Origin of the sequence: Skermanella rosea (genome assembly GCF_016806835.2) — a bacterium.
Classification (GTDB): domain Bacteria; phylum Pseudomonadota; class Alphaproteobacteria; order Azospirillales; family Azospirillaceae; genus Skermanella; species Skermanella rosea.
Genome location: NZ_CP086114.1, coordinates 57,672 through 285,428, shown reverse-complemented (window position 1 = coordinate 285,428; position 227,757 = coordinate 57,672). Strand labels below are relative to the sequence as shown.

207 protein-coding genes and 8 pseudogenes (1 of these 215 cut by a window edge) are annotated in these 227,757 nt (G+C 67.2%); 121 read left to right on the top strand and 94 right to left on the bottom strand.

Annotated elements, in window-relative coordinates:
- Window positions 1–62 precede the first annotated feature (62 nt).
- Complete coding sequence (locus JL101_RS34960) at window positions 63–1,361, bottom strand: NCS2 family permease (RefSeq protein ID WP_203104390.1); 1,299 nt, start codon at window positions 1,359–1,361, stop codon at window positions 63–65.
- A 341-nt stretch (window positions 1,362–1,702) separates the two neighbouring features.
- Here JL101_RS34960 and JL101_RS34955 point away from each other — a divergent pair, with 341 nt between their 5' ends.
- Window positions 1,703–2,485 (top strand): PEP-CTERM sorting domain-containing protein, encoded by a 783-nt coding sequence (locus tag JL101_RS34955; RefSeq protein ID WP_228435651.1) that lies wholly within the window; start codon window positions 1,703–1,705, stop codon window positions 2,483–2,485.
- Window positions 2,486–2,821: 336 nt separating this feature from the next.
- Window positions 2,822–2,989, top strand: a pseudogene (locus JL101_RS34950) (type II toxin-antitoxin system VapC family toxin); the annotation flags it as partial.
- Between the two features lie 25 nt (window positions 2,990–3,014).
- Here the strand turns inward: JL101_RS34950 and JL101_RS34945 are convergent.
- Both JL101_RS34945 and JL101_RS34940 read right to left on the bottom strand, forming a co-directional pair.
- Window positions 3,015–3,989: an NAD(P)H-dependent flavin oxidoreductase gene (locus tag JL101_RS34945; RefSeq protein ID WP_228435650.1), complete on the bottom strand. Its 975-nt coding sequence runs from the start codon at window positions 3,987–3,989 to the stop codon at window positions 3,015–3,017.
- Window positions 3,990–3,999: 10 nt separating this feature from the next.
- Window positions 4,000–4,791 carry an oxepin-CoA hydrolase, alternative type gene (locus JL101_RS34940; RefSeq protein ID WP_203104384.1) on the bottom strand — a complete coding sequence of 264 codons (792 nt, stop codon included), beginning with the start codon at window positions 4,789–4,791 and terminating at the stop codon, window positions 4,000–4,002.
- 207 nt (window positions 4,792–4,998) lie between these two features.
- Here JL101_RS34940 and JL101_RS34935 point away from each other — a divergent pair, with 207 nt between their 5' ends.
- From JL101_RS34935 to JL101_RS34905, 6 genes are all read left to right on the top strand, one after another.
- Entirely contained in the window at window positions 4,999–6,579 is a 1,581-nt protein-coding gene (locus JL101_RS34935) for a class I adenylate-forming enzyme family protein (RefSeq protein ID WP_203104382.1), read from the top strand.
- Window positions 6,576–7,034 (top strand): MaoC family dehydratase, encoded by a 459-nt coding sequence (locus tag JL101_RS34930; protein WP_203104379.1) that lies wholly within the window; start codon window positions 6,576–6,578, stop codon window positions 7,032–7,034. Before JL101_RS34935 ends, JL101_RS34930 begins: the two co-directional genes overlap by 4 nt.
- A 51-nt stretch (window positions 7,035–7,085) precedes the next feature.
- Window positions 7,086–7,871 carry an SDR family NAD(P)-dependent oxidoreductase gene (locus JL101_RS34925; protein ID WP_203104377.1) on the top strand — a complete coding sequence of 262 codons (786 nt, stop codon included), beginning with the start codon at window positions 7,086–7,088 and terminating at the stop codon, window positions 7,869–7,871.
- 75 nt (window positions 7,872–7,946) lie between these two features.
- On the top strand, window positions 7,947–8,855 hold the full coding sequence (locus JL101_RS34920; RefSeq protein WP_203104374.1) for a LysR family transcriptional regulator: 909 nt from the start codon (window positions 7,947–7,949) through the stop codon (window positions 8,853–8,855).
- 152 nt (window positions 8,856–9,007) lie between these two features.
- Window positions 9,008–10,237 carry an MFS transporter gene (locus JL101_RS34915; RefSeq protein WP_203104372.1) on the top strand — a complete coding sequence of 410 codons (1,230 nt, stop codon included), beginning with the start codon at window positions 9,008–9,010 and terminating at the stop codon, window positions 10,235–10,237.
- A gap of 274 nt (window positions 10,238–10,511) precedes the next feature.
- Window positions 10,512–10,922 carry a (R)-mandelonitrile lyase gene (locus JL101_RS34905; RefSeq protein ID WP_203104369.1) on the top strand — a complete coding sequence of 137 codons (411 nt, stop codon included), beginning with the start codon at window positions 10,512–10,514 and terminating at the stop codon, window positions 10,920–10,922.
- Between the two features lie 61 nt (window positions 10,923–10,983).
- On the opposite strand, the gene JL101_RS34900 is transcribed toward JL101_RS34905, so the two are convergent.
- The 4 genes from JL101_RS34900 to JL101_RS34885 form a co-directional block, all read right to left on the bottom strand.
- Window positions 10,984–11,343: a YciI family protein gene (locus JL101_RS34900; protein ID WP_203104396.1), complete on the bottom strand. Its 360-nt coding sequence runs from the start codon at window positions 11,341–11,343 to the stop codon at window positions 10,984–10,986.
- A gap of 107 nt (window positions 11,344–11,450) precedes the next feature.
- On the bottom strand, window positions 11,451–12,242 hold the full coding sequence (locus tag JL101_RS34895; RefSeq protein ID WP_203104366.1) for an ABC transporter permease: 792 nt from the start codon (window positions 12,240–12,242) through the stop codon (window positions 11,451–11,453).
- Window positions 12,239–13,033: an ABC transporter permease gene (locus tag JL101_RS34890; protein WP_203104363.1), complete on the bottom strand. Its 795-nt coding sequence runs from the start codon at window positions 13,031–13,033 to the stop codon at window positions 12,239–12,241. The genes JL101_RS34895 and JL101_RS34890 overlap by 4 nt, the downstream gene beginning before the upstream one ends.
- An 84-nt stretch (window positions 13,034–13,117) precedes the next feature.
- Window positions 13,118–14,167, bottom strand: coding sequence for an extracellular solute-binding protein (locus JL101_RS34885; RefSeq protein WP_203104360.1), 1,050 nt, complete (start codon window positions 14,165–14,167; stop codon window positions 13,118–13,120).
- 100 nt (window positions 14,168–14,267) lie between these two features.
- Between JL101_RS34885 and JL101_RS34880 the strand changes: the two genes are divergently transcribed.
- The gene (locus tag JL101_RS34880; protein WP_203104357.1) at window positions 14,268–15,590 is read left to right on the top strand and encodes an aspartate aminotransferase family protein; all 1,323 of its coding nucleotides are present in this window, start codon (window positions 14,268–14,270) and stop codon (window positions 15,588–15,590) included.
- Between the two features lie 307 nt (window positions 15,591–15,897).
- Here the strand turns inward: JL101_RS34880 and JL101_RS34875 are convergent, their stop codons facing one another.
- The 4 genes from JL101_RS34875 to JL101_RS34860 form a co-directional block, all read right to left on the bottom strand.
- Window positions 15,898–16,929 carry an IS110 family RNA-guided transposase gene (locus JL101_RS34875; protein WP_203104619.1) on the bottom strand — a complete coding sequence of 344 codons (1,032 nt, stop codon included), beginning with the start codon at window positions 16,927–16,929 and terminating at the stop codon, window positions 15,898–15,900.
- Between the two features lie 391 nt (window positions 16,930–17,320).
- Window positions 17,321–18,373 carry an ABC transporter ATP-binding protein gene (locus JL101_RS34870; RefSeq protein WP_203104042.1) on the bottom strand — a complete coding sequence of 351 codons (1,053 nt, stop codon included), beginning with the start codon at window positions 18,371–18,373 and terminating at the stop codon, window positions 17,321–17,323.
- Window positions 18,370–19,308, bottom strand: coding sequence for an aminotransferase class IV (locus tag JL101_RS34865; protein WP_203104040.1), 939 nt, complete (start codon window positions 19,306–19,308; stop codon window positions 18,370–18,372). The genes JL101_RS34870 and JL101_RS34865 overlap by 4 nt, the downstream gene beginning before the upstream one ends.
- A gap of 61 nt (window positions 19,309–19,369) precedes the next feature.
- Window positions 19,370–20,110 (bottom strand): FadR/GntR family transcriptional regulator, encoded by a 741-nt coding sequence (locus JL101_RS34860; RefSeq protein WP_203104038.1) that lies wholly within the window; start codon window positions 20,108–20,110, stop codon window positions 19,370–19,372.
- A gap of 198 nt (window positions 20,111–20,308) precedes the next feature.
- Between JL101_RS34860 and JL101_RS34855 the strand changes: the two genes are divergently transcribed.
- The 6 genes from JL101_RS34855 (at window position 20,309) to JL101_RS34830 (ending at window position 33,510) form a co-directional block, all read left to right on the top strand.
- Window positions 20,309–21,397, top strand: a complete 1,089-nt coding sequence (locus JL101_RS34855) for an Ldh family oxidoreductase (RefSeq protein ID WP_228435649.1) — start codon at window positions 20,309–20,311, stop codon at window positions 21,395–21,397.
- 52 nt (window positions 21,398–21,449) lie between these two features.
- Window positions 21,450–22,412 carry a TAXI family TRAP transporter solute-binding subunit gene (locus JL101_RS34850; protein ID WP_203104036.1) on the top strand — a complete coding sequence of 321 codons (963 nt, stop codon included), beginning with the start codon at window positions 21,450–21,452 and terminating at the stop codon, window positions 22,410–22,412.
- Between the two features lie 96 nt (window positions 22,413–22,508).
- Window positions 22,509–24,404 (top strand): TRAP transporter permease, encoded by a 1,896-nt coding sequence (locus JL101_RS34845; RefSeq protein WP_203104034.1) that lies wholly within the window; start codon window positions 22,509–22,511, stop codon window positions 24,402–24,404.
- A 106-nt stretch (window positions 24,405–24,510) separates the two neighbouring features.
- Window positions 24,511–26,877 (top strand): FecR domain-containing protein, encoded by a 2,367-nt coding sequence (locus JL101_RS34840; protein ID WP_203104032.1) that lies wholly within the window; start codon window positions 24,511–24,513, stop codon window positions 26,875–26,877.
- 9 nt (window positions 26,878–26,886) lie between these two features.
- The gene (locus JL101_RS34835; RefSeq protein ID WP_203104030.1) at window positions 26,887–31,749 is read left to right on the top strand and encodes a PKD domain-containing protein; all 4,863 of its coding nucleotides are present in this window, start codon (window positions 26,887–26,889) and stop codon (window positions 31,747–31,749) included.
- A gap of 21 nt (window positions 31,750–31,770) precedes the next feature.
- Window positions 31,771–33,510, top strand: a complete 1,740-nt coding sequence (locus tag JL101_RS34830) for an adenylate/guanylate cyclase domain-containing protein (RefSeq protein ID WP_203104028.1) — start codon at window positions 31,771–31,773, stop codon at window positions 33,508–33,510.
- Here the strand turns inward: JL101_RS34830 and JL101_RS34825 are convergent.
- The 9 genes from JL101_RS34825 to JL101_RS34785 form a co-directional block, all read right to left on the bottom strand.
- Window positions 33,494–34,165, bottom strand: a complete 672-nt coding sequence (locus JL101_RS34825) for a TetR/AcrR family transcriptional regulator (RefSeq protein ID WP_203104027.1) — start codon at window positions 34,163–34,165, stop codon at window positions 33,494–33,496. The genes JL101_RS34830 and JL101_RS34825 overlap by 17 nt on opposite strands.
- Window positions 34,166–34,337: 172 nt before the next feature.
- On the bottom strand, window positions 34,338–36,632 hold the full coding sequence (locus JL101_RS34820; protein ID WP_203104025.1) for an NADP-dependent malic enzyme: 2,295 nt from the start codon (window positions 36,630–36,632) through the stop codon (window positions 34,338–34,340).
- A gap of 157 nt (window positions 36,633–36,789) precedes the next feature.
- Window positions 36,790–37,428 (bottom strand): TerC family protein, encoded by a 639-nt coding sequence (locus JL101_RS34815; RefSeq protein ID WP_203104022.1) that lies wholly within the window; start codon window positions 37,426–37,428, stop codon window positions 36,790–36,792.
- 33 nt (window positions 37,429–37,461) lie between these two features.
- Window positions 37,462–38,043 (bottom strand): protocatechuate 3,4-dioxygenase subunit alpha, encoded by a 582-nt coding sequence (gene pcaG, locus JL101_RS34810; protein ID WP_203104020.1) that lies wholly within the window; start codon window positions 38,041–38,043, stop codon window positions 37,462–37,464.
- Window positions 38,044–38,046: 3 nt separating this feature from the next.
- The gene (gene pcaH, locus JL101_RS34805) at window positions 38,047–38,757 is read right to left on the bottom strand and encodes a protocatechuate 3,4-dioxygenase subunit beta (protein ID WP_203104018.1); all 711 of its coding nucleotides are present in this window, start codon (window positions 38,755–38,757) and stop codon (window positions 38,047–38,049) included.
- On the bottom strand, window positions 38,754–39,143 hold the full coding sequence (gene pcaC / locus JL101_RS34800; RefSeq protein WP_203104015.1) for a 4-carboxymuconolactone decarboxylase: 390 nt from the start codon (window positions 39,141–39,143) through the stop codon (window positions 38,754–38,756). The genes pcaH and pcaC overlap by 4 nt, the downstream gene beginning before the upstream one ends.
- Window positions 39,136–39,936, bottom strand: coding sequence for a 3-oxoadipate enol-lactonase (pcaD, locus tag JL101_RS34795; protein ID WP_203104013.1), 801 nt, complete (start codon window positions 39,934–39,936; stop codon window positions 39,136–39,138). The genes pcaC and pcaD overlap by 8 nt, the downstream gene beginning before the upstream one ends.
- Before the next feature lie 22 nt (window positions 39,937–39,958).
- Complete coding sequence (locus JL101_RS34790) at window positions 39,959–41,302, bottom strand: 3-carboxy-cis,cis-muconate cycloisomerase (RefSeq protein WP_203104011.1); 1,344 nt, start codon at window positions 41,300–41,302, stop codon at window positions 39,959–39,961.
- Window positions 41,303–41,321: 19 nt separating this feature from the next.
- Complete coding sequence (locus tag JL101_RS34785; protein WP_203104009.1) at window positions 41,322–42,155, bottom strand: BKACE family enzyme; 834 nt, start codon at window positions 42,153–42,155, stop codon at window positions 41,322–41,324.
- A 338-nt stretch (window positions 42,156–42,493) separates the two neighbouring features.
- Here JL101_RS34785 and JL101_RS34780 point away from each other — a divergent pair, with 338 nt between their 5' ends.
- The 5 genes from JL101_RS34780 (at window position 42,494) to JL101_RS34760 (ending at window position 47,436) form a co-directional block, all read left to right on the top strand.
- Window positions 42,494–43,369, top strand: a complete 876-nt coding sequence (locus tag JL101_RS34780) for a DMT family transporter (protein ID WP_203104007.1) — start codon at window positions 42,494–42,496, stop codon at window positions 43,367–43,369.
- A 182-nt stretch (window positions 43,370–43,551) separates the two neighbouring features.
- Complete coding sequence (locus tag JL101_RS34775; RefSeq protein ID WP_203104005.1) at window positions 43,552–44,406, top strand: shikimate dehydrogenase; 855 nt, start codon at window positions 43,552–43,554, stop codon at window positions 44,404–44,406.
- Between the two features lie 90 nt (window positions 44,407–44,496).
- Complete coding sequence (locus JL101_RS34770) at window positions 44,497–45,093, top strand: TRAP transporter small permease (RefSeq protein WP_203104003.1); 597 nt, start codon at window positions 44,497–44,499, stop codon at window positions 45,091–45,093.
- A 12-nt stretch (window positions 45,094–45,105) separates the two neighbouring features.
- Window positions 45,106–46,389: a TRAP transporter large permease subunit gene (locus JL101_RS34765; RefSeq protein ID WP_203104001.1), complete on the top strand. Its 1,284-nt coding sequence runs from the start codon at window positions 45,106–45,108 to the stop codon at window positions 46,387–46,389.
- A 33-nt stretch (window positions 46,390–46,422) separates the two neighbouring features.
- Window positions 46,423–47,436, top strand: coding sequence for a TRAP transporter substrate-binding protein (locus tag JL101_RS34760; protein ID WP_203103999.1), 1,014 nt, complete (start codon window positions 46,423–46,425; stop codon window positions 47,434–47,436).
- 62 nt (window positions 47,437–47,498) lie between these two features.
- On the opposite strand, the gene JL101_RS34755 is transcribed toward JL101_RS34760, so the two are convergent.
- Complete coding sequence (locus JL101_RS34755; protein WP_228435648.1) at window positions 47,499–48,467, bottom strand: hypothetical protein; 969 nt, start codon at window positions 48,465–48,467, stop codon at window positions 47,499–47,501.
- A 144-nt stretch (window positions 48,468–48,611) separates the two neighbouring features.
- Here JL101_RS34755 and JL101_RS37085 point away from each other — a divergent pair.
- Window positions 48,612–49,725: pseudogene (locus JL101_RS37085) on the top strand (ISAs1 family transposase).
- Window positions 49,726–50,814: 1,089 nt separating this feature from the next.
- Here JL101_RS37085 and JL101_RS34745 read toward each other — a convergent pair.
- The 4 genes from JL101_RS34745 to pobA form a co-directional block, all read right to left on the bottom strand.
- Window positions 50,815–52,863, bottom strand: coding sequence for a HAMP domain-containing methyl-accepting chemotaxis protein (locus JL101_RS34745; RefSeq protein WP_228435647.1), 2,049 nt, complete (start codon window positions 52,861–52,863; stop codon window positions 50,815–50,817).
- A gap of 342 nt (window positions 52,864–53,205) precedes the next feature.
- Window positions 53,206–55,107, bottom strand: a complete 1,902-nt coding sequence (locus JL101_RS34740) for a bifunctional sugar phosphate isomerase/epimerase/4-hydroxyphenylpyruvate dioxygenase family protein (protein WP_203103505.1) — start codon at window positions 55,105–55,107, stop codon at window positions 53,206–53,208.
- A 320-nt stretch (window positions 55,108–55,427) separates the two neighbouring features.
- Complete coding sequence (locus JL101_RS34735) at window positions 55,428–56,813, bottom strand: MFS transporter (protein ID WP_228435646.1); 1,386 nt, start codon at window positions 56,811–56,813, stop codon at window positions 55,428–55,430.
- A 74-nt stretch (window positions 56,814–56,887) separates the two neighbouring features.
- Window positions 56,888–58,063, bottom strand: coding sequence for a 4-hydroxybenzoate 3-monooxygenase (gene pobA / locus JL101_RS34730; RefSeq protein WP_228435645.1), 1,176 nt, complete (start codon window positions 58,061–58,063; stop codon window positions 56,888–56,890).
- Between the two features lie 372 nt (window positions 58,064–58,435).
- Here pobA and JL101_RS34725 point away from each other — a divergent pair, with 372 nt between their 5' ends.
- A complete protein-coding gene (locus JL101_RS34725; protein WP_203103511.1) occupies window positions 58,436–59,119 on the top strand; it encodes a helix-turn-helix domain-containing protein in 684 nt (227 codons plus the stop codon).
- A gap of 69 nt (window positions 59,120–59,188) precedes the next feature.
- On the opposite strand, the gene JL101_RS34720 is transcribed toward JL101_RS34725, so the two are convergent.
- The 6 genes from JL101_RS34720 to JL101_RS34695 form a co-directional block, all read right to left on the bottom strand.
- Window positions 59,189–60,208: a TRAP transporter substrate-binding protein gene (locus JL101_RS34720; RefSeq protein WP_228435644.1), complete on the bottom strand. Its 1,020-nt coding sequence runs from the start codon at window positions 60,206–60,208 to the stop codon at window positions 59,189–59,191.
- Between the two features lie 132 nt (window positions 60,209–60,340).
- Complete coding sequence (locus JL101_RS34715) at window positions 60,341–61,243, bottom strand: LysR family transcriptional regulator (RefSeq protein WP_203103513.1); 903 nt, start codon at window positions 61,241–61,243, stop codon at window positions 60,341–60,343.
- A 19-nt stretch (window positions 61,244–61,262) separates the two neighbouring features.
- Window positions 61,263–61,727: a type II 3-dehydroquinate dehydratase gene (gene aroQ / locus JL101_RS34710; RefSeq protein ID WP_203103561.1), complete on the bottom strand. Its 465-nt coding sequence runs from the start codon at window positions 61,725–61,727 to the stop codon at window positions 61,263–61,265.
- A 151-nt stretch (window positions 61,728–61,878) separates the two neighbouring features.
- Complete coding sequence (locus JL101_RS34705; protein ID WP_203103515.1) at window positions 61,879–62,136, bottom strand: type II toxin-antitoxin system Phd/YefM family antitoxin; 258 nt, start codon at window positions 62,134–62,136, stop codon at window positions 61,879–61,881.
- Window positions 62,137–62,199: 63 nt separating this feature from the next.
- Window positions 62,200–63,207: a zinc-dependent alcohol dehydrogenase family protein gene (locus JL101_RS34700; RefSeq protein ID WP_203103517.1), complete on the bottom strand. Its 1,008-nt coding sequence runs from the start codon at window positions 63,205–63,207 to the stop codon at window positions 62,200–62,202.
- 47 nt (window positions 63,208–63,254) lie between these two features.
- Window positions 63,255–64,313 carry an SDR family oxidoreductase gene (locus tag JL101_RS34695; protein WP_203103519.1) on the bottom strand — a complete coding sequence of 353 codons (1,059 nt, stop codon included), beginning with the start codon at window positions 64,311–64,313 and terminating at the stop codon, window positions 63,255–63,257.
- Between the two features lie 205 nt (window positions 64,314–64,518).
- Between JL101_RS34695 and JL101_RS34690 the strand changes: the two genes are divergently transcribed.
- The 3 genes from JL101_RS34690 (at window position 64,519) to JL101_RS34680 (ending at window position 67,260) form a co-directional block, all read left to right on the top strand.
- The gene (locus JL101_RS34690; protein WP_203103521.1) at window positions 64,519–64,800 is read left to right on the top strand and encodes a helix-turn-helix domain-containing protein; all 282 of its coding nucleotides are present in this window, start codon (window positions 64,519–64,521) and stop codon (window positions 64,798–64,800) included.
- Window positions 64,797–66,074 (top strand): type II toxin-antitoxin system HipA family toxin, encoded by a 1,278-nt coding sequence (locus tag JL101_RS34685; protein ID WP_203103523.1) that lies wholly within the window; start codon window positions 64,797–64,799, stop codon window positions 66,072–66,074. The genes JL101_RS34690 and JL101_RS34685 overlap by 4 nt, the downstream gene beginning before the upstream one ends.
- Before the next feature lie 163 nt (window positions 66,075–66,237).
- Window positions 66,238–67,260: a TRAP transporter substrate-binding protein gene (locus JL101_RS34680; protein WP_203103525.1), complete on the top strand. Its 1,023-nt coding sequence runs from the start codon at window positions 66,238–66,240 to the stop codon at window positions 67,258–67,260.
- Window positions 67,261–67,307: 47 nt separating this feature from the next.
- Here the strand turns inward: JL101_RS34680 and JL101_RS36705 are convergent, their stop codons facing one another.
- Complete coding sequence (locus JL101_RS36705; RefSeq protein ID WP_267133580.1) at window positions 67,308–67,439, bottom strand: hypothetical protein; 132 nt, start codon at window positions 67,437–67,439, stop codon at window positions 67,308–67,310.
- 298 nt (window positions 67,440–67,737) lie between these two features.
- Entirely contained in the window at window positions 67,738–68,664 is a 927-nt protein-coding gene (locus JL101_RS34675; protein ID WP_203103563.1) for an ArsR/SmtB family transcription factor, read from the bottom strand.
- A gap of 227 nt (window positions 68,665–68,891) precedes the next feature.
- Between JL101_RS34675 and JL101_RS34670 the strand changes: the two genes are divergently transcribed.
- From JL101_RS34670 to arfA, 6 genes are all read left to right on the top strand, one after another.
- Window positions 68,892–70,793, top strand: coding sequence for an ABC transporter substrate-binding protein (locus JL101_RS34670; protein WP_203103526.1), 1,902 nt, complete (start codon window positions 68,892–68,894; stop codon window positions 70,791–70,793).
- Window positions 70,794–70,886: 93 nt separating this feature from the next.
- The gene (locus JL101_RS34665; protein ID WP_203103527.1) at window positions 70,887–71,891 is read left to right on the top strand and encodes an ABC transporter permease; all 1,005 of its coding nucleotides are present in this window, start codon (window positions 70,887–70,889) and stop codon (window positions 71,889–71,891) included.
- A 5-nt stretch (window positions 71,892–71,896) separates the two neighbouring features.
- Entirely contained in the window at window positions 71,897–72,760 is an 864-nt protein-coding gene (locus JL101_RS34660; protein WP_203103528.1) for an ABC transporter permease, read from the top strand.
- Complete coding sequence (locus JL101_RS34655; protein ID WP_203103529.1) at window positions 72,757–73,800, top strand: ABC transporter ATP-binding protein; 1,044 nt, start codon at window positions 72,757–72,759, stop codon at window positions 73,798–73,800. Before JL101_RS34660 ends, JL101_RS34655 begins: the two co-directional genes overlap by 4 nt.
- The gene (locus tag JL101_RS34650) at window positions 73,797–74,678 is read left to right on the top strand and encodes an ABC transporter ATP-binding protein (RefSeq protein ID WP_203103530.1); all 882 of its coding nucleotides are present in this window, start codon (window positions 73,797–73,799) and stop codon (window positions 74,676–74,678) included. The genes JL101_RS34655 and JL101_RS34650 overlap by 4 nt, the downstream gene beginning before the upstream one ends.
- A 30-nt stretch (window positions 74,679–74,708) precedes the next feature.
- Entirely contained in the window at window positions 74,709–76,256 is a 1,548-nt protein-coding gene (arfA, locus tag JL101_RS34645; RefSeq protein ID WP_228435642.1) for an arabinosylfuranosidase ArfA, read from the top strand.
- 7 nt (window positions 76,257–76,263) lie between these two features.
- On the opposite strand, the gene JL101_RS34640 is transcribed toward arfA, so the two are convergent.
- A complete protein-coding gene (locus JL101_RS34640; protein ID WP_203103531.1) occupies window positions 76,264–77,091 on the bottom strand; it encodes an alpha/beta hydrolase in 828 nt (275 codons plus the stop codon).
- 235 nt (window positions 77,092–77,326) lie between these two features.
- Between JL101_RS34640 and JL101_RS34635 the strand changes: the two genes are divergently transcribed.
- Genes JL101_RS34635 through JL101_RS34620 form a run of 4 tightly spaced genes read left to right on the top strand, consistent with a single transcriptional unit; the run spans window position 77,327 to window position 79,851 of the window.
- Window positions 77,327–77,479, top strand: a complete 153-nt coding sequence (locus tag JL101_RS34635) for a hypothetical protein (RefSeq protein ID WP_203103532.1) — start codon at window positions 77,327–77,329, stop codon at window positions 77,477–77,479.
- Between the two features lie 51 nt (window positions 77,480–77,530).
- Window positions 77,531–78,511 (top strand): glycosyltransferase family 2 protein, encoded by a 981-nt coding sequence (locus tag JL101_RS34630; RefSeq protein ID WP_203103533.1) that lies wholly within the window; start codon window positions 77,531–77,533, stop codon window positions 78,509–78,511.
- Between the two features lie 11 nt (window positions 78,512–78,522).
- Window positions 78,523–79,362, top strand: a complete 840-nt coding sequence (locus JL101_RS34625) for a glycosyltransferase family A protein (protein WP_203103535.1) — start codon at window positions 78,523–78,525, stop codon at window positions 79,360–79,362.
- Between the two features lie 36 nt (window positions 79,363–79,398).
- Window positions 79,399–79,851, top strand: a complete 453-nt coding sequence (locus tag JL101_RS34620; RefSeq protein ID WP_203103537.1) for an RNA polymerase sigma factor region1.1 domain-containing protein — start codon at window positions 79,399–79,401, stop codon at window positions 79,849–79,851.
- 46 nt (window positions 79,852–79,897) lie between these two features.
- Here the strand turns inward: JL101_RS34620 and JL101_RS34615 are convergent, their stop codons facing one another.
- The 3 genes from JL101_RS34615 to JL101_RS34605 form a co-directional block, all read right to left on the bottom strand.
- Complete coding sequence (locus JL101_RS34615; protein ID WP_203103539.1) at window positions 79,898–80,647, bottom strand: SDR family NAD(P)-dependent oxidoreductase; 750 nt, start codon at window positions 80,645–80,647, stop codon at window positions 79,898–79,900.
- 100 nt (window positions 80,648–80,747) lie between these two features.
- The gene (locus JL101_RS34610) at window positions 80,748–81,224 is read right to left on the bottom strand and encodes a c-type cytochrome (RefSeq protein ID WP_203103541.1); all 477 of its coding nucleotides are present in this window, start codon (window positions 81,222–81,224) and stop codon (window positions 80,748–80,750) included.
- Between the two features lie 67 nt (window positions 81,225–81,291).
- The gene (locus tag JL101_RS34605) at window positions 81,292–81,516 is read right to left on the bottom strand and encodes a DUF1127 domain-containing protein (RefSeq protein ID WP_203103543.1); all 225 of its coding nucleotides are present in this window, start codon (window positions 81,514–81,516) and stop codon (window positions 81,292–81,294) included.
- Between the two features lie 215 nt (window positions 81,517–81,731).
- Between JL101_RS34605 and JL101_RS34600 the strand changes: the two genes are divergently transcribed.
- The 4 genes from JL101_RS34600 (at window position 81,732) to JL101_RS34585 (ending at window position 86,670) form a co-directional block, all read left to right on the top strand.
- Window positions 81,732–81,917 carry an anti-sigma factor family protein gene (locus JL101_RS34600; protein ID WP_203103545.1) on the top strand — a complete coding sequence of 62 codons (186 nt, stop codon included), beginning with the start codon at window positions 81,732–81,734 and terminating at the stop codon, window positions 81,915–81,917.
- A 233-nt stretch (window positions 81,918–82,150) separates the two neighbouring features.
- Window positions 82,151–82,741 (top strand): DUF883 family protein, encoded by a 591-nt coding sequence (locus tag JL101_RS34595; protein WP_203103547.1) that lies wholly within the window; start codon window positions 82,151–82,153, stop codon window positions 82,739–82,741.
- 97 nt (window positions 82,742–82,838) lie between these two features.
- Window positions 82,839–83,906 (top strand): amino acid ABC transporter substrate-binding protein, encoded by a 1,068-nt coding sequence (locus JL101_RS34590; RefSeq protein WP_203103549.1) that lies wholly within the window; start codon window positions 82,839–82,841, stop codon window positions 83,904–83,906.
- A gap of 595 nt (window positions 83,907–84,501) precedes the next feature.
- A complete protein-coding gene (locus tag JL101_RS34585) occupies window positions 84,502–86,670 on the top strand; it encodes a TonB-dependent siderophore receptor (RefSeq protein WP_228435641.1) in 2,169 nt (722 codons plus the stop codon).
- Between the two features lie 765 nt (window positions 86,671–87,435).
- Here the strand turns inward: JL101_RS34585 and JL101_RS34580 are convergent.
- The 3 genes from JL101_RS34580 to JL101_RS34570 form a co-directional block, all read right to left on the bottom strand.
- Window positions 87,436–87,678: a hypothetical protein gene (locus tag JL101_RS34580; RefSeq protein ID WP_203103553.1), complete on the bottom strand. Its 243-nt coding sequence runs from the start codon at window positions 87,676–87,678 to the stop codon at window positions 87,436–87,438.
- Window positions 87,679–88,164: 486 nt separating this feature from the next.
- Window positions 88,165–88,872, bottom strand: coding sequence for a Crp/Fnr family transcriptional regulator (locus JL101_RS34575; RefSeq protein ID WP_203103557.1), 708 nt, complete (start codon window positions 88,870–88,872; stop codon window positions 88,165–88,167).
- 512 nt (window positions 88,873–89,384) lie between these two features.
- Entirely contained in the window at window positions 89,385–89,672 is a 288-nt protein-coding gene (locus JL101_RS34570) for a LexA family protein (protein WP_203104621.1), read from the bottom strand.
- Window positions 89,673–89,707: 35 nt separating this feature from the next.
- On the opposite strand from JL101_RS34570, the gene JL101_RS34565 reads away from it, so the two are divergent.
- From JL101_RS34565 to JL101_RS34545, 5 genes and pseudogenes are all read left to right on the top strand, one after another.
- Window positions 89,708–90,841 carry an IS630 family transposase gene (locus JL101_RS34565; protein WP_203104623.1) on the top strand — a complete coding sequence of 378 codons (1,134 nt, stop codon included), beginning with the start codon at window positions 89,708–89,710 and terminating at the stop codon, window positions 90,839–90,841.
- A gap of 41 nt (window positions 90,842–90,882) precedes the next feature.
- On the top strand, window positions 90,883–91,233 hold the full coding sequence (locus tag JL101_RS34560) for a hypothetical protein (RefSeq protein WP_203100823.1): 351 nt from the start codon (window positions 90,883–90,885) through the stop codon (window positions 91,231–91,233).
- A gap of 277 nt (window positions 91,234–91,510) precedes the next feature.
- Window positions 91,511–91,723: a hypothetical protein gene (locus JL101_RS34555; RefSeq protein ID WP_203100824.1), complete on the top strand. Its 213-nt coding sequence runs from the start codon at window positions 91,511–91,513 to the stop codon at window positions 91,721–91,723.
- Window positions 91,724–91,929: 206 nt separating this feature from the next.
- Window positions 91,930–92,166 (top strand): hypothetical protein, encoded by a 237-nt coding sequence (locus tag JL101_RS34550; RefSeq protein WP_203100825.1) that lies wholly within the window; start codon window positions 91,930–91,932, stop codon window positions 92,164–92,166.
- 390 nt (window positions 92,167–92,556) lie between these two features.
- A pseudogene (locus tag JL101_RS34545) lies at window positions 92,557–92,757 on the top strand (IS256 family transposase); the annotation flags it as partial.
- Window positions 92,758–93,054: 297 nt separating this feature from the next.
- On the opposite strand, the gene JL101_RS34540 reads toward JL101_RS34545, so the two are convergent.
- Entirely contained in the window at window positions 93,055–93,807 is a 753-nt protein-coding gene (locus JL101_RS34540; RefSeq protein ID WP_203100826.1) for an SDR family NAD(P)-dependent oxidoreductase, read from the bottom strand.
- Window positions 93,808–94,031: 224 nt separating this feature from the next.
- On the opposite strand from JL101_RS34540, the gene JL101_RS34535 reads away from it, so the two are divergent.
- The 3 genes from JL101_RS34535 (at window position 94,032) to JL101_RS34525 (ending at window position 95,235) form a co-directional block, all read left to right on the top strand.
- The gene (locus tag JL101_RS34535) at window positions 94,032–94,310 is read left to right on the top strand and encodes a DUF6522 family protein (RefSeq protein WP_203100827.1); all 279 of its coding nucleotides are present in this window, start codon (window positions 94,032–94,034) and stop codon (window positions 94,308–94,310) included.
- Window positions 94,311–94,434: 124 nt separating this feature from the next.
- Window positions 94,435–94,950, top strand: coding sequence for a cytochrome c oxidase subunit 3 (locus JL101_RS34530; protein WP_228435680.1), 516 nt, complete (start codon window positions 94,435–94,437; stop codon window positions 94,948–94,950).
- A gap of 3 nt (window positions 94,951–94,953) precedes the next feature.
- The gene (locus JL101_RS34525; RefSeq protein WP_203100828.1) at window positions 94,954–95,235 is read left to right on the top strand and encodes a cytochrome C oxidase subunit IV family protein; all 282 of its coding nucleotides are present in this window, start codon (window positions 94,954–94,956) and stop codon (window positions 95,233–95,235) included.
- Between the two features lie 107 nt (window positions 95,236–95,342).
- On the opposite strand, the gene JL101_RS34520 is transcribed toward JL101_RS34525, so the two are convergent.
- Window positions 95,343–96,236: a LysR family transcriptional regulator gene (locus JL101_RS34520; protein WP_228435679.1), complete on the bottom strand. Its 894-nt coding sequence runs from the start codon at window positions 96,234–96,236 to the stop codon at window positions 95,343–95,345.
- A 170-nt stretch (window positions 96,237–96,406) separates the two neighbouring features.
- Here JL101_RS34520 and JL101_RS34515 point away from each other — a divergent pair, with 170 nt between their 5' ends.
- Genes JL101_RS34515 through JL101_RS34500 form a run of 4 tightly spaced genes read left to right on the top strand, consistent with a single transcriptional unit; the run spans window position 96,407 to window position 101,716 of the window.
- The gene (locus JL101_RS34515; protein WP_203100830.1) at window positions 96,407–98,254 is read left to right on the top strand and encodes an assimilatory sulfite reductase (NADPH) flavoprotein subunit; all 1,848 of its coding nucleotides are present in this window, start codon (window positions 96,407–96,409) and stop codon (window positions 98,252–98,254) included.
- Window positions 98,255–98,280: 26 nt separating this feature from the next.
- Entirely contained in the window at window positions 98,281–100,014 is a 1,734-nt protein-coding gene (locus tag JL101_RS34510) for an NADPH-dependent assimilatory sulfite reductase hemoprotein subunit (protein WP_203100832.1), read from the top strand.
- Between the two features lie 53 nt (window positions 100,015–100,067).
- Complete coding sequence (gene metB / locus JL101_RS34505; protein WP_203100834.1) at window positions 100,068–101,252, top strand: cystathionine gamma-synthase; 1,185 nt, start codon at window positions 100,068–100,070, stop codon at window positions 101,250–101,252.
- A complete protein-coding gene (locus tag JL101_RS34500; protein WP_203100836.1) occupies window positions 101,249–101,716 on the top strand; it encodes a PAS domain-containing protein in 468 nt (155 codons plus the stop codon). The genes metB and JL101_RS34500 overlap by 4 nt, the downstream gene beginning before the upstream one ends.
- Window positions 101,717–101,750: 34 nt before the next feature.
- Here JL101_RS34500 and JL101_RS34495 read toward each other — a convergent pair whose 3' ends face one another.
- On the bottom strand, window positions 101,751–102,266 hold the full coding sequence (locus JL101_RS34495; RefSeq protein WP_203100839.1) for a pentapeptide repeat-containing protein: 516 nt from the start codon (window positions 102,264–102,266) through the stop codon (window positions 101,751–101,753).
- A gap of 267 nt (window positions 102,267–102,533) precedes the next feature.
- Here JL101_RS34495 and JL101_RS34490 point away from each other — a divergent pair.
- Window positions 102,534–102,734, top strand: a pseudogene (locus JL101_RS34490) (IS6 family transposase); the annotation flags it as partial.
- A gap of 34 nt (window positions 102,735–102,768) precedes the next feature.
- Here the strand turns inward: JL101_RS34490 and JL101_RS34485 are convergent.
- Together JL101_RS34485 and JL101_RS34480 are read right to left on the bottom strand one after the other, a co-directional pair.
- Window positions 102,769–103,638 (bottom strand): universal stress protein, encoded by an 870-nt coding sequence (locus tag JL101_RS34485; RefSeq protein ID WP_203100841.1) that lies wholly within the window; start codon window positions 103,636–103,638, stop codon window positions 102,769–102,771.
- A 166-nt stretch (window positions 103,639–103,804) separates the two neighbouring features.
- Window positions 103,805–104,084: pseudogene (locus JL101_RS34480) on the bottom strand (chromate transporter); the annotation flags it as partial.
- 255 nt (window positions 104,085–104,339) lie between these two features.
- On the opposite strand from JL101_RS34480, the gene JL101_RS34475 reads away from it, so the two are divergent.
- Complete coding sequence (locus tag JL101_RS34475) at window positions 104,340–104,570, top strand: hypothetical protein (RefSeq protein WP_203100843.1); 231 nt, start codon at window positions 104,340–104,342, stop codon at window positions 104,568–104,570.
- A gap of 176 nt (window positions 104,571–104,746) precedes the next feature.
- A complete protein-coding gene (locus tag JL101_RS34470; protein ID WP_203100845.1) occupies window positions 104,747–105,199 on the top strand; it encodes a hypothetical protein in 453 nt (150 codons plus the stop codon).
- A gap of 317 nt (window positions 105,200–105,516) precedes the next feature.
- Here the strand turns inward: JL101_RS34470 and hflX are convergent, their stop codons facing one another.
- Entirely contained in the window at window positions 105,517–106,845 is a 1,329-nt protein-coding gene (gene hflX / locus JL101_RS34465) for a GTPase HflX (RefSeq protein WP_203100847.1), read from the bottom strand.
- A 20-nt stretch (window positions 106,846–106,865) separates the two neighbouring features.
- Window positions 106,866–108,368, bottom strand: a complete 1,503-nt coding sequence (locus JL101_RS34460) for a ribonuclease J (RefSeq protein WP_203100849.1) — start codon at window positions 108,366–108,368, stop codon at window positions 106,866–106,868.
- A gap of 570 nt (window positions 108,369–108,938) precedes the next feature.
- Here JL101_RS34460 and JL101_RS34455 point away from each other — a divergent pair.
- Window positions 108,939–110,525, top strand: a complete 1,587-nt coding sequence (locus tag JL101_RS34455) for a Na+/H+ antiporter (protein ID WP_203100851.1) — start codon at window positions 108,939–108,941, stop codon at window positions 110,523–110,525.
- Between the two features lie 25 nt (window positions 110,526–110,550).
- Here the strand turns inward: JL101_RS34455 and JL101_RS34450 are convergent, their stop codons facing one another.
- Both JL101_RS34450 and JL101_RS34445 read right to left on the bottom strand, forming a co-directional pair.
- Window positions 110,551–111,225 (bottom strand): ChrR family anti-sigma-E factor, encoded by a 675-nt coding sequence (locus JL101_RS34450; protein ID WP_203100853.1) that lies wholly within the window; start codon window positions 111,223–111,225, stop codon window positions 110,551–110,553.
- Window positions 111,222–111,818: a sigma-70 family RNA polymerase sigma factor gene (locus tag JL101_RS34445; protein WP_203100855.1), complete on the bottom strand. Its 597-nt coding sequence runs from the start codon at window positions 111,816–111,818 to the stop codon at window positions 111,222–111,224. Before JL101_RS34445 ends, JL101_RS34450 begins: the two co-directional genes overlap by 4 nt.
- Before the next feature lie 70 nt (window positions 111,819–111,888).
- On the opposite strand from JL101_RS34445, the gene JL101_RS34440 reads away from it, so the two are divergent.
- Window positions 111,889–112,047, top strand: a complete 159-nt coding sequence (locus JL101_RS34440) for a hypothetical protein (RefSeq protein ID WP_203100857.1) — start codon at window positions 111,889–111,891, stop codon at window positions 112,045–112,047.
- A 210-nt stretch (window positions 112,048–112,257) separates the two neighbouring features.
- Here the strand turns inward: JL101_RS34440 and JL101_RS34435 are convergent, their stop codons facing one another.
- Window positions 112,258–113,130: an SDR family oxidoreductase gene (locus tag JL101_RS34435; RefSeq protein ID WP_203100858.1), complete on the bottom strand. Its 873-nt coding sequence runs from the start codon at window positions 113,128–113,130 to the stop codon at window positions 112,258–112,260.
- Between the two features lie 127 nt (window positions 113,131–113,257).
- Complete coding sequence (locus JL101_RS34430; RefSeq protein WP_203100860.1) at window positions 113,258–114,472, bottom strand: zinc-dependent alcohol dehydrogenase; 1,215 nt, start codon at window positions 114,470–114,472, stop codon at window positions 113,258–113,260.
- Window positions 114,473–114,821: 349 nt separating this feature from the next.
- On the opposite strand from JL101_RS34430, the gene JL101_RS34425 reads away from it, so the two are divergent.
- A complete protein-coding gene (locus JL101_RS34425) occupies window positions 114,822–116,621 on the top strand; it encodes a thiamine pyrophosphate-requiring protein (RefSeq protein ID WP_203100862.1) in 1,800 nt (599 codons plus the stop codon).
- A 270-nt stretch (window positions 116,622–116,891) separates the two neighbouring features.
- Here JL101_RS34425 and JL101_RS34420 read toward each other — a convergent pair whose 3' ends face one another.
- Window positions 116,892–117,125, bottom strand: a complete 234-nt coding sequence (locus JL101_RS34420) for a hypothetical protein (RefSeq protein WP_203100864.1) — start codon at window positions 117,123–117,125, stop codon at window positions 116,892–116,894.
- 216 nt (window positions 117,126–117,341) lie between these two features.
- Between JL101_RS34420 and JL101_RS34415 the strand changes: the two genes are divergently transcribed.
- From JL101_RS34415 to JL101_RS34405, 3 genes and pseudogenes are all read left to right on the top strand, one after another.
- Entirely contained in the window at window positions 117,342–117,710 is a 369-nt protein-coding gene (locus JL101_RS34415; RefSeq protein ID WP_323374758.1) for a helix-turn-helix domain-containing protein, read from the top strand.
- A gap of 103 nt (window positions 117,711–117,813) precedes the next feature.
- Window positions 117,814–118,425, top strand: coding sequence for a Uma2 family endonuclease (locus JL101_RS34410; protein ID WP_203100866.1), 612 nt, complete (start codon window positions 117,814–117,816; stop codon window positions 118,423–118,425).
- Window positions 118,426–118,455: 30 nt separating this feature from the next.
- Window positions 118,456–118,707: pseudogene (locus JL101_RS34405) on the top strand (hypothetical protein); the annotation flags it as partial.
- A 44-nt stretch (window positions 118,708–118,751) separates the two neighbouring features.
- On the opposite strand, the gene JL101_RS34400 reads toward JL101_RS34405, so the two are convergent.
- From JL101_RS34400 to JL101_RS34390, 3 genes are all read right to left on the bottom strand, one after another.
- Window positions 118,752–121,346, bottom strand: coding sequence for a DEAD/DEAH box helicase (locus tag JL101_RS34400; protein ID WP_203100869.1), 2,595 nt, complete (start codon window positions 121,344–121,346; stop codon window positions 118,752–118,754).
- 404 nt (window positions 121,347–121,750) lie between these two features.
- Window positions 121,751–122,260, bottom strand: a complete 510-nt coding sequence (locus tag JL101_RS34395; protein ID WP_203100871.1) for a hypothetical protein — start codon at window positions 122,258–122,260, stop codon at window positions 121,751–121,753.
- 27 nt (window positions 122,261–122,287) lie between these two features.
- Window positions 122,288–122,572 carry a hypothetical protein gene (locus tag JL101_RS34390; RefSeq protein ID WP_203100873.1) on the bottom strand — a complete coding sequence of 95 codons (285 nt, stop codon included), beginning with the start codon at window positions 122,570–122,572 and terminating at the stop codon, window positions 122,288–122,290.
- Window positions 122,573–123,471: 899 nt separating this feature from the next.
- Here JL101_RS34390 and JL101_RS34385 point away from each other — a divergent pair.
- The 5 genes from JL101_RS34385 (at window position 123,472) to JL101_RS34365 (ending at window position 127,424) form a co-directional block, all read left to right on the top strand.
- Window positions 123,472–123,741, top strand: coding sequence for a BrnT family toxin (locus JL101_RS34385; protein ID WP_202685040.1), 270 nt, complete (start codon window positions 123,472–123,474; stop codon window positions 123,739–123,741).
- Window positions 123,742–123,772: 31 nt separating this feature from the next.
- Window positions 123,773–124,015: a helix-turn-helix domain-containing protein gene (locus JL101_RS34380; protein WP_202685039.1), complete on the top strand. Its 243-nt coding sequence runs from the start codon at window positions 123,773–123,775 to the stop codon at window positions 124,013–124,015.
- Between the two features lie 677 nt (window positions 124,016–124,692).
- Window positions 124,693–125,007 carry a helix-turn-helix transcriptional regulator gene (locus JL101_RS34375; protein ID WP_203100875.1) on the top strand — a complete coding sequence of 105 codons (315 nt, stop codon included), beginning with the start codon at window positions 124,693–124,695 and terminating at the stop codon, window positions 125,005–125,007.
- Window positions 125,004–125,222 carry a HipA N-terminal domain-containing protein gene (locus JL101_RS34370; RefSeq protein WP_203100877.1) on the top strand — a complete coding sequence of 73 codons (219 nt, stop codon included), beginning with the start codon at window positions 125,004–125,006 and terminating at the stop codon, window positions 125,220–125,222. The genes JL101_RS34375 and JL101_RS34370 overlap by 4 nt, the downstream gene beginning before the upstream one ends.
- Before the next feature lie 441 nt (window positions 125,223–125,663).
- The gene (locus JL101_RS34365; protein WP_203100879.1) at window positions 125,664–127,424 is read left to right on the top strand and encodes an alpha-glucosidase family protein; all 1,761 of its coding nucleotides are present in this window, start codon (window positions 125,664–125,666) and stop codon (window positions 127,422–127,424) included.
- On the opposite strand, the gene JL101_RS34360 is transcribed toward JL101_RS34365, so the two are convergent.
- Window positions 127,319–128,383, bottom strand: coding sequence for a LacI family DNA-binding transcriptional regulator (locus JL101_RS34360; protein WP_228435677.1), 1,065 nt, complete (start codon window positions 128,381–128,383; stop codon window positions 127,319–127,321). The genes JL101_RS34365 and JL101_RS34360 overlap by 106 nt on opposite strands.
- Before the next feature lie 250 nt (window positions 128,384–128,633).
- Here JL101_RS34360 and JL101_RS34355 point away from each other — a divergent pair, with 250 nt between their 5' ends.
- The 7 genes from JL101_RS34355 to JL101_RS34325 all read left to right on the top strand — a co-directional run bounded on the left by JL101_RS34355 (window position 128,634) and on the right by JL101_RS34325 (window position 135,885).
- Window positions 128,634–129,620 (top strand): ABC transporter substrate-binding protein, encoded by a 987-nt coding sequence (locus JL101_RS34355; RefSeq protein ID WP_203100883.1) that lies wholly within the window; start codon window positions 128,634–128,636, stop codon window positions 129,618–129,620.
- 113 nt (window positions 129,621–129,733) lie between these two features.
- A complete protein-coding gene (locus JL101_RS34350) occupies window positions 129,734–131,266 on the top strand; it encodes a sugar ABC transporter ATP-binding protein (RefSeq protein ID WP_203101059.1) in 1,533 nt (510 codons plus the stop codon).
- 7 nt (window positions 131,267–131,273) lie between these two features.
- A complete protein-coding gene (locus JL101_RS34345) occupies window positions 131,274–132,263 on the top strand; it encodes an ABC transporter permease (protein WP_407697472.1) in 990 nt (329 codons plus the stop codon).
- Entirely contained in the window at window positions 132,260–133,264 is a 1,005-nt protein-coding gene (locus JL101_RS34340) for an ABC transporter permease (protein WP_203100887.1), read from the top strand. The genes JL101_RS34345 and JL101_RS34340 overlap by 4 nt, the downstream gene beginning before the upstream one ends.
- Before the next feature lie 37 nt (window positions 133,265–133,301).
- Window positions 133,302–134,102, top strand: a complete 801-nt coding sequence (locus JL101_RS34335; protein WP_203100889.1) for a phytanoyl-CoA dioxygenase family protein — start codon at window positions 133,302–133,304, stop codon at window positions 134,100–134,102.
- A gap of 132 nt (window positions 134,103–134,234) precedes the next feature.
- Window positions 134,235–135,110: a nucleotidyltransferase family protein gene (locus JL101_RS34330; RefSeq protein ID WP_203100891.1), complete on the top strand. Its 876-nt coding sequence runs from the start codon at window positions 134,235–134,237 to the stop codon at window positions 135,108–135,110.
- 37 nt (window positions 135,111–135,147) lie between these two features.
- Window positions 135,148–135,885 carry a metallophosphoesterase family protein gene (locus tag JL101_RS34325; protein WP_407697470.1) on the top strand — a complete coding sequence of 246 codons (738 nt, stop codon included), beginning with the start codon at window positions 135,148–135,150 and terminating at the stop codon, window positions 135,883–135,885.
- 6 nt (window positions 135,886–135,891) lie between these two features.
- On the opposite strand, the gene JL101_RS34320 is transcribed toward JL101_RS34325, so the two are convergent.
- Entirely contained in the window at window positions 135,892–136,875 is a 984-nt protein-coding gene (locus tag JL101_RS34320; protein WP_203101063.1) for a purine-nucleoside phosphorylase, read from the bottom strand.
- Window positions 136,876–137,129: 254 nt separating this feature from the next.
- On the opposite strand from JL101_RS34320, the gene JL101_RS34315 reads away from it, so the two are divergent.
- Window positions 137,130–138,284 carry an SDR family oxidoreductase gene (locus JL101_RS34315; RefSeq protein ID WP_203100900.1) on the top strand — a complete coding sequence of 385 codons (1,155 nt, stop codon included), beginning with the start codon at window positions 137,130–137,132 and terminating at the stop codon, window positions 138,282–138,284.
- Between the two features lie 9 nt (window positions 138,285–138,293).
- Here the strand turns inward: JL101_RS34315 and JL101_RS34310 are convergent, their stop codons facing one another.
- Genes JL101_RS34310 through JL101_RS34290 form a run of 5 tightly spaced genes read right to left on the bottom strand, consistent with a single transcriptional unit; the run spans window position 138,294 to window position 142,697 of the window.
- A complete protein-coding gene (locus JL101_RS34310; RefSeq protein ID WP_202683862.1) occupies window positions 138,294–138,611 on the bottom strand; it encodes a cytochrome C oxidase subunit IV family protein in 318 nt (105 codons plus the stop codon).
- Between the two features lie 10 nt (window positions 138,612–138,621).
- On the bottom strand, window positions 138,622–139,341 hold the full coding sequence (locus tag JL101_RS34305) for a heme-copper oxidase subunit III family protein (RefSeq protein ID WP_203100902.1): 720 nt from the start codon (window positions 139,339–139,341) through the stop codon (window positions 138,622–138,624).
- 29 nt (window positions 139,342–139,370) lie between these two features.
- The gene (locus JL101_RS34300) at window positions 139,371–140,030 is read right to left on the bottom strand and encodes a cytochrome c oxidase subunit 3 (RefSeq protein ID WP_203100911.1); all 660 of its coding nucleotides are present in this window, start codon (window positions 140,028–140,030) and stop codon (window positions 139,371–139,373) included.
- The gene (locus JL101_RS34295; RefSeq protein ID WP_203100913.1) at window positions 140,027–141,814 is read right to left on the bottom strand and encodes a cytochrome c oxidase subunit I; all 1,788 of its coding nucleotides are present in this window, start codon (window positions 141,812–141,814) and stop codon (window positions 140,027–140,029) included. Before JL101_RS34295 ends, JL101_RS34300 begins: the two co-directional genes overlap by 4 nt.
- A gap of 46 nt (window positions 141,815–141,860) precedes the next feature.
- Complete coding sequence (locus JL101_RS34290) at window positions 141,861–142,697, bottom strand: cytochrome c oxidase subunit II (RefSeq protein WP_203100915.1); 837 nt, start codon at window positions 142,695–142,697, stop codon at window positions 141,861–141,863.
- A 301-nt stretch (window positions 142,698–142,998) separates the two neighbouring features.
- On the opposite strand from JL101_RS34290, the gene JL101_RS34285 reads away from it, so the two are divergent.
- A complete protein-coding gene (locus JL101_RS34285; RefSeq protein ID WP_203100917.1) occupies window positions 142,999–143,865 on the top strand; it encodes a DUF2189 domain-containing protein in 867 nt (288 codons plus the stop codon).
- 45 nt (window positions 143,866–143,910) lie between these two features.
- Here the strand turns inward: JL101_RS34285 and JL101_RS34280 are convergent, their stop codons facing one another.
- The 3 genes from JL101_RS34280 to coxB all read right to left on the bottom strand — a co-directional run bounded on the left by JL101_RS34280 (window position 143,911) and on the right by coxB (window position 146,871).
- A complete protein-coding gene (locus tag JL101_RS34280) occupies window positions 143,911–144,147 on the bottom strand; it encodes a hypothetical protein (protein WP_203100919.1) in 237 nt (78 codons plus the stop codon).
- A 136-nt stretch (window positions 144,148–144,283) separates the two neighbouring features.
- Window positions 144,284–145,834 carry a cytochrome c oxidase subunit I gene (gene ctaD / locus JL101_RS34275; RefSeq protein ID WP_228435673.1) on the bottom strand — a complete coding sequence of 517 codons (1,551 nt, stop codon included), beginning with the start codon at window positions 145,832–145,834 and terminating at the stop codon, window positions 144,284–144,286.
- A 122-nt stretch (window positions 145,835–145,956) separates the two neighbouring features.
- Window positions 145,957–146,871 carry a cytochrome c oxidase subunit II gene (coxB, locus tag JL101_RS34270; protein WP_203100923.1) on the bottom strand — a complete coding sequence of 305 codons (915 nt, stop codon included), beginning with the start codon at window positions 146,869–146,871 and terminating at the stop codon, window positions 145,957–145,959.
- Window positions 146,872–147,224: 353 nt separating this feature from the next.
- On the opposite strand from coxB, the gene JL101_RS34265 reads away from it, so the two are divergent.
- The 3 genes from JL101_RS34265 to JL101_RS34255 all read left to right on the top strand — a co-directional run bounded on the left by JL101_RS34265 (window position 147,225) and on the right by JL101_RS34255 (window position 150,023).
- Window positions 147,225–148,190: a ParA family protein gene (locus JL101_RS34265; RefSeq protein ID WP_228435669.1), complete on the top strand. Its 966-nt coding sequence runs from the start codon at window positions 147,225–147,227 to the stop codon at window positions 148,188–148,190.
- On the top strand, window positions 148,177–149,073 hold the full coding sequence (locus tag JL101_RS34260) for a ParB/RepB/Spo0J family partition protein (protein ID WP_203100927.1): 897 nt from the start codon (window positions 148,177–148,179) through the stop codon (window positions 149,071–149,073). The genes JL101_RS34265 and JL101_RS34260 overlap by 14 nt, the downstream gene beginning before the upstream one ends.
- Before the next feature lie 77 nt (window positions 149,074–149,150).
- Window positions 149,151–150,023 (top strand): PCC domain-containing protein, encoded by an 873-nt coding sequence (locus tag JL101_RS34255; protein ID WP_203100936.1) that lies wholly within the window; start codon window positions 149,151–149,153, stop codon window positions 150,021–150,023.
- Here the strand turns inward: JL101_RS34255 and JL101_RS34250 are convergent.
- From JL101_RS34250 to JL101_RS34225, 6 genes are read right to left on the bottom strand one after another with little or no spacing between them, the layout of a single operon-like run.
- On the bottom strand, window positions 150,011–150,526 hold the full coding sequence (locus JL101_RS34250) for a GNAT family N-acetyltransferase (RefSeq protein ID WP_203100938.1): 516 nt from the start codon (window positions 150,524–150,526) through the stop codon (window positions 150,011–150,013). The two genes, JL101_RS34255 and JL101_RS34250, sit on opposite strands and share 13 nt — an antisense overlap.
- A 15-nt stretch (window positions 150,527–150,541) precedes the next feature.
- Complete coding sequence (locus JL101_RS34245) at window positions 150,542–151,516, bottom strand: GNAT family N-acetyltransferase (RefSeq protein WP_203100939.1); 975 nt, start codon at window positions 151,514–151,516, stop codon at window positions 150,542–150,544.
- The gene (locus JL101_RS34240) at window positions 151,513–152,544 is read right to left on the bottom strand and encodes a glycosyltransferase family 4 protein (protein WP_203100940.1); all 1,032 of its coding nucleotides are present in this window, start codon (window positions 152,542–152,544) and stop codon (window positions 151,513–151,515) included. The genes JL101_RS34245 and JL101_RS34240 overlap by 4 nt, the downstream gene beginning before the upstream one ends.
- A complete protein-coding gene (locus JL101_RS34235) occupies window positions 152,535–153,338 on the bottom strand; it encodes a PIG-L deacetylase family protein (RefSeq protein ID WP_203100941.1) in 804 nt (267 codons plus the stop codon). The genes JL101_RS34240 and JL101_RS34235 overlap by 10 nt, the downstream gene beginning before the upstream one ends.
- A 9-nt stretch (window positions 153,339–153,347) precedes the next feature.
- Entirely contained in the window at window positions 153,348–154,073 is a 726-nt protein-coding gene (locus tag JL101_RS34230) for a sugar phosphate nucleotidyltransferase (protein WP_203100942.1), read from the bottom strand.
- Between the two features lie 3 nt (window positions 154,074–154,076).
- Window positions 154,077–155,201, bottom strand: coding sequence for a CgeB family protein (locus JL101_RS34225; RefSeq protein ID WP_203100943.1), 1,125 nt, complete (start codon window positions 155,199–155,201; stop codon window positions 154,077–154,079).
- Between the two features lie 207 nt (window positions 155,202–155,408).
- Here JL101_RS34225 and JL101_RS34220 point away from each other — a divergent pair, with 207 nt between their 5' ends.
- Complete coding sequence (locus tag JL101_RS34220) at window positions 155,409–156,239, top strand: hypothetical protein (protein WP_203100944.1); 831 nt, start codon at window positions 155,409–155,411, stop codon at window positions 156,237–156,239.
- A 28-nt stretch (window positions 156,240–156,267) separates the two neighbouring features.
- Here the strand turns inward: JL101_RS34220 and JL101_RS34215 are convergent, their stop codons facing one another.
- Window positions 156,268–156,813, bottom strand: coding sequence for a hypothetical protein (locus tag JL101_RS34215; protein WP_203100945.1), 546 nt, complete (start codon window positions 156,811–156,813; stop codon window positions 156,268–156,270).
- A 220-nt stretch (window positions 156,814–157,033) separates the two neighbouring features.
- On the opposite strand from JL101_RS34215, the gene JL101_RS34210 reads away from it, so the two are divergent.
- From JL101_RS34210 to JL101_RS34200, 3 genes are all read left to right on the top strand, one after another.
- A complete protein-coding gene (locus JL101_RS34210; protein WP_203100946.1) occupies window positions 157,034–158,245 on the top strand; it encodes a DUF1796 family putative cysteine peptidase in 1,212 nt (403 codons plus the stop codon).
- Window positions 158,246–158,350: 105 nt separating this feature from the next.
- On the top strand, window positions 158,351–158,719 hold the full coding sequence (locus JL101_RS34205) for a hypothetical protein (protein ID WP_203100948.1): 369 nt from the start codon (window positions 158,351–158,353) through the stop codon (window positions 158,717–158,719).
- Window positions 158,720–158,730: 11 nt separating this feature from the next.
- Window positions 158,731–159,570 (top strand): ATP-binding protein, encoded by an 840-nt coding sequence (locus JL101_RS34200; RefSeq protein ID WP_203100950.1) that lies wholly within the window; start codon window positions 158,731–158,733, stop codon window positions 159,568–159,570.
- Here the strand turns inward: JL101_RS34200 and JL101_RS36700 are convergent.
- Window positions 159,567–159,689 (bottom strand): hypothetical protein, encoded by a 123-nt coding sequence (locus JL101_RS36700; RefSeq protein WP_267133581.1) that lies wholly within the window; start codon window positions 159,687–159,689, stop codon window positions 159,567–159,569. The two genes, JL101_RS34200 and JL101_RS36700, sit on opposite strands and share 4 nt — an antisense overlap.
- Window positions 159,690–159,712: 23 nt before the next feature.
- On the opposite strand from JL101_RS36700, the gene JL101_RS34195 reads away from it, so the two are divergent.
- A complete protein-coding gene (locus JL101_RS34195; RefSeq protein ID WP_203100952.1) occupies window positions 159,713–160,138 on the top strand; it encodes a VOC family protein in 426 nt (141 codons plus the stop codon).
- Between the two features lie 16 nt (window positions 160,139–160,154).
- Here the strand turns inward: JL101_RS34195 and JL101_RS34190 are convergent, their stop codons facing one another.
- Both JL101_RS34190 and JL101_RS34185 read right to left on the bottom strand, forming a co-directional pair.
- Window positions 160,155–161,408: an MFS transporter gene (locus JL101_RS34190; protein ID WP_203100954.1), complete on the bottom strand. Its 1,254-nt coding sequence runs from the start codon at window positions 161,406–161,408 to the stop codon at window positions 160,155–160,157.
- Window positions 161,409–161,691: 283 nt separating this feature from the next.
- Window positions 161,692–162,456: an SDR family NAD(P)-dependent oxidoreductase gene (locus tag JL101_RS34185; RefSeq protein ID WP_203100956.1), complete on the bottom strand. Its 765-nt coding sequence runs from the start codon at window positions 162,454–162,456 to the stop codon at window positions 161,692–161,694.
- A gap of 102 nt (window positions 162,457–162,558) precedes the next feature.
- On the opposite strand from JL101_RS34185, the gene JL101_RS34180 reads away from it, so the two are divergent.
- Window positions 162,559–163,506 carry a LysR family transcriptional regulator gene (locus JL101_RS34180; protein ID WP_203100958.1) on the top strand — a complete coding sequence of 316 codons (948 nt, stop codon included), beginning with the start codon at window positions 162,559–162,561 and terminating at the stop codon, window positions 163,504–163,506.
- A gap of 31 nt (window positions 163,507–163,537) precedes the next feature.
- Here the strand turns inward: JL101_RS34180 and JL101_RS34175 are convergent, their stop codons facing one another.
- Together JL101_RS34175 and JL101_RS34170 are read right to left on the bottom strand one after the other, a co-directional pair.
- Complete coding sequence (locus tag JL101_RS34175; protein WP_203100960.1) at window positions 163,538–164,860, bottom strand: erythromycin esterase family protein; 1,323 nt, start codon at window positions 164,858–164,860, stop codon at window positions 163,538–163,540.
- A gap of 80 nt (window positions 164,861–164,940) precedes the next feature.
- A complete protein-coding gene (locus JL101_RS34170) occupies window positions 164,941–166,152 on the bottom strand; it encodes a winged helix-turn-helix domain-containing protein (RefSeq protein WP_203100962.1) in 1,212 nt (403 codons plus the stop codon).
- A 170-nt stretch (window positions 166,153–166,322) separates the two neighbouring features.
- Here JL101_RS34170 and JL101_RS34165 point away from each other — a divergent pair, with 170 nt between their 5' ends.
- Window positions 166,323–166,697 (top strand): hypothetical protein, encoded by a 375-nt coding sequence (locus tag JL101_RS34165; RefSeq protein WP_228435668.1) that lies wholly within the window; start codon window positions 166,323–166,325, stop codon window positions 166,695–166,697.
- Window positions 166,698–167,355: 658 nt separating this feature from the next.
- On the opposite strand, the gene JL101_RS34160 is transcribed toward JL101_RS34165, so the two are convergent.
- Window positions 167,356–169,419 (bottom strand): methyl-accepting chemotaxis protein, encoded by a 2,064-nt coding sequence (locus tag JL101_RS34160; RefSeq protein WP_323374759.1) that lies wholly within the window; start codon window positions 169,417–169,419, stop codon window positions 167,356–167,358.
- A gap of 410 nt (window positions 169,420–169,829) precedes the next feature.
- On the bottom strand, window positions 169,830–170,921 hold the full coding sequence (locus JL101_RS34155) for a hypothetical protein (protein WP_203100968.1): 1,092 nt from the start codon (window positions 170,919–170,921) through the stop codon (window positions 169,830–169,832).
- Window positions 170,922–171,706: 785 nt separating this feature from the next.
- On the opposite strand from JL101_RS34155, the pseudogene JL101_RS37080 reads away from it, so the two are divergent.
- From JL101_RS37080 to JL101_RS34145, 3 genes and pseudogenes are all read left to right on the top strand, one after another.
- Window positions 171,707–171,877 (top strand): annotated as a pseudogene (locus JL101_RS37080) (hypothetical protein); the annotation flags it as partial.
- Between the two features lie 541 nt (window positions 171,878–172,418).
- A complete protein-coding gene (locus tag JL101_RS34150) occupies window positions 172,419–172,991 on the top strand; it encodes a hypothetical protein (protein ID WP_228435666.1) in 573 nt (190 codons plus the stop codon).
- 64 nt (window positions 172,992–173,055) lie between these two features.
- Window positions 173,056–173,847 (top strand): hypothetical protein, encoded by a 792-nt coding sequence (locus JL101_RS34145; RefSeq protein WP_203100974.1) that lies wholly within the window; start codon window positions 173,056–173,058, stop codon window positions 173,845–173,847.
- Here the strand turns inward: JL101_RS34145 and JL101_RS34140 are convergent.
- Complete coding sequence (locus JL101_RS34140) at window positions 173,814–175,181, bottom strand: formimidoylglutamate deiminase (protein ID WP_228435665.1); 1,368 nt, start codon at window positions 175,179–175,181, stop codon at window positions 173,814–173,816. The two genes, JL101_RS34145 and JL101_RS34140, sit on opposite strands and share 34 nt — an antisense overlap.
- 175 nt (window positions 175,182–175,356) lie before the next feature.
- Here JL101_RS34140 and hutI point away from each other — a divergent pair, with 175 nt between their 5' ends.
- The 7 genes from hutI (at window position 175,357) to JL101_RS34105 (ending at window position 183,458) form a co-directional block, all read left to right on the top strand.
- Window positions 175,357–176,517 (top strand): imidazolonepropionase, encoded by a 1,161-nt coding sequence (hutI, locus tag JL101_RS34135; protein WP_228435672.1) that lies wholly within the window; start codon window positions 175,357–175,359, stop codon window positions 176,515–176,517.
- On the top strand, window positions 176,517–177,350 hold the full coding sequence (hutG, locus tag JL101_RS34130; protein WP_203100978.1) for an N-formylglutamate deformylase: 834 nt from the start codon (window positions 176,517–176,519) through the stop codon (window positions 177,348–177,350). The genes hutI and hutG overlap by 1 nt, the downstream gene beginning before the upstream one ends.
- A complete protein-coding gene (gene hutU / locus JL101_RS34125) occupies window positions 177,347–179,029 on the top strand; it encodes a urocanate hydratase (RefSeq protein ID WP_203100980.1) in 1,683 nt (560 codons plus the stop codon). Before hutG ends, hutU begins: the two co-directional genes overlap by 4 nt.
- A 162-nt stretch (window positions 179,030–179,191) precedes the next feature.
- Window positions 179,192–179,722 carry an RNA polymerase sigma factor gene (locus JL101_RS34120; RefSeq protein ID WP_203100982.1) on the top strand — a complete coding sequence of 177 codons (531 nt, stop codon included), beginning with the start codon at window positions 179,192–179,194 and terminating at the stop codon, window positions 179,720–179,722.
- A gap of 5 nt (window positions 179,723–179,727) precedes the next feature.
- The gene (locus JL101_RS34115) at window positions 179,728–180,513 is read left to right on the top strand and encodes an anti-sigma factor family protein (RefSeq protein ID WP_203100984.1); all 786 of its coding nucleotides are present in this window, start codon (window positions 179,728–179,730) and stop codon (window positions 180,511–180,513) included.
- 44 nt (window positions 180,514–180,557) lie between these two features.
- Window positions 180,558–181,325 carry an SDR family oxidoreductase gene (locus JL101_RS34110; RefSeq protein WP_228435664.1) on the top strand — a complete coding sequence of 256 codons (768 nt, stop codon included), beginning with the start codon at window positions 180,558–180,560 and terminating at the stop codon, window positions 181,323–181,325.
- Between the two features lie 270 nt (window positions 181,326–181,595).
- Window positions 181,596–183,458: a hybrid sensor histidine kinase/response regulator gene (locus JL101_RS34105; RefSeq protein ID WP_203100989.1), complete on the top strand. Its 1,863-nt coding sequence runs from the start codon at window positions 181,596–181,598 to the stop codon at window positions 183,456–183,458.
- Window positions 183,459–183,475: 17 nt separating this feature from the next.
- Here the strand turns inward: JL101_RS34105 and JL101_RS34100 are convergent, their stop codons facing one another.
- Window positions 183,476–184,576 (bottom strand): PAS domain-containing protein, encoded by a 1,101-nt coding sequence (locus tag JL101_RS34100; protein ID WP_203100991.1) that lies wholly within the window; start codon window positions 184,574–184,576, stop codon window positions 183,476–183,478.
- A gap of 143 nt (window positions 184,577–184,719) precedes the next feature.
- On the opposite strand from JL101_RS34100, the gene JL101_RS34095 reads away from it, so the two are divergent.
- Window positions 184,720–186,222: a cation:proton antiporter domain-containing protein gene (locus tag JL101_RS34095; protein WP_203100993.1), complete on the top strand. Its 1,503-nt coding sequence runs from the start codon at window positions 184,720–184,722 to the stop codon at window positions 186,220–186,222.
- Window positions 186,223–186,252: 30 nt separating this feature from the next.
- On the opposite strand, the gene JL101_RS34090 is transcribed toward JL101_RS34095, so the two are convergent.
- Window positions 186,253–186,675, bottom strand: a complete 423-nt coding sequence (locus tag JL101_RS34090; protein ID WP_323374760.1) for a hypothetical protein — start codon at window positions 186,673–186,675, stop codon at window positions 186,253–186,255.
- Between the two features lie 109 nt (window positions 186,676–186,784).
- Entirely contained in the window at window positions 186,785–188,566 is a 1,782-nt protein-coding gene (ngg, locus tag JL101_RS34085; RefSeq protein ID WP_407697469.1) for an N-acetylglutaminylglutamine synthetase, read from the bottom strand.
- A 173-nt stretch (window positions 188,567–188,739) separates the two neighbouring features.
- Between ngg and JL101_RS34080 the strand changes: the two genes are divergently transcribed.
- Genes JL101_RS34080 through JL101_RS34065 form a run of 4 tightly spaced genes read left to right on the top strand, consistent with a single transcriptional unit; the run spans window position 188,740 to window position 193,803 of the window.
- On the top strand, window positions 188,740–189,480 hold the full coding sequence (locus JL101_RS34080; protein WP_203100997.1) for a type 1 glutamine amidotransferase domain-containing protein: 741 nt from the start codon (window positions 188,740–188,742) through the stop codon (window positions 189,478–189,480).
- A gap of 57 nt (window positions 189,481–189,537) precedes the next feature.
- Window positions 189,538–192,828: a PAS domain S-box protein gene (locus tag JL101_RS34075; RefSeq protein ID WP_228435663.1), complete on the top strand. Its 3,291-nt coding sequence runs from the start codon at window positions 189,538–189,540 to the stop codon at window positions 192,826–192,828.
- A complete protein-coding gene (locus JL101_RS34070) occupies window positions 192,821–193,192 on the top strand; it encodes a response regulator (protein ID WP_203101001.1) in 372 nt (123 codons plus the stop codon). The genes JL101_RS34075 and JL101_RS34070 overlap by 8 nt, the downstream gene beginning before the upstream one ends.
- Window positions 193,189–193,803 carry a DUF533 domain-containing protein gene (locus JL101_RS34065; protein ID WP_203101003.1) on the top strand — a complete coding sequence of 205 codons (615 nt, stop codon included), beginning with the start codon at window positions 193,189–193,191 and terminating at the stop codon, window positions 193,801–193,803. Before JL101_RS34070 ends, JL101_RS34065 begins: the two co-directional genes overlap by 4 nt.
- A 3-nt stretch (window positions 193,804–193,806) precedes the next feature.
- On the opposite strand, the gene JL101_RS34060 is transcribed toward JL101_RS34065, so the two are convergent.
- From JL101_RS34060 to JL101_RS34050, 3 genes are all read right to left on the bottom strand, one after another.
- Window positions 193,807–194,247, bottom strand: coding sequence for a CBS domain-containing protein (locus tag JL101_RS34060; protein WP_228435662.1), 441 nt, complete (start codon window positions 194,245–194,247; stop codon window positions 193,807–193,809).
- A 181-nt stretch (window positions 194,248–194,428) separates the two neighbouring features.
- The gene (locus JL101_RS34055; RefSeq protein WP_203101005.1) at window positions 194,429–196,201 is read right to left on the bottom strand and encodes an SLC13 family permease; all 1,773 of its coding nucleotides are present in this window, start codon (window positions 196,199–196,201) and stop codon (window positions 194,429–194,431) included.
- Window positions 196,202–196,291: 90 nt separating this feature from the next.
- A complete protein-coding gene (locus JL101_RS34050; RefSeq protein ID WP_203101008.1) occupies window positions 196,292–197,710 on the bottom strand; it encodes an Nramp family divalent metal transporter in 1,419 nt (472 codons plus the stop codon).
- A gap of 290 nt (window positions 197,711–198,000) precedes the next feature.
- Between JL101_RS34050 and JL101_RS34045 the strand changes: the two are divergent.
- A pseudogene (locus tag JL101_RS34045) lies at window positions 198,001–198,280 on the top strand (SDR family NAD(P)-dependent oxidoreductase); the annotation flags it as partial.
- Between the two features lie 442 nt (window positions 198,281–198,722).
- On the opposite strand, the gene JL101_RS34040 reads toward JL101_RS34045, so the two are convergent.
- From JL101_RS34040 to JL101_RS34030, 3 genes are all read right to left on the bottom strand, one after another.
- Window positions 198,723–198,938 carry a hypothetical protein gene (locus JL101_RS34040; RefSeq protein WP_203101010.1) on the bottom strand — a complete coding sequence of 72 codons (216 nt, stop codon included), beginning with the start codon at window positions 198,936–198,938 and terminating at the stop codon, window positions 198,723–198,725.
- Window positions 198,939–199,004: 66 nt separating this feature from the next.
- Window positions 199,005–200,057: a LacI family DNA-binding transcriptional regulator gene (locus JL101_RS34035; RefSeq protein WP_228435661.1), complete on the bottom strand. Its 1,053-nt coding sequence runs from the start codon at window positions 200,055–200,057 to the stop codon at window positions 199,005–199,007.
- A 42-nt stretch (window positions 200,058–200,099) separates the two neighbouring features.
- On the bottom strand, window positions 200,100–201,440 hold the full coding sequence (locus tag JL101_RS34030; protein ID WP_203101014.1) for a GH1 family beta-glucosidase: 1,341 nt from the start codon (window positions 201,438–201,440) through the stop codon (window positions 200,100–200,102).
- Between the two features lie 193 nt (window positions 201,441–201,633).
- On the opposite strand from JL101_RS34030, the gene JL101_RS34025 reads away from it, so the two are divergent.
- The 7 genes from JL101_RS34025 (at window position 201,634) to JL101_RS33995 (ending at window position 208,562) form a co-directional block, all read left to right on the top strand.
- Window positions 201,634–202,890: an ABC transporter substrate-binding protein gene (locus JL101_RS34025; RefSeq protein WP_228435660.1), complete on the top strand. Its 1,257-nt coding sequence runs from the start codon at window positions 201,634–201,636 to the stop codon at window positions 202,888–202,890.
- 66 nt (window positions 202,891–202,956) lie between these two features.
- Window positions 202,957–203,904, top strand: a complete 948-nt coding sequence (locus JL101_RS34020; RefSeq protein WP_228435659.1) for a carbohydrate ABC transporter permease — start codon at window positions 202,957–202,959, stop codon at window positions 203,902–203,904.
- Window positions 203,904–204,743: a carbohydrate ABC transporter permease gene (locus JL101_RS34015; protein WP_203101016.1), complete on the top strand. Its 840-nt coding sequence runs from the start codon at window positions 203,904–203,906 to the stop codon at window positions 204,741–204,743. The genes JL101_RS34020 and JL101_RS34015 overlap by 1 nt, the downstream gene beginning before the upstream one ends.
- An 11-nt stretch (window positions 204,744–204,754) precedes the next feature.
- A complete protein-coding gene (locus JL101_RS34010; RefSeq protein ID WP_203101018.1) occupies window positions 204,755–205,840 on the top strand; it encodes an ABC transporter ATP-binding protein in 1,086 nt (361 codons plus the stop codon).
- Between the two features lie 127 nt (window positions 205,841–205,967).
- Window positions 205,968–206,954: a Gfo/Idh/MocA family protein gene (locus JL101_RS34005; protein ID WP_203101019.1), complete on the top strand. Its 987-nt coding sequence runs from the start codon at window positions 205,968–205,970 to the stop codon at window positions 206,952–206,954.
- Window positions 206,955–206,977: 23 nt separating this feature from the next.
- The gene (locus JL101_RS34000; RefSeq protein WP_203101021.1) at window positions 206,978–208,150 is read left to right on the top strand and encodes a lactonase family protein; all 1,173 of its coding nucleotides are present in this window, start codon (window positions 206,978–206,980) and stop codon (window positions 208,148–208,150) included.
- 100 nt (window positions 208,151–208,250) lie between these two features.
- On the top strand, window positions 208,251–208,562 hold the full coding sequence (locus JL101_RS33995; protein WP_203101023.1) for a DUF6356 family protein: 312 nt from the start codon (window positions 208,251–208,253) through the stop codon (window positions 208,560–208,562).
- Between the two features lie 19 nt (window positions 208,563–208,581).
- Here JL101_RS33995 and JL101_RS33990 read toward each other — a convergent pair whose 3' ends face one another.
- Entirely contained in the window at window positions 208,582–209,064 is a 483-nt protein-coding gene (locus tag JL101_RS33990; RefSeq protein ID WP_203101025.1) for a VOC family protein, read from the bottom strand.
- A gap of 118 nt (window positions 209,065–209,182) precedes the next feature.
- Between JL101_RS33990 and JL101_RS33985 the strand changes: the two genes are divergently transcribed.
- The 11 genes from JL101_RS33985 to JL101_RS33935 all read left to right on the top strand — a co-directional run bounded on the left by JL101_RS33985 (window position 209,183) and on the right by JL101_RS33935 (window position 218,920).
- Window positions 209,183–209,488, top strand: a complete 306-nt coding sequence (locus tag JL101_RS33985) for a hypothetical protein (RefSeq protein WP_203101027.1) — start codon at window positions 209,183–209,185, stop codon at window positions 209,486–209,488.
- Window positions 209,489–209,623: 135 nt separating this feature from the next.
- Window positions 209,624–211,594: an acyl CoA:acetate/3-ketoacid CoA transferase gene (locus JL101_RS33980; RefSeq protein ID WP_203101034.1), complete on the top strand. Its 1,971-nt coding sequence runs from the start codon at window positions 209,624–209,626 to the stop codon at window positions 211,592–211,594.
- A gap of 50 nt (window positions 211,595–211,644) precedes the next feature.
- A complete protein-coding gene (locus JL101_RS33975) occupies window positions 211,645–211,914 on the top strand; it encodes a BrnT family toxin (protein ID WP_203101035.1) in 270 nt (89 codons plus the stop codon).
- On the top strand, window positions 211,889–212,260 hold the full coding sequence (locus tag JL101_RS33970) for a helix-turn-helix domain-containing protein (protein ID WP_203101037.1): 372 nt from the start codon (window positions 211,889–211,891) through the stop codon (window positions 212,258–212,260). Before JL101_RS33975 ends, JL101_RS33970 begins: the two co-directional genes overlap by 26 nt.
- 120 nt (window positions 212,261–212,380) lie before the next feature.
- A complete protein-coding gene (locus JL101_RS33965) occupies window positions 212,381–213,973 on the top strand; it encodes a glycoside hydrolase family 88 protein (protein WP_203101039.1) in 1,593 nt (530 codons plus the stop codon).
- 352 nt (window positions 213,974–214,325) lie between these two features.
- A complete protein-coding gene (napE, locus tag JL101_RS33960) occupies window positions 214,326–214,481 on the top strand; it encodes a periplasmic nitrate reductase, NapE protein (RefSeq protein ID WP_228435658.1) in 156 nt (51 codons plus the stop codon).
- 4 nt (window positions 214,482–214,485) lie between these two features.
- Entirely contained in the window at window positions 214,486–215,007 is a 522-nt protein-coding gene (gene napF / locus JL101_RS33955; protein ID WP_203101042.1) for a ferredoxin-type protein NapF, read from the top strand.
- Complete coding sequence (locus tag JL101_RS33950) at window positions 214,997–215,266, top strand: chaperone NapD (RefSeq protein ID WP_203101046.1); 270 nt, start codon at window positions 214,997–214,999, stop codon at window positions 215,264–215,266. The genes napF and JL101_RS33950 overlap by 11 nt, the downstream gene beginning before the upstream one ends.
- Window positions 215,267–215,282: 16 nt before the next feature.
- A complete protein-coding gene (gene napA, locus JL101_RS33945; RefSeq protein WP_228435657.1) occupies window positions 215,283–217,778 on the top strand; it encodes a periplasmic nitrate reductase subunit alpha in 2,496 nt (831 codons plus the stop codon).
- A 12-nt stretch (window positions 217,779–217,790) separates the two neighbouring features.
- Window positions 217,791–218,264, top strand: a complete 474-nt coding sequence (locus JL101_RS33940) for a nitrate reductase cytochrome c-type subunit (RefSeq protein WP_203104670.1) — start codon at window positions 217,791–217,793, stop codon at window positions 218,262–218,264.
- Window positions 218,265–218,266: 2 nt separating this feature from the next.
- The gene (locus JL101_RS33935; RefSeq protein WP_202684849.1) at window positions 218,267–218,920 is read left to right on the top strand and encodes a NapC/NirT family cytochrome c; all 654 of its coding nucleotides are present in this window, start codon (window positions 218,267–218,269) and stop codon (window positions 218,918–218,920) included.
- A gap of 28 nt (window positions 218,921–218,948) precedes the next feature.
- Here the strand turns inward: JL101_RS33935 and JL101_RS33930 are convergent, their stop codons facing one another.
- Window positions 218,949–219,617 (bottom strand): DUF4142 domain-containing protein, encoded by a 669-nt coding sequence (locus JL101_RS33930; RefSeq protein ID WP_203101466.1) that lies wholly within the window; start codon window positions 219,615–219,617, stop codon window positions 218,949–218,951.
- A gap of 381 nt (window positions 219,618–219,998) precedes the next feature.
- Between JL101_RS33930 and JL101_RS33925 the strand changes: the two genes are divergently transcribed.
- Together JL101_RS33925 and JL101_RS33920 are read left to right on the top strand one after the other, a co-directional pair.
- Window positions 219,999–221,777, top strand: coding sequence for an extracellular solute-binding protein (locus tag JL101_RS33925; protein WP_203101464.1), 1,779 nt, complete (start codon window positions 219,999–220,001; stop codon window positions 221,775–221,777).
- Between the two features lie 226 nt (window positions 221,778–222,003).
- Window positions 222,004–222,735, top strand: coding sequence for a CBS domain-containing protein (locus JL101_RS33920; protein WP_203101463.1), 732 nt, complete (start codon window positions 222,004–222,006; stop codon window positions 222,733–222,735).
- 66 nt (window positions 222,736–222,801) lie between these two features.
- Here the strand turns inward: JL101_RS33920 and JL101_RS33915 are convergent, their stop codons facing one another.
- Window positions 222,802–224,688, bottom strand: a complete 1,887-nt coding sequence (locus JL101_RS33915; protein ID WP_203101462.1) for a calcium-binding protein — start codon at window positions 224,686–224,688, stop codon at window positions 222,802–222,804.
- Between the two features lie 304 nt (window positions 224,689–224,992).
- Entirely contained in the window at window positions 224,993–225,880 is an 888-nt protein-coding gene (locus JL101_RS33910) for an aldose 1-epimerase family protein (RefSeq protein WP_203101461.1), read from the bottom strand.
- A gap of 140 nt (window positions 225,881–226,020) precedes the next feature.
- Here JL101_RS33910 and JL101_RS33905 point away from each other — a divergent pair, with 140 nt between their 5' ends.
- Window positions 226,021–227,004 carry an aldo/keto reductase gene (locus tag JL101_RS33905; protein ID WP_203101460.1) on the top strand — a complete coding sequence of 328 codons (984 nt, stop codon included), beginning with the start codon at window positions 226,021–226,023 and terminating at the stop codon, window positions 227,002–227,004.
- A gap of 25 nt (window positions 227,005–227,029) precedes the next feature.
- Here the strand turns inward: JL101_RS33905 and JL101_RS33900 are convergent, their stop codons facing one another.
- Window positions 227,030–227,757, bottom strand: partial view of a S8 family serine peptidase gene (locus JL101_RS33900; protein ID WP_203101459.1) — the 3' portion only. Its footprint extends 3,046 nt past the window's final position; the window shows 728 of its 3,774 coding nt (coding positions 3,047–3,774); its start codon lies beyond the right edge, outside the window — the gene reads right to left on this strand; its stop codon occupies window positions 227,030–227,032.

Below are 227,757 nucleotides of genomic sequence, written 5' to 3'. Positions count from 1 at the left end.
ATACGGGGCGGCGGAATCCGGCGCCCCGCTCCGGTCAGCCGCGGACCCTTTCGGCCGGCATGCTAGCCCATCGGGAAGAAAGCGAACTTGGCGGCGAAGAGAAGGGCCAGGATCGGAACGATGAAGCCGAGCTCGCGGGCGCGGCCGGACAGGATCTTGATCGCCGTGTAGGTGATGAAGCCCATGCCGATCCCGGTCGCGATGGAAAAGGTGAGCGGCATGCCGATGGCCGTGACGACGCCGGGGGCGTATTCGGTCGGGTCCTCCCAATCCAGTTCCGACAAGCCCCTGCTCATCAGGCAGGCGACGAAGAGAAGCGCCGGAGCCGTCGCATAGGCCGGGACGCTGCCCGCCAGGGGCGCGAAGAAGATGCAGAGCAGGAACAGCACGCCGACCGTCACGGCGGTCAGGCCGGTACGTCCGCCCACGCTGGTGCCGGCGGCGCTTTCGATGTAGCTGGTGACGGTCGAGGTGCCGAGTGCCGCCCCCATGACCGACGCCGTGCTGTCGGCGAGCAGCGCCTTGCCCAGGCGCGGCAGGCGCCCCCGTTCGTCCAGCAGGCCGGCGCGGTGCGCCACGCCGACCAGCGTGCCCGCCGTATCGAACAGATCGACGAAGAGGAACGTGAAGACGATGGTGACCAGCCCGATCTGCAGCGCGGCGCCGACATCCATGGCAAGGAAGGTCGGCGCCAGGCTCGGAGGGGCCGACACGATGCCTTCGAAGGGCGAAACGCCGGTCAGGATCCCCGTCGCGGCCGTCGCCAGCAGCGCCAGGATGATCGCCCCCGTGAGGCGCAGCGATGCCAGCGCCACCGTCAGGGCGAAGCCGCCGCAGGCCAGGATGGCTTCCGGCCTGGTCAGGTCGCCGAGTGCCACCATGGTCGCGGGATGGGGAACCACGATGCCGGCGTTGCGCAGCGCGACGATACCGAGGAAGAGGCCGATGCCCGCGGAAATCGCGAATTTCAGCGACTGAGGTATCGCGTTGACGATCGCCTGCCGGACCGGCAGCACGCTGAGGATCACGAAGAGCACGCCCGACAGGAAGACGGCGCCGAGAGCCACCTCCCACGGATGGCCGAGACCCTGCACGACGCCGTAGGAGAAATAGGCGTTCAGCCCCATGCCGGGAGCCAGGGCCACCGGGTAGTTGGCATAGAGCCCCATGATCAGCGTGCCCAGCGCCGCCGAGACGCAGGTGGCGACGAACACCGCCCCGTGATCCATTCCGGTGACCGCCAGCACCGAGGGATTGACGAAGATGATATAGGCCATGGTGAGGAAGGTCGTGACGCCGGCCGTGACTTCGGTGCGGAGATCGGTCCCGTGGTCGGACAGCTTGAAGAACCCGTCAAGCATGGCGAATGTCCTGTGTCGCGGAAATCATGGGGATCGGCGCCTTTCATCGGTTTTCCTGGAGCTGCATGCCTGCTGGTCGAACAGCCCGACTGCCGGGAATGATCCCGCCATCTTCGCGGGCGCCGTGAATGCACGGGCGAGGTCCGGGCGCGGGGACCGCTCCTCCGATGTCAAGGCTGCGGACAGGCGCCCCGCCAAGCCTGTCGGAAAATCTTACAGATCAGGGTGACGCCGCCTTCCCGGTTCCGGACAACATATTGATTTTAATAGGTAAGTTGAACATGGCACGCTGCGTGCTTTGTCCTTGAAGCCGCAAGGGTGCGGTGCGTAAGGAGGACCTGATGAAGAACCACATTAAAAAGAGCCTCGGGGTGGCGGCCGTCGGCGCCGTTCTGGCGTTGGGAATGGGCCAGGCCCAGGCGGCTCCGACCCCGGTGGCCGGCGTCATCGTCGGCGGCCCGAATGAGACGACCTTCAAGTTCTCGAACCTCACCGAGACCTTCGTGACCGGCGTCGGCGATACGCTGTCCGGCTTCGGCCGCGTGTCGCAGATCAACAACCTGTTCGGCGACGATTTCTGCTCGCCCGGTCCTTGCGAACTGACCTACACGTTCGACAACTACGTCGTGTCGGAGTTCGACACCACCGAGACCCTGAACACGACCGTGTTCACGGGCGGCAACGTCAATTTCTACGTCGACAACACTCCCGACGCCAACCTGGCGACCACGACGGGCTTCAGCGACGGCGACCTGTGGCTCACGGCCGTCGGCTTCGAGACGGAAGAGGTCTCCGGCCCCAATGCCGGATCGACGGGCTCCCTGTTCAGCTCGGGCACGGCTTTCGCCGACTCCGACAACATCATCGGCAACGGCAACGGCCTGCTGCAGATCACCGGCGGACCGGCCGGCGCATATTTCGGGATCAACAACCTGATCACGCTGAGCAGCAGCTTCCAGAACGCCGATCCGGACCTGAACTTCCTCCTGCCGCTGGCCGGCACGGCGGAGCTGCAGGTGGTCGCCGAGGTCCCGACCGAGGTGCCGGAGCCCGCGACCCTCGCCCTGCTGGGTGCCGGCCTGCTCGGCCTCGGCGTCGCCAGCCGGTCCCGCCGGAAGGCCTGACCCCGCGCTCCGCGAAGGTCCCCTTCGCCGGACACGCGACCCCGGCCCGGAAGCATCTCCGGGCCGGTTTCTTTATTGCGTCCCGACCGCGCGCAACGGGCTACCGTTTCCGCGGTGTCGGGATTTCTTACAGGCGCGACCGCCGCCCGCCCCCAGCATCGCGGAGGTCGGTTCCACGGGAGTCGTTCGCCTTCGCCGTTCAGGATCGGAGGCGAGCCAGCGCATTCCGGAAGCCGAAAGCGGCTGTCCGGCCGGTCAACGGCATTCGTCCGACGGGCCGTTTGCGGGCGAGGCGCAAACCTCTTAATGTACATACATTATCGTACACACGAGAGCCATTACGCCGAACAGTTCCCCCGCCTGAAGGAGGCGGGAACGCCTATCGGCGCCAACGACCTGTGGATCGCCTGCCACGCGCTGGCCGAACAGGCCACACTCGTCACCCACAACACAGGCGAATTCAGGCGGGTGACGGGATTGCGCCTGGAAGACTGGGCGGCCTGACACGGCAGCCGGCCATCTACGGCATTCACATAAGCCCGCGCAGCCGCTCCAGCGCCCTCTCCGCCTCCTCCTCGATCCGCGCGACGATCGCGGCCAGGGGTTCGACGCGGTCGGCGAAGATGACGGACTGACCGAGGGACAGGGCGCCCAGGGACATGTCGCCGGTCTCGTAGGCCTGCCGGCCGAGCTTGCCGGAGACCAGGGGCAGCAGGGCGGCGAGGTCGCCGGGGCGTTCCTTCTCCATCTGCTGGATCTTGTCCGTGGTCTCGTTGCGGAGTGCCCGCAGCGTGTTGCGCAGCGACTGCATGACCAGCGTGGTGTCGGTCTCGCGCGCCTCGACCAGGCGGTCCTTGTAGGCGGCGTGGGCGCGCACCTCCTCGGCCACCAGGAAGCGGGTGCCCATCAGCACGCCGTCGGCGCCCAGGGCCAGGGCGGCCACGAGCTGTTCGCCCGTGCCGATGCCGCCGCCGATCACGAGCGGCACGGTGATCTCGCGGGCGGCCAGGACCGACTGCACCATGGTGCCGATCAGCTCCATGCCGGGGTGCCCGCCCGCTTCCGCGCCGATCACCTCCACCATGTCCACGCCGACCGACTGGGCCTTGCGGGCGTGCTTCACCGTCGGGACCTTATGGACCACCCTCATCCCGGCGGCGCGCAGGCGGGGCAGATAGGGCTCCGGGTTGCGGCCGGAGGTCTCGACGAAGCGGACGCCCTCCTCCGCGATCAGGTCGAACACCGCCTCGGTGCGGTCGCCCTGCACCAGCTTGGGCAGCATGGAGACGTTGACCCCGAACGGCCCACCCTCGGCGAGGTCGCGACAGCGCCGGATCTCGTCCCGCAGGGCCGCCGGTTCGGGGAAGCTGGCGGCGGTGATGAAGCCCATGATGCCGGCGCGCGACGCGGCGGCGGCATAGTCCGCGGTCGCCAGCCATTGCAGGCCGCTGGCGACGATGGGAAGCCTGGTGCCGAAGAACTCGGTGACGCGGGTGTTCAGCATCGCCCAGACCTCAAGGGTGGAAATGGGCGGGACGCTTTTCCAGGAAGGCGGCGATGCCCTCCCCGGCGTCGGCATGGAGTAGGTTGCGGACGAAAGCCCGGCGCTCGCGGTCGAGCTGGGAGTCGAGATCGCCGTCCTGCGCCGCGTCGACCAGGCGCTTGATCGAGGTGATGGCCGCGGACGGACCCTCGGCCAGCCGCCGGGCGCGGCCGACCGCCGCTTCCAGCACCGTGCCGGGTTCGCACAGGGCGTTGACCACGCCCAGCCGGTGCAGGCGTTCCGCCTCGACCGTGCCGCCCTCCATCGCGATCTCGGCCACCGTCTGGCGCGGCAGCGACCGGGCCAGGAACGCGGTGGCGCCGCCGTCGGGGCTGAGGCCGACCTTGACATAGGCCAGCACGAAACGGGCGTCCTTGGCCGCCACGATCATGTCGCAGGCCAGCGCCACCGAGAAGCCGGCCCCGGCGGCCACCCCCTCGACCGCGGCGATCACCGGCTTTGGGCACGCGCGCAGCAGCCGTATCCAGCCGTGCAGCAGGTCGATCCCCGCCTCGGCCTGTCCGGCCGCCTGCCCGGGCGGCCCGTCGCGCAGTCCGGCGAGGCGGTTCAGGTTGCCGCCGCTGCAGAAGGCGTCGCCCGCGCCGGTCAGCACGACCGCGCCGATGCCGGGGTCCCAGGCGGCCCGGCGCAGCGCCTCGCTGCCCTTGGCATAGACGTCGGGCCCCAGCGCGTTCCGTGTCGCCGGATCGCTGATGGTCAGGACCAGCACCCGCCCCCGCTGCTCTTCAAGCAGTTCCGTCATCGTTTCCTCCCCCGCCGCTTTTCCGCGGAATTCGGTTTTTCGAGGTCTGCATAAAGGATCGCCTGGGCGATGTAAACCGATCCCGGGCCGTTTTATACCGCCATGCGAAATAGAGTTTCGACGATTTGACACTCTGCGACGGCTCGTGTAACGATCCGGCAAGACCCCGGGAGGAAGAACGGGACAAGAAGAACAGGAACCATGGCCATGACCGCCGCTCCCCCGACCATCGTCCCCGCCCCAGTGCGGGGCGAGGTGTTCGAACCGATGCCGGCACTGGTGCGCCGCCACGCCGTTGCCCGCGCCGGCCATCCCGCGATCCGCGACGGCGGACGGACGGTCGCCTGGGGAGAGCTGGGCCGCCGGGTCGACCGCGTCGCGGCGGCCCTCGCGGCAGCCGGGCTCCGCACCGGCGGCCGGGTCGCCTGCCTGTCGGAGAACTCGGCCGACTTCGTGGCCCTCTATCTCGGCACGCTGGCCGCCGGCGGCTGCATGGTGCCGCTGCCGACCTCCGCCACCCCCCGGACGCTCGGCGGGATGCTGGCGGACAGCGGGGGGCGCTTCCTGTTCGCCTCCGCGCGGTACCGGCCAGCGGCGGAGGAGATCGCGGGCGGCGTTCCCGTCCGGGTCGGCCTGGACTTCGCGGACGGGGCCTGGATGGGGCTGGAGGACTGGCTCGGCGCGGCGGCGGACCCGCAGGATGTCGAGCCGGGGCCGGACGACGCGTTCGACATCATCTACAGCTCCGGCACGACCAGCGTGCCCAAGGGCATCCTGCACGACCACCGCTTCCGCTCGCGCCAGAACCGCCAGCGGGTCGCGGCCTACGGCCTGGGCGGGGACGCGGTCACGCTGGTCGCGACGCCGCTCTACTCCAACACCACGCTGGTGGCGCTGCTGCCGACCCTGGCGGGCGGCGGGACGGTCGTGCTGATGCGGAAGTTCGACGCGCGCGGCTACCTGGAGGTGGCGGAGTGCGAGCGCGCCACCCACACCATGCTGGTCCCCGTCCAGTACGAGCGCATCCTGGCATTGCCCGACTTCGACAGGTTCGACCTGTCCTCGTTCCGCGCCAAGATGTCGACCAGCGCGCCGCTGCGGGCTCCCGTGCTGCGCGCGATCCTGGAGCGCTGGCCCGGCAGGATGCTGGACGGCTACGGCATGACCGAGGGCGGCGTCAGCACCGTGCTGGATGCGTCGGCCTTTCCCGGCAAGCTGGACTCCGTGGGAAGGCCGGCCGGCGGCGCCGACATCCGCATCATCGACGAGCGGGGCCGCGAACTGCCGCGCGGCGGAACCGGGGAGATCGTCGGCCGGTCCTCCACCATGATGAGCGGCTACCACGGCGCGCCGGCCGCGACCCGCGAGGCCGTCTGGTTCAGCCCGGAGGGCGAGGCCTTCATCCGCTCCGGCGACCTCGGCCGGTTCGACGAGGACGGATTCCTCTATCTGCTGGACCGGCGCAAGGACATGATCCTGTCCGGCGGCTTCAACATCTACGCCAGCGACCTGGAGCAGGTGCTGCTGTCCCACGACGCGGTGGCGGAGGCGGCGGTCGTCGCGGCGCCCAGCCCGGACTGGGGGGAGACCCCGCTGGGCTTCGTGGTGCTGAAGCCCGGCCGGACCGTCGATGCGGCGGACCTGCTGGCCTGGGCCAACGGGCGGCTGGGCCGGACGCACCGGCTGTCCGGGCTGGAGTTGCGGGAGTCGCTGCCGCGCAGCGAGATCGGCAAGGTGCTGAAGCGCGAGCTGCGGGCGCCCTATTGGCAGGGAGAACGGGGAGCATGAACCGCATCGGCGGGATGCCGGCGCTCATCGGGCGCATCGGCATGGAGCTGGGGACCAGCGACTGGGTCGAGATCGGGCAGGAGCGCATCGGGACCTTCGCCGACGCGACCGGCGACCACCAGTGGATCCACGTGGACCCCGGCCGGGCCGCGCGGGAATCGCCGTTCGGGACGACCATCGCCCATGGCTATCTGACGCTGTCCCTGCTGCCGATGCTGGGCGCGCAGGCCTTCGCGGTGGACGGGATCGGCACCCGGCTGAACTACGGGCTGAACCGCGTGCGCTTCCCCGCCCCCGTCCCGTCCGGCGGCCGCATCCGCGCCGTCTTCAGGCTGAAGTCGGTGGAGTCGCAGGGAGAAGGCCGCTTCCTGGTCGCGATCGAGGCGACCGTGGAGCTGGAAGGCGGCAGCCGCCCGGTCTGCGTCGCCGAGATGCTGGTGCTGTATCTGGTCTGACCGCGTTCCTCAGGAACAACGGGCAGGAATTGTGGGAGGGAAGGAAAATCCATGCGGTTCACGGATCGGGTCGCCCTGGTGACCGGGGCGGGCAGCGGCATCGGGCGCGCGACGGCGCTGCGCCTCGCGTCCGAGGGGGCGGCGGTCGCCCTGGTCGACCGCGACGAGGAAGGGTTGCGCGGAACCGCGGGTGCGCTGCCGGACGGCGCGCGGTCCGGCATCTTCGCGGTGGACGTCGCCGACGAGGCGGCGGTGGAGGCCTGCGTCGCCGACGTCCTGGCGCGGCACGGCCGCATCGACGTGCTGTGCAACAATGCCGGCATCCTGGGCGGCAGCACGGCCATCGCGACCGAGCAGGACCTGGGCGACTGGCAGCGCGTCATGGCGGTCAACCTGTTCGGCGCGGTCAATTTCACCAAATACGCCTCGCGTCCCATGCAGGCGGCCGGCCGGGGCGCCATCGTCAACACCGCGTCGGTGGCGGGAATAAGGTCGGGCGCCGGGGGGAACGCCTACAGCGCCTCCAAGGCGGGGCTGATCAACTTCACCCAGACATCCGCCTGCGACCTGGGCCAATGGAACATCCGGGTCAACGCCGTCTGCCCCGGCCTGATCGAGACCGGCATGACCCAGGGGATCTTCGACCATGCCCGCGCCGTCGGCAAGGGCGACCGGCTCGGCGCCCGCTGCGAGCTGCGCCGCTACGGCAGGCCGGAGGAGGTGGCCGCCGTCATCGCCTTCCTCGCCAGCGACGACGCCAGCTACGTCACCGGCCAGGCGCTTCCGGTGGACGGCGGCAACACCGCGTCGCTCAACCTGCCCGGCATGAAGATGTAGGAGGGGGGCGGCCGGCGGCGATGAGCGATACTCAACGTGATTGCCGATCGCCGCCGGCGTCGGCATATTCCGCCCATGCAGATCAACCGCGCCGACCTGGCGGATTTCAGCTATTTCCTCGCCATCGCCAAGCACCGCAGCTTCCGCCGCGCGGGCCTTGAACTAGGCGTCACCGCGTCCGCGCTGAGCCACGCGCTGAAAGGGCTCGAGACGCGGCTCGGCGTCCGGCTGCTCAACCGCACCAACCGGAGCGTGACGCTCACCGCCGCCGGCGAGGAGCTGCACGCCGCGATCAACGGCCCGTTCGAGGCTATCGGGGCGGCGGTCGAGACGCTGAACCGCCACCGGACGGAACCCTCGGGGCGCATCCGGCTGAACGTGCTGGAGCACGCGAGCTCGCTCCTGCTCGCACCGGTCCTCCCGGCCTTCGTCGACCGCTACCCCGGCATCGGGGTGGACGTGACGGTCTCCAACCATCTGGTGGACGTGATCGCCGAAGGAGCCGACGCGGGGATCCGCTACGGCGGAACGGTTCCCGAGGACATGATCGCCCAGCGGCTGTCCGGCGACATACGGTGGGTGGTGGCGGGGGCGCCCGCATACCTGGAGAGGTTCGGCGTGCCGGAGCACCCGCGCGACCTGCTCGCGCACCGCTGCCTTCGGATACGGCTGGGCGACGACAGCATCTACCGCTGGGAGTTCGAGAAGGATGGCGAGGAGATGGCGATCGACGTGCCCGGCGCGATCACCATCGACGATACCCAGTTCGCGCTGGATCTCGCGACCGGAGGCGCCGCGCTCGCCTATCTCCCGGAACCTTGCGTCGCCTCGCGGGTCGGGCGCGGCCAACTGCGCATCGTGCTCGCCGACTGGGCGCCCGTCGGACCGGGCTTCCACATCTACTATTCCGGACGCCGGCAACTGCCGACCGGCCTGCGCCTCCTGATCGGCCTCATCCGCGAGATGCGCCCGCTCGGCCCGTGAGAACCCAGGCCTTGGGAGGCTCGATGATGAGCGTGGCTCATCGCCCCGTCAATGACACGACGGGTAACCGGCAGCGGCGTCCCGCCCCATTATCGTCCCGTCACGCATCACGGCCCGTGCCGTGATGCACTCAGCGTCAGGTGGGATGAGGCATGGCAGGCAACGCCGGTTCTGAAATCGTCGACAGGATATCTCCGCTTCCGCGCCAGGGTGGCGCGGCCGGCGGCTGGGGAGCGGTGCTGGCGCTGACGCTGTGCGTGTCGACGCTGATCGCTTCGGAATTCATGCCGGTCAGCATCCTGACGCCGATCGCGTCCGACCTCCACCTGACCGAGGGAGCGGCGGGACAGGCGATTTCCGTATCGGGGCTTTTCGCCGTCCTGGCAAGCCTCACCATTTCCTCGCTGACGGCCGGGATCGATCGCCGCGCCGTGCTGCTGGGCCTGACGGTGCTGATGCTGCTGTCCGGCCTGCTGGTGACGTTCGCTCCCGGCTTCGCGGTCCTGATGGCCGGACGCGCCCTGCTTGGCATCGCGATCGGTGGCTTCTGGTCGATGTCGGCGGCGACGGTCATGCGGCTGGTTCCCAGGGATCAGGTACCCGGCGCGCTGGCGATGCTGAACGGGGGCAATGCGCTCGCCACGACGTTCGCCGCTCCGCTCGGAAGCTTCCTCGGCCAGTTCATCGGCTGGCGCGGCGCCTTCTCCGTGGTGATCCCGCTCGCCGCGGTTACCTTCGCGTGGCAGTGGCTGACCCTTCCGGCGATGCCGTCCGAACGCTCGAGCCGCGGCACGGGCGCGCTGGGCGTGCTGCGCCGGCCCCGGGCCAGGAGCGGCATGGCCGCGGTGGCGCTGCTCTTCATGGGCCAGTTCGCCCTGTTCACCTATATCCGCCCGTTCCTGGAGAGCGTCACGCAGGTGAGCGTGCCGGTCCTCTCGCTGATCCTGCTGGCCATGGGTGGGGCGGGCCTGGTCGGTACCTGGCTGATCGGCCGTATCGTCGCCAGGAGTCTTTCCGCGACGCTGGTCCTCGCCCCGCTCGCCATGGCGGCGATCGCGCTGGGCCTCGTCGCCATGGGTGCGATGCCGGTGCCGACCGCGGTTCTCCTCGCGGCCTGGGGCCTGATCGGAACCGCGCTGCCTGTCGCGTGGTGGACGTGGCTGAGCCGGACCCTGCCGGAAGATGCCGAGGCGGGCGGCGGCCTGATGGTCGCCGTGATCCAGCTCGCGATCACGCTCGGTGCTGCGGGCGGCGGGTTCCTGTTCGACGCGGCCGGCCACCGCGCGGCTTTCGCCGCAGCCGCGGCATTGCTCGGAGCCTCGGCCCTCCTCGGCGTCCTCTGCGCACGCCGGACGGCCGGCCCGGAAAGCGCGCCTCTTTGACCGAACAATCGGGAGACTACGGATGAACAGCCGAACCGAAGGAACTCCTGGTCATGGCCGGTGCCGGCCACGTGGACCTGTACGACCGGGTCGGCCTGATCCCGTTCGACAGGCTTGGATTCTTCTTAAGCCAGCATCTGGCATGAAACCGAAGGGAAAAATCGCGATGAAGCCGCTCGCAGCGATCGTCTTGCCGTTGTCGCTCCTCGCCTGCGCGCCGGGACAGCCATGGGCACAGGCACGAAGCGATCCACCAGAACAAGGGGCAGAGCAGATGGAAATCAGCCGCAGCGGATCCCGGAGCCCGCGACCTGGGCCGGCGGAATACTTCACGGGCACGGCCACGATCACCCCGCTGTTCGATCCCGTCGGGCCGTCGCAGGTCGGGGCGGCGTTGGTGAGGTTCGAGCCCGGAGCGCGTACGGCCTGGCACACGCACCCCCTCGGCCAACGCCTGATCGTCACCTCCGGCACCGGCTGGACCCAGGTGGAAGGTGGCCCCGTCCGGGAAATCCGGGAAGGCGACGTCGTCTGGTTTCCGCCCGGCGTCCGCCACTGGCACGGGGCGGCGCGGGCGACGGCCATGGCCCACATCGCCATCCAGGAATCGAAGGATGGCAGCCCCGTCCGGTGGGCGGAGCATGTCTCGGAGGCCGAGTACCCCGCCGGCATCCGCGGCGACTAACCCGCGGCAGGAGCAGCCAAGGTCGCCGCGGGGCCGTCGGACGGGGGATGCCTGCCGGCCCCTACTGGAAGTCGGCCATCTCGTAGAGCGGCCGGATCTCGATCTCGCTCGGGCCGGGCATCGGGTTGGGGCAGCGTTTCACCCACTCGACCGCCTCGGCCATGTCCTTGACCTCCCACAGCCAGAAGCCGGCGACCAGCTCGCGGGTCGCGGCGAAGGGGCCGTCGATGACGGTGCGGCCGGCGCCGTCGAAGGCCACGCGCTTGCCCTGCGACGACGGCTTCAGGCCCTCGCCGGCCTGCATGATCCCGGCCTTGGTCAGCTCCTCGTTGAACCTGCCCATGGCCTCCAGCAGCTCGGTCGAGGGCAGGGTGCCCGCCTCGCTGTCCTCGGTCGCCTTCACCAGTACCATCACGCGCATCGTCATGCTTCCCCTTCGCTGATCGAGGCCGCGCCGGCCTCCCTGTCCAGATGACGAACCAGCCTGGCACGGGCCGACACGGCGCCGGGACTTTTTTCACGCGGGCGTCACCGGCGCCCGAGCAGGCCGGCCCGGCGCATCAGCAGGGCGAAGACGACGAACAGGCAGACGCTGAACGCGATCAGCAGGGTCGCGATGGCGGTGATGGTCGGGTTGATCTGCAATACCAGCTCGTTGAACATCTTCTTCGGGACCGTCTGGTAGGCGCCCGCCACGAACAGGGTGACGATCACCTCGTCGAAGCTGGTGATGAAGGCGAAGATCCAGGCGGCGAAGGCGCTCGGCATCAGGTTGGGCAGCAGCACCCGGCGGAACATGGTGAACCACGAGGCGCCCAGGCTGAAGGCCACCTGCTCGATCCGCACGTCGAACGACCGGATCGCCACCGACATGATCAGCACCACGTAGGGCACGCCCAGCAGCATATGGCCGATCACCAGCCCGGGCAGCGTGCCGAGCAGCCCGACCCGGGCGAACACGATGTAGAGCGCCACCGCCGTGATCACCGGCGGCACGATCATGGGCGCCATGAAGTTGGCGTCGATCAGCCGGCGCCCGGCGAAGGTCCCGCGCACCAGCCCATAGGCCGCGACGCTGCCCAGCGCCAGCGCCAGAAGGCTCGACATGAACGCGACCAGCAGCGACACGCGCATCGCCTCGATCCAGCGCGGGTCCTGGAAGAAGGACTGGTACCAGCGCAGCGAGAACTCGGTCGGCGGGAACGTCAGCGAGCTGGCCGCCGAGAACGACATCGGCACCACGATGGCGATCGGCAGGAACAGGAACAGCAGCACCAGCACGCCGTAGACCATCAGGGGCAGGTCGCCGAGCCGCCTCATCGCAGGGTGCCCTCCGACGCTTCGGTCAGGCGCCGGTAGAGCGCGAAGAACAGCAGCGTGACCACCAGCAGCACGGTGGAGATCGCGGCCGCCAGCTCCCACCGGGGCATGCGGTTGATCAGCGTCTCCAGCATGTTGGCGATCATCGGCACCCGGCCGCCGCCCAGGATGGCCGGGGTCACGAAGAAGCCCAGCGTCAGGATGAAGACCAGCACCGCCCCCGCCCCGAAGGACGGGATGGTGAGCGGGAAGAACACCCGCAGGAAGATCGTGCGGGGCGGCGCTCCCAGCGAGGCCGCCGCGTCCAGCAGCCGGCCGTCGATCTTCAGCATCGCGGCGAACAGCGGCAGCACCAGGAAGGGCAGCAGGATGTTCGTCGTCCCGATCACCACGCCCAGCTCGGCATAGAGGAACGGCAGCGGATCTACGATCAGGCCCAGCCCCATCAGCGTCCTGTTCACCACGCCGTCGTTCCCCAGCACGACGATCCAGGCATATGTCCGCACCAGGATGCTGACCCAGAAGGGCAGCACCACCAGCGAGACGGCGACGAGCTGCCAGCCCGGACGCAGGCCGCGCATCCAGTAGGCCAGCGGATAGCCCAGCACCATGCAGGCGAGGGTGGAGATCGCCGCGATCTTGAAGGTGTTCGCCAGCACCCGCAGGTAGACCGGCGCCTCGACCAGCCGCTGGTAATGCTCAAGGCTGAACTCCAGTCCCGACACGCTGCGCCCGAGCATCAGGAGGATCGGCAGGTTGAACGCCAGCAGCATGGCGAGGAGGAGCGGCATGACATATGCCGCCCCGGGCGGCGGGCGCCATCTTGCGGAAGACATCTGACTCTTGCGTCCCTGGCCTCGCCCCTCTTCAGCGCGTCACAGGCCCAGCTTGAATTCCTGCCAGCGTTCCTCGACCAGGTCGGCGTTCTCGAACCACCATTTCGGCTCCGGCAGGATCTGCACTTGCTTGTTGGCCTGGGTGGTCGGGAACTCGTCCAGCCTGTCCTGGGGCAGCAGCGGTTCCAGGTCCGGGCTGTTGCCCGTGTAGGAGATCACCTTGGCGGCGGCGGCCTGGTTCTCCGGCACCGTCATTTCGTGCATGATCTTGAAGGCGGCGGCCTTCTGCTCCGCGCTGGCGCCCCGGGGCACGGTGAAGAAGGCGAGGTCGAGCAGGGCGTTCTTGAAGGTGTAGCCGATCCCCTCCTGCCCGGCGACCCGGCCGGACCAGGCGACCGCGTACTGGACTTCGTTGTCCTTCAGCAGCTGCGGCGGCTGCGCGCCGGCGTCCCACCAGACCGAGACATGGCCCTTGATCTTCTCCAGGCTTTCGAAGGCGCGGTCCAGGTCGAGCGGATAGAGGTCCTCCGGCTTCACGCCGTCGGCCAGCAGCGCGATGGGCAGGGTGTATGTGGGATAGTTGGGCAGCGCGCGCTTGCCGGGGAAGTTCTCCACGTCCCAGAACTCGGCCCAGCTCGATACCGGCTTGGCGTCGGCCCGCCAGGCCATCAGCGTCGAGTAGTACTGGTAGCCGATCGCCTTTTCCTGCCGCGCCTCGTCGAAGATCGGCATGGGGTCGATCGCCTGCCAGTCCAGCGGCTCCAGCAGGTTCAGCGCCTTGGCCTGCTCGACCGCGAGGCTGTCCAGCTCGACGATGGCGTTGGTGATGACGCCGGTCTCCACCATACCCCGAAGCTTGCCGAGCGACCACGGGCTTTCCCGGACGACCTTGATGCCGGTCTTCTCCGTGAAGGGCTTGAGGTAGCCCTCCTCGATCGACTCGCCGGACGCGCCGCCGGCCTCCATCATCCGGATCTCGTTGAGCTGGGCATGCGCCACGGTGCCCAGCGAAGTCGCCGCGACGAGCGATCCGGCGAAAAGGGCTGCCCTGGCAATGATCGTTGCTGGAGTCTTCGCTGGATTTATCATTGTCCGCTCCCTGTCATTCAGTTTTCGAAGGATTGCACCAAAGCGGCGGACGTGCAACGAATTGACAGACAAGAAAACAAGCCGGACGGGGGAAAGTATTATGGCCGGATTATCAATTCGGAACATTTCGCTTGATGCGGCACTACATGACGCGACTGCCCGCTTCATCGAGAGTAACCCGATCAGCCAACGGCGGTACGAGACGGCGTGCCGGACGCTGCCCGGCGGCAATACCCGGACCGTCCTGTTCCATCCGCCCTTTCCCGTGACCATCGAGCGGGGCGAGGGCGCCCGGCTGTGGGATGCCGACGGACACTGCTATCTCGACTTCCTGGGCGAATACACGGCGGGCCTCTACGGGCATTCCAATCCTGTGATCCGGCAGGCGGTGGTCGAGGCGCTGGACAGCGGCATCGTGCTGGGCGGGCCCAACCGCTACGAGGTCGAGCTGGCCGGCCTGATCTGCGGGCGTTTCCCCTCCGTCGACCTGGTGCGGTTCTGCAATTCGGGCACCGAGGCCAACCTGATGGCGCTGATGACCGCGCGGGCCGCGACCGGCCGGTCCCGCGCGATGGTGTTCGAGGGCGCCTACCATGGCGGCGTGCTGACCTTCGGAAAGAAGCGCTCGCCGATCAACCTGCCGATCCCGACGGTCACGGCGCCCTACAACGATGCCCAGGCCGCCGTCGAGCTGGTGGAACGCCATGCGGGCGACCTTGCCGCCATCATCGTCGAGCCGATGATGGGCGCCGGCGGCTGCATCGCCGGCACCCCGGAATTCCTCCGGGCGCTGCGCGACGCGGCGACCCGGCACGGCGTCGTGCTGATCTTCGACGAGGTCATGACCTCGCGCCTGTCGCCGGGCGGGTTGCAGTCGAGGCTGGGAATCGTCCCGGACATGACCTCCTTCGGGAAGTACCTGGGCGGCGGGCTGACCTTCGGCGCGTTCGGCGGCCGCGCCGACCTGATGGCGCACTACGACCCGCGCCGGCCGGACGCCTGGGCCCATGCGGGAACCTTCAACAACAACGTCCTGACCATGGCGGCCGGCGTCGCCGGACTGACCAAGCTCTACACGCCGGAAGCCGCCGACCGCCTGAACCGACGGGGCGACGCGCTGCGCCGCCGGCTGAACGAGGCGGGCCAGCGGGCGGGGGTGCCGGTCCTGGCGACCGGCGTAGGCTCGATCCTGGGCATCCATTTCCAGACCCGGCCCATCCACCGGCCGGCCGACGCCGAGGCGACGCCGGAGGCCGCGCGCGCTTTGCTCCACCTGGAGATGATGGCCAAGGGCTTCTACTTCGCCCACCGCGGCTTCCTGAGCCTGTCGCTGCCGCTGGCCGATGCCGACCACGACGGCTTCGTCGATGCTTTCGAGGCGTTCCTGGCGGAAAACGGAGAGGTGCTCGGCAATCCGGATTGATCCGGTCCGCCCGGTAGCAACTGTTATTTGGCGGTTGTTGTCTCCTCATCAAGCACAATTTTCCACTGTGGTGGTGCAGACGTGTAGCCGTGTCCTGCTTTGGACTGTGTCAGTGGTCAAACAGTGGGAGTTGGAGCCGCCCCCCGTTCGGGCCAAGTGTGACGGCGCGTGGAACGGCCCTCAAGGACGCTGCGCGCCGCTCCGCGGTGGCCTTCGGCCATCCTTGACCGCCGTTCCACGCGCCGCCAAGTGGACCCCAGGTCGGGACGGAGGGATGGTGCCGCCGATCGAACAAAGGGATGGAGCCTCAGGCGGCGGCCGGGGACGTAGCCTCGGCCACAGCCGTGGCCGTCTTGCGCAATGCCGCCTGGTCGGCCTTTTTCGCTTCGTGGTCCGGGTCCCAAGGCTCACCCGCCTTGAGCAGGGCGTTGAGCATCACCAGGGCCTTGCGCATGCAGGCGACCAGCGCCACCTTCCCCGCTTTGCCGCGCGCCTTGAGGCGCTCGTACAACTTCTTGAGCACCGGGTTCCAGCGCAGACCGATGCGGGCGACGTGGAACAGCGCATGGCGCACCTTGGCGCGGCCGCCGTAAATCCGGCGCACCCCCCGCAACGTGCCGCTGTCGCAGGCGAACGGCGCAAGCCCGGCCAGGCTGGCTACCTGCTTCTCGTTCAGCGAGCCGAGTTCGGGCAGATAGGCGACCAGCATGGCCGAGGTCAGCGGCCCGACGCCCTTGAAGCTGCGCAGCAGCGCAGCGCGCCGGCTCAGCTCGGCGTCGCAGTAGACGGTCATCGCGATCTGCTCGGCCAACTCGGCCGCCTGGCCCCGGAGCGCCTCCAGCGCGGCGCCGGCAACCTGGCGCATCGCCTCGGAGTGGAAGTGCTCGATCTGATGAGACCGGGCAGTGATCTCGGCCAGCACCTGGTCGCGGTAGTCGAGCAGCTCGATCAACTCGGCGCGGACCGGCTCCGGAATCGGGGTGGCGCGCGGCCGGTTGGCCTCGCCGAACGCCTTGAGCGCCCGGGCGTCGACCCGGTCGGTTTTGGCCAGCCAGCCGTTCGAGCGGGCGAAGTCCCGCACCCGCTTGGGGTTGACGATGGCCGTCGCTACGCCGGCCGCGGCCAGGGCGTGATGCAGGCCGCGCTCGCAGCCGCCCGACGCTTCCATGACGACCAGCACGTCGTTGCCGCCCTCGCGCAGCGCGCTCAGGATAGTGGCCAACTCGCCATGGCTTTCCGGGCTGTTGGGCAGGCGCCGGCGGGTGTGGCCCGGCAGGCCGTGGGTATCGAGAAACTGGGTGGAGGCATCGATGCCGATGCAGTAGACTTGGCAAGGCATGGCGAACTCGTCCTTGTCTGCGGCGTCCGGCTCAAGGCCGGCGCCTGGCAACTGTGCGAGGAACGCCGAGGGTTCGGGGCAGGCACTTCGCTACGTACGGTGTCGAGCCTTGGTCGGCCACAGTGTCCTGACCCCGCGTACCGGCGTCCCCGTCAGGGGGCGCCGGTATCCCTCGGACACCGCCTTATACCCCACCGCCATAAGACAAGGTCGGCCTTCGCCGCAAGGCGAACGCCGACATCGTACTCCGACCTTCCTGGTGGCCTTCCTGGTGGCCTTCCTGGTGGCCTTCCTGGTGGCTGTCGGCGTTCGCCCTGGCGGGCGAAGGCCGACCTACGCTTCCCTGCTCTTCGCGGGCCGATTCCGGAAGTGGCCGGGGAGGTTCCTCCCCTCACCCCGGGATGATCCAGACATCCTCCGGCTGCCAGTTCAGGTGGACGGACTGGCCGGGGGTGAAACGGGCGCCCCGGTCCAGGGACAGGACGACCGCGCCCTGGCCGTCGGGGCGGCGCAGGTGGTAGCGGATGGATTGGCCGAGATAGACCATGTCCTCGATGACCGCGGGAACGCCGCCCCGGCCGTCCTCCTCCGCATCGCCGAGCTGGATGCGCTCCGGCCGGACGATCGCCACGACGGCGGCGCCGGCCGGCAGGTCCGAGGACGGCGCCGCCAGGCGGGAGCCGTCGGTCAGCGCCAGCGTCCCGCCCTGTTCCAGGCGCCCCTCGAACAGGTTGGCCGTCCCCAGGAACTCGGCGACGAAGCGGGTCCGCGGCTTCAGGTAGGCGTCCTGCGGGGTCGCGATCTGCTGCACCCTGCCCTCGCTCAGCACGACGATCCGGTCGGAGAGGGACAGCGCCTCCTCCTGGTCGTGGGTCACCAGGATCGTGGTGATGCCGAGCGTGCGCTGGAGGTGCCGCAGCTCGACCTGCACCTCCTCGCGGAGCTTGCGGTCCAGGGCGCCGAGCGGTTCGTCGAGCAGCAGGATGTCCGGCTGGAACACGATGGCCCGGGCCAGCGCCACCCGCTGCTGCTGCCCGCCGGAAAGCTGCTGCGGCTTGCGCTTCTGGAACCCGTCCAGCCGGACGACGGCGAGCGCCCGGTCCACGCGGGCGCGGATGTCCGCCTTCGACACGTTGCGCACCGTCAGCGGGAACGCGACGTTGTCGAAGACCGTCATGTGCGGGAACAGCGCGTAGCTCTGGAAGACCAGCCCGACGTTCCGCTCCGCCGCCTTCATCCAGGTCACGTCGCGCCCGCCCAGCCAGATGCTCCCGCGGGTCGGGTGGTTGAGGCCGGCGATCATGCTGAGGACCGTGGTCTTGCCCGATCCGCTCGGCCCCAGGATGGTGACGAACTCTCCCTGCCGCACCTCCAGGTCGATGCCGTCCACGGCCCGGAAAGGCCCGTAATGCTTCGAAACCTCGTTCAGCGTTATCGACGTCATCGGCCGGCGGCGGCCGTGTCGAGGTGGCGCAGGTACTGGGCCACGAAGTCGAACCCGGCATGGCGGACATAGGCGTCGGTCAGCCGCCTGGTCATCGGACCCGGAACGGCTCCGACCGGGTTGCCGTTGACGCTGCGCACCGGGCAGATGCACAGGCTGGTGGAGGTGATGAAGATCTCGTCCGCGGTCGCCGCGTCGTACAGGTCCAGGTCGGCCTCGACCAGCGGTATGCCCTCGGCCTCGGCCAGGTCCATGACGACCCGCCGGCTGATGCCGGGCAGGACATAGCGCTCCTGCGGGGTGTAGAGGCGGCCGTCGCGGACCAGGAAGATGTTGCTGCCCGTTCCCTCCGCCAGGTTGCCGTTGACGTCGAGCAGCACGGCCCAGGCGTCGGGATCGACCGCGTGGGCCTCCATGTCGCCCATGACCAAGTTCAGGTAGTTGTGGGTCTTGGCGCGGGGGCTGAAGGCCTCGGGCGGGGTCCGGCGGACGGCGGGGACGACCACGTCCATGCCGTCGCGGTAGAGCCGGGCGCGTTTCTTCAGCGGGATCGGCATGCATTCGACGATCACGGTCGGGCCGCTGTGCTCCCACCCCTCGTCGCCGGCGGCGTCGGTGCCGCGCGAGACGCGCTGGCTGATCCAGTAGTCGCTGTTCTCGTCCAGCAGATGGACGTTGCGCGCCAGCACCTCCTCGCTGATCGACAGCATCTCGTCCGGCGTCAGGCCGGGATCGATCCGGAGGTATCTGAGCGAGCGGTAAAGCCGGTCGACATGCTGCCGGAGGCGGAACGGCCGGCCGCCGAAGGTGCGGGTACTGTCGAACACCGCGTCGCCGCGCAGGAAGCTTCGGTCGCGGAACGGTACGACCACTTCGCGCTCGGGAACGATCCGCCCGTTGAAATAGGCCACGCGCTGGTTGGCAAGCACTGCCATCGCCGTCTCCCTCCGGTTTCATTCGCATTCGACCCATTGAACCACCAATGGGGCCGGAAGGCTACTGACCCTCGAACACCCGCTGGCGGGCATTTTCCACGTGGGTCCGCATGGCATGCCGGGCGCCTTCGGCGTCCCGGGCGCTGATCGCCTCGAAAATCGCGATGTGCTCGGCCTGGACCTGGTGCAGGCGTTCGATCGGGCGGGCCAGCGACAGGCTGCGGGCGAGGTTCATGGCGAATCCGACATGGGTCAGGATCGAGATCATGGTCGCCTCGAAGAAGTGGTTCCGAGCGGCGCGGGCGATCGCGAGATGGAAATTCAGGTCCGCCTCCACGCCCAGGCTGCCGGAGGCGATGACCGCGTCCAGCGCCTTCAGCGCCACACCGATGTCGGCCAGGGTGTCCCGGTCGTGGCGGGCGGCGGCGAAGGCGGCGGCCTCGCCCTCGATCACGGCCCGGAACTCGAAGCAGCGCTGGATGTCGGCGATGCTGCCGACCGGGGCGATGCGCAGCACGTCCCGGTCGGGCCGCCGCCTGACGAAGCTTCCCGCCCCCTGGCGCGACACGATCAGCCCGTCGTCGCGCAGCCGCGCCAGCGCCTCGCGCACGACCGGTCGGGAGCAGGCGAAACGGGCCGACAGGTCCGCCTCGGCGGGCAGTTTCGCGTCCACCGGGAACTCCCCGTTGACGATCAGGCCCAGGACCTGTTCGTAGATCCTGTCGCTCAGCTTCGTCTGCCGGGCCTGGGTCTGCCGGGCCTGGACGGGCGGGGGCGGTGCCTCGCCGGGGGCTGCGCTCATGGGCAGGTGTCCCTCTGGACATCGGTCTTTGGTACGGTGCCGCGCAGTTTACAGGTCCAACCGCTTGCCTGACAACCGAACCGGTTGTTTACAAGTGTGATTTCCCTGGGTTACGGTTCGGTCACCCATCTCCTGATCCGGAGCCCGCCGCATGACAAGGCCCGCAAGGATGCATCGAGCAGGAAGGCCGGGGGTCCCGTGACCGGAACGAGCACGGTCAGGATCTCCGAGCACCGGGTCGCAGCCCAACTCGCCGCGATCTTCGCCGCCTGGGGCATGGCGGCCGACGTGATCGAGCCGACTGTCCGGGTCATGGTCGAAGCCGACCTGCGCGGCATCGACAGCCACGGCGTCACCATGATGGACGTCTACGACACGCTGCGCCGGGACGGCAGGCTGAACCTGCGGCCGGACATCCGGGTCGTCCGCGAGACGCCGGTCGCCGCCGTGGTGGACGGCGGCGGCGGGCTCGGGCACGCGCCCTCGGTCAAGGCCATGGACATGGCGATCGCGAAGGGAAAGTCGGCCGGGCTGGCGGCGGTGACGGTCCGCAATTCCAACCATTACGGCGCCGCCGGGATCTACGCGTCGATGGCCGCAAAGGCCGGGCTGATCGGCATCTCCACCAGCGCGGTCCACAAGGCGGCGATCGTCCCGACCTTCGGCACGCGCGCCATGTTCGGCACCAACCCGCTGGCCTTCGCGGCGCCCGCCTCGGCGAACCGGCCGTTCGTCCTGGACATGGCGACCTCGACCGCCGCGATCGGCAAGCTGCGGCTGGCCGCCATGGCGGGCAAGCCGGTACCGGAGGGCTGGGCGCTCGACGAGGCGGGCCGGCCGGTGACGGACCCCCGGGAAGCGCTGGCGCACCGGCTGATGACGCCGCTGGGCGGCACGCGGGAGATGGGCGGGCACAAGGGCTACGGCCTGGCCGCGATGGTCGAGATCCTGTCCAGCGTGCTGTCCGGCGGCAGCATCGCGGCGCTGCGGGGCGAGGCGCCGGGCGCCTACGGCGTCGGCCATTTCTTCATGACCATCGACCCCAAGGCCTTCCGGGACGAGGGCGAGTTCGAAACCGACCTGGACGGGCTGATCGACGCGCTGCACGGCTGCCCGCGCGCCGACCCCGGACAGCCGGTCCTGGTCCACGGCGATCCGGAGGCGGACAGCAGGGCCGACCGCCGGGCCAACGGCATCCCGCTCCATCCGGACCAGGTCGGCCTGCTGCGCCGGCTGGCCCGGGACGGCGGAGCCGCCTTCCTGCTGGAAGCGGAGGAGGGCGCCTAAGACCCTCGAAACACCGAACGAACAAGAAAAACCCAAGACGGAGGAAACGGACATGACCAGCAAGAACAGCACCTTCAGGCGCGCCGTCCTCGGCACCGCCGTGGCGCTCGGGACCGGCCTTGCGGCCGGCGGGGCCGGGGCGGAGACGTTCCGCCTGATGACCGGCCCGCAGGGCGGGTCGTGGTACCCGCTGGGCGGCGCCATCCAGAACATCATCCAGAAGGCGATACCGGGCAGTTCGGTCCAGGTCCAGCCCGGCGCCGGCATCATCAACGCCATCGGCGTCGAGAACGGCAAGGCGGAGCTGGGCTTCGGCAACTCGGTCTCCACCGTGGACGCGGTCCACGGGCGCGATCCGTTCAAGGCCAAGGCGGAGAACCTGTGCCAGATCGCCAGCCTGTATTTCCAGTATTTCCAGGTCGTCGCCCCGAAGAACATGGGCATCGACAGCGTGGACGACCTGAAGGGCAAGGCCATCGCCGTGCAGCCGCGCGGCAATACGGCCGAGCAGATGTCCCGCGACCTGCTGGAGACCTACGGCCTTTCCTACGACGACATGAGCAAGGTGAACTTCGTCTCCTACACCGACGCGGTGTCCTTGATGCAGGACGGGCATATCCAGGGTTTCACCCTGATCACGACCATCCCCGCCTCCTCCATCATGGACCTCGCCACCTCCCGCGACATCTCGGTGCTGAACGTCCCCGACGAGAGGCTGGAGAAGCTGCGCTCCAAGAACGAGGGGTACGACAAGCGCACGATCGCGGCCGGCACCTATCCGAAGCAGGAGGACGACGTGCAGACCTTCGGCACCTGGACCCACCTGTTCGGCTCCTGCAAGATGCCGGAGCAGACCGCCTATTCCATCACCAAGGCGCTGGCCGAGAACCTGGACGACCTGTCCGGCGTCGTGTCGGCCCTGAAGGGGCTGGACGTGAAGGAGATGGCGACCGACGTGGGCGTGCCGTTCCATCCCGGCGCGGAGAAGTATTACCGGGAACAGAACGTCCTGTGACGACCGCTTCCTGAGCCCGTCATCCGAAGCCGCCGCTTCCCCGCCCCCGGAGGAGCGGCGGCCCAGTTCCCCGTGCCCTGCGGAACCGGTGCCAACATGAGCAGCGCCCAGCGTATTTTCGGCTATCTGGTGACCGCCATCGCGGTCTCCATGAGTATCTATCACCTCTACGTGGCCTTCACGGGAACGCCCGAGGTCTTCACGTTCCGCGGAACGCACCTGGCCTTCGCCCTGGTCCTTGTCTTCCTGCTGTATCCGGTCAGGCTGTTCCGGCCCAAACTCCTCCCGGAGGGGCAGGCCGAAAGCTCCCTGCCGGGCGTCATGGAACTCGTGCTGGTCGCCGCCTCGCTCGCCGCGATCGGCTATCTTCTCGGCAATCTCGAATATGTGCTGACCCGCTACGCCTATGTCGAGGACCTGACCACCGGCGACATGGTGTTCGGCACCCTGCTGATCCTGCTGGTGATGGAGGCGTCGCGGCGCGTCGTCGGCTGGGCGCTGCCGGCCACGGCCGCCGTGTTCGCGGCCTACGCCCTGTTCGGCGCCGGCATCGCGCCGCAGTTGCTGGTCGACCAGATGTACCTGACGACCGAGGGTATCTTCGGCATCCCGCTCGGCGTGTCGGCGACCTACGTGATCCTGTTCATCATCTTCGGCGCCATGATGGAGCGGACCGGGGCCGGCAAGCTGTTCATGGACTTCGCCCTGGCCCTGACCGGCCACACGCCGGGCGGCCCGGCCAAGGTGTCCGTCATCACCAGCGGGATGTTCGGCACGATCTCCGGCAGCGCCGTCGCCAACGTCATGACGACCGGCACCTTCACGATCCCGCTGATGAAGGGCATCGGCTACCGCCCGGCCTTCGCCGGCGCGGTCGAGGCGGTGGCATCGACCGGCGGCCAGATCATGCCGCCGATCATGGGTGCGGCCGCCTTCGTCATGGCCGAGTTCCTGGGGGTCGGCTACCTGCAGGTCGCGGCCTATGCGCTGATCCCCGCGGTGCTCTACTACCTCGCGGTCTTCGCCGCCGTGCATTTCGAGGCGCGCCGGGTCGGCATGGTCGGCATGCCCAGGGCCGACCTGCCGCGGGTCCGCGAAGTGCTGGTGGAGCGCGGCCACCTGTTCCTGCCCATGGTGATCATCGTGGGCGTGCTCATGGCGGGATTCAGCGCCCCGTACGCCGCCCTCATCGGCATCATCTCGGTCCCGCCGGTCACCCTGATGCGCAGGACCACCCGGCACGAGATGACCGTGGCGGCCCTGATCGACGCCCTGGAGAACGGCGCCCGCAACACCCTGGGCGTGGCCCTGGCCTGCGCCTGCGCCGGCATCGTGATCGGCGTGATCGCCCAGACCGGCCTGGGGCTGACCTTCACCGGCATCGTGATCGCCGCCGCCCAGAACAGCCTGATCCCGGCCCTGGTGCTGACCATGCTGGCCGGCATCATCCTGGGCATGGGCATGCCGACCACCCCGGCCTACATCGTCCAGGTGGCGCTGCTGGTGCCGTCCCTGGTGACGCTCGGCGTCACGGTGGAGGCGGCGCACATGTTCGTCTTCTACTTCGCCATCCTGTCCGCCATCACGCCGCCGGTCGCCATGGCGGTCTACGCCGCCAACGGCATCTCCAAGGCGGGCCTGTGGGACAGCGGCTGGGCCGCGGTCAAGCTGGGGCTGACCGGTTTCATCATCCCCTACATGTTCGTCTTCTCGCCGTCCCTGCTGATGATCGGCGAGTGGTACGTGATCCTGTGGTCGGTCGTCACCGCCACCATCGGCGTGGTGGCGCTGGCGGCCTCGCTCCACGGCTTCCTGCTGGCCCCGCTGCCGGCGGTGCAGCGGGTCGTGATGTTCCTGGCGGCGCTGGTGCTGATCAAGCCGGGCCTGGTGACCGACGCGGTCGGCTTCACCCTGCTGGCGGCCCTGGTCGCCCTGCAGCTGGCGGGAAGGCGCACCGGGGCCTCCCCTGCGCCGGTGGCGGAGAGCAAATAGGGAAAACCCCGGCTGGCCACCGGGGTATGCCCCTTTTGCGAATGCGACTGTTTCGGCATCCGATGATAACAATAAGGGAATTAACTTAAAGGCGGACAGGCCAGAGATGGAAGATAGTGACCGCCTCCAGGGTCGCCGCAGTGCGCTCGCCCAGGGCGCCGCTCACTTCATCCTGGCCCTGCTGCTGTCCGCCGCCCCGCTGCCGGCATTCTCCGCCGAGGACGGTTTCCTCAGGCACAAGCTCGCCGAGGGGCAGAGCCTGCGCGAGCTGGCCCGCCTGCACCTGGGCGACCCGAACCTGTGGACGGAGATCCTGCGCGCCAGCGGCCTCGCCTCGGTCGCCGACGCGAGGCCCGGCGTGGAACTGCGCATCCCGGCCACCCAGGTCAGCCGGGCCAACCGGGCGCTGGCCGCCGCCCTCGACCATATCCGCTCCGCGACGGAGGCCGGGGCCAAGGTCTTCGCGGCGGGGGAGATCGAGCAGGCGGTGGACCTGCACGAACAGGCGCTCTCCAGGCGGCAGGCCGGGGAGTGGGCGGTTGCGGTCGACCTGGCCGGGCGGGCGGAGAAGGTGGCGGACCAGGCCCTGCAACTGGCCCTGAAGGCGCGCGACGCAGCGGTGGAAGCCCTGCTCAGCGACCGGCAGGGGGAGGTCGAGGGCCGCCGGCCGCGCGACCTGGTCTGGGCCGACCGGCCCCTGAGATCCACGCTGGTCGAGGAGGAGCGCGTGCGCACCCTGTCCCGCTCGACCGCCCAGATCACCTTCCGCGACGAGAGCCGCCTGCGCCTCAACGCCAATTCCGAGGCCGTCATCATCCGCATGCGGGCCGATCCGCTGGAGCGGGCGCAGGAGGCCAAGGTCAACCTGGTCGAGGGGGACTTCTACGCCCTGCTGTCGGGCAAGAGCCGGCGGAAGACCTTCGAGCTGGAGATTCCCGACGTGCAGACCCAGATCAACTCGACCAGTTTCTGGGTCGAGCGGGACCGCCAGGGCTCCAAGTTCACCAACTACGACGACGCGACGCTGGAGGTCGCGGCCCGGGGCTCCAGCGTCACGCTGGGCCGCAACGAGGGCACCGTGGTCCCGGCGGGCCAGGCCCCGGCCGAGGCGGTCGCGGTCATGCCGGCGCCGGAGATCGTCGCCCCGCGCGACGACGCGACCGTCTTCAACGCCGACGCGGAGCTGGCCTGGGCCGTGGTACCGGGATCGACCGGCTATTGGCTGGAAGTCGGCCATGACCAGGTGTTCCAGCAGCTGGTGGACAGCCGCTGGGGCCTGCCCGAGCCGCGCCTCGCCATGCCCGGGCTGGAGGTCGGGTCCTATTATTGGCGGGTGGCCGCGCTGGACAAGTTCGGGTTGCCGGGGGAGCGCAGCGCCGCGCACCGGTTCAACATCCGCATCGACACCACGCCGCCTTACCTCGCCATCAACGAGCCGGCGGACGGCACCATCCTTCAGGAGGCGCCGGTCCTGGTGCGGGGCACGGCGGAACCGGATTCCGCGTTGGCCTTCCGGGGCCAAGCCGTGGCGGTCGGCCCGGACGGCGCCTTCGAACTGGCCTTCCAGCCCCCCGAGGGATCGAACGAGGTCCGCATCGAGGCGACCGACCCCGCCGGCAACCGGACCGAGCGGGCAAGGTCCTTCACCTTCACGCCGGCGGGGACGGCGGCGGTCGCCTACGACGCCGACCTGCCCCGCATCGGACCGCGCCACTTCGTGACCGGCGGAAGCCCCCTGGTCCTGTCCGGCGCCACCGAGGCGGACGCCAGGATCGGCGTCCGCTCCGCCTCGGGCCCCCTGCGCGCCTCGACCTTCAGCGATTCCGCCGGCCGGTTCCGGCTCACGGTGCCCCTGGATCAGGCGGAGGAGGCGCTGACCCTGACCGTCACCACGCCCAACGGCGTCACGACCGACGAGACGTTCCGGGCCACCATCGACCGCGAGGCCCCCCGGATCACCCTGGACGAGCAGCCGCCTGCCGTGACCAACGTCCAGTGGCTCCCGCTCCAGGGCCGCGTCGAGCCCGGCGCCGTCCTGCTGGTGAACGGCCGCCCGGTCCCCGAACTGGAGGGCCGGTTCAAGGAACAGGTCGAGCTGGCGGCCGGCGAGAACCGGATCGAGATGCTGGCGACCGACCGGGTCGGGAACACGGGGATCGAGCGCTGGATCGTCAGCCTGGACCAGGAGCCGCCGGAACTCCTCGACGGCCGGGCCGAGCCGCGCCGGATCGAGCGCGGCGGCCGGCTGACCATCGAGGTCAAGGCCCGCGACCGCTCCGGCCTGCGGCAGGCGGCGGCGGTCACCGTGGCGGTCGGCGACGGTCTCTACACCGATTACCTGAGGTTCAACGACTCCTCGCAGAGCTACCGCACCACCCTGACCCTGCCGGCCGACGCGGCGGGGCCGGTCGTCCTGAAGGACGTGCTGCTGGAGGACTATGTCGGAAACGGACGGCGCTACCGGCTGGATTGAGGAGCGGGCATGGCAAAGGGCATCGGCTTGGTATCTCTGTCGTCTCGTGCCGTCAGGCTGAGCGCCGTCCTGGCGGTCGCCGTCGCGGGTTCGGCTGCGCTGGCGCAGGGCACGCCGCCCGAACGTCCCCTGTCGGTGACCTACGGCCCGAAGGCCCTGCCAGTCGAGGGCGACGACGACCACCGGGAGGTGATCCTCCTCAGCGTTCCCCAGGACACCCGCGAAAAGCTCCATCTCCGCGTCTTCGACCCGGACCTGGGCGGCGAGCACGACCTGGTCTACGGCAAGCCGGACACCGAGGCCCGCTTCCGGCTGTTCGGCGGCGCGGGCGCATCCACGGACGCCGGGACCGAGCTGGCCGCCCGCGACTTAGCCCTGGACCCGGAGGGCGACGGCAAATGGACGACCCTGGCCGCCTTCGACCCGGAGGACGGCGAACTGGTGGACGGGCGCCGCGTGTTCAGGCTCGTGGTCGAGGGGCTGGGCGGCGACGACGCCAACCTGTTCACGGCCACCGTCAGCCTGCGCGACCACCGCAACCTGGAACCCCAGGGATTGGAGGTCCTGGCCTACCGCCCGACGGTCCGGATGCCCGACAAGCGCTCGGTGGCGGAACTGCGATTCCTGGTCCCCGCCGACGCCCGCAGCCTGACGGTCGCCAACTTCGACGCGGCCAACGGCGAGGTCTCCTTCGCGTCGGCCTTCCGGAGCCAGCCGCTGGCCGCCTCGGGCCAGGGCGACTGGCGCTCCACCACCGTCGCCCTGGCGCCCGGCGAAGCCGGCCAGACGGCGGCGATCCTGTTCGGCGGCGGGGAGGAGGTGCCGAACGACGCCACCTTCACCGTCACCGACGACCAGGGCCGCCCGGTCCCCATCGCCCTTCCGGCCCTGGCGAAGCGTCCCAACCAGAGGCCGCAGGCCTCGGCCGCGGTGGAGACGCTGGCCGACTGCTACTCGGTGTCGTTCGATGCCGGCGCCAGCCTCGATCCGGACGGCGATTCCCTGCGCTACGCCTGGGAGTTCGGCGACGGTTCTGCCGGCGAGGGCCGGACCGTCACCCACCGCTATCCCGGCCCCGGCAGCTACTCGGGAACGCTGCGCGTGCTCGACGGCTCCGGCACCGTCGGCAACGGCACCGCCCTGCCCGTCCCGGTCTTCCTGAAACGGCCCCCGACCGCGGCGGCGGGAGCCGACCGGCTGGTGGCGCCGGGGGAGGCCGTGGGTTTCGACGCCTCCGACTCCCGGGCGGGCGACCGGCCGATCGCCCGGCGCCTGTGGAACTTCGGCGACGGCTCGCACGGCGAGGGGGTCCGGGCGAGCCGGGCCTATGCCGCTCCCGGCCGCTACACCGTGACCCTGACGGTGGAGGACGACACGGCCCCGCCCTGCAACGCCGGGACCGACACCGCCGTGGTGCGGGTCAACGCGCCGCCGGTCGCCGTAGCGGGGACCGATGCGAGGATTTCCGTGGGCGAGGTCCTCCGGCTCGACGGCGGCAGCAGCTACGACGTGGACGGGCGGATAACCGCCCACGCCTGGGACTTCGGCGACGGCGCCTCGGCCGAGGGGCAGGCGGTGGAGCATGCCTTCGAGCGGCCGGGGACCTACCGCGCCGTCCTGACCGTGCGCGACGATTCCGGCGTGGCCAACGGCGTCACCCGCAGCGAGCTGCGCGTCGTGGTCAACGACCCGCCGGTGGCGCAGGCGGGACCTGACCGGCGGGTGGCGGTCGGCGAGCGGATCCCGTTCGACGCCTCGGCCTCCACCGACGGCGACGGCGCCCTGATCGACCATGCCTGGGATTTCGGCGACGGCGCGCGGGGGTCGGGCCGGCAGGTGACCTACGCCTACCGGACGCCCGGCACCTACCGCGTCGGGCTGGTGGTGACCGACGATTCCCGGACCTCGACCAGCACGGGCGAGGACGAGCTGACCGTCACCGTCAACGCGCCCCCCATCGCCGACGCCGGTCCCGACCAGGTCGTGACGGCCAGCCTGGTTTCGTTCGACGGCGGCGGCTCGACCGATCCGGACGGGCGCATCGCCCGCTACGACTGGGACTTCGGCGACGGGTCCACCGGGACCGGCCCGCAGCCGACCCATGTCTACCGCAAGGTCGGCGACTATCTGGTGCGGCTGACCGTGACCGACGATTCCGGCACCGTGCGGAGCAGCGATTCCGACACGATGCGGGTGCTGGTGAACGCGGCGCCGATCGCCGACGCGGGGCCGGACCAGACCGTCTCGCCCGGCCAGACCGTGACGTTCTCCGCCCGCGGCTCGCTCGATCCCGACGGCGACATCGCCGGCTACCAGTGGGAATTCGGCGACGGCAGCGGCGCCGGCGGGCCTCAGGCGACCCACCGCTTCGCCGAACCCGGAACCTACCGGGTCCGCCTGACGGTGCGCGACGACACCGGCCAGTCCGACGCGGTGGATTTCGACGAGGCGCTGGTCTTCGTCAACGCCGAACCGGTCGCCGACGCCGGCCCGGACCGCAGGGCGGCGCCCGGCGAAGAGGTCAGGCTGAACGGCTGCAGCTCCTTCGACGCCGACGGCCCGCTGGCGGCGTACCGCTGGACTTTCAGCGACACGGAGACCCGGGCGGAGACCTGCGCCACGGCGCGGCGGTTCGACAAGCCCGGCAGCTACACCGCCCGGCTGACCGTGACCGACTCCTCCGGCGCGCTCAACGGCACCGCCCAGGACACGGTGGCGATCCGGATCAACGCGGCGCCGGTCGCGTCGGCCGGTCCCGACATCGTCAGCGGCACCACGGTCATCGACTTCGACGCCTCGTCCTCCGCCGACGCCGACGGCGATCCCCTGACCTTCCGCTGGGACTTCGGCGACGGTTCCGAACCGGCGGGCGGGGAGCGGGTCACCCATGCCTATGCCGAGGGTGGCGCCTACCCCGTGACCCTCACGGTGGACGACGGCACGGGCCTCGCCAACGCCCGGGCCTCGACCGCGATCACGGTGACCATCAACCAGCCGCCGGTCGCGGTCGCGGGTGCCAACCGGCAGGTCTGCGCCGGCGACGTGGTGCTGTTCGACGGCAGCAAGTCGTTCGACCCCGACGGCGGGCTGCTGCGCTACGGCTGGGACTTCGGCGACGGCACCGGGGCCGACACTGTCAACCCGACCAAGACCTACCGCTCCGGCGCGGTCTATCCCGTGACCCTGACGGTGCGGGACGAGTCCGGCTTCGACCGGGCCAGCCACACCGACCGGCTGGTGGTCGTCGTGGACGAATCCCCGATCGCGGAGGCCGGGCCGGACCGTATGGTCTGCGCCAACACCGAGGTGCATTTCGACGGTTCCCGGTCGCGCGACTTCGACGGGGTGGTCAACCGCTTCACCTGGGACTTCGGCGACGGCAACACGGGCGGCGGCGAGAGCCCCGTCCATGTCTTCCGCCGGCCGGGAAGCTACCGCGTGCTGCTGACCATCGAGGGCGACCGCGGCGGCCAGTGCGACAACACCGACACCGACGAACTGGCGGTCCAGGTCGCCGCCGCCCCGGTGGCGAGCATCGACGCGCCGGCCCGCGTCCCGGTCGGCGCCCCCGCCGCCTTCAGGGCAGGGACCGAGGGCGGCATCGCGGCCTATCGCTGGGACTTCGGCGACGGCACGGCGGCGGAAGGAGCCGAGGTCGAGCACATCTACGCCCAGCCCGGCCCCTATGTCGCGACCCTGTCCGTGCAGCCCGCGGCGGAGGCGACGTCGTGCAGCGCCGTGACGGTCCAGCACCGGATCATCGCCAACGCCCCGCCGGTGGCGGACGCCGGCCCCGACCGGTCCGTCGCGACGCGGGAGGAGGTCGGCTTCGACGGCTCCCTCTCCGCCGACCCGGACGGCGCGGTGACCCGCTACGAGTGGGACTTCGGCGACGGCACCACCGGCACCGGCATGGCGGCGCGGCACCGCTACGCCGAGAGCGGCACGTACAAGGTCACGCTGACCGTGACCGACGACGCCGGCGTGGCCAACAGCGTCGTCACCGACATCGCCACCGTGACCGTCAACGCGGCGCCCGAACCCGCCATCGCCGTGGCCGGCGGCGCCTGCTTCGGCCGGCCGGTGGCGCTCAGCGCCGCCGGGTCGAAGGATGCCGACGGCGCCCTGGCGCGGTTCGAATGGGACCTGGGCGACGGCTCCCGGGCCGAAGGGGCCGACATCTCCCACACCTACGCCGATCCAGGCACCTACCATGTCCGGCTGGTCGCCGACGACGGCGCGGGGCTCGCCAACAGCCGACGCAGCGCCGCCCATGCGCTGCACGTGAACCGGCCCCCGGAAGCCTCGGCCGGGCCGGACCGCGGCACCTGCCCCGGAACCCCGGTCGCGTTCGACGCCTCCGGGTCGATCGACTGGGACGGCAAGCTGGTGGAGTACCGCTGGGACTTCGGCGACGGGACCCAGGCCACGGGGGCCAAGGTGAGCCACAGCTTCGCCCAGCCCGGCCTCTACCCGGTCCGCCTGTCGGTGACCGACGATTCCGGCTCGCCCTGCGCGGTGGCGGAGGACGTGGCCCGGGTCCATGTCAACGCCCCCCCGGTCGTCGAGGCCGGCACCGACCGGGAGGCCTTCGCGGGAGGAGCCCATGACGACGTGCTGTTCGACGCCTCCGCCTCGGCCGATCCGGACGGCTCGGCGCTCGACTATGTCTGGGACCTGGGGGACGGGACGACCCGCACCGGCGAGAAGCTCCGCCACGCCTTCGCCCGGCCCGGAGTCTACAAGGTCCGCGTCGCGGTCCGGGACCGTTCGGGGCAGGCCTGCGGGGTGTCCGAGGGCGGGCTGACCGTCACCGTGCGCGGCCACGAGGAAACCGTCGCCGAGCGCGACGGCGCCACGGCGCGGCGCTGACCGGAGCGGCGGGAGCATCCGGTGCAGATAAGCCTGCGCAACAAGCTCCTGGTCTTCGCGATCGCCATCGCGGTCGTGCCGCTGCTGGTGGCGGGCCGCAGCATGGTCCGGATCGTCCAGGACGAGCTGAAAAGCTCGGCCAACGGCGATCTGGCCGCCACGGCGGAACAGATCGTGACGGAGATCAACGACCGGGCCGAACGGACCTGGCTGGCCCCGCTGCTGCTGATCCGCAACGCGCTCGACGACCAGCGGCTCGGCGTGCCGGAGAAGATCGCCCTGCTGACCCTGGGCATCAACGACCTGCCCGAGTTCGCGGCCCTCCAGATCACGGTGGAGGGAGCCCCGGTCCCGGTGGTGGTGACCAACGGCCTGTTCGCCAAGCGCCTTTCCGATTCCGGCATCGACCCCCTGAAGGTGCTGCGCCTGCCGGAGCAGGCGATCCGGGCCGCCGTGGACAGCGGCGAGTTCCATGTGGGCGACGTCAGCCATGTGGCCGCGACCGACGACTGGCTGGCGACCATCGTGCTGCCGCTGCGCTCCCGCTTCGCCGGGGCGCCGGCGGTCCTGTCCGTCCGGATCGATCTGGACCGCACGCGGCGCTTCCTGGAGAATCACCCGTTCGCCAAGACCGGCTTCATCACCGTCGTGGACCGGGAGGGCCGCCGGGTGTTCGACCCCCGGCGCGACGACCTGGGCGGCGTCGCCATGGCGGCGGAGGCGCTGGACCTGCTGAGGACAGGCAACAGGACGATCGCCGCCGGACCCTATGTCCGGCCGGACGGCCAGGCGATGCTGGGCGCCTACGCCTTCCCCCGCCCGTTCGACTGGGTCGTGATGGTCGAGAAACGCCAGGAGGACGCTTATCTCGCCGTGGACCGCATGATCGGAAGCCTTTTCCACTGGGTGCTGGCCGGCGTCGCCGTCGCCGTCGCCGGGTCGATCCTGCTCGCCTTCCGGATCAGCCGGCCGATCATCGAGATCGACCGCGTCGCCGGGGAAGTCGCCCGAGGCAATTTCCAGGTGCGCGTGCAGGACGTGCATTCCCGGGACGAGATCGGCGACCTGGCCCAGCGGATCAACGCCATGGTGGTCGGCCTCAACGAACGGTTCCACCTTCAGAAGTTCGTCTCCGGCGGCACCATGCTGGCGATCCGCAATTCCGACGGCGGGATCAAGCTGGGCGGCGAGCGCCAGCGCGTCGCCATGCTGTTCTCCGACATCCGGGGCTACACCGCCTTCGCCGAGCGGGTCGATCCCGAGACGGTGGTCGAGATGCTCAACTTCTACTTCCAGCATCAGGCGGAGATCGTGCAGCGGCACCACGGCGACGTGGACAAATATGTCGGCGACCAGCTCCTCGCCGTGTTCCAGGGCGACGAGATGGTGGCGAACGCCGTCCGGGCCGCCCTGGACATCCAGGAGGAGATCGCCTCCCTGAGCGCCCGGCATCCGGATTGGAAGCTTTCCGTGGGCATCGGCCTCCATGCCGGGGAGGTCGTGATGGGTGCCATGGGCAGTCTGGACCGGATGGACTACACGGTGCTGGGCGACAATGTGAACCTCGCGGCCCGGCTGTGCTCCCACGCCAAGCCGGGCAACATCCTCCTGAGCGAGACCGTCCAGCAGGCGATCCGGGACTGCGCCGAGTTCGAGACGGTCCGGCTGCCGCCGGTCACGCTCAAGGGCAAGCGGGACCCCGTCCCCGTCTTCGAGGTGTCCCGCCGCGCCACCGCGGGGCTGGCTACGCGCCCGCCCTGATCCAGCTGACGATGGCGTCGGCGATCATCCGCTTGTGCTTCTCCTTGGTCTCGGCCTCGGAGAAGTCCTGGCGGAAGATCGCGCCGAAGGTGTAGCGGTTGGAGACGCGGAAGAAGCAGAAGGCGCTGATCATCATGTGCAGGTCGACCGGGTCGATGCCGGTCTTGAAGATACCCTCCCGCCGGCCGCGCTCCACGATCGACGCGATGCTCTGGATGATCGGGACGTTCAGGTTGCGGATCCGCTCCGACGCGGCGATATGCTCGCCCCGGTGGATGTTCTCGATGCTGACCAGCCGGACGAAGTCGGAATTGGCGTCGTGGTAGTCGACGGTGAAATCGATCAGCCGGCGGACCGCCTGCTCCGGCTCCAGGTCTTCCAGGTGAAGCTCGCTCTCGATCGCCCGGATGTCGCCGTAGGCCTTTTCCAGGACGGCGGCGTAGAGCCCTTCCTTGCTGCCGAAATAGTAATAGATCGCCCGCTTGGTCGTGCGCGTGCGCGCCGCTATCGCGTCCACGCGGGCGCCGGCCAGCCCGTGGTCGGCGAATTCCTTCGTGGCGACGGCCAGGATGTCCTGCTTGGTGCGCTCGGGATCGTTCTTGCGCGTTGGGGTTCGGGGTTTTTCCTTGAGCGCCACGTCTTCCGGAAGATCCATTCCAAGTTCCTATAGATAGTCCAGGCCGCTGAACGAACTGGTTAGTGCGGCTGAACGTAACACGATTCGCTGGATCCGGGGAACCGGGGTCGGACCCCCATTTCCCCGGAAGGCCTTTGAAACAGAACGCCCTTGGGAAATGGGGGTCCGACCCTGGTTTCCCTCGTCGGCGCTACTCCGCCGCCATCGGCAGGTCGCCGAGTTGCATGCCGGCGTCCACGGCGGTCAGCGCGGTCATGTTGACGATGCGGCGGACGGTGCTGGTGGGGGTCAGGATATGGACCGGCTGGGCCGCCCCCAGCAGGATCGGGCCGACCGTGACGCCCTGCCCCGCCACGGCCTTCAGCGCGTTGAAGGTGATGTTGGCGGCGTCGATGTTGGGCATCATCAGCAGGTTCGCCTCTCCGGTCAGCCGCCCGTCCGGGAACACGCGCTCCAGGATGTTGCGGTTGAGCGCCGCGTCGGCGTGCATCTCGCCGTCCACCTCCAGGTCCGGAGCCATCTTCTGGATCAGGGCCAGGGCGGCGCGCATCTTCCGGGCCGACGGGGTGTCGGCGCTGCCGAAGCTGGAATGGGACAGCAACGCCGCCCGCGGCGTCAGGCCGAACCGCCGGACCTCCGTCGCGGCGAGAAGCGTCATCGCGGCGATCTCCTCCGCGGTCGGCTCGGGGTTGATGTAGGTGTCGCAGATGAACAGCGTGTGCCTGGGCAGCATCAGCAGGTTCATGGCGGCGAAGTTGCGGCAGTCCTTCTGAAGCCCGATCAGCTCGCTGACATATTTCAGGTGGGCCTCGTAGGGGCCGGAGGTCCCGCACATCAATCCGTCGGCCTTGCCCTGCCGCACCAGGGCCGCCCCGATCAGCGTGGTATTGCGGCGCATCTCGGTCGCCGCGTAATTGCGCGCCAGGCCGTGCCGGCGCCGAAGCTGGTAGTAGAGCTCTGCCGCCTCCGAGATCATGCCGTCGTCGTCGAAGTCGGCGATGTCGTAGTCGCGGCCCGGCTCGATATGAAGGCCGAGTTCGCGGACCTTCTGCACGATGACCTGGGAGCGGCCGACCAGGATCGGGCGCGCCAGCTTCTCGTCCACCACGACCTGCGCCGCGCGCAGCACCCGGTCGTCCTCGCCCTCGGCGTAGCAGACCCGCTTGGTGATCTCCGCCGCGGCGGCGAAGACCGGCTGCATCACGGTGCCGGAACGGTAGACGAAGCCGCCGAGCTGGTCGCGGTACGCCTTCATGTCGGCGATCGGCCGGGTCGCCACCCCGGTCCGCATCGCGGCCTCGGCGACGGCCGGCGCCACCGACGTGATCAGGCGGGGATCGAACGGCCGCGGGATCAGGTAGTCCGGCCCGAACGGCTCCTGCGTGCCGTAGGCCGACGCCACCACGTCGGACGGCTCGGCCTCGGCGATGGCGGCGATCGCCTGTGTCGCGGCCAGCTTCATCTCCTCGTTGATGGTCGTGGCGCCGACGTCCAGCGCGCCGCGGAAGATGAAGGGGAAGCACAGGACGTTGTTGACCTGGTTCGGATAGTCGGACCGGCCGGTCGCGATCACGGCGTCGGGCCGGACCTCCTTCGCCAGTTCCGGCCGGATCTCAGGCTCGGGGTTGGCGAGCGCCAGGATCAGCGGGCGGTCGGCCATGCCCCGGACCATCTCGGGCTTCAGCACGCCGGCCATGGACAGGCCCAGGAAGATGTCGCTGCCCGGCATCACGTCGGCCAGCGTGCGCGCCTCGGTCGCCTGGGCGTAGCGCGCCTTGTTGTCGTCCATCGACTGGGTGCGGCCCTTGTAGATCACGCCCTTGCTGTCGGTGACGAAGGCGTTCTCCCGCCGCAGGCCCAGCCCGACCAGCAGGTCAAGGCAGGCGAGCGCCGCGGCGCCGGCGCCCGAGCAGACCAGCTTGACGTCCCCGATCTTCTTCCCGACCACCTTCAGCCCGTTGAGGATGGCGGCGGCGGTCACGATCGCGGTACCGTGCTGGTCGTCGTGGAAGACCGGGATCTTCATGCGCTCGCGCAGCTTGCGCTCGATGGTGAAGCATTCCGGCGACTTGATGTCTTCCAGGTTGATGCCGCCGAAGGTCGGCTCCAGGCTGGCGATGATCTCGACCAGCTTGTCGGGGTCGGTCTCGCCGACCTCGATGTCGAACACGTCGATCCCGGCGAACTTCTTGAACAGGCAGCCCTTGCCTTCCATGACCGGCTTGCTGGCGAGCGCGCCGATGTTGCCCAGGCCCAGCACCGCGGTCCCGTTGCTGATCACCGCGACAAGGTTCCCCCGGGAGGTCAGGTTCCGGGCTTCCATCGGGTCCTTCTCGATGGCGGTGCAGGCGAACGCCACGCCCGGCGAATAGGCCAGCGCCAGGTCGCGCTGGTTGGTCATGTCCTTGGTCGGCGTGATCGAGATCTTGCCCGGATTGGGAAAGCGGTGATAGTCGAGGGCGCTCTGGATCAGGTGTTCGTCCATTGGTCACGTTCTCCCTAGTTGGGGCTCCCTGGTTCGGGGCTCCCTGGTTCGGGGCTCCCTTGGAGCGGGTCGTTTCGCCCCGCTCCTGTCGTGAACCGCGTTCGCCTGCCCGGCGTCCCGCAGGGAGACGCCGCTATTTGGTATTCCGGGGTGTACTTCAGGTCAGCCAGGCGGTGTGCGCGAGCACCTCCCGGCTGCCCCGCCAGATCATGTCGAGCGCGACGTAGGTGATGATCAGCAGGCCGACCCAGCCGATCCAGCGGTGCTTGTGCAGCACGTGGGCGATCATGTTGGCGGCGGCGCCCATCAGCACCACGGACAGCAGGAGCCCGATCACCAGGATGGTCGGATGGTCCTTGGCGGCGCCGGCGACCGCCAGCACGTTGTCCAGCGACATGGACACGTCGGCGACGACGATCTGCCAGATCGCGGCGCCGAAGGTGACGCCCCCGGCGGCGACCGCGGCCTTGGCATCCATCGCCTCGTCGGGCGCCACCTCGTCCCTCCCGTGGGAGCGGAGCTCGCGGTACATCTTCCAGCAGACCCACAGCAGCAGCACGCCGCCGGCCAGCGTCAGCCCGATGATCGCGAGGAGTTGGGTGGTGATCAGCGCGAAGAAGATGCGCAGCCCGATGGCGGCGCCGATGCCCCAGAAGATGACCTTGCGGCGCTGCTCCATCGGAACCGCGGCGGCGGCCATGCCGACCACGATGGCGTTGTCGCCGGCCAGCACCAGGTCGATGGCGATGACCTGCCCCAGCGCCGCGAGTTGTGACCAAAGATCGATATTTTCCAAGTCGTGATTCCCCTGGAGGATGGGCGCGCCGGATCAGGCGTCGAAGAAGACGGTCTCGGCGTCGCCCTGGAGGTGGATGTCGAAGCGGTAGACCGGCCCGCCGGCGGTGTCCTCGCGCCGGGCGACCAGGGTGCCGCGCCGGGCCGGCTCTACCAGGTTTAACACCATGTCGGCCGCGTTGGCCTCGGCCTCGTCGCCGAAATATATTCGCGTGTAGGCGTGGTCGGGCAGCCCGCGGGCGAACACCGTCACGTTCAGGTGCGGCGCCTGCGGCCGGGCATCCGCCCCGGCTACCTGCCCCGGCTTGATCGTCTCGATCCGGAAGGCGCCGCTCCCGTCTGTACCCACGCGGGCGAAGCCGTGGAAGTCGGCGCCCCGGCCGTCGGCCGGATGGTCGTAGCGGCCTTCGGCGTCGGCCTGCCAGACCTCGACCAGGCTGTCTATCACCGGGTTGCCGGCGCCGTCGATCACGCGCCCGGTCACCACGATGCGCTCGCCCGGCGATCGCTCGTCGCCGATCCGGCCCCCGGCGATGCCGGGCCGGCCGTAGGATTCCGGGACCAGCCCGTAGGCGAAATAGGGTCCAACCGTCTGCGAGGGGGTCTGCTCGGGCATGGCTCAGTCCTCGTGGGTCGGGGTGGCGCGCGGGCCGCGCAGCACGATGTCGAACTCGTAGCCCAGGGCCTGCATCGGCTCGGTCACGTCGAGCGAGAAGCGCGACACCAGCCGCTCGCGCGACTTCTCCGGGATGCCCTGGTAGATCGGGTCGAACGCCAGCAGCGGGTCGCCGGGAAAGTACATCTGCGTGACCAGGCGGGTGACGAAGCTGGGGCCGAACAGCGAGAAATGGATGTGGTTGGGCCGCCAGGCATTGTGGTGGTTGCCCCAGGGATAGGCTCCGGGCTTGATCGTGACGAAGCGGTAGCGGCCCTCGGCGTCGGTGACGGTGCGGCCGCCGCCGAAGAAGTTGGGGTCGAGCGGGGCGTCGTGCTGGTCCCAGCGGTGGATGTAGCGGCCGGCGGCGTTGGCCTGCCAGACCTCGATCAGGCTGTGCGGCACTGGGCGGCCGGCCTCGTCCATCACCCGGCCGGTGACGATGATGCGCTCGCCCAGCGGCTCGCCGTTCCGGACGCCGTTCCGCGTCAGGTCGTGGTCGAGCGGGCCGACGCTGTCGTGGCCGAACACCGGGCCGGTCAGCTCCGACAGGCCGTGCGGCAGCGGAACCAGCGGTTTGGTCGGACCGCGCAGCAGCGTCGACTTGTAGTCCGGAACGATGTAGGGCGGGTGGCTGCTCCAGTCCCGCCGGGTATATTCCGTATTCGGTTTCATGGTCTCCCTCCCTCCATGGTGTCGAAGACCTCCTGCGCGATCTGGAAGGCGTGGTTCGCGACCGGGACGCCGCAATAGATCCCGATCTGGAGCAGCACTTCCTTGATGTCGTCGCGGGTCAGGCCGTTGTTGAAGGCCGCGCGGACATGCATGGCGAACTCTTCCCAGTGGCCCAGCGCCGCCATCATGGACAGGGTCATGCAGCTCCGGGTGTGGCGCGGCAGGCCCGGCCGGGTCCAGATCTCCCCCCAGGCATAGCGGGTGATGAGATCCTGGAACTCCTCGTTGAACGGGGTGCGGCGGCCCAGGGAGCGGTCGACATGGGCATCGCCCAGGACCGCGCGGCGCACCTCCATGCCCCGGTCGTAGCGTTCACGGTCATCCATGCTTGGTCTCCGTCATCTGGAGGAACCCGATCAGGTTGCGGGTGAACAGGTCGGCCTGCTCGACGTTGGACAGGTGCGCCGCGTCCAGGTCGACCAGCGCCGCCCCGGGAATGGCCGCCGCGATCAGCTGCGACTGGGCCGGCGGCGTCGCCAGGTCGTGGGTCCCGGATATCACCAGCGTCGGCACGGCGATGCCGGCGATGTCGGCGCGCTGGTCCATGTCGCGCACCGCCGCGCAGCAGGCGGCGTAGCCTTCCGGCGGGGTATCGCGCAGCATGGCGGCGATCCGCTCCACGGCGGCGGGATCGGCCTTCCGGAAGTGCTGCGTGAACCAGCGGTCGATCACTCCGGGCACGATCGCGGCCATGCCGTCCCGCCTGACCGTCTCGATGCGGGCGTTCCAGACTTCGGGCGAGCCGATGAAGGCGGACGTGTTGGCGAGCACCAGGCGCCCGATCCTCTCCGGCGCGTTGACGCCCAGCCACTGGCCGACCATGCCGCCCTTGGACAGGCCGCAGAACAGGACCCTGTCGATGTCCAGCGCGTCCAGCAGCTCGACCGCGTCGCGGCCCAGCCGCTCGATGGTGTAGGGACCCGCCGGCGCGTCGGAGCGGCCATGGCCCCGGCTGTCGTAGCGCAGCACGCGGAACCGCTCGGCCAGGGCGGGCATCTGGGGATCCCACATCTCCAGGACGGTGCCGAGCGAATTGGACAGCAGCAGGACCGGGCTCCCCTCGGCTCCGTCGAACCGATAGTGGATCCGGGTCCCGTCCCCGGTGGTGACGTGGGGCATGGGTTCCTCCCTTCCTTGGCTTCTATCGTTGCTTGCGTCGTTCCGTGACCCGGTCCACGAAGGCGCCGGCCTGCCCGGTATAACCGGCGGGATCGAACAGACGGTCCAGCCCCGCCGCGTCGATCAGCTCCGTCACGGCCGGATCGTCGCCCAGCACGTCGCGCAGGTGCCGGCCCTCGGCGACGGCCTTGCGGGTGGCGTGCTCGACCAGTTCGTGGGCCTGGAGGCGGCCGATCCGCGCGCCGAGCGCCATCATGACGCCCTCCGCCATGATCAGGCCATGGGTCGCGTCCAGGTTGGAGCGCATGCGGCCGGCATCCACTTCCAGGCCGGGAAGCATGTCGGCCGTCTGGGCGAGCGCCCCCATGACGGTCATGGCGAGGTCCGGCAGGGCGACCCATTCCGCGTGCCAGTTGCCCAGGCCGCGCTCGTGCTCCTGCGGCATTGCCGCGAACAGGGTCGCGACCAGGCCCGGCGCGCGGGTCGCGGCGGCGATCACCGACGCGGCCGTCACGGGATTGCGCTTGTGCGGCATGGTGGAGGAGCCGCCCCTGCCCGCCCCGGCCGGCTCGAACGCCTCGCCCACGTCGGTCTGCATCAGCAGCGAGACGTCGCGCGCGATCTTGCCCAGCGTGCCGGCCAGCATGCCGAGCCAAGCGGCGAACTCGACGATGCGGTCGCGCTCGGCGTGCCAGGGCGTCGCCGGAAGCGTCAGGTCCAGGTCGTCCGCCAGGGCGGCGGCCACGTCCAGCCCGCGGTCGCCCAGCGCCGCCAGCGTGCCGGCGGCCCCGCCGAACTGGAGCGTGAGCAGGCGCGGGCGCAGCTCCTCCAGCCGGTCCCGGTGGCGCTGGAGCGCGTCCAGCCAGCCCGCGGCCTTGAGGCCGAAGGTGACGGGCAGCGCGTGCTGCAACCAGGTCCGCCCGACCAGCGGCGTCAGGCGGTGCCGGAGGGCCAGGTCGGCCAGGGTGCCGGTCAGCCGGTCCAGGTCGGCCTCGATCACCCCGATGGCCGCGCGGAGCTGGAGCACCAGGCCGGTGTCCATGGCGTCCTGGCTGGTGGCGCCCCAGTGGACGAAGCGCGCCGCCTCGGCGTCGGCGGCCCCGACCAGGGCGGTCAGGCGCTTGACCATGGGTATCGCCGGGTTGCCCGCCTTCGCCGTGGCCTCCGCCAGCTCGTCCAGGTCGAACAGGTCGGCCCGGCACTGGGCGGCGATGCTCGCGACCGCCGCCGCGGGGATCACACCGGCGGCGGCCTCCGCCCGGGCGAGGGCCGCCTCGAAGTCGAGCATGCCCTGGAGCCGGGCGCGGGCATCGAACAGCCGGGCGGCTTCGGCCGAGGCGAACAGCGGGGTGAGGAGCCGGTCCATCGCGAAACTCCTCCGGCCGTCAGGCGGCGCGGATGTCGAGCATCCGCCTGGCCTCTTCCACGGTCGCGGGCCGGGCGCCGTTGTTCGCGCAAAGTTCGGCGGCGACCTGGACCAGCTCGGCATTGCTCCGGGCCAGCCGGTCCTTGGCGATGCGGATATTGTCCTCCAGGCCCGTGCGCACGCCGTCGGCGCCGCGCTCCAGCACCCAGCGCATCACCTCGTTCTGGAAGCGCCCGATCCCGGCAGCCGTCCAGGTGGCCTCGGGGATCACCCGCTTCAACTCGCCCAGCAGGATGTCCAGCAGGCGCTCGTCGGCCGGCATCGCGTTCTTGACGCCCATGACGAACTGCACATGCGGCCGGCTGCTCATCAGCCCCTCGTCGATCAGCCGCCGGGCGCCGTGGATATGCGACAGGTCGAAGATCTCGATCTCCGGCCGGATGTCGTTCTCCTTCATCCGGGTGGCGAGGTCGGTCACCAGCGCGGGCGCGTTCTCGTAGACGATGGTCGGGAAATTGACCGAGCCGGTGGACAGCGACGCCATGTCCGGCTTCAGGTACAGGGCGCTGCCGCGCGCCGCCTGGTCGCGCCCGCGCCCCCCGGTCGAGAACTGGACGATCATGCCGGGACAGTGCTTGCGGATGCCTTCCTGGACCTGCGCGAACAGCTCCGGGCTGGAGGACGGCGTCTCGTCCGGGTTGCGCACATGGACATGGACCAGGCTTGCTCCCGCCTCGAACGCCTCGTGGGTCGATTCCACCTGTTCCGACGGGGTCACCGGCACCGCCGGATTGTCCTTCTTGCGCGGCACCGATCCGGTGATGGCGACGGCGATGACGACGGGTCTGGACATGGATTCTTCCCCCTCCTGGATGTCTGTTCTTGCTTGGGCGCCGCGCGATGTCCGGGCCTCGATCTTGTCAACAGCGGCGCGGGGCGCTGGTTCAGTCGGCATCCCGGCCGCCGGACTTGACCGACTTTGCATACCCGAATACTGGAGCTGGCCGGCGGTCCGGTTTTGAACGTTCTAGTTCGTACATTCCTGGTAATAGGATTACCAGTCGGTCCATTATGCTACAAGCGAAAAAAGGGGGCATGCGGAAGCATGTTCCCGTCTGCGGGGCGGTTTCCCTCCGACCCGTCGATCCCAGCCGGCCCGCGGGACACGTCCGTCAACATCAGGAAAACATCGTGCAGACACCTTCCCCAGGCGATGCCCCGGGTTCCCGGGAACTCCGGGGCATCGCCATCACGCTCGCGGCGATGCTGCTGTTCGGGCTGATGGATGCCGTCAGCAAGTATCTCAGCGTCCGTTACTCGGCGCCCCAGGTGCTGTGGCTGCGATACCTGTTCACGGTGCCGCTGCTGCTGGTGGTGATCCCGCCGCGCCGGATCGGCCGCGTCGCCCATTCCCAGCGCCCTTGGATCCAGTGCGCCCGGGCGCTTCTGCTCGCCGTCGAGATCGGCATGGTCATCTGGGCGTTCGGGCGGCTGCCCCTGGCGGACGTGCATGCGGTGGTGGCGCTGACGCCGTTGGTGGTCGCCGCCCTCTCGGTGCCGCTGCTGGGGGAGCGGGCCGGGCTCCGGCAATGGGCCGCGATCGCCGCCGGCTTCGTGGGCGCCGTGATCGTGCTTCGCCCCGGCCTGGGGGTCGTCCAGCCGGCGACGCTGATGGTGCTGGCCGCCGTCCTGCTCTACGCCCTCTACCAAGTGCTCACCCGTCTGGTCGGGCGGGTCGATGCCGCCGAGACCAGCCTGCTGTGGCAGATCGTCATCGGCGCCGTGGTGATTTCCGTTCCGGCGCTGCTGCAGTGGCGGATGCCGGAGCCGGCGCACTGGCCATTGTTCATGGCGGCGGCGGTTCTGGGCGGCGCCGGCCATTTCCTGCTGATCCGGGCCCTCCAGATGGCGCCGGTCGCGGTGACCCAGCCGTTCAGCTACACGCTGCTGCTCTGGGCCGTGATCATCGGATACCTGGTGTTCGGAGACCTCCCGGACGCATGGACCCTGGTCGGGGCCGGCATCGTCATCGCCGCGGGCAGCTACTCCGCCCTGACACGGAGGTAGTTTATTGAACGTTCCGGTTCGTACATTTTTGCTTGACAGGAATGTACCGGTCGGTTCATTTTTCGGGCGAGAAGAATAACAGGCGGTTCGGGAGGAACTTCAGCCGCGGCCACCAGCGCATCCCGGGAAAGCCGTCCCGATGCCGCCGCGCCCGGCCCATGCCGCCTTGCCTGGAGCACCCGATGACAGCATCGAACCACCCCTCGTTCCTCGCGGGCCTGATCGGCGCCGGCATCCAGGCGTCCCGCACGCCGTCCATGCACGAGCGCGAGGGCGCCGAGCAGGGCATGCGCTACGTCTACCGGCTGATCGACATCGACAAGCTCGGCCTCGGCCCGGAAGCGCTGCCCGACCTCGTCCAGGCGGCGCGGCGCATGGGCTTCGACGGCCTGAACGTCACGTATCCCTGCAAGCAGGCGATCATCCCTCTGCTGGACGAGCTGTCCGACGACGCCCGCCAGCTGGGCGCGGTCAACACGGTCGTGTTCCGGGACGGCAGGAGCCACGGCCACAACACCGACTGGTGGGGCTTCGCGGAGAGCTTCCGGCGCGGCCTGCCCGACGTGAAGCGCGACACCGCCGTGCAGCTGGGCGCGGGCGGCGCCGGCGCCGCGGTCGCCCATGCGGCGCTGGCGCTGGGAGTCGGCCGGCTGTCGATCTTCGACAGGGACCGGTCCCGCGCCGCCGGTCTCGCCGCCGAACTGTCCGCCCGCTTCGGCGAGGGCCGGGCCGTGGCCGGCACCGATCTGGCGAAGGACGTCGCCGAATCCTGCGGGCTGATCCACTGCACGCCGACCGGCATGGCCAAGCTGCCCGGGCTGCCCCTGCCGGCGGAGTTCCTCCACCCGGCCCTCTGGGTCGCGGAGATCGTCTATTTTCCCCTGGAAACGGAACTGCTGCGGGTCGCCCGCGGCCTGGGCTGCCGCACGCTGGACGGCGGCGGGATGGCGGTTTTCCAGGCGGTCGGCGCGTTCGAGCTGATCACCGGCGTCCGGCCGGATGCCGAACGCATGCGCGGGCATTTCGCCTCGATGTAGGCCGCCGCGCTGTACACTGAATCGGGAGACCGACGGCAGGCCGGCCCAAATGCCGACTCCGGCACGATCCGACTTCGGAGGGAGGAGACAATGAACAAGATAGTCCAAGGCTATTTCACGCTGCTCAAGATCGTCATCACGCTGTGCCTCGCGGCGATGGTGGTGCTGGTGTTCGGCAACGTGGTGCTTCGCTACGGCTTCAACATGGGCATCACGGCGTCGGAGGAGATCTCGCGCCTGCTGTTCGTCTGGCTGACCTTCCTGGGCGCGATCGTCGCCCTGAAGGAGCACGGCCATCTCGGCGTCGACATCCTGGTCCGCCGGCTTCCCAGCCTCGGCAAGAAGGTCTGCCTGGTGGTCAGCCATCTGCTGATGCTCTACGCGACCTGGCTGATGCTCGACGGCAGCTGGCAGCAGACCCTGATCAACATCGACGTCGCGGCCCCCGCCACCGGCTTCTCCATGGGCCTGTTCTACGGCGTCGGCGTGGTCTTCGGCGTCTCCGCCCTGCTGATCCTGCTCTACAACCTCTACATCGTCGCCACCGGCAAGGCGACCGAGGCCGACCTGGTCATGGTCCGAGAGTCCGAGGAACTGGAAGAGCTGGAGGGGATGGCCGGGCACCACGGCCAGCCCGTCCCGCTGGCCGCGGGCACCGCGCCGGCAACCTCGACGACCAGGAAATAAGGGGCACCCGCGATGACCATCACGATCTTCCTGGGGTCCCTGCTGGGGTCCATGGCGCTCGGCATGCCGATCGCCTTCGCGCTGCTGCTGTGCGGCGTGGCGCTGATGTACAATCTCGACCTGTTCGATGCCCAGATCGTGGCGCAGAACGTGATCAACGGCGCCGACAGCTTCCCGCTGATGGCGGTGCCCTTCTTCATGCTGGCCGGCGAGATCATGAATGTCGGCGGCCTGTCCAAGCGGATCGTCACGCTGGCGATGACGCTGGTCGGCCATATCCGGGGCGGCCTGGGCTATGTCGCGATCCTGGCCGCCTGCATCCTGGCCAGCCTGTCGGGCTCGGCGGTCGCCGACGCCGCGGCGCTGTCGGCCCTGCTGGTGCCGATGATGGTCCGGGCCGGCCACGACAAGGCGCGGTCGGGCGGCCTCGTGGCGTCGGCCGGCATCATCGCCCCGATCATCCCGCCCAGCATCGGGATGATCATGTTCGGCGTCGCCGGCAACGTGTCGATCACCAAGCTGTTCCTGGCCGGCATCGTCCCGGGCATCCTGCTGGGCCTGGCGCTGGTCGTGACATGGGCGCTGGTGGTCCGCAAGGAAACGCTCACCACGCCGCCCCGCGCCTCCGGGAAGGAAATGATGCGGGCGCTGATCGACAGCCTGTGGGCCCTGATGCTGCCGCTGATCATCATCTTCGGCCTGAAGTTCGGCATCTTCACCCCGACCGAAGCGGCCGTCGTCGCCGCCGTCTACTCGCTCTTCGTCGCCACCGTCGTCTACCGCGAGCTGAAGCCCAGCGACCTGTACGACGTGTTCCTGACCGCCGCCAAGACCACCTCGGTCGTGATGTTCCTGGTCGCAGCGGCCATGGTCTCGGCCTGGATGATCACCGTCGCGGACCTGCCCGGCATGGTCACCGACCTGCTGGAACCGCTGATGGACAGCCCGACGCTGCTGCTTCTGGCGATCATGCTGCTGGTCGTCGTGGTCGGCACCGCCATGGACATGACGCCGACCATCCTGATCCTGACGCCGGTGCTGATGCCGGTGATCAAGCAGGCGGGCATCGACCCGGTCTATTTCGGCGTGCTGTTCATCATGAACAACGCCATCGGCCTGATCACCCCGCCGGTCGGCACCGTCCTGAACGTCGTGGCCGGCGTCTCGAAGATCAGCATGGAGGACGTCATCAAGGGTGTCTGGCCCTTCATGGTGGCCCAGCTCCTGGTCCTGCTGCTCCTGGTCCTGTTCCCGTCGATCGTCACCGTCCCGGCCGCCTTCTTCTCGGCGCGCTGACACCGCCATCATAAACCGGAGGAAACGAAAGAAATGCTCACCCGATTCACCAAGCTCGCCGCCTGCCTGGCGCTCCCCGGCCTCCTGGTCCTGGCCCAGCCCGCCGCGGCCGAGATCAACAGCCATACCCTGAAGTTCGCGGCGCAGAACCAGAAGGGCCATCCCCAGGTCCAGGGGATGGAGAAGTTCGCCGAGCTGGTCGAGGAGAAGAGCGGCGGCAAGATGAAGATCAGGCTGTTCCCAGGCGGCACGCTGGGCGGCGACGTGCAGACGCTGTCGGCGCTCCAGGGCGGCACGGTCGAGATGTCGGTGATGAACGCCGGCCTGCTCGGCGGGCTGTCCAAGGACTTCTCGCTGGTCGACCTGCCCTTCCTGTTCGAGACGCCGGAACAGGCCGACGCCGTCATGGACGGCCCGTTCGGGACCAGGCTGGCGGAATCGCTGCCGGACAAGGGCGTCGTCGGCCTCGGCTACTGGGAGCTGGGCTTCCGCAACCTGACCAACAACCGCCGCCCGATCGCCAAGGCCGACGATATCGCCGGCCTGAAGATCCGGGTGCTCCAGTCGCCGGTCTTCATCGACCTGTTCACCGCGCTGGGCGCCAACCCCGTGCCGATGCCCTACCCCGAGCTCTACACCGCGCTGGAGACCGGCACGGTGGACGGCCAGGAGAACCCGTTCAGCAACGTCGTCTCGGCCAAGATGTACGAGGTCCAGGACCATCTCGCGGTGACCCGGCACATCTACAACCCGCAGATCGTGATCATCTCCAAGAAGGCCTGGGACAAGCTGAACGAGGACGAGCGCAAGGTGATCCGGGACGCCGCCGCCGAGGCGCGCGACTTCCAGCGCCAGGCGTCGCGGAGCCAGAGCGACGAGGCCCTGGCCGAGCTGAAGGGCCACGGCATGCAGGTGACCGAGCTGCCGCCGGAGGAAATCGCCAAGCTGCGCGAGAAGGCCCAGCCGGTGATCGAGAAGCATTCCGCCGCCGCCAGCCCCGAGATGGTCAAGCTGCTGAACGACGAGCTCGCCAAGGCGAAGAACTGACCGAACCGCGGGTCCGGGAGCCGCAAGGCTCCCGGGTCTCGCTCCCCCATGAACCGCGGTGCCTATCCGCCATTCTGAAGGACGATATCCTTGACCGTGACGTTGGTGCTGCCCGTCCGGAACAATTCGAAACAGGTCTTGTCCGAGATCGCCGTGAATTCGTAAGCGTTCGCGCCTTTGACGAAGCTGATGCCTTCCCGGCAGATGACGGGCTCGTCCCTGGCGTAGCCGATGCCGCATTGCTCGGGCTTGACGAAGCCTCTCCTGCCGACAGTGATGTAGCCGTTGTAAGGCTGTTGCGGCCACGCGATCCTGTCTCCATTCCGGACCGCGCCCGCAGGCATGCCTTTGCGGGGATACACGAAGTTGGACTCGGCCGGCAGGCCGGGCGCCTCGGTGACGTAGACATCTTTGAAAGTGATGGGGAAGATCGGAGTGCCGGGTTCGGTGAAATAGTAGAGCCAAGACTGTCTGTCCGGGCCGGGAAGTTTGGCTGCCTCGACACGCTCCATCGTGATCGTGCCGATCGAGTACCCAAGCTGGTTCCTCGGTTCCAGCATGAAGGCCTGGTAATGCGTCGTCGCGGTGACGTTATAGAAGCCCAGGTTCTTGACCGACCCCTGCGGCTGGAAGCAGTCGCCATGGGTTCCGCTCTGTGAACCACTGATGTTTTCTATCCGGCAGTTTTGCATGATGAAGTTGCCACTGGATGCACCCGGCTCGTGAAAATAGCCGACTCCATCCTTCGAGCCGACACCGGCATGGTCGACATGAACACCTTCGATGTAAACCGTGCCGTAATTTCGGGTAAAATTCAGTGTTCCGACCGCGCTGCTAAAGTATTTTGGAACGAATTTTCCGCCGATCAAGACGATGTTCCGGCCGCCGATGGTTTGGAGACGGTCATGAGTCCAAGGCGTAGACTTTGGCAAAAAGACCACGTCTTCCGTCGCGCCGAATGTCCAAACCTTCTTGTCAGCGGCAACTTTATTCAAGTCTATGACGGTCGGATTGCTCAGGACGGGCGGCAACCCAGGGCTGTTCAGTTCTCCCCGTTGCGCGCCTGACTCGCGCGCAGCGAGTCCTGGCGGGGTGTGAAGCAGCGTAGAAAGAGTCTACCATCTCGCGCGAATGTGTGAATCCTTGCTCGGCAATTCCTGGACTTGGGGGTTGCCATGGTACCGTTCGGCCGGCTTCTCGCGGCCCTGGGCGAGGTTCCCGATCCGCGGCGCGCGGCGGGCAAGCGCTACCCGCTGGCGCCGCTGCTGCTGTTCACCGTGCTGGCGCTGCTGTCCGGCGCGACCTCGTACCGCCGCATCATCGTCTTCCTGGAGCAGCGCCGGGAGTTGCTCAACGAGCTGTTCGGCGTCGCCCTGAGGCGGGCGCCATCGGTCAACACCCTGCGCACCGTGCTCCAGGACCTCGACGCCGACGCCCTGGAGCGGGCGTTCCGCCGGCACGCCGCCAGCCTGCTGGCGCGCCCCGAGGGCGGGATGCCGGCGATCGCGCTCGACGGCAAGACGCTCAAGGGCAGCTTCGACCACCTCAACGACCGCAAGGCGGCCCAGGCGCTCAGCGCGTTCGCCTCGGAGGCGGCGATCCTGCTGGCGCACAGCGAGATCGACGACAAGAGCAACGAGATCCCGGCGGCCCAGCGCCTGATCGCGGAGCTCGGCCTGAGCGGCGTGCTGTTCACCGCCGACGCGCTGCACTGTCAAAAAAACCTTTGAGGCGGCCCGCGACACCGGCAACGCGTTGCTCGCCCAGGTCAAGGCCAACCAGCCGACCCTGCTGGCCACGCTCGAGGCCATCGCCGCCACCCAGCCCCCGGCCGAAAGCCACAGGAGCGTTGATCCCAAGGGCCACGGCCGCCACGAGACCCGCACGGTCGAGACCTTCGATGTCCGGGGCAAACTCGACGCCGAATGGGACGGCCTAATCGTCTGCGCCGCCCGCGTCGCCCGCCTGACCTGGCACAAGGACACCAGGTCAGGCCTGTGGCACGCCACCGAGGACGTCTCGTTCTACGCCTGCCAGGTCGCGCTCGGCGCCGAGGCGTTCGGACGGGCGGTCCGGGGGCACTGGGCGATTGAAAACCGGAGCCATTGGGTCCGCGACGTCACGTTCGGCGAGGACGCCAGCCGAACCCGCGTCAAGCCCACCCACGTCGCCCGGTTCCGCAGCTTCGCGATCAACATCCTGCGGGCCAACGGCGTCCAGAACATCGCCCGCGAACTCTACGTCAACGCGCTCAACTTCGACAATGCGCTCGCATATCGCCTCTCATAGCGAGAACTGAACAGCCCTGGGCGGCAACCACCGAATCGCCGATTTGGTAACCCGGAAAGTACCGGCGGTGCTGCTGGCGGTCCAAACGATCCTGTATCTGTTGCCTGCCCGGGTATGGAACACCTTGCGAGCGATCGTGGTCAACCTGCCCGCGGCAGCATTGGCAACGGCCGTTTCGGATTGGACACCACCGCAAAAGGAGAACGCAAGAGCGGCTTGAAGAAACGTTCTACGTTTCATCTTTTTCACTCCAGGTAGCCACTGAGATTTACAGCGCGCGAAGCCGCTCAAAATGCGCTCAAGAGTGCATTCTGCCGGAGATCGCGGCCCGATCTCTGCGTGGTCATAAATTCAAAAGGTCAAGACAGCCCCCAGGAACTACATGAGCCCTCATCGAGTTCCTGCTTCGTCCCGCTAAGAAACTTAAGGGACGGTTTCAATTTCAACGAATTGAGATGACATTTACACACTCCTCCCGAGCGAAGTGGATTTCATTGGTTTCAATCCACATTCAAAGAGACTTAACCAATATAGTTACAACTTTGAATACGATCTTCTGGCGTAGGTACTTTTGTTCATTTATTCCGCTACGCCTGATTGATATATCTCAAGAGTTGTTTATTGCCAAATCCATCACCGTGGACGGCCCGTATTTGATTGTAGAGAAACCATATTACATCTGTGACATTTTTTGTGTAAAAGATTATTGGTATAGAGACCTTTGGATAGCCTGAATTTTATTCGTACTTAAGGATGTATTCCCCTAGTCTACCAAATGGCACAGCGGTAAGGCGGGTCGGCAAAAACCAAGCTTTGTCGGCGCGAGTGGCGATACCGAACGCGGTAAACTCGCCGGCCGTCGTGACGGGGCGATACCTTGGTCACCGTCAACACTGATGATGACCCCGATGTCGAGATCCAGGCCGTGACCCATGGACCGGCGGATATCGGCAAAGGCGAGGTGCCGATTTATCGAGCGTCGGGTGCCCGAACGGGCGTATCCGGGACTTCAGGTAATTGGTTTGGAGGCATGTCCCGGAAAAAAGCCCCGCGGCGAGTACCGCGGGGCCGGGTTCAGATCACGGGAAGCTATGCGGCCCGCACGGTCGCGATGAAGTTCGACACCTCAATGCGCAGCTTCTCCGCATCCCGCGCCAAGCCTTCGGAAGCACCCAGCACCTGGGCCGCGGCGGCCCCGGTCTCCCCGGCAGCCTGGGTCACGCCGGTGATGTTCACCGAAACCTCGTCGGTCCCCCGCGCCGCCTGGTTGACGTTGGAGGAGATGTCGCGCGTGGCGGCGCTCTGCTCCTCGATCGCGGCGGCGATGGTGGTGGTGATCTCGTTCATCTGGCCGATGATCCGGCCGATCCCGTCGATCGCCGCCTGCGCGCCGCCCGTCGCCCCCTGGATCTCGCCCACCTTCGACTTGATCTCCTCGGTCGCCCGCGCGGTCTGGGTGGCCAGCGACTTGACCTCCGACGCCACCACCGCGAAGCCCTTGCCCGCCTCGCCGGCGCGCGCCGCCTCGATCGTGGCGTTCAGCGCCAGCAGGTTGGTCTGCCCGGCGATCGTGTTGATCAGCTCCACCACTTGGCCGATCTGCTCGGCAGCCTGCACCAGCACCTTGATCGTTTCGCTGGTCCGGCCGGCCTCCGCCACCGCCTGGCCGGCGACCTGGCTGGAGTTGCTGATCTGCCGGCCGATCTCGGCGATGGAGGAGGACAGCTCCTCGGTCGCTGCCGCCACGGTCTGGACGTTGGCAGAAGCCTGCTCGGAGGCTGCGGCCACGGCGGTCGCCTGCTGGCTGGTGGTGTCCGCGGTGTGGGTCATGACCGACGCGGTGCTCTGCATCTCGGTCGCGGCCGAGGCCACCGTCTCGACGATGCCCTTGACGCTGGCCTCGAAGCCGTCGGCCAGCTTCAGCATCGCGGCCTTGCGCTCGGCCGCCGCGCGGACCTCCGCCTCGCGGGCCTCCCGCTCCATCTCGCGGGTGCGGATCATGTTGTCCCTGAAGACCTGCACCGTGCCGGCCATCTGGCCGATCTCGTCCTTACGTCCGACCGCCGGGATCACGGCGTCGGTGTCGCCGCCCGCGAGCCTGCGCATGGCTTCCGTCATCGAGGCGACCGGAACGGCGATGCTGCGCCCGATCAGCCAGGCCAGCACCAGCCCGACCGCCAGGGCGGCACCGCAGAACGCCAGCGCCGCGGTCTTGGCGGTCGCCGCGTCCCCGGTCGCCTCGGCCTGCACCGCTGCCCGCAGGTTCGTGGAAACCGCCAGGATGGCCTCCGTCTTGTCCTGGAGCGGGGCCATGGTCTCGGCCATCCGCTGGACGGTGGCATCGATGTCCAGCGTCAGCTTGGCGATTTCCGCGAAACCCTGGGCGTAGGCTGAGAGCAGCTTCTTCGCCTCGCCCAGCCGTTCCGCCTGTCCCGGGACGAGCGGCAGGGCGGCCAGTTCGGCGAGCTGCCCGACGACGCCGTCGAGTTCCTTGGCGACGCGGTCGACCTCCTCCTTCTTCTTGGAGTCCATGAAGCGGGCCGCGACCACCCGCGCCAGCAGGAAGCTCTCCCCGGCCTGCGCCGACTTGGCGATCGTTTCGGGGCTCCCGTCCTTGATCTCGGCGAGACGCAGGTCGGTCAGGATCTTGCGCAGATCAGCGCCCAGATCGGTCAGGATCTCTGCTTCCAGGCTGGTCTTGCGTGCGTTCTTCTCGATGATGCCCTGGAAGGAAGTCTTGTATGCGGACTTCATATCCAGGATTTCCTCGACGATCCTGATGTTCTCCGGCTTCGTCATCAGCGACCTCGCGGCGGCCAGGGCATCTTCGGCCAGGCGCCACTTCGCTTCGAATTGGGTGGCATGCGCCTTGTCGCCGCTCTCGACGAACTGCCGGGTGGCCAGGCGGGCCTGAAGGATCTCCGACTCCGCTTCGGAGATGTGGGCCGCCACGTTGGTCTGGACCGTGTAGTCGCGGAGGTTGGTTTCGCCGTCCTGGGCGGAAAGCCAGGACTGCCCGCCGAGGCCGATCAGAACGGCGAGAAGGGCACCGAAGCCGGCATTGATCTTGGTCTGGGTCTTCAGGTTGCCGAAGAAATGCGCCGGACCCTGCCGCTGAGTCGTAGAAATCGTGTTCACTTTCGCCTCGCATGATTGGCGGCTCGTCCGATGAGCCATCCATTGACCGAAGTGAGGCAACTCCCGGCACGGGGTGACGCCGTGCCGCCGAAGCCTTCATCTGGCCGGCCTGCGATGCATGAAACATGCCAACCTGAAGTCAAACGAAGGCAATATACGGAAGAGGATATTGTTTTTGTGGTCCGCTGCCCATGTTCCGGATATTTGGACGAAGCGAAACTATGTTCCTGGCCCGGATCAACGACCTTACCTATTTACTTTTTGTTAGCCTTATAAATCATTGCATATTGCACTGGATGAAGTGCGGCGCCCCGTTTTGCAAATTAGGCGGGGCGCCGTGCCTCACAGCAGGTCGTCGATCGGCGACTGGTTGCGCATCATCGCCTGCATCGCCATGCGCACGCCCGCGTTGGCGGCACCGAACTGCTGGTATCCCCGGCGCTGGACCACCTCGAAGAAGAAGCGGTCGGCGAAATTGTCCGTGTAGGCGTGGGCGAAGTCGCCCTGGTCGTCGCGGTCGAACAGCAGGCCGAAGCGCTGCAATCGCTCCAGCAGATCGTCATCCAGCGCGAGGCGCGCCGCCAGGTCGTCGTAATAGTTGGCCGGCACCGGCAGCATCGGGGCGCCCGCCGCCGCAAGGCCGGTCGCGGTGCGCTCGATCCCGTCCGACGCGAAGGCCACGTGGTGGACGCCGGCGCCCGCGGTCGCCGAAACGAAGCGGCCGGTCGCCGTCTTGCGGCTTTCCGACATGTTCAGCGGCAGCCGGACGGTCCGGTCGGGGCTGACGATGGCGCGGCTGCGGATCAGGCCATAAGGGTCCGGCAATTCCCAGAGCTGCTCCAGCACGAAGCCGAACACCGCGCGGTAGAACAGCACGAAGCTGTCCATGCGTCCGCTGGGCAGCGCCTGCGCCACATGGTCGATCGAGGTCAGACCGCCCCCTTCCCCATCGGCCGGCTCCCCGGCGGGGAACAGGGTGAAGTCGTCCTGCCAGATGCTGTGGCCGGAGCCGTCGGACTGGACCAGATAGACCAGCGTTCCATCGGGAGCGCGGACGGAGGGGATCTTGCGCTCGCCTTCGCCGGTCCGCTCCCGCCAGGTGCCGTAGAGCAGCGCCTCGGCACGCGCCACGACGCTGTCCGCATCGTCGACCCGGAGCGCCATGGCGCAGACCGAGGGACCGTGCATCTGGAAATGCTCGGCGGCGGCGCTGTCCGGCTCGGCGTTCAGCACCAGGTTGACACGACCCTGCCGGTACAGCTCGACCGCCTTCGACCGGTGGGTCCCGGCATGGCGGAAGCCCAGTGTCTTCAGGAACCCGCTCAGGTCCCGGCCGGCCTCGTCGTCCACCGCGAACTCCAGGAACTCGAAGCCGTCGAAGGGCACCGGCGCCGGCAATCCTTGACCGTGGCCGGCCTCGGCTTCCGCCAGGATCAGCGAGCGAAGGCCGTCGCGCGCGGTCTGCCGGGCGGGTGCCGCCCGGAAATCGTCGTTGAAGATCTCCAGCGACAGCGGCCCGTCATAGCCGGATGCGAGCACCGCCTTCAGGAAATCCGTGACCGGCAGTTCGCCCTGCCCCGGGAAACACCGGAAATGCCGGCTCCAGGACAGCACGTCCATCTTCAGCAGGGGCGCGTCGGCAAGCTGCACGAAGAACAGCTTGTCCGCCGGGACCTGCGCGATGCCCGCGGGGTCGTCGCCCAGAGCCAGGGTATGGAAGCTGTCCACGATCAGGCCGAGCGCGGGGTGGCCGGCCCGCTGGACGATGTCCCAGGCGTGCCGCCAGCGGCTGACGTGCCGCCCCCAAGCCAGCGCCTCGTAGCCGACGCGCAGGCCGCGCCGGGAAGCGCGCTCCGCCATCTCGGCCAGGTCGGCCGCGGCGCGGGCGTCATCGTCGATCGCGGCCTGCTGCACGTTGCTGCACACCAGCACCAGGTCGGTGCCGAGCGCCTGCATGATGTCGAACTTCCGCTCGGCGCGGTCGAGGTTGCGCGCGCGGACGGTGTCCGGCATCGCCTCGAAATCGCGGAACGGCTGGAAGATCGTGATGGCGAGGCCCAGCTCCTCGGCGATGCGGCGGACATCCCGGGGCGAGCCGTCGAAGGTCAGCAGGTCGTTCTCGAAGATCTCGACCCCGTCGAAGCCGACGGCCGCCGCCGCCTCCAGCTTCTCCGGCAACGTGCCGCTGAGCGAGACGGTCGCGATGGACTTGCGCAAGGGCCGGGACTGCAGCTGGTCGGACATCTTCGGTGATCCCATCCTGTCGGTGAGGGCCGTTCCCCTTTGAGAAAAGAACGTACCAGTTCGTTCATTTTTGAACAATAGTTAATGAGCCGGACTGCATGGAGGGGCGGCGTCCCGATCAGGTCGCCCCGGTGCGTTGCGCCATGGGCGCAACCTACGACCGTCGGCCCGCATCACCTCCGCCCTGCATCGAGCCGTAGGTTGCGCCCATGGCGCAACACAGTGCGGAGAGTGGAACGGCCGGCTACGAGGACCGGAGCGGATCGACCTGATCGGGAACCGCCCGAGGTGCGCGGGACACCGCCCCTCCGCCGGCAGGATCAGTGGCCCAGCGACTCCCGGCCGGCGACGGTCCGGACCGTCCTCTCCTCCGGATGGGCGACCTGCTTGATCATCAGCGCCACCGCCGCGATCAGCCCCGGAACGGCCAGGATCGCGAAGATCTCGCTGAAGGTCATCTGCCGGCGCGACAGCTCGGCAACCAGGAACGACCCCGCAATGCCGCCGAACCGGCCCAGGCCCAGCATCCAGGCCACGCCCGTGGCGCGCCCGTTGGTCGGGTAGTATCCCGCGGCCAGCGCCGGCAACGACGACTGGGCGGTGTTCATCAGGGTCCCCGCCGTGAACACCACGACCACCAGCAGGCCCAGGTTGCCGGCCGCCTGACCGATCGCGTAGACGGCGACCGCGGTCAGGGCGAAGCCGACCGCGATGATCTTGTTGCCGTTGAAGCGGTCCATCAGCCAGCCGAACAGGATGGCCCCGACGCCGCCGAGCGGGAACAGCGCCGCGATCAGGGCCGCGTGCCGCGGTTCCATGCCCGCGTCGCGGAACAGGATCGGCATCCAGTTGATCAGCGCGTAGAAGATCACCAGCCCCATGAAATAGGTGATCCACAGCATCACCGAGCCGACCAGATACCCGCGGGAGAGCACCACGCCGATCCCGCTCTTGCCCTGGACCTGCACCGTGCCGGCCTTCTCGGACATCACGAAGGACCCGGCAGTCGCCGCCGACGCCGAGATCCGGCTCAGCACGGCGCGGATGCGCTCGACCGGCTGCCTCTTGGCGACCATGTAGCGGACCGATTCCGGCAGCAGCAGGATCAGCAGGACCGTCAGGAGCAGGGGGGCCACGCCGCCCAGCACCAGGACGCTGCGCCAGCCCCAGATCGGGATCATCCAGGCCGCGAGGAAGCCGCCGAACGCGGCGCCCAGGGGGAAACCGCAGAACATGGCGTTGGTCAGGGTCGCGCGCCGCCCGTCGGGGCAGTACTCGCTCATCAGGGTGACGGCGTTCGGCATGGCGGCGCCAAGGCCCAACCCCGTGACGAAGCGCCAGACGACGAGGTGGTTCAACTCGGCCGAGAAGGCGGAGGCGAGGCAGGCGGCGCCGATCAGCAGCACCGAACCGACCAGCACCCGCTTGCGGCCCATCAGGTCGGCCAGCGGACCCGAGGACAGGGCGCCGAACGCCAGGCCGAACAGGGCGGCGCTGAGCACCGGCGCCAGCGCCGGCCGCTCGACGCCCCATTCCGTGATCAGCGACGGGGCGATGTAGCCGATCGCCGCCGTGTCGAACCCGTCGAGCAGGACGATCAGGAAGCACAGCGCGAAGATCAGCCACTGGTATTTCGAAAAGGGATTGTCGTTCAGGAAAGTCTGGACATCGACGCTGCGATCTCCGGCCGCTCGGTTCTGGGCCACGGGTTTCCTCCTTGTTTCTTGTTCCATCAACAGCGGACCCACATCGGCGTCAGCCGATCGGATCTCCGTCGGCATCAGCCGATCGGAACCCCGACGTAATTCTCCGCCAGCAGCGTCGCCGCCGAGCGCGAGGTCACCACGTTGGCCAGTTCCGCCATCTGGAGCCGGCTCTGGAAAGCGTCCTGGTCGGGGAAGCGGTGGAACATCGACGTCATCCACCAGGAGAAATGCTCCGCCCGCCAGACCCGCTTCAGGGCGACGCGCGAGTAGTCGTCCAGGCGGTCCCGCGACCCCGAGCGGTAGAACTCGACCAGCCCCAGGCTCAGCACCTTGACGTCGCCGACCGCCAGGTTCAGCCCCTTGGCCCCGGTGGGCGGCACCACGTGGGCGGCGTCGCCGGCCAGGAACAGGTTCCCGAATTGCATCGGCTCCAGGACGAAGCTTCGCATGCCGATGATGCCCTTCTGGAAGATGCGCCCCTCGCGGAGCTGCGATCCCTCCGCCGTGTCCAGGCGGGCATGCAGTTCGGCCCAGATGCGGTCGTCGGACCAGTTGTCCACGCTGTCCTTCGGATCGCACTGGAAATAGAGCCGCTGCACGTCGGGCGAGCGGGTGCTGACCAGCGAGAAGCCGCGCTCGTGCTGGGCGTAGATCAGCTCCTCCGACGAGGGCGGCGCCTCGACCAGGATGCCGAACCAGCCGAACGGATAGATCCGGCTGTATTCGGTCCGCCGGGCCTCCGGGATGCTCAGGCGCGACAAGCCCTGGGAGCCGTCACAGCCGGCGATGAAGTCGCAAGCGAGTTCCCGCTGCCCGCCGTCCTGCCGGAAGCGGATGGTCGGCCGGTCCGTCTCGACCCCGTGCAGGCTGACGTCCGACACGCCGAACAGGACCTGCCCGCCGGCATCGACCCTGGCCTTGACCAGGTCCTTGATCACCTCGTGCTGGGCGTAGACGGTGATCGCCTTGCCGCCGGTCAGGTCGGCGAGGTCCAGCCGGTGCCCCTGGCCGCCGAAGCGCAGCTCGACGCCGGTATGCCGGAAGCCTTCCCGCTTCATCCGCTCGCCGACCCCGGTCTCGGTCAGCAGATCGACGGTGCCCTGTTCCAGCACGCCGGCGCGGATGGTGGATTCGATCTGGTCGCGCGTGCGGGTCTCCAGCACGACGGACTCGATGCCTTCGAGATGAAGCAGATGGGACAGCAGCAGACCAGCCGGTCCGGCGCCGACGATGCCGACCTGTGTACGCACGGCCGTTTCCTCCGAGTGGTTCTTGTTTCCTGACCCAACAGCATAACGGGCCGGACATCGCCGTGAATGGACAGACCAGTTTATCCCTGGTACTTTCCGGACATGCGCCGGCGTTCCCCCGACCTCCCGCGGATCCCGGGCCGATGACCGGGCCGATACCGACATACGAGCTTTACGGCGAGGACACCCCGGGACCGGACCTCGACATCCTGCATTGCGAGACCATCCCCGCGCGCAGCGGCCTGCACGGCGGGGTGATCGCGCCCCACCGCCACGCCCACCTGTACCAGCTCTTCTTCCTCGGCATCGGCGAGGTCCGGATGACCCTGGACGGGAACGAGTTCCGGCCCCGGCCCCCCCTGCGTGATCGCGATGCCGTCGATCACGGTCCACGGCTTCGCGTTCCAGGGGGTGGACGGCTGGGTCCTCACGATGCCGGACCCGGTGATCGAGCGGCTGCTGGCCCCGGCGCCCGGACTGCTGCCCCATCTGGACAAGCCGCACATCGTGGACGCGGGCGGCTCCTTCGCGGAGATCGAGACGCTGTTCCGCCGCATAGCCGACGAGTTCACCGGGATCGGGCCGGGACGGCTGCTGTCGATCCAGGCCTGCCTGGAACTGATCCTGGTCTGGCTGGCCCGGCAGGTGCTCAGCGAGCGGGAACGGACCCTGTCGGTGCAGAGCAGGGCTGCGGCCCATGCCCGCCGCTTCCGCCACCTGGTCGAGACCGGCTTCCGCGAGCACAGGACGCTCGACCACTACGCCCGGGGGCTCGGCATCACGACGACCCAGTTGAACCGGGTCTGCCGGGCGGTCTTCGCCAAGCCGGCGCTCGGGGTGCTCCACGACCGCCTGCTGCTGGAAGCCCGGCGCAACCTCGTCTACACGTCGATGACCGTGGCGGAGGTGGCCTATACGCTGGGCTTCGCCGACCCTTCCTATTTCACCCGCTTCTTCATCCGGGCCACCGGCGCGGCCCCGTCAGACTTCCGCCGCGCCCAGCGGGAGCGGATGAGCCGCAACCCGCCCGGTCCCACCGGCATGACAGCAACCTGAAGTAGGTCGGCCTTCGCCCGCAGGGCGAACGCCGACAACGGACTCCGGCGTCCCGGAATGGCGTCTTCGTCAGTCCTTCCGGACCTTCCCGACCTCGGCATAGACCTCGCCGACCAGTTCCTCGCCGATCTCCTTGCGGTACTTGTCGATCACCGGGCCGGCAAGCTCGCGCAGCTTGGCGATCTCCTCGGGCGGCAGCTCGTTGACCGTCATGCCGGCCTTCGCGATCTCCTCCAGCGACTTCGCGGCCTGCTCGCGGGCCACCTGCCGCTGGTAGACCGTGGTCTCGGCCGCGGCTTCCTGAAGGATCCTGCGCTCGTCCTCGGACAGCTTGTCCCACAGCTTCTTGCTCGCGATCACCGCCTGCGGCGTATACATGTGGTTGGTCAGGCTGAGATACTTGGAGACCTCGTCGTACTTGCCGTCGATGATGTTGAGCAGGGGGTTGGTCATGCCGTCCACGGCACCGGTCTCCAGCGCCGTATAGGTCTCGGTGAACGGCATCGGCACCGCATTGGCGCCCACGGCGTTCATGAAGTCGATATAGATGGGCGTGGGGATCACCCGCATCTTCAGGCCCCGCAGGTCCTCGGCCTTGGCGATGGGGCGCCGGCTGGTGTGCATCTCGCGGAAGCCGAGATCCCAGTAGGCCAGCCCGACCAGCCCCTTCTCCGGCAGCTTGTCCAGCAGCTTGCGCCCGACCGGCCCGTCCAGGACGGCGTCCGCCTCCTCCGGGGTGTTGAACAGGTAGGGGAAGTCGAGGATCGCCATCTCCTTGACGTTGCCGGCCAGCAGGCTGGCATTCATCACCGTCAGGTCGACGGTGCCGCCCTGCATGGCGGAGACGGTCTGGAGGTCGGGGCCGAGCACGCCGCCGGGGAACGGCTTGACGGTGATCAGGCCGCCGCTCTTCTCCGCGACCAGTTCCGCGAATCTCTGGACGCCCAGCACCTGCGGGTGCCCCTTGTTGCTCGCCGAGGGGAACTTGAGCGTGCGCTTCTGGATGTCGGCGGCACCGGCGGCGCCGGCCAGCAGCATCACGCCCGGGACGAGGACACCGGCGAGAAGCCGGGACAGCAGCTTTTTCAAAGCGTTGACTCCCTTGTTGCCCGCTTCTTGAGGAGCGGTGCCGTTGGTGAGAAGTATCGTTTCCTGGGCGGACCATGAGCGGCGCCACCGTTAACGTCAAATACCAAGACATGCGGCGGCATGAACATGACGTTAATTTCCAGCCGCCACGACGGCGGCCATTTCCGCCCGCAGCAGCCCGATGAAGCTTTCGGCGAAACCGGACAGGCCGCGCTCCGCCTTGACCGCCACATAGGTCTGGAACGCGGTGGGCTCCTCGATGTCCAGAAGCCGGATGCCGGAGACGGCACCGTGGGCCACGGTGAACTGGTCGATCACCGCGATGCCCAGGCCCGCCTGGACCAGCCGGCAGACCGTGGTCCCGAAGCGGGCGCGGATCGGCATGGAATAGGTCAGGTTCCGACGCTCGAAGATGTCGGCCATGATCCGGCCATAGGGATCGTTGGGATCGATTCCGATCAGCGGGTAGCGGGCGATGTCGGCCGCGGACACGGAACCCCGGCCGGCCAGCGGGTGGTCCTCGGGCGTGATGCACAGCAGCTTGCCGCGCGCCAGCTCGATGAAGTCCAGCGACGGGTGGTCCACCTTGTAGCTCATGGCGACGATCTCCCCCTTCTCCAGCAGGAGATAATCCATCGCCTCCTCGATCTTCAGGATGTCGACCTCGATCACCAGCCCGGGATGCTTCCGGACGATCCGCTCGATGGCCCGGGGCACCATCATGTTGGCGATGCTGGGCACCGAGGCGACCTTGAGCTCCGACCCGTGGCCGCTCTCCAGCCGCTTCACGGTGAACTGGAGATCCTCGACCTTCTTGTAGACGGCGTTGATCTGGGCGAACACGTCGTTGGCTTCCAGCGCCGGGACGTAGCGGCCGTGGCGCCGGTCGAACAGCCGGACGCCCAGCGACTTCTCCGTGTACTTCATCAGCCGGCTGACGCCGGGCGCCGACACGTTGAGCAGCTTGGCCGCCCCGTTGATCGTGCCGGCGACCATCACTGCCCGGATCACCTCGATCTGCCTGAGGGTCAGCATCCCCGGTCCAGGGAGGAGGTCACGACGCCTGGGCGGTCTTCCCGGCCTCGCCGATCAGCCGGGCCAGGCGCTGGAGCGCGAGCGTGTAGCCCTGGGTCCCGAACCCGGCGATGACGCCGGACGCCACCGACGAGACGTAGGAATGGTGCCGGAACGGCTCCCGGCGGTGGACATTGGAGATATGCACCTCGATGATCGGGAACTCGCAGGCGTTCAGGGCGTCCAGGATCGCGACCGAGGTATGGGTGAAGGCGGCGGGATTGATCACGATGCCGGCGGCCCGCTCGCGCGCCTCGTGGATCCAGTCGATGATCATGAACTCCGCGTTGCTCTGGTGGAACTCGATCTCCAGTCCCAGCTCCGCCCCGGTCCGCCGGCAGTCCGCCTCCACGTCGGCCAGGGTCTCGTACCCGTAGATCGCCGGCTGGCGCTTGCCGAGCAGGTTCAGGTTCGGGCCGTTCAGGACATAGACGATGCGGCTCATCATGGCTCTCCAGGAAATCGATCTGCTTGAGCCCCATAGGGTGACCAAGCCCCGGGGCTCGTCAACAGCGGATCGCCTCGATCGCCACCGGGGTCATCGGCATGCCGGCAACACGCCGCGGGATGGCTTGCGTGTGGAACAGCCGCATCGCTCAAGGCCCGCCTTCGGCATCGAACCGATCCTCGGCGAAGGTGGGCTGCGTCAGGTCGATGTCGTGCCTGAATCCGACGGATCCCCGATGCGCCCCGAAGAGCGGAGCCATGCCGGCTGGAGGCGTCAGTTCCGCCACCGGCCTGCCGTGGCGCGTGATGATGATCCTAGCGACCCGGCCGCCCTCCAGGTCATCGAACAGCGCCAGGCATTCGTTTTCGAACTCCGCCACGCTGACGGTCACGACGCTCGGCTTCATGGGCTCCTCTCCGAAACTGGCCGGAGTCATCCGGCCATATCCGGAGCCCTCCCGCAAGCCCGGTCAGAACTCCAGGCAGATCTTGCCGAAGTGGCTTCCCGATTCCTGGTGCCGGAAGGCGTCCGCGATCTCGCCCAGGCCGAAGCTGCGGTCGATCACCGGCCGCACGCCGGTCGTCTCGATCGCGCGCACCAGATCGTTCTGGTGGCGCCGGTTGCCGACGATCAGGCCCTGCAGGCGGGCCTGCTTCGCCATCAGGACGGCGGTCGGGACCTCCCCGGAGCGCCCGGTCAGCACGCCGATCAGCGAGATGTGCCCGCCGATCCGCACCGCGGCGATGGACTGCGCCAGGGTCCCCGGCCCGCCGACCTCGACGACATGGTCCACGCCGCGCCCGCCGGTCCAGTCCCGTACGAGCTTGCCCCAGTCCTCGTGCTGCCGGTAATTGATCGTGTGGTCGGCGCCCAGCCCCCGGATCCGTTCCAGCTTCTCGTCCGACGAGGAGGTCGCGACGACCGTGGCGCCCATCATCTTCGCATACTGCAGGGCGAAGGCCGAGACGCCGCCGGTGCCCAGCACCAGCACCACGTCGCCCGCCTTCAGCCCGCCGTCCACGACCAGGGCCCGCCACGCGGTCAGCCCGGCCGTCGTCAGGGTCGCCGCCTCGGCGTGGCCGTAGCCCTTGGGCACGGGGGTGAACCAGGTGGCGGGGCGCACCACGGTCTCGCGGGCATAGCCGTCGACGCCGTCGCCGGGCACGGTGGAGAAGTCACCCACCTCGGCCGGCCCGTCCTGCCACTGCGGGAAGAAGACGGAAACCACATCGTCGCCCACCGCGAAGCCGGTCACGCCCTCGCCCACCGCCTCGACGGTGCCGGCGCCGTCGGACATGGGAATCCGCCCGTCCGCGGTCGGCATCCGGCCGCTCACGACGCCGTAGTCGTGGTAATTCAGCGAACTGGCGCGGATCCGGACCCGGATCTTGCCGGGACCCGGAGCGCCGGGGTCGGGCATGTCCACCAGTTCCAGCCGGTCCAGTCCGCCGGGCGAGCGCAGCACGATCCCCTTCATGTCGTTCTCCTTCTCTGCGTGTAGGCTTGATCCGTCCGGATGGGCCGTCAGGACACCGGCGGAATGATCTTGTCTTCCCGCAGCCGGCGGAACAGCCCCTCGAACATGTATTCCGTGTCGATGCAGGCATGGAAGCCGGCCTGACGCGCCTTGATGGTGCTGCTGATATTGTCGAAGCCGCTGTTGAAGATGAAATCGCCGAACGCCCACGAGGCGATCTTCTCGTAGGCGATCGGCTGCAGCCCGTACTTGGCGACCATGGACTCCCACAACGGGCCCTTGTCGGTCATGTAGGTGGTCAGCGGCGTCGGCACCGGATCGGCCCAGTCCATGCCGAACATGCGCGCGATCTTCGGCCACATGTGCTGCCAGCGGAAATAGTCGCCGTTGGTGATGTTGAAGATCTCGTTCCGCGCCGCCGGAGTCTGCCCCGCCCAGTCCGCGGCCTCCGCCAGGATGTCCGCCGACGTGACCTGATAGAGCGCCCGGTAGGCCGCCTCGGTCCCGGGAAAGCGCAGCGGGATGCCCAGTTCCTTCGAGATCGCCGCATAGACGGCGATCACCATGGACAGGTTCATCGGGTTGCCCACGGCGAAACCGCACACCGCTTCCGGCCGAAGCGCCGTGAAGGCCCAGTCCTTGCCGCGCTGGCGTTCGCGCAGGTGGTCCTCCTGGTCATAGTAGAAGTTGGGCGGCATCAGGCGCGGATCGTCCTCCCGCGCCGGCGTCTTGAACGGGCCCAGATCGGCGCCGTAGGCCTTGCCGCCCTGGTAGAAGGTGACGTGCCGCAGGTTCGGGGAGGTCTCCTCGACCGCATCCATCAGGTTGCGCAGGATCGCGACGTTGAGCTCGCTCTTCTCGGCCGCGGTCGGTTTCTCGATATAGGCGCCGAACACCACGTGGGTGACGTCGCGGATGCCCGACAGCGCGTCCCGCACCTGGTCGGGGCGGGTCAGGTCCACCGAGATCGACTCCACTCCCGGGATCGCCGGCTCCGTGCGCCTGGCCAGCCCGTAGACCTTGACGTCGGGCTGGCCGGCCAGCCGGATCGCGGCGGCGCGGCCGATGACCCCGTGCGATCCGGTGACGATGATCTTGCGTTGCATGCAGCCTCTCCCGCGGTTGGCGTTTCCGCAACGGCAACCGCCTCGTGCCCGCCGAGTTCCTGACCCGAAACCGGAAAGGACCTCTTGTCACTCGGACACATTTAGGGCTTCATCATCCTCTATACGGTATGATGAACCCGAATTATACGCTAAACGGTATCTGGAAATGGAAGCACGGGAACGGTTCGGGACGCGGATGCGGTCGTTGCGACGCTCGCGGGGTTTCTCCCAGTCGGCCCTCGCGGAGCGGACGCGCCGCACCCAGGCACGTGTCGCCGCCGTGGAAGGGCGCGGCGATCCGCAGCTCAGCACGATCCTGGCGCTGACCGAAGCCCTGCGGGCGGTCCTCGTGCCGGTGCCGGTCGAGCGTCTCGCCGAGGTCGAGCGGCTGCTCGACCCGCAGGGCCGCCAGGCCGCGCCCGGCGAGCACGTCCCGAGCGCGCTGGAGGAGCTGTTCATCGCACCCGACGATGAGGACGACCCGTGAACCGCAAGGCCGAAATGCTGGGTGTCTACCTGGAGCCGAGGCGAGACGCGTCCGTGCGCGTCGGCAGCCTGCTGCTCGACGGCAAGCGGAGCATCCGCTTCGTCGTCGACCAGGGGTATGTCGATCTCGGACCGGAACGGCCGATCCTCAGCGCGGGATGGTGGTTCCCCGGCGACGAGGAGCGGACCGTCGCCCGCCTCTCCGACGGCCGCGACAAGATGGGCAACCTGGGCTTCCTGCCCCCATGGTTCAAGAATGTGCTGCCTGAAGGCGCCCTGCGGGTCGCCATCGAAAGGCAGATGGGGCCGGGCATCCACACCGACTTCGACATCGTGAGGCGCGTCGGAAACGATCTGCCCGGCGCCGTCGTCGTCAGGGACGAAGGTTATGCCCAGCCTCCCAGGGAGATCGCCTCGCCCGCCGGCGACCTGCCGCCGATCCGCTTCGGTCTGGCCGGCATGCAATTGAAGCTCTCCGTGCTCAAGGAGGGCGAGGGACTCACCGTTCCGGCGGAGGGCCGGTACGGTTCGATCATCGCCAAACTGCCGAGCCGGCAGCGCGGGCTGGAGTTCCTGCCGGAACTGGAGTTCTCGGCCATGCGGCTCGCCGCGGCGGCGGGCGTCGACACCGCAGCCTGCGAACTGGTTCCCCTGGACAGGCTCCAGGGCATCGGCTCCGAGCACCGCCGGCACGGTGATTACCTGCTGGCCGTCACGCGGTTCGACCGCGCTTCCGATGCCCGCGTCCATATCGAGGACTTCGCCCAGGTCTTCGGCGCGGTTGACAACCAGAAATACACGATAGCGAACGAGGAGACGCTGTGGAACGGCATCAAGCGCTTTGCGGCCGACCCCAACGGCGATCTGCTCGAAGCGGTGCGCCGCTTCACCGTCAACGTGCTGCTCGGCAACGGCGACGCGCACCTCAAGAACACCAGCCTGATCTATCCCGACGGACGCACGGCGCGCCTGAGCAAGGCTTACGACATCGTTCCGACCGTGTGCCTCGACGGCGACGACACGCTGGCCATTCCGTTCGGGCGGGCCAAGGCCATGTCCGACGTGACGGTCGAGACGTTCCGCAGGCCCGCGATGCGGCTTGACCTGGATCCCCGCCTGCTGACCGACGAGGTCAGGCGCACCGTCGAGAAGGCTGCCGACCGGTGGCCCGGACTGCTGCCGGGCCTTCCGCTCGTGCGACGCCACGCGGACATGCTGCGCAAGCGCTGGGAGACGGCGGCGCTCGCGGGCGGCTGGCGCCGGGTTACCCCTTGAGGACTCGTCGAAGAAGCCGGCCCCGGCCGGAATGCTGATGCTTGCGGGCCGGAGGCCCGACGCTTCCGGCGGACGCCGGACGGATGCGCCATCAGGGGTAATTGAACGGGCGCTCGCCGCCCCGTAGAGAGGCGGCCGAATAATTCAACGGAGGGGACACCCAATGAATCGGGCCAAGTTTTACGGGTTGATGCTGCTGGCCGGCCTCGCGGCGGCATCGCCGGCCGGCGCCGCCGACATCAAGGAACGCAACATCAAGGTCGGCATCGGCCTCAGCGCAGACCATCCGCAGGGCCAGGCGGTCGCCAGGTTCGCCGAGCTGGTCAGCCAGCGCAGCGACGGCAAGATCAAGGTCAAGCTGTTCGCCGGCGGCCTGCTGGGCAACGACGTCAGCATGGTCTCGTCGCTCCAGGGCGGCACGCAGGAAATGACCATTCCCGACACCTCGACCCTGGTCGGCATCGCCGGGCTGAAGGAGTTCGGCCTGATCAACCTGCCCTTCCTGTTCAATTCCTCGTCCGAGGCCGACGCGCTGCTGGACGGCCCGTTCGGCCAGAAGCTGATGGCGAAACTGCCGGAGAAGGGCCTGATCGGGCTGGGCTTCTGGGAGAACGGCTTCCGCCAGATCAGCAACAACCGGCGCCCGATCACCAAGGCGGAGGACATCCAGGGCCTGAAGCTGCGCGTCATCCAGAACCCGCTGTTCATCGACACCTTCAAGACGCTGGGCGCCAACGCGCTGCCCATGCCTTTCCCCGAGGTCTACACCGCGCTGGAGACCGGGACGGTGGACGGCCAGGAGAACCCGATGGCGACCCTGGTCGCGTCGAAGTTCTACGAGGTCCAGAAGCACACCGTGGTGTCCAACCACATCTACAGCGTCTGGGCCTTCCTGATGAGCAAGAAGTTCTGGGACAAGCTGACCCCGGACGAACAGCAGCTCCTGACCGAGGCTGCCAACGAAGCGACCGCCTTCGAGCGCCAGACCATCCGCGCCTTCGACGCCACCGCGCTGGAGGAGATCAAGTCCAAGGGCGTCGAGGTGACGACCCTTTCCGACGAGGAAACGGCCAAGCTGCGGGAGCTGACCAAGCCGGTCTCCGAGAAGTTCGTCCAGGAGTTCGGCGCCGAAGGCGCCCGCGAGATGCAGGCCGAACTGGAGAAGATCCGCGCCGCGAAGAACTGATCTTCCGGAGCAGGGGGTGCCCGCCGCGACGGGCACCCCGCCATCCCTTACCCGGAGGGATAACGGGGATTGAAGCCGTACTCCGCCGCGAAGCGCCGGCGCCTCATATGGGAGATCAGCGCGCGGATCGCGTAGCCGACGACCAACCCCAGGATTGCCCCGAACCAGAAATCTTCCATGGCCTCACTCAGCGGCTTCGCAAACTCAACCAGTGGTCCTGCACAGTGTTTCTGATGACGTTCGGCGGAGCGGAGGGCGGTAGGTCGGCCTTCGCCCGTCAGGACGAACGCCGACATCCTTCGTCAACGCTCCGGCCACGCTGTCGGCGTCGGCCTTCGGCCGAGGCCGACCTACGATAAATCAATCAAAAACACTGTGCCGAGCCACTAGGACCGACGGCGCCGGCCAGGGATCATCCTAACGGAAGGCTCGAAAACCGGGCAATGCAGGTGACCGGATTAAAACAAGGGGCCGGCGTCACTTCACATGGATGCGCATCACGATATCTTGGTCGTGGTTGCCGAACTCCTTGCCGAAGATGTTGACGCCGCCCGGCCGCTGGGCCCCTTCGTCGATCCCGACCCGCAGGCGGATGGAGTGGTGGTCGAGCAGGCCCAGCTGGGCGAGGGTCACGTCCGACGCCTTCGCCCCGTTGACGCTGGTCCCGGCCCCGGAGACCACCCAGGTGGTCAGGTGCCCGTACTGGGAGCCTTCCAGCTTCCACCAGCGGGGCGTGAAGCGGCCCCGCTTGTCGCCGTAGTCGCCCGGAGAGGTCCAGGTCCCCACCTTCACGTCGTTGACCCACATGCTGATGTCCGACGGCCAGTCGCTGTTGGTTCCCGGCACCTCCGACGACAGCTCCAGGGTGAACTCGATCGCCTCGACCTCGGCGTTGAGCACGCGCGCATTGTTGGGAAACTTGTATTCCACATGGCCGCGCCAGAACCACAGCAGCGACGCCTTCATGCGGCTCGGATCCAGGAAGAAGTCCGGCACATCCAGCAGCCCGATCACCCCTTCCGCCGAGCATAGCCCGCACGGTGCCGAGACGCTGCAGCTGGTATAGAGCCCGATCGGCATGGCGACCTCGATCAGGTTGCTCTTCTGCTGGAGCGCCGGATCGTCGAACCGGATCATGATCTCGCCGTAGCGGGCATGGCAGATCTTCTGGCGCCCCTTGTTGGCCTTCATGGCACGCGTCTCGATCAGGCCGCAGGCCTCCAGCATCTGCACGTTGGTGGCGACGGTCGATTGCGGCAGGGAGAGCGCCTCGCTGATCTCGTTGACGTTCATCGGTCCCTTGTGGCGAAGCAGCCGCAGGATCTGCATCCGCGGCAGCGAAGCCAGCGCCTTCACGATGTCGGCGTCCCGATCGGGGCTGATGCTCAGGATGTCGCTGCTTATCAGGGTCTGGTCGTTCACGTCATGCTCCGGATTGGGCGGGACAATATATCAGGATTTTTGATAGCCTTGGAAGATTTCCGATCTGTTGGTGCGCTGCACAAGGGCTTTTATATCGTAAAATCCGATATATATGGAATTTTCTGTTGACCACTGGGCCGAACAGGATTAGCGTTCGGGTCAAGCAGAACAAAAGAACAAAGCGATCCCATCGCTGGAAAGGGAGGAAGATGCCCATTCTCAGAACGATCGCGTGCGCCGCCGTCGCCCTTCTCATCGGCACGTCCGCGTACGCTCCGTCTGCCCAGGCGCAGGACGTCGTTTCCAGCCTTCCCAGGAAAGAAACGCTGATCCTGGAGAACCCGGAAGGGACCATCAAGAATCCGGGCTGGTTCAACATCTGGGCGATCAATGCCGGGGGCCAGTACACCGGCCTTCAGCAGCTTGCCATGGACACGCTGTGGTACATCGACCCTGAAAAGGGCCTCGACGGACCGATCGACAACTCGCTGGCAGCCGAGCCGCCCAAGTACAACGCCGATTTCACCGAAATGACGGTGAAACTGCGGCCCGGGATCTTCTGGAGCGACGGGGTCGAATTCACCGCCGACGACGTGGTCTACACCGTCGAGACCCAGATGAAGAACACCGGCATGCGCTGGGGTCCCCTGCTCTCCCTCAACGTGGAGAGCGCGCAGGCGACCGACCCGCAGACCGTCGTCTTCAAGCTGAAGCGGCCGAACTCCCGTTTCCACGCCCTCTTCACGGTGCGCTTCAACGCGATCTGGATCATGCCGAAGCATGTGTTCGAGAAAGCGCCCGACCCGATGCGGTTCGACTTCAACAAGCCGGTGTCGCTCGGGGCCTACGCGCTGCACAGCTTCGATCCCCAGGGCAAATGGTTCATCTGGCAGCGCCGCGACGACTGGCAGCGCACCACGCTGGGCCGCTTCGGCGAGCCGGGGCCGAAATACGCCGTCTACATGGACGCCGGCCCGCCGGACAAGCGCGTGATCGCGCAGATGAACCATAATCTCGACGTCGTCCACGACGTGGCGCCGGAGGGCATGTTCACCCTGGCCAAGCAGTCAAAGACCTCGCGCGGCTGGTTCAAGGACTTCCCCTACGCCCATCCCGACCCGACGCTTCCCGCCCTGCTGTTCAACCACCAGCGGCCCGAGTTCCAAAGCCGCGACGTGCGCTGGGCTCTGGCCCTGCTGATCGACATCAAGGCCGTCTCCATGGCCTCCTACCGGGGGGCCGCGACCATCTCGGCGATCGGCATCCCGCCGACCGGCACCCACCCCGACGACTACCACATCCCGATGCAGGACTGGCTCAAGTCGTTCGAGCTGGACACCGGCAAGCAGAAGATCAAGCCGTACGACCCCAACGTCGGCAAGCAGATCGCCGACATGCTGCGCCCCTCCATGAAGGAGCAGATCCCGACCGACCAGGCGAGCATCGACCGCTCGTTCGGCATGGGCTGGTGGAAGCCCAATCCCCAGGCGGCGCAGGAACTGCTGCAGAAGGCGGGATACACCAAGCGCGGCAGCAGCTGGTACACGCCGGACGGCAAGCCCTTCTCGATCCGGGTCATGGTCGAGGGTGAAAGCCGCCCGGTGATCACCCGCGCCGGCACCATGATCGCCCAGCAGTGGCGCCAGTTCGGCATCGACGCCAAGACCGAGCTCGCCCAGGGCACCATGCTGGACCGGCGCAACGCCGGCGACTTCGACACGCTGATCAGCTGGAGCGTCGAGAGCTACGGCGGCCACCCCGACCTGGCCTATTTCCTCGACAGCTGGCACTCGGACTACGTGGCCGCCCCCGGCAAGATGCAGGCCCCGCGCAACTACATGCGCTGGGCGTCACCCGAGCTGGACGGGATCATCGAGACGATCCGCGGCGTGTCGTTCGACGACCCGCGCTCGATCGAGCTCGGCCGCGAGTACGTCAAGCTGGCGGTGCGGGAGATGCCGATCATCCCGCTGATGGCCTACAACGTGTTCGTCGCCATGGACGACACCTACTGGACCGGCTACCCGACCGCCGAGGATCCCTACGCCAACCCGGTCCCGAACTGGGGCAACTCCCGCTACATGATGGTCCGCCTCAAGCCGAGCGAATAACGGGCCGAGCGAATAACGGAGGGTGCGCGTCCCGCGCACCGGGGCGGCGGGACGCCGCCCCTCCCGGACCCCGCGTTTCCGAGGACCAATCCCATGAGAACCTACGCCGCCTACTTGGCGAAGCGTCTGATGCAGTTCGCCCTGGTCGTCTTCATCGGCATCAACCTGACCTACCTGATCTCCCACTCGACGCCGATCGACCCGGTCGAGCAGACGATCTCCGCCCTGACCTCGTTCGGCAACACCAGTCCCGAGGCGATCGAGACCATGCGGCAGTCGCTGCGCGAGCTGTACGGCATGAGCGGCACCCCGCTGGAACAGTATCTCTCCTTCTGGAGCCGGATCGCGGTGGGCGACTTCGGGCCGTCCCTGTCGGCCTTCCCGACCCCGGTGTCCGAGCTGATCCTGCGGGCGCTGCCCTGGACCATCGGCCTGCTGGTGGTGGCGACGGTGCTGGCCTGGTTGCTCGGCAACCTGCTGGGCGGCCTCGCCGGCTACTACAGGAAGAACAGGGTGCTGAAGGCGCTGGGCCTCGTCGCCATGGGCCTGCACCCGATGCCCTACTACGTCGTGGCCTTCGTCCTGCTGGTGCTGTTCGGCTTCCTGTGGCCGGTTCTGCCGATCAGCGGCGGGTCCGGCATGGCGGTCGAGCAGGGCTTCAGCCTCGCCTTCGTCTACAGCGTCTTCATCCATTCCCTGCTGCCGGCGCTGTCGCTGGTGCTGGTCGGGATGGGCGGCTGGTTCCTCGGCATGCGGGCGCTGGTCTCCAACATCGTGACCGAGGACTACGTCGTCTATGCCGAACTGGGCGGCGTCGACCGGCACCGCATACTGACCTCCTACGTGATGCGGAACGCCCTGGTCCCGCAGGTCACCGGCCTCGCCATGTCCCTGGGCGCCATCTTCACCGGCGCGATCATCACGGAGGAGGTGTTCGGTTATCCCGGCATCGGCTCGCTGCTGGTCGATGCGGTCCATGCCGGCGACTACAGCCTGGTGCTGGGCGTCACCTCGGTGTCGATCGTCGCCGTCTCCACGGCGGTGCTGGTCATCGACCTGCTCTATCCGCTCCTCGATCCCCGCGTCCAGGTGGAGTGACCGGCATGTTCAAGATCATCCGCGACCTGCTCCGCTTCAACATCGAGTTCGCCGTCGGCACCCTGATCACCCTGGTGATCGTCGGACTGTCGGTGCTGTCCTTCTTCTCCCCCTACCCGGCGGAGGACATCTACGTCGTGGCGCCCGACGTGCCACCGTCCTGGGAATATTGGCTGGGCACCACGTCCCGCGGGCAGGACGTGTTCTGGCAGATGGCCGCGGCGCTGCGCAACACGCTGCTGTTCGGCCTGGCCGTGGCGGCGCTCAGCCGGGTCATCTCGCTGACGGTCGGGCTGGTGTCGGGCTACATGGGCGGGATGACCGACCGGGTGCTGATGTCGATCAACGACACCTTCATCATCATCCCGCTGTTCCCGATCCTGGTGCTGTTCTACTTCGTCATGCGCGACAGCATGTCCTGGGTGCTGCTGGCGGTGATCATGGCGGCGCTCGGCTGGGCCTACGACGCCCGCCTGATCCGCTCCGTCGCCATGAGCCTGCGGACCCGGGAATTCACCCAGCAGAGCATCTTCTCCGGCATGAGCCCGCGCCAGATCATGACGCAGGAACACCTGCCCTACGTGCTGCCGATCGTCTTCTCGACCACGCTGAACAACATGAACTGGTCGATCGGCATGGAGGTGACCCTGTCGGTCCTGGGCTTCACCGACATCAACACGCCGACCATCGGCAGCATGCTCTACTGGGCCAACCAGCACACGGCCCTGGTCGCCGGCGTCTGGTGGTGGATCGCTTGGCCGGTGATCGCGGTGATGCTGCTGTTCATCGGGCTCTACCTGCTGGCGACCGCCCTCAACGAGTATATCGACCCCCGCAGCCGGCTCAGCCGGATGGGAGGGACGGCATGACACTCCACCAGCTCGCCCAGCCGGCCCCGGTCACCGCCGCGGCGCCGGCCACCCCGGCGCTCCGGGTCGAGGGCCTGCGGGCCTACTACCAGACCCGCTGGTTCGGCGTCACCCGCGAGGTCCGCGCCGTCGACGACATCAGCTTGCATATCGGACACGACGAGATCTACGGCATCGCCGGGGAATCCTCGTCCGGCAAAAGCTCGCTGATCAAGACCATCGCGGGCGCCATCCGCCCGCCGCTCAACGTGGTCGGCGGCTCGGTCAAGTTCGATTTCAGGACGCGCCAGGTCGATCTCTACGCCCTCAGCCCGGCCGAGCGCACCGCGATCCGCTGGAAGCACCTCGCCTACATCATGCAGGGCTCCATGAGCGTGCTGAACCCGCTGCGGCGGGTCCGGCAGAGCTTCGTGGACTTCGCCTTCCGGCACATGGGGCTGCCCATGCCGGCCTTCCTCCAGGCGGTCGAGGACCATCTGCTCCGCCTGCATCTACAGCCCGCCGTGCTCGACGCCTACCCGCACGAGCTGTCCGGCGGCATGCGCCAGCGGGTGGTGATCGCCCTGGCGACCGTCTGCCGGCCGGGCTTCATCATCGCCGACGAGCCGACCACCGCCCTCGACGTGGTGGTCCAGAAGAGCGTCCTGGCCATGATCCGCGAGGTCCAGCGGGAGATGAAGGCCTCGATCCTGTTCGTCACCCACGACATGGCGGTCCACGCCAACCTGACCGATCGGCTCGGCATCATGTATGCCGGCCGGCTGGTCGAGGAGGGCACCACCCGCGAGATCTTCCGCAACCCGCGACACCCCTACACCACCCACCTGATCCGCAGCCTGCCCCGGATCGGCGACGCCGAGCCGCGCAAGGGCCTCGAGGGCACGCCGCCGAACCTGGCCGACCCGCCGCCCGGCTGCCGGTTCCACCCGCGCTGCCCGATCGCCATGGATGTTTGCCGGCACGAGGTCCCGGCCCTGCGCCCCCTCGCCAGCGGCCACCGCGTCGCCTGCCACGCCGTAACCGAGGGGACCGTCCAATGACCGGCCCCGCAAGCACCGGACAGCTTCTGGAAGTCGACCGCGTCAGCCGCAGCTTCTGGACCGGCGGCCTGCTGTCCCGGCGGCGGGTCGACGCGGTCCGCGACGTCAGCTTCGGCCTGGCCGCCGACCGGCCGGAGATCTTCACGATCATCGGCGAATCCGGCAGCGGCAAGTCCACGCTCGCCCGCATGATCCTCAACGGCCTGGCGCCGACCTCCGGCAACCTGCGTTTCCACGGCGAGGACCTGTCGGGCATCACGCGCACCCGCGACCGGATGCGCTTCATGGGCCAGGTCCAGCCCATCTTCCAGAACCCGTTCGAGAGCTTCAACCCGTTGAAGCAGGTCGACCGCTACCTGACCATGACCGCGCGGAACTTCACCGACGCCCGCTCCCCGGCGGAGACCGACGCCGCCTCCGACCGGGCGCTCCGCAAGGTTGGCCTGTCCCTGGCCGAGGTGAAGGGCCGCTTTCCCCACGAGCTGTCGGGCGGCCAGCTCCAGCGGATCGCGATCGCCCGCGCCCTGATCCCCGGCCCCTCGCTGATCGTCGCGGACGAGCCGGTGTCCATGGTCGACGCCTCCCTGCGGGTGGCGATCGTCAACCTGTTCAAGGAGCTGCGGGACAGCCTCAAGGTCTCGATCATCTACATCACCCACGACCTGGCGACCGCCTACTACATCAGCGACCGCATCATCATCATGCAGAAGGGCGAGGTGGTGGAGAGCGGCGACGCCAGGACCGTTCTGTCCGACCCGCAGCACCCCTATTCCCGCCTGCTCAAGGACTCGGTGCTGTCGCCCGACGTCCCGCCGGAGCCCTCCGGCGAAGACCATCCGGCGCGCCCGCAGGAGCCGGCCCGCGCCCGTTCCTACTGATAGCAAGATCCATTGTCAGGAGACTTCCCCATGTTGAAGGCTGAGGTTCTGGTCGATCGCGATTTCGCCATCGGCGACACCGATCGGCGTCTGTTCGGCGCCTTCGTCGAGCACCTGGGCCGCTGCGTCTACGGCGGCCTCTTCGAACCCGGCCACCCGCAGGCCGACGAGCGCGGGTTCCGCCGCGACGTCATGGCGCTGGTCAAGGAACTGGCGCCCACCATCATGCGCTATCCCGGCGGCAACTTCGTCTCCGGCTACGATTGGGAGGACGGCGTCGGCCCGGTGGAGAACAGGCCCAAGCGCCTCGACCTCGCCTGGTTCACGACCGAGCCGAACACCTTCGGCACCAACGAGTTCATGGACTGGTGCCGGGAGACCGGGATCGAGCCGATGCTGGCGGTCAATCTCGGCACCCGCGGCGCCGACGCCGCCCGCCACTATCTGGAATATTGCAACCATCCCGGCGGCACCGCCCTGTCCGACCTGCGCCGCAGCCACGGCTGGGAGCAGCCCCACGGCGTCAAGTTCTGGTGCCTGGGCAACGAGATGGACGGCCCCTGGCAGATGGAGACCAAGACCGCGACCGAGTACGGCCGCATCGCGACCGAGACGGCCAAGATGATGAAATGGGTCGATCCCTCGATCGAGCTGGCGGTCTGCGGCTCCTCCGCCCGCAACATGCCGACCTTCGGCGAGTGGGAATACACGGTCCTCGACCACACGTTCGACCATGTCGAGTTCATCTCGCTGCACACCTACTTCAACAACTACGCCGGCGACACCGCCGCCTTCCTGGCCAGCCCCGACCTGATGGACAGCTTCATCGACGAGGTCGTGGCGATCGCCGACGCGGTCGCGGCGCGGCGCCGGTCGAACAAGCGCATCATGCTGAACTTCGACGAGTGGAACGTCTGGTACCGCACCCGCGGCCGGGGCGAGGGCCGGGCCAAGCCGGGCTGGCCGGAGGCGCCGCAGATCCTGGAGGAGGTCTACACGATGGAGGACGCCCTGACCTTCGGCGGCGCCTGCATCTCCCTGCTCAACCATGCCGACCGGGTCAAGTCGGCCTGCCTCGCCCAGCTGGTCAACGCCATCGCGCCGATCATGACGGAGACCGGCGGTCCGGCCTGGCGCCAGACGATCTTCCATCCCTTCGCCCACATGAGCAACCTGGGGCGCGGCCGGGTGCTCCGGTCGCAGGTGTCCTCGCCGACATACTCGGCCCGCTACTACGACCCGCGCGGCAGCCAGGAGCTGTACTATCCGCTGCCGAGCGTGCCCTACGTCAAGCTGGCGACCGTCCATAACGAGGAGGACAAGTCCCTGACCCTGTTCGTCCTGAACCGCCACCTGGAGGAACCGGTCACCCTCGACCTGGACGCCCGCGGGTTCAGCGACATGACCCTGGACCGCGCGCTGGAGCTGCGCCACGACGATCTCCAGGCGGCCAACACCAAGGCGGCCCCCGACGCCGTCAGCCCGGTGCCCCTCGACGGGGTGCAGGTGCGCGGCGAACGCCTCCAGGCCACCCTGAAGCCGGCGTCCTGGAACGTGATCCGCCTCCGGACGCCGTAAGGGCCCGTCAGTCCGCCGCCTCCTGGACCGCCGGCCGGGCCGCGAAGACCGTCGCCAGCCACCCGTCGATGTGGCTGGCGACGCCTTCCCAGCCGGGCTGGAGCATCATGGAATGCCCCATGTCGGGGAAGAAGGTCGCGTCGGTGCCGAACGCCCAGGCCGTCGCATGGACCTGGTCCGGCGGGAACAGCAGGTCCTTCTCGGCCCCCAGCACCAGCACCGGCAGCTTGCGTTTCGGCAGCGGCGGGAACGGCACCCAGCCGCCGATGTCGAGGAAGACGCGGCGCGACTCCTCCTGGACCCGGTTCTCGTACCGGGCCGCCTCGGCGCGCGGCATCGAGTCCGAGAACATCGCCCGGTACAGCGCCTCGAAACCCATCGCCTCGGTCCCGAACATCAGCATCTGGGACATCTTGTTGAACACATAGGGATCGCGCCAGGCCAGCCCCACGGTCGAGGCCATCAGGCCGTGGGGCGGCGCCGACGCCATCAGGACGCCGCCGGCCAGGTGCGGCCCCGCCGCCAGCGCCCGCTGCACCACGTTGCCGCCCATGGAGTGGCCGATCAGCACCGGCGGGCTGGAGCAGGCATCGGCGGCCTGGAGCACGTCGTCCACATAGTCGGCGATGCCGAACGAGTGCAGGCGCTCCTGTCCCTCGCTCTTCCCGTGGCCGCGCAGCGAGACGGCATGCGCCTCGTATCCCCGGGCGGCGAACCACGGCAGGAACTTCTCGGCCCAGATCCAGGCGCCGCAGAAGGCCCCGTGGACGAACAGCAGGGGCACCGGCTTGGATGGTCCCGTGGGGAAATGGGAGATGATTTCCAGATTCGGCATGGCATCCCGTCAGGCGGTAAAGATCCGATCCCCATGGACTTAGCCCGCCGCCCGGCCCGATCAAAGCGGATTCTCCCGGGCAACGATGTCGATCGGTTTGTCAGTGGGCCTCAATCAGGGACGGCGACCGTGGATCAACGCGAATGCGACCCGTCCCGATCGATGCGTTCGCGGCGGTACTGATGAGTTCGTCAGGCATCCTTGTACTCACGGCAAGCAGTAAGGAGTACCTACCATGATGCACACGCAAATGGTTGGCAAGTTCATGGGCGATATCGCGCCCGATCAGGAAGGCACCGATTCCTTTGATTGCGCATCGCTGTTGGCATCGATCGCGCACCAGCCGATCGCCGTCTCGACCGCGATCTTCCCCGCGGTCCGGGGTTGAGGATACGCCCGTCCCCTCGGGCCGGCGACCGCCAAGAACACGGAATAGGAAGTGGCAGACCCCATACACGAATCCCGGGCCGGGGCCGGCGATCCGCGCCGGATCGTCCTGGCCTGCACCATGCGCAACGAAGGCCCCTATATCCTGGAATGGGTCGCGTATCACCGCTCGATCGGCTTCACCGACTTGGTGGTCTGCACCAACGACTGCATCGACGGATCGCCCGACCTGCTCGACGCCCTCCAGGACGCCGGCGTGCTGACCCATGTCCGTACCGTCGTCGATTCCGGCGACAAGCCCCAGCTCGCGGCCTACCGGCAGGCCCAGGACCTTCCCGAGGTGCGCGAGGCCGACTGGGCGATGGTGCTGGACGCGGACGAGTTCCTGAACATCCATGTCGGGGACGGCAGGGTGACCGACCTGCTGGACGCCGTCCCTGAAGCGACCGCCTTCCTGATCAACTGGCGGGTCTTCGGCAGTTCCGGCCACCGGGACTGGAGCCCGGAGCCCGTGTGCGAGCGCTTCACCCGGGCCGCCGCCCTGGCCGACGGGGTCAATCTCTCCTTCAAGACCCTGTTCACGCGGATCGACGCCTACTGGTGCAGGCTGATGCCGCACCAGCCCCGCTATCCCCACGACGGCCGCCACGGCGAGCTGCGCTACGTGGACGGCGCCGGCGCCGTCCTGCCGGACTATTTCCACGACGAGTCCCGGGACGACTTCCTCCAGTCCGAGCCCGGCCGGGTCTCCTGGGCCCTGGCCCAGGTCAACCACTACAACACCCGCTCGCGGGACGATTACCTGGTCAAGCACCGGCGCGGCGGCGGGCTCGGCATCGACTGGGACCTCGACCGGAGCTGGGCCGCCTTCGACCGGAACGACGAGGAGGACGCCACCATCCTCCCCAAGCTGCCCCGCGCCCGAGCCGTCCGCGAAGCGCTCCTCGATGACCCGGAGATCCGGCGGCGGCACGAGCGCTGCTGCCGACTCTACGGCCTGCACGTTGAGAGCCTTCGATCCCAAAACGCCTGAAAGAACCTTCCTTGCCTTCGTCCACCCCTTTCACCTTCGGCATCCCCTTGATCCCCGCGGCATTGGCCGCGGACTGGGACTTGGTCCAGGACCTGCTCGGCCTGACGCTGGCCTCCGTCCTGGCCCAGACCGACCCCGACTTCCGGGTCGTCGTCGCCGGGCACGACCGCCCCTCCCGCCTGCCCGAAGACCCCCGCGTCGGTTTCGTCGCCGCCGGCTGGCCCGCGGGGGAGAACCGGCCGGACAACCTGGACAGCGGGCGCAAGAAGCACGCGATCAACGACAGGGTGATGGCCGACGGCGGCGGCCTGCTGATGTTCGTGGATGCCGACGACTGGGTCGATACCCGGCTGGTCGAGACCGCGCGGGCCCTGATCACGCCCGACCATGTGGGCGGGCTGGTCGCCGCCGGCTTCGCCACCGACCTCCGCACCCTGCGCAGCGTCGCCCTGCCCCATCCCGGAGTCTTCGACGGGGAGTTCCACCGGGTCTGCGGGTCGAGCAACGTCGTCAACCTGCGGCCCGGCCACCCGGACCCGTTCCGGCGCGACCCCTACCCGGTCCTGCACGACCATCACCTCTGGCTGGAGACCGCCCGGGAACACGGCGCCGAGCCCGTCCGCCTGCCGGTGGCGGGCACCTACCTGGTGAACACCTCGGCCAACCATTCCGAGACCCACGGCCCCTTCGCCGACTGGCGCCGCAGCTTCAACCGGGGCATCGCGGCGGCGGGGTTCCCGCTCGACGGCGCGGCGGCGGCCCGCTTCGGCCTGGACCTCCCCCGCATCGCCGCGGTTTCCGACCGGCTCGCCGGAATGGGCGGTGACACCGGAACGCCGGGACTGTTATAGCCCAAGCCCTGCCCCACATCGCCCGGAGGCCGCCGCATGGCTGTCGACAGCTCCCTGATCCACCGTCTGGCCGAGATGGGCCGCGACCGGGGATACGTCACGATCGAGGAGGTCAACCGGGTGCTTCCGGTCGACGGCATGACCGACAGCGAGCTGGCCCATGCGCTCGTCCAGCTGGAGGAGGCCGGCGTCTCCGTCGAGATCGAGGAGGAGCTGACCGGCCGTCCCCGCGTCTACGGCGGCCGGGCGGAGATCCCGGAATTCCGCCTGCCCGAGCCCACGGAGGACAACCGGGGCCGCGTCATCCCGCTCCGTCCGCGCCAGCAGGCGCAAGGCGCCGGGCCGCTCCCGCCCCAGCCGGAACGGCCGATGGCCGAAGCCGCCGCATCCCATCGCCCCGCCGCCGCCCCGGCCTCGACCCACCGGATCGTGATCGGCTTCGCGGCCGTCCTCCTGCTGATCCTGCTCAGCACCTTCCTGCTGACGTAGCGCTCCGGCCGCCCGCACCGTCAGCCCGCACCGTCAGCCCGCACCGTCAGTAGGTCGCCCGCCCGCCCGAGGCGTCGAACACCGCGCCGGTCGTGAAGGAGCATTCCTCGCTCGCGATCCAGCAGATCAGCGACGTGATCTCGTCCACCTTGCCGAACCGCCCCAGCGGGATCTTCGACAGCATGAAGTCGATATGCTCCTGGCTCATCTGGTTGAAGATCGCGGTGTGGACCGCGGCCGGGGTGACGCAGTTGACCGTGATATTCTTTTTGGCCAGTTCCTTGCCCAGCGACTTGGTCAGGCCGATCACCCCCGCCTTCGACGTGCTGTAGGCCGAGGCGTTGGGGTTTCCCTCCTTGCCGGCGACCGACGCGACGTTGACGATCCTGCCGTATCCGCCCGACAGCATGTAGGGCACCACGGCGCGGTTGCAGTAGAACAGGCCGTTCAGGTTCACGTCGATGACCTGCCGCCACTTGTCCACCGGGTATTCCCACAGGGTCGTGTTCGGCCCGGTGATCCCGGCGCTGGCGACCAGCACGTCGATGCCGCCCAGCTTCTCCGCCGTCTCCGCGGCGGCGCGCTCGACCTCGTCCCAGTCCGCGATGTTGGCCTTGACCCCGGCGCTCTTCGGTCCGAGCGCCTCGACGGCGCCGGCCAGCGCGTCCTGGTCCAGGTCCCACAGGCAGACCGAGGCGCCCTCGGCGATCAGCCGCGTCGCGACGCCCAGCCCGATGCCCGAGGCGCCGCCGGTGATCACGGCGCGGCGGCCGTCGAATCGTTGCGCGAAGCTCATTCCATCCCCTCCCGAGTTTTCATGACCGATTCCCTGCGGAGACTCCATGGGTACTCCGCGCCACCGGTTCCAGGAAAGGATCGCCGGCCGCGCGGACGGCTCAATGGTGTTTCTTCTGCCGGAAACCGTCGTGGCACCCGGAACATTCCTGCCCCACCCGCTTGAACTCGGACTGGAGTTCGGACCTCCCGCCGGACGCCGCGGCGGCCACCAGGCCCTCGACCGCCTCGTCGAACCTGCGCATGCGGTCGTCGAACTCGGGTCGCCGGTCCCAGACCGCCTTCGTGGCCTCGGAATGGTGGCCGTCGCTGCCGGGCGGGAACATGTGCATCACGTGCTCGCAGTGCTCGTGCATCGTCTCGGCCAGCCGCCGGGCCGTCTCCTGGTCGAAGGCGGTCTTGCCCGACAGCATGTTGCCCAGCGCCTTCATGTGCCGGCCCATCTCCTTCATGGCGTCCATGCGCTGGGCGACCACGCCGGTCGCCCCTTCATGGGACGCGGCAGGCCCCGCCGCCAGCAGGACGGCGGCGAGGATCGCGGCGGCGCGGGCGCCGGACAGGGCTGCGGTCGGGAACATGGCGGAAACCTCTCGGCGTTCGGGACGGGCTGTCGGGATGACGGTCCGGGCGGTGCTTTATTCCACCTCAACCTTTCCAGAACGGTTTATCGCACTCCATCCGGGCTTCCGCACGGCTGATGCCGATATCGGTCAGCATATGGTCTGACAGGCCGGCCAGCTGCCGCCGCTGCCAGGCCCGCTCCCGCCACAGGCACAAGGTATCGAAGACGGACAAGACGGCGCGCGAACCCCGGGAGGCCCCTTCCGCCGCCTCCGCGAACGACCGCCGCGCGGCCAATGACGTTTCCATGACGACCTCCTGTTTTTCTCCCCTCCGGCAGCGCCGGCTCAGGCAAGAAGCTACAGGGGCGATGTTTCACCCTGACGTCCGGCGGACCGCCCTGCTGTTTCAGTTGTGTCCTTCGGTCGTGTCCAGGAGCACGGCTCGCCCGAGGCGGTTAACGTTTAATTAACCTTAAACACCCAATCTTCCCCACCGACAAAGCACTTGGCGGGAGGAACGGCATGAACGGCCATATCGACGACATGATGCTCGGCGCCTATGTGGACGGCGAGCTGCACCCCGATGCGGTCGCGAAGATCGAAGCCTTCCTCGCCGGCAGCGCGGAAGCCCGCCGGAAGGTCGGCGCCTTCCGGGAGATCAACGCCCTCCTCCGCGCCTGCGGATCGGACCTCAGGGACGCCGCCTGAAGGCTCCCGCCCCTCCTCGGCCGCCGCCCTGCACCAGCACCGCGACCTCCGGGGCGGCGGTGAGGTTGCCGGCGATGATGATCGCGACAGGAAAGGGGTCAGAGTGCTTTTCGGATTTCCGATCCTGACGCTCTCGACGGCCGCCTTCCTCCCGGTACCGGGAAGCCCGCCACGGAACCACCCCCGCCGCGGCCTGTTTTCCGTTGGACTTCATAATCAGCGGAGGAATGCCCATGACCGGCTCTGCAGGGACGCCGCCGACCAGCGCCAAGCCCGCCACGTCACAACCTGACAAGGCCGCCGCCGCGACCACGGAGACGGCGAGGCCGTCCGCCGAGAAGATCCTGGAGACAGGCCCGGAGGAAGTCGGCGCACCCACCCCGGCCGCCAGGTCCCCCGTAAGCCCCGCCACGGGCACCGGCACCGGTATGGGCTCAGGGTCCGGCGGCATGGGCGGCGTGGTCGAGCCCAGCCTGCCGCCCCGGTCGGCCGGCAGCGACCGCGACGCGGGCATCCGCTCCGGCAGCGTCGCTTCCCAATACCAGCGGCGCAGCGAACAGGCGAACGAGATCACGGAGCGTGCCCGGATGAGCGCCATGCGGGCCGGCAGCTATGCCCGGGAACAGGGACGGCGCGGCCTCGGCACGGCGGAGTCGTTCGTGCGGGAGAACCCGGCGACCAGCCTGATCGCCGCCCTCGCCGCCGGCCTCGTGCTCGGCGCCCTGCTGGGCCGCGGCTCGCAGGGGTCGTCCCAGCGGACGCGGGGTTATGACTACGACTACGACGACGAGGAGGCCTACACGCGCGACTATTACTACGACTGACCCCCGTCGGGGCTATTTCTGCCGCCGCCCTGCCCCGAACCGCCGCCCCGCCCGTTAAGGGGGAGCCGTTCAGTCAAGGAGGAGGAGAAGAGCCCCGATGTTCGCCCAGACCACGAAGCGCGCCACCCCGGCGTCCGGTGCCCGGTACCTGCCGGCCGTAACGGCGCTGGCGGCGCTCCTGCTGGCCTCGGCCCCGGTGCCCGCGCAGGCCGGCCAGCTGTTCGACGCCATCAAGCAGCGCGGCTCGATCCGGTGCGGCGTCAGTACGGGCGTTTCCGGATTCTCGACGCCGGACAGCACCGGCAACTGGTCGGGGATCGACACCGACATCTGCCGCGCGCTGGCCGCCGGGCTGTTCGGCGACAAGGGCAAGGTGACCTTCACCTCGCTGTCGCCGCAGCAGCGCTTCACGGCCCTCCAGTCGGGCGAGGTCGACCTGCTCTCGCGCAATACGACCTGGAGCCTCAGCCGCGACACCGCGGTCGGGCTCGATTTCGGGCCGATCACCTTCTACGACGGCCAGGCCTTCATGGTGCCCAAGACGCTGGGCGTGACCTCCGCGACGGAGCTGGACGGGGCGACCGTCTGCGTGCAGCCGGGAACCACCACCGAGCAGAACCTGACGGACTTCTTCCGCCGCCACCAGATCAGTTTCCAACCCGTGGTGATCGAGGCGTTCGACGAGATCAACGCCGCTTTCTTCGCCGGGCGGTGCGACGCCTACACGACCGACGCCTCGGGACTGGCGGGGGTGCGCGCCACCCTGGCCTCCAATCCCGACGACTACGTGATCCTGCCCGACCTGGTCTCGCAGGAGCCCTTGGCCCCGGCGGTCGCCCACGGCGACGACCAATGGTTCGACTATCTGAAATGGACCGTGTTCGCCCTGATCCAGGCCGAACAGCTCGGCCTGACCTCGGAAAACATCGACGAACGGATGGACGATCCCGATCCCAACGTCCAGCGCTTCGTCGGAAAATCCGGCGATACCGGCCAGATGCTCGGCGTCGATGCGAAATGGTCCTACAACATGGTCAAGCAGGTCGGCAATTACGGCGAGCTGTTCGAACGCAACCTCGGCCAGGGCTCCCCGCTGAAGCTGGAACGCGGCCTCAACGCCCTGTGGACCGAGGGCGGCCTGATGTACGCCCCGCCCATCCGCTGACCGCGGAAGGGCGAGGACGCCCCGGGATACCCGGACCGTCTATACCCGACGAGACCGCGTGATTGCCGTTCCCCGGCCTGTCGCGGAGTTCGTGTCCTGGCTTTCCTGTCCCTGGGCACACGGTCTTGCACGAAACCGAAAACTCCAAGCCCGCGCCACTGCCCGTGGCGCGGGCTTTTCTCTGGCCGCAAAGAAGAAAGGCCGCCCCGAAGGGCGGCCTTTCCGAATTGTCAAACCACGGTCCGGTCAAGGACCACGATGCGACGCTGTATTACGCGTAGATCCCGCCGGAGGCGAAGACCTTGGTCACTGTGACCGACGACCGCGGCTTTGAACAATTAGACACAAGATCACCTCCTTTCTGTTGTTGCGACAGTAACCACTATGTAGAACCCGGCCGGAACGGGTGCAAGTCCGCTTGGCAGGGTTTTTTCATCGTTTCGCGCCTTCCTCCCAGGGCACCCGGCGATCGCCGGCGCGGCTTCTGCGCCGTGCCCCCATCCTTCCGGACTGCCCATCCTGATAATAATAATCGTTTGCAATCAACTCCGACATTATGAGAATAAGTCGCATTCTTATGAAGCGGGAGCAGAGAGTGCGCAGACGAGGAGTTGGGGACCGGCGGCCGAGGGCAGCGGCGCTGGGCGCCCTGGTGCTGACGGGATTCATGGTGCCGGCCGTGGCGGGCGCCCAGGACGGCGGTTCGGATGCGGCCGATGCCCCGGTCGAACTGCCGGCCCTGACCGTGACCGGCCAGGGGGAGACCGCGCTGACGCCGGTCACGGGCTATGTCGCCAACCGGCAGGCGACGGGCACGAAGACCGATACGCCGCTGATCGAAGTGCCGCAGTCCATCTCGGTGATTCCCGCCGACCAGATCCGGGACCAGAACGCCCAGAGCCTGAACCAGATCGTCCGCTATACCGCCGGCGTCACGCCCGAAACCCGCGGCGCGGTATCGACCCGCTACGACCAGCTCACGATCCGCGGCTTCGACGCCGACACCTACTGGAACGGGCTCAAGCTCCCGTCGCTGTACTACGCGGCGCCGCAGATCGATCCCTTCCTGCTGGAGCGGGTGGAGGTGCTGAAGGGACCGACGTCGGTGCTCTACGGCCAGTCTCCGGCCGGCGGCCTCCTCAACCAGGTCAGCAAGCGGCCGACCGCGACGCCCCTGAACGAACTGGGGTTCGAACTCGGCACCAACGACCACCTGCGCGGCACCGCCGACTTCTCCGGCCCGATCGACGCGGAGGGCAGGTTCCTCTACCGTTTCAGCGCCGTCGGGCTCAGCGAGGACGGCCAGTTCCGCACGACCGAGAACGAGCGCGTCGCCCTGGCCCCCTCCTTCACCTGGCGCCCTGACGCCGACACCAGCCTGACGCTGTTCGGCTTCTACCAGCGCGATCCCAGATCCAACTCCTATGGCGGAGTGCCGCCGGAGGGAACGGTTCTGCCGAACCCGTTCGGCAGGATCCCGGTCGATTTCTACGACGGCGAGCCGGATTTCGAAAAGTTCGACCGCACCCAGAAATCGGTCGCCTATGATTTCGACAAGCGGTTCAACGACACCTGGAGCGTGCGCCTGAACGGCCGCTGGCTGCGCACCGAGGCCGATTACGACAGCGTCTACGCCAACGGCCTCCAGCCGGACTTCCGCACCCTCAACCGGGGCGTCGCGACCTCGCGCGAGGAGATGGACTCCTACACCTTCGACAACCAAGTCCAAGGGCGCCTCGCCACCGGGCGGGTGCAGCACACGGTGCTGGCCGGCTTCGACTATCAGCGGTTGGACGGCACCTACGCTCCCGGCTTCGGCGTGGCGCCGTCGATCGACGTCTTCGCGCCGGTCTACGGCCAGCCGATCGTCCGGCCGGAAACCAGCCGCACCGACCTGAAGGGGAACCAGTACGGGGTCTATCTCCAGGACCAGATCCGGTTCGGCGGTTTCGTGCTGACGCTCGCCGGCCGCCACGACTGGGCGGAGACCGAACGGACCACCGAATTCGGGAAGGCCAGCCAGTCCGACCAGGCGCTGACAGGCCGCGCCGGCCTGACCTACCTCTTCGAGAACGGCATCGCGCCTTACGTCAGCTACGCGGAGTCCTTCAATCCGCAGAGCGGGACCGATTTCGCCGGCAACCTCTTCGATCCGGAGGAAGGGACCCAGTACGAGGTCGGCGTCAAGTACCAGCCGCCGGGAACGAACAGCCTGTTCACGGCGGCGGCCTTCGAGATCACCCGCAGCAACCTGCTGACCAGCGACCCGGCCCATCCCGGATTCTCCGTCCAGAGCGGCGAGGCGCGGTCGCGCGGCATCGAGCTCGAGGCGAAGATGGCGGTCACCGACCGGTTGGACGTGATCGGCGCCTATACCTTCCTCGATACCGAGTACACCGAGGACAACGACGGGCGGGAAGGTTTCCGGCTTGCCGCCGTGCCGCGCCATCAGGCATCGGGCTGGGCCATGTACCGGGTGCCGGAAGGCTCGGCCCTCGAAGGCCTAAGCCTCGGCGGCGGCGTCCGCTACACCGGCAGCACCGTGAATGCGGCCAACACCTTCAAGGTGCCGTCCTTCACGCTGGTGGATGCGGCGGTCACCTACGACCTGGGTTCGCTCTCCCCCAAGCTGGAAGGGGCGGAGGTCTCGCTCAACGCCAAGAACCTGTTCAACAAGGAGTATGTCGCGTCCTGCTACTTCGGCGAATGGTGCGCCTATGGCTACGAGAGGTCGGTGACCGCCGGGCTTCGATACCGCTGGTGACCCGTCCCGTCGCCGCCCCGTCGACCGGTGGCAACACCACGGCTTGTGCCGGAATGGGACGGGGCGGCCGTCGGGCGGCCCCTATGCGCCGGTCTGCTCGACAGTCGAGACGGCCGCGTCGGGACTTTCGGCACTGTTTCCCAGACAGGTCCCGACGGATTGTCTCTGCGCCTCGGCTCGGAGCATCCTTGATGCCTCGACCAGGCGGCGGGAACGATCGAACTCGATTTCGGCACGCTTCATCAGTGCCGCGAGCCGTGCCTTCCGAACTTCCGAACCGCTATCCACCATAAGCCCTTCCCTGTCGACGGCTGCCATCCAAAGCCAATCGGGCCGGGAAGTCTGTACACTGGCGAACATGAGATTCAGGAAAAGGAGTATGGAACAAGAGATCGAAGGCGGACATGGGCGAAGGGGAACCACCCAGATCGATCTTCCTCGTGAGGGTGCGCCTCCCGCCACGCCCGCAGGGCTTCGATCACATGATTCTTTAGGATGAAGCATCTTGTATAGGCTTTTCTCGATCCTGTTCTGCGTCACCCTGATGACCACGTCGTGCTCGGTGGTCCCCCCGCCGGGCTGGGATCCCCTGTCCCTGAAGAAGGCCCCTTCGCCCCCGACGCCGGCGAACAAACCGTTGCTTGGAGGAGTCGTCGGAACTCGGCCGGCCCCGTGCCTGCCCGGCCGTAAACCCAACATCGAAGAAATCGGCAAGGGGACGAACGAGTGCACCCCTGACCGCGTCACCCGTTTCGGCGGCGAGGGTCAGGACAGATAGGGGATCTGGTCCATCATGGCCCTGAACGCCTCCTCCGGAACGTCGAGCGCATACACGCTCCCGTCGTTCATGATGACCCGCGTGCAGCTTGCCCGCCCGCCGAACACGCCTTCGCAACTGCCGAAGCTGAAGACCTCCCGCAGGTCGAGCCGCACGGGAGGCCCGTAGGCCGGCAGGATCTTCCCGCCGACCTCCTGGAATACCGCGAACTCGTGCACCGCATCTGTCATCCGTGGACCGCCGGAGCGTTGATTAGGAGTGACGCCATGGAACACGCACGATCATACGCCAAACCCGCCTGCAGCGGCAGGACTGTCACCGAGGAGAGCAATCATGTCTGGACGTGGTCATACGGGCCACGTCACCGTGCGGACCGCTCCTCCCGCTGCGCCAGGGCGGCATTCCGATACGCCTCGCCAAGGCCCCGGAAGGTGCGTATGAGGAATATGCTTCCGCCCGGTGGAAGCCGCCATGCCTGATCGGCCAGATAGATCAGGCCGTCAAGATGATCAAGCAGAGAGATGCCGTCCTGTGCCATAAGTCTTGCAACCAAAAAAATGGCCACCCGCAGGAGCTCGGATGGCCATCAGATCAGGGAGGAAAGTTCCTGAGATCAGTTTGTCCCGGCGAAGGAAAGCACAAGGAACTGCTTCTGATTGTACGCTGCCGTACCAGAGATGGAAAAATCCGACTCTCCTACACCAATGCGCAGACCACTACCCGAGCAATTGCTTGAGATGCCGCTGGACGATGCCGTAGCACTCGCAAGAGGCGCTCTCCAGGTTCGGACGGTCAAGGATGGTCATGCTGCCGTTCGTATAGCTGATCAGGCCGGCCTGCTTCAGGGTGCCGGCGGTGACGGTCACGCCGGCCCGGCGCACGCCCAGCATCATCGCCATGAACTCGTGCGTCATCGGGAACTGATCACCCTCGGCGCGGTCATGCGCCATCAGCAGCCAGCGGGCCAGACGCTCTTCGAGTGAATGGCTGCCGTTGCACACGGCCGTCTGCGACATCTGGGTGTAGAGCGCCTGCACGTAGCGCAGCAGCCGGGTGCGCAACGCCTCGCTCCCGTCGAGCGCCTGCCGCAGGGCCGCCGCGCCGAGGCGCAGGGCCGTGCCTTCCATCTGGACCACCGCGCCGGCAGGCGCGGTATCGACGCCCAGGATGAGCGGCGTCCCGACCACGCCCTCGGAGCCGGTGAGTCCGACCTCGATGGCGTCGCCGTTCACCAGATAGGCCAGGTTCGACACCATGCCCGTCTCGACGAAGTAGGCGGCCTCGATCGGCTCGTCCGCTTCAAGGAGAACCTGCTTCAGAGGCAAGGAGACAGGTGTCAGGAAATTTGCCAGATGCTCGAAGTCGGCGGGCGGGAGGGCGGCCAGGAGCCGGTTGCGAACAGCGGATTGCTTGATCTGAGACACGTGTGCCCCCTTCGGTTCAGCGGGAGCACACACATCTCTCGGTCGCCCACAGCCAGTATCGTGGTGGGTAATCATCTTCAATTGGTACGTGCTGACGGTTCCCGCAAGATGAGGCTAGGAAACAAAGGCTTTCCCGCGACCTGACCGGCAGTGCCGTAGGTCGGGCTTCGGCCGGGGCCGACCTACGATAAATCGATCAAAAAGCAGTCCGCCCAAGGTCCGGCACGCGGTCGAATGGGGCGGGATGATCACCCCGGAATCCGGTGAGTGGCGGGAGTGACGAGGAGACCGCCCCCGAGATGACAGGCTGTCGATCCAAGCAGGCAGGTTGTTCGCAATAAGTTGAAATACAGGAACAATCCGTTCAAACCTAGAAGATTTATTGACGTCGAGATCCATCGAAAGTGCGGTTTCGTACAGCACCCTGCTTTTGTTCATGCCTCAATAAGAGCGTCGATGCTGCCAGTCCGGCAAGCCTGATCCGACGTGCGACTAGTGGCTCGGCACAGTGATTATGATGAGCTGGCTTCGGGCCTTTGAAGGACCGGCAGGCTCTCCGGTGGCACGAGCAGCCTGATGCTGCGGGCGGCACCGGGGGTGCGCTGGATGAGGCCGGTGCGTTCGAGGGCGAGGACCATCTGGTGGATGGTGGGCGGGGTGACGCCGAAGAAGCGCTGCAGGTCGGCCTCGGCGGGCGGTCGGGCATTGATGCAGGTGTAGGCGTGGATGAACGCCAAATACTGCCCTTGCTTGGGCGTGAAATTCGGTTCCGGGTGGGGCTGTGACATCGCGGCGGCCATCGGGTTGTCGGGGCTTTGAGCGTCGAGGAGGCCCGATGACTGTACGCTACCGCGTGGATCTGAGCGAAGCCGAGCGGACCGAGCTGCAGGCCCTGGTCAGCGGGGGTCGGCAAGCCGTGCGCAAGGTCAAGCGGGCGCAGATCCTGCTGGCGGCCGACGCGGGCCACGGCGACGAGGCGATCGCCGCCACCCTGGCGGTCGGCACGGCCACGGTGCACCGGACCCGGCGCCGCTTCGTCGCGGGCAACCTGGACGCCGCGCTGGGCGAACGGCCGCGGCCGGGGGCGCCGCGCAAGCTGTCGGGCAAGGAGGAGGCCCTGCTGGTGGCGACCGCCTGTTCCGAGCCGCCCGAGGGCCGGGCGCGCTGGACGCTCGACCTGCTGGCGGGAGCGCTGGTCGCGTTGACCGGGCACGACGCCGTGTCCGGCGAGACGGTCCGGCGGCGGCTGGCCGAGAACGACCTGAAGCCGTGGCGCCGGGACATGTGGTGCATCCCGCGCGTCGACGCCGAGTACGTCGCGCGCATGGAGGACGTGCTCGACCTCTACGCCGAGGCGCCCGACCCGGCGCGCCCGGTGGTGTGCTTCGACGAGAGCCCGACCCAGCTGATCGGCGAGGCGCGCGAGCCGGTCCCGGCCGCGCCGGGGCAGCCGGAGCGGTTCGATTATGAGTACCGGCGCAACGGCACCGCCAACCTGTTCGTGTTCCTCGACGCGCACCGCCCCTGGCGCGCGGTCAAGGTCACCGACCGGCGCACGGGGCGCGACTTCGCCGCGTGCATGCGCGACCTGGTCGACGTCCACTACCCCGAGGCCGAGCGGATCCGCGTGGTGCTGGACAATTTGTCAACCCATTCGGCCGGGGCGCTCTACGAGGCGTTCCCGGCGTGCGAGGCGCGCCGGGTGCTGCGCCGGCTGGACTTCCACTTCGTGCCCAAGCACGCGAGTTGGCTGAACATGGTCGAGATCGAGATCGGCGTGCTGCGCTCCCAGTGCCTGGACCGCCGCATCGCCGAGCGCGAGCGCCTCGAGGCCGAGGTGGCAGCCTGGCAGCGCCGGCGCAACGCCGAGGGCGCCCGCATTACCTGGATGTTCACCACCGAGCGGGCGCGTGAGAAGATGGGCCATGCCTATCCCGATCCGGAGCCCTCCCTCAAGCAAGCCGCCTGAACTCATCAAAACCACTGTGCCGAGCCACTAGGTGGAACAGGATGAACGAAGTTTTGCTTTTGGAAACCCGCGGGTTGCGTCATGGCCTTCAGTTGCTGAACGAAGTGACCGGGCGTGTCTCTCGATCTCAGGTCGACGACATCATCGTGCCCCTGACCATCAGGAATTCCACGCCAGGGGAAGGGGACCTCCCCGACGGCGCACGTGCCATCACGGGCGATCTTGCAACGCCGAACGACGCCGAGGGGACGCTTCGTCTTCTGATCGCTCGTGGCGCCGCCTTGAGGGTCGAGAGCGCGGCGGTGATCGAACAGGCCCATACGGTGCAAGCGCAATCGAGGCTGCTGCGGGTGCAAAGCGCCGTTCTGGTCCACAGCGGATCTTCCCGGTGACTTGGGCGCTTGCTTCGCCGTTCGGAAGCTTCGGCGTAGCGCAGCCCTCCTGATCCGATGCATGCCGAACCATCCGGATGGATTCCCAACACTCTGGAGAACTGCCATGACAGCTCAACACGGACGAGGTCGCCGCGCGGCGAGGAAGGGACCGGCGACGCAAACAGATACTTTGGTGATCGCGTCCCTGGTCGGACGGGGTTCGGCCCGAGCACCGGGACCTGCGATGCCTCCCGCCGGCCGAGGAGAGGATCGTCGGGCAATCCGGCGCGCTCAGATGCCGGCCGAGCCCCTGTCCGCAGTCAAGGATCATAAATACCCGGTCGAACAGGTGGTGCATTTCACGCCGGGCAGGTCGAACCCCGAAGTTTCGTCAGGCCGCTACGAAATCGTGCGCCACCTGCCGCCGGACGGTTCGGAGAACCTCTACCGGGTCCGGAGCCTTGACGATAACCATGAACGGGTCGTCCGGGAAAGCCAGCTTGCCTGAATTCAGGGTGCGTGACGAGACGACGGCCGCATGGGAGCTTCGCCGGACGAACGGTCTGGCGGGAGGGTTCCAGGCAAGCGGCGATCTGGTCGCCCACGCAACTGTTCCGAGGATATATATCAAGACGATCACGTCTTGACCGCCGTCTGTACTGTTGCGGCTTGTCCAGCGATCTCGGGATGGACCAGCTGCCGGGAGAAAGGATCATGAACCAGTATGAAAGAGTTCGGCTCGCCATGGCCGAGCGTAGTGTCCGCGAAGGCGAGGAGCAGATCGCCCGCCTGTCCGAGACCATCAAGGTGTTGGAGCGGAGGGGCAATGAGATGGCAGCGGCACGAGCCAGGAAGCTGTTGAAGGACTTCCAATGCGACCTTGCTCTGGCCTACGCCGACCTGACTGTGTTTCGTGCGGATAGCCGACCTCCGGAACTGCGTGGCGGATGACAGGAAGGATGCCGGTCCGCCGGAATCATCCGATCCGAACCGCATTACGTACGCATGATGATCTACGGTGCCCAGAAACAGAAAGGCCGCCCCGAAGGGCGGCCTTTCAATTGTCAAACCACGATCCGGTCAAGGACCACGATCCGGTCAAGGACCACGATGCGACGCCGTATCACGCGCAGATCCCGCCGCAGGCGATGACCCTCGTCACTGCGACCGACGGCCGCGGCTTCGAAAGGTTGGACGAAGGATCATTTCATTTCTGTGTTGTGGCAGCGATTACTATGCGCAATCTCACCGGAACGGGTGCAAACCTGGCCGGCCAGGATTTCGTTCTCTTTCCCATCCTGCCTTCAGGCATCCGCCCGCACGCATCAGCGGGCGCGCAGGACGGTCCGGCACCGAACGATCCGCACCAAGGGCGCGCTCTCGCAGGACACCGCCAAGCTCATGGTCTTCAAGCTGATCGCGGCAGCATCCAGAACCTGGCGGCGACTTCAGGGCGAAAACCAGTTGCCCAAAATCATTCATGGCGTCAAATTCCGCGACGGCATCGAGGTCAGCGTGCCGACATCACAGAGCGCCGCCTGAACACCTCGTCACCCAAATTCCGCTATAGCTCTCTGCGGACTGCCCCTCGCCGTTCTGCGCCGGATAGCTGTGCGATTTTTTGGCGGATACGAGTACCCATGGGCGTTACTTTCTTCAGGCAGGACGGAGCGCCTCCCAAGGCTCCGAGAGGGCGCTAGGCGGGAGAGCTGAAAGTTTCAGAGGCTGGTTAACGTCAGGTTGGTTAACGTAATGTTAACCTGGACGAGGATCAGGCTGGACGTTTGAGACGACCGACTCCAGGGCTGCGAAGCCGCTAGATCCGGCCGCTACTGCCGATCAGCCGACCGTATAGCCGCCGTCGATTACGATCTCCTGGCCGTAGATGTTGCGGGCGCCGTCGGAAGCGAGGAAAACGGCCACCTCGGCGATATCCTCGGGCTTGCCGAACTGGCCGGGCATCAGCCTGGCGTTGATCTGTTCCGCAACGGCCTGCAGCGTGTCCGGCTGAAGTCCAACCTTGCCCCATAGCGGCGTGGCGATCGGCCCGGGCGCGATCGCGTTGACGCGGATACCCTGCGGCCCCAGTTCCGCCGCCAGCGTCTGGGTAACCGATTTCAGAGCCGCCTTGCTGGCGCTGTAGATGGCAAGCCCGGGAAAGCCGACCTGGGTCAGGAAGCTGGTGTTGAACAGGATCGAACCGCCCTGATTGATGTGCGGCAGGAACAGCCGGGCGGTCTGCACGGCGCCCACGAAGTTGACGCTGAATTGCTCATGGATCGCCTCCTCGGTGCTGTCCGCGAAGGACACCACCTTGGCCATGCCGGCGTTCGGCACGACTATATCGACGTTGCCGTAGTGTAATACGGTATCGTCCACTAACCTCTGCAAGTCGGCTGTCTTTGTGACGTCGCCGGCAACGACGAGAACAGCATCCGGATCGGTGGCACGGATCGCCTCCAGCCCTTCCCGGTCGCGAGCGAAAACGACTATGCGCGCGCCTGCGGCCAGGTAGCGCTCGGAAACCGCCCGGCCGATCCCGGTGCTGGCACCGGTGATGACGGCAACTTTTCCCTCGAGCACCCTCGACATTTCCAGGCTCCTGTCCTTCGATGAAAGCTTGGTTAAGCGAGCTTCCGGGCAGATTGATAGCAGATATCTGCGCCAGAGATTTGAGCACGATCAAATAGGCCGGATAGATTCGAGCGTACTGTCGTCTTCGGGTCGGGCCTCGCTCAGCATTTTACATTTATCAAGTAGGATGGCGGATGCAGGGCCGTACCCATGTTTAACCAATCTCTATTGAGGGCCAATGCATGGCGAAATTGCAAACAGGTCTGACAGAGATCATCGGCAGGAAGGTAGCCGGGCATGATACGGCCGGGGATCTCGTCTCCGATGCCGAGGCTGTCGCACCGCTCCTGGGCCTGGCACCTGGATTCTTCATGGAGGAACTGAGAAAGGGCGTTCTCTATCAAATGTACGAGCGAGGAACGGAGGAGGACATAGGCAGAAGCAGGGTGACGTTTCGCTATCGGGCGCAGCAATCCGTTCTGTCGATGGACTCCCACGGGCGCGTGCTCGATGTCGCCTGAGGAGGATCCGAACACCTGGCCGCGAGAGCGCCTCCCTTCCTCCAGCGAATTCGCTTCCCCCGACCAGGGCGGGCAGGCCGAAGCCGGCGACTGGGGGCCGCTGTCCAGTCTGCCCGGCAATCCCATGATGTGGATCCTGATCCTGGGTGAGTTGGCGGTGTTCGGCGCCCTGTTCGTCGGGTTCGCGGTGGCGCGCGCTCTTGACCCGGTGACTTTCGATGCCTCGCAGGCCCATCTGGACGGTCTTCTCGGTGGGTTGAACACCATGGTCCTCGTGACCAGCGGCTGGCTCGTCGCTGTCGCCGTCCAGCGCAGGGCGTCGAGCCCAATCGTACCAAACCGTAGCCACCGGACGGCCATGCTGGGCGCCATGGCATTCGGCGGGGTGTTCCTCGCGATCAAGGTCGTGGAATACGCCGACAAGATCGGCCAGGGGTTCACACCCGAAACCGACATGTTCTTCCAGCTCTACTACCTGATGACCGGCTTTCACGCGCTGCACGTGGTCATGGGCCTGATTATCCTGGGCATCGTCACCTGGCGTGACAGTCCGGAGAACATGGAAACCGGTGCCGCCTTCTGGCACATGGTTGACCTGATCTGGGTGCTGCTCTACCCCCTGGTATATCTGCTGAGGTGAGCCATGACTGTCCTGACACGTACCTGGGCCATTCTGATGGGCCTCACAGCCGTTTCCCTCCTGGCTGGAAGGCCTGGCGGAGAGGGCAGCATTGGTTTGCTCGGGATCGGTCTCGTGCTGATGACCGCCAACTTCAAGGCCGACCAGATCCTCACGCACTTCCTCGGCCTTCAGCGCGCCGGATCCGGCTGGCGGATGCTGTTCCGGGTCATGCTCACGCTGCTGGGGGCAACGATATTCGGGATCTATGCATTGACACCCATGATTACGGCCGCCTCCCGCTGAGGCCAATCCGGGCGGTAGCTCATGACGGCAACAGCCGGATCAAACCGAGTCCCGTCCGGACCGACACTGGGCTTCTACAATGGACATGAAGTAAAACTTCACGCCGGTTAACTAATCATTGGCGGCTGTGATCCAATGATACCTGCAGGCCCCGGAAGTTCACGGCCGGAAGCGACGGTTCTCAGTCCGTCAAGCGCGCGGTTGATGACCGTTCCATCGCGACGGGTCGCGTAGACGGCATAGGCCGAGTGCGAAAATTCCGGAGTTTTGGTCACCCGCCGCAGGCGGCCGTCGGCAAGAAAGGGATTGACGGTACCGATCCTGAAGTAACCCGAGCCGCCGGCCGTCAGGAGATAAGCCAGGGCGAGAGGCCCGAGCGAGATCGATACCGGTGGGCTGGCAAGTTCAGGGAAAGCAGCCTGATGGTTCGCCGCGAAGGTCGGCCCCCAATCGACATAAATGTACTGCCCCGGGGTCATCGTGCCATCTGGAGCGCTGGTCACCATGATAAGCTTTTCATCGGCAATCAATTCGGCGACAAGGTCCTGTCGCTGTGGCGGGCTGTAAAGAACAGCGATATCGAGGGAGCCCTCCTGCACCCTGTCGAGCAGGCGTGCCGGGCTGTCAACTTCCGCCCGCAGCGCGAACTCAGGACATTCCTGATGCATCCAGATAAGCCAGTCGGACAGTAGCGGATGCCATAAGGTGAGTTCACCGCCAAGACTGACGACATCCTCCCGCCCCGGCGGAAGGGCCACCTGATAGCGCGCATGCTCCCACACCTGAATGAGGGTCATGGCGTGGTGGACAAAGCGCTCTCCGGCAGGCGTCAGACGCGCCCCCGACTTATTGCGGACGAACAACCGGCGGCCAAGCTGATCCTCCAGCGCACGGATCCGAGCACTTACGGCCGTCTGGGTCAGGTGCAAACGCTCTGCTGCGGTGCCGAAGCTGCCACTCGCCAGGACTTCGAGAAAGGTGCGGGCCAGGTTGATGTCCATCACTTTCATATGAATATTATTGCTCATATTTTCAATCAAAATTCATTGGTTAGCTGCGAGGATGTACGGCACGATCGTAGTAGGAAACAGATAAATAACCTAACTGCTATGTTAAATAGAGTGTACCGACAGGCTTGGCTTGAAAGACACGGCGCACGGAGTTGGAGGACATGAGCGACTCAGAACACCGCGGTTCCGGATTGAACGAGATCCAGTGGCAGCAGCTCATGGCTCTGACGACCTCCCTCAATCCAGCGCAGACCACCTGGGTCAGCGGTTTCTTCGCTGGGCTCGACTACGCTGCCAGGGCTGATTTGGTTCCCGGTGGCTGCCCCGTACTGGCAGCCCCCATCTCCGATCCGCCGACCGCATCCAGCACCCGGACAGTGACGATCCTCTATGGAACCGAAACCGGTAACAGTGCCGCCCTGGCGGCAACTCTGACAGATCAGGCAAAGGCACGTGGTCTGAGCGTCACGATGCATGACATGGCCGTGTACAAGTGCCGGCAGCTCAAGGACGAGCAGGATCTTGTAATTATCGCAAGTACCTATGGCGAGGGCGATCCGCCGCAGTCCGCCGCTGGATTTTTCGAGTTCATCGAGGGACACAAGGCTCCGAAGCTGCCCAATCTCCGCTTCGCGGTCCTGGCGCTCGGCGACTCCACCTACGAATACTTCTGCGAAGCCGGGAAACGCCTCGACCGCCGCTTTGAAGAGCTCGGCGCGCAGCGGCTGAAGCCCAGGCTAGACTGCGACGTGGACTATGACGAGCCGGCGGCGGCCTGGATCGCCGAGATTGCGGCAAGTCTCGATAATCGACGATCCCACACCGGCGCCTCCACCAATCCTGCTCAGCCTGTCTCATCGGCTCAAGCGCAAGTTGCGGTCTTCGACAAGCGCAACCTGTTTCCGGCTACCATCATCGAGAACATTGTCCTGACGGGACGCGGCTCGTCTAAGGAGACGCGGCATGTCGAACTGTCGCTCGAAGGTTCCGGCCTGAGCTATGAACCGGGCGACGCACTCGGATTCATGCCGAGCAACGATCCGTCCACAGTCGATGCGGTTTTGACCGCTCTCGACTTGGCACCTTCGACGCCGGTCAAGACCAAGGGTGGATCAACTGCGCTGGGTGACACCCTGCGATCGGGCCTTGAGATTACCACCCTGACCCCGCGCTTTCTGGATCACTGGGCCAGGATCTCGGATGCGGACGCGCTGGTGCGACTGACACAGGCCGACCATGCCAGCGAGCGCGCATCTTTTATCCGCAACCACCACATCATCGATGTGATCCGACAGTTCCCGGTGAATAGAGTCGATGCCGAAACCTTTGTCGCCGGCCTGCGGCCGCTTCAACCACGGCTCTATTCCATTGCATCAAGTCTTGCCGTCGCTCCGGACGAAGTGCACCTTACCGTCTCAACCGTCCGCTACGATCTTCACGGCGAACCGCGCTTAGGCGTGGCATCCGGTCATCTGGCCACGCACGGCGAACTGGATGGGCTGTTGCCGGTCTACATCCAGAAGAACCCGCATTTCCGGCTGCCCGCTGACGATGTCCCCATCATTATGATCGGTGCCGGGACCGGCGTTGCGCCTTACCGCGCATTCATGCAGGAGCGTGAGGCGCGCGGCGCATCCGGACAATCCTGGCTTTTCCTCGGCGAGCGCAACTTCCGGACCGATTTCCTTTACCAGACCGAATGGCAGACACTCATCAAGGACGGGATTCTCACCCGCATGGATGTGGCCTTCTCGCGCGACCGGCACGCCGATGGCGAGGCCAGGATCTACGTGCAGCACCGGCTCAAGGAGCATGCCCGCGACGTGTTCGCCTGGCTTGAGGAAGGTGCGCATCTCTATGTTTGCGGCGACGCGGCACGGCTGGCTCCCGATGTTCACCTGACGCTGGCGGCAATCGTGGCGGAGGAAGGCGGCATCGGTGCCGCCGCGGCGGAAGATTATCTCCAGCGTCTTCAGCGAGATGGCCGATATCAGCGCGATGTTTATTGAGTCCTATGTTTATTGAGAATAGCAACATGACCGTGACCCTCTCACCGTCCGACCGCAGCCGCGACCTGTCGCAGCCTCTGGATCGTCTCGGCCCGGATGAAAGCCTGAAGGCGTCGAGCGACCATCTTCGCGGCACGATCTCCCAGGGGCTGCTCGACCGTCTCACGGGGGCCGTCTCGGCTAACGATACCAAGCTCATGAAGTTTCACGGCATCTATCAGCAGGATGACCGTGATCTGCGTGACGAGCGCAGGCGCCAGAAGCTCGAACCCGCCTATCAATTCATGGCCCGCGTACGCCTTCCGGGGGGGGTGTGCACACCGGCACAATGGCTGAAGATGGACGAACTTGCCCGCGCCTATGGCCAGGAGACGCTGCGGCTGACGACGCGGCAAACCTTCCAGTTCCACTGGTTGCTCAAGCACGATCTGAGAGCAACGCTCCAGGGGCTCCATGATGTATTGCTCGACACGATCGCAGCGTGCGGCGACGATGCCCGCGGTGTGATGTGTTCCGTCAATCCGCATCTGTCCGCGCTGCATGCCGAAGTTTATGACTTGGCCAAGCGGGCCAGCGATCATGCCATCCCGCGGATGAGGGCGTATCATGAGATCTGGTATGGCCAGGAGCGCGTGGCGTCCTCCGAACCAGAGGAACCGTTCTATGGGCGCACCTATATGCCGCGGAAGTTCAAGATCGGCTTCGCCATCCCGCCGATCAACGATATCGACGTTTACGCTCAGGATCTGGGGTTCATCGCTATCGCTGACGAAACGGGCTTGAAGGGTTTCAACGTTGTGATCGGCGGTGGCATGGGGCGCACGGATCAGGCGCCCGCGACATATCCGCGTCTGGCCGATTTCATCGGTTTTGTGAAGCCAGGTGACATTCTGGCAGTCTGCGATGCGGTCATGGGGGTTCAGCGGGATTACGGCGATCGCAAGGACCGGTCTCGCGCCCGGTTCAAATACACGATCGACGACAGGGGCCTCGACTGGATCAAGAGCGAGATCGAGCGGCGGCTGGGCTTTGGGCTGGATGCTGCACGCTCGTACAACTTCGTCTCGAACGGCGATGCCCTCGGCTGGGAGACTGGCGAGGATGGCCGCCACCATGTGACACTCTTCATCGAGAATGGACGCATCGCCAACCTGCCCGGTAGACCTTTGATGGACGGCCTTCGAGCCGTCGCGGAAATCCACGACGGCACGTTCCGGCTGACGCCGAACCAGAACCTGACGATCGCGCAAATCTCGGATGAGAAGCGGCCCGATGTTGAGCGGCTGCTGGAGAAGCATGGATTGTCCGGACTCAACCGGCGCAGCGCCTTGCGGCTCAATTCGATGGCCTGCGTCGCACTGCCGACCTGTGGTCTCGCCATGGCGGAGAGCGAGCGCTACCTGCCCTCGCTTTTGACCAGGATAGAGACGCTTCTCGACTGCCATCACCTTATCGACGAGCCCATCACCATCCGCATGAGCGGGTGTCCGAACGGCTGTTCGCGGCCCTACATCGCCGAGATCGGTCTTTCCGGGCGGGCACCGGGCAAGTACAACCTTTATCTGGGCGGCGGCTTTCACGGCCAGAGGCTCAACCGGATGTATCTCGAGAACGTCGGGGAAGACGCAATTCTCGCCGCACTCGACACCACGCTCGGCCATTACGCACGCGAACGGCTCGAAAATGAGCATTTCGGCGATTTCGTCATCCGTGCCGGCTACGTGAAGGAGGTCAAGGCCGGGCGGGACTTCAATGACTGATCCGGTGAGCGGGACGGGATCCACACAGGGAAAAGGGAGAGGGGACGAGGAACATGACGGACACCAGGTCACCACAGACCATCGCCGCCGCTAACGGCGTCGGCGAGGATGCGGCCTTCGGAGCAGTGGCGCCGCCGATTTATCTCGCGAGCAGCTACAAGTTCGAGGGATTTGAGCAGCCTGGAGCTTATGACTATTCCCGTACCCGCAATCCGACACGCGACCAGCTTGCCGACACGCTCGCCAAGCTCGAGGGCGGTGCGGGGGCGGTCGTCGTCTCGAGCGGCATGGCCGCCATAGACCTGATCTTGTCCCGCCTTGAGCCGGGCGAGCGCGTGGTGGCGCCGCATGACTGTTACGGCGGCACCCACCGCCTGCTCAGCCTCCGTGCGGCGAAGGGCCAGTTCGAAGTCGTGTTCATCGACCAGAACGATGCCGCCGTTCTCGACATGGCCCTCACGACGGGCCGGCCGAAGCTGGTGCTCATGGAAACACCCAGCAATCCGCTCATGCGTGTCGTTGATATCGCCGCCGTCGCAAGAAGGGCCAAGGCGGCGGGGGCAGCCGTCGCCGTGGACAACACCTTTCTGTCCCCTGCCCTGCAGCAGCCAATCAAGCTCGGCGCCGACTTCGTTATTCATTCCACCACAAAATACCTCAACGGCCACTCGGATATCGTTGGCGGTGCTGTGATCGCCGCCAATGCCGGGGACGCCGCTGCTCTCGCGGCGTGGGCAAATGTTACCGGCGTGACGGGGGCCCCGTTCGACGCCTACCAGACGCTGAGAGGGATGCGAACGCTGTTCCCCCGTGTCGAGACCCAGCAGCGGAACGCCGGGGCGGTCGCCGCCTTCCTTGACGCGCAGCCGCAGGTGAAGGCCGTCCACTATCCTGGACTACCGTCCCATCCTAGCCACGAGACCGCCAGGACACAGCAGCGCGGTTTCGGCGCCATGCTCAGCTTCGAACTCAGGGGCGGGCTCGAAGAAGTTCGACGTTTCGTCAACGCGGTTCGTATCTTCACCCTCGCCGAATCCCTCGGCGGCATCGAAAGCCTTGTGGCTCATCCGGCGACCATGACCCATGCCAACATGGACCCGCAGGCAAGGCGCACTGCCGGGATCACGGACACACTGTTAAGGTTGTCGGTCGGGCTCGAGAGCGAAGGTGACCTTCTGGGGGATTTGGCGCAGGCGCTACGATGCGCTGAAAGCGAAGCGGAGGCCTGGGCGCGATGACACATAATGCTGGAAACACGCCCGTGCTGACCGGCCCTTCTGTGCTGGAAGCGCTTCTCCAAACCTCGTCGGACGCCATCGTGGTGTCGGATGCTGAGGGCAGGATCGTGTTCTGGAACCCTGGAGCCACCCGCATCTTCGGCTTCGATGCCGTGGAGGCCGTGGGTCAGTTACTCGACCTGATCATTCCTGAGAAGCTCAGGGCCCGGCATTGGCAAGGCTATCGGCATGTCATGGAAACAGGCCACAGCCGTTATGGCGAAGGCGATCTTCTGTCGGTCCCGGCGCTGACAGAGGACGGCCGACGGATCTCGGTCGAGTTCACCATCGTGATGCTGCGCGACGGGCACGGGACCGCGATCGGAATGGCCTCCATCATGCGCGACAGCACGGCGCACTTCGAGGAGATGAAGTCATTGCGGCGGAGGATTGCGGAGCTGGAGAGTGCGGCGCCAGCGGCCTGATAGGATTGTATAGAGGCCTGATCATTTCACCGAGTCACTTGCAGTCACCACTTGATCCTTCCGCGCAGGTGCGTCCGTCCACCCAGGTAACCCCCGTCAAATTGGTGTAGGTCAACTCGACGCGCTTGAGGTCGGCGCCGGTGAGGTTTGCCCGGCTCATATCGGCGGCGCGGATCTGGGACGCGGTAAGATCGGCGCCGGAAAGGTTCGCGCCAGACAAGTCAGAGCGATTTAGTATCGCATTGGACAGGTTCGCATTCGAAAGATCGGCACCTGACAGATCCGCCCGGTATAGATCCGCCCCACGGAGATCGGCTCCGGACAAGTTCGCATTTGACAGATCGGCACCGGCCAAGTCTGCATTCAACAGATTTTGTCCGGAGAGGTCACCCCCCGCGCAACCCGTGCGAGGCTTTATTTCGCAGCCTCGGATGGTCTGCTGCGCCACAGCGACATCGGTATTGAAAACCACGAGAGCCGAAAGGGCAAAGCCCGCATACGTCGTTACTCGCATCTTCATTGACTCCTTCTGGTGCGCGGCTCCCATCATCGACAACTCCGTCAATCGTTCGGTGACATGATCGCACTTTTCCAAGCTTGGATATACTATTTTGAGAAATCATGCGTCAGGCAGCCGCTTCCGTTTGCGTATATAGGGGGCGCTTGACGCTGCCCTTACTTCGAAGATCTGAAGGGCCTCCGGAGGGTGAACCAGGGGCTGCGGAGGAAAGGCGAGCATCCTAGCCCTCGCAGGGGTATCGTCAAGTTGGCGGCGGGTCAGGTTGCCTGGGCAGCTCGGGTTGGTTATGAGGTCGGCATGACGAGCTCGACCAAGTCCTTTTACGCCGGCCACCGCTTCCCTCCGGATCTGATCAGCTATACCGTCTGGCTGTACTTTCGCTTTCCCCTGAGCCTTCGGATGGTCGAGGAGATGCTGGCCTTCCGCGGCATCGTGGTCAGCCACGAGACGTTCCGGCAGCGGGGCCTCAAGTTTGGTCAGGAGTATGCCCGTCACGTGCCGGCACCTGATCCAGGTTGGCTGGGCGCTCCGGTCAATGGGCGACCAACAAGGGCAGCGTCGCCTGGGCAATGACGTCGCGCGACACGTTGCCAAGAACGAATTCGCTCAACCGCCCTTTGCCCGAGCATCCCATGACCAGCAGGTCGGCGCGGACCCGTTCGGCCGCCGCGAGGAGGGTCGCGGCCACCGAGGATCCCGCCTGCACCACCTCGGCATCCCTGGCCTTGATGCCGTGCAGCCTCAGGTACTCGACCATCAGGCCGCATCGGACGTGATCCGGTCCGGAGCCCGGGTGATGAGCGCTGACCGTCAGGACATGGACCTCCCGCGCGGCGCACAGGAACGGCAAGGCTCCGGCGATCGCCCGTGTCGCGTGCTCGGTGCTGTTCCAGGCGACCAGGATCACGTCGCCCATGCCTTCCCTCAGGACCGGCGGGCAGAGCAGCACCGGCCGCCCGGCGATCGAGATGGCGGCCCTGCGAGCCTCCACCGCGCCGGCATCGGCGCTCGGGCCGTGATGGGCGAACACGACCAGATCGGATGCGCGAGCCTCGATGGCGACGGACTCCGGGGGGCCGACCACCTTCCGCAGGCGGGCTGTCGGATCGCCGTCGGGCATGTGGGCTTCGGCCTCCCGGAAACCGGATTCGGCGCAGGCCGCGTGGAAATAGCGCCTGGTCAGCCGGTATCGTGGCTCGGCGTCGTCCTGCCCCGCGGATATGAAAACGTCCGAGAGCAATCCGGGGCCGTCGGCGGCATAGGGCTCCTCGAATTCGTCGGGCCAGACAAAGAGCGCATCGACGCGGCACCGGAACCTGGCCGCGATCTGGAATGCACTCTGCAACGCCATCTGGTCCGATGTGTCGCCGGTAAGGTGAACCGTGATCTTCCGCAACGGCATCGGGGTTTTTCCGTAACAAGGCGAGACACGAAAATCCGACCTGTCAACAGTGCATGGCCGGAACTGCTGCAGTGCCCCGAAACAGAAAGGCCGCCGCGAAGGGCGGCACCCTGATCGGAACCCGCTTTAGCCGGCGAACCCCGTGACCGAGTAGTAGAGTATGCCGGCGACCGCCGCAGCGCCTCGACGAACGGCGCGCCCAGGAATATCCACAGGAAGCACGACACGAACGTGACCCAGGTGGTCAGCAGGCCGCCAAGCGTGCCCGCCAGCGTCGGCGACAACGCCCCCGGGTCCCGGAACGCGTCCATGAAGCCTGCGAACTGGACCACCATGATCAGCGGCCCGGGCGTGATCTCGGCCATGCCGAGCCCGTCCAGCATTTCCCGGGGCCGAAGCCGGCCGTAGGTTTCGACCGCCTGCCGCGCGACATAGGCCAGCACGCTGGAGACCGTCTCCTGCGTGTGCTACGGCATCGTTCAACGGCATTTCGACCAGTCGCCAGGGTATGCGTCACAGAGTCAAGAAAAGTAGTCGGGACGGCATCGCATAGGCTTTCCCGATTTTTTACTTTTAATTAGCCAGTAATTCCAGCGCAGAAGAATTTCACATATCTGCAACACTTCCGCTTCCTGCCTGTTACGCCTCCCCGATCAGGTGCGGCGCACAATGTCATTCAGCCATTCGCAATGGGGAACCCCATGGCAGATCAGATAGATGGGAAGAGTGAGGCAGCTCGAAGGATCGCACGTCTGGTCGGTCCCGCGGGGATGCCGGTCAGGGCGAGCGACGAGGCGATCCCGTACGTCACGACCGACGACTGGGGCAAAGTGCTGGTGGCCGACTATGAGGCCGTCCAGATCGCTCTCGATGAGGGTGCCGTGATCCGCGATCCGCAAAGCGGCTTCCTGAAGGCTGGACCGCCACGATAATACCGAGCTGTTTTCCGAGGAGGAGCGCCATGGCGGCGTTTGATTTGCCTGTCGCCTTGGGGAGGCGAAGCGGGATGGTGCATCCCGCCGCCCTGGGAGCGATGCGGGTCAAAGCTCTGGGAATCTATTGCTGGGACCCGGAGGACGGCCGATGCCCTCAGGCTGGGCGGCTTTCGATGGACCTGTTCGGTGACGAGGTCCACGCGGGGTCGGCCTTTACGGAACGCGACATCATGATCATCGGGGAGGAGTGCGAGCGCACCCTGGAATGGCTGGTCGGCGATCGCGACCTCTGCGAGACGGGCACCGAGCGGGGGCGTTCCAACACTCTCTGGTGTCATCTGAAATGGATGCGGCGGGAGCGGGACCGCCTGATCGCCAGCAGGATATACAACTCTCTTGCCGATACCGGAAAGGGCGCCAAGGCATTCGAGGTGAGCTTCGGCTTCCTGCTGGATCATGCGTACTGGAGCGATGACTACGAGTGGTTCCTGCAACGGATCCGCAACCTGCTCGACCTCGCGAACGCCGGCCGGTACTACATGGATTTCGGCACCCTGTCGATCTGGTTCGAGAACGAAGCCGATGCATCGGCCTTCCGGAAGCGGGTGGCGGCGCTCGAAGCCTGAACCTCGGCCGGTACGACCAAGCCGACCCGGTGAGGAACAGGCGCGCCCGGAATACTGTCCGCCGACAAACAGAAAGGCCGCCCCGAAGGGCGGCCTTTCAATTGTCAAACCACGGCCCGGTCAAGGACCACGATGCGACGCAGTATTACGCGTAGATCCCGCCGGAGGCGAAGACCTTGGTCACTGTGACCGACGACCGCGGCTTTGAACAATTAGACACAAGATCACCTCCTTTCTGTTGTTGCGACAGTAACTGATATGTGGAACCCGGCCGGAACCGGTGCAAGACTGCCCGGCCAGGTTTTTTCACCAGTTCCTCAGGCGCGGGCCGCCTGCCCGGCCATCCCGGCGAACCGGGCCAGATGGGCGGGCTCCATCGCGACGCGGAGATGGGCCTGCCCCTCGTCGTCGCGCCGGTCCAGCACCTCGCCCCGGGCATAGAGCCAGGACAGCGTGGCACCGTCGGCCAGGTCCACGTCCACGTCGATCACTTGGCGGCCCGCCGTCCGGTGCCCGTCGAGCACCTCGAACAGCCGATCCAGGCCCTCGCCCGTCACGGCGGAGACCGGAACCGCCGCCGCCCCGCCGTTCCGGACCAGCACGGCGTCGCGCTCGGCCGGTTCCAGAAGGTCGATCTTGTTCAGCACCTCGACCACCCGCGGGTCGGTCTCCGGATCGATGTCCAGGTCCTTCAGGATCGCCTCCACGTCGGCCTTCTGGGCCTCCGTGTCGGGGTGTGCGACGTCGCGGACATGCAGGATGATGTCGGCCGACTGCACCTCCTCCAGCGTCGCGCGGAACGCCGCCACCAGCGAGGTCGGGAGGTCCGAGATGAACCCCACCGTGTCGGACACGATCACCTTGCTGCCCGACGGCAGTCGGATCGACCGCATCGCCGGGTCGAGCGTCGCGAACAGCAGGTCCTTGGCGAACGCGTCGGCCCCGCTCATGCGGTTGAACAGCGTGGACTTGCCGGCGTTGGTGTATCCCACCAGCGCCACCACCGGATAGGGCACCCGGGCGCGCGCCTTGCGGTGCAACCCGCGGGTCCGGCGGACCTCCTCCAGCTGACGCTTCAGCTTGACGATGCGGTCGCCGATCAGCCGGCGGTCGATCTCCAGCTGGCTTTCACCGGGACCGCCGATGAAGCCGAAGCCGCCGCGCTGCCGCTCCAAGTGGGTCCAGGACCGGACCAGCCGCGAACGCTGGTAGCTCAGCGCCGCCAGCTCGACCTGGAGCTGACCCTCGCGGGTCCGGGCGCGGGCGCCGAAGATCTCCAGGATCAGGCCGGTGCGGTCGATCACCTTGGCCTTCAGCTCCCGTTCCAGGTTGCGCTGCTGCACGGGCGACAGCGCGTGGTCGACGACCACCAGGTCGATCGGCTCGCCTTGCTCGTCGGCGTCGGCGACCAGCGCCGCCAGTTCGGCCACGGTGCCGCCGCCCAGCAGGGTGGCCGGCTGCGGCCGGTTGACCTTGACCGTGCGGGCGTGCGCCACCTCCAGGTCGATCGCCCGGGCGAGGCCGGCGGCCTCCTCCAGGCAGGCTTCCGGCGAGCGCGTCTGCGCCTCGGCCTGGAGCACGGGATGAATGATGAGGGCGCGGCTGTTGCGGTCGCGCCGGTCGGCGTTACGATACTGACTTCCCATTACCTGTACTTTCCCCAGGGCTACGCCGCCAGAAGTGCCGGCTGCGCAGCATGTTCTTCTTCGATTTCAATTTCTGCCGGCTGCGTCCCCGCCCAGGGCAGCAGCTTCTGTCCGTCATGGGCCAGGCGCCGCGGCTCGATGTGGCCGACCACCGCCGTGCCCACGTGGCCCAGGCGGATGATGTCGCCGTCCTCCGGCACCAGGGCGCGCTCGACGCCGCAGGTCCGGGCCAGCCGGGCATGGGCCTCCAGGTGCGGCAGGGTCCCGTGGACCGGGACCGCGAAGCGCGGCCGGACCAGGGCGTACATCCGGGCCAGGTCGTCGCGGGCCGGATGGCCCGAGACATGGACCGTGGCCCCCGCCGCCTTGGCGTCGGCCGGATACAGCACCTCGACGCCCCGGGCCTCCAGCAACGTGCGGATCGCGTCCACGGACTCCTCGTTGCCGGGGATCGCCCGGGCGGAGAAGATCACCGTGTCGCCCCGATGGAGGGCGAGCGAGCGATGCTCCCCGCGGGAGATCCGGCTCAGCGCCGCGCGCTCCTCGCCCTGGCTGCCGGTGCACATCAGCACCAGCTTGCGCCGGCGCAGGCCGGCGGCCTCGTCCAGGCCCAGGAACTCGGGCACCCCGTCGAGATAGCCGCAGGCGCGGGCCGCCTTCTCCATCTTCAGCAGCGAGCGCCCGGCCAGCACGACCCGGCGGCCGTTGGCCGCGGCCGCCTCGGCCACCGCCTTCATGCGCGCCACGTTGCTGGCGAAGCAGGTCACCGCGATGGCGCCCTTGCGGCCGGCGAAGGCCTTCATCAGGCCGTCGCGGGCATCCGCCTCTGACCCGGTGGAACCCTCCACCATGGCGTTGGTGCTGTCGCACATCATCGCCAGCACGCCCTCGTCGCCCAGCCGCTTCAGGGCGTCCAGGTCGGCCGGGCGGCCGACCAGCGGGTCGGGGTCGAACTTCCAGTCGCCGGTGTGGAGCACCGTCCCGGCGGCCGTGCGGATCGCCAGGGCGACCGGCTCGGGCACCGAGTGGGTCATCGCGATGCTCTCGACCCGGAACGGGCCGAGCACCAGCTCCTCGCCGATCTGATATGTCCGGACCTGGACCTCCCGGGCGATGCGGTTCTCCTTCAGGCGCTCGCGGATCACGTGGGCGGCGAAGGGGGTCGCATGGATCGGGCAGCTCAGGCGCGGCCAGAGATGATGGATCGCGCCGATATGGTCCTCGTGCGCGTGGGTGACGACCAGTCCTACCACATCGTCGATGCGCTCCTCGATGAAGGCGGGATCGACCATGACGGCCTCGATCCCCGGAGCCTCGTCGCCCATGAAGGCGACGCCGGCGTCCACGATCAGCCACTTACCGGCATGGCCGTACAGGGCCATGTTCATTCCGATGCGCGACGTGCCGCCGAGCGGCAGGAAAAGCACTTCGTCGGTGCCCGGCACGGGGCCGTGGGGACGCCTCGCGGCCAAGCGCGGGCGTGCCGTCGGCGCGCGGCGGCGCCGGTTCATTGCATATACCATTTCAGTCGTTTTCTTGGTTCTTGGGCCGGCATTCGACGCTGCCGGAGAAGCGTGCACCGCGGATCGGCGCGAAGCTGGGAAATCGGACCTCCCCGGACCCGAGGTCGGCGCCAAGACGGGGGAACAGTCGAGGCTGCCGGCCCTCGGGTCGGGGAGGAGAGCGGGACCGCGCAAGCGCGCGGCCAATTCGAAGATCAGAAGCTCATGTCTTCCAAGAAGAGGAGAATATCCGGGAGGATGTTGTCGGGATCCTGTGCCGGAAACCGGTGAACCGGGCCTCAAGCTTTTTCGGCGAGACCAAGTCGCCCTCGGCACAGTCACTTATATGGTCAGGCCGTCCGCAGGTTCAAGATACCGCCACTACTTTCCAAAGGCTTTTCGAGATCTTTCCGGCACCGGTCGCCGCCGGGAGACCCTATGTGGTGACATCTTCGAACCGTTCAATGCCTCCCGCCGCCCTTAATTCCACCGCGAGGAACCATGTCCGGGACGGCCGGTTGAGTGTCCCCGGATTCAGGCCCGGTTCCAGGCCGGAAACCCTCACATCGCGACGGTGGACGCCCGACGGTCATGGAAATCCTCGAAATCCTGCTCGGCCTGCTGGCCGCCTGCGTTGCCCTCGCCCTCGTGGCCCGGCGGCTGGACGTGCCCTTCGCGGTCGTGCTGGTGCTGGGCGGCATGGCGCTGGCCCTGGTCCCGGGCCTGCCGGAAGTCGAGCTGGACCCGCAGCTGGCCCTGGTCCTGTTCCTGCCGCCGCTGCTCCAGGCCAGCGCCTACCGCACGGACTGGCCGGCGTTCCGCTCCAACCTCCGGCCGATCCTGCTGCTCGCGGTCGGCGGCGTGCTGTTCACCGCGGTGGTCGTCGCTGCGACGGCCAAGTGGCTGGTGCCCGACCTGTCCTGGCCGGCGGCCCTGGCGCTGGGCGCGATCGTCGCCCCGCCCGACGCGGTCGCGGCGGCCTCCGTGCTGAAGAGCTTCCGGATCCCGAAGCGGCTGGTCGTCGTGCTCGAAGGGGAAAGCCTGCTCAACGACGCCTCCTCCCTGGTGCTCTACCGCTTCGCGGTCGGCGCCACCATGGCGGGCGCCGTCTCCTTCGGCGAGGCGTCGCTGTCCTTCGTGACCTCGGCGGTCGGCGGGGCCGTGGTCGGCTACCTGGCCGGCCGGGCCGCCATGTGGATCTTCACCCATCTGGAAGACACCCTCCTCGACATCCTGGTCTCGTTCCTGGCCGGCTTCGCGGCCTATCTCGTGGCGGAGCATGTCCATGTCTCCGGCGTGCTGGCGGCGGTGACCTGCGGCCTGATCCTGGGCCGGCGGCAGCACGCCGCCTTCACCGCGCGCACCCGGCTGGAGATGCTGGCCGTCTGGGGCTTCGTCGAATTCGTGCTGACCGCCCTGGTCTTCGTGCTGATCGGCCTTCAGCTCCGCGGCATCCTGGAACGGCTGGAGCATTACGACTGGGTCCATCTCGCCGGCCTCGGCGTCGCCGTGTCGGCGGCCCTGATCGTCAGCCGCTTCGCCTGGGTCTTCCCCGGCACCTGGCTGCCGCGCGCCCTGTCCCCGGGCCTCCGGGAGCGGGACCCGATGCCGCCCTGGAGCCACCCGACCATCCTGTCCTGGGCCGGCATGCGCGGCGTGGTCAGCCTGGCGGCGGCCCTGGCCCTGCCGGCCGGCTTCCCGGAGCGCGACATCATCATCTACCTGGCGTTCTGCGCGATCCTGGCGACCCTGGTGCTCCAGGGCACCACGCTCGGCCCGCTGATCCGCCGCCTGGGCGTCAGCGAGCCCGACGCCGAACCCGCGAACCCCACGGTCACGCCGGAGGCGATCTCCGCCCGCAGCGACGCGACCGTCGCCGCGATGGACGCGGTCAGCGAGAAGCTGGACGATCCGGAGCAGGCGGCCTTGGCCGACGAGCTCCTGCGCGACCTCCAGCACCGGGCGCACCGGGTCGACCAGTTCCGACGCGACGCCGAGACCGGCCGCCAGCGCTTCGCGGCCCAGCTCGGACTGCGGCTGACCGCGATCGAGGCGGCCCGGGCCAAGCTGCTGTCCGACCACAGGGACGAGCTGGAAGGCGACGCCATGGCGGTGCTGATCGCCGAACTGGACCTGGAGGAACAGCAGATCAGGATCGCGCTGGGACAATCCAACTGACGCCCCCCGGAACCCGCCGCCGGCATCACGGCGGCTCGACCAGCCTTTCCACCGGCCCGGCCAGCACGCGGTAGCAGACGCACCCGTCTTCCCCGGCCACCACGGTGTGGATCGATCCGCCCTCGAACTCGCCCAGGTCGCCCCCGGCGTAACGTCCGCCCGCGTCGCCGAAAGGGCCGGCCGCTTCCGAGAAACTGCCCTGGAGCACCAGGATCAGTTCCTGGTCGGAATGGCGGTGGGCCGGCAGGGCCGAGCCCGGCGCCATCCTCAGGATCTCGGCCACCTCCGGCGGCCTGCCGACATCCAGGCGAAGCGACTGCACCCCCTCGGCCAGCACGGTCCAGCCGGCGCCGCCCGCCCGCTCCCGCAGATATGTGCGCAGCGGCTCGGGCACCCGCATGTCGCCGAGGACGCCGCAGTCCCGCGCGCCGGCAGCCGACGCCGGCCGGGCCGCCGGCTCTTCCGCGCCCTCGCCGTCGAGGCGCGCCAGCAGCGACGCCAGCGCATCCTCGGGAAGCGGCTCGGGCGGCAGATCCCAGAGCAGCAATCCGCCGATCTCGTCCAGACGCTCGTTCTCCCGCCGGCATGCCGGGCAATAGGCCAGGTGCGTGGCGACCGCCAGCGCCTGGGCCTCGCCCAGGCTGCCCGCGGCGTAGCACACCAGCAGATCTTCCGGGGGATGATGCGTCAGCGTGCTCAAAGCGCCTCCTTCAGCTCCGACCGCAGCCGCGCGAACGCGAGCCGCAGCCGGGATTTGACCGTTCCGAGCGGCAGGCCGCTCGCCTGGGCATAATCCCCATAGGACCTATCGCTGAAAAGGGTCGCGACCAGGGCTTCTTCCTGTTCTTTAGGGAGCGCGCCGACGGCGCCCCGCAACCTCGCGTTCATCTGCATGCGACTCAGGGCCGCCTCGGCGTCCTCCGTTTCCGCAGGGCGCAGCTCGGGATCGTTCGGGTCCATTTCCGGTCGCCGCTCCCGCCGCATCACGTCGATCCGGCGGTTCCGGGCGATCGTGAAGATCCAGGCGGCCGGGCTGGCCCGCCCGGGATCGTACTCCCCCGCCCGGCGCCAGACCGCCAGCATCACGTCCTGGGCGATCTCGTCGGCCACCTCGGCCTTGGCGCCGGCCCGGATCAGCTGCGCCTTCACGCGCGGGGCGAAATGATGGAACAGGGCGCCGAAGGCCGCCCGGTCGCCGCGCGCGACGGCGGCCAGCAGCCGGCCCTGGTCCGGTGGCGTCGGGGCGTCCCTTCCTGCGGAGGGTTCATCCGGAACGGTCGTTCGAACACTCATTTGACTTGCATCAAAGCATCTATCCGCGTCCCGGCATAGCGTTTCTCATCGCGTGACGACAGGTGGAAAGATGGAAACGTTCCTTTTCGTCCTACTCGGACTTCTGGTCTTCGGTTCGGGCCTGGCCGCATCCGGCCTGGTCCTGACGGCCCTCATCGCGGTGGCGCGGAAGCTGTTCGCTCCGGCCGCCTCCGGCGCCGCCCACGGCAAGCTTCTCCCCACCGGCTGAACGCCCCGGATCCGCGGGGGGAAGTCTCCCCCCGCGCAGGTCCCTTTTCCACGGCTCCCTGAAACCGGAACGAACGGATAACGATATGTCTACCGGTGAAGCGATGTTCCTGCTGCTGGTCCTCGCCGCCTTCTCGAGCTTCAGCGGCTCGGTCCTCTATGCGATGGCACGCACGAAGACTCTCTCCGGCAAGCACTGACCGGACCTGGGTCAGAGCATCGGCCTGCCGCCGGTCACCGGGATGACCGCGCCGGTGATGTAGCTGGACTCGGTGGATGCCAGCATGACGTAGGCCGGCGCCAGCTCGGCCGGCTGTCCGGCGCGGCCCAGCGGCGTGTCGCTGCCGAAGCTCTCGACCTTTTCCGCCGGCATGGTCGACGGGATCAGCGGCGTCCAGATCGGTCCCGGCGCCACCGCGTTGACCCGGATGCCCTTTTCCGCGACCAGCCCGGCCAGGCCGGCGGTGAAGTTGGCGATCGCCCCCTTGGTGGTCGCATAGGCCAGCAGCGTCGGCGTCGGGTTCTTGGCGTTGATCGAGGTCGTGTTCACGATCGCGCTGCCCGGCTTCATGTTCGGGATCGCCGCCTTGCACAGGTAGAACTGGCTGTAGATGTTGGTCCGGAAGGTGACGTCCCACTCCTCGGCGCTGATGTCCTCGATGCTCTCGAAGGTCGCCTGGTGGGCGGCGTTGTTGACCAGGATGTCCAGCTTGCCGAATTCCTTCATGGCCCTCTGGACCAGCTCCTTGCAGTGGGCCTCCTCCTTGATGTCGCCCGCCACGACAATCGCCTTGCGGCCGGCCTGCTCGACCCAGCGCGCCGTTTCCCGCGCGTCCTCGTGCTCGTTGTAGTAGGAGATCAGGACGTCGGCGCCCTCGCGGGCATAGGCGATCGCGACGGCCCGGCCGATGCCGGAATCGGCGCCGGTGATGATGGCCGCGCGCCCGTTCAGCCTTCCGCTGCCCTTGTAGCTGTCCTCGCCATGATCCGGCGTCGGCGTCATCTTGGCGGTCGAGCCCGGCATGTCCTGCTGCTGCTTCGGCTGCGGCGGCTGGGGGGCGTCGTTCTTCGGATCGGTCACCATGCTGGTCTCCAATGAATTCCTGCGGGGTGTGTCGGCCACCCCATGAACCGTCCCCCGCAACAGGAACCGCCATCGGCAGTTCCCGGTGGCGGTTCCCGGCGGGGGAGGAATCCCGTGACGGAAGGTCCTAGACGCCGGGCACCAGCTCGACCTTGACCCATCCCGGCTTGCGCTGGTCGAACTCCCGGTAGGCCGTGAGCACGTCGGTCATGGGCTCGACGTTGGTCAGGACGCTGATCGGGTCGATCGCGCCGGACTCCACCATGCCGACCAGCGTGGGGACGTATTTCCGGTGGTTGCAGTTGCCCATGGTCAGGGTCAGGTTCTTGTTCATCGCCATGCCGATCGGGAAGAACTGGTCGGTCTGCGGATAGACGCCGATGATCGACAGCGTGCCGGCCTTGGCACAGGCTTGGACCGCCCAGGTGCCGGCCTGCGACGGCGCGTCGCCCGGCTTGAAGACCTTGCCGTCGGTGTTGGTCTCCGGCGCGATCTGCTGCCGCTCCTTCTCGAACTGCCCCGCCTGCTGCTCCGCCTGCCCGGAGGCCGGGCCGACCTTCGGCCGTTCGCTGTCCACGCCGACGGCGTCGATCACCCGGTCGGCGCCGGACCCGCCGGTCAGGCTGCGGATCACCTCGACCGGGTCCTCATCGTTGTAGTTGACGATCTCGGCTCCCAGCTTGCGCGCCATGTCAAGCCGGGACGGAATGCCGTCGACCGCGATCACGCGGGCCGCGCCGAACTGGTAGGCGCTGAGGATGGCGAACAGTCCCACCGGGCCGCAGCCGAACACCGCGACCACGTCGCCGTCGCGGATCTCCGCGATGTCGGCGCCGAAATAGCCCGTCGGGTAGATGTCGGAAAGCATGATCGCCTGGTCGTCCGTGACGTTGTCCGGAAGCCGGACCAGGCCGACATTGGCGTGCGGCACGCGGGCATATTCCGCCTGCAACCCGTCGAACGGGCCGGTCTCCTTCGGGCCGCCGAAGAAGGACGTTCCGGCCAGCTTGCCGTTGGGATTGGCCTCGTCGCACTGGGCGAAATAGCCGGAGCGGCAGTAGTTGCAGGAGCCGCACCCGATGGTGGAGGGGATCACGACCCGGTCGCCGGGTTTGAAGTTGCGCACCTCGGCGCCGACTTCCCGGACGACGCCGACCCCCTCGTGGCCCAGGATGGTGCCGGGCTGCATGCCCGGCATGGTGCCCCGGATCATGTGGAGGTCGGTGCCGCAGATGGCGCTGGCCGTGATCTCGACGATCGCGTCCGTGGGATCCTGGATCTTCGGCTCGGGAACGTCATCCAGACGAATGTCGCCTACGCCATGAAATACAACCGCTTTCATGAAGATCTCCTGGAGATTTTATTGAAGCGCTTCGACCGAAACAGGACCTCCCGAAGATCGTTCCGGATAAATCCGGACCGTCGGATAATCAACCCGCACGTCTTTCACGAGCTTCTATTACAATCCGGATCCGCCGACTGCGCCGACCCGCCCTGTGGATCATGCCATTCCCTTTTCGGCCGGGGTTCCGGGTTCCGTCCCGAAGCCGCCCGAGGACATGAAGTCCGGGGACATGAAGAAAGTTTAATCGCGCTTCCGGAAACCCACCCGGCGGGGCCCTGTTGAACAGTGATGCACTGCGCGGGACTCCCGTCCCGGCAGGAAACGGCAACGGAAAAGGTAGGGAACCATGGCCCAGACGGTCGGCGACTTCTTCTGGCAGCGGCTGCACGACTGGGGCGTGCGGCGCGTGTTCGGCTATCCGGGCGACGGCATCAACGGGCTGCTCGGGGCCTTGAACCGGTTCGGCGAGGGGATCGAGTTCATCCAGGTCCGGCACGAGGAGATGGCGGCCTTCATGGCCTCCGCCCACGCCAAGTTCACCGGCGAGCTGGGCGTCTGCCTGGCGACCTCCGGCCCCGGCGCCTCGCACCTGATCACCGGGCTATACGACGCCCGGCTGGACCATATGCCGGTCCTCGCGGTGGTCGGCCAGCAGGCCCGCACCGCCGTGGGTTCGCACTACCAGCAGGAACTGGACCTCCAGAGCATGTTCAAGGACGTCGCCGGCGCCTTCGTGCAGCAGGCGATGGCGCCGGCCCAGGTCCGCCACCTGATCGACCGCTCGATCCGCACGGCGCTGGGCGAGCGGCGGGTCACCGCGCTGATCCTGCCCAACGACCTCCAGGAGGAACCCTACGAGGAACCGCCGCGCAAGCACGGCGCGGTGTTCTCCGGCGTCGGCTTCAGCGCGCCGAAGGTGGTGCCCTACGATGCGGACCTTCAGCGCGCCGCCGACGTGCTGAACGAGGGCCAGCGGGTGGCCATCCTGGTCGGCGCGGGCGCGCTGAACGCGACCGACGAGGTGATCGCCGTCGCCGACCGGCTCGACGCCGGCGCCGCCAAGGCGCTGCTCGGCAAGGCGGCGCTGCCCGACGACCTGCCGTGGGTGACAGGCTCGATCGGCCTGCTGGGGACCAAGCCGAGCTGGGACCTGATGATGGAGTGCGACACGCTCCTGATGATCGGCTCCGGCTTCCCCTATTCTGAGTTCCTGCCCAAGGAGGGCCAGGCACGCGGCGTCCAGATCGACCTGAAGCCCGACATGCTGAGCATCCGCTATCCCATGGAGGTCAACCTGGTCGGCGACAGCGCCGAGACGCTGCGGGCGCTGCTGCCCCTGCTGAAGCAGAAGCCGGACCGGGGCTGGCGCAAGGGGATCGAGGAGAACGTCGCCGGCTGGTGGCAGACCCTGGAAGGCCGCGCCATGCACTCCGCCGATCCGGTGAACCCCCAGCGGGTCGCGTGGGAGCTGTCGCCCAGGCTGCCCCCCAGGTCCATCGTCACCAGCGATTCCGGCTCCTGCGCCAACTGGTTCGCCCGCGACATCCGGATGCGGCGCGGCATGATGTGTTCGCTGTCCGGCGGCCTCGCCTCCATGGGAGCCGCGGTGCCCTATGCCATCGCCGCCAAGTTCGCCCATCCCGACCGGCCGGTGATCGGGCTGGTCGGGGACGGGGCCATGCAGATGAACAACATGGCCGAGCTGATCACCGTCGCCAAATACTGGAAGGGCTGGTCCAACCCCCAGTGGATCATCTGCGTCTTCAACAACGAGGACCTGAACCAGGTGACCTGGGAGCAGCGGGTCCAGGCGGGCGACCCGAAGTTCGAGGCGTCGCAGCGGCTGCCCGACGTGCCCTACCACCGCTTCGCCGAGCTGATCGGCCTGAAAGGCATCTTCGTCGACCGGGCCGAGAGGGTCGCGGCCGGCTGGGAGGAGGCGCTGGCCGCCGACCGCCCCGTGGTGCTGGAGTTCAAGACCGACCCGAACGTGCCGCCGCTGCCGCCGCACATCACCTTCGCCCAGGCCAAGGGCCTGACCTCGACCCTGCTGACCGGCGATCCGGAACAGGGCAGCGTCCTGGTCAATACCGCCAAGGAAGTCCTGAGCGGGGTGCTCCCCGGCCACGACAAGCCGAAGCGGTGAACGACCACCTTGCGTGAGATGACGGCACCCGGTTCCGCTGAAACCACGGACAGTGCTCCGCAGGGGCACGACAGCTTTTCCAGGTGCCGCTTCCCCGTGGCGAAAAAGTCGCCGCCAACCTCTTCGGATCGCCGGAACCGCGAGCGGGCTGAAGCGAGGCGGCGGCTTGGTTTTTCGGCCGGAACGGAAGATTCTTCTACTCGATGTTCCGCGATGCGTTGGGCCACGGCGATCCTGCGGTTTGACGCAGGGCGGAGGCGATGCGAGCCGTCAGTCGTACATCGGACCTCCCACCAGCGATCCGATCAAATGAAGCAGGGCCTGATGCTGCGGTCCGCGCCCTTGCTGGTTGAGGAAAGCCCCGATCCCGATGATCGTGCTGTGCCCGCCCGACGCAGGGTTGGCCTCATGCTGCACGAACACCTCCCCCGTCTCGGCATCCCGGGCCAGAAGCCATCTGTCGCCGTTGGAACTGTGGTAAAGTTCTCTCCGCTGGGTGGTCATGCGTCCCTCTGTTCAATGTCTGCCGGCATGCATATGGGGATATGGGCGAGGAAGCGTTACCGGATATGGCACGGCCAACCCCGAAACGTCGAAACTGCTGCGGATCGGGAACCCTGCGCCCCGGCAAGGCCAGCTCCCCGCCCAAATCCGACAGCCCGCGGCGAGGGCGGGGTCGGTTTCAGTGAAGTATCATCAGCGTCAGAAGGGCGGAACGGCATGAGGAGCGACGGTATCACCAGGGTCGTCCGTAACCCCGGCGACCCGCTGCCCGAGACGGGCACCGATTGGGCGCGGGTGGATGCCCTGACCGAGGAAGAGGTCCACGCCGCAGCGCTGTCGGACCCCGACGCGCAGCCGCTGAGGGCCGAACGCCTGGCGGCGATGCGCCGGGTCGTGAACGTCAAGAAGTTGCGTGAGCGACCCGGCCTGACGCAGCAGACGTTCGCCGAGACTTACGGCATCCCCGTCGGAACGCTGCGGGACTGGGAACAACGCCGGAAGCACCCCGCCGCGCCGGCCAGGGCTTACCTGGAGGTCATCGACGCCGATCCGGAGCGGATCGCGGCCCTTCGCAGGGTCATGTGACCGGCGAAGGGATGGGACCGAGGATGGCTCGCGGGCCGGTGAGCGGGTCGAGACCAATGGCGCCCTGGACGCCCGCCTGTTATCCTCTGCCCCGGAGGCTCAAATGACGGGACATCCTGCGGAACGCCGCTTTTCCACCATCGAGGAGTTCATCGCCTGGGAGGAACGCCAGCCCGAGCGGTTCGAGTTCCTGGACGGACGGGTGTGGCCGCACGATGCCGATCCCGCCGGCATGGCGGGCGGAACGATCCGGCATAACGATATCGTCTTCAACATCCGCACCGCCCTGGCGCCGATTTTCCGCCCGTGCGGCTGCCGGGTGCAAAGCGAGACCGTGAAGCTGAAGACCCACACCTTCTCCGCCTATCCCGACGTCCTGGTGACCTGCGCCCCGGTGACGCCGGACGCCAGCCGCGTTGCCGAAGCGATCCTGCTGGTCGAGGTCGTCTCCGAAGGGACGGAGCACAAGGACCGCGGCCCCAAGCAGCAGAACTACCTCGACACCGCCTTCTGCCTATACTACGTCCTGGTTTCCCAGGATGCGCAGATGGTCGAGGTCTACTCGCGGGCACCTGCCGGATGGATCTACCGGTCCTACCGCGATCCGGACGACAGGATCGAACTGCTCAACGCGGATGCGAAACTCGCGATGGCGGATATCTACCGCGACACCGATGTGCCGCCCTATCGAACCGTCGTCCCCATGGGCCGGTGACGAATCTTAAGAATGGCGCTGTTGTTGCGCCGCGCCATCATTCCTCGCATTGCGCGACGCGGCATCGACAGCAGCAAGCGCCTGGGCCAGCACCTCTGGAAGGTGGAACGCACCCAGGCACGATTCGCCCGATTCCGGCGGATCTCCGTACGCTACGAACGCCGGATCGATATCTTTGCCGCCTTCAATCACCCCGCCGAAGCCCTCATCACCTTTCGCTTCCTGGAACGACGGTTATGTTTTAGGCACTCTAAGTCAATCAACTGCTTACACTCCGACTAGCGGCCGGGCATTTACGCCAGATATCATCCCGAATTTATGCTTACTCAATTAATATGAGATCTAACTGCTTCCGAATACTCTTGGACCAGGTCTTCAACCGTTAGACTATGGCTCCTAAGAGCTGTGTCAATGAGAGCCTCAGATAAATCTGCCAAATCGGCTTTAGAAAACTCGTCGAAAAATCTTCTCACATTGCGGCGCAATTTTTCTAAGTTAGATTTCCGAATCACTTTAACAACACAATTGAAACCCGCACCATTTGCAAGCTCTCTTCCAGGAATTATCATAATACAAACAGGCTTACATCCAGGATAGTTTTCGGAAAACCAAGCGCATGCATTATTCATCTGGCCTGTTTCGTCTTTATAAATCTCCCTCCGGCTTATATTTACCTCATTCTTACATTCAATTAGTAGATACTCATTGTCTCTAGTGCACCAAAGATTATCTGGTCCCGCTTTCCACTGTTTATCAGGGCGTTGCGACGTGAATCCCAATGCGATTCCTAAATTATGTACAGCGCCTTCAAACCTGTCTGCCAGAACCCCAAACTGCATTGCATCTAGTATGTCGTTCACGCGAAGGCTCAGTTCCTCATTAGTTTTAGCATCACTGATCCACTTCTTAACTGCTTCGATCCGTCGTTGGCCTGATGGAGACAACTTCTCAATCACCATACCATTTTTCGGTTTCAGCAACCTATTATTATTCCTGTGAGCTGAAATCTGGAGCTTATTCGAGTCAATGTGGCTCCTAATGTATTCGTACCTAGCCATTTCCTGCAAGTACCAGCCCTTCTCCTCCCCTGTCAGGCCAGCCTTATCAATATACTTTTGCAAGCTTGAGCATGCACCAGAAACATTTCCTGATGCATAAAGCTCTTCCGCACTCTTCTCAGCAATAAACATCTCAACTATGCTGTCACTCTTAGTATCCAAGGACAATTTGTTCATTTCTTCCACATAAAAATCTTTCCATCCATCATCACGTTCCACACATTGTTTGATAAGGTAAACCAATACTTCAATTGGAGTTTTGCCATCGCTGAGTTCTTCTTTCGTAAAATCAATGATTTTTAGTCCAATTTCGATTTGCTGACGTGTTTGGGCTGAAAAGAAGCGTCGCGCATGCTGTGATCGAACAGCCTTTATGAGAGAAGGATCGATCAGCATAACTACTCCATAATCTTTTTCCCCTCTAATATGCCTTCCCATCCCCTGTTCTATGTTCTGAGCAGTTTTTCCTTCCATTACATCACTATTGGCTCGGCAAACTTCTTGGTATCGATCAAGTAGATCCTCAGCAAACGATCGAGAGTCAAGGATCAGAGTACGGCATGCATCATCAGGGAGATCAATACCATCATAGCGGTTCACTATAACAGTAGTTTTCTCGCAATTTCCAGATTTCAATCGCCCGATGAGTTCTCCAATTGTATCACTCTTTGCTACTTCTGCTCCAGAATGCTCCCAAATTTTTGATTTTTCAAAGCTAGGCGTTAAGACAACAACACCTTTATTTCTCTTTGAAACTGGCGGCGAGAAATGGGAGACAATTTTAGCGTGGTTGAGGTTCTCATGTATCAGTGATGGAATAAGGACCATCTTCTCGCCAGACCATTTTTCTCCGGCGAATTTTATGGGCGCTGAAACCGCCTTTGGTGAAACTCCTAAATGTTTTATTAAAAATGCGTCATCATTGATTGTAGCAGACATGAATATACGCTGCTCCGCATTATAGTAAGCGCCAAATACTTTAAACGGCAGAGAGTGAGGGCTTATTGTAATTTGCTTACCAGATACTAGGCATAAGCAATCACGCAATACATCTTTGATGACTGGCCAAGCAAATTTTACTGAGTCGAGATTTGCTGACTTTGATATTGCTTGGGCAACTTCTGAAAGCTTATCTTGCCAGTCCCAGTATGGAACAGGCAGAAATGCGGAAGCTACTTTATTCTCTATATCAGCAAAATCTCCAACACCCTGATCAGCAAGAGAGCCAGAAAACAAACCTATTATACTTGAATACAGCGGCTGAGTATTATCTACCTCTATAGTAAATGCTTTTCTAATAGTTGGAAAACAAGCATGGGCATCATCAATAACGATAGAATGAACCTTTGATGATCTTACACCAACTCCAAAAGCGGTCTTTCCATTAAAGAACTTTTGAACATGTGTAATCAGAATTGAACGGCTGTCCCAAAATTCGTCAGGCAAACCCTGGCTGTCAATATTGCAGTACTTGATACCAAAATCCTTCGCTTGGTTACAGGTCTGATCTGCAAGGAATTTATTAGGGCAAAGGTAAATTACCGGACCCAATCCTGCATTCAACCGTGACTGAAGAATGAGCAGTCCCGTGATAGTCTTGCCAGCTCCGGTATGTAATTTGAGTATTACATCTTTTTCTTTTTGATGTTGCTCATACCAAGTTTGCAGTACATTGATCTGAGCTGGGCGCAGCGGTCCCTTTTCGCTGATCCGATCCAGTGTGTCGTAAATTTCTACGGGGTTAATCTTCTTATCTACGTTTTTGGTTGCTAAATGCCTCTTGAAATCAACCACAACACGTACCTCGGCTGTCTTTTTGTCGCTAGAACTAAGCTGACGCGAGAGGGAGCGAATATCAAGCACAATTTCTCAATCCAGGCGAACCTGGGTTTGCCCCTACACAACCTAAGAATTGAACATCGATAATTTAATTCTCCGAAACAAATGCTTCACGCAATTACAGAAATCTCAGTTATATCTTCATTCGATGATGAACTGGTGCCTAATTTTGGAGTAATTTAAGGCAATAATTTAAGTTACTTGGAAAAAATATACCACCGTCAAATCCATAATGGCTTTTTTTTATTGTATACAACCTGTATTATCTCACTGCTGTATTTTTAGTATTTGATTCCCAAAAATTTGTTTTTTGACTTTACGTGTTTCACTGTTGGAGCGTTGCCATAGATTGAGGCCCAAAGCCTGACAATCATTCCTTACTCTACAAAAATTTAATTCTGAATTTCATCTCCAGAATCTGTGACTCGTCACACCCCCCGCACCGGCCAAGCTACCGCCAGGATCACCCCGCGATCCCGCCCCGCCGCCCTCTGCGGCTCGGGCGCCAGCGGAACGCCGAGCGCGACCAGCGGGCCGCCCGGATTGTATGTCCGCGGTCCCGCCGAAATCATCCCCCGCGCCGCCGCCTGACCGCGCGCCACCTTCCGGACCAGCGTGCCCACCTTGCGCGATCGGGCCTTATCGCGCCAGTCCGTGCCGCCGAAATCGCGCGGCAATCCCAGCAGCACGGCCGCCGACGGGAACAGGCCGTCGCAGATCGGCGGGCGCATGCCGCCGGGGTCCCGCGCCAGCACGAAGTTCGCGCAGCCGGGGATCAGCAGGAGCGGCCCGATTTCCGAATAGCGCGGCGGCCGGCGCTCCGGCCAGTTCTGGTTATCGCGCCACAGCGTCAGCAGCGCATCCAGCACCGGATGCCCCGTCAGCCAGCGGAAGCCCGGATAGCGGTACTCGCCGGCCGGGTACGGAAAGCCTGTCATCGTCGTCCCCTCGCCCAGAGCAGGCCGCTATTGCAGACGGGGCGCCGGGGCGCCGCCCGCCGCGACCATGGCGCGGAAAATGGCGCGCGTGCGCTCCGCGTCGATGCCGGAAACCGCCATGCCGGCGGCCACCATGGCGTCGGTCGGCTCCACTTCGGTCAGCGTCACGCCGAAATCCCTCAACTGGCCGAGGATGTCGAGAGCCTGGGTCATCGCCGAGGATGGCACCGAGGAAGGTGCGGGAGACGGCAAGGAGAATGGAATCGCGGACGGGTCGCCCCGTTCCCCGTCGCGGGAATCGTCGTCGTTCATGTCGGATCGCGCCTTCATGTCGGGTCTGGATCGGATCGGGCAGCGACTTCAGGCAGCCAAAGCCCCTGCTCCGGAAAGCGCCAAGCGCTCGCCGAAAACCGGCCCTTCTGCCGTATCGCGGTCCTGTTTCAGCAGTGGTCCGGGCTCAGACTCCGGCGCAGGCGACGACGGGTGTTCCCGCCGCCGCAGCGGTCGAAACCACTGCGGCGGCGGAGAACAAAGATTGGCGCAACAGCGCGCCGGTTGTGCTAAACGTGACATCAGCCATCGGTGTGGTCCTTAAGCAGTAGCATCGGTGGTCAGGTCGAGCTGGGGAATTGCCGTTCTCTGGCTCGACCGCCCGGCGGGTACCTGGGCATGGTGACTCTGCGACGAGAGCGCGTCGCGTGTCAACGCGTATGAACGATGGTTGCGATTTTGGCGCGCACATGCTTTTCGTATTTCGGTCGCTATCCGTTTCCCTCGATGCGGGCAGGACAGAGTTCCTTTACGAAGATCCGCTACACTCCCCCGGCGCATCGGCGCGGGATCTTTGCATCGTGAATCAGGAACCAGGACACCATGACAGATGCTGACATCCGCGGCCCTGCCCCACCCCGCTCCGTCAACACGGTCCCACCGGTATAGCACCCCACTCGCACGGGCCGTGATGACACCACCGTCACGAATGTAGACGTTTGCGGCTGTGCGGGGAGGGGGACTCCTCACTCGCTGCCAAGGAAGACGGATATGGACCAGGACGACGACGGAACTTGATGATTCAAAGGCGCGCAATGCGGAAAAGCCAGCGGCAACCATCAAGGCTCAGGCCGAAATCACTTCTCCCATTCTGCTAGCTTCCCTTGCGGGGTATACCGGAATCCGGTACATTAAAGATGTTCAAATGCCGGATTTGATTAATGAACTTCGATCCCGCCAAGAATGCGGCCAACATCGCCAACCATGGGCTGGATCTGTCGTTCGGCGACCGGGTGATGGCCGACGGCCAAGCGCTCCACGCCTTGGATGACAGCATGAACTACGATGAAGAACGCTGGAACGTACTGGGTATGGTCGCTGGCGTAGTGTATCACCTCACATACACGGATCGGGTCGAGGGCTTCCGGTACATTTCGTTGCGTTGCGCAACCAGACGTGAAACGGACCACTACTTCAGGCAAGCGCGATGACGCGCCTCCCAAACCGAGTGGAAGGACCCCCATGACAGACGAAATGACTGAAGAGATGCTGGCTCGGATGCGTCCGATGCCGATCGCCAAGCGAGCCCGCGCGGTCACCGGCCTGACACAAGCCGCCTTCTGCGAGCGCTACGGGATACCTCTGACTTGCCAGCGCGACTGGGAGCAGGGACGCAGCGTCCCACCGGATGCGTCGGCATCCTATCTGACCGCAATCCTGAACGACCCCGTCGCTGTTGCCGCCGCATTCAACAAGGCCGCCTGATCGTCGGATGGCGATCCGGTCTCCTTGCATGAGGATGGCGGGCAACCACAGGGCGCTTCGACGGCCTGGATGCGGCTTCTCCGGGGCTGTGCCCGATTGAAGGACGTATGCCGGCACCCTGTTCGCAGGATATTATTCCTTTACGAAGATCCGCTACACTCCCGCCGGCGTCTCGACGCGGGATCTTTGCATCGTGAATCAGAAAGCAGCGCCGTCATGACATATGCTGACATCGGCGGCCTTATCCATGCCACGGCATAGCCGCGCATCGGGGCTCCCGCCGGCCGCGCCGCCGGGTCCGCCCATGCCGGAAGACCATGACGTTTGTTGACGTCCGTGGCCCTGCCCCACCCCGTCAACACGCTCCCCGATCCGCATCATGATGACCGCCCCATCACGAATGCTGACATTCGGGAGATAAACGCCATCCTCCGCGCCGTCGGATCGGACCTGATGAATACAAGTTCGGCAGCCAGCATGTGGTCATGCGGCCGAAAGCCGGAACAAGGTCGCGGCCGGGTAGTGGCCTCTCCAGATGGCTTCCTGATCGTCCCGAGCGGGAAGATCCGGGTTCCGGACCTTTCCGAGCCGGGCATTTCTTACCGTTCGGGAAGAAACCGCCTTGATCCGGGAGAGATACGGCATCATCTTCCCGCTCGGGAAGAACGGGGAACGTCATGGACTTCATCGACACGCCGGGCCGCTTCGGCAGCCTCGTCCGCTCGCGACGGCAAGCCCTCGGCATGACCCAGCGCGACCTCGCGCTGGCGGTCAATGTCGGCGAGCGGTTCATCGTCGATCTGGAAAGCGGCAAGCCGACGTGCCAGCTCGGCAAGGCCCTAGCCGTCGCCAAGGGCCTCGGCATCCGGCTGACCCACCAGACGGCGGGTCATGGACCCATGGCCGACACCGCCGCGGTTCCGTCCGCCGACACGCTGCCCGGACCCGGCGACGCCTACCCGGACCTCCCCGACCTGGGAGACGAGGCGTGAGCACGCTTCCCGTCTATTACGAGCATCTCGTCGTCGGCGAGATCACGCTCGCCGGGGAGGGGCCTGCCTTCGCCTACGACCCCCGATGGCCGAAGACGCGGGGGGCGTTCCCGGTATCGCTCGGGATGCCGCTCGGCGGGGGAGCCTTCGGCCCGGAGGCCCTGGTGAATGCGAATATCGGCGCATACACGCGCCTGCCACTTCGTACCCAATAGATCTCTTCCGGCGCAGACAGGATACTATTCCTTTAAGATATTCTGCTAAGGTCTCCCGGCGCTTCGGCGCGGGATCTTTGCACCGTGAATCGAACAGCCGCGCCGTCATGACCTATGCTGACATCTGCGGCCAGCCCAGTGGTTCTCATGGCCCGGAGTATCGTAGGTCGGCCTTCGCCCGTCAGGGCGAACGCCGACACCCGGCATCGACGTTCCGGCCACGCTGTCGGCGTCGGCCTTCGGCCGAGGCCGACCTACGGCGAACCGACCGAAGCAAACCAGCCAGGACAGCGTGCGAAGACACTCGGCCGGGAGCAACGAAGTGCCGAGGGTCCCCGGACGAACATCACAGGCATGACACCGTCACCGCCCCCCGCCCTGCTCTTCCAACGCGAAAACACCTCCGACCCGCCCGCGGACGGAGAGAAAGGCTGACGTTTCATGACATCAAGGACGCCCTTCCCCTCCCCTACCCCGTCCCGGATCGCCGGCAACGACCCGGACTGGTGGCGCGGCGCCGTCATCTACGAGATCTATCCGCGCTCCTTCCAGGATTCCGACGGCGACGGCATCGGCGACCTGCGCGGAATCACCAGCCGCCTGCCCTATGTGGCGGACCTGGGCGTGGACGCCGTCTGGCTGGCGCCGTTCTTCACCTCGCCGCAGAAGGATTTCGGGTACGACATCTCCGACTACTGCGACATCGACCCGGCCTACGGCACCCTGGCCGACTTCGACGCCCTGATCGCGGAGGCGCACCGGCTGGGCCTCAAGGTCATGATCGACCAGGTGCTCAGCCACTCCTCCGACCGCCATCCCTGGTTCGTCGAAAGCCGGTCCAGCCGCGACAGTGCCAAGGCCGACTGGTACGTCTGGGCCGATCCCCGGCCGGACGGCGGCCCGCCCAACAACTGGCTGTCGGTGTTCGGCGGCAGTTCCTGGCAGTGGGATTCGCGCCGGCGCCAATATTACCTGCACAATTTCCTGACCGAGCAGCCCGACCTCAACTTCCACAACGAGGAAGTGGTCGAAGCCCTGCTCAACACGGTCAAGTTCTGGCTCGACCGGGGGGTGGACGGCTTCCGGCTGGACACCACCAACTTCTATTTCCACGACGCCGAGCTGCGGTCCAACCCGCCCGACCCCGACGTGCCCGACCATAAGCGGATCGAGGCGTACCACTGGCAGGACCACCGCTACGACAAGAACCGGCCGGAGGTGCCGGGCTTCCTCCGGCGGCTGCGGGCGCTGCTCGACCTCTATCCCGGCTCGGCCACGGTCGGGGAGATCGGCCAGGGGCCGCGCTCGCTGGAGCTGATGGCGCTCTATACCGGCGGCGGCGACAAGCTGCACATGGCCTACACCTTCGACTTCCTCGGCGCCGCCTTCTCGGCCGGGCATTTCCGTTCCCACGTCGCCCGGTTCGAGGAGGTCGCCGCCGACGGCTGGCCGTGCTGGGCCTTCTCCAACCATGACGTGGTCCGCCACCTCAGCCGCTGGCGCGGGCACGCCCGGGACGACCGCAAGCTGGCATCCCTGGCCGCCGCGATCCTGCTGTCCCTGCGCGGCTCGGTCTGCCTTTACCAGGGCGAGGAGTTGGGCCTGCACGAGGCGGAACTGGCCTACGAGGACCTGGTTGACCCCTACGGCCTGCGGCTATGGCCGGAGTTCAAGGGCCGCGACGGCTGCCGCACGCCGATGGTCTGGGACGGCGCCTCGCCGACCGGCGGCTTCACCGAGGGCAAGCCCTGGCTTCCGGTCTCCGCGGCGCACTTGGCCCGCGCCGTCGATCGCCAGCGGGCCGACGACACGTCCGTGCTGTCGGAATACCGCCGCCTGCTCCGCTTCCGGCGCGACAATCCGGCGCTGGTCAAGGGAAGCATCACCTTCGTGGAGAACGCCGCCCCGGAGCCCGGCGAGACGCTGGCCTTCGTCCGGCGCCACGGGGATTCGGCGATCCTCTGCCTCTTCAACCTGTCCGCCGATCCGGCGGAGTTCCGCGCCGGCGCCGACCTCTCCGGCGTGATCGGGACCGGCCGGGACCGCATCCCCCTCGAAGGCCACCAGGCCCTGTTCCTGCATATCGGACCCGGAGGTCAGGCGCTCCCGCCGGCCGGCACCGGTGCCGGCCTGACCGCCTCTTCCTCGACCGGAGACCGCACCGAGCCGCGCTCGACCAGCGGGCAGTCCAGCTTGACCTGAAGGAGCCGCGAGGCATGGCCGTGGATCACGTCGGAAATCAGGTGCTCCACCGCCCAGCGGCCCATCTCGTAGTTGGGCAGCAGCACGGTGGTCAGCGGCGGGCGGGTATGCTGGGCCATCTCCTGGTCGTCATAGCCCATCACCGCCACGTCGCGCGGGATCTGCAAGCCCAGGTCCCGCAGCGCCTCCAGGCAGCCCACGGCCATCAGGTCGTTGGCGCAGAAGATCGCGGTGGGCGGCCGGGGCTCCGCCATCAGCGAGCGGGTCTGCTCGTACCCGCTGGTCGGCGCCCAGTCGCCGTCCCGGACCAGCGCCGGGTCGAACGGCAGGTCGGCGGTGGCAAGCGCCTGCCGGTATCCCTTGAAACGGTCGCGCGCCGCGTCCATCCAGGGCTCGCCGTTGATGAAGCCGATCCGGGTATGGCCGGCCTGGATCAGCCGGGCCGTCGCGGTGTGCCCCCCGGTCACCTCCCCCGGCACCACCGACGGGAACGCCCGGTCCGCGGCGTAGCAGTTCAGCAGGACGGCCGGCACGTCCGCCATCACGGCGGGCACGGCGACCTTGCGGGTGAAGATGGTGGAATAGACGATCCCGACCAGGGCCGGGTTGGCGACCAGGGAGCGGATCGTCGCCTCCTCCAGCTCCGCGTTGCCCCGGGTGGTCGAGACGGCGAGCACGCAGCCATGCTCCCACGCCGCGTCGCGGGCGCCGTCGATGGTCACGGCGGGATGGACGCTGGTCGAGATCTCGTCCACCAGGTAGCCGATCAGGTTCCGCGTCACCGGCCCGGTCACTGGCGGCGGCTCCTGGCGGCGCGGCTCGAACTGGTAGCCGATCTGGCGCACCGCCTCCCACACGCGGCGGCGCGTCGCCTCGGAGATGCGGGCGCCGGTCATGTTGTTGAGCACGAGCGAGACGCTCGACTGCGAGACCCCGGCCGCCTTGGCCACGTCGGTCATCGTCGGCCGCCGCCTGTCTTGCCGTTCCGCCACCTTCAGCCCTCCGTCACCCGATGCTCCTGCTGATTATTACCACTCCTGAACAGATTGCAATAATAAGGGTTTATCGGGTTTCGATGGGTGCAGCGCAGCAATCGAACAGCGGTGTTGACTGATAATATTAGCTATGAGAGCATCCGGCCGTACTCCCCAGCCGGGGACGACCAAAGGCGGCATCAAGCCGCCGGACAGGGATCGGAGGAGACGTTCGATGCTCAAGCTAGACAGGCGCGGCTTGACCATGGGCCTGATGCTCATGGCGACGGCGATGGCCGGAACGGCGGCGATGGCGGCCGACGGCCTGCCCCCCATGAAGCAGAAGGACAGCTACAAGGTCGGCTTCGCCCAGACCGAGAGCAACAACCCCTGGCGCATCGCCCAGACCGAGAGCATGCAGTCCGAGGCCAAGAAGCAGGGCTGGCAGCTGGTCTATACCGACGCCGCCGGGTCGGCCGCCAAGCAGGTCGCCGACGTGGACAGCATGATCGCCCAGGGCGTCGACCTGATCTTCCTGGCGCCTCGCGAGGAGAAGCCGCTGATCCCCGCCGTGATGAAGGCCAAGCGCGCCGGCATCCCGGTGATCCTGCTGGACCGCCGCGTCGATGACAGCGTCGCCAAAGCGGGCCGCGACTACGTCACCTTCATCGGCTCCGACTTCATCGACCAGGGCCGCCGGGCCGGCGAATGGCTGGTCAAGTCCACCGGCGGCAACGCCAAGATCATCGAGCTCCAGGGCACCGTCGGCTCGTCGCCGGCCAACGACCGCCATAAGGGCTTCGCCGACGCGATCGCCAAGGCCCCCGGCATGCAGATCGTCGCGGCGCAGAGCGGCGACTTCGCCCGCGACAAGGGCCGCCAGGTGATGGAAACCCTGCTCCAGGCCCATCCGGAAGCCACCGCCGTCTATGCCCACAACGACGAAATGGCGATGGGCGCCCTCGCGGCGCTCGAAGCGGCGGGCCGCAAGCCCGGCCAGGACATCACCGTGGTCTCGATCGACGGCACCCGCGACGCCCTCCAGGCGATCGTGGACGGCAAGATCGGCGCCGTGGTGGAGAGCAACCCGCGCTTCGGCCCCAACGCCTTCGAGACCGCCAAGCGCTACGCCGCCGGCGAGAAGATCGACACCTGGATCAAGGTGCCGGACAATTTCTACGACAAGTCCAACGCCGCCCAGTCGGTGTCCTCGGCCTACTGACCCGGGGCCGGGCGGGACCTTGGCCGGTCCCGCCCCACCCCACCCAGACCGAACCGCCAGATTTTCCGCATTCCGCGAGGCAGACCGTGGCTGACGCAGCGCCCCTTCTGTCGATGCAGGGCATCGACAAGAGCTTCGCCGGCATACCCGCGCTCAGCGCCGCCAACCTCACCGTCGGCCGCGCCGAGGTTCATGCCCTGATCGGCCAGAACGGCGCCGGCAAGTCCACCCTGATCAAGATCCTGACGGGAGCCTACCGGCGCGACGCTGGCATCATCCTGTTCGACGGGGCCGCCATCGACCCCTCCTCGCCGCAGGACGCCCAACGTACCGGCATCAGCACGATCTACCAGGAAATCAACCTGGTGCCCTACCGCTCCGTCGCCGAGAACGTGTTCCTGGGGCGCGAGCCGCGCCGCTTCGGCCTGATCGACTGGCGCCGCATCCACCGGGAGACCGAGACCCTGCTGGCCCGGTTCGGCATCGACGTGGATGTCCGCCGGCCCCTGGGAAGCTTCAACATCGCGATCCAGCAGATGGTCGCCATCGCCCGCGCCGTGTCGTTCGACGCCAAGCTGGTGGTGATGGACGAGCCGACCTCCTCCCTTGACGACCAGGAGGTGGAGGTGCTGTTCGACGTGATCCGCAACCTGAAGCGGGGTGGCGTCTCCGTCGTGTTCGTCAGCCACCGCCTGGACGAGCTGTACGCGGTCTGCGACCGGGTGACAGTGATGCGCGACGGCCGGACCGTGGCCGAAAGCCCCATGGCCGACCTGGGCAAGCTGGACCTGGTCGCCGCCATGCTGGGCCGCCGCCTGTCGGACGTGGCCGCCGGCGGGGCGACCGGCTTCGCCGCGGGCAAGGAGCACCGGGGCCGCGAGCCGGTCGTCGGGGTCGACCGCCTCCGCCAGGGCCGCCGCGTCCAGGATGCCAGCGTCGAGGTCAGGGCCGGCGAGATCGTCGGGCTGGCCGGGCTGCTGGGCTCGGGCCGCACCGAGGTCGCCCGCGTCCTGTTCGGCGCCGACCCGGCCGATGGCGGGGATATCAGGCTGAACGGGCGGATCACCGGCTTCCGCGGTCCCGGCGACGCGATCCGGGCCGGCATCGGCTTCTGCTCGGAAGACCGCAAGACCGAGGGCATCATCCCCGACATGTCGGTCCGCGAGAACCTGACCCTGGCGCTGCTGCCCGAGATCTCCCGCGCCGGCATCGTGGACACCGCGAAACAGCGCGAGGTGGTGGACCGCTTCATCAAGAGGCTGGGCGTCAAGTGCGCCTCGCCCGACCAAAAGATCCGGGAGCTGTCGGGCGGCAACCAGCAGAAGGTCCTGCTCGCCCGCTGGATGTGCATGAACCCCAAGGCCCTGCTGCTGGACGAGCCGACCCGCGGGATCGACGTCGGCGCCAAGGCGGAGATCCAGGCGCTGATCCAGGAACTGGCCGACCAGGGCCTGGGCGTCCTGATGATCTCCTCCGAGATCGAGGAGCTGGTCGAGGGCGCCGACCGCGTCGTGGTGATGCGCGACGGCCGCAACGTCGCCGAACTCCACGGCGACGACATCAGCGAACCCGCCGTCATGCACGCCATGGCCCACGGGCACGGGGACGGCCACGGGGATGGTGGAAAGCAGGTGTCCCGTGGCTGATACCGCGATCCACCGCGCCGCCGCCCGGCCGTCCGGCCGCCGGATCGGCGACCTGGCCCGGACCTGGGGGGCGCCGCTGGCGCTGGTGGCCCTGCTGCTGTTCAACGCCGCGGTCACGCCCAACTTCCTGACCTGGCAGACCTTCTTCGTGAACCTGACCCAGGTCGCGACCATCGTGATCGTGGCGACCGGCATGACGCTGGTGATCGCGACCGGCGGGATCGACCTGTCCGTCGGCTCGCTGATGGCGATCGCCGGCGCGCTCGCCCCGCTGATCTTCGGCGGCAGCCTGTTCGGCCCGCTGGACCCGGCGCTGGGCGTGACCCTGGCGATCGTCGTGCCGATCCTGGTGGCCGGCTGCTTCGGGCTGTTCAACGGCTTCCTGGTCACGAGCTTCGGCATCCAGCCGATCATCGCGACGCTGGTGCTGTTCATCGCCGGGCGCGGCATCGCCCAGGTCATGACCAACGGCAACCTCCAGACCTTCTCCAACCCGTCCTTCCAGTGGATCGGGCTGGGCCGGGTGTTCGGCATGCCGGTCCAGGCGGTCCTGATGCTGGTGATCGTGCTGGCCGTCGCCTGGATGCTGCGCGCGACGATCTTCGGCCGCCACGTGCTGGCGACCGGCGGCAACGAGCCGGCGGCCCGGCTGGCCGGCGTTCCGGTCAACCGGGTCAAGCTGGCGGTCTACGCCGTCAGCGGCCTGCTCTCCGGCCTCGCCGGGCTGATCGTGATCGCGATCAACGCCTCGTCCGACGCCAACCTGATCGGGCTGGGCATGGAGCTGGACGCCATCGCGGCGGTGGCGGTCGGCGGAACCCTGCTGACCGGCGGCCGGGCCACGGTGGTCGGGACCCTGCTGGGCGCCCTGATCATCCAGCTCGTCCGCTACACCCTGCTCGCCAACGGCGTGCCCGACGCCGCGGCCCTGGTGGTCAAGGCCGCCATCATCCTGCTGGCCGTCTGGCTCCAGCGTCCGGGAGGGACCGCCCGATGACGACCGACACCGCCGCGCCGCGCCGGCCGGCGCCCCCGAGCCTCGCCGCCCGCGCCGGGGCCGCCCTCAGCCGCCAGGGCGTGCTGATAGCATTGGTCCTGCTGATCCTGTTCGGCGCCCTGCGCTACGACAATTTCCTCGGCGAATACAACGTGCTGAGCGTTCTCCGCTACAACTCCATGTTCGCGCTGATAGCGCTCGGCATGTGCTTCGTGATCATGACCGGCGGAATCGACCTCTCGGTCGGCGCGGTCGCCGCCATGGCCAGCGTGGTATCGGCCCTGCTGAGCCCGCAGGGGCTGCTGCCGGCCCTGCTGGGCGGCGTGGCGGCCGGCGCCGCGGTCGGCCTGATCAACGGGCTGGTGATCGCCAAGCTGAGGATCCTGCCCTTCATCACGACGCTCGCCACGCTGCTGGCGGCTCAGGGCACCGGGCTGCTGCTGGCCGGGAACCAGTCGGTCTCGGTCTCGTGGGACGGGCTGTTCGTGGAGCTGGGCCAGGGCGACCTGTTCGGCCTGCCGATCCCGGCGCTGATCGCCGCGGCGGCCTACGTGCTGGGCTCGCTGGCGCTGAACTACACCGGCTTCGGCCGCCACACGCTGGCGGTCGGCGGCAACGAGGAGGCGGCCCGGCTGATGGGCCTGCCGGTCGAGCGGATCACGATCGCGGTCTATACCCTGTCGGGCGCGCTGGCCGGGCTGGCCGGCGTGATCCTGGCGTCCCAGTTCGGCGCCGGGCAGCCGACCGAGGGGGCCGGCTGGGAGCTGTTCGCCATCGCCGCCGTCGTGGTCGGCGGAACCCTGCTGACCGGCGGCGTCGGGTCGGTCGGGGCGACCCTGTCGGGCGTCCTGCTGCTCGGCCTGATCTTCAACATCCTGAACTTCGAGAACGGCCGCGGCGTGATCAGCCTGAGCGCCTACTGGCAATCGGTCATCCGCGGCGCCTTCCTGCTGGTCGTCGTCATCCTGCAAAGCAGGCTGACCCGCCGGCGGACCCCGTGACCATCGCAATCTTCACCGTCTTATTGGAGCACGCACCATGACCGGCCGTTACGACTCCGCCACCCTGGACACCCTCGCCGAGAACGCCAAGCGGGACAGCTACGTCGTCCTGAAGGACCATCTGCCGAAGGACACCCTGCGGGCGTGGGCCGATGCCTTCCAGCCGCTGCTCAAGAACCACATGGAGCGGGAAGGCCACCTTCAGAACCGCGGCTCCGGCCGGTTCTACGTCACCTTGCCGTTCGACACCCCGTTCGCCGATCCCGCGATCTTCGAGGACGACGACATCCTGGGCATCGTCGAGCGGCTGGTCGGCCGCGAGCCGGTGATGTGCCAGCTCGCCACCGACACGCCGATCCGCGGGTCCGATTTCCAGGAGATCCACCGGGACACGCCGTCCCTGTTCCCGGAGCTGTCCTACGAGACGCCGATGTACCAACTCGCGGTGAACTTCCCGCTGTGCGATGTCACCCCGGAGAACGGCCCGATCGAGATCGCCAAGGGCACCCACATGATGCCCCGCGACGAGGCCCTGGCGAAGGTGGACTCCGGCGAGATCCCGCTGGAGCAGGTCTGCATGAAGCTGGGCGACGTGATGATCCGCGACGTCCGCCACCTGCACCGCGGCACGCCCAACACCACCGACACCCCGCGTCCGATGGTGGTGATCGGCTACAGCCGCCGCTGGCTGTTCCGGCCGGAAGTGTCGATCAAGGTGCCGCGCGCCGTCCATGAGCGCCTGTCCGACCGCGCCCGCCATCTGCTGCGCTTCAACCAGGTGGTGGAGAGCCTGGACCAGGTCGAGCAGGGCGAGAAGTACCAGGCCTTCGCGTTCTGACGCCCCGCCCGGGCGGGAGCCGGCAGGGTCGCCGGCTCCCGCGGCATCGCGGAACTTCCTGCCCCGAAGGCTATTGATCCCTGGAACAGGCGCGTCGCCTGACCAGTCAGGAACCTCGATAGACCCAGGGTGATGGAACAGCCTCTCACGCAACCCCAACCTTTGCCCCCGCCCGACACCGCGCCGGCGGGCCGGCATCACGGCGGCACCTCCTACGCGGTGCTGACCGGGGAAGCCCTGCCGCCCACCGGCGGCGTCGAACAGGAGGAGGCCGACCGGTTCTACACCGACAGCCTGAACATCCTGCGCGACAGCGGCATCCCGTTCCTGGTCGCCGGGACCTTCGCCGTGAACTGCTATACCGGCATCAACCGGGCGACCAAGGACCTGGACATCTTCTGCAAGCCGGGCGATTTCCCCCGCATCCTGCTGCATTTCAAGGACCACGGCTTCGAGACCGAGATCCACGACGAGCGCTGGCTCGCCAAGGTGAAGCGCGGGAATTGCTTCTTCGACGTGATCTTCAGCTCGGCGGTCGCGGTCGTCACCATCACGGACCAGTGGTTCAACGAGAGCCACCCGGCGGAGCTGTACGGCGTGCCGGTCCAGCTCACCCCGCCGACCGAGATGATCTGGTCGAAGGCCCTGCTGCAGAACCGCAACCGCTACGACGGCGCCGACATCGCCCACATGATCCTCCGCCAGGGCGACCGGATCGACTGGCACCGGCTGCTGTCGCACATGGAGCAGTACTGGGAAGTGCTACTGATCCACGTGCTGAACTTCCGCTTCATCTATCCGTCCGAGCGCGACCGGGTGCCCCGCTGGCTGATGGACGAGTTGCTGCAGCGCGCCCGGATGCACGCCGACCTGCCGGTTCCCCTGACCCGGGTCTGCCGCGGGCGGCTGTTCTCCCCGGAGGATTACCGGGTGGACGTGATGGAGTGGGGCTTCGCCGACCTAGTCGGCGCCGCCATCCCGGCGCCGGACGAGGGCCGCACCGGTTGAGGCCGGCCCGGTTGAGACCGTCGAGGAAGAAGGATCCATGATGGCAGAAGAAGTGCGGACCGGCGAAAGTCTTCGCGTCGCCGCGATCGGCGACATCCACGTCTCCGCCACCGCGAAGGGACATTGGCGCGACCTGTTCGGGGAGATCTCGGGAGTGGCCGACGTGTTGTGCCTGTGCGGCGACCTGACCAACATCGGCACCGCGCAGGAGGCCGAGGCGCTGGCCGGGGAACTGGGCTCCTGCTCCATCCCGATGCTGGCGGTGCTGGGCAACCACGACCACCAGTGCGGAAGCCCCGGGGATGTCGAGCGGGTGCTGTGCGACGCCGGGGTCAAGTTCCTGGAGAACGAGGTCCACGAGATCAAGGGCGTCGGGTTCGCCGGCGTGAAGGGATTCGGCGGGGGCTTCGACGGCAAGATGCTGGACGCGTTCGGCGAGTCCCCGATCAAGGCCTTCGTCCAGGAGGCGGTCGAGCAGTCCATGCGCCTGGAGCACGCCTTGAAGTCGCTGGAGACCCGGCGCTCCGTCGTCGTGCTGCATTACGCGCCCATCGCCGAGACCGTGGCCGGCGAGCCGGAACAGATCTTCCCCTTCCTGGGGTCGTCCCGCCTCGCCGAGACGATCGACCGGTTCGACACGATCCGGGCCGTCTTCCACGGCCACGCCCACCACGGCACGTACCAGGGCAAGACCCGCCGGGGAACGCCCGTCTTCAACGTCGCGGCCCAGATCCCCAAGCCGACAGGCAAGCCCTATGCCCTGATCGAGGTGTGAGGCCCGCTACTTGACGGGTGCCGGCACGCCGGACTGCCAGCGGTCCCAATGGGCGACGATGTGGTCGGCCATCCGGGTTCCGACCAGGGCGATGTTCTCGACCGTCTCGGCGAAGCCGCCCGCGGTCTGGCCCGGCGCCGGGTCGAGATGCTGGAGAGTGGTTTCGTCGGGGTTGCCCTGGTCGTAATTGACCGCGCCGCGAAGGCTCATCACGCGCTCGTCCCCTTGAAGGCGCTTGATCACCAGCGTGATCGCGGCGGCCTCCATCTCGGTGATCACGTAATCGTCGGCGCCGTAGAGCTTGGCGATGTACTGCGCCTGCTCCGACATGCCGGGGCCGTGGAAGAAGGTGTCGCCGGTCATGTGGGTCCCGGTGCCGACGAACGGCGCGCGCCGGGCGGTTTCCTGGGGATAGCGCAGGCGATAGGCGCGGGCGGATTCCGAATCCTTCAGGGGCGTATCGGCGGTCAGGCGCATCGCCCATTGCACCAGGTCGGGATTCAGCTTGAACAGCCGCAGCGCCTCGTAGCCCTTGCGCGGCATGAAGGTCGGAGCGCCCGGCTCGCCCTCCTCCGGCGCCCAGCGATGGCCGAGGTCATAGTCCACCAGCCAGGTGGCCCAGTTCACCGCGCCGATGGTCCCGCGCGACGGCGGCGTGCCGGCCACGCCCGACAGGATGAAATAGGACTGGGACAGGTCCAGCTGCGGGTTGAGCAGGATGGCCTGCATCGACGCAGAGGAACTGACCTTGCCCATCCCGAGGACCGAACCGCAGACCCCGTCGGCATTGCAATGGACCGGGTTGAGGGCTCCCTTGACGGCGATCGGCTGGCTGTCCTTCCAGTAGCGCTCGTACCAGTGCTGGAACTCCCCCGCCCTGTCGCCGGTGTTTTGGCCGATCTCGAACATCGCCGCGACGAACACCTTGACCTTCACGGGCTCTTCGGCCCGCAGGGGCGACGACGCTCCGGCTGTCATGAGGCCCGCCATGAGCAGGGTGGAAAGGGCGATGCCCAGGCGCAGGGCTCGGTGTCGCATTTCGTACTCCTTGATATGGAAATGGCCGGGGATCGGCGTCCCCGGCCGGGATGGCATAGTTTCCCGATACGCCGCCCAAGACAAGGACGGTCCACTCCCGCCCGATTCCTTGGCGGAGGGGCTCTCCCGAAGACTTTTTCCGGCCCGTTCGTGATTGGCGGCCGCGGCCTCTGTTGTGGCGCAGGTACGCAAGAGAGGACAGCGCCATGCCAGAGCACCTGAACAATGCCGTGGTCGTGATCACGGGAGCTTCCAGCGGGATCGGCCGCGCTGCCGCCCACGCCTTCGCCCGGCGCGGCGCCCGGGTGGTCGTGGCCGCGCGGCGGGAGAACCTGCTGCGCGAGGTGGTCGGCGAATGCGAAAGGCTCGGCGCGGAGGCGCTCGCCGTGCCGACCGACGTGACCGACCCGGACGCCGTGGAGCGGCTGGCCAACGCGGCCGAGGACCGGTTCGGGCGTATCGACGTCTGGATCAACAATGCGGGCGTGACGGCGCTGGGCCGTTTCGACGACGTGCCGCCCGAAATCTTCCGGCAAGTGATCGAGACCAACCTGTTCGGCTACGCGAACGGGGCGGCGACCGCGCTGCGCCGGTTCCACCTCCGCCGGGCGGGCGTGCTGATCAACAACGCCTCCATGAACGCCTACGTGGCCGAGCCCTTCGCGAGCGCCTATGTCGCCAGCAAGTTCGCCGTCCGCGGACTGGCGGACTGCCTGCGCGAGGAATGGCTGGACGAGCCCGGCATCCATATCTGCACGGTGCTGCCCGCGGTCATCGACACGCCGCTGTTCCAGCACGCGGCCAATTACGAGGGACGCGCCCCGCGGGCCATGCCGCCGGTCTATGCGCCGGAACGGGTCGCAGAAAGCTTCGTCGAGCTGGCGGAACGGCCGCGGCGGGAGATGTTCGTCGGGAACAGCGGGCGCATGCTCGCCCTGCAGAACGCCCTGGCGCCGAGCATGACGGAGCGGATGATGGCCCGCATGGTGGATCGGATGCATTTCTACCAGGACCGGCTGGCGGTCGTGACCCGCGGCAACCTGTTCGAGCCGATGGCGGACGGGCATCGGGTCGATGGCGGCTGGCGTGCCTCCTCCCGGCGCGGGACGGGCGGTTCCCTGGCCTGGGGCCTCGGCGGCCTGGCGCTCGGCATCGGCGCCGCCGTGCTGGCCAGTTCGGCCGTGCGGTCGGGCGCCCGCCGGCACGCCACCGCCGAACGCCGGAGTCCCAACCCGGTACGGCCGGCCGGTCCCGAGGCGATGCGCGACCGGGACTGGCGCCCCTGGGACAAGGTGGACGAGGCGTCGGACGAATCCTTCCCGGCCAGCGATCCGCCGTCCTACTACCCGATCCGGGCGTGATCCCGCGGCTCAGGAGCCGATCGACAGGACCCGCGTCAGCAGGACGTAATCGGACTCCAGGGCCATCAACGCCACCAGCACCAGCAGGACGAGGGGAGGCACCAGGACGACGCAGCGGAGCGCCAGCCTCTCCCACTGCAGGTGCATGAACACCGCGACGATCAGCCCGGCCTTCAGCAGCATGAAAACGATGATCAGCGTCCAGCGCAGATAGCCTTGGAGCTGGAAAAAATCCACAAGATAGGATAGTGTACTTAGGACGAACAGGAGTCCCCATACCTTGAGATAGGTCCCGACCGGATGTTGCTGGCCCTCGACGTGGCTCATGGCGTTCCTCTCACCACAGATAGAAGAAGGCGAAGATGAAGACCCAGACCAGATCGACGAAATGCCAGTACAGGCCGGCGATCTCGACGTTCTGGTAATTGCCCCGGCGCTCGTAGTCGCCGCGCCGGACCTTGAGGGCGACGATGGTCAAATAGATCACGCCGGCCGTGACGTGCAGGCCGTGGAACCCGGTGATCATGAAGAAGACCGACCCGAACTGCGCGGCGCCGAACGGATTGCTCCAGGGCCGGACGCCCTCGGCGATCAGCTTGGACCATTCGAAGGCCTGCATGCCGACGAAGGTGGCGCCCAGGGCCGCGGTCGCCAGCATCAGGGCCGCCGTCCTGGCGCGGTCGCGGCGGTAGGCGAAGTTGACCGCCATCGCCATGGTGCCGCTGCTGCTGATCAGCACGAAGGTCATGATGGCGATCAGGATCAAGGGTATGTGCACGCCGGCGATGGTCAGGGCGAACACCTCGCTGGCGTTCGGCCACGGCTCCGTGGTCGACATGCGCACCGACATGTAGGACGTCAGGAAGCAGCCGAAGACGAAGGTATCGCTGAGCAGGAAGAACCACATCATGGCCTTGCCCCAGGAAACGTCCCTGAAGGCCTTCCGGTCGGCGGACAGGTCGTCGACCATCCCCTGCCAGCCGGCGCCGTCCCCGGCGGTATCCGCCGCGGGAGCCACCCCGTGAGCCGCCGTGTAGGTGACTTGCTGATGCGCCATCCGCGGTTCCTCCCAAAGATCCTCCGGTCCTAATGCATGTGCCGCATCGGTTGGAGCACGGCGCCCGCCCCGCCGTTGTCCGCCAACAGCAGGCCGAACAGCGCCAGCCAGACGGCCAGCAGGAAGTGCCAGTAGAGCGTACAGAGCTCGATGCTGGGGCGGAGTTCATTGGTGCCGGCGGCGTGGCGGAACTTCAAGGCGGTCCGTCCCCAGGCGACCAGCCCGCCCAGCAGATGCAGCGCGTGCAAGGCCGACAGCAGGTAGAAGAAGGTATTGGCCGGGTTCGACGCCACGAAATAGCCAAGCGCATCGAGCTGCCGCCAGGCCACCAGTTGCCCGACCAGGAAAAGCGCTGCGAACAGCCCTCCGGCCAGCAGCCCCGTCCGGGCGGCATCGCGCCGCCCCTGGCGGATGGCGGCCCAGGACCATTGGAAGGCGGCGCTGCTCAGCACCAGGGCCAGGGTATTGAGCCAGAGCACCGGCGGCTCGGACAGGGGAACCCAGTCGCCGAACCCCATGCGCATCAGGTACGCGACCGTCAGCAGCAGGAACAGCACCGTCACGACCACCAGGAAGAAGATCAGGCCCAGCCTCGCGGTCGGTATCCGCAGCCTGCCGGATGGCGGAAACCGGCTGCCGCTGCCGTCTTCCAGCCAGGGCTTCGCCGCCAGCGCGCCGAACAGGCTCATCGGACTGCACCTCCCAGGCCCGACGGTGCCGCGGGCTTCCGGGCATCGACCGGTTCCCAGGGATGGTTCTGCGGCAGGAAGTCCTGCTCCGCGCCGGGCACGCTGTAATCATAGGCCCAGCGATAGACGACCGGCTGCCTCGGCCCCCAGTTGCCATGCCCCGGCGGCGTTTCCGGGGTCTGCCATTCAAGGGTGGTCGCCCGCCAGGGGTTGCCTCCCGCGGGCCTGCCCCGGACGGCGCTCCAGGCGAGATTGAACAGGAACAGCATCTGGGCGGCGCCCACGACCAGCGCCGCGACCGTGATGAAGGCGTTGAGACCGTGGGCGGAGTCCGGGATGAACTCGATCCCCTCGAAGTCGTAGTAGCGCCGCGGGATTCCCACGAATCCCAGGTAATGCATCGGGAAGAAGATCGCGTAGGTGCCGAGGAAGGTGATCCAGAAATGAAGCTTGCCCAGACCGTCGTTCAGCATGCGCCCGGTGATCTTCGGGTACCAGTGATAGATCGCGCCGAAGATGACCAGCACCGGCGCCACGCCCATGACCATGTGGAAATGCGCGACCACGAAATAGGTGTCCGACAAGGGCACGTCCACGACGACGTTGCCGAGGAACAGCCCGGACATGCCGCCGGACACGAAGGTCAGGACGAAGGCCAGCGAGAACAGCATCGGGACGGTCATGTGGATGTCGCCGCGCCACAGCGTCAGCACCCAGTTGTAGACCTTGATGGCGGTCGGCACGGCGATGATCAGGGTCGTGGTGGCGAAGAAGAAGCCGAAATACGGGTTCATGCCGCTGACATACATGTGGTGCGCCCAGACCACGAAGCTGAGCACGCCGATCGCCAGGATGGCCCAGACCATCATCCGGTAGCCGAAGATGTTCTTGCGCGCATGCGTGCTGATCAGGTCGGAGACGATGCCGAACCCGGGCAGCGCCACGATGTAGACCTCGGGATGGCCGAAGAACCAGAACAGGTGCTGGAACAGCAGCGGGCTGCCGCCGCCGTATTGGAGTTGTTCGCCCATCGACACGATGGTCGGCATGAAGAAGCTGGTCAGCAGGACCCGGTCGAGGAGCATCATCACGCCGCTGACGAACAGCGCCGGAAAAGCCAGCAGTCCCAGGATGGTCGCGACGAAGATTCCCCAGACGGTCAGCGGCAGCCGCATCATCGTCATGCCGCGGGTGCGCGCCTGAAGGACGGTGGTCACGTAGTTCAGCCCGCCCATGGTGAAGGCGACGACGAAGATCAGCAACGAGACCAGCATCAGGATGATGCCCCAGTCCCGTCCCGCGGTGCCGGGCAGGATCGCCTGGGGAGGATAGAGGGTCCACCCCGCCCCCGTCGGCCCGCCGGGCACGAAGAAGCTCGCGGCCAGGACGATGACGGCCAGCAGGTAGGTCCAGTAGCTGAGCATGTTGACGTAGGGGAAGACCATGTCCCGCGCGCCGATCATCAGCGGGATCAGGTAGTTCCCGAACCCGCCCAGGAACAGCGCGGTGAGCAGGTAGACCACCATGATCATCCCGTGCATGGTGACGTACTGGTAGTAGGCTTCCTGGTCGATGAAGCCGAGGGTGCCGGGAAAGCCGATCTGCATCCGCATCAGCCACGACAGCACCAGGGCCACCAGCCCGATCGCAATGGCCGTCAGGGAGTACTGGATGGCGATGACCTTATGGTCCTGGCTCCAGATATATCTCGTGAAGAAGCTCCGGGGCTCGGGGTGGTCGTGTTCCTCGTCGTGTCCGGTGTCGATAACAGCGGTTTGAGCCATTCCGCCCCTCCTCCGCTTCTCTTATGGTGCCTGTTCCCTGCCGCCGTTAAGGCGCTTCGGCGTTCTCCGCGAACTCGGTGCCGGCCCCCTGCCCCCTCCAGGTCTGGGCGAAGGTCGGGTTCTCTTCCAGCCACGGCCCGTGGGCGTCCGGTTCGACGACCACGACCGTGCCGCGCATGGCGGAGTGGCCGACGCCGCACAGTTCGGCGCACAGGATCTCGAACGTCCCGGTCCGGGTCGGCGTCAGCCAGAAATAGGTCACCATGCCCGGCACGAGATCCATCTTGGCCCGGAACTGCGGGACGTAGAAATCATGCAGCACGTCCACGGATCGGAGCAGCAGCTTGACCGGCCTGTCGACCGGCAGGCGAAGCTCGCCGCCCGCCACCAGCACGTCGTCCTGTCCATGGGGGTCGTCGGGATTGATGCCGAACGGGTTGTCGGCGTCGATGCGCCGGGCATCCACGGTGCCCAGGACGCCGTCCGTCCCCGGGAACCGGAAGTTCCAGCCCCACTGCTGGCCCAGGACCTCCACCGGAGTCGCCTCGTCGGGGACCGAGACATAGTCGTCCCAGACGATCAGGCCCGGCGCCAGCATGGCCGCGATGCCGACCGACGTCAGTCCGGTCAGCCACAATTCCAGCTTCTTGCTCTCCGGTTCGTAGGCGGCCGTCACCCCCTCCCGGTGGCGGAACCGGTAGCACGCGTAGGCCATGAACAGGACGAGGATGCAGAACACGATCCCGGTGATCAGGAACGTGATGATCAGGGTATCGTCGATCGTCCCCCAGTTCGACGCGAGCGGCGTGAACCACCACGGACTTACAAGACTGAAGACAACGGAACCGATCACCAATGCCGCAAGCACGATCGCCACAGCCATAGCCCGCTCGCCCCGCTTATTCTTGTTGGATAAGGACGGTTCTTCGGCGCCGGCCCAAAGGGCCGCTCAGGACACTGTCAGTTGATAGTTTCCATAATATACGGATCTGTATGCATTCGCAAGGATCTTGACAGGCGCTCGTCCTGCCCGATAGTTCGTGACCATTTGAGCAATGCCGCCATTGACGGATTGAGTACCCTCGCGAATATAATCGGAGTATGCTCCACCGAACGGTGGGTCGCGGCCTTCCGATACGGCCGGCTTGCGGCCCCTCGAACTTGTGGTTCGGGAGGATTAGAACATGACCATCCGAAATCCCGTCGAATGGGGAGCGGACCAGTTCAGGGAAGGAACGCACGCGGCCGGAACGGGAGGCCATGCGGCCTATGGAACGAAGGGGGAGTTGCACTCCCTGGTCCCGGGGATCTGCCGGATCGAGCCGCGGGACCTGCGGGAGGTCCTGGCAAAAGGCATCGAGGATTTCGGGGCCTACCGGACGGACGTCATCTTCCTCTGCATCATCTATCCGGTCGTCGGCCTCGTCCTGGCGCAGGTGGCGTTCGGCCGCGACATGTTCCAGCTGCTGTTTCCCCTGGCATCCGGATTCGCCCTGATCGGTCCCTTCGCCGCGATCGGGCTATATGAAATGAGCCGGCGCCGGGAGCAGGGCATCACGATCAACTGGGCCGACGCCTTCGGCGTCCTCCGCTCGCCGTCGTTCGGATCCATCCTGGCGCTCGGCCTGATCCTGGTCGCGATCTTCCTGCTGTGGCTGCTGAGCGCACAGGCGATCTATGCCGCCACCCTGGGTCCCGAGCCGCACGACACTTTCGGGTCTTTCCTGGAGGCGGTCCTCACGACCAGCGCCGGCTGGGCGATGATCGTTATCGGCGTGGGCGTGGGCTTCCTTTTCGCCGTGCTGGTGCTGGCGATCAGCGTCGTGTCGTTTCCGCTGTTGCTTGACCGGAAAGTGGGTGTCGCGACGGCGATCTATACGTCGGTCCGCGTCGCCGCCGCCAACCCGCGCGCCATGGCCGCGTGGGGCATGGTGATCGTGTGCGGCCTCGTGGTCGGCTCGATCCCGCTGTTCGTCGGTCTCGCCATCGTCATGCCGGTACTCGGCCACGCCACCTGGCACCTGTATCGGAAGACGGTCAAGAGCACCTGAGACCGTGACCGGAGCGCCGGCCCGTCCGACGACGGGCCCGGCATGTCAGCGGTCGTGATCGGCGAGAGTCTCGCGTTCCTCTATGTCCTCCCGGACGAAGCTCCAGAGGAAGACGAAGCACGCGAAGAAGCCGAGGGCCACGAGTGCCGACGCCTGCGTCCTGGTCTCGTTGTTGAGGCAGGCCGTCACGATGGTGCCGAGCAGGCTGACGGAGATCGCCAGGGTGTTCAAACCGAAGCGAATGCGCTTCAGGACGGCGGGAAAGGCAGGGGAGGTCTGCATCTGATTGGTTCACGCGATCAGTGGAACGGGTGCTGACCTCCATCCTGGGCAAAACTGGTTAATATTTAGGAACCGATTTTCGCAAGGCGGCGAGGCCCCGGGGAACGGGGCCTCGCACGGGTATCTGCCGGACTCCCTACTGGACCCGGGGAAGTTCGGTGAAGGCATGGAACGGCGGCGGGGAGGAAACCGTCCATTCCAGCGTGGTGGCACCGGGACCCCAGTAGTTGGCCCCTACCCTCGCCCCCCGGGTCAGCGTGTAGAAGACGCCGAACAGGAAGAACAGGTGTCCGATGCCGCTGATGTAGGAACCGTAGGAGGAGATCATGTTCCACGGCTCGAAAGCGTCGGGATAGTCGACGATGCGCCGCGGCATGCCGGCCGCTCCCAGGAAGTGCTGCGGGAAGAAGGTCAGGTTGGCGCCGACGAAGGTGACCCAGAAATGCGTCTGGCCGATCCATTCGGGATACTGCCGGCCCGACATCTTGCCGATCCAGTAATACCAGCCGGCGAAGATCGAGAACACCGCGCCCAGCGACAGCACATAGTGGAAATGGGCCACGACGTAGTAGGTGTCGTGCAGCGTCTGGTCGATGCTGCCGTTGGCCAGCACGACGCCGCTGACGCCGCCCAGGGTGAACAGGAAGATGAAGCCCAGGCAGAACAGCATCGGCGTCTTCAACTCGATCGATCCGCCCCACATGGTGGCGATCCAGGAGAAGATCTTGATGCCGGTCGGCACCGCGATGATCATCGTCGCGGCCGTGAAGTAGGCCTTGGTGTCGACGTCCAGCCCGACCGAGAACATGTGATGGGCCCACACGACGAATCCCACGACGCCGATCGCGACCATGGCATAGGCCATGCCGAGATAGCCGAAGATCGGCTTCTTCGAGAAGGTCGAGATGACGTGGCTGATGATGCCGAAGCCCGGCAGGATCATGATGTAGACTTCGGGGTGGCCGAAGAACCAGAACAGGTGCTGGAACAGCACCGGGTCGCCGCCGCCGGCCGGGTCGAAGAAGGTGGTGCCGAAGTTGCGGTCGGTCAGCAGCATGGTGATGGCGCCGCCCAGGACGGGGACGGCCAGCAGCAGCAGGAACGCGGTGACCAGCATGCCCCAGGCGAACAGCGGCATCTTGTGCAGCGTCATGCCGGGGGCGCGCATGTTGAAGATGGTGGTGATGAAGTTGATGGCGCCCAGGATCGACGAGGCGCCGGCCAGGTGCAGGGCGAAGATCGCCATGTCGACCGACGGCCCGGGATGCCCGACGGCGGAGCTGAGCGGCGGGTAGATGGTCCAGCCCGTCCCCGCCCCGGTGCCGACGAAGGCGGATCCCAGCAGCAGCAGGAAGGCCGGCACCAGCAGCCAGAAGCTGATGTTGTTCAGCCTGGGGAAGGCCATGTCGGGCGCGCCGATCATGAGCGGCACGAACCAGTTGCCGAAGCCGCCGATCAGCGCCGGCATGACCACGAAGAACACCATGATCAGCCCGTGGGCCGTGATGATGACGTTCCACATCTGGCCGTCGGTGATGAATTGAGTTCCCGGAGCCTGGAGCTCGGCTCGCATGATGATCGAGAAGATCAGCCCGAAGAACACCGCCACCAGGGAGAAAACCAGGTAAAGGGTTCCGATATCCTTGTGGTTCGTGGAGAGGAACCAGCGGGAGAAGAACCCCGGCATATGGTGATCGTGGGCATGGTCGTCGTGATGCCCGTGGGCACCCCCATGCGACTGCACTCCGGTGTCGTAGACGGCCGGGCCCTTGACCGGGTCGTGGTCGGAATGGCCTGTCACTCTGTCGGTCATGGCGTCTCGGCTCCCAGGGTAGCGGCCGGAGTTTCGGCGAGTTGGCGTGGTGACGGCGGCTCCGCGGCGGCGAATTCCTCCTTGGCTTTCTCCACCCATTCGGCGAAGCGCTCCTTGGAAACCGCATCGACGACGATCGGCATGACCGCATGCCCGGTCCCGCAGATCTCCCGGCACTGGCCGTAGATCCGGCCTTCCCGGACGATCCGGATGTTTATCTCGTTCAGGCGGCCGGGAATGGCGTCCCGGGTGAAGCCGAGGGAGGGTACGCCCCAGGAGTGGATCACGTCCTCGGAAGTGATCTGCAGCCGGATGTTGGTATCGACCGGCAGGACGATGGGAGTGTCCACGTCCAGGATCCGGCGGCCGTCGGGCTGGATGTCCTCGTCGGGGACCTGGTAGCTGGAAATCGAGAAGCCGCCCTGGTCCGGATACTGGTATTCCCAGAACCACTGATGGCCGACCACCTTGACCGTCAGGTCCGCATCCTCGACATTGTCCAGGAAATAGAGCAGGCGGAACGACGGGATGGCGATCACCACCAGGATCACGACGGGAAGGACGGTCCAGGCGACCTCCAGCACGGTGTTGTGCGACGTCCGCGAGGGCGTCGGATTGCTCTTGGCGTTGAACCGGATGACGACGTAAGCCAGGAGCAACAGCACCAGCGCGCAGATCGCGAACATGATGACGAACAGCAACCCGTGGAAATCGGAGAGCTGCTCGGCGATCGGCGTGACCGGGGTCGGATGCCAGACCTGCCAGGGCTCCGGTCCGATCTCGGGCAGGCCGCTCGCGGGTCCCGGCACGGGGGATTCCGGCGGCGCTTGCGCCATGACGTCACCGGTCATGCTGGCACAGCCCGTGAAGGTGGCTGCGGCCAAGCCGAAGATAGTCTTTCGATCGGGCATCCCAAATGGCTCCTGAACGCGTCCGGCGGGTACAAAGTCAGTCGGTGTCCCGAACAGGCATCCGGCAGGGTCGTTCTGCTGAACCAAGGGGTAGACACCCTTCGGACAGGCGGAGCTGCACCGGCAGGCCGATTGGTCTATGCCTTTGCCGTGATCTCCGGTCGGTGATGCGGGAATGTGACATCGGCCCTGCCCTCTTCACCAATGCGTCAACTCGGCTTTGTCCTGTTGCGTCAACTGTGTAATGTGGTCCGGCACCGCAATCCAAGACGGCGAAGACCCTATTCGACGTCGAATACCGGAGAGCTTCGATGATCGGCCCAGAACTCAAGACCCTGCGTGAAGGTCGTGGCATGGACCAGCGCACATTCGCCGACCACCTCAACGGCCAGCTTGGGCGCAGCTACGACAAGGCGCGGATCTCCCGCTGGGAGTCGGGGGCGGAGCGGATCCCTTCGCAGGTGGCCAAGTTCGTCGCGGCCGAAATGGCCCCGAAGACGCTTCGGCCGAGGCGCAGCGTCGTCGTCGCGGTCGCCAACCAGAAGGGCGGTGTCGGCAAGACCAGCTCGGCGGTGAACCTCGCCTTCCTTCTCGCCAATGTCGGACTGAGGACCGTGCTGGTCGACAGCGATCCGCAGGCGAGCGCCACCGCTCACCTGGGCATCGACCAGGCGGAAGCCCATGCCGCAGGCAAGACCCTCTACCCTGTCCTGCGGCAGGAAAAGCCCATCGGCGATGTCGTGGTTCCGGTCTGCGAAGGCTTGTTCGACCTCGTACCCTCCACCATCGCCCTGGCGAACGTCGATATCGAACTGGCCTCCGATCCGGTGAACGGCGGACCGCTGGCGATGCGCGACCGGCTTTCGCCCCTGAGGGAGACGTATGACGCCATCCTGATCGACTGCGGCCCTACCCTGTCGATGCTGACGGTCAATGCGCTGAACGCGGCGGACCAGCTTCTGGTCCCGGTGCAGACGGAAACGCTGGCCGGCCTGGGTGTCTCGATGCTGCTGGAAACGGCGAACAAGCTGCGCCGCCGCAGCAACCCGAACTTGCAGATCCTTGGCATTCTGCCGACCATGTATACGCCGCGCAATGCCGCCGAGAAGATGACCCTGGACGAACTGCATGAGCTTTTCGGGCAGGTGATCCGGATCTTCGACCCGATCCCCCGGACCACCAAGTTCACTCAATCGGCCCGCGCCCAACTGCCTCTGCTCAAGGCCGCTCCCAACGCCCCCGGGGCCGAGGTCTACCACGAGATCGCCCGGACCCTGATCAACTACGTGACTGCGGAGGATGGGCATGTCGCTGCTTAAGAAGGCCCAGAAAGGCCCCTCCATGATGAGCAAGGCGGCGGCCCAGGTGCAGAACGACGTCCTGTTCGGAACCAGCGCCAACTTCCCGCGCGTCGTCGAGGTGGACCTGACGTCGGTCACGCCCAACCCCGACCAGCCCCGCAAGCATTTCGACGAGGAGGAACTGCGGAGCCTCGCGGACTCCATCGAGCGGATGGGCCTGAAGCAGCCCATCCTGGTCAAGCAGGTTCCCGGCGGGAAGTACATCATCGCGGCCGGGGAGCGGCGTTTCCGCGCTCACCAACTCCTGGGACGCGACACCATCTTCGCCATCATCACCGACGGCGACCTTGACGAGATCGCGCTGATCGAAAACCTTCAGCGCGCCGATCTCGATGCCATGGAGGAGGCCAGGGCCTTCGCGCGCCTTCTGGAGCGGCACAGCTACACCCACGAGGAGCTCGGCCGGATCGTGTCCAGGAGCCAGGGCGAAATCGCCCGGACCCTCGCGACGCTGAAACTTCCCGAGGCGATGCTGCAGGAATATCCGGCTTTCCGGAAATCGATCTCGAAATCGATCCTCCAGGAACTGGCCTTCATCGATGACGCCGAACTCCGCATGCAGCTCTGGGAAGAAGCCAAGACCGGAAAGCTGACCATCCGGGGCCTTCGCGAAACGAAGAAGAACCCGGACATTGCAAAGGCCCGCGCGCGGGGCGGGAAGGCTGCCGACGCGCCGGCGGGCGACGGCGTTTCCAGGCTTCTCGCCAGCATCAACAGGAGCGTCAAGCGGACCAGCGGCGACGTGTCGGCATTGAAGCCGCACAAAGCCGTGCTGGACGACGAGCAGCGGGCGGCACTGCGCAGGCTTCGCGATCTCCTGAACGAGTTGGTCGGCGACTGAGGCTGAACCGGAGCCGGGCAGGGCGTCATTCGACGTCGAATAACGGGTCCCATCCTCAAGGCGGAGCTGTACGAACCATGTCATCCCACGCCGCACCTCCCAGGCGCAAACTTGCCCAGCCCGGTCCCGCCTCGCCCGACCGTCTGGAGAGCCGGGCGGGCACCGCCAGGATGCTGGACTTCACGTTGGAGCCCGGCCTCACCATCAACGAGGCCGTGACACGGCCTCTCCTCCAGGCCGGGATCGCCGGCGGCGTGGTCGAGATCGAGGGCGGCGCGCTTGGACCCTTCACCTACGTCCTGCCGGCCTCCTCACCGGACCGGGATCATGCCGCCTTCTACAGCCGCTTCTACAGGATCGACACCCCGTCCCTGCTCGACCGCGCCAGTATCAGCGCCGGCTGGCGGGACGGTGCTCCCTTCATACATTGTCACGGCGTCTGGACGGAGCCGGACGGGTCCCGCCGTGCGGGCCACGTCATCCCGTCCGAGACCGTCATCGCGGCTCCCGTCCGGGCCAGTGCCTGGGGACTGACCGACGCGACCTTCGTGGCGGAGGCGGATCCGGAAACCAACTTCACCCTGTTTCGTCCGATGGAAAGCGCCATCGGCACGAATGAAGTCGGTGCATCCGGCATCCTCGCCCGCGTCCGCCCGAACGAGGATGTCTGCGAAGCGGTCGAAGCCCTGTGCGCCCGCCATGGACTGACCTCTGCCACCGTACGGGGGATCGGCAGTCTGGTCGGAGCGGAGTTCACGGACGGACGAACCGTCCGATCCTATGCGAGCGAGGTCCTGATCACCCGGGGCCGGGTTGAACCGGACGAACGGTCCCGACCATCGGCCACACTCGACATCGCCATGGTGGACATGGACGGAATCATCCATGAAGGGAGGCTGGTGCGGGGCCGCAACTCCGTCTGCATCACCTTCGAAATCTATCTGGAGTGAGCGCCGACTTCCTTCCGGAATATCCACTCGTCCAGCGGCACGATCATCGGCACGCCCCCGGGCGTCGTGTAGCTGTAGCTTTCCGACAGGGTCCCGACGAAACGGTATCCCAGCCTCTCGTAAAAGCGCCGGGCCATCGCGTTATGGCGCTCCACGCCGACTTCGGCCCACGGAACGGCCCGGCTCCGGATATGCCGCTCGGCGGCCCCGACCAGCCGGGCACCGATGCCCGTCCGCTGGAACGGCGGCATTACCCGCACCGCCCAGAGAAGGGCGCAGCCCTCCTCCGGTTTCCGGGCATAATCGATCCAGACCTGGCCGACGGGAAAGCCGTTGGCATCGGCCACCAGCATCGCGGTTTCCCCGGATGCCTGACGGTCGAAAGCTTGGCGGATGATCTCCCGATGTTCGGTGAACATGCCGAACCACTCGAGATTCGGCAGGTCCGCCTCGGTACAGGACCGGATCGTGATCCGGACCGGCATCGTGAAGCTGTCGGTCACGGTATTCTCCACTCCTCACGCTTCGTGACGAAGCAGGCGCCCCCGGGTAATCCTGTCCGCCGCGCCCCAGCGGTATTTGTAGGCTTCCGTCCCGCGCAGGAAATCGAACTCGGAGGCACCCTCGGAGGTGGCCGCCTGGATCGCATGCCCGACGATCAGGGTGCCCAGGCCAAGCTCGCCCAGGTCGGGGTCGAACCCGCTCAGATAATAGCAGCACCGACCCTTGGCCTGCATCCCGTACCATACCGCGACCACCTGTCCGTCGAGGTGGATCGCGTGGAGCCGCAGCAGGCCGGCGGACGCGAGGGCAGGTGCTGCATCGCGGTGGAACCGCTCTACCGTGGCATCGGCCAGAACGCCGGACTCCCCCTTCGTCGTCCAGCGCGCCCCGTGCAGCCGGATCAGGCTGTCGAGCAGCGGCGCGACCCGCCCGGGGCCGGCGGTCTCGAACCGAAGACTTCCGGCCCGCTCGGCGCGACGGTGATAGTAGCGAAGGTTCTGCTCCATGCGGCGGGGCAGGGTGGCCGGCAACGTCAGGATCGGGCAGGGCTCTTCGGTCCTGCCCTGCCCGGTCCAACCCGCCGGAGCGGCGATGTCGGCCAGAACCGAGCCGGGGGCGAGCTGCGGCAGATCGAGGACACGCCACGGCGCCAGCCGGCCGAGCAGCGCCGTCACCTCCGCCGGGCCAACGCCGGGAGCGAACAAGCCGTCCAGATAGTCCGTGTTGCCGGCTCCCAGCGGCAGCAGGCGAGGTTCGGGCGGACCCTGGTAATGGAACAGGGGAAGCAGGCCGCACAGGCGACCGGACCGGCGCAGGGTGACGACGACGAGATCGCCGTCCCGGAAATGGCGGCGCCACGGCATCAGCCAGGCGGGGGACTGGAACGGGCCGGCTCCGGGGCAGGCCGACCACAGGTCCCACCATTCCGGCTCCAGCTCGACCAAATCACTATCGATATCGATAATAGAGATATCCGGCAGGGCGGTCATGCGGCCACTTGTCGGTAAAGGTCGAAATATCGCGCGGCCATGTCTTCCAGGTCGAAACGCTCGCGAGCGGCCGCACGGCAGTCCTCCGCGGAAAGTCCTGACGCCGCCCGGATCGCCCCTGCCATCTCCCGCTCGTCGGCCGCCAGGAAGCCGGTCCGCCCGTGCTCGACGATCTCGGGCAGCGCTCCGGCCGGGAAGGCGACCACCGGCGTTCCGCAGGCAAGCGCCTCCATCGCCACCAGCGAACTGGTCTCGGGAGCCAGGCTGGGCACCACCAGACACCGGGCCGCCGTCAGCAGGCGCCGCTTCCGCTCGAATCCGACCGGCCCGATGAAGCGCCGGGACCGGTCCAGGCGCGGTTCGATCTCCGTTCGGAAATAGTCCTCGTGCGCCGGATAGGGGAAGACCTCTCCCGCCAGCAGGAGGGGGGATCCCGCCAGCTTGGCCGCGTCGAGCGCATGGTGAAAGCCCTTCTCGGGGCAGATCCGGCCGAGGCACAGGGCGAAGTCGCGCTTGGCGTGGCAGGCCGCCAGCGCCTCCACCGGCACGCCGTTCGGGACCGGCGGCAGCACGGGCGCTCCCGGAGGAAACCGCGCATGCTGGGACTGCGAGACGCCGTGAAGATATGTGCGCGGACGGGCGGGGCGAAGGGCGTCTTCCGGATACCAGTCCGGCGGCAGATGGACGGTGACCAGCGCCGGGACTCCCGGGGGAGGCAGGTAGCGGTCGAAATCGATGCCGTGGAGATGGACCAGGTCCACCGCATCGTCCCGCAGCGCCGCCTCGATGGCCCTGCGCTGGCGGCCGTGTATCGCCGCCCGGGTATCCTCATCGATGGGACCGGGAGCGGCGGGAACCGGGAAAAGGTCGCCGGCCACCTTCGAGCCCTCCCGGGCGACGACCAGGGAGCGGTGGCCCGCACGGACCAGCGCCCTGTCGAGATGGCTCAACACCTGCTCGGCGCCGCCGACCGAGTCCGGGCCGACCGGGGCGAAAGGGTAGGCGACGCTGAGAACCGTCAGCGGCATGCGTTCATCCCGAGTTCGTCCAGGGCCTGCGCCGCCAGCTCCCTCCAGCGCTCACCCCGCATGCCCCAGTCGAACCTGTCGTACCAAAGGGTGCCGGGGTGGGGAGGGGCCGTGAAGTCGTATCGCGGGGCCGGACGGAACCGCTCGACATCGACCGTGAAAGGCGCCAGCACCGCCGCCTGGGTGGCATGGCAGTCCAGCATGCGCCGCTTCAGTGACTGTTGCGCTTCGGACAGGGGCAGGACCATCTCTTCGCCGGTGCCGTCGGCGGGGGAGGGGAGCGGGAGGAATCTCTGGGTCACCAGTTCCCCGTCCGGCCCGGCATGGTACGAACCCATCTCCAGGATACGGATCTCTTCCCCCTCGCGGCGCGGCAGCAGCAGGCGGGCTGCGGCATGAACCGCGAAGGCGGTGGCGTCGTGGTCGGGGTGTCCGCCCTCGTAGGGGTGGGTCAAAACCAGCTGGATCCTGTGCTCCGAGAACCAGCCGGCGAGCCGCCGCGCCGTCGCGGCGAGATGCAGCGAGGCCTCCTGATCGGCCAGGCCGAAGCATTGCATCCGGTCGGGCGTGACGCCCGCCAGGGCCATGGCACGTTCCAGCTCCCGGCGCCGCGCCCCGGCATAGGCTTCGCGGGTCTGGAAGCCGTGGCGGTGGGCGTCCGACATGTCGTGCGGCGCGCCGTCGGTGACGTGGATCAGCCGGACCGACGGGAGCAGGCCCAGATGGCCCCCGATTCCGATCACCTCGTCATCGGGATGGGCGACGACCACGGCGACGGCGTCATCCGGGAACATGCAAGCCCCTTATCCCTGTCCGCGCAGGAGGCCGATGGCCTCCCGGTAGCCGTGGATCGTCCCGACATCCACATAGGACCGGCCGGCGCGGACGCCGACCGCCTCGCCGCCCTGGGCGAGCCAGGCATTGACCAGGGTCCCGATATACTCGTCGCTCCGACCCCGCGCGCACCACAGCGCGTGGAGGTCGCGCAGGACCGTGCCGGGCATCTTGAAGGCGCCCCAGATCCAGGGGGACTCCGCATTGGGTCGCTTGACCTGGATCTCCAGCACCCGATCCTTCCCGTCGGTGATGACGGCATCGAAGAACTCCGGCCGCTCGACCGGGAACAGCAGGAAGGACAGCCGGTCGTCCGGCAGGGCTTTCAGGGCATCCTCGGGGAACCAGACCGTGTCGGGCAGCCCGACGATCACCGGTTCCGAGGGGTGGACGAAGGGAACCGCCCGGAACACGGCGTCGCACAACCCGCCGGGACGGGGCTGGACCACATAGGTCATGGCGGCGTCGCCGAACCGGTCGCCGTAGTATTGCAGGATGTCGCATTTGCCCGGCGCGATCACGAAGGCGATCTTGTCCGCCCCGCCGCGCACCATCCGCTCGACCAGGTACTCGCTGACCGCCCGCGGGCGCTCCACCCCCTCGTCGAACCGGCTGCCGACCGGCAGCAGTTCCTTGGAGAAGGCCAGCGGTTGGATGCGGGTACCGCTGCCGGCGGCGGGAATGATGCCCCACATGGTTCAGCCCTCCAGTTCCGCCGGCAGCGCCGTTTCGGCCCCGGAGGCGGCCCAAGCTCCGGCGTTCACGGCGGCTTCCAGCTCGACTTCCAGTTCGGCGGCCCGGCGGTCGGCGGTATGCTCGGCCAGGGTACGCTCCCGCGCCCGGTCGGCGATGCGCCGGAGGTCGGCATCGCTCCGGCCGATCGCCTCGACGGCACCCGCCGTATCGGACGCGATCAGGATCTCGCTGCCCGGCTCGAAGAAATGGTCCAGACCGTCCCACGTGTCGCTCAGGATCGGCACGCCGCAGGCCGCCGCCTCGAACAGGCGCCCGGACGGGCAGAAACCCATCTGCGCCATGGCCTGCCGGGTCACGTTGAGCGTCAGCCGCGACGAGCTGAAGAAGGCCGGATGCTCGGCGGCGGGCAGGTGGCGGACGAAGAAGATGTTGTCGCTCCAGGGGAACGCCTCGGGATAGAGCGCGCCGCCGATCAGGAACCTGCGGTCCGGCATGCGCCGCGCGGGATCGACCAGCAGGGCTTCCAGCGCCGCCTGGCGGTCTTCCGCATAGGTGCCGAGATAGGACAGGTCCGCATGGTAATGCGAGGCCGGATCGACCGGCCGGTGAACTTCCGGATCGACGCTGCCGTAGAGCGGCGCCACGCGCCGGGCCCCCAGCAGGTCGCGCAACGCGTCGAGCGCCGGCCCGCCGGTGTAACTGAGCACCAGGTCGAAATCGCCGAGCCCGCGCGGTCCGATATAGGTGGTGGTTTCCCCCGCGCTCAACCGCGCCAGCGTGACCGGCGTGTCGAGATCGTAGAACGCCTTGCAGGCGGCGGGCGATCCCAGCACCAACTCCGTCGCCTCGATGCCGTGGGGGCAATAGGAGGTGACCATGCCGGCGTCGGCATCGGCGAGATGACGCTCGGCCGCGGGGATGGCATCGGCCCAATCCTGGTAGAGGACCAGTTCGCCGCCGGGGATTTCGAACAGGTCGCGGTTTCCGGCGTAGTAGGGAACGTCATGCTCGAAGAACACGACGCGGTGACCGCGGCGGGCCAGCGCCCGGCACAATCCACGCCACAGGGTGGCATGGCCGTTGCCCCAGGTGGAGCTGATCGAAAGCCCGAAGACGACGATTTTCATGCGTTTCCGCTCATTCCGGGATGGTCTCGCTGATGCTCAGGATGTGGGACGACCGCCATCAGGCAGCAGCCGGCTCCGAAAGGAACCTTCAGGGTTCAACCGGTTGAAACGTCCGGAGTTCCAGAGACTCAGGAACCGGACGCCTGCTTCGCTGTTGCCGAAGCCGGGCGACGGTCCGCCCGGCCGGAGCCATCGCGAGGAAAATTTATGTCCCTTCCGCCCACCGGAGTCCGCTGGACGATCGGCGATGTCGACCCGCTCGGCTTCGAGGCCCTGCGCCTGTCGATCTGGGGAGCATGGCGCATCTTCGGAGAGCGGGGCGCCTACGTCGTCTATGTCAACAGCATGGGCATCGACGAGGCGCGGTCCCGAACCGGCGATCTGCCGGACGGGGTCGCCTGGCGTCCCGCCGGCGGCCTGCCTGGATTCCTGGAAGCGCATCTAGACGGTGCCATGGCCGAAGGGGTGGCGTGGAAGCTGGCGCCGCTCCGCGCGTTTCCCGACAGGTTCGAACTGTCGCTGGACAATGACTGCATTATGTGGGACCTGCCGGAAGCGATGCACGCCTGGCTGTCCGAGGCGGAACCGCGGTGCCTGATAGCCGCCGACGTGACGCTCGCTCACGGCACCTTCGCCGACCTGACCAGGCCGGAGCCGCGCAACACCGGCATCCGCGGCCTGCCGCCCGGCCACGATCTGGCAAAGGCCCTGCTGGCCGTTCTGGAAAGGCATCCGGTGCCGCTGCGTTCGGAACTGGACGAGCAGGGGCTGCAAGTGGTGGCGCTGGACCTGGGCCGGCCGGCCCATGTGGTCTCGACCGCCGATGTGACGATCTGCTCACCGTTCTGGCCGCAGACACCGGAACTGGGCCAAGTCGGCGCGCACTTCGTCGGCTTGAACACCCGGAACCTGCCGTGGAACTGGTACGACAGGCCGGCGCGGGAGTGCGTCGTCGAGAACTGGGAGCGCCATCGTCCGCAACTGTATGCCCGCGTCGGGCTTCCGCTGCCGGCCGGGCTCCGGTCAGGCCATCCCTAGTCAGGTCCCCCTGGTCAGGTCCCCCTGGTCAGGTCATCGGCGCCGGCTTGCGGATCAGCCAAGCCAGGAATTGCCGGATATTCTCGCGGATGGCACCCTCGGTGGCGAGCCGGGTCCGGTCGTCCGCCCCGAAGGCCTCCCTGAAGGCCGTGGTGTGGCTGGTCTCGACCGTCCGGGTCAGGGTCGGCCGGCCGTTGACGGAATCGACCAACTCGTATTCGACGCCGGCGCGGACGGTCATGCTCAGGCCGAGGACGGGTTGCCGGAGATCGATCAGCCGGGCGGAGAGGATGTAGCTGGGCGCCGTTCCCTCGGCCAGCAGTCCATGCTCGCGCAGGCTGTCGGTCAGCGCGCCCTGGAAATCCTCGTTGCTGACCTGGGAGGTCGATAGCGGCCTGGTTTCCCGCCCGCCCTCGATGGCTGCGACGGCGATGCTGTTGACCAGGCTCCTGTCCTCGGGCTCGGCGAGCGTCGGGGAGTAGGGGACCGTCATGGCGGTACGCTCCGCCGGCATGGTGCAGGCCGCGAGGAGAAGCGTCGCTGCACTCAGGATCGTCGCGGTGCGATGTCGCATGGGTCCCTCCTTTCCGCCCGACGATGCCCTCACGGGTGCCTGCTGCAACCCGTGAGCCGGCCGTCGGTTCCGTGACCGATCGGGCAGCCGCCGATCGGCGGGGTGGGCTCCGCGCGCCCCTGCGGAGCGGGAGTTTCTCCGGAGCGGAAATTCAGAAATGTTTAAACGATGCCTGGCCATCATCGTTTCCGCGCCCCCGACCTGAGCCTGGAGACCAAGCTTGACCAGCCCTTTCAGCCCGGACCAACTCCTGAGGATCGAAAGCCTCGGAGACAACTGCGAACTCGGTTTCTTCCTGGGCAACCTCGGCTGCAAGGCCGGCAGCGTGTTCCGCTGGGCATCCATGAAGCCGGACCAGCTGCTGGCGAAGCTGCGGGCCGATTTCGCCGGCATGTACGAGTTCGACAATCTCAGCCCGCTGCGGCCGGCCATGGTGATGGACAGCCGGTACGGCATCGGTTGGCATACCGAGCTCAAGTCGGAGCCCGTCGGGGGAAGCCTCGCCTTCCGCGACGACGAGGAGACCCGCCGCAGGATCCACCTGAAGGAGATGCGGAAGATCCGGTACCTGGTATCCAAATTCATTGCCCGGTCCCGGCTGGGCGGCGTCCTGTTCGTGGTCAAGTCGAACGGCGGCATCGATCCGGCCACGGTCGACGGCATACATGAGCAGCTGCGCAGGCTGTCGGGGGACGCGGAGTTCGCCCTGCTGGAAGTCCGCTCGACGGATGAGGCCCCGGCGGTCGGGACGGTCGGCTGGGTTCGTCCCGGGTTGCTGAGGGGCTTCGTTCCCCGCTTCGCGCCCTACGAGCGCGCCGACGACGTCGACATGCCGGCCTGGACGTCCATCCTCGCCGGCGCGCTGGAACTTTTCCCGTGCCCGCAATGGTCGGACCGTCTGGCGTCCTTCGACGTTCCCAGCGCCGGGGCCGCGATCCACCTCGAGTTTCCCAAGGTCAGGCCCGACGGTACGGAGGCCCCGCTCCCCGAGCCACCGCAGGCCGGGAAGTCGGCGCTCCTGAACGGCGGCAGGTGGTGCCGGAGCGTCGGGGACGTCTTCCGCCTGCACGGTCCCGATCCGGATCGGATCTCCGCGGTACTGCGCTGGGCCGGTCTCCGGATCTCCGGATCGCACCATCTGAGCGGCTCGATCAGATGCCCGGTCGCCGATTCCCTGCCGGTCGAGCTGACCGTCAGGACATGGAACGAGCGCCGGACGGTCGTCAGGTCCAGGCGGTTCACCGTCGCTCCGGGCCGGCCGCTCGACCTGGAGCTGGACATCGAGCCCGGGCCGGCCAACCCGCTGGTGATCGAGGTGATGGTCAATGCTTCCAGGCCGGTCGGATCGGGGGAGCGGGCGGTGGTGGACGTCTCGCCCCTGTCGCTCCATCCGGCGGTCGCCTCGGTCTCTCCAATGGTCGGGGCGGGCTGAAAGCGCCCGTCCGCGGTCCGGGAACCATGATCGTCGGCCCTCTGTTGGGATTCCACTTCCGCGCGCCGTCCCGGCGCGCTTTTCCGTCCCCCGAGGGAGATGATCGTGAGCATCGAGACCATTGTTGCCCTGTTTAAGGATACCGACTCGTCACGCCAGGTTCTGAAGGAGCTGTACGAAGTCGGCTTCAAGAACGAGTTCTGGGTGATCGGCGACACCACCGAGGGGTGGGGCAACGAATCGGCTGGAACCAATCCCTTCAACAGCTCGAAGTCGCAGTATGACGGCGCCACGTCGGAAGCGGCGGTCCTTACCCGGGTCGGCATCCCGGAACAGGAGGCGCAAGACTACATGAAGGCCGTCGGGCAGGGGAGCGTGCTGCTGATCGGTCAGGTCGACGGCAGCAGGGCGCAAGAGGTCCGGGACATCTACGGCAGGCACAATCCCGTTCGCACGTCGCAGCCGACGGGCTGACCCCAGCCCGGATGCCCGGCGTCCATGTCCTGATGGGGCTTCCCGGAAGCGGCAAGACGACATGGCGCCGGCGTTTCCTGGCGGAGCACACCGGCTCCGCCCATGCGGTCGGCCGCGACGACATCGTCGAGGAAATGGCCGCCGCCCACGGAATCACCTATGCCGAGTCATGGCGCACCTTCTCCAGGGCCATCGACAAGGAATTCCGCCGCCGCCTCAATGAGGCCTTCACGCTCGACCACGATGTCGTGGTCGACAACACCAACCTCACGGCCAAGGCGCGCCGGCGGATCCTCGGCCGCGTGCCCCGGGGTTGGGAACGGATCGGGGTGATCTTCGACATTCCCGAGCCGCAGCTGGTCGATCGGCTGCTCGCCCGCGGGGAAGCCGGCGGAAAGCAGGTCGCTCCGTGGCTCGTCCGGCACATGCGATCCCATTGGGTTCCGCCTTCACCGACAGAATTCGACCAACTCCTGATCATCCGGCCGGGTCCTTCCGCCCTGCCACGGGAAATCCCGGTGACAGACTGCGCGCGACTGGAACGCCGCCCGCCTGTTGTTTCCTGCATCTTTCCCCAGGAACCCAGAAGGACTTCCGCCATGCCCGAACAGCCCGATACCCCCGAGCGCCCGAACACGGCGGACACCGCCGCGGCCAACCCGGCCCCTCCCAGCCGCTACCTGCAGCAGGGCGAGGCGGGCATGGTGAGCCAGGCCGACCTGCAGGACGCCACCGACGGCAGGCTGGAGCAGGACCGCCGCGACAACGTGAACCCGAGCCTCGCCCGGGAAGAGCCGGTCGAAACCACCGGACCTGGGGGTGGCGGTTCCGACGAGCAGGCGGACCGCTAGCCGGCACGCGCGCCCGCCATGCCGCCGACGCTGGCGCGGGACGGCCGCTGCGCTATGATGCGCGCGCCCGGACCCGCAGTGGCGCCGTCCGGGCATGGCCGGGCCGCCCAGCCGGCCATCCGTCCTTCCCATCGGAGATCCAATGAACAGCATCACGCCATTCCATCTCGCCTTTCCCGTCCACGACCTGGGCGAGGCACGGCGTTTCTACGGGGAGATACTGGGCTGCCCCGAGGGACGCAGTTCCGACCACTGGATCGACTACGACCTGTTCGGCCACCAGATCGTCGCCCACCTGAACCCCGGCGTTTCCCGCGCGGACGCCCACACCAACCCGGTCGACGGACATGATGTGCCCGTCCCGCATTTCGGCGTCGTGCTGTCGATGGCGGACTTCCACGCGCTGGCCGACCGGGTGCGGAATGCCGGGATCCGTTTCGTGATCGAGCCGACCATCCGCTTCAAGGGCCAGCCCGGCGAGCAGGCGACCATGTTCTTCTACGATCCGTCCGGCAACGCCCTGGAGTTCAAGGCATTCGCCGACATGGGGCAGCTTTTCGCCAGGTAGGCGCAATCACACCCTGTCAGCCGTCGCCGGGCGCGGCGACGGCAGCGGCCGATGCGGCCCCGGCACGCCGGGCCTTCAGGCGGCTTGCCACCGGCACCATCGCGGCCGAGACCATCAGGCAATAGATTCCCATGGCGACGACCTGCCCGGGGTAGCCGATGCCGGCGTCGATCAGCAGCCCGGCGAGGCCCGGCCCGGCCGCCGACGCGAAGACCAGCATCGCCATGATCACGGCCCGGATCGACCCCAGGAATCCCACGCCGTAGAGTTCCGGCCAGAGAGACCCGAACAGCGTGAACGAGAAGCCGTTGGACAGGCCGTAGAGCGCCATGAAGACGAAGCAGATCCAGGGCTCCCCGCCGCTGCCGAGCACGACGCAGCCAAGCCCGAGCGGGAGCAGGTAGAACGGCAGCAGCGCCACGCCGGAAACCCGGTCCACCAGCTGTCCCGACACTAGCGTGAAGACGATCGTCATCGCCGCGTAGAGCGTGAAGGAGGAGGCGAAGACCTCCGGCGGCCAGCCCCGAAGTTCCGCGAGATGGACCTGATGGAAGAAGATGGTGTTGCCGATGAAGGCCGGCGGCGCCATCGCGAGCATCACGAGAGGGAAGAGGGGGTCCCGCAGCATCTCCGCCCGGGTCCAGTCGCGCGCCGTGGCGGCGCGGGCGACCGGATCGGATGCCCGGGGATCGCGTTCCACCGCGAACAGCGCCGTGACGGCGGGCAGGGCCAGCACGACAAGCGCGAAGGCCATGAGCCACCATGCATTGCGCCAGCCGATCGAGCCGGACAGCGCCACGAAGGTCAGCGGCAGCAGCGCCTCCCCGGTGTTCATGCCGAGCGTCGTCAGGGAAACCGCCCGGCCGCGCTGGGCCGAAAACCACCGCCCCATCAGGGTGAAGGCGGTATGCGACATCATCCCCTGCCCGAACAGGCGCAGCAGGTACAGGGACCCGAGCAGCAGGACGACATGTTGCGACAGCGCCATCAGGGCGGATGCCAGGGCCAGCATCGGCAGGGTGAACGTAACGACCTGCCGGGCACCGTACCGGTCCACCGCCTGTCCCAGCCTCGTCAGGGTGAGCGCGCTGGCCAGCGTCGCCGCCATGTAGAGCGAGCCGAAGGTGCCGTGGGAAAGGCCGTACTCCTCCCGGATGTTTCCGGCGGAAAGCGAGATGAAGAAGGTCTGTCCGGGCGACGAGCAGAAGAACAGCAGGAAGCCGCCGGCCAGCCAGCGGGCGTTGGCACCGATGAACGCGAGGAACGGCATGCGGGGGCTTTCCGGCTCGGCCAGGGGAAATCGGAACGGGCATTCCCCTGATACCCGGCCCGGCGGTGCGCAGTCCAGGGTTCCCGCCGGCTACCCGGCCATGCGTCGCCCCGCATGGGAGACGTTTCTCAGGATTTGGCGAGGCTGATCCCGCTCAGCCTGTCCGGCCGCCGGTCCCATGCCCGCCTCTCCGTGCCAGAGGCACAGGAAACCTTCAGGAAATGGGAAGGTTGCCGCCGTTGAGATGAGACGGGGATCGGAAACCGAGCTCCCGGGCCTCAACTCAGATCTGGGCCATGCCGCCATCGGCGAACAGTTCCGCACCATTGACGAAGCTGCTGTCGTCGGACGCCAGGAAGACGGCGGCCGTGGCGATTTCGTCGGGATCACCGACACGGCCCAGCGGCACCTGTGAAGCCAAGCTATCCACCAGGCCCTGCTGCCGCGTCGCGTCCGGACCCGCCAGTTCGACCAAGCCCGGCGTGCGGATCGGACCCGGACTGAGCGTGTTGACGCGGATGCCGCGGCCCTTCAGGTCCAGGATCCAGCTGCGGGCGAAGTTGCGCACCGCCGCCTTGCTGGCGCTATAGACGCTGAAGGCTGCCGTGCCCATGCTGCCGGCGGTGGACCCGGCAAGGATCACCGAAGCGCCCTCGCCGAGCAGCGGCAGCGCTTTCTGTACGGTGAACAGCACGCCCTTCACATTGCGGTTGAACGTGTCCTCGTACTGCTCCTCCGTGATGGCGCCCAGCGGCAGCATGCCGCCACCCCCGGCATTGGCGTAAAGGACGTCGAGGCGGCCCACCTCGCTCTGGATTTGGGCATAGAGCCGATCGAGATCGGCCAGATTGGACGAGTCGGCCTGCACTCCCGTCGCCGTACCGCCGGCGGCACGGATCGCCGCGACCGCGGCCTCCAGTTCGGACTGGCGGCGGCCGGTGAGATAGACGACGGCACCTTCGGCGGCGAAGCGCTTGGCCGCGGCGAGGCCGATGCCGGTGGTAGCCCCGGTAACGAGGGCGATCTTGCCCTCAAGCTTACGTGGCATCCGAACTCTCCTGGTTTTGGGTCATCTGCTGGTCACGAAGCTATCGACGGCAGGACGACATCCAAATAGAAATGACTGCAAACCATCATTGCAGGATTGTCGATGTCGAAGCTGCCGGATCTTGAAGGCCTAGCGATGTTCGCCAAAGTGGCGGAGGAGCGCTCCTTCGCCGGTGCGGCCCGCGCCACGGGAGTATCGGTTGCCACGGTGTCGCGTGCGGTCAGCCGGCTTGAAGAGCGGCTGGGCGCGCGGCTGTTCAACCGCACCTCGCGCCGGCTGGCTTTGACCGATTTCGGTCATTCCCTGGCCGAGCGCGCGACGCGCCTCTACGACGACGCGGAAGCGGCGGAGAATGCGGCGCGCGAGATGTCCAGCCGTCCACGCGGCCTGATACGTCTGGCGGTGCCGATGTCATTCGGGGTTCGCTGGGTTGCGCCCCTGCTGCCGGACTTCTTCCGTCTCTATCCGGAGATTTCCATCGACCTGCATCTGAGCGACGCGACCGTCGATCTGGTGGGCGAGGGCTTCGACGCCGCGCTCCGGATCGCAGTGCCGCCGGACAGCTCGCTGGTGGCCCGGCGGCTGTGCCCGGTCGCCCCCGTGGTTCTTGCTGCTCCCAGCTATATTTCCCGCCACGGTCTGCCCCGGCATCCGCGCGACCTGAAGGACCACCATTGCCTGGGCTACGCTTATCGACGGCGGCAGGACATCTGGCACTTCACCAACAGCGCCGGCGAGGAAGAGAGTGTCACGCCGTCCGGTCCGCTGCGCGTCACCAATGCAGAGGCCCTGGTGCCGATGCTCCTGGATGGCTTGGCAATCGCCGAGCTGCCGGAATTCATGGCCGCGGATCATCTGGCAGACGGACGGCTCACCGCCATCCTGACGGAATGGTCGCTGCCGAAAGGAGGACTCTACTTCATCACGCCCTCGGCCCGGACGCGCCCGGCAAGGATCGGGGTTCTGGCCGACTTCTTTGTCGAGCGGCTGTCGGAACCGGCATGGCGGCGGTCCATCGACCCGGCCTGCAACTCAGCCCATGACTCGTGATAGACGTCTCATCAAATCCTGAAAGCCCCGCCTAAAGCCCGAAGGGAAAGGTATCGTCGGGGCCGGGCTCCTGCGGACCGGGCAGTGCGGTCACGGCCCGCGTTTCGTCGAAGAAGACGTAATGGTCGAACTGCCTCGACAGGCGGGACTCGACATAGTGGCTCCAGCGCTCGGTCTCCGGCCGGTAGATCACCCCGATGTAGCGCTCCAGCCGCGGCTCGGCGAGCATCGTGCGCAAGGGGGAGTCGCCCTGCGCCCGCAGGTCCAGCCACAGCCGTCCGAGACCGCTGTCGTGGAACGGCCGCTCGACGCTGTCCGGCCGCGAGGGCAGCACCTGCTTGATCTCCATCGGAGCGTCCCAGTCGGTCGCCGCCGCCACCGTCCCGGCATGGGTGCCGAAGCCGACCAGCACCGCATCGTCGCCGTAACGCTGGCGGCAGAGCTGCCCGAGGTTCAGTTCGCCCCGGTCCGACATGCCCGTTTCCCGCGCGTCGCCGATGTGCGAGTTGTGGGCCCAGACCACCGCCTTGGCCCCGGGACGCGACTTCAGCAGCGCATCCAGAGTGTCGGCCATGTGCTCGTCGCGGAGGTTCCATGAATCCTCGTCGGCATGATACATGGATCGGTAATATTGCTCCGCCGCCGCGACGACCCTGGCATTGCGCTCCGCGTCGAAATAGGCGATCCCGTCGTCCCGCATATAGGCCAGCCGGCGGTCGAGCAGCCCGCGCAGCACGTTCAGCACCTCCTTCTGGCACCGTCCGAAGCCCTCCATCATCGAGGCGCGGCCATAGACTTCGGGGCGGCGCTGCCACGGCTCCAGGCAGGCATAGCGCCGCCGTGCCTCCCGCGCGGTTTCCGGATCGACGCCGTCGAGATACCCCAGGACCGCGGTGATCGAGGCATCCAGGCTGTACAGGTCCAGCCCGAAGAACCCCGCCTTCCGCTCGGGATCGGCCACGGTCCGGTTGTAGTCCCTCATCCAGGAGACCAAGTCGGTGAATTCCCGGTTCCGCCACATCCAGGTGGGAAATCGCTTGAACGGCGGGCCGTCGGCGCAGGATGGACGGTGGCCGTCACGGACATGGGCGTCGATCTGGGCGGCGTCGGGCCAATCGGCCTCGGCGGCGACGATGGTGAAGCCGTGCCGCTCGACCAGGCGTCTCGTGATCGCCGCGCGCGCCCGGTAGAATTCGGAGGTTCCATGGGAGGACTCTCCCAGCAGGACCACCCGCGCCGATGCGAGCGCGTCGAAGGACGCCCCGAAGTTCGGGTCGTCTGGGTCCGGCAGGGGCTTGGCCGCCTGGGCGATCATGCCCGGCAGCATGTCGTCTCGAATCTTTTCGGTCGCCATGGTCTCCTCGCTCCGGCTGTGCGAACCGACAACAGGCGACCGGGCGGAGCGTCGGCACCCGCCGGCGTTTTTCCATGCCGTCACACCCGCAGCGCCGGGGCGAGGTCGCCGCGCTCAACGACGGCCACCCGCGCCAGCCCGAGCCATTCCGCCATGAGGCGCAGTTCCGCGAGGAGGGCCTCCCCGGTGTGCGGCGGCGCATGCGGTTCGGCATGGGCGGCCAGCACGTGGAGCGTGCCCGTGGCCCGTTCGGCCTTGAGGTCGACCCGCGCCACCAGGCGGTCGCCCAGCAGGAAAGGCAGCACGTAGTAGCCGTGGAGCCGCTTCTCCGCCGGCGTGTAGATTTCCAGGCGATAGCGGAAGCCGAACAGCCGCTCGGTCCGCGCCCGTTCCCACACCACGGGATCGAAGGGGGAGAGCAGGGCGGCGGCTTCGATGCGGCGGGGGCGGCGGGCATCCCGGTGCAGGTATGCCTGCTGTTTCCAGCCCTCGACCTCCACCGGCACCAGCGTGCCTTCCTCCACCAGCTCGGCGATCCGGGGCTTCACGTCGGCGGCGTCGAGCCGGAAGTAATCCCGCAGGTCGCCGGCCGTGGCGATCCCGAGCGCCCGCCCGGACAATGCCAGGAGCGCCCGGTGCGCCTCCGCCTCGTCGGGGGTCGGCAGGTCCAGCACGGCATGGGGCAGGGCGCGTTCCGGCAGGTCGTACAGCCGCTCGAACCCGCGGCGCGTCCGCGTGGTGACCATGCCGGCCCAGAACAGGTATTCGAGAGCGCATTTGACCTCGCTCCAGCCCCACCAGCCGCCGCTGCCGCGCCCGCCCTGGAGTTCGGAGTCGAGTTCGGACGCGGCCACCGGTCCGCGGTCCCGGACCATTTCCAGCGCGGAGGCAACCAGTTCCGGACGCTCCCGGGAGATCCGGGCCAGCCTGCCGTAGATGCCCTGGCCGCGCGCGGCCCGCTCCATCCGCCAGCGCAGCAGCGGATGCATGTCCAGCGGCAGGAGAGACGCCTCGTGCGCCCAGTACTCGAACAGCGTCCGCTTCTTCCCCCAGGCCGCTTCGTCCAGCAGGCTTTGGGGATAAGGACCCAGCCTGGAGAACAGCGGCATGTAGTGGGCCCGCACCAGGACATTGACCGAATCGATCTGCAGCAGGCCCGCCCGCTTCATCGCCCGGCCGAGATGGCCCCGGTCACAGGGGCCGTTCTGTCCGCCGAGCCTGGGCTTGCCGAACCCTTGCGCCGCGAGCGCGATCCTCAATGCCTCGTTCCGGGATAACGTCAGTGCCTTCATCCGCGATCAAGCCCTCGTTCTTCCAGACACCGCCTCGGCGGGACAAGGCGTCTGTCATAGAAGAACGAAGGCCGTGACGACAGGGGCTTGCCGGACCCGGCGCAGGAATGCGGATCCGGCCGCCGCCCTCAGCGACGGGTCAGCATGGAAGCGGCGGCATCGAGAGCCCGATGCCGGGCCGTGTCGTCCTGGATCCGGCCGGCTTCCTGCACGGCCCGACCATAGGCGTCGATCCGGCCGCTGGACGTGCCCGCGGCCATGCCCCGCTCGATTTCGCTTCGGGCCGCGGATCGCGCCGCGTCGTCGGCTCCCCGGGCATGCTGCTCACCCTCGGCGGCACGGCCGCGCGCCTCGGCCTCCCGGCCACGGGCTTCCGTTTCGCCTTCCGCAGCGCGGCCCCGAGCCTCGGCTTCCCGGCCGCGGGCTTCCGTTTCGCCCTCGGCGGCACGGCCCCGAGCCTCGGCTTCCCGGCCGCGGGCCTCCGTTTCGCCCTCGGCGGCACGGCCGCGCGCTTCGGCCTCCCGACCCCGGCCATCGACGCCTGAACGGCTTCGATCGTCGGAAGATGAAGATGACCGGCTTTGCGAACCACCGGCACTCCGGCTTTCGGATCCACGGCCACCATCGTCACCACCACGGCCGCCGCCGGAGTTGCCGCCATGGCCACCTCCGCCGGAGCCGCCACCGGAACCGCCACCACCTCCCGAGCCACCGCCTCCTGATCCACCGCCGCCACCGCCGCCGCCGCCACCGCCGCCACTGCCGCCACTGCCGCCTCCCGACCCGCCTTTTGCATGCGCGGCCTGCATGTCGATCAGGCCCGCACCCAATGCTACCGGCAGGGCGGTGAGCCCCACGACCGACAGGACGGCGACCCACCGCCTCTTTCCAACTGCGCTTCCCATTCTTGCACCCTCAGTTGACCTGGAACGACCGAGCGTCGCGCCGTCCCCGAAAACAAGGCGGCACTTGACTGCATTCGTGGCAATCACAGTATTGCGAAGCGCCTTCCGCGCCGTTGGAGCGCTGGTGGAAAACTCCGGCATTTCGGAAGGAGCGCGAAATGCCCATGAGCTAGACAGGAGGATTCGGGAATATCGGCGGCCTCCATTCGTCAGTCCCGAAGGACTCCGGATTGGAAAGTCACCAACGGGAACAGCCCCGCGGCGGCTGGCGCGCGGGGCTGTTCCTTCCGGGTGCCGGTCAGGCGGCCCGGACGGTGGCGATGAAGCTCGCGACTTCGCCACGCAGCTTTTCCGCCTCGCGCGCCAAGCCTTCGGAAGCGCCCAGCACCTGGGATGCCGCGGCCCCGGTCTCGCCGGCGGCCTGGGTCACGCCCGTGATGTTGGCGGAGACCTCCTCGGTGCCCCGCGCGGCCTGGCTGACGTTGGAGGAGATGTCGCGCGTGGCGGCACCCTGCTCCTCGATCGCGGCGGCGATGGTGGTGGTGATCTCGTTCATCTGGCCGATGATCCGGCCGATCCCGTCGATCGCCGCCTGGGCGTCGCCGGTCGCTCCCTGGATCTCCTTGACCTTGGCTTGGATCTCCTCGGTCGCGCGGGCGGTCTGGGTCGCCAGCGCCTTGACCTCCGACGCCACCACCGCGAAGCCCTTGCCCGCCTCGCCGGCGCGCGCCGCCTCGATCGTGGCGTTCAGCGCCAGCAGGTTGGTCTGCCCGGCGATCGTGTTGATCAGCTCCACCACCTGGCCGATCTGCTCGGCAGCCTGCACCAGCACCCTCATCGTCTCGCTGGTCCGGCCGGCCTCGGTCACCGCCTGGCCGGCGACCTGGCTGGAGTTGCTGATCTGCCGGCCGATCTCGGTGATGGAGGAGGACAGCTCCTCGGTCGCCGCCGCCACGGTCTGGACATTGGCCGAGGCCTGCTCGGAGGCGGCGGCCACGGCGGTCGCCTGCTGGCTGGTGGTGTCCGCGGTGTGGGTCATGACCGACGCGGTGCTCTGCATCTCGGTCGCGGCCGAGGCCACCGTCTCGACGATGCCCTTGACGCTGGCCTCGAAGCCGTCGGCCAGCTTCAGCATCGCGGCCTTGCGCTCCGCCGCCGCGCGGACCTCCGCCTCGCGAGCCTCCCGCTCCATCTCGCGGGTGCGGATCATGTTGTCCTTGAAGACCTGCACCGTGCCGGCCATCTGGCCGATCTCATCCTTCCGCCCGACCGCCGGGATCACGGCGTCGATGTCGCCACCCGCAAGTTTGCGCATGGCGTCGGTCATCGAGACGACCGGAACGGCGATGCTGCGTGCGATCAGCCAAGCGAACGCCACACCGAGCACTATGGCGGCGATGCAGAGCGCGACCGCCGTCGTCCGGGCGTCCGAAGCGTCATCGACCGCTTCCGTCTGGGTCTCGGCCTGCAGGTCGGTCGCGATCGCCATGATATCGCGGGCCTTCTGCTGGATCAGTGCAGTGGTTTCGGCCATGGGACCCGCGACCCGGCTTTCGATGTCGAGGGTCACCGATGCCAGTTCCTCGAATCCCTGTCCGTAGCGCGACAGCAACTGCCTGACATCCCTCAGCCGCTGGCCCTGATCCGGAGCGATCAGATGCGCAGCCAGATCGGCGAGGCGCGACTCCACGCTGTCGAGTTCCTTGATGACGCGCGGGACCTCGTCCTTGTTCTTGAGGCCCAGGAACCGGGCTGCGACGACCCGGGCCAGCAGGAAGCTCTCGCCGGCCTGCGCCAGATCGCCGATCACCACGCTGTTCCCGCTGGCGATCTCCGCGTTGCGCATCTCGGTCAGCAGCTTGCGCAGCTTCACGCCGACATCGTTGAGGATCTCCGCCTCGAGCGCATCCCGCCGCGCGCTCTTCTCGACCACCTCCTTGAAAGAGTCGGCATAGGTAGCCTTCAACGCGAAGATATCGTCGACGGTCCTGATGTTTTCCTGCCGCGTCATCCGAGCTTTGGCCGGAGACAGGACATCGTTGACTCCAGCCCACTTTTCATTGAAGTCGGCGACATCAGCTTCGGCACCGCTGACCAGGAACCGCCTGACCGCTAATCGTGCCTCGATGAGTTTCGTTTCCGCCTGGGAAATGCCGACGGCGATCTCCGACTGTTTGGTATAGGCATTCAGGTTATTCAATCCGTCCTCGGCCGAGAGCCAGAACGCTCCGCCAAGCCCGCTCAGAAGTAGAAGCAGGGCACCGAAACCTGTATAGATCTTCGTCCCGGTCCGCCTGTCGGCAAACAAACTGGTTATGCCCTTCGGATTAGTTGTGGTTAGGGTATTCACTGGAAACCTCATCAATCACTAGCCCGGATTTTTCAGCCCGTTGACATTAATTATCCCATGTAATTATTGAATAATAGTTCATGGCAGTCGGCATATTTCAGATTCCACATTCTATCATTTATAAATGCGGACATAAAAAGGCCCCGCTGCGGATATCGCGCGGGGCCGAGTTTAGGGAGGAAACGCACTAAGACAATGCGCAGCCACGAACCTATGCATAATTTATTATGAAATGATTAACCACGAGCTCCGATTCGTGTTTCCGTCATCCTGATAGGAAACATCAAGCCGGCCATGCCCGGCCACACGAGCCGAACCTCTCGGGCCGAGCACCGGTCCCGCTGCAACCACCGTTGCCGTAGAGCGCCTTCTTTCCCCAATCCGCCGGCACGACGATGCCGGCCGGGCCGGGGGAAGCGGGATCAACTCGCGTTCAGGGCGGTCCGCTCGTCCTGGCGGATCTTCTGAAGCCGGTCCCCGTCCACCCGCAGGAAGCGGTCGGGCTGCTCCGTCCCGGCGATCCGCTTCATGGTGCGCTTCGCCTCGACGGCGGCTCGGTCCGCCCTCTGCAGTTCGTCACGCATCGAGCTGGACAGGCGCAGGTCGTAGATGATGTCGACCTGTCGTCGTCCTTCCTTCTCGACGGAACAGGCGTAACCGTCCAGGACGTTGGCGTCCACAAGCGATTCCATCGCTTCGGTGATACGCTTCAGCGTGTCGCGGGTCCGCGAACGGTTGACCAACCCGCTGTCCTGGGCGATGGCGGTGGCACGCATGGAGATTTCGGTGTCCGTCGCCCTCATCCGGAGGGCAAGGCGCTTGTAGAGCCAGCGCGCGACCGGGTCGCTGATCCGCATCAGCGTCTCGTAGCTGGCGCGGCGCCACTCCAGCGACCGGATCGCCTGGGCCACCAGCGGATTGAACTGCAGGTAGGTCTTCGCCCCGGAATTCCGGGCATCGGAGATCATCATCACGGGAAAGGCCGACGACGACAGAAGCGGGTCCTTGCCGACGCCGCACTGGCGGATCTCGATCACCGAGCGGTGAAGTACCTCCAGCGCCTCGCGGACCTGGTCGCCGTTCAAAGAATGCCCGACCCTCTTCAACTCGGTCCGGATCTCGTTGACGGTGAAGGACATCATCACCCGGTCGCGCTGCCGTTCGTCCTCTTCCAGCCAGATCCGGTTGGCTTCCGACGCCAGGCGGCGCAGGACCTCCTCCACGATCTGTTCGCGCTCGCTGGGATAGACATCCAACTCGGTGCCGTCGGCCCGGCGGACGCGGGCCGGATACAGCACCAGCTTGTAGGCCTTCCCCGCATGGGTGAAATTGCGCTCGACCGTCTTCAGGTAGGGGCCGACACGCTCCTTCTCGCTCGTGTAGAAGACGCAGCGGGGCGCCAGATCGTAAAGCTCGACCTGATTGGTGCACGGATCCTGATCGCGTTCGATCTCGAAGAGACTGAACTGCGCGACCGGCTGCAAGGCCAATCCAGGATTTGTGTGACGAGCCATCTTGATCCCTCTCCAACTGCCGCATCTTTGCCTTTGCCCATCCCTCTGCCAAGGAAGATCGCCCCGGGGTTGGTGAAATTGGGCGCATATGGCGGGGCGGAGTTCCGTCGGCGCCGACAGGTCGGCAAAGTGCGCGCAGTTTCACCAACGAGAGATCGCAGACTCGGTCCAACCGCGCCGACCTTCACCATAGGAACCGGGCCGCCAAGAAAGCGGGGCTCAAGCGCGTGCATTTTCACCAACGCGGATCGTGGAGCGGGATCGGGTATCGGTGAAATTCGACGCGCATGCCGCCGCCGACGCAGGCCGGCAGGGCCATAGGGCGGCCAGCGGGGTCCCGCGATGGTGAAAATCGGCGCACTTTGCCGTCTGCGGCGGGACAAATCGACACTGGTGAGAATCGGCGCGTTTCATCGATCCAGGATTCGCAGCGGTCTCTCCCAGTCAAGTTGGTGATATTCAACGCAGTTCGTGCGCGAATCCGGCGGAAGACCCTTCGTCCGGCAATAGTGCGCCAATCTTCACCACCATGTGCGTCCAGATTCACCAATGTGGCGCCGATCGCGCTTGCCAGGATCCTGGATTTTCCTTCCGACTGGTCGGTGCAGATATGAAAAAGGCGGGAGAAGCGATGAAGAAGTCCGGATCTTAAAAGCAAGGCGCGCTGCCCGGCAGGCGCTTTCCCCAACAGAACAGAGTCACGGCAGCTTCCCCTGAGCCGCCCTGCAGGTGAGAACCCATGGTTTTCGCCGTATGGATCTTATTGGGTTCTGCCAGCTTAGCAAATGATCAGGATCATGGACGCTCAATACATGGGCAGCCGCTGGGGAACTGTTGCCGCATCGATCATGCGACGACCCGGTATCTCGGTAGCTGCGAAGGCAGTGTACGCCGCCCTTGCCACTTACGCGGACCGCGCGGGATGGATCTGGGTGCGACAGGAAACCATCGCGAACGACCTCGGCAGATCGCGGGCCTGGGTCCATGCCGCCATTTCGGAACTCGAGTCCGAGGGCGCGCTGCTGCACGACCGGCAATTCATCGAGGGCCGCCAGCGGGCGAGCCGGTACCGGCTGCTCGACGGCCTGACCCGGCGGGCGGGGGATGCGGCAAAACAGGTGTCGGAAGAACCTGACCACGCTGTAAAGCCTGCTGACACGAGTCATCACGACGAAATAAATATCTCTCTCTCTCAAGACGAGGGAGAGCACAGCCATGATCCGGGGAATCCTCAGGAAAGCGCGATCGCACCCGAAAGCGTCGCGATACCTTGCGGATGGTCGCCGACACCGGCCGACATAGCCTGGGCGCGCAGTAGACTTCCGGCCCTCGACGTAGACGCATTCACGGAGACTTTCGTTCTCTCCTGCCGGGCGAAAGGCTACCGCTATGCCGATCCGTCCGCAGCCTGGCGCCGCTGGCTGATCCAACCGAGGGGTGCGCTGCCGCTGATCCGCTCCGTCTCCAAGCCGACCTACACCGACAAGGACCGACACCATGACCGCGACCCTCGCCCGTACCGTGGTTCCGATTTCCCGTCCGGGGCGCCGGAACGGCCTGGCGGTCTCGCCGAACAGAACGCAGGTCGAGCGGCTGCATGCCTGGAGCGAATCCTGGGCAGACGAGCCGCTGCCGCATCTGCCGGACCTGCCGCCTGACCTGGTCGACTGCCTGCCGGAAGCCGTCCGGCATGCCCGCGAAGCCCTGGCGCCCGGTGATCCGGGCGAGGTGATGGCCGCCCTGGTTTCGCTGGCGTCCCGCCGCGGCTTTCCGCTGCCCGACGGGATAGCATTGGAACTGGACGTCGAGGTGATCTCCACCTGGCCCACGGATCTCTGGCGCAAGGCGTTCCGCTGCGTCTGGGAACAGTTCCGGTACCGCAGGATGCCGGAGGTCGCCGACTTCCACGGCTTCATCGAAGCCGATCTGGCGGAACGGCGCAGCCGCCTCCACAGGCTGGAGTCCCTGCGCCTGAAGCTGGAGACCGTCCGCCTGAAACGGACCTGGGATGAGGAGTCCCGGTCCAGGCGGACGCCGCCGGACGTGCCGGATCGGGGGATGGACCGATGAGCGCGTTCCGTGCCGGGACGCAGCGACGATAATCCTCCCGCACTGGATAGGAGAGGACCAGGCCATGAAACCTGCCAAGACCCTTGCGCTCTTGTCGCTGATCCTGGCCGCGGTGCCGGCCGGTGCGGGCGCGGAGCCGTTCCTGGGAATCGCGATCTCCGGAACGCCGGTGATCGGCCTGCGATACGAGAACGTGCCGCCGGATTTCCTGGTTTCCAGCGAGCACATCATCGAACCCGCAGCCGTCGGTTCGGCGACCGGGGGAGGCCGCGCCTCGGCCGGCCTGTTCGGTTCCGAAGGCATTTCGACGGGGGAGAGTCTTGTCGGCCTCATCGGTTCCGCTGGCCTGGACCTCGACGGCAGGGGGACCGCCCGGGTCAGCCTGGAGGGAAGGGTGCGGACGACGGCAACCACCTCGACCCCGGCACCGGAGGAACCGCCGTTCTTCACGTCCTCCATATCCGTCGGGCCCAACACCTTCATCGACCTGCAGGAACTCGAAGACGTCAGGTACAGCCTCTTCTACGATTTCTCGGTCTTGCTGGTTTCCGGCCAGGAAGAGATCGAGCTGTTCAACCGGGTCAACAGATCCGAATGCGTCCAGACCGGGGAGAGGCGCTGCTCCACCTTTTTCGATTTCGGGTCGGGGCCGTTTCCCCTGCTGCCGTCCCCGGGGCGGCCGGTGGTCTTCGACACGATCCTCCGCTACACGGCGACGCTCGAAAGTCTCGCCGTGCCGGTCGATGAACCGGCTCCTCGGTCCCTCATGATCACGGCCCTGGCGTTGCTCGGCATCTCGGGACTGGCCCGCCGGTCGAGCGGTTACCGGATGATCCCCGCCATGACCCGGGCATAGCCGGACCTTATCAGGTCGCGGGCGAGATGGCGCCCGTCGGCGACGACGCGGCGGCCGGCGACATGGACGTCGCGCACGCAGGACCGGTCGCCGGCGAAGATCCAGGAATCGACCATCCGCTCGACCGGCCGGCCGGCCAGCGATGGGTGGCTCTCGTCCAGCACGACGAAATCGGCGCGCTGCCCGGCCTGGAGCCCGTCCACGGGCTGTCCGACAGCCCGGGCGCCTCCCGACACCGCGGCGCGGAACAGCGACTCACCCGTTCCGGCTCCCGGGTCGCACAGCAGGTTGCGGCCCCGCAAGCTCAGCCTCTGCCCATACTCCAGCAGCCGCAGTTCCTCCGCGAGCCCGATATGGATATGGCTGTCGGATCCGATCCCGAACCGCCCTCCCGCCGCGAGGAAACGCGGCGCATCGAACAGCCCGTCCCCCAGGTTGGCCTCGGTCTCCGGGCACAGGCCGGCGACCGCCCCGGAGCGGGCCAGCGCCCCGGTCTCCGCCGGGGTCATGTGCGTCGCGTGGATCGCGCACCAGCGGGCGTCGACCGGCAGCGAGTCCAGCAGGTACTCGACCGGCCGCCGCCCGCACCAGGAAAGGCAATCCTCGACTTCCTGCGTCTGCTCGGCGACATGGATATGGACCGGCCCGTCGCCGGCGAGCGGCAGGATCCGCCCGATCTCTTCGACCGTCGCCGCGCGCAGGGAATGGGGCGCGATGCCCATCCGGGCGCCCGCAAGGCCGTCGAGATGCTGCCCGGCGCTCTCGACCAGCCGGGCGAAGCCGTCGGGATCATTGATGAAGCGGCGCTGTCCATCCGTCGGCGGCGCACCGCCGAACCCGCCATGGGCATAGAAGACCGGCAGCAGCGTCAGGCCGATTCCGGTCGCGGCGGCCGCCGCGGCGATGCGGCCCGCCATCTCGCCGATATCGTCGTAGGGCCGGCCCGCCGGATCATGATGGAGATAGTGGAACTCGCCCAGGGTCGTGAAACCGGCTTCCAGCATTTCCGAGCAGACCAGGGCCGCGATCGCCTCCACGTCGTCGGGCGTCAGCCGGTCGAGGAAGTCATACAGGGTGCGCCGCCATGTCCAGAAACTGTCTGCGCTGTCGCCGCGCTGCTCGGCAAGCCCGGCCATGGCGCGCTGGAAGGCATGGCTGTGGAGGTTGGCCATGCCCGGCACCACGAGCCGGCCGAGATGCCTGGCTGCGCCGCGCTCGGCACCGGCCGAAACATCCGTAAGCAGGCCCGAGCCGTCGACCGTGAACAGCACGTCGCGGCCCCAGCCATGGGGGAGAAGGGCATTGTCCGCGAAGAATTGCCTGACAGGATCCAATTTTCCGACAAGCTCCCAGCGATATCCCACGGGCACCGGAATGCGAATCCTGGACACCGGCGGTCGAGCGGCGTTAACTGTAAACGAGAATATCCGCAGAAAATCGCCCACGGCAAGAACAAGGGGACGGCGCGTGAGGCTGGATCGCCTTTGGACCAATGCGCGGATCGCGACCATGGAAGCGTCCGGACAGCCCTACGGCGCCCTGGAGAACGGCGCGGTCGGATGCCGGGACGGCCGGATCGCCTTCGTCGGCCCGTGCGACGCCGCCGCCGCCCATGGGGCCGACGAGATCATCGACTGTGGGGGACGCTGGATCACGCCGGGCCTGATCGACTGCCACACCCATCTGGTCTATGGCGGCGACCGGGCGGCCGAATTCGAGTTGCGGCTCCAGGGAGCCAGCTACGAGGAGATCGCGAGGGCAGGGGGCGGCATCCTGTCGACCGTCGTCGCGACACGCCGGGCGGACGAGGATGCGCTGGTCGCCGCCTCCCTGCCGCGGCTCGACGCCCTCCTCGCGGAAGGCGTCACCACGGTCGAGATCAAGTCCGGCTACGGGCTGGAGACGTCTGCCGAGCTTCGCCAGCTCCGCGCCGCCCGCCGGCTGGGGCGGGAGCGGGACGTGGGGGTGGAGACGACTTTCCTCGGCGCCCACGCCACGCCGCCCGAGTTTGCCGACAGCGGCAGCTACATGGACCATGTCGTCCGCGAGATGCTGCCGGCCATCCATGCCGAAGGGCTGGCCGACGCGGTCGACGCCTTCTGCGAAGGAATCGCCTTCTCGCCGGCCGAGGTCGAGCGGCTGTTCGAGGCGGCGCGCGCCCTCGGCCTTCCGGTCAAGCTCCATGCCGAGCAGCTCTCGTCGCTGCACGGCGCCGCGCTGGCGGCCAGGTTCGGCGCGCTGTCGGCCGACCATGTGGAGTATGCCGACGAGGCCGACGCCGCGGCCATGGCGGAGGCGGGAACCGTCGCCACCCTGCTGCCCGGCGCCTTCTACACCTTGCGGGAGACGAGGGTGCCTCCGGTCGACCTGTTCCGCCGGACCGGCGTGCCGATCGCGATCGCGACCGACGCGAACCCCGGAACCTCGCCGCTGACGTCGATCCTGCTGACCCTCAACATGGCCTGCACGCTGTTCCGCCTGACGCCGGAGGAGGCGCTGGCCGGCGTGACCCGCGTCGCCGCCAGGGCGCTCGGCCGCGACGACGAGATCGGTACCGTCGCGCCGGGCAAGTGGTGCGATCTCGCGATCTGGAACATCGACCGGCCGGCGGAGCTGGCCTACCGCATCGGTTTCAATCCCCTCCATTCCCGCGTCTGGCGGGGGCGGTGATGGACGCGGCGGACCGGCCCATCGTCGAACGGCGCGATGCGCCGCTGATCCTGTCGATGCCCCATGTCGGGCTCCGCATTCCCGAGGCGATGCGCGGGCACTTCACCGAGCGGGCGCTGGGGCTGGAGGACACCGACTGGTGGATCGACCGCCTTTATGATTTCGGCGCGGAACTCGGCGCCACGGTGGTCCGCGCGGCCGTCTCGCGTTTCGTCATCGACGTGAACCGCGATCCCGGCGGCGCCTCCCTCTATCCCGGCCAGGCGACCACCGAGTTGTGCCCGACCACCACGTTCGACGGCGTCCCGCTCTACCGCGCCGGAGCCGCCCCGTCGCCCGGGGAGATCGACCGGCATCGGCGGCCCTACCACGCGGCCTATCACGAGGCGCTGTCCGCCGAGATCGGCCGGCTGCGGCGGCTGCACCCGCGCGTCGTGCTGTACGACTGCCATTCGATCCGCTCCGTCGTGCCTCGATTATTCGACGGCGAATTGCCGGTCTTCAACATCGGGACCAACGGCGGCGCTTCCTGCGCGCCCGAGGCGGAGGGAATCGTGACCCGGGCCTGCGCCGGGGCGGCGGGCTATGACCATGTGGTCAACGGCCGTTTCCGCGGCGGCTGGATCACCCGTCACCACGGCGATCCCGGGAACGGCGTCCACGCGATCCAGATGGAACTGGCACAGCGCGCCTATCTCGCCGCGGAGGCGCCGCCCTGGAGCTACGACCCGGTCCGGGCGGACGGCGTTCGCGCCGTTCTGAAGCCGATGCTCCGGCGCCTCGCCGCCTGGGCCGCCGATGCCGCATACGGCCAGAAAGGATCAGCCCCATGACCTCCGTCCCCCCTCCCGGTGCCCGGCTCGACAATGCCCGCAAGATCCGCAGTCCGCGCGGCACGGACCTGTCGGCGCGGAGCTGGCTGACGGAGGCGCCGCTGCGGATGCTCATGAACAACCTCGATCCGGAAGTCGCGGAAAAGCCGGAGGCGCTGGTCGTCTATGGCGGCATCGGGCGGGCCGCCCGGGACTGGCAGTCCTTCGACCGCATCGTGGAGTGCCTGAAGACCCTGGGCGACGAGGAGACGCTGCTGGTCCAGTCGGGAAAGCCGGTCGGGGTGTTCCGTACCCACCGCGATGCGCCCCGCGTCCTGATCGCCAACTCCAACCTGGTGCCGCGCTGGGCCGACTGGGACCATTTCAACGCCCTCGATAAGGTCGGGCTGATGATGTACGGCCAGATGACCGCCGGGTCCTGGATCTATATCGGCAGCCAGGGAATCGTCCAGGGCACCTACGAGACCTTCGTCGAGGTGGGCCGGCGCCACTATGGCGGCGACCTCGCCGGCCGCTGGATCCTGACCGGCGGCCTGGGCGGCATGGGGGGAGCACAGCCGCTCGCGGCCACCATGGCCGGCGCCTCGATGCTGGCGGTCGAGTGCCAGCCGTCGCGCATCGAGATGCGGCTCCAGACCGGCTATCTCGACCGCAAGGCGGATACCCTCGAAGAGGCGCTGGCGATCATCGAGCGGGCCGGGGCGGACCGCAAGCCGGTCTCGGTCGGTCTGCTCGGCAACGCCGCCGAGATCTTCCCGGAACTGGTACGCCGGGGAGTCCGCCCCGATGCCGTCACCGACCAGACCTCCGCCCATGATCCGCTCAACGGCTACCTGCCGGCCGGCTGGAGCCTCGCCGAGTGGGAGGAGAGGCGCGAGCGGGAGCCCAAGGCGGTGGAGGCGGCCGCGAAACGGTCCATGGCCATCCAGGTCAAGGCGATGCTCGATTTCCACGGGCAGGGCGTGCCGGTCCTGGACTACGGCAACAATATCCGGCAGATGGCGAAGGAGATGGGCGTCGCCAACGCCTTCGACTTCCCCGGATTCGTTCCCGCCTATATCCGGCCGCTGTTCTGCCGGGGCATCGGCCCGTTCCGCTGGGCCGCCCTGTCGGGCGACCCCGAGGACATCTACCGGACCGACGCCAAGGTCAAGGAGCTGATTCCCGACGATCCCCATCTGCACAACTGGCTCGACATGGCGCGCGAGCGGATCCGCTTCCAGGGGCTGCCGGCCCGGATCTGCTGGGTCGGGCTGGGCGACCGCCACCGGCTGGGGCTGGCCTTCAACGACATGGTCGCCAGCGGCGAGTTGAAGGCGCCGGTCGTGATCGGGCGCGACCACCTGGACTCCGGATCGGTCGCCTCGCCCAACCGTGAGACGGAGGCGATGCGCGACGGGTCCGACGCGGTCTCCGACTGGCCGCTGCTCAATGCGCTGCTCAACACCGCGTCGGGGGCGACCTGGGTGTCGCTGCACCATGGCGGGGGCGTCGGCATGGGGTTCTCGCAGCATGCCGGCATGGTGATCGTCGCCGACGGAACCGCCGAAGCGGCGGCCCGGCTGGAGCGGGTACTCTGGAACGATCCCGCCAGCGGCGTCATGCGCCATGCCGACGCCGGCTACGAGGAGGCCCTGGAGGCCGCGCGGATCCACAAGCTGGTGCTGCCGAGCCTCTAGACGAATACCCGCCGGACGAAAGCAAGGCCCCTTGCGCCGAACTCGACCAGGCTTGCCGACGATAAAGGCGTATGTTCTTCTGGGCTTCCCCTGGTCTGGAATATGGACATGCCTTTTCTCGTCAGGTCAGCAGTGTAGGGCGGGTGCCATCTCGGTGAAACAATGAAAACAACAGAAGACCACATCCGTAGCAATCTGGTACCGCTGTATCCGAGATTGAAACGATTCGCCGTCAGTTTAACTGGTTCGCTGGATAGTGCGGAGGACTTGGTCCAGCATGCCTGTGAACGGGCCCTCGAACGATCCGAGCAATGGACTCCCGGAACCCGCCTGGACAATTGGTTGTACTGTATCATGCATCGCGCCTGGATCGACGAGCAGCGCAGCGCATTCCGGCGTACCCGAGCGCCTCTCGACGAGGCGTCCGACGTGGAATGCGGAGAAGGGGCGACCGCGGCCGAGAACCTGCTGATGCTGGACGCCGTCTATCGCACCCTCCTTCAATTGCCGGAGGAGCAGCGCAGCGTGCTGACGCTGGTATGCGTCGATGGTTTGAGTTACAAGGAAACCGCTCAAATACTTGGCATCTGCGTCGGCACGGTCATGAGCCGGGTGTCGCGTGGACGTATCGCGCTTGCCAAGCGGATCGAGGAGCCTTCATCCCGATCGGACAATATCGTGAAGTTGTGGTGATTGCGATGGCTGTCGATGACGCTATTCTGGCTGCCTATGTTGATGGTGAACTGGATTCGGATCAACTCGCGGAAGTCGATGGCCTGCTCGCCAAGGACGAGGCTGCCCGCCGAAGGGTTGAGGAGTTGCGCTGGGCAACGGCACGGTTGCGCACCACCTTCTCGGAGCAGCGCTTCGGGCCGCCCCCGGAGAAGTTCCTGGCCCTGGCGGCCGAGCCCGCCGACCCTCCCGCGCCGAAGCGGGCGCTGTTCCGGACCGTGTCGGGCGGCCGGTGGCGCCGCCATGCGCTCGCCGCGTCGCTCCTTGTGCTGATCGGCGGCAACTATGTCTTCGACGCGGCGTGGCGCTGGTCGCAGGACTCCGCCTCGATGAGCGCCGAGGTGCTTGAGGAGATCGCCGAGTACCACATCATCTATGCGCGCGAGAAGGAGCATCTGGTCGAGGTGCCCGCGACGCGGAAGACGCACATAGAGCAGTGGCTGGGCAGCCGGCTGAACCTGGAACTGATCGTCCCCGACCTGTCCCGCCAGGGGCTGGATTTCGCCGGCGCCCGGATGTTGGTTCTGGCGGGCAACCCCGTCGCCCAGCTGATCTATACGCGGCCCGCCGGAGCGCCGGTCGCCCTCTGCATCACAATGGGCGAGGAAAGCTACCGCTCCTTCGCGGTCGAGAAGCATCACGGCGTCAAGGTTGGTCATTGGAACGAGAACGGATATACGTATGTCGTGGTCGGGGCCCTGTCGAAGGACGACGTCTGGCGTATCGCCGCCGAGGTGGAGGTTCAGCTTTGACTGGCCCATGATGGCCTGACCGACAATGAATACTGGAAACGCCCGTGTCGAAGACGCTTTTTGACCTCACCGGCCGCACGGCCCTCGTCACCGGATCGTCCCGCGGCCTGGGCAACGCGATGGCGCGCGGGCTGGCCGAGGCCGGGGCCGCCGTGATCCTCAACGGCTCCGATGCCGATCGCCTCGGCGCCGCCGCGTCGGCCCTTCGGGGCGACGGCCATACCGTCCTGGAATCCCGGTTCGACGTGACCGACGAAGCGGCGGTCGCGGCGGCTTTCGAAGCCCTCGACCGCCAGGGGGTCGAGGTCGACATCCTGGTCAACAACGCCGGTATCCAGCTGCGGAAGCCCATGGTCGACCTCTCGACCGAGGAGTGGCGCCGGGTCATCGAGATCAACCTGACCAGCGCCTTCGTGATCGGGCGCGAGGCGGCCCGCCGCATGATTCCACGCGGCCGGGGCAAGATCGTCAATATCGGTTCGCTCATGAGCGACCTGGCCCGAGCCACCATCGCGCCCTACACGGTCGCCAAGGGCGGGATCAAGATGCTGACCCGCGCCATGACGGCGGAATGGGCCGAGTCCGGGATCCAGGCCAACGCGATCGGCCCCGGCTACATGACGACCGACATGAACCGGGCCCTGATGGACAACCCGACCTTCGACGCCTGGGTCAAGGGGCGGACGCCGTCCCGGCGCTGGGGCCGTCCCGACGAACTGGTCGGAACCGTCGTCTTCCTGGCCTCGCCGGCATCCGACTACGTCAACGGGCAGATCATCTATGTCGACGGCGGGATGCTCGCCGTCCTGTGACGAGGTCCCGCGCGACCGTCATGCCGGCGATAGCCCGACTGTCCCATGGGCGTATATCCATTGTCTCGCACGGTCGCCGGGAAACCTTTGCAGCCATGGTTGTTCGTTGTCTCGGCGGGTTGCTCGGAAGCGAAATGTGGAAAATTCCTGCTGTCAATCGGTATTGTGCTCATGAAAAGATCAGCGTGATTGGCCGCGAGACCCGAAGAGGCACCCTTGTTGGCGCGAGACCACCAGCATCCGGGGCGACCGGATCGCCGGGACGGACAGATGTTCGACCATGATGTCGAGCAGGCGCTCGCGATCGCCGAGGATGCCCGCGAGGAGGCTGCCCAGCTTTCCCTCGAACTCGACAGGGTGAAGTCGCTCCTCGCGGCGAGGACGCTGGAGATCGAGCACGCCAACAGGAAGATCGACCATCAGGAAAGGCTGCTCGACGCGCTGTCGCGCCAGATCGAGGAGAATGCCCGCGAGGCCCAGGCGGCCGGTATGGTCATGGCGGAGGAACTCCAGATCCTCATCGAGGAACTGACCGTTTCCAACGACGAGCTCATCCGGGCGAACCAGGAGCTGGAACATCGGGTGTCCGAGCGTACCCTGGAGATCGAGGAGAGCGAACGCCTCCTCTCCATGGCACAGCGCTATGCCGGGGCGGGCACCTGGGACTGGCGAATCGACACCGGCGAATTCACCTGGTCGGAAACATATTTCGACCTCTATGGCCTGGATCCCGGGACTGTCAAGCCGTCGCTGGAATGCTGGTTGGAGAGCATCCACCCCGACGACCGGGCGAAGACCGATCGCATCCTGCAAGAGACCCTTCAGGGCAGCGCGCCCGATTTCTACGTGCAGTACCGGATCACGCACCCGGACAAAGGTATGCGGTGGCTGGAAGGAAGAGGGCAGATCCTCCGCGACGGCCGGGGCCGCCCGATCCGCATGACCGGCCTGAACCTGGACGTGACCGACCGGAAGCTTGCCGAGGAAGCCCTGTGCAAGGTCCGAGACGAAGCGATCGCCGCGCGCGCCGAGGCGGAGGAGGCCAGCCGGGCGAAGTCGCGCTTCCTGGCGTCGGTCAGCCACGATCTCCGCCAGCCCGTCACCTCGGCCAACCTGTTCCTCCACCTGCTGATGCAACAGAAGCTCGATCCCGGGGACCGCGAGCTGGTCGAGCCGCTTGCCAACAGCCTCGACAGCCTGACGGGAATGCTGAACGGGCTGCTCGAGGTGGCACGGCTGGACGCGGGAATCGTCCGGGCCGATCTGCGCGTCTTCGAACTCGATGAACTGCTCCAGCGCCTCCATGGCGAGTTCCAGGGGCCGGCCCGGACAGCCGGCCTCCGCCTGCACATGCCGCCCGTGGACCTGACGGTCCGCTCGGATCCCCTGCTGGTCGAGCTTGTCCTGCGCAATCTCATCTCCAATGCGATCAAGTACACGTTGGAAGGCGGCGTGACGGTGTTCACCCATGTCCGCGACGGTCGGGCCGTCCTGGAAGTGGGCGACACCGGGCGGGGCATAGCGCCCGGGGAGCTCTGCCGCATCTTCGAGGACTACTATCAGATCGACGACAGGTCGCACGACCATTCCCGAGGGTTCGGCATCGGCCTGGCCACGGCGCGGCGGGTTTCGGAACTGCTCGGTACCCGGATCGACGTGGTCTCGGAAGTCGGGCGCGGGTCGGTCTTCTCGCTGATCCTGCCCCTCGCGGGCGAGGAGTCCGCCCCCGCCGCGGACGTCCAGGGTCTCGCCTCGGACATCCTGGCGGGGTCCTCGGCCCTGGTGATCGACGACGAGCCGCTGGTCCTCCAGGCGATGGAGCTGATGCTGGCTTCGTGGGGTCTCGACGTCCACGCCGTCCGTACCCTGGAAGAGATGGAAACCATCCTCGCGGGGATCGATACACCGCCGACCCTCGTGGTCGCCGACTATACCCTGGGGCACGGCCAGCGCGGCACCGAGGCCGTCGTCATCGCCCGCCGCCATGGCACGCGCGGCGCGATCCTGCTGACCGGCGATACCTCGCCGGAGCGGCTGGCGGAGGCGGAAAAGGCCGACTGCCACCTGGTCCACAAGCCGGTCCTGGCGGACAAGCTGAGAGCCCTGGTGGTGGATATCTGCAGTGCCGCCTGACCGGCGGTTCGACGGCGTCAGCGCATGTCGGAACGCTGATCGATCGCCGAATAGGGGACGGTCAATCGCACCTTCGAGCCGCCCGCCGGATCGACGGTGAGCTCGGCTCCGATCTGCTCGACCAGCACGTCCACGATATCGTTCGGCGGGAAGGTCGGTCCGGCAGCCGTCGGGCCGTTCCCCTCCGCCGCGTCGCCGACCACCAGCTCGATCATGCCGTTCCGCCGGTGGTGCCTGAAGACGACGCGGATCGCGCCGTGCTCGGCCGAACCGTTCCTGATCCCGTGATCGATCCTGGCCGCGATCAGTTCGTTCGCGATCAGGCCCAGGGGTACCGCCGCCTGGATGTCGCACATGAAGGAGTCGGCCTCGACCTGGATCGCGACCTGTTCCTCGAAGGCGGTCGTCAGCATGCCGCAGGTCTCCTCCAGATGCCGGCCGAAATCGATCGCGGTCCACTGGTTGAAGCGCTCCAGCTGTTCGTGGATGCTGCCGAGCACGCGGACGCGCTGCGTGACGAGGTTGAACTGTTGCCTCAGGCCGGGATCGCCGCGCCGCATTTGCAGGTTGAGAAGTCCGACGATGGTCTGCAGATTGTTGCGGACCCGGTGATGGATCTCGATGATCAGGCGCTCGCGTTCGGCCAGCCGCTCCTCGAGTTCCCGCCGGGCGGCGTGAAGGGACTGTTCCGCCTCGACCTCGGCGGTGACATCGTGCTGGTATCCGACGAAGTAGGCCAGCATGCCGACCTCGTCGAAGATCGGGCTGATATGGAGCTGGTTCCAGAACGCTGAACCGTCCTTCCGGTAATTCAGCAGTCTCATGCTGACGGCGCGCGCCTCCTCGACGGCGTTCCGTACCGCGTTGCTGATCTCCCGGTCCGTCTCCGGCCCGCTCAGGAAGCGGCAGTTTCGCCCCAGGATCTCGTCGCGCCGGTAGCCGGTCAGCCGCAGGAAGGCGTCGTTGGCGAAGATGATCGGATTGTCGGGCAGACGGGGGTCGGTGAGGATCGTCGGCGTATGCGATGCCTGGACGACCGCCACGAATGGCCAGAGTTCCAGGTTCGGCTGCGCCTGGACCACGCTGCGGTTCTGTGGAGCGTCCTTGTCTGCGGCCATGTCGACGTTACCAGAATGATTGCTGATGCCTATGACTGCAACAGGCGGTGTGTCGCAGTTGTGTCGACGAATCGAAAGGCGGCGGGACACTCCGCCGTTCCCGCTGTTGGAGGCCCTGCCGCATCGCCAAAGGACAGCGACCCTTGAGCCAGCCCGAGTTCATAGCCCTGCTCATCGCCGCGGTCGGGCCGATGATGGCGCTCAGCCACCTTCTCGGGCTTCCGACCTCCCTGGCGCTGTTCGCCGCCGGTGCCGCCGCGGCCTTCATCCCCGGGCTGCCGCCGCTGAAGGTCGATCCCCAACTGGTCCTCGGCTTGTTCCTGCCGCCCGTCATCTATGCGGCGACCGTCCGGATCTCCTTCCACCTGCTCCGCTTCACGCTCGTTCCCGGCGTGCTGCTCGGCGCCCTCCTGACCATCGCCACGATCGGCGTGGCCGCCGTCGCGGTGGGATACTTGCTTCCCGGCCTGCCGCCGGTCAGCGCCGTCCTGATCGCGACGCTCGTCTCGGTCTTCGATACGCGGCTGTTCCATGAAGCCAAGGGCCGGCCCTATGTTCCCCGGTCGATCGCCGACGTCCTGAAGGCGCGGGAGATCATGTCGCGGATCGTGGTCCTTTCCGCCTTCGCCCTGGCGATCCAGGCCCTGCCGAAAGGGCTGCCGGACGTCCCCGCGGTCCTCGGCGCCTTCGCCTACGACATCGTCGGCGGGGCTGCGGCCGGAGCCGTGATCGGCCGCGGAGTCGTGTGGCTGCGCGAACGGGCGGATCCCGCACCGGTCGAGATCGCCATCTCCGTGTCGATACCTTTTCTCGGCGCGGTCGTCGCCCAGGAGCTGGGCCTGTCCGTCGCCGTCGTCATCATGACGGCGGCCCTGGTGGTCTCCGCGGTCCGCATCGACCGCGAGACGGGTGCGCCGCGGTCCACGTCCGAGGCGCGCCTGACGGCCATGGCCTTCTGGGAGCAGGCCAGCCTCATGCTGTCCGCCGCCCTGTTCTTCCTGGCGGGCTGGTCCATGCCCGAAGCCATGGGGGCGCTCGGCGACTGGCCGTTCCTGCAGGTCGCGGCGAGCGCCGCGGCCCTGCTCGCGACGGTGCTGGCCGTCCAGTACGCGGTCGGCTTCGCGACGACGCTGATCCCGCCGGTGAACGCCGTCCTGCGCGGGCGGAAGGACGAGTTCGGGACCACCAGGGCCGCGGCCGCCGGGGTGATGACCTGGGCATCGACACGTTCCATCGTCGGCCTCGTCCTCGCCCTGTCGCTCCCCGCGACGCTGCCCGACGGGAGGCCCTTCGCCGAGCGCGACCTCATCCTCGTCATGACGGCGCTGACCATCGTCGGCTCGATCGTCCTCCAGGGTCTGACGCTGCGGCCCGCGGTCCGCGGCGCGGCCCTTGGCGAGGAAGAGGAGGAGGAGCGCGAACAGAAGATCGCCGAGAAGACCATGATCGAGGCCCACCCGGTCGGCGATGCGGAAGGCAGCACGCCGGTCAACGGCTTCGACGCCGAACGCCTCGTCCTGCTGCGCCTGCGGGAGGAAGACAGGATCGGCGACGAGGTCCTGCGGCGGATGCTGCGCGAGACGGACCTGCGGTCCCGCGCCTCCGAGAAGAGCGCGCTTCCCGGGGCGGGACCCCCGAATCCCTGATGCCGAATCCCTGATGCCGAATCCCTGATCCTAGGGAGCCCTTTGCGACCGGCCCTCGCGTGCCGCATCGTCGATCTCGACCAAGCGGTCGGCCACCAAGCCGGTCGCGTAGGCGTAGACCGCCTTGTGCAGGAGGTCGATTACCTGTTCGTCCCTCGGCCAGGTCCAGGGCGGGGCGCCGACGCCGGTCGCGTTCTCCAGGCTCTGGTCGTTGATCAGCCTGAGATTGAGGAAGATGAAGGAACCGACCGGGCCGCGGACGCCATGGCGGGCCATCAGGGCGCGCACCGCGCCCAGCAGGATGCCCTGGCCCCAGTGCATGGTCCAGTTCAGGCCGAGCCGTTCGCCGTCCGGCCGTTCCGGCAGTCCCAGCAGGCGTTCGAGGGTGTGGGCCGGGACGTAGGAGTTGGGGCGGCCGGTCACCGCCTGCTCCAGCTTCTCCGCCAGCGTCATCGCCGCGACGCCGGCGACCCCGGCCAGGAGGCCGCGCACCAGGACGTCCCCGGTACCCTGCGGTTGATGTTTCGTTGCCATGAAGATGCCTTCCGTCTGAATTGATCGATCAAATGGCCGTCTGCGGGAAAAGCAGGTCGACGAAGCGTTCGGCCGTCGGCTGCGGTTCGTGGTTGGCGAGGCCGGGCCGCTCGTTGGCCTCGATGATCACGTAATCCGGCCCGCCCGGATCGGGCACCAGGAGGTCGAGCCCGACCACCGGGATCGCGAGCGCCCGCGCCGCCGCCACGGCCGCCTCGGCGAGGGCGGGATGCAGCGCCGCCGTCACGTCGTGCAGGGTGCCGCCGGTATGCAGGTTGGCGGTCTTGCGCACGAACAGCCGCTCCCCTTCGGCAAGCACGTCGTCCATCCCGTGGCCGCCGTCGCGCACGCACCGCTCCGTCTCGGTGTCGAGCGGGATCCGGCTCTCGCCTCCGGTGGCGGCGGCGCGCCGCCGGCTCTGGGCCTCGATCAGCTGGGCGATGGTGTGCTTGCCGGTGCCGGTCACCTCGGCCGGGCGGCGGATCGCCGCGGCGACGACCTTGTAGTCGATCACCACGATACGGAGATCCTGTCCCTCCATGAACGCCTCGAGCAGGACCGTGTCGGCATGGGCCTTCGCCGACGCGATCGCCCGCTCCAGCACCTCGACCGAGCGGACGTCGACGGTGATGCCTTTGCCCTGCTCGCCGCGCGCCGGCTTGACCACGACCCGGCCATGCTCCGCCAGGAAAGCCTTGTCGTCCGCCGGATCGCCCGCCCGGCGCTGGGGCGGCACCCGCAGGCCCGCCTTCTCCAGGGCGCGGCGGGTCACCGCCTTGTCGTCGCAGCGGCTCAGCGCCACGGCGCTGGTCAGTTCCGACAGGCTCTCCCGGCAGACGATCGACCGGCCGCCGAAGCTGAGCCGGAAATAGGCGGTCTCGGCATCCAGCACCTCCACCGCGATGCCGCGCCGCCGGGCCTCGTTGGTGATGATGGTGGCGTAGGGATTGAGCGGCGTCTCGGCCTGCGGCCCGATGAAGAGCTTCTCGTTGATCGCGTTGCGGGTCTTGATCGAGAAGACCGGGACGCGGACGAAGCCCAGCTTCCCGTAGAGCGCAATGGCGCAGGCGTTGTCGTGCATGACAGACAGGTCCATGAAGGCCCGTCCGCGCATTTTGAAGTTGTCTGCCATGGCGCGCACCAGGCATTCCCCGATGCCGGGATAGGCCGCCTGGGGATCGGTCGCCAGGCACCACAGCGAGGAGCCGTTCTCCGGATCGCCGAACGCTTCGGCATGGTCGATGCCGCCGACGGCGCCCATCACGCCGCCGTCCCGGCCGTCCACCGCGATCAGATAGGTCAGGTGCGGACTGTTCCGGTGCGCCAGGAGGAAGTCGTCGGGCGCCGGCAGCATGCCGCGGGATGCGTAGATGCGGTTGACCTCCCGGATCTGGGCCGCCGTCTCCAGCGGCTTCACCGTGAACCCGACCGGCACCCGCTCGTCGGGGGACGCCGCGGCGAGATCCAGCCGGAAGGTGTGCGAGGGGTCGAGGAACAGTTCCTGCGGGGCCAGAGCCAGCATGACATGGGGATCGGTGATATAGGCAGCGATGTCGCGCCGCCCCGGTCCCTCGGCCCGCAGGGCCGCGACGATGCCGGCGGGATCGCCGAAGGTCTGGCCCAGGATCAGCCGGCCCCAGCCACAATCCACCGCCACGTCGGATTGCGGCAGGGGGGCCCGCGGCAAGGGGGTCTGCGCTGGCCGCTGCGATGCCGGGACGATCGACTCGGAGAGCGCGCCGACCGGCGATCCGAGGGGGAGGTCGCTGCCCCGGGACAGGGTGGGACCGTTCTCAAGGGCTGCCGTCACGATGTCTGGGCTCCTCACGTGTGAATCGGAGTGAGAATTCAAGGGGCCTCTTCAACATGCCCGTGGCCGAACCGTCACGTTTTCCCCGTTCACAAAAATTTCCCGGCGGCCCGGCCCAAACCCGCGCGGAATTGTTCCGTTATGTCTTCACCGTCCAACCTGGGAGAGCCTCCATGCCGTCCAAGAGGGTCCTGATCATCACCACGTCCCATTCGCAGATGGGCGATACCGGCAAGAAGACCGGACTGTGGCTCGAGGAGCTGTCGACGCCCTATTACGCGCTCAAGGATGCCGGCCTGGGCGTGATGCTCGCCTCCATCCGGGGTGGCGAGATCCCGTTCGACCCGGCCAGCATCCCGGCCGAGGCGGGAAGCTCGACCGGGGAGGAGCCGGCGGAACAGCAGGAGGTCCCGGAATCCGTCCGCCGCTTCCTGGCGGACGAGGACGCCATGCGGCTCGCCCGGACGTCGTCCGCGGTCGACGAGCTGGCCGGAGAGGACTACGCGGCCCTGTTCATGCCGGGCGGCCACGGGACCATGTGGGACTATCCGGGCAACGCGAAGCTGGCGGAGATGATCGTCGCCGCCGCCGAGCAGGGCAAGGTCGTCGCCTCGGTCTGCCACGGCCCGGCCTGCCTGACCGGCGTCACCATGCTGAACGGCCGTCCCTTCGTCCAGGGACGCCGGGTCACCGGGTTCACCAACACCGAGGAGGAGGCGGTCGGCCTGGCGAAGACGGTTCCGTTCCTGTTGGAGAACCGGCTGAAGGACCTGGGCGCCCAATTTGACCGGGGGCCGGACTGGCAGCCCTTCGCCGTCGTGGACGGCAGGCTGGTGACCGGCCAGAACCCGCAGTCCTCCGAACTGGTGGCAAAGCACGTCATCGGGTTGCTGAAGGAGGATGAAGACGCCTGAAGGCTGTTGAAGCAGGTACCTGACACTATCGAAGCGAGCTATCCCGGAATGTCGTCCATGCCCCTCTCCGCCAACCCGGACAGCCGACTCGCCGCGGAGCTGAGTTACCGGGAGCGCCAGCACGAGCTGCTGGCCCGTTTCGGCATGACGGCGCTGAGGACCACCGACGTGGGCGCCCTTCTGCAGGAGGCGACCAGCCTCTGCGCGGAAGGGCTGCGCACCGACCTGTGCAAGGCGCTGGAGCGGGTGCCGGGGAAGGACGGGGAGGACACGCTGATCGTCCGGGCCGGCGTCGGCTGGGCGCCGGGCGTGGTGGGGCAGGCCCTGGTCGGCGCCGACCTCGCTTCCCCGGCGGGCTACGCCCTGAAGACCGGGGAGCCCGTCATCTCCAACCATCTCAGCGGGGAGGCGCGCTTCCGGACGCCGAAGCTCCTGATCGAGCACGGCGTCCGCCGGGCGATCAACGTCATCATCCGGGGCGAGACCGAGCCGTTCGGCGTGCTGGAGGCCGACAGCCGGGAGGAGGGCAAGTTCGACACGGCGGACGCCGCCTTCCTCCAGGGCTTCGCGAACCTGCTCGGCGGCGCCATCGACCGGGCGCGGGTCGAGGCGGCCTACCACGAGCGGAACGAGCAGCAGAACCTGATGCTGGAGGGCATCCGCGACCACGCCATCTTCATGACCGACACGCAGGGCCGCATCACCTCCTGGCCGATGGGCGCGCGGTCGATCTTCCAGTGGGCGCCGGAGGAGATCCTGGGGCAGGACACCTCCGTCCTGTTCACGCCCGAGGACCGGGAAAAGGGCGCCCACAGGACGGAACTGCAGGGGGCCCGCGACAACGGCTTCTCGGCCGACGAGCGGTGGCACGTCCGCAAGGACGGCACGCTCTTCTTCGCCGAAGGCTCCGTCCGGCCGCTCCACGATGCCCGGGGCGCGTTGCGCGGATTCCTGAAGGTCGCCCACGACGCGACCGAGCGCCGCCGCGCCGAGGAGGCTCTCCGCGAAAGCGAGGCCCAGTTCCGCATCCTGGCGGACTCGATCCCGCAGCTCGCCTGGATGGCCGACGTGGACGGGGCCATCTACTGGTACAATCAGCGCTGGTTCCAGTTCACCGGCGTCCAGCCGGGCGAGACCGAGGGGTGGAACTGGCGGTCCGTCCACCACCCGGACCATGTCGACCGCGTCGCCGAGCATTTCCGCCGGTGCATCGAGGCGGGCGAGCCCTGGGAGGACACCTTCCCCCTGCGCGGCCGCGACGGCCGGTACCGCTGGTTCCTGTCGCGGGCGCTGCCCATGCGCGACCGGCGCGGGCGGGTCGTGCGCTGGCTCGGAACCAACACCGACGTGACCGAGCAGCGCGAGGCCGAGGCCCGCATGGTCGAGGCGGAGCGCCGCCTGCAACTGGCCCTGCGCAGCGCCCGGATCGGCACCTGGTCGTGGAACCTGCACGACGACCGGATCGACGCCGACGCGCGGCTCCGCGAGATCTTCGGCTTCGGCCCGGACGAGACGATCCTGGGCCTTCAGGTCCTCGACCGGGTCCACCCCGAGGACCGGCCCGGCATCGAGGGGATCATCGCGACCGCGCGGCGCGAGCACGGCGAATACGACGTCGAGTTCAGGCTCCTGCTGCCGTCGGGCGAGGTCCGCTGGGCCGTGGCGCGCGGCGTGGTGACGGCCAACGCCATAGAACGGACACTGACCCTGATCGGCGTGACCTGGGACACCACCGACCGGAAGCGGGCCGAAGCCGACCTGGCCGCCGCCCGAGACGCGGCGGAGGAAGCCAACCTCGCCAAGAGCCAGTTCATCGCCAACATGAGCCACGAGCTGCGCACCCCGCTGAGCGCCGTGATCGGCTATTGCGAGATGCTGGAGGAGGAGGCCGAGGACCTTGGCGTGGAGAGCATGCTCGAAGACCTGCGAAAGATCAACGGCAACGCCCGCCACCTTTTGTCGCTGATCAACGACGTCCTCGACATCTCCAAGATCGAGGCCGGCCGGATGGAGGTCTACCCGGAGGCGTTCGAGGTGGCGCCCCTGGTGACGGAGGTCGCCGACACGGTCCATGCCCTGATGGAGAAGAAGTCCAACGCGCTGGAGGTCCGGTGCGGCACCGACCTGGGGCAGGCCTGTTCGGACCCGGTGAAGATCCGCCAGTGCCTGTTCAACCTGCTGAGCAACGCCGCGAAGTTCACCGAGCGCGGCCGGATCGCGCTGTCGGTGGACCGCGTCCGCGTCGAGGAGGAGGACTGGCTGGAGTTCCGGGTGGCCGACACCGGCATCGGCATGACGCCCGAGGCGCTGGCCAAGCTGTTCCGCCGGTTCAGCCAGGCGGACGCCTCGACCACGCGGCGCTTCGGCGGCACCGGGCTCGGCCTGGCGATCACCAAGGCGTTCTGCATCATGCTGGGCGGCGACATCGAGGTGGACAGCGAGCCCGGCGAGGGTACCGTCTTCACGGTCCGGCTGCCGGCGGACATGCGGTCCCACGTCCAGCCGGCCTCCCGGACCGAGGCCGCGGACGGCGCCGATACCGCCGGGGCGCCGGCGTCGGAGGGCAAGCGGAACCTGGTCCTGGTGATCGACGACGATCCCCATGCGCGGGACCTCGTCTCCCGGTTCCTGACGCGCGAGGGCTTCGGCGTCCAGGCCGCCCATGACGGCCAGGAGGGGCTGCGGCTGGCCAAGGCACTGAAGCCCTGCGCGATCCTGCTGGACGTGATGATGCCTAGGACGGACGGGTGGGCGGTGCTGTCGCTGCTGAAGGCCGACCCGGAACTGGCCGACATACCCGTTATCATGGTCACGATGGTCCAGGAGAAGCGGCTGGGCTTCTCGCTGGGGGCGGCGGACTACCTGACCAAGCCGGTCCAGTGGACCCGCCTGAAGAACGTGCTGGACCGCTACCGCGGGCGCGCGATCGCCGGCCGGGCGCTGCTGGTCCAGCACGACCCGGTGTCGCGCGGCGAGCTTCGGCAGCTCCTGGAGAAGGAGGGCTGGTCCGTGATCGACGCGGAGGACCGCGCCTCCGCCCTCGAGCGGGCCGGCGAGGCCCGTCCCGACCTGATCCTGGTCGACCTGGAGGCGCCGGGCGATGCGACCGGCCTGATCCAGGAACTGCGCAGGCGTCCGGAGGGCCGGTCGATCCCGATCATAGCCCTGACCGAGGGCGGCGTGACGGAAACCGAACGCGAGCGGTTGCAGGGGAAAGTGCGCGACATCATCCATACCGACGAGGCGGGTTCCGAGGAGGAACTGCTCGCTGAACTTCGCATGATCGCGTCCGGGCGGGCCGGCCGTCCGGAACCGATCGTGCCGCAGCCCAAGGGAACCGATGACTAGGATATTGCTGGTCGAAGACCACGAAGAGATCTGGGACTTCCTGTCGCGCCGCCTGAAGCGGCGGGGCCATGACGTGATCCTGGCCCATGACGGCCGGGAAGGCGTGGACAAGACCCGCCGGGAGCGGCCCGAGGTCGTCCTGCTGGACATGAACCTGCCGGTGATGGACGGCTGGACCGCCGCCCGCACCCTGAAGGCCGATCCGGAAACCGCGGGAGTGCCGCTGATCGCGCTGACCGCCCACGCCATGTCGGGTGACCGCGACAAGGCGCTGGAGGCCGGATGCGACGACTATCACCCGAAGCCGATAGACTTCTCCCGCCTGCTGTCGCAGATCGACGCGGCGCTGGCCTCGGCGTCATGACCGCGGCCACGGAGTTCCTGAGCACGCTGGTCCGCTCCGCCCTGGGGCGTGGCGGCCGGGAGGAGGAGCCGTCTCCGGCCCCGATCCCGGCCCCGGAGGCGGCTCCGGCGGCGTCGGAAGTGGGGACCGCGGAAACGGATGGGTCCGCCGGCCCCGATCCGGGGTTGGTCTGCATCCTGTCGGAGAAGGTCCTGCTGGCCTGGCTGAGGAACCGGTACCAGCTGCTGTTCCCCTTCGTCCTGGACCTGCGCCGGCTGGACCGGGCGCAGGTCGACCTGTTCATCCGGGCGATGGTCGCGGCGGCCCAGGCGGACGGCGGTTTCGACGGGCGGGAGCGGGAGCGCATCGAGGGGATGCTGTCCCTGGTGAACCCCGACGCGGCGGACCGAGGCGTGCTGGACGCGGCGCTCGAGGGGCAGAGACCGCTGAACGAGGTGCTGCGCGAGGTGCGGGACGTGCAGACGGCGGCCTTGTTCTATGCCGCGTCGCTGATGGCGGTCGACCGGCGCAATCCCGTCAACCACCATTACTTGCGCTACCTGGCGGCCCGCCTCCAGCTCTCCGACGAGTTGGTGACGAGCCTGGAGCAGCGGTTCCGCCCCTCCGCCTGACCGTCAGGCCGGCTCGTTTCCGCCCAGCCGGTCGGTGAGGTCGCGCAGCCCGTTCTGGACCACCTCGCTTTCGACCAGGAGCCGGCGGGAGACGTCGGACAGGGTCAGCCAGCCGACGACGCCGGCGCCTTCCTCCGCGACCGGCAGGCGGCGGATATTGTGGGACGCCATCAGGTCCATGGCGGTGATCAGCGGGTCGTCGGGACGGCAGGTGAAGACCAGCCGGGTCGCGACCTCCGCCACCCGTGTCCGCCTTGGGTCCTTCCCCTCGGCCACCACCCGGTAGAGGATGTCGCGGTCGGTGATGATCCCCTTGAGATCCGCCGGGTCGCCCAGGGGCAGCGCGCTGACGTCCAGCTCCCCCATCAGGATCACGGTTTCCTGGATCGTGGCGTCGGGCTCGACGAATTCCACGTGGCGGGTCATGAAGTCGGCGACCTTCATGGTTTCCTTCCTGTGTCTTGCGGGCCCCTGTCCCATGGGCGAAGCGGGGTGCCGTAGGTCGGCCTCGGCCGAAGGCCGACGCCGACAGCGTGGCCGGATCGTTGATGCGGGGTGTCGGCGTTCGCCCTGGCGGGCGAAGGCCGACCTACCGCTGATCGATCGAAATTACCGTGCACGGACATCAGCCCAGGGGCCAGACCAGCGCGATGAGGGGGATGCCGGCGACGACCACCAGGATCGACAGCGGCATTCCCAGCTTGCAGTAGTCCCCGAACCGGTAGCCGCCGGGACCCATGACCAGCGTGTTGCACTGGTGGCCGAACGGCGTCAGGAAATCGCAGGCCGCCCCCAGGGCAACCGCCATCAGGAACGGGTCGGGGGCGAGCCCCAGCTTCCCCGCCAAGCTGGCGGCGACCGGCGCCATCACCAGGACGGTGGCGGCGTTGTTGAGGAACGGCGTAACCGCCATCGCCACCACCAGGATCAGGCAGAGCGCTCCCATCGGCGGCAGGGCGCCGGCGGCCACCGAAAGCCAGCCGGCGATCAGGTCGGTGGCGCCGGTGGTGCGCACCGCCTCGCTGACCGGGATCAGCGCGCCCAGCAGGATCAGGATCGGCCATTCCACCGACTCGTAGGCGTCGCGCAGCGACAGCGTCCGGGTCAGCAGCAGGGCGAGCGCCGCGCCGAAGAAGGCGAAGGCGACCGGCGCCAGCTTGACGGCGACCGCCCCCATCGCCAGGGCCAGGACGAGGATCGGCAGCCAGCGCCGGCGTCCACGTCCCAGCGCCAGGTCGCGCTCGGCCAGGGGCAGGATGCCGAGCGCCGTCAGGCTGTCGGGCAGCACGTCGAAGCGGCCCTGCAGGACGACCACGTCGCCGGCCTGGAAGCGGACCGACCGCAGCCGCTGGGTGATGCGCTGGCCGCTCCGGCTGATCGCCAGCAGCGTGACCTGGTAGCGGCCGCGCAGGTCGATATGGGCCGGCGTCTCCCCGACCAGCGCGGAATCGGCGGTCACCACCCCCTCGATCGTCCCGACGGTGTCGCCGTCGGCCGCGGCCCCGGCGTCCTGGCCGGCCAGTTCCAGCCCGCCGCGGGCGACCACCCGCTCCAGGGCCTCGGGCTCCCCCTCCAGCAGGAGCACGTCGCCGGCCTGGAGGCGGAGCATCGGCGTCGGCTTGTAGCGCCGGAACCGCTCGCGGACCACGGTGGTCAACGTCGCCGGGCCTTCCGCCAGGGCGGTCACGTCGCGGGCGACGCTGCCGACCAGCGGCGAGTCCGGGGGCACCCGAAGTTCGGCCACGTAGTTCTCGATGTTGATCGCGGCGTCCAGGGAGGCGCCGCCCCGCCGGTCGGCGGGCAGCAGCCGGTAGGTCAGGGTGATGCAGACCAGCCCCAGCGCGGCGATGCCGAGCCCGACCGGCGCATAGTCGAACAGCTGGAAGGGCTGGCCGACGATCTCCTCCCGCACGCGGGAGACGATGATGTTGGGCGAGGTGCCGACCATGGTGATCAGCCCGCCCATCAGCGAGCCGAAGGACAGCGGCATCAGCAGCCGGGAGGGCGGCGTCCCCGTCCGCTTGGCGATCTGGAACGCCACCGGCATCAGGATCGCCAGCGCGCCCACGTTCTTGATGAAGGTGGACAGCACGATCACCGCCAGGACCAGGACGAAGACCTGCGACCGGGTGGTGCGCAGGTAGGGGGCCAGGGGCTGCATCAGCCGCTCGGTGACGCCGGACTTCGCGACGGCGGCGCTGACCAGCAGGGCCGCGGCGACGATGATCACGACCTCGTCGCCGAAGCCGGAGAAGGCGTCCTCCGCCGGGACGATGCCGGCCGCGACGGAAGCGAACAGGGCCAGCATGGCGACGACGTCGTAGCGAAGCCTTCCCCAGACGAAAAGCGCCATCATCGCGATGACGATGGCGAAGGCGAAACCCTGGTGAAGCGTCATTTTCTCTCAAGTGGATCGGGCCGGGACGGCGGAATGAGCCAAGGCTAAACAACCCCGGCCCCCGTTCGTCCCGGCCCGCCGGTTTTCACCTCACTTGAAGAAGCCGAAGACGCTCAGGGCGGTGTAGACCCCGAGGAGCACGATGGCGGCGCTGCTGATCATCAGGACGATGTTGAACAGCCCGCCGCCGTAGATCCGCGGGTCGGTCTCCGTCCGGCGCAGGTACCAGACCGCCACCACGGCGCCCAGCAGGAAGACGCCGGTCATGACGCCGCCGATCTGGACCATCAGCACCGGCGAGCGGATGAACAGGTAGGCGGCACCCCACAGGATCGGCAGGATGACGGTGAAGACGCGGATCCACTTGATCCGGGACTGCGTGTTCTGCCAGTCGACCAACCCGATGACCGAGAGGAAGTTGACATACATGCGCGACCAGCTCGGCACCGCCGCCCACAGGGTCGAGCCCAGCACGGCGATGGCCCCGACCAGGAACAGGATCGCGACACCTTCGCCCAGCGTGTCGGTGTACATGCGCGACAGGGTGACGATCATCTCGTTGCCCTGGGGCACGAGGCCCTGGGGCTTCAGCACCGAAGCGCCCATGATGAAGAAGGCCAGCGTGCCGAAGGTGTAGATCAGCCAGGACACGAAGGCGTCCTTGTACATCACGCTGATCCAGCCGTTGGCCCGGCGGACCCACTCTTCGCTGCCGTCGGCCGGGCCGACATAGCGGGCATAGCCCTTCTCGACGCACCAGTAGGTGTAGAAGGTCAGCTCGTCGGCGCCGACGCCGGTGATCCCGAACATGGCGATGGCGGCGCCGATGGTGCCGGCCGGCACCGCGAAGGCGAGCCCGCCCAGGATGTCGGAGGTGCTGTAGCCGTAGGGCGTGAAGGGCAGGCCGACCGCGATCACGACCGTGGCGATGCTGAACACCACGACCAGCAGCACGGCGCCCCGCTCGATCAGGCTGTATTTGTTGGAGTAGAGGAACGCTATGGCCGACGCCGCGACGATCGCCGTCCAGATCGTCAGCGACAGGGTGCCGAGCGGATCCCCGCCCAGCGGCATGAGGATGCTGAAGGCCGCGGCCGTGCCGCCGACGATGCCGCCGATCTGGAGGATCTTCGAGAGCGCCATCAGCACCCAGAGAAGATTGATCCAGCCGACCCGGCCGATCTTGGGCGGCACCTTGTTGTAGCCGGTCAGGGCCGGCTGGCCCGTCGAGATGGTCCACCGCGCCAGTTCGACCTGGACCGCCACCTTCACCAATGTGCTGAAGATGACCATCCAGAGCAGGGCGAAGCCCGCCTGGGCGCCGAGCGTGGTGGTGGCGATCAGTTCGCCCGAGCCGACGATGGACGCGCTGAGGATCAGTCCCGGTCCGAGGTGCTTGAGGCTGTGCGCCCACCCGACCGGGGGCTCCATGATCCCTTCCGGCGTGAGATGGTAGGGATCGTCGTCGACGACCGGATAGGTCTCAGTCGTTGCCGTGGTGCTGCTCATTGCTCGATTGTCCCTCCCGTTATGGCTTCGTGAACTCCCCGGCCATGGGGTCGGCGCCGCGTGGCCCGGCGGGCGGGCCAAAGCAAGGCGGCGGCGCCGACGGGGAAGGAAACGCGCCAGTTGCCGAGACGATCCGACTTGCGCGAACGAGGGCGTGGCACCTCCCCGTAAGAGCCGCATTCGTCATCAAACGTGATAGCGGTATCGGCGAACGCCGGATTTCGGCAGGCCGGAATTCCGCCGGCCGGGGGCGATGCCGACGCCCGGTGACGGCCGCAAACGTCAGCAAACGTCATGACGGCATCACGGTCACCTGCCTGATGCCGGGCGCCACCGAGACCGACTTCTTCGAACGGGCCGACATGATGGACACCCAGGGTCGGACAGCAGAAGAAGGACGATCCCTCCGATGTCGCGAAGATCGGCTTCAAGGCGATGATGAAGGGCGAGGGCGACGTGGTCAGCGGCTGGCACAACAAGCTTCAGACGGCCATCGCGTCGGTGACGCCGTCGGGCGTCCTGGCCGGAATGCACCGCCGCATGGCGGAGCCGGGGAAGGACAAGCAATAGCCCCGGCGGAATGACGACACCCCTCCCCCCGGCAGGGGACGCATTTGTCATCATTCGTGGTGGCGTATACCGGACCTGTGCAGGCCGGCCCCAGCCCGGAGGGGCGTCGGCATCCACGGCTGTCCGGCACAGTGATTGCTCTTCAAAGGTCTTGATTGGCGGCGGTAACACCTCTTTTTCGTCATGACCGGGCTTGACCCGGTCATCTTGTCGCAGATCTCACCGGGGCTCCGTGGCCGGAGATGCCCGGATCAAGTCCGGGCATGACGACAAAAGGAAGAACATGCCGCTCGAAAAGCAACTTTTTTGATCGGCAATTATCGCGCCGGACAGCCGTGGACAGCACCGGGGTGTCAGTGTTCCATGACTTATTCAAGGTTAAAAGATCCGGCACCAGAGCGCCGGGAACAGTGTAGCGGGACTTTTGTAAGGAATAAAGTCCTTAGTCTTTCGGCTCCCGTGCCGGGCGGGTGGCTTTTCCGCCGATGCCGGCCACATCGACGTCGCTGCCGGCGATGCCGGAGCCCGTGGAGCCCGGATCGGCACCTCCGCTGAGGCCGCCGCGTCCGGAGCCGGCGATTATCGTGGGTTTCCGGACCTCGGCCGGTTCCTCGGCGTGCTGCTTCGATCCCGGCGTCGCCTTCCGATCGTCCGTCATCGTCGGTCCTTTCCTGTTCGCGGGCGTTCCCGGCTGAAACAGGAGGCGGGCGGTTTCGGCACGCCCTCAGGCGCCGGTCACGTCCTCGCTGTCGCGGAAGCGGCGGAGGTCGTCGATGCGGACATAGGGGAGGACGGTGGCCAGGGTCTCCGCCGGCCGGCCCTCCAGCAGGGCCAGGGTGTGGTGGGCCAGCATCTCGCCGACGCGGCGCTGGGGCTGGTAGTAATAGATCACCTTCTGCTCCGACAGCATGCGGAACGGCATGCCGCCGAATCCCACCACGGGCAGGCCGTCGCGGATGGTGTCGACTCCGCAGCCGATCAGCCCTTCGAGCACGCCGACCACCGACATCTGGTTGGCGCAGATGATGGCGGTGGCCGCCCCGCCCTCGGTGACGAGGCGCCGAGCCGCCTCGCGCGCCGCCCGGACCGAGAGGTCGGCCACCACGGACAGCTTGGGGTCCCAGGGCAGGCCGGCCTCGGCCAGGGCGCGCTGGTAGCCCCGCAGGCGGTAGCCGAGATATGTGAGGCCGCCCGAGGGGTTGATCAGGGCGATCCGCCGGTGGCCCTCGGCGGCGAGGCGGGTGACCGCGTCGAACACGGCCCCCTCGTCGTCGTGGTCCACATAGGCGTGGGGCGTCTGGAGCTCGGTGCGGCCGAAGCTGACGAAGGGGAAGTCGCGTTCCAGGCAGTAGCGCACCCGCTCGTCCAGCGGCAGGGTGCGGGAGAACACGACGGCGTCGGCCATGCGCTGCTCATACACCTTGCGTACGGCTTCCAGCGGCGTCTGCCTGCCGGTCTGGGCCAGGACGAGGAGGTTGTAGTGGGACACCTCCAGCCCCGCCGACAGGCTTTCGACCTGGGCCAGGAAGCCCGGATCGCCGTAGTCGCCGACCTCAGGCGCGAACAGGATCGAGCAGACCTTCATCGTCCTGCCGGTGCGCAGGTGGATGCCGCCGACATTGGGGACGTAGCCGAGGGAGGCCGCGGCCTCCTTGACCCGGGCGATGGTCTCCGGCCGCACCTCCGGCCCGTCCTTCAGCGCGCGCGAGACGGTCGTGACCGACAGGCCGAGATGGTCCGCCAGGGTCTTGAGATTGGCCTGCCGCCTCGCCGTCACGCCCAGTCCTCCAGCGCCGTGTCCGTTGGCCTTCCGCATAGCTCAGAACTGGCCCCCGGGCAAAGCGTTGCCGGCGATGACGGCGCGCATGAAGTCGAAGGACGCCTTGGGCGTCCGCTTCTGCGTGCGGTAATCGACGTGGACCAGACCGAACCGCTTGTCGTAGCCGCGCGCCCATTCGAAATTGTCGAGCAGGGACCAGGGCATGAAGCCCCGGATGTCGGCCCCCTCGGCCATGGCCCGGTGCAGGTTGGCGAGATAGTCCTTGTAGTAGGCGATCCGGTCCTGGTCGTCCACCCGGCCGTCGGCCTGCATGCAGTCGAGGAAGGCGCCGCCGTTCTCGGTCACGTAGACCGGCGGGTTGCGGTAGCGGTGCTTCAGGATCATCAGCGCCTCGTAGAAGGCGCTCCCGTCGATCGCCCAGTTCATCTCCGTCCGGCGGAAATAGAACGGGGGCTCGGCATGGCGGAACGGCCAGGCCTCGCCGGACGCCGCCTCCACATAGCTGGGGAAGTAGTGGTTGACGCCGAGGAAATCGACCGGGCGGCTGATCTCCTCCAGGTCGCCGGGGGCGACGTGCTCGGCGAAGCGGTCGGCCAGCGAGGCGGGGTAGCGGCCGAAATAGACCGGGTCCAGGAACACGCCGTTCCACTTGTCCTCGAACAAATCGGCCAGATGGGCGTCGCGTTCGGCGAACCGGGGCAGGGGGCGGGCCTTGTGCATCGGCAGGACGAAGCCGACGCCGGCCCGGGGCGTCAGGTCGCGCAGCGTCGCGACCGCCCGGCCGTGGGCCAGGTTGATGTGGTGCGCGGCCCGCACGGCGGCGCGCGGGTCGGTCAGGCCCGGCGCGTGCCGGCCCTCCTCGTGGCCGATCCAGGCGGAGACGCTGGGCTCGTTGAAGGTCACCCAGTTCTCGACCCGGTCGCCCAGCCGCCGGGCCATGACCTCGGCATAGTCGGCGAACCAGGAGGCGCTGTCGCGGTTGGTCCAGCCGCCCCGGTCCTGGAGCGCCTGGGGCAGGTCCCAGTGGTACAGGCAGGGCCAGGCGCGCAGGCCGCGCTCCAGCAGGCCGTCGACCACGCGGTCGTAGAAGTCGAGGCCCTTCTCGTTCAGCCGGCCGGTGCCTTCCGGCATCACGCGGGGCCACATGATCGAGAAGCGGTAGACCGAGGCGCCCAGCGTCCGCAGAAGGTCCAGGTCCTCGGGGTAGCGGTGATAATGGTCGCAGGCGACCGAGCCGTCGTCGCCGTTCGCGACCTTCCCCGGCGTGGCGCAGTAGGTATCCCAGATGCTCCGGCCGCGCCCGTCGTCCGGCGCTCCCCCCTCGATCTGGTAGCTGGACGTGGACACTCCCCACACGAACCCCTCGGGGAAACGTAGCATCGCGGAACCCTCCCGGTCTGGCACGCCGCTGCGGCGCGTTCGAAATTCGTAACGTTACGATGTCGATGGTAACGCCGGGTAAGAGAGCTGACAAGGGCGTTTTCTGCATTGACAATCATCGGCTCAAGGTCATACTTGCCGAAAATCGAAACGTTACGATCCAAAACGGCGGATCGATTCAGGGAGGGTCCGGATGCGTGTTTCCATGCTGATGACAGGGTTGGGGACGGGGCTGGCGGTCGCTGTGGCGACCGGGCTCGCGGCGCCGGCGGCCACGGCCCAGACGGCCGAGGTGCTGCACTGGTGGACGTCGGGGGGCGAGTCCGCCGCCCTGGGCGAGGTCCGCTCCGCCTTCACCGCGCGCGGCGGGACCTGGAACGACACCCCGATCGCCGGCGGCGCCAACGCCCGGGCCGCCGCGGTCAACCGCATGATCGGCAACGACGCCCCGGCGATCTTCCAGTTCTCGATCGGCGAACAGCTCAAGGAGCTGGCGGCGCAGGGCTTCGTCGGCGACGTCCAGGAGGTCGCGGCGGCCGGCGGCTGGGACGCGGTCCTGCCGCCCCTGATCGCCCGGATCGCCAAGGAGGACGGCAAGTACATCGCCGCACCCCTGAACATCCACGGCGAGAACTGGATGTTCTACAACACCGCCGTGCTGGAGAAGGCCGGGGTGGCCGTGCCCAAGACCTGGCCGGAATTCCTGGAGGCCGCCGGGAGGCTGAAGGCGGCGGGCGTGACCCCGATCGCCCTGGGCGGCCAGCCCTGGCAGGAGCGGGTGCTGTTCAACACCGTGCTGCTCGGCGTCGGCGGGCGCGAGCATTACGCCAAGGTCTATGGCGACCTGGACGAGGCGGCGATGGAATCCGACGCGATGCTGGAGGCGTTCAGCACCTTCGCGGCGCTGCGCGGCTTCGTGGACGAGGGCAGCCCGGGCCGCCGCTGGAACGAGGCCACCGCCATGCTGATGCGCGGCGACGCGGCCTTCCAGTTCACCGGCGACTGGGCCAAGGGCGAGCTGGTGGCGGCCGGGATCGAGCCGGGGACGGCGGTCGGCTGCATGCTGGCCCCGGCGAAGGACGCGGCCTACATCATGGCGGTCGACGCCTTCTCGTTCGGCGCCACGTCGGACCCGCAGGTCAAGGCGGCCCAGAAGCTGATGGCCGAGGTCATCATGGACCCGCAGGTCCAGATCGCCTTCAACCGGCGCAAGGGGTCGATCCCGGTCCGCACGGACGTGACCGATCCCGGCTTCGACAGCTGCGCCAAGCTGGCGATCGCCACCATCAAGGACCCCGCCACCCATCTGGTCAGCACCGGGCTGTTCGGCGTCTCCAGCGCCGTCTCCGGGGCGATCGACGACGCCATATCGCAGTTCTGGAACAGTCCCTCCATGACGCCGGAACAGGGGCGCAGCCTGTTCGTGCAGACCATCGGGGACGCCCGCTAGGGCGCCCCGGCCTTCCGATCGCATGACCGGCCCGGTGATCCTCCGGGCCGGCGATGGAGCATTCCCATGTCCCATGCAGAACAGAGCCGGCCGGCGATCCTGATGGCCGACGGCGGCGCGCCGGCCGTCCGGCCCCGATGGCGGCTGGCGCCCCTGACGGCGGCGCGGATCGCCCTTATCCCGGCGGCGGTCATCACGATCGTCTGCTTCTACGCCTTCATCGTCTGGACCTTCGTGATCTCGCTGACCCGGTCGCGCCTGCTGCCGGTCTATGATTTCGTCGGGTTCGACCAGTACCGCCGGCTGTTCGCCAGCGCCCGCTGGTGGACCGCCATGGAGAACCTGGCGATCCACGGCACGCTGTTCATCGCGGGCTGCACGGTCGCGGGCTATGCGCTGGCGATCATGATCGACCGGGGCGTCCGGGCCGAGGGGTTCTTCCGGACGGTGTTCATGCTGCCGCTGTCCATGTCGTTCATCGTGACCGGCCTGATCTGGCAATGGATGCTGAACCCGGTGTTCGGCATCCAGGACGCGGTGCGGGACCTGGGCTGGGAAGGGTTCGTCTTCAACTGGATCGTCCAGCCGGACCGGGCGATCTATACCCTGGCCATCGCCGGGATCTGGCAGCAGGTCGGGCTGTGCATGGCGCTGTTCCTGGCGGGGCTTCGGGGCGTCGATCCCAACGTCTGGAAGGCCGCGCGGATCGACGGCATCCCGACCTGGCGGGTCTATACGGACATCGTCACCCCGATGCTGCGGCCCGTGTTCTTCACCGTCTTCGTGCTGCTGTCGGCGCTGGTGATGAAGTCGTTCGACCTGGTCGTCGCGCTGACCGGCGGCGGGCCGGGCTTCGCGTCGGACCTGCCGGCGCGGTTCGTGGTCGACCATATCCTGAACCGGCAGGAGCTGGGCCTGGGCGCCGCCGGCGCCTTCATGATGCTGTGCACCGTGGTCGCGGTGATCGGCCCCTACCTGTACCGGGAAATCCACAAGAGCCGGGGGGCACGGTAATGCGCTACCAGCGGGTCGTCCTGTATCTGCTGCTCGGCACGGCGGCGCTCGCCATGATGGCGCCCCTGCTGATCATGTTCTCCACCTCGCTGAAGCCGATGGACGAGATCCGCGGCGGCAGCCTGTTCGCCCTGCCGCAGGCCCCGACGCTGGAGGCGTGGGGCAAGGCCTGGGCCGGGCGCGACGGCGGCAGCGGCGGGCTGTCGGGGCAGTTCGTCAATTCCTTCGTCATCGTGTTCCCGGCGCTGTTCCTGTCGGTCGGCCTGGGCTCGCTGACGGGCTACGCGCTCAGCCTGTGGAAGCTGCGCTTCGCCAACCTGCTGTTCGCGGCGGTCCTGATCGGGCTGTTCATCCCGCCGCAGGTGACGCTCTACCCGATGATCGTGCTGGTGCGGGAACTGGGGCTGTTCGGCACCGTGCCGGGGCTGGTGCTGGTCCACGTGGTCTGGGGGCTGGCCTTCGTGACCCTGCTGTTCCGCAACTTCTTCCAGTCGGTGCCGGCGGACCTGATGAAGGCGGCGCGGATCGACGGGGCCGGGTTCCTGGCGATCTTCTGGCACATCATGCTGCCGCTCTCGCTGCCGGTGTTCGCGGTCGCGGTGATCCTCCAGTTCACCTACATCTGGAACGACTTCCTGCTGGGGCTGACTTTCAGCGGGCGCGGCAGCCAGCCGGTGACGGTGGCGCTCAACAACCTCGTCGGATCGCAGTTCGGCGAGCAGGAATACAACGTCAACATGGCGGCGACGATGCTCGCGGCCCTTCCGACCGTCCTGGTCTACCTGTTTTCCGGGCGCCTGTTCGTGCGCGGCATCGCCGCCGGCGCCGTCAAAGGATGAGGACCCAACCCATGAACGGCGTGACCCTCGAAGACGTGCGCAAGAGCTATGGCCACCTGACCATCATCGACGGCCTGGACCTGGAGGTGGAGCACGGCGAGTTCCTGGTCCTGCTGGGGCCGTCGGGCTGCGGCAAGTCCACCCTGCTGAACATGATCGCGGGGCTGGAGCCGACCACCGGCGGGCGCATCCTGATCGGCGGACGGGACGTGACGAAACTCGAGCCGGACGAGCGGGACATCGCGATGGTGTTCCAGTCCTACGCGCTCTACCCGACCATGTCGGTGCGCCGGAACATCGGCTTCGGCCTGCGCATGCGGGGGACGCCGAAGGCCGAGGTGGAGCGCAAGGTGGCGGAGGTCGCCCAGCTCCTGCGGATCGGCCACCTGCTGGACCGGCGCCCGTCCGAGCTGTCCGGCGGCCAGCAGCAGCGGGTCGCGATCGGCCGCGCGCTGGTGCGGCAGCCCAAGGTCTTCCTGTTCGACGAGCCGCTCAGCAACCTGGACGCCAAGCTGCGCGCCGACATGCGGATCGAGCTGAAGCGGCTGCACGAGCGGGTGGGGCGGACCATGGTCTATGTCACCCACGACCAGATCGAGGCGATGACCATGGCGACCCGGATCGTCGTGATGGACCAGGGGCGGATCCAGCAGTGCGACAGCCCGGAGGAGGTCTACGACCGGCCGGCCAACCGGTTCGTCGCGTCCTTCGTGGGGGCGCCGACCATGAACTTCCTGGAGGGGAGGCTGGGGCCGGCGGGCGACCATGTCGGGCTGGTCTGCGGCGGCGCCACGATCCCGCTGCCGGGGCTGGCGCCGCCCTCGGGGTCGGGGGAGGGCAGGCCGATCACGCTGGGTTTCCGGCCGGAGCATATCCGCATCGCCGAGGGCGGCGGCGGGGGATCGTTCGAGGCGCGCCCGATCATGGCCGAGCCGACCGGCCCCGACATGTATGTTCTGCTCGCCACCGGGGCTGGGGAGGTCACCGCCCGCATGGCCCCGAACCAGCGGATCGAGCGCAACGCGCCGCTGCCGGTGATGCTGGACGGGGGGCGGGTGTCGCTGTTCGATCCGGAGGACGGCCGGCGGCTGGGCTGAAGCTTCGGAGTGTTCGACTTCTGTTTCTTGGCCACAGATGACGGCGATGGATAAAGATAAGCATTCATCTGAGCCCATCGCCGTCATCTGTGGCAAAGAACGAAAAACTCAGGGAGGGAAGGCCGTCATGGAACCCGTGCGCTGGGGTGTCCTGGGCACCGCGAAGATCGCCGTCGAGAAGGTGATACCCGGTTTCCGCCGAACCGATACCGCCGAGGTGGTCGCCATCGCGTCCCGCGATGCCGGCCGCGCGCAGGCCTGTGCCGCGCGGCTGGGCATTCCGAAGGCTTACGGCGGCTACGAGGCGCTGCTGGCAGACGATGCCGTGGAGGCGGTCTATATCCCGCTGCCCAACGACCAGCACGTGCCCTGGGCGATCAGGGCCGCCGATGCCGGCAAGCATGTGCTGTGCGAGAAGCCGCTGGCGCTGACCGCAGCGGAGGCCGAGACGCTGGTCGCCGCGCGCGACCGCACCGGCCGGCTGATCCAGGAAGCCTTCATGGTCCGCCACCATCCCCAGTGGCTGCGGGTCCGCGAGCTGATCCGGGAGGGGCGGATCGGGACGCTCCTGGCGATGACCTGCACCTTCAGCTACCACAATGCCGATCCGGCCAACATCCGCAACAGCGCGGAGCAGGGCGGCGGCGCGCTGTACGATATCGGCTGCTATCCCGTCATGCTGGCGCGCTGGCTGTTCGGCGCCGAGCCGGAGCGGGTCGCGGCCCTGGTCGAGCGCGATCCGGACCTGGGGATCGACGTCCTGACCTCCGCCCTCATGGCGTTTCCCGGGGGAGGGCAGGCGAGCTTCACCGTCTCGACCCGGATGGTGCCCTACCAGCGGGTCCATTGCCTGGGCAGCCGGGGGCGGATCGAGGTGCTGATCCCGTTCAACGCGCCGCCGGACCGGCCCTGCCGGATCCTGGTCGACGACGGAAGCCGGCACGCCGACGCGTCGGCCGTGGCGGAGGACATGGACGCGGTGGATCAGTACGCCCTCCAGGCGGCCGACTTCGCCCGGCTGCTGAGGGGCGGGCTGGCGCCGGACTATCCGCTGGAGGATGCCGTGGCGAACCTCCGCGTCATCGAGGCGTTGTTCAAGGCGGGTTCCAAGTAGACAAGAAAACGGGAGGAACGACCATGCAGATCGACCGCCGCCAGTTCATGGTGGCCGCAGCGGGTGCTTCGGCCATCCTGGCGTTCCCCGAACTCGCTTCAGGCAGGACCATGGCACGATACGCTTATGTCGGCTCCTACACCAAGGATCCGCCCGGCGGGGGCAGCGACAATCCCGTCGGCCTCTCGGTGTTCCGGGTCGATCCGGATACCGGCGCCTTCACGCTGATCCAGCAGGTGCCGAGCGCCAACCCGTCCTTCGTGGCGCTTCACCCGTCGGGGAGTTTCCTCTACGTGGTCAACGAGATAGACGACTATCAGGGCGGCAAGGCGGGTTCGGCGGAGGCCTATGCCATCAGCCCAGGGACCGGGACCATCTCCCTGCTGAACCGGCAGTCGGTGGTGGGCCATATCCCGGCGCACCTGGCGGTCGATCCGTCTGGGCGGCATCTGGTGGTCGCCAACTACATGGGCGGCAACTTCGTCGCCCTGCCGATCGAGGCGGACGGCAGGCTCGGCCCCGCGAGCGGCGAGTTCATGAACAAGGGCAGCGGCCCCAACCCGGAGCGCCAGGAGGCGCCGCACCCGCACGCGGTCACCTTCGATCCGGCCGGCCGGTACATCGCCACGGCCGACCTGGGCATCGACAAGGTGCAGATCCTGCGGCTGGAGGGCGGCAGGCTGTTCCTGGTGAGCGAGGCTTCCATGGCGCCCGGAGCCGGCCCGAGGCACGTGGCGTTCCACCGGGACGGGCGCATCCTGTATGTCCTGAACGAGCTGAACGCGACCATCACCGCGCTGGAATACGACCCGGCCACGGGCGAGCTCGGCCGCGGGCTCCAGACCGTGCGGACCGAACCGGCCGGCTACGCCGGTCCCCAGAGCACCGCCGAGATCGCGGTCCATCCCGACGGCAGGTTCCTCTACGCCTCCAACCGGGGGCACGACAGCATCGCGTCCTTCGGGATCGACGCTTCCAGCGGGCTGTTGTCGCCGATCGGGCATACCACGGCCGGCATCGCCTTCCCGCGCAACTTCGCCATCGATCCGGGCGGAACCTGGCTCTATGTCGCCAACCAGAAGGGCGACGACATCGTGCAGTTCCGGATCGACCGGGAGTCCGGGCGGCTGACGCCCACCGGGACCGTGACCCGGTCGATCACGCCGGTGGCGATCGTGTTCCGGCCGGCGGGCTGAAGCAACTGAAACAACTTCATGGGGCCGTCGAAGTCATTTGGAAACTTCGCGGCCCTATAAGGATGCCTCGGATCGTATAGTTCGGAAGGAGCGGGGCATCATGATTTCCAGGACGATCATGGAAGGGCGGCAAAACCTGGGAGCGCCGGCCGGTATACGGCTTTTTACGGATCATCCCTCCGCGGTGGGGGAGTCCTACCTGGAGCACCTTATCTTCGCGGTCGGGTTCGGACTTCGGATGCTGGGCGGCGGGCTGGCGTGCTGCGTCCACGGCGTGCTGCCGTTCCTGTTCGTCACGACCGGCGGCCGGACCGTCCTGGATCTCCACGGCGTCCTGGCGCGCAAGCGCGCCGGATGGATCGCCCGGAACCGGAGCGCGTCGGCGCCGGAACCGCTGGAGTACGAGATCTGAGCGGATCGGTGCGGTCCCGCTATTCCAGCAGGCGGGCGACCTCGTCCTCCGCGATGTCGAGGCTGCCGGCGTTGATCTCGATGACGTTGCGGTCGGGGTCGAGCAGGTAGATCTGGGGAAAACCCGCGGTCGCCCGGGGACTGACCTTCATGCCGTTGAGCGCGCCGGCGCCGGGGGTTCCCGCCTTCCGGTAGCCCTGGGCGATCAGGTGGAGCAGGGCGGCCCGGTAGCTGGCGACGCGGATCGCGAAATGGATGTCCCGCGCGTCGACCGGCTTGTCCTCCCGGAAGGTCGAGCCGGTATCCTGGATCAGATGAAGCTGGCCCGGGCCCAGGGAGAACCAGGCGCCCGGGAAATCGAAGTCCGGGCGGTCGATCTGCCTCAGCCCCAGGACGTCCCGGTAGAAGGCGGCGGAGCGCGCCGCGTCGCGGACGGGCAGGCTGACATGATGAAGGGCGCCGGAGAGGGCCGGGGCCGTCGGGGTGTCTGGGTCCTGAGCCATGGCGGCGTTCTCCCTGGCAGCGTGGGTGAAAGGCCGTTATTACCATGGTATTCGGCGGGGCCAGTCACCAGATGTCCTGAAGCGGCCGGTACACGGATGCGGGGCCGCGGGAGGTGGAATGATGCGCTCGCTCGTCGCCTTTTTCCTTGGTGCACTGCTGGTAGCCCCCCTGTCGGCCGAGGCGCGCGACAGGTCGGGTTCCGTCGTCGTGGCGCCGCCCGGATCCACCGTGATCATCATCCCGCCGACGGGTCAGCGGCATTATCGGAGCCGGATCGACCGCTTCGACCGGCAGCGCTCCCTATACGACCGGCGGCAATACCAGTCCTTCGGCGGCCCGCGCTGGACGACGCCGGGCTTCAGCTCTGGGTTCACGACGCCCGGTTTCGGCTCGAGCTTCGGCGCGCAGCGCTGGAACCGGTGACCTCCGCCCGGAAACGACGGTTTAAATTCCTCCCAAGGCACCAACAACATCCTTGAAGGGTTAGTTGCTCGGCTGCGGCATGCCCGCCGGGGCGGCCCAGGATTCGTCAAGAAAAAACGACGGGGAGGATGTGCTATGACGAAACAGGAGAAATCCGGCTCCGCGGGTCATCCCCTTCTCGGCGGCGGGCCGCTTCCGTCGGGCGGGCCGGTGGCCGCCCGGGGCAAGATCGTGTCGGCCGAGGACGCCGTCCGCCTGATCCGCGACGGCGCCACGGTGGCGACCGGCGGGTTCGTCGGCATCGGGTTCGCCGAGGCCATCGCGGTGGAGATCGAGCGTCATTTCCAGGCCCACGCCCGGCCGCGCGACCTGACGCTGGTCTATGCAGCCGGCCAGGGCGACGGCAAGGAGCGCGGGCTGAACCATCTGGGCCATGACGGGCTGGTGCGCCGGGTGGTCGGCGGGCACTGGGGCCTGTGCCCGCGGCTCCAGAAGCTGGCGATCGACGGCAGCATCGAGGCCTATAACCTGCCGCAGGGCGTCATCTCCCATCTGTTCCGCGACATCGCGGCGGGCAAGCCCGGCTGCATCACGCGGGTCGGCCTGGACACCTTCGTCGATCCGCGCCACGGCGGCGGCAAGATCAACGACCGCACGACCGAGGATCTGGTCGAGCCGATCACCCTGCACGGCCAGGATTACCTGTTCTACAAGGCCTTTCCCATCGATGTCGCGATCCTGCGCGGCACCACCGCCGATCCCGACGGCAACATCACCATGGAGAAGGAGGCGCTGGTCCTGGAGGCGCTGGCAATCGCCACGGCGGCCCGCAACTCCGGCGGCGTGGTGATCGTGCAGGTCGAGCGCATCGCCGACCGCGGCAGCCTGGATGCCAGGAGCGTGCGCATCCCCGGCGTGATGGTGGACTGCGTCGTGGTGGCGCCGCCCGACGAGCACTGGCAGACCTTCGCGACCCGCTACGATCCCGCCTTCGCCGGGGAGATCCGCGTGCCGATCCGGGACGTCCCCGTGATGGAGATGGGGCCACGCAAGATCATCGCCCGGCGGGCGGCGTTCGAGCTGCCGGCCAACGGCGTGGTCAACCTGGGCATCGGCATGCCGGAGGGGGTCGCCAGCGTCGCAAACGAGGAGCGGATGCTCGAGTTCATCACGCTGACCACGGAGCCCGGGACGATCGGGGGCCTTCCGGCCGGCGGGCTGAACTTCGGCGCCGCGCGCAACATCCAGGCGCTGGTGGACCAGCCGGCCCAGTTCGACTTCTACGACGGGGGCGGGCTGGACGTGGCGTTTCTCGGCATGGCCCAGGTGGACCGGGCGGGAAACGTCAATGTCAGCAAGTTCGGCAGCCGGCTGGCCGGGGCGGGCGGCTTCATCAACATCAGCCAGAACGCCAAGAAGGTCGTCTTCGTCGGCACCTTCGCGGCCAAGGACGTGCCGAAATTCGTCGAGGAGGTCGAGCACCGCACCTTTAGCGGCCGGCTGGCGGGCGAACGGGGGCAGCCCGTGCTCTATGTCACGGAGCGCTGCGTCTTCCGCCTGTGCCCCGAGGGTCTGGTGCTGACCGAGATCGCCCCGGGCCTGGACCTGGAGCGGGACGTCCTGAGCCGGATGGCCTTCCGCCCGATCATCCGGGAGGAGCCGAAAGTGATGGACGGCCGCCTGTTCCGCACCCAGCCGATGCGCTACCGGGACGAATGGCTGAGCCTGCCGCTGGAATCCCGTTTCGTCCTGGACCCGAAGACGAACGTCTTCTTCATCAACCTGGAGGGCTATGTCGTCCGAAGCGCGGACGACGTGGCGAAGATCCGGCGAGCGGTCGAGGGCCACCTGGCCCCGCTCGGCCGCAAGGTCCGCGCGATCGTCAACTACGACAACTTCGTGATCCTGCCGGAGGTGCTGGACGACTATACCGACATGGTCAAGGGTCTGATGGACCGCTTCTACAGCGACGTCAGCCGCTACACCACGAGCGCCTTCCTGCACATGAAGCTGGGCGACGCCCTGAGCCGCCGCGACGTCGCCCCGCACATCTACGAGAGTCGGGAGGAGGCGGAGAGCTTCCTTCAGGCGTCGGGCGGGAGCTGATCAAGATCATACGCCATTGACGCATATACGCCATTGGCGCATGATGTATCATGTTCGAATGGGACGAAGCGAAGAGTGACCGATGTCTGCGTGAGCGGGGGTACAACTTCGCCTTCGCGTCCGGCATCTTCGACGGGCCGATCCTGGAATGGGACGATGACCGAAGGAACTACGGCGAGCGCCGGGTCGTCGCCGTCGGTCGGGTCCGGGGATTCGTCCTCGTCGTCGTTTACACGCTGCGAGGTGACGTCCGGCGCATCATTCCATCATGGCCCGCCAAGAAGGAGATCCGCGATGTCTATCAAGCGCTTCACGGCTGAAGAGGCCCGGCGGCAGGCCCGTGTCGACCTGGACCGGCTCAAGGAAGCGTACGACGCGGACATGGGCGCCGCCGAGGAGGAAGCGGAGATCGATCCTCTATCCGGGCCGGAGCTGATGGCGAAGGTCGAGAGGGGAGAGGCGCGCACGAGCGGATCGATGGACGTGGCCGCGATCCGGGCGAAGACCGGCCTGTCCCAGGGACGGTTCGCGCGGACGTTCGATATCAGCGTAGCCACCCTGCGGAACTGGGAGCAATCGCGCCGTGTCCCTGAGGGTCCGGCGAGAACATTGCTCCGCATCATCGACCGGGAACCTGACGCAGCCATGCGCGCACTCAAGGAGTAGGCGTCGAAGCACTTCCGTGTACCGACGCCATGCACCCGTCGAGACGGCGACAGGCCTCCTTCGCAAGCGTTACGATTCCTGGAAAACGGATCGGATCGCGACTGCTGGAGGGAGAAGGCCATGGACCGCCTGGAATCCGTCACGACCGGCGGCATCCCGCGGCGCGGGTTCCTGAAGGGGATGGGGAGTGCCGCCGCGCTGGCGGGCGGCGGCAGCCTTTTCGGAATGCCCTTCCTGGCCGGCCCCGCGGCAGCGGCCACCACCACCTACCAGGCCGAGACCGCCAGGATCCATCGCGGGGTCCTGGAGACCATCCATGGCGGCTTCTCCGGCACCGCCTACGTCAACGCGTTCCAGGAAGCCGGAAGCTACGTGGAGTGGCTGGTGACCGTGCCGCGGGCGGTAACCGCCACCCTGGTGATCCGCTATGCCAACGGATCGACGGGCAGCCGGCCCATGGCGGTGCGGGTCAACGGCTCCGTCGTCGATGCGGCGCTCTCCTTCCCGGCCACCGGAAGCTGGCCGTCCTGGGCGACGCGCAGCCTGACCGCCGCCCTGCGTGCCGGTTCCAACACCGTCCGGCTGACGGCCACGACCGGCAGCGGCGGCCCCAACATCGACCTGCTGGACGTCAACGACGGGACCGACTGGGGGCGGGCCATGGTGGAGTCGACGCTGGCGCGCAATCCCGATCCGGCGGCTTTCGGGTCCTGGACCTATTACAGGGCCTTCTACCTGCTGGGCCAGTACCGGGTGTACCAGCGCACCCGGGACGGCCGGTATCTCCGATACATCCGGGACTGGGTCGACCGCCACGTGGATGCCGCCGGAAACATCGACGTGCCGATCAACCTGCTCGACCACATCCTGCCCGGCAACCTGCTGCTGATCCTCCATCGCGAGACCGGGCTGAACAAGTACCGGCTGGCGGCGGACAGGGTACGGCGCGTCTTCGATACGTATCCCCGGACCACCGACGGGGGGTTCTGGCACTCGACCGGCTTGGTCGGGCAGTTGTGGCTCGACGGAACCTATATGGCGCTTCCGTTCCTGGCCCGTTACGGGCGGGCCTACGGAGGCGCCGCCGGCGCCTATGACGAGACCGTCAACCAGCTCCTGATCTATGCCAGCCACCTGAAGCACCCGACCAACGGGCTGCTCTACCACGGATACGACGAGCAGGGCGATCCGGCCTGGGCCAACCCGGCGACCCGGCGGTCGCCCGAGTTCTGGGGCCGGTCGATCGGCTGGTACGGGATGGCGCTGATCGACGTGCTGGACATCATCCCGGCCAGCCATCCCCGACGCCCGGAACTGGTCGCCCTGGTGAAAGGTCTCGTCGCGGCGCTCGCCCGTTTCCAGGACCCGACGACCGGCCGCTGGTTCCAGGTCGTAGATAAGGGATCGCTGGGCGGAAACTGGCTGGAAACATCGTGCTCCTGCATGTTCACCTACGTCATCTCCAGGGCCATCGAGCGCGGCCATGTTCCGGCCGCCGCTTTCGCGGCCGCTGGGCGCAAGGGTTTCCTGGGCGTCCTTGACCAGGTCTCGCTCGGCACCGACGGCCGGACCAACCTCCGCAATATCTGCGTGGGAACCGGCGTCGGCGACCTCGCCTATTACCTGGCCCGCCCCCGGAGCACGAACGAGGTCCACGGCCTGGGCGCTTTCCTGGTCATGCATGAGCAGGTCCTGGCGCAGAACTGGCGGTAGGCAGGCGCGATGCCGGACGCCAGGAGACGCTTCCCGTTTCCTGCACAGTCCCGGTCAAGATAAAAGATTTGAAAATGATTGATCTAGATCAATGATATTGACGATTATTCAGCCAAATTGACAAATATCAAGAGGGTATTAGATAAAAGTCGGTTCCTTGGCCGAAACTGTTAACAAAACAAAGAATTTGAGGGTTTCTTGTTGCCCTGAAACCGGCTTTTTTGCTTTTCAATTTACGTTTTTTGTGCGTTATTGTGCTTCGAGCCCAGCCAATGGCAGTCCAAGAAGTGGCCGAGGGATAAGCAGAGTGACAGACGAAACAACAGCCGGAGTATCCGTCGGGAAAACTCCCGTGGAGGGGGCCGTCAAGCGGCGGGAGATCCTCATGTTCCTGCTTCTCGCCTTCGTCATCTGGCCGTTCGTGGCCGTGGCGGTCGTGGGGGGCTATGGCTTCATCGTCTGGATGTACCAGCTCGTCGCCGGACCTCCGGGGCCGCCGCCGGTCTAGCATCATGTCCGAGAACAGGATCGATCCCGGGCGGCGCGGCTTGCTGAGAGGACGGCTGCGGCGCGGGCCGGTGCCCGTGCGGCCGCCTTACGCCTCCGATGCGCGCGTGCTCGACGCCTGCGTTCGATGCGGAGCGTGCGCGGACGCCTGTCCGGAAGGCATCGTCGCGGCGGGCGACGGGGGATACCCGGAGGTCGATTTCCGGAACGGCGAATGCACCTTCTGCGGCGACTGCGCCGAGGCCTGCCCGGTCCCCGTGTTCGACCTGACGCAGGGGGCTCCCTGGTTCCAGGCAGCAACCATCGCCGATACCTGCTTCGCCAGGATGGGGATCGTCTGCCAGAGCTGCCGCGACGCGTGCCCGACCGGCGCGATCAATTTCACCATCGGGCGGGGCGGCCCGTCCCGGCCCGATGTGGACGCGTCAGCCTGTACCGGATGCGGTGCGTGCGTTTCCCCGTGTCCGGCCGGGGCGGTGACGGTCGTTTCCGCAGGGGGCCAAGAGGGAACAAGCAATGTCCGATGAAGTCCATATCTCGAGCCTGGTCGTCCAGGCTCTCCCGGAGTTCATGGATGCCGCCAGGGGAGCCGTTTCGGCTATGCCCGGGATCGAGGTCCACGCCGCGGAGGCGGGGAAGATGGTGGTCACGCTGGAGACCGCCGACGAGGGGGAAATCGTCGCCCGGATCAGCGAGATCAGCCTGCTGGACGGGGTCATGGCGGTCAACATGGTCTTCCATCAGGTGGACGGGCACCAGGTGGACGGGCCGGATGCGGCGGATTGAAAGTCAGGGGGAAATCGTGAAACTGACGCGAAGAGACTACATCAAGGCCAACGCGGCCGCGGCGGCCGCGGCCGCGGCCCAGATCAGCCTTCCGGCCGCAGCCCAGCAGTCCCTGGTCGCCGGGCAGGACGCGAAGCTCAAATGGTCCAAGGCGCCCTGCCGGTTCTGCGGCACGGGCTGCGGCGTCATGGTCGCGGTCAAGGACGACCGCGTGGTCGCCACCCACGGCGACATCAAGGCCGAGGTCAACCGGGGCCTGAACTGCGTGAAAGGGTACTTCCTGTCCAAGATCATGTACGGACAGGACCGCCTGACGACGCCGATGCTGCGCATGCGGAACGGCGAGTACCACAAGGACGGCGAGTTCCAGCCGGTGTCGTGGGAGCGCGCCTTCGACGAGATGGCCCGCCAGTGGAAGCGGGTGCTGAAGGAGAAGGGGCCGACGGCGGTCGGCATGTTCGGATCGGGGCAGTGGACGATCTGGGAAGGCTATACCGCGAGCAAGCTGATGCGCGCCGGCTTCCGCTCCAACAACCTGGACCCCAACGCCCGCCACTGCATGGCCTCGGCGGCCGTCGCCTTCATCCGGACCTTCGGCATGGACGAGCCGATGGGCTGCTACGACGACATCGAGGCGGCCGACGCCTTCGTCCTGTGGGGCTCCAACATGGCGGAGATGCATCCGATCCTGTGGACCCGGGTGACGGACCGCCGGATCTCGGCGCCCCACGTCAAGGTCGCCGTGCTGTCCACCTTCGAGCACCGCAGCTACGAGCTGGCCGACGTGCCGATGGTGTTCAAGCCGGGCACCGACCTGGCGATCCTCAACTTCATCGCCAATCACATCATCCAAACCGGCCGGGTCAACCGGGAGTTCGTCGACAAGCACTGCAACTTCCGCATGGGCCAGACGGACATCGGCTACGGCCTGCGGCCGGAGCACGTGCTGGAGGTCAGGGCGACCGGGGCGAAGGAGGCGACCGCCTCGACGCCCAGCAGCTTCGACGAGTTCGCCAAGCTGGTCGCCACCTATACGGCGGACTACACGGCGGAACTGACCGGCGTTCCCAAGGAGCGCCTGCTGGCCCTGGCCGAGCTGTACGCCGATCCCAGGACCAAGGTCATGTCGTTCTGGACCATGGGGTTCAACCAGCACGTCCGCGGCGTCTGGGCCAACCACATGATCTACAACATCCATCTGCTGACCGGGAAGATCTCGGAGCCGGGCAACAGCCCGTTCTCCCTGACCGGCCAGCCCTCGGCCTGCGGCACCGCGCGCGAGGTCGGGACCTTCTCCCACCGCCTGCCGGCCGACATGCAGGTGACCAACCCGGAGCACCGGAAGAAGACCGAGGAGATCTGGAAGCTGCCGGCGGGGCTGCTGCCGGACAAGCCGGGATACCACGCGGTCCAGCAGGACCGCATGCTGAAGGACGGCAAGCTCAACGCCTACTGGATCCAGGTCAACAACAACCTCCAGGCGGCACCCAACTCCGACAACGAGACCTATGTCGGCTACCGGAACCCGGACAACTTCATCGTGGTGTCGGACGCCTATCCGACCGTGACCGCGATGGCGGCGGACCTGGTGCTGCCGGCCGCCATGTGGGTCGAGAAGGAAGGCGCCTACGGCAACGCCGAGCGGCGCACCCACTTCTGGCACCAGCTCGTCCCGGCACCGGGCGAGGCCCGCTCCGACCTGTGGCAGATGATGGAGTTCTCGAAAAGGTTCACGACCGACGAGGTGTGGCCGGCCGAGACGCTGGACCGGAACCCGGAATACCGGGGGAAGACGCTGTTCGACGTGCTGTTCGCCAACGGTGAGGTAAACAGGTTCCCGCTGGAGGACATGGACCCCGAGTACGAGAACCGGGAGGCCCGGGCCTTCGGGTTCTATGTCCAGAAGGGCCTGTTCGAGGAATACGCCTCGTTCGGCCGCCATCACGGGCACGACCTGGCCGACTTCGACGAGTACCACAAGGTCCGCGGCATGCGCTGGCCCGTCGTGGACAACCAGGAGACCCGCTGGCGCTACCGGGAGGGCCTGGACCCCTACGTGAAGCCGGGAGAGGGCATCCGCTTCTACGGCAACCCCGACGGCCGCGCGATCATCTTCGGTTTCCCGTACGAACCGCCGGCCGAGGCGCCGGATGCGGAATACGACCTGTGGCTGGTCACCGGCCGGGTGCTGGAGCACTGGCATTCCGGGTCCATGACCATGCGGGTGCCCGAACTCTACAAGGCGGTGCCCATGGCGCTGGTCTACATGCACCCGGACGACGCCGCGGCCCGCAAGCTGCGCCGGGGTTCCGAAGTGCTGGTCCAGTCGCGCCGGGGCGAGGTCCGCCTGCGCGTCGAGACCCGGGGGCGCAACAAGCCGCCGCGCGGCCTGGTCTTCGTGCCCTGGTTCGACAGCACCCGCCTGATCAACAAGGTGACGCTGGACGCCACCGATCCGATCTCCAAGCAGACCGACTTCAAGAAATGCGCGGTCAGGATAACCGCGGTGTAAGGGGCGGAAGCCATGAGAGTACTCTTCTACGCCGCCCTCGCGGCACTCCCGGTGCTGGTGCCGGCCGTCATCTCGGCCCAGCAGCCGATCCAGACCCCGTTCCGCCCGCCGGTCACGTTCACCGACGAGCTGCCGGCCCCCCCGATCCCGGCGGACGTGACCGACGACCGCAGGGTTTCAAGGAACTATCCGGAGCAGCCCCCGGTGATCCCGCACAATGTGCGCGACTACCAGATCAACCTGAACACCAACCGCTGCCTGACTTGCCACAGCCGGCAGTTCACCGAGGCGGTGCAGGCGCCGATGATCAGCATCACCCACTACATGGACCGCGACGGCCAGATGCTGGGGCAGGTGTCGCCGCGCCGGTACTTCTGCATGCAGTGCCACGTTCCCCAGACCGCGGCGCAGCCCTTCGTGCCGAACGAGTTCAAGGATATCGACAGCCTGATCAGCAGGCCCTCCGGCGGGGGTGAGAACAAATGAGGATGAAGCTGCCGGGATTCCTGGTGCATCCGTGGCGCACCTTCTCCAGTCCCAGCCGGTATCTCAGCCTCGGCTTCCTGACGCTCGGCGGGTTCGCCGCCGGCGTCATCTTCTGGGGCGGCTTCAACACGGCCCTGGAGGCGACCAACCGGGAGGCGTTCTGCATCGGCTGCCACGAGATGAACGCCAACGTCTACGAGGAGCTGAAGACGACGATCCACTTCTCCAACCGGTCCGGCGTGCGGGCGACCTGTCCCGACTGCCACGTGCCTCACGAATGGACGGACAAGATCGCCCGGAAGATGCAGGCGTCCAAGGAGGTCTGGGGCAAGATCTTCGGCACCATCGATACGCGCGACAAGTTCGTCGCCATGCGGCGCGAGCTGGCCGAGCACGAGTGGGCCAGGCTGAAGGCCAACAACTCGCTGGAATGCCGGAACTGCCACTCGGCGGAATCCATGGACATCACCAAGCAGGGCGCCAGGGCGGCCCGGGTTCACCAGGCATACCTGTTCACGGGCGAGCGCACCTGCATCGACTGCCACAAGGGCATCGCGCACCAGCTGCCCAACATGGACGGCGTGCCGCCGGGCTGGAGCGAGGTGGACGCCGGCAAGGGAACGCTGGGCCACTGGCTGGCGGAAGCGGAACGGTAGGACCGCCGCGCCGGTCGAGTGCCGGCCGTCAGGGCTCGGCCCCCTCGGCCTCGTCCGAATAGGGGGCCTGCCGCCGTTGCGGGGTCGCCTCGCTCGGCTCGGCAGCCTGGTCGGGCACCGCCCCGAGCGGACCCTGGGCGATCGGCCGGACCTCGACCCGCAACGCCTGTGCCGCGGCCAGGTGCTCCTCCAGCACCGGCACCGCTTCCGCGCCGATCCGCCGCAGGACCGGAGCGGAAGCGTACCCCGCCAGGCGCGCGTACAAGTTATGGTGCCGCATGTGGTCCTGGGCGACGCCCACCGCATAGACCTCGTCGAAGGCGGCACCTCGGAGCGTCTTCAGCCGCCCGATGACCGACGCCTCGCTCTCGTTCGGGCCGGAGGGTATCTCGGCGCCGATTTCGCGTGCCGCCTGGATCAGCCGCTCGTTCAGCTTTCCATGTTGTTCCAGCATGAGTTCGGCGAAGGAATGCACCGCGTCCGCCTCGGCGCGCTCTTCGGCGAGCCTGGCCATCTCGATCTCCGCCAGACCCCGCTGGATGGCTTCCTGGACCAGCATCTCGTCCAGATGAAGGGTCTGCTCCTGCGCCTGGGGAGGGGATTCCTGGGCCAGTGCCGGGAAACTCGCCGGAATCCCCGCACCGGCAATTGCGATGGTGAGGGCGCTCACCGTGCCCGGGCGCATCAAGCTTGGCATGGGGCCTGATCCTTCTTGTTGTCGGCTACAGCCCACTTTGCAACAGGCCGGACACCGAAGAGTCGCACATCCTGCCGCCCACGATCGGCAGACGCTTTCCAGCATCGTTCAGTCGTCCATGTATCCGAACGAGTAATCTCGTGATCCGAATACAGTCAATTCGACATACATACCCTATAGGAGGTGTTTGCGATCGGGGATTGACAGACCATATTGAAGGTAACTTGAGTCAAGAGCCGTGAAAGAAGGCGGATGGACACCCTGCTCACGCGTTCGGTTACAGGCTTGGTTATTGTATGCTCGCTGCTGACTTCTTCACTGCTTTGCGGAGAGGTAGCGGCAACCAGTCACCCTCAGCCAACCTCGACTGTAACCTCGACGATGGCTTCCGCGGCGGAGGCGGGTTCGACGCCTGGTCTGTCAAGGCTGTTCGCCATCGGGGAAGGAGACGACGGGCAGTATCCGATCGGGTTTCAGCATTTCGAATATGTCAATCCGAACGCGCCCAAGTCGGGCACGCTGCGTCTCTCGCAGATCGGGTCGTTCAGCAACCTTCAGCCCTTCTCCATCCGTCCCTGCGGGGCGGAGGCCGATCTGCTCTATGACCGGCTGTTCGTCTCGCCGCGCGACGATCCCCTGACCGCCTATCCGCTCGTCGCCAGGAGCGTGGCGATCGCGGACGATCGGTCCTCCGCGGTGTTCACCCTGAACCCGCTGGCGCGCTGGCACGACGGCAGCCCCGTCACCGCCGAGGACGTCGTCTTCACCTACGAACTCCTGACCAGCAGCGAGAGAGCGCTTCCGTATTTTCGCATCGCTTACAAGGACGTCACCGGTGCCGAAGCCATCGACCCCCTCTCGGTGAAATTCTCCTTCGTGCCCGAGAACGCCCAAAGCACGGTCTTCATGATCGCGAGCATGCACGTGCTGCCGAAGCATTACTACACGGAGCGCAAGTTCGGGACCGACACCCTGGAGCCGCCGCTCGGGAGCGGCCCCTACCGGATCGAGCAGGTCCTGCCGGGAAGACGGATCGTCTATCGCCGGGTGGCGGATTACTGGGCGCAGAATCTGCCGGTCCGCAGGGGCATGTACAATTTCGATACGTGGACCGTCGACTACTACCGCGACGTCAATGCCAGATCCCAGGCTTTCATGGCCGGCCTGATCGACATGGTCGTCGAGTTCAACCCGGCCCGCTGGTCCCTCTACGACGGGGTCCCGGACAGGAGCGGCCTGCCGGTGGTCAAGGCCGAAGCCCCGCTTCGCGGAGCCTTGGGCAGCATGAATTTCGTCTTCAACCTGCGCAGGCCCCCGTTCGACGACAGGCTGGTCCGGGAAGCGGTCACGCAGCTCTTCGATCACGAGTGGATCAACAGGGTTCTCCAGGGCGGCTGGACGCAACGCAACTACAGCCAGTTTCCCAACTCCGACCTGGCCGCCGCGGGGAAACCGACGCCGGCCGAACTGACCCTCCTCCTGCCCTGGAAATCCCATCTCAGAAGCGAGATCCTCGAAGAGGCCTATCTCCCGCCGGCCGGCGGCGGCAGCGGCTACCAGCGCGACGCGCGGCGCGAGGCCTTCGACCTGTTCGGCAAGGCTGGCTATCACGTCCGGGACGGCCTGCTGGTGGACGGCACGGGCAGGCAGCTTTCGATCGAGATCATGACGGCCGGCCCGGAATCCCGGAATGTCCTCCTTGCGTTCGTGGCCAGCCTGCGCAGGGCGGGGATCGATGCCCGGCTGCGGCTGGTCGAGACGGCCCAGTTCGAGCAGAGGTCCCGATCCGATTTCGATTTCGACATGGCGTTCCAGTTCTCCCGGTCCACCGACCTGCCCGGGCCCGAGATGGCGCATTACTGGGGTTCCCCGTTCGCCAACGAACGGTTCACCGTCAACGTCGCGGGCGTGCAGGATCCGGTCGTGGACGACCTGGTCGCCAGGATCGGAAGCGCCTCGTCGCGCGAAGACCTGATCGCGGCCAGCCGCGCCCTGGACCGCGTCCTGATGTGGAACGCCTATATCCTGCCCGGCTGGTATATCGGCACGGTCCATTATGCCTACTGGGACCGGTTGAGCCGTCCGGCCCGCATGGCGGGATCGGCCGTCCCCGACGATGTCGGCTGGCCCGCGGTCGAGACCTGGTGGGAAAAGCAGTGACGGCGACCGGTTCGTGCCCGGACCCGGTGAAAATCGCTTCTACCTTGCGGAATCCCCGGTATGCCTCCGGCCCGGGCAGGCGCATGATTCCATCGAGGCGCGAGCTTCCGCTCCGGGCGATCCATCCGCCGGGCCATCCGCCTCGATCAGGAACGCAGCTGTCCGAAGAGCAACCATCCGGAGGACAGCGACCCAGGGGCATGCAGTTGACAGCGGGAGGGAAACGATGCAGGCCAGCGATATCATGACGCGGCAGGTCATAACCATAGATGCCGACAGCACGGTCGCGGAGGCGGCCAAGCGCATGCTCGACCATCACATCAGCGGCATGCCCGTGGTGGACGGGGAGGGCCGCGTGGTCGGGATCATCAGCGAGGGCGATCTTCTGCGCCGGTCCGAGATCAACACGGCCCACGATGCTTCCGGCCGGCGCAAATCATGGTGGCTCGGCTTCTTCGCCGGCCCTTTCGCGCAGCAGCCCGAGGAACTGGCGGACGCCTACGCCAAGGAACACAGCCGTGCCGTGCGGGACGTCATGACCCGCAACGTCGCCTGCGTGAATGACGCCGCCTCGCTGGAGGAGGTGGTCAGCACGATGGAGAGCCGGCGGATCAAGCGCGTTCCGGTCGTGAGCGATCACCGTATCGTCGGGATCATCAGCCGGGCGAACGTGATGCGGGTCCTGACCTCGACGGCGCCGGCCATCCCGATGCCGACCACCGACGACCGGCGCCTGCGCGAGAGCGTCATCGAAACGTTCAGGGCGCAGTCCTGGGCGCCCGAGTTCGGGGAGAACGTCGTCGTGAAGGAGGGCGTCGTGCAACTCTCGGGGAGCGTCAGTTCCGAGGCCCACCGCAAGGCGCTGGTGGTCGCGGCGCAGAACGTTCCCGGCGTCAAGGCCGTCGAGGACAGGATGGACGTGATCGATTATCGCGCCGAGGGACAGCTGCTCGATTGACGGGAGCCGGCTCCCGGCAGGAGAAACCGGGAGCCGGCCCCGGCCGGGGCGCGGAGGGCTCAGAGTTCAGAGCAGGAAGGCGGACCGGTCGACCGGGGCGCTGCCCGAGATCTGGATTTCGAGATCCGGTTCGCCGTCGCCGGTCATGTCGGCCTGGACAAGCTGGAAATCATTGACCTTGGAAACCCGGAGCTGGCCGGCATCCCCGTCGAAGGATGCGCCGCCGATATAGGCGAAGGACTGGTTGCCTCCCGCCGCGGCGTCGGCGTCGATCCTGGTCAGGTCGATCTTGTCCAGGCTCCGGTTGAAATCCTGGATATTGTCGCGCCGGCCCCAGCCCGGCTCGCCGTCGTCCGCCGTTTCATAGACGAATCGGTCCGCCCCGGCGCCGCCGTAGAGACGGTCCATGCCGAGGCCGCCGGTCAGGGTGTCGGCGCCGTCACCGCCCTTGAGGATGTCCTTGCCGGCCCCGCCGCGGAGTTCGTCCGCGCCGCCGCCGCCATACAGCTGGTCGGTGCCGTCGCCGCCGGAGAGATCGTCGTTGCCACCCATCCCGTGCAGCTTGTCCGGTCCGGCCCCGCCGCGCATCACGTTGGCGCCGCCGCTGCCCCAGCCCGTCGCCCCCGAGGCGGCGGTGATCGTGAGGTTCTCGACGAAGGGCGTGAGGGTCCAGGTGATCGAGGACAGGACGGTGTCGGTGCCCTCCCCGTTGCGCTCCTCGACCCGGTCGCCCGGATTGTCGACGGTGAAGGTGTCGTCGCCGGTGCCGCCGAGCATCCTGTCGGCTCCGGAACCGCCGTCGAGGGTGTCGTCGCCCGCGCGCCCGGCCAGGTAGTCCGCTCCTCCCGCGCCGATCAGGATGTCGTCGCCCCCGTTGCCCACGAGCGTGTTGGCCGATCCGTTGCCGGTCAGGCGGTCGGAATAGGACGATCCGATCACGTCGTCGATGCCGCTGAGACGGTCGTTGCCGCTTCCGCCGCTCGCCTCGCCCTCGGCGAGATCGACGGTGACGGCCGACTTGACCCAGCTGTAGTTGACGAGCTTCCCGTCGGCCCCGCCCTCGAACTCGTCGTCCGAATCGTTTCCGCTGAACGCGCCGGACGAGGCCAGCTCCCCGTTGCCGTAGATCGAGCGGTCGTAGTTCAGGCCCACCTCGCCGGCCGAGACGAAGTTGCCGGCGCCGATCTCGATCGATCCCTCGTAGGGGAGGTTCGGGAAGGTGATGGTGTCGCCGTCCCGGACCGCGCCGTCCAGCCATGCCGACGGATAGACCGAGTCATACTCGGCCTGCTGGCCCGGCTGCTCGGTGACGAAGACGTTCTCCAGCGAGACGGGGTATTTCCGGTCCTTGGGCTGGGCGAAGAAATACAGCCAGGTCTCGTCGTCGCCGCCGGGAAGCTTCTTCATCTCGACGTTCTCGAGCGTGACCGACTTGATCGGGTTCCTGGGCTGCAGGAAGAGGCCCTGATAGGTGGTGGTGCCCGTCACGTTGTAGAACTTGAGATCGCCGGTGGGACCCTGGGGCTGGAAGATGTCGGCGTGGACGCCGGCGTAGGTCCCCTGCACGTTCTCGATCAGGGAATTCTGCAGGATGAAGTCGGCGTTCTTGCCTGCCGCGCTGTAGAAGTTGATCGCGTCCTTGCCGTCGGCATGGCGATGGTCGATGTGAACGCCTTCGACGAAGACCGACCCGTTGACCTGCGTGAAGTTCAGGGTGCCGGCCGGCGAGCTGTGGGAGGTCGGTTCGAACTTGCCGCCGGCCAGGACGATGTTGTTCCCGCCGGTCGTCTGGAGCCGGTCCAGTTCCCTCACCTCGTCCGAAGCCATGAAGAGCACGTCTTCGTCGCTGTCGAACGTCCACAGGGTCCTGGATCCCGTCTTCGACAGGTCGATGACCGTGTGGTTCGGCTTGAGGACCGGGGCATCCCAGAGTTTAGGCGGATTCGATGGCATGGGCGGCACCTTTGTGACGTCAGGGCATGGGGAAAGCGCCGGGGGCCGGCAAGGAAGGGCGACGTCCTTCAGGGGATAAGGAGAAGTGATCGGCCCCGCCTTCAGCGACAGTAAAAGCGGGGCGCCATGGCCGTCGGGAACATCGCTTCTTCTATCGAAGCTTTTTGATTGATGCCCAAAACGTATGCAGTTTCAATATTCTCGGTATGTCCCTGTTTTCAGTCTCCCCCTTAGATAACTCCATTGCATAAATCTGGCTGAGTCATATTTCAGGCGGGAATGCGGCATTCAGGAGGCGGCGCTGTCACGAAAAGGTGACTCGGTAGCTCAGTTCCCGCTGCCCGCCCGGCGGGATGCGCATGAGACCGGGCTTGGCGGCGAAGGGACCGTCGAAGCCGGCCGGGGAGGCGAAGCCGTGCCAGGGCTCGATGCACAGGAAATCGCCGCCGGGCTTCGACCACAGGCCGAGCTGCTCGAAGCCGGACCAGGAAACCTCGACCGTCGGCGCTCCCGGGGCGGTGTAGCGCACCGATCGGCTCGCCGGGCGGTCCAGGATCAGGGCGTCCTCGGCGAACAGGGCCTCGTCCAGGCGCAGCCGCCGGTCCCGTATCGGGGTCGGGAATTCGTCCGGCTTCAGCAGGCCGCCGTCGATGCGGCGCACCGGCGCCGGTTCGTCCGCGTCGAACTCGATCTCGTGGGCGTGTTTGGGAATTCCGTCGGCGAGCGGCCAGCGGAACGCCGGGTGGGCGCCGAGCGAGGCCGGAAGCTCTTCATGCCCGGGATTCGAGACCAGATGGCTGACCAGCAGGGAGTCGCCCTCCAGCGCGTAGGTGACGTCGAGCCGGAAGGCGAAGGGATAGCGCCGGCGCGTCTCCGCATCGTCCGCCAGGGTCAGCCGGCAGGAGTGCGGGCCGTGCCCGGCCCAGGCGAAGCGGCGGTCGCGGGCGAAGCCGTGCTGCGTCATCGGATAATCGGTTCCCCCGTGGGCCAGGCGGTCGTCCTTGAGCCGGCCGACGATGGGAAACAGCACCGGCGCGTGGCGCGGCCAGGCCGGGCCGGCCTGCCACAGCAGTTCGTATCCTTCGCCGGCGGTCCCTCCGGCGCCGCTCGTCAGCCGGAGCGAGCAGAGTTCGGCCCCGTCGGCCTTGATGACGGCGCCGATGCGCCCGTTGTCCAGTCGGTGCCGATCCATGGCGGCGATCCCTTGCTATGGTGAACCTGATTCGGAACGTGGCCTGAACATATCGCCGAACGCGGGGCGTTGCGCCAGAGTGCGGCCCGAAGTTGTTGATGTCCTGACGGGTGATCACGAAGCCTCTGAAAGGATGGATCATGGAGTATGTCAATCTCGGCCGGACCGGGTTGAAAGTGTCGCGTCTGTGTCTCGGCTGTATGACCTATGGCGAGCCCGACAGGGGAACGCACCCGTGGACGCTGGGCGAGGAGCAGAGCCGGCCCTTCCTTCAGCGCGCGGTGGAGCTGGGCATCAATTTCTTCGACACGGCCAACGTCTATTCGGCCGGGTCGAGCGAGGAGATCGTCGGCCGGGCGCTGCGCGACTTCGCCAAACGCGACGAGGTGGTGATCGCCACCAAGGTGCATGGCCCCATGCGCAAGGAACCGAACGGCCGCGGCCTGTCGCGCAAGGCGATCATGACCGAGATCGACGCCAGCCTCCGCCGGCTGGGAACGGATTATGTCGATCTGTACCAGATCCACCGCTGGGACTATTCGACGCCGATCGAGGAGACGCTGGAAGCGCTCCACGACGTCGTGAAGGCCGGGAAAGCGCGCTACATCGGCGCCTCGTCCATGTTCGCCTGGCAGTTCTGCAAGTCGCTCCACCTCGCCGACCGGCACGGCTGGCTGCGCTTCGTCACGATGCAGGACCATTACAACCTCCTCTACCGGGAGGAGGAGCGCGAGATGCTGCCCCTGTGCCGGGAGGAGGGCATCGGCGTGATCCCCTGGAGCCCGCTGGCGCGCGGCCGGCTGACGCGGGATTGGCAGGCCGAACCCACCCGGCGCACCGAGACGGACGAGTTCGGCAAGACGCTTTACCGGGCGACCGAGGACGCCGACCGCAAGGTAGTCGAGAGCGTCGGCCGCATCGCCGAGGCGCGCGGCATCCCGCGGGCGCAGATCGCGCTGGCGTGGCTCCTGCACAAGCCCGCCGTCACGGCGCCGATCATCGGCGCCTCCAAGCCGCACCACCTGGAGGACGCCGTCGCGGCGCTCTCCGTCAAGCTGTCGCCGGAGGAGATGTCCGCGCTGGAGGAGCACTACGTGCCCCATCCCGTCGCGGGCTTCTCGTGAGGGCCCGGGCAGCCGGGTCCTGCGGTCAGACGAAAAGGAAGCCGGGATCGGCCAGCCTCAGGCTCGTCGGCACGTCCTGGAGGATCGCGATCAGTTCCCCGCGGGCCTCGTCGGTGTCGTAGATCAGGGCGGCGTCGAAGGTGCCGGCGGAGGGCGCGAAGAAGTCCAGCCGGTAGAGATCCGCCGTGCCGGTCAGCTCGATCCGGTCGGCGGTGCCCCGGAAGTCGGTCAGGAGAGCGTATTCGCCCTCACCGGGGGCGGTCGCGTCCAGGTCGTCGTAGAACACGCGCTCGCCGTCGCCGAGCACGAACACGTCTTCGTCTGCCCCGCCGGTCATCACGTCCGTCTCGCCGGTGCCGAACGTGCCGGGGGCCGTGGCGGCACCGGCGAGCCTGTCGCTGCCGTCCCCGCCTTCGACGGTGTCGTTGCCCGTGCCGCCCTGGAGCCGGTCGCCGCCGGCACCGCCCCTGACGGTGTCGTCTCCGGCGCCGCCGTTCGCCACGTCTTGCCCGTCGCCTCCTTCCAGGCGGTCGGCCCCGTCGCCGCCGAGCATCCTGTCATCCCCCGAATCGCCGCGCAGGGAGTCGTCGCCGGCTCCCCCGACCAGGTCGTCCGATCCGCCGCCGCCGTCCAGGGTATCGTTTCCCGCGTCGCCGCCGAGGGTGTCGTCGCCGTCGCCGCCGTCGATCCGGTCGTTCCCGGCCCCCCCGGCGACCACGTCGTCGCCGGACCCGCCGGACAGGTCGTCGTCGC

Coding starts and splice junctions, on each gene's coding strand:
- arfA (WP_228435642.1), top strand. CDS start 74,709: ATGTTGAAGGCTGAGGTTCTGGTCGATCGCGATTTCGCCATCGGCGAC.
- JL101_RS34380 (WP_202685039.1), top strand. CDS start 123,773: ATGACAGACGAAATGACTGAAGAGATGCTGGCTCGGATGCGTCCGATG.
- JL101_RS34355 (WP_203100883.1), top strand. CDS start 128,634: ATGCTCAAGCTAGACAGGCGCGGCTTGACCATGGGCCTGATGCTCATG.
- JL101_RS34715 (WP_203103513.1), bottom strand. CDS start 61,243: ATGCTGACCCTCAGGCAGATCGAGGTGATCCGGGCAGTGATGGTCGCC.
- JL101_RS34030 (WP_203101014.1), bottom strand. CDS start 201,440: ATGCTACGTTTCCCCGAGGGGTTCGTGTGGGGAGTGTCCACGTCCAGC.
- JL101_RS33920 (WP_203101463.1), top strand. CDS start 222,004: ATGCAGGCCAGCGATATCATGACGCGGCAGGTCATAACCATAGATGCC.
- JL101_RS34360 (WP_228435677.1), bottom strand. CDS start 128,383: ATGACCGACGTGGCCAAGGCGGCCGGGGTCTCGCAGTCGAGCGTCTCG.
- JL101_RS34515 (WP_203100830.1), top strand. CDS start 96,407: ATGAGCGACTCAGAACACCGCGGTTCCGGATTGAACGAGATCCAGTGG.
- JL101_RS34920 (WP_203104374.1), top strand. CDS start 7,947: ATGCAGATCAACCGCGCCGACCTGGCGGATTTCAGCTATTTCCTCGCC.
- pcaD (WP_203104013.1), bottom strand. CDS start 39,936: ATGCCCCACGTCACCACCGGGGACGGGACCCGGATCCACTATCGGTTC.
- JL101_RS34615 (WP_203103539.1), bottom strand. CDS start 80,647: ATGAGCTTCGCGCAACGATTCGACGGCCGCCGCGCCGTGATCACCGGC.
- JL101_RS34290 (WP_203100915.1), bottom strand. CDS start 142,697: ATGGCTGTGGCGATCGTGCTTGCGGCATTGGTGATCGGTTCCGTTGTC.
- JL101_RS34845 (WP_203104034.1), top strand. CDS start 22,509: ATGAGCAGCGCCCAGCGTATTTTCGGCTATCTGGTGACCGCCATCGCG.
- JL101_RS34495 (WP_203100839.1), bottom strand. CDS start 102,266: ATGATGGGAGCCGCGCACCAGAAGGAGTCAATGAAGATGCGAGTAACG.
- JL101_RS34960 (WP_203104390.1), bottom strand. CDS start 1,361: ATGCTTGACGGGTTCTTCAAGCTGTCCGACCACGGGACCGATCTCCGC.
- JL101_RS34435 (WP_203100858.1), bottom strand. CDS start 113,130: ATGGTGACCGATCCGAAGAACGACGCCCCCCAGCCGCCGCAGCCGAAG.
- JL101_RS34395 (WP_203100871.1), bottom strand. CDS start 122,260: ATGACAGGCTTTCCGTACCCGGCCGGCGAGTACCGCTATCCGGGCTTC.
- JL101_RS34325 (WP_407697470.1), top strand. CDS start 135,148: ATGATGGCAGAAGAAGTGCGGACCGGCGAAAGTCTTCGCGTCGCCGCG.
- JL101_RS33910 (WP_203101461.1), bottom strand. CDS start 225,880: ATGGATCGGCACCGACTGGACAACGGGCGCATCGGCGCCGTCATCAAG.
- JL101_RS34170 (WP_203100962.1), bottom strand. CDS start 166,152: ATGAAGGCACTGACGTTATCCCGGAACGAGGCATTGAGGATCGCGCTC.
- JL101_RS34605 (WP_203103543.1), bottom strand. CDS start 81,516: ATGGAAACGTCATTGGCCGCGCGGCGGTCGTTCGCGGAGGCGGCGGAA.
- pcaC (WP_203104015.1), bottom strand. CDS start 39,143: ATGGATGACCGTGAACGCTACGACCGGGGCATGGAGGTGCGCCGCGCG.
- JL101_RS34925 (WP_203104377.1), top strand. CDS start 7,086: ATGCGGTTCACGGATCGGGTCGCCCTGGTGACCGGGGCGGGCAGCGGC.
- JL101_RS34740 (WP_203103505.1), bottom strand. CDS start 55,107: ATGTCCGACCAGCTGCAGTCCCGGCCCTTGCGCAAGTCCATCGCGACC.
- JL101_RS34225 (WP_203100943.1), bottom strand. CDS start 155,201: ATGAAAATCGTCGTCTTCGGGCTTTCGATCAGCTCCACCTGGGGCAAC.
- JL101_RS33995 (WP_203101023.1), top strand. CDS start 208,251: ATGATTTCCAGGACGATCATGGAAGGGCGGCAAAACCTGGGAGCGCCG.
- JL101_RS33935 (WP_202684849.1), top strand. CDS start 218,267: ATGAAGCTGCCGGGATTCCTGGTGCATCCGTGGCGCACCTTCTCCAGT.
- JL101_RS34340 (WP_203100887.1), top strand. CDS start 132,260: ATGACGACCGACACCGCCGCGCCGCGCCGGCCGGCGCCCCCGAGCCTC.
- JL101_RS34620 (WP_203103537.1), top strand. CDS start 79,399: ATGGCTGTCGACAGCTCCCTGATCCACCGTCTGGCCGAGATGGGCCGC.
- hutI (WP_228435672.1), top strand. CDS start 175,357: ATGGAAGCGTCCGGACAGCCCTACGGCGCCCTGGAGAACGGCGCGGTC.
- JL101_RS34300 (WP_203100911.1), bottom strand. CDS start 140,030: ATGAGCCTGTTCGGCGCGCTGGCGGCGAAGCCCTGGCTGGAAGACGGC.
- JL101_RS34025 (WP_228435660.1), top strand. CDS start 201,634: ATGCGTGTTTCCATGCTGATGACAGGGTTGGGGACGGGGCTGGCGGTC.
- JL101_RS34160 (WP_323374759.1), bottom strand. CDS start 169,419: ATGAGGTTTCCAGTGAATACCCTAACCACAACTAATCCGAAGGGCATA.
- JL101_RS34415 (WP_323374758.1), top strand. CDS start 117,342: ATGAGGAGCGACGGTATCACCAGGGTCGTCCGTAACCCCGGCGACCCG.
- JL101_RS34850 (WP_203104036.1), top strand. CDS start 21,450: ATGACCAGCAAGAACAGCACCTTCAGGCGCGCCGTCCTCGGCACCGCC.
- metB (WP_203100834.1), top strand. CDS start 100,068: ATGACGGACACCAGGTCACCACAGACCATCGCCGCCGCTAACGGCGTC.
- hutG (WP_203100978.1), top strand. CDS start 176,517: ATGGACGCGGCGGACCGGCCCATCGTCGAACGGCGCGATGCGCCGCTG.
- JL101_RS34215 (WP_203100945.1), bottom strand. CDS start 156,813: ATGCGACATCGCACCGCGACGATCCTGAGTGCAGCGACGCTTCTCCTC.
- JL101_RS36700 (WP_267133581.1), bottom strand. CDS start 159,689: ATGGCCGGCTGGGCGGCCCGGCCATGCCCGGACGGCGCCACTGCGGGT.
- JL101_RS34040 (WP_203101010.1), bottom strand. CDS start 198,938: ATGACGGACGATCGGAAGGCGACGCCGGGATCGAAGCAGCACGCCGAG.
- JL101_RS34230 (WP_203100942.1), bottom strand. CDS start 154,073: ATGTGGGGCATCATTCCCGCCGCCGGCAGCGGTACCCGCATCCAACCG.
- JL101_RS34900 (WP_203104396.1), bottom strand. CDS start 11,343: ATGCGCGTGATGGTACTGGTGAAGGCGACCGAGGACAGCGAGGCGGGC.
- JL101_RS34520 (WP_228435679.1), bottom strand. CDS start 96,236: ATGGACATCAACCTGGCCCGCACCTTTCTCGAAGTCCTGGCGAGTGGC.
- pcaG (WP_203104020.1), bottom strand. CDS start 38,043: ATGCCCGAGCAGACCCCCTCGCAGACGGTTGGACCCTATTTCGCCTAC.
- JL101_RS34385 (WP_202685040.1), top strand. CDS start 123,472: ATGAACTTCGATCCCGCCAAGAATGCGGCCAACATCGCCAACCATGGG.
- JL101_RS34020 (WP_228435659.1), top strand. CDS start 202,957: ATGTCCCATGCAGAACAGAGCCGGCCGGCGATCCTGATGGCCGACGGC.
- JL101_RS34180 (WP_203100958.1), top strand. CDS start 162,559: ATGTCGAAGCTGCCGGATCTTGAAGGCCTAGCGATGTTCGCCAAAGTG.
- JL101_RS34305 (WP_203100902.1), bottom strand. CDS start 139,341: ATGGCGCATCAGCAAGTCACCTACACGGCGGCTCACGGGGTGGCTCCC.
- JL101_RS34150 (WP_228435666.1), top strand. CDS start 172,419: ATGACCGCGACCCTCGCCCGTACCGTGGTTCCGATTTCCCGTCCGGGG.
- JL101_RS34935 (WP_203104382.1), top strand. CDS start 4,999: ATGACCGCCGCTCCCCCGACCATCGTCCCCGCCCCAGTGCGGGGCGAG.
- JL101_RS34875 (WP_203104619.1), bottom strand. CDS start 16,929: ATGCCTTGCCAAGTCTACTGCATCGGCATCGATGCCTCCACCCAGTTT.
- JL101_RS34475 (WP_203100843.1), top strand. CDS start 104,340: ATGGCAGATCAGATAGATGGGAAGAGTGAGGCAGCTCGAAGGATCGCA.
- JL101_RS34010 (WP_203101018.1), top strand. CDS start 204,755: ATGAACGGCGTGACCCTCGAAGACGTGCGCAAGAGCTATGGCCACCTG.
- JL101_RS34700 (WP_203103517.1), bottom strand. CDS start 63,207: ATGAAGGGGATCGTGCTGCGCTCGCCCGGCGGACTGGACCGGCTGGAA.
- JL101_RS34190 (WP_203100954.1), bottom strand. CDS start 161,408: ATGCCGTTCCTCGCGTTCATCGGTGCCAACGCCCGCTGGCTGGCCGGC.
- JL101_RS34785 (WP_203104009.1), bottom strand. CDS start 42,155: ATGTCCAGACCCGTCGTCATCGCCGTCGCCATCACCGGATCGGTGCCG.
- napF (WP_203101042.1), top strand. CDS start 214,486: ATGTCCGAGAACAGGATCGATCCCGGGCGGCGCGGCTTGCTGAGAGGA.
- JL101_RS34500 (WP_203100836.1), top strand. CDS start 101,249: ATGACACATAATGCTGGAAACACGCCCGTGCTGACCGGCCCTTCTGTG.
- JL101_RS34530 (WP_228435680.1), top strand. CDS start 94,435: ATGATGTGGATCCTGATCCTGGGTGAGTTGGCGGTGTTCGGCGCCCTG.
- JL101_RS34550 (WP_203100825.1), top strand. CDS start 91,930: ATGAACCAGTATGAAAGAGTTCGGCTCGCCATGGCCGAGCGTAGTGTC.
- JL101_RS34565 (WP_203104623.1), top strand. CDS start 89,708: ATGACTGTACGCTACCGCGTGGATCTGAGCGAAGCCGAGCGGACCGAG.
- JL101_RS34375 (WP_203100875.1), top strand. CDS start 124,693: ATGGACTTCATCGACACGCCGGGCCGCTTCGGCAGCCTCGTCCGCTCG.
- JL101_RS34955 (WP_228435651.1), top strand. CDS start 1,703: ATGAAGAACCACATTAAAAAGAGCCTCGGGGTGGCGGCCGTCGGCGCC.
- JL101_RS34705 (WP_203103515.1), bottom strand. CDS start 62,136: ATGAAGCCGAGCGTCGTGACCGTCAGCGTGGCGGAGTTCGAAAACGAA.
- JL101_RS34895 (WP_203104366.1), bottom strand. CDS start 12,242: ATGAGGCGGCTCGGCGACCTGCCCCTGATGGTCTACGGCGTGCTGGTG.
- JL101_RS34540 (WP_203100826.1), bottom strand. CDS start 93,807: ATGTCGAGGGTGCTCGAGGGAAAAGTTGCCGTCATCACCGGTGCCAGC.
- JL101_RS33970 (WP_203101037.1), top strand. CDS start 211,889: ATGTCTATCAAGCGCTTCACGGCTGAAGAGGCCCGGCGGCAGGCCCGT.
- JL101_RS34080 (WP_203100997.1), top strand. CDS start 188,740: ATGCCGTCCAAGAGGGTCCTGATCATCACCACGTCCCATTCGCAGATG.
- JL101_RS34315 (WP_203100900.1), top strand. CDS start 137,130: ATGCCAGAGCACCTGAACAATGCCGTGGTCGTGATCACGGGAGCTTCC.
- JL101_RS34440 (WP_203100857.1), top strand. CDS start 111,889: ATGGAAACGTTCCTTTTCGTCCTACTCGGACTTCTGGTCTTCGGTTCG.
- ctaD (WP_228435673.1), bottom strand. CDS start 145,834: ATGCCGGGGTTCTTCTCCCGCTGGTTCCTCTCCACGAACCACAAGGAT.
- JL101_RS34000 (WP_203101021.1), top strand. CDS start 206,978: ATGCAGATCGACCGCCGCCAGTTCATGGTGGCCGCAGCGGGTGCTTCG.
- JL101_RS34245 (WP_203100939.1), bottom strand. CDS start 151,516: ATGACCGCCCTGCCGGATATCTCTATTATCGATATCGATAGTGATTTG.
- JL101_RS34420 (WP_203100864.1), bottom strand. CDS start 117,125: ATGACCACCCAGCGGAGAGAACTTTACCACAGTTCCAACGGCGACAGA.
- JL101_RS34470 (WP_203100845.1), top strand. CDS start 104,747: ATGGACCTGTTCGGTGACGAGGTCCACGCGGGGTCGGCCTTTACGGAA.
- JL101_RS34320 (WP_203101063.1), bottom strand. CDS start 136,875: ATGGCGGGCCTCATGACAGCCGGAGCGTCGTCGCCCCTGCGGGCCGAA.
- aroQ (WP_203103561.1), bottom strand. CDS start 61,727: ATGAGCCGCATCGTCTATGTCCTGAACGGCCCGAACCTGAACCTGCTC.
- JL101_RS34595 (WP_203103547.1), top strand. CDS start 82,151: ATGACCGGCTCTGCAGGGACGCCGCCGACCAGCGCCAAGCCCGCCACG.
- JL101_RS34860 (WP_203104038.1), bottom strand. CDS start 20,110: ATGAGCGCAGCCCCCGGCGAGGCACCGCCCCCGCCCGTCCAGGCCCGG.
- JL101_RS34940 (WP_203104384.1), bottom strand. CDS start 4,791: ATGACGGAACTGCTTGAAGAGCAGCGGGGGCGGGTGCTGGTCCTGACC.
- JL101_RS34120 (WP_203100982.1), top strand. CDS start 179,192: ATGAAAACAACAGAAGACCACATCCGTAGCAATCTGGTACCGCTGTAT.
- JL101_RS33990 (WP_203101025.1), bottom strand. CDS start 209,064: ATGGCTCAGGACCCAGACACCCCGACGGCCCCGGCCCTCTCCGGCGCC.
- JL101_RS34945 (WP_228435650.1), bottom strand. CDS start 3,989: ATGCTGAACACCCGCGTCACCGAGTTCTTCGGCACCAGGCTTCCCATC.
- JL101_RS34790 (WP_203104011.1), bottom strand. CDS start 41,302: ATGGACCGGCTCCTCACCCCGCTGTTCGCCTCGGCCGAAGCCGCCCGG.
- JL101_RS34670 (WP_203103526.1), top strand. CDS start 68,892: ATGCCCATTCTCAGAACGATCGCGTGCGCCGCCGTCGCCCTTCTCATC.
- JL101_RS34590 (WP_203103549.1), top strand. CDS start 82,839: ATGTTCGCCCAGACCACGAAGCGCGCCACCCCGGCGTCCGGTGCCCGG.
- JL101_RS33975 (WP_203101035.1), top strand. CDS start 211,645: ATGTTCGAATGGGACGAAGCGAAGAGTGACCGATGTCTGCGTGAGCGG.
- JL101_RS34185 (WP_203100956.1), bottom strand. CDS start 162,456: ATGCCACGTAAGCTTGAGGGCAAGATCGCCCTCGTTACCGGGGCTACC.
- JL101_RS34890 (WP_203104363.1), bottom strand. CDS start 13,033: ATGCCGCTCCTCCTCGCCATGCTGCTGGCGTTCAACCTGCCGATCCTC.
- JL101_RS34200 (WP_203100950.1), top strand. CDS start 158,731: ATGCCCGGCGTCCATGTCCTGATGGGGCTTCCCGGAAGCGGCAAGACG.
- JL101_RS34055 (WP_203101005.1), bottom strand. CDS start 196,201: ATGACGCTTCACCAGGGTTTCGCCTTCGCCATCGTCATCGCGATGATG.
- JL101_RS34655 (WP_203103529.1), top strand. CDS start 72,757: ATGACACTCCACCAGCTCGCCCAGCCGGCCCCGGTCACCGCCGCGGCG.
- JL101_RS34175 (WP_203100960.1), bottom strand. CDS start 164,860: ATGGCGACCGAAAAGATTCGAGACGACATGCTGCCGGGCATGATCGCC.
- JL101_RS34460 (WP_203100849.1), bottom strand. CDS start 108,368: ATGGTATATGCAATGAACCGGCGCCGCCGCGCGCCGACGGCACGCCCG.
- JL101_RS33980 (WP_203101034.1), top strand. CDS start 209,624: ATGACGAAACAGGAGAAATCCGGCTCCGCGGGTCATCCCCTTCTCGGC.
- JL101_RS34195 (WP_203100952.1), top strand. CDS start 159,713: ATGAACAGCATCACGCCATTCCATCTCGCCTTTCCCGTCCACGACCTG.
- JL101_RS33930 (WP_203101466.1), bottom strand. CDS start 219,617: ATGCCAAGCTTGATGCGCCCGGGCACGGTGAGCGCCCTCACCATCGCA.
- JL101_RS34870 (WP_203104042.1), bottom strand. CDS start 18,373: ATGACGTCGATAACGCTGAACGAGGTTTCGAAGCATTACGGGCCTTTC.
- JL101_RS34430 (WP_203100860.1), bottom strand. CDS start 114,472: ATGAAAGCGGTTGTATTTCATGGCGTAGGCGACATTCGTCTGGATGAC.
- JL101_RS34485 (WP_203100841.1), bottom strand. CDS start 103,638: ATGCCGTTGCGGAAGATCACGGTTCACCTTACCGGCGACACATCGGAC.
- JL101_RS34165 (WP_228435668.1), top strand. CDS start 166,323: ATGCCGGGCCGTGTCGTCCTGGATCCGGCCGGCTTCCTGCACGGCCCG.
- JL101_RS34510 (WP_203100832.1), top strand. CDS start 98,281: ATGACCGTGACCCTCTCACCGTCCGACCGCAGCCGCGACCTGTCGCAG.
- JL101_RS34765 (WP_203104001.1), top strand. CDS start 45,106: ATGACCATCACGATCTTCCTGGGGTCCCTGCTGGGGTCCATGGCGCTC.
- JL101_RS33950 (WP_203101046.1), top strand. CDS start 214,997: ATGTCCGATGAAGTCCATATCTCGAGCCTGGTCGTCCAGGCTCTCCCG.
- JL101_RS34390 (WP_203100873.1), bottom strand. CDS start 122,572: ATGAACGACGACGATTCCCGCGACGGGGAACGGGGCGACCCGTCCGCG.
- JL101_RS34825 (WP_203104027.1), bottom strand. CDS start 34,165: ATGGATCTTCCGGAAGACGTGGCGCTCAAGGAAAAACCCCGAACCCCA.
- JL101_RS34880 (WP_203104357.1), top strand. CDS start 14,268: ATGGCCGGATTATCAATTCGGAACATTTCGCTTGATGCGGCACTACAT.
- JL101_RS34235 (WP_203100941.1), bottom strand. CDS start 153,338: ATGTTCCCGGATGACGCCGTCGCCGTGGTCGTCGCCCATCCCGATGAC.
- JL101_RS34635 (WP_203103532.1), top strand. CDS start 77,327: ATGATGCACACGCAAATGGTTGGCAAGTTCATGGGCGATATCGCGCCC.
- JL101_RS34100 (WP_203100991.1), bottom strand. CDS start 184,576: ATGGCCGCAGACAAGGACGCTCCACAGAACCGCAGCGTGGTCCAGGCG.
- JL101_RS34265 (WP_228435669.1), top strand. CDS start 147,225: ATGGACCAGCGCACATTCGCCGACCACCTCAACGGCCAGCTTGGGCGC.
- JL101_RS34065 (WP_203101003.1), top strand. CDS start 193,189: ATGACCGCGGCCACGGAGTTCCTGAGCACGCTGGTCCGCTCCGCCCTG.
- JL101_RS34660 (WP_203103528.1), top strand. CDS start 71,897: ATGTTCAAGATCATCCGCGACCTGCTCCGCTTCAACATCGAGTTCGCC.
- JL101_RS34255 (WP_203100936.1), top strand. CDS start 149,151: ATGTCATCCCACGCCGCACCTCCCAGGCGCAAACTTGCCCAGCCCGGT.
- JL101_RS33965 (WP_203101039.1), top strand. CDS start 212,381: ATGGACCGCCTGGAATCCGTCACGACCGGCGGCATCCCGCGGCGCGGG.
- JL101_RS34770 (WP_203104003.1), top strand. CDS start 44,497: ATGAACAAGATAGTCCAAGGCTATTTCACGCTGCTCAAGATCGTCATC.
- JL101_RS34295 (WP_203100913.1), bottom strand. CDS start 141,814: ATGGCTCAAACCGCTGTTATCGACACCGGACACGACGAGGAACACGAC.
- JL101_RS34260 (WP_203100927.1), top strand. CDS start 148,177: ATGTCGCTGCTTAAGAAGGCCCAGAAAGGCCCCTCCATGATGAGCAAG.
- JL101_RS34525 (WP_203100828.1), top strand. CDS start 94,954: ATGACTGTCCTGACACGTACCTGGGCCATTCTGATGGGCCTCACAGCC.
- JL101_RS34280 (WP_203100919.1), bottom strand. CDS start 144,147: ATGCAGACCTCCCCTGCCTTTCCCGCCGTCCTGAAGCGCATTCGCTTC.
- JL101_RS34865 (WP_203104040.1), bottom strand. CDS start 19,308: ATGGCAGTGCTTGCCAACCAGCGCGTGGCCTATTTCAACGGGCGGATC.
- JL101_RS34155 (WP_203100968.1), bottom strand. CDS start 170,921: ATGGCTCGTCACACAAATCCTGGATTGGCCTTGCAGCCGGTCGCGCAG.
- JL101_RS34335 (WP_203100889.1), top strand. CDS start 133,302: ATGACCGGCCGTTACGACTCCGCCACCCTGGACACCCTCGCCGAGAAC.
- JL101_RS34555 (WP_203100824.1), top strand. CDS start 91,511: ATGCCGGCCGAGCCCCTGTCCGCAGTCAAGGATCATAAATACCCGGTC.
- JL101_RS34015 (WP_203101016.1), top strand. CDS start 203,904: ATGCGCTACCAGCGGGTCGTCCTGTATCTGCTGCTCGGCACGGCGGCG.
- JL101_RS34050 (WP_203101008.1), bottom strand. CDS start 197,710: ATGAGCAGCACCACGGCAACGACTGAGACCTATCCGGTCGTCGACGAC.
- JL101_RS34560 (WP_203100823.1), top strand. CDS start 90,883: ATGAACGAAGTTTTGCTTTTGGAAACCCGCGGGTTGCGTCATGGCCTT.
- JL101_RS34680 (WP_203103525.1), top strand. CDS start 66,238: ATGAATCGGGCCAAGTTTTACGGGTTGATGCTGCTGGCCGGCCTCGCG.
- JL101_RS34005 (WP_203101019.1), top strand. CDS start 205,968: ATGGAACCCGTGCGCTGGGGTGTCCTGGGCACCGCGAAGATCGCCGTC.
- JL101_RS34445 (WP_203100855.1), bottom strand. CDS start 111,818: ATGAGTGTTCGAACGACCGTTCCGGATGAACCCTCCGCAGGAAGGGAC.
- JL101_RS34760 (WP_203103999.1), top strand. CDS start 46,423: ATGCTCACCCGATTCACCAAGCTCGCCGCCTGCCTGGCGCTCCCCGGC.
- JL101_RS34285 (WP_203100917.1), top strand. CDS start 142,999: ATGACCATCCGAAATCCCGTCGAATGGGGAGCGGACCAGTTCAGGGAA.
- JL101_RS34905 (WP_203104369.1), top strand. CDS start 10,512: ATGGAAATCAGCCGCAGCGGATCCCGGAGCCCGCGACCTGGGCCGGCG.
- JL101_RS34145 (WP_203100974.1), top strand. CDS start 173,056: ATGAAACCTGCCAAGACCCTTGCGCTCTTGTCGCTGATCCTGGCCGCG.
- JL101_RS34650 (WP_203103530.1), top strand. CDS start 73,797: ATGACCGGCCCCGCAAGCACCGGACAGCTTCTGGAAGTCGACCGCGTC.
- JL101_RS33925 (WP_203101464.1), top strand. CDS start 219,999: ATGGCTTCCGCGGCGGAGGCGGGTTCGACGCCTGGTCTGTCAAGGCTG.
- JL101_RS34310 (WP_202683862.1), bottom strand. CDS start 138,611: ATGAGCCACGTCGAGGGCCAGCAACATCCGGTCGGGACCTATCTCAAG.
- JL101_RS34640 (WP_203103531.1), bottom strand. CDS start 77,091: ATGCCGAATCTGGAAATCATCTCCCATTTCCCCACGGGACCATCCAAG.
- JL101_RS34580 (WP_203103553.1), bottom strand. CDS start 87,678: ATGACAGATGCGGTGCACGAGTTCGCGGTATTCCAGGAGGTCGGCGGG.
- JL101_RS34090 (WP_323374760.1), bottom strand. CDS start 186,675: ATGACGCTGGCGGAGAAGCTGGAGCAGGCGGTGACCGGCCGCCCCAAC.
- JL101_RS34570 (WP_203104621.1), bottom strand. CDS start 89,672: ATGGCCGCCGCGATGTCACAGCCCCACCCGGAACCGAATTTCACGCCC.
- JL101_RS34220 (WP_203100944.1), top strand. CDS start 155,409: ATGTCCCTTCCGCCCACCGGAGTCCGCTGGACGATCGGCGATGTCGAC.
- hutU (WP_203100980.1), top strand. CDS start 177,347: ATGACCTCCGTCCCCCCTCCCGGTGCCCGGCTCGACAATGCCCGCAAG.
- JL101_RS34915 (WP_203104372.1), top strand. CDS start 9,008: ATGGCAGGCAACGCCGGTTCTGAAATCGTCGACAGGATATCTCCGCTT.
- JL101_RS34365 (WP_203100879.1), top strand. CDS start 125,664: ATGACATCAAGGACGCCCTTCCCCTCCCCTACCCCGTCCCGGATCGCC.
- JL101_RS34070 (WP_203101001.1), top strand. CDS start 192,821: ATGACTAGGATATTGCTGGTCGAAGACCACGAAGAGATCTGGGACTTC.
- JL101_RS34885 (WP_203104360.1), bottom strand. CDS start 14,167: ATGATAAATCCAGCGAAGACTCCAGCAACGATCATTGCCAGGGCAGCC.
- JL101_RS34695 (WP_203103519.1), bottom strand. CDS start 64,313: ATGCAACGCAAGATCATCGTCACCGGATCGCACGGGGTCATCGGCCGC.
- JL101_RS34115 (WP_203100984.1), top strand. CDS start 179,728: ATGGCTGTCGATGACGCTATTCTGGCTGCCTATGTTGATGGTGAACTG.
- JL101_RS34350 (WP_203101059.1), top strand. CDS start 129,734: ATGCAGGGCATCGACAAGAGCTTCGCCGGCATACCCGCGCTCAGCGCC.
- JL101_RS34835 (WP_203104030.1), top strand. CDS start 26,887: ATGGCAAAGGGCATCGGCTTGGTATCTCTGTCGTCTCGTGCCGTCAGG.
- JL101_RS34840 (WP_203104032.1), top strand. CDS start 24,511: ATGGAAGATAGTGACCGCCTCCAGGGTCGCCGCAGTGCGCTCGCCCAG.
- JL101_RS34820 (WP_203104025.1), bottom strand. CDS start 36,632: ATGGACGAACACCTGATCCAGAGCGCCCTCGACTATCACCGCTTTCCC.
- JL101_RS33915 (WP_203101462.1), bottom strand. CDS start 224,688: ATGCCATCGAATCCGCCTAAACTCTGGGATGCCCCGGTCCTCAAGCCG.
- JL101_RS34240 (WP_203100940.1), bottom strand. CDS start 152,544: ATGCCGCTGACGGTTCTCAGCGTCGCCTACCCTTTCGCCCCGGTCGGC.
- JL101_RS34665 (WP_203103527.1), top strand. CDS start 70,887: ATGAGAACCTACGCCGCCTACTTGGCGAAGCGTCTGATGCAGTTCGCC.
- JL101_RS34425 (WP_203100862.1), top strand. CDS start 114,822: ATGGCCCAGACGGTCGGCGACTTCTTCTGGCAGCGGCTGCACGACTGG.
- JL101_RS34455 (WP_203100851.1), top strand. CDS start 108,939: ATGGAAATCCTCGAAATCCTGCTCGGCCTGCTGGCCGCCTGCGTTGCC.
- JL101_RS34930 (WP_203104379.1), top strand. CDS start 6,576: ATGAACCGCATCGGCGGGATGCCGGCGCTCATCGGGCGCATCGGCATG.
- JL101_RS33985 (WP_203101027.1), top strand. CDS start 209,183: ATGATGCGCTCGCTCGTCGCCTTTTTCCTTGGTGCACTGCTGGTAGCC.
- hflX (WP_203100847.1), bottom strand. CDS start 106,845: ATGGGAAGTCAGTATCGTAACGCCGACCGGCGCGACCGCAACAGCCGC.
- JL101_RS34535 (WP_203100827.1), top strand. CDS start 94,032: ATGGCGAAATTGCAAACAGGTCTGACAGAGATCATCGGCAGGAAGGTA.
- coxB (WP_203100923.1), bottom strand. CDS start 146,871: ATGCCCGATCGAAAGACTATCTTCGGCTTGGCCGCAGCCACCTTCACG.
- JL101_RS34600 (WP_203103545.1), top strand. CDS start 81,732: ATGAACGGCCATATCGACGACATGATGCTCGGCGCCTATGTGGACGGC.
- JL101_RS33940 (WP_203104670.1), top strand. CDS start 217,791: ATGAGAGTACTCTTCTACGCCGCCCTCGCGGCACTCCCGGTGCTGGTG.
- JL101_RS34775 (WP_203104005.1), top strand. CDS start 43,552: ATGACAGCATCGAACCACCCCTCGTTCCTCGCGGGCCTGATCGGCGCC.
- JL101_RS34725 (WP_203103511.1), top strand. CDS start 58,436: ATGCCGTCGATCACGGTCCACGGCTTCGCGTTCCAGGGGGTGGACGGC.
- JL101_RS34410 (WP_203100866.1), top strand. CDS start 117,814: ATGACGGGACATCCTGCGGAACGCCGCTTTTCCACCATCGAGGAGTTC.
- JL101_RS34060 (WP_228435662.1), bottom strand. CDS start 194,247: ATGAAGGTCGCCGACTTCATGACCCGCCACGTGGAATTCGTCGAGCCC.
- JL101_RS36705 (WP_267133580.1), bottom strand. CDS start 67,439: ATGGAAGATTTCTGGTTCGGGGCAATCCTGGGGTTGGTCGTCGGCTAC.
- JL101_RS34330 (WP_203100891.1), top strand. CDS start 134,235: ATGGAACAGCCTCTCACGCAACCCCAACCTTTGCCCCCGCCCGACACC.
- JL101_RS34610 (WP_203103541.1), bottom strand. CDS start 81,224: ATGTTCCCGACCGCAGCCCTGTCCGGCGCCCGCGCCGCCGCGATCCTC.
- pcaH (WP_203104018.1), bottom strand. CDS start 38,757: ATGAAACCGAATACGGAATATACCCGGCGGGACTGGAGCAGCCACCCG.
- JL101_RS33905 (WP_203101460.1), top strand. CDS start 226,021: ATGGAGTATGTCAATCTCGGCCGGACCGGGTTGAAAGTGTCGCGTCTG.
- JL101_RS34075 (WP_228435663.1), top strand. CDS start 189,538: ATGCCCCTCTCCGCCAACCCGGACAGCCGACTCGCCGCGGAGCTGAGT.
- JL101_RS34105 (WP_203100989.1), top strand. CDS start 181,596: ATGTTCGACCATGATGTCGAGCAGGCGCTCGCGATCGCCGAGGATGCC.